Raw genomic sequence first — 225,838 nt, forward strand, 5'->3', positions numbered from 1 at the left:
CCGAGTCGGTGGAGAACGGCACGGTCTTCGGCCGCGTGACGCCGGCGCAGAAGCGGTCGATGGTCAAGGCGCTGCAGTCCAAGGGCCACACGGTCGCGATGACCGGTGACGGCGTCAACGACGTACTGGCGCTCAAGGACGCCGACATCGGCGTGGCGATGGGGGCCGGCAGCCCGGCGACCCGGTCGGTCGCGCAGATCGTGTTGCTGGACAACAAGTTCGCGACGCTGCCGCATGTCGTCGGCGAGGGGCGGCGGGTGATCGGCAACATCGAGCGGGTCTCCAACCTGTTTCTCACCAAGACCGTCTATTCGGTGCTGCTGGCGCTGCTGGTCGGCATCCCGGGCCTGATCGGCCTGGACGCTCTGCCGTACCCGTTCCTGCCCCGGCACGTGACGCTGACCGGCTGGTTCACCATCGGCCTGCCGGCGTTCGTACTGTCGCTGGCGCCGAACAACGAGCGCGCACAACGCGGTTTCGTCGGCCGGGTCATGCGGATGGCGATCCCCGCCGGCCTGGTCATCGCGGTCGCCTGTTTCGTGTCGTACGTGCTGGTCTACGACGGTCGCGGCGCCAGCCAGACCAACGTGGTGCAGGCCAGCACGACCGCGCTGATGACGCTGATCGCGATCGCGCTGTGGGTCCTGATCATCGTGGCGCGGCCGTACGTCTGGTGGAAGGTCGCGCTGATCGCCACGATGGTGGTGCTGTCGGCGGTGATGTTCGTCCTGCCGCTGAGCCAGAAGGTCTTCCAGCTCGACCCGAGCAACGGGTCGTACACGTTGACCGCCTGTGTGTGTGCGGTGGTCGGCATCGTGCTCATCGAGGCGTTCTGGTGGATCGACGGCTGGCTGCGCAAGGAAAAGCGCCGCCTCTTCGCCGCCTAGCGACGACGCAATCGGAATCCGATTGCGTCGTCGGATGCCGGCTGACCTGCGGCGATGCGGCCACCGGTGACACTCGGACAGCCGATCTGGCGCCCGAATGCGACTTTGTCGACCGGTTTTCCCGCCGGATCGGTCAACAAGGTTTCCAATTGGATGCGCCGGCCGGTCACACACGGCGGGGGCCACGCGGAAACCGTCGCTCGCGGGTGTGAGACTGGTGCGGTGGTCAAGCGTGTGCTAGGAGCTGTCGTCGTCGGCGGGTTGCTGCTCGCCGGGTTGTTGAGCGGTTGCGGGCTGGCGCCGGAGCCGCGGCCGAGTGGCAGTCCGCACAGCACGGCGATCCCGACCGTGCCGCCGAGCTCGCAGATCCCCGGCGGCCAGGCGTGGTGGCCGTACGTCGTCTTCGGTGTGATCGTGCTGGTGTTGATCCTCATCGGCGTGGCACTGGCGACCGCGCCGAAGCGCCCGAAGCCGCCACGGCCATGAGCACTCCGGCGCGCACCGACAGCCCCGTCCACGTGCCGACGGTGCTGGCCGCGGCGCTGTTGGCCGCGGTCGCCGTCGCCGCGATCGCACTGTGGACCGGCGGCGCGGTGACCAACCAGGTCCCCGGCCTGCCGGATCCGGGACCGCTCACCATCTGGGCCCTGCCGCTGTCGACGGTGCTCGGCCAGCTGGCGGCCGCGACCACGGTCGGCGGCCTCGCGGTCGCCGCCTTCGCCATTCCGACGCAGCACGCCGACAACGGCCGCCGCGTGTCCGCGCACGGCTATCTGATGCTGCGTACGGCTTCGGTCGCCGCGATCGTCTGGGCTCTGGCGACCGCCGCGCAGCTGTGCTTCACGCTGTCCGACCTGCTCGGCCAGCCGGTCACCCAGGCGCTCAACCGCACGTCGCTGGTCAGCTTCGTCAGTACGGTCGAGGTCGGCCAGACGCTCACGGTCATGATGGTGGCCGCGCTGCTGATCGCCACGGCCTCACGCATCGTGTTGTCGGCGACCGGCGCCGCGGTGCTCGCCGTGTTGTCGGTGGCCGCCGCCATGCCGCCGGTGTTCAGCGGCCACGCGGCATCGGCCGGCAACCACCAGATGGCCGTGTCGACGATGATCCTGCACGTCGGCGGCGTACTCGTCTGGACAGGCGGCCTGATCGCGCTGCTGCTCTGCCGGCGGCTGCCGACCCCGGCGCTGTCCGCCGCCGCGCACCGCTACTCCAAGGCCGCGCTGGCCGCGTTCGTCGTGGTCGGCCTGAGCGGCGTGGTCAACGCGACCGTACGCGTGCAGTCGTGGGGCGCCCTGTTCGGCACCGGCTATGGCCGGATCGTCATCCTGAAGTTCCTGGCGCTGGTGTCACTCGGTGTTTTCGGCTGGTGGCACCGAAAACGTACGCTGCCCGCATTGGCCGACGGTGCGCGCGGCGCGTTCGTACGGCTCGCCGCGGTGGAAGTGCTCGTCTTCGCCGCCACGGTCGGCCTGGCCGTCGCGCTGTCGCGTACGCCGCCGGCCGGCGTGCCGGAGGAGCTCGACCGCACCGGCGCGCTGCTCGGCTTTCCGATGCCGGGGCCGGCGACGCTGGAGAAGATGGTCTTCAACTGGCTGCCGGAGCCGCTGTTCATCGCCGTGTCGCTGGCCGCGATCGGTTTTTACCTGGCCGGCGTGTGGCGGCTGCGCAAGCGCGGCGACCGCTGGCCGGTGTCGCGTACGGCCTGCTGGGTCGCCGGCTGGCTGATCGTCATCGTCGTGACCTCGAGCGGTCTCGCGCGCTATGGCTACGTACTCTTCAGCATCCACATGATCCAGCACATGACGCTGGCGATGCTGGCGCCGGCGATCATGGTGCTCGGTGGACCGATGACGCTGGCGCTGCGCGCGCTGCCGCCGTCGACGGACAAGGACCTGCGCGGCCCGCGCGAGTGGCTGCTGTGGGCCACCGGGACGCCGGTCGCCAAGCTGCTGACCAATCCGCTGGTGGCGCTGACCTTGTATGTGGCGTCGTTCTATGCCATGTATTTCACCGGTCTGTACGAGCAGATGTTGCGCTCGCACGCGCTGCACCTGCTGATGTTCACGCATTTCCTGGCGGCCGGCTATCTGTTCTTCTGGATCCTGATCGGCGTCGACCCGGCGCCGCGGCCGCTGCCGTATCCGGTGCGCATCCCGCTGCTGTTCGTGTCGATGATCTTCCACGCGTTTTTCGGCCTGGCGCTGATGCAGACGGCCACGCTGTTGGCCGCCGGCTGGTACGAGTCGCTGGTGCGCACCTGGGGTGCGACGCCGCTGGCCGACCAGCAGGTCGGCGCCGGCATCGCGTGGGCCTTCGGCGAGCTGCCGAGCCTGGTGATCGCGCTCGCGTTGCTCTACCAGTGGATCCGCTCCGACGAACGCGAGCAGCGCCGCCTCGACCGCGCCGCCGACCGAGCCGAGGCCCGCGCAGCCGCGCGCGGTGACGCCGAGCCGGCCGAGGACGACCAGGACGCTCTCGCCGCGTACAACCGCCGGTTGAAGGCGCTGGCCGAAGCCGACGACCGTACGCGCCAGCGCCATTAGCGGTCCGGTACCGTTGTCAGGTCTGGCCTCGTAGCTCAGGGGATAGAGCACCGCTCTCCTAAAGCGGGTGTCGCGCGTTCGAATCGCGCCGGGGCCACCAGCCAATGCGCCGCAGGGACTCCCTACGTGCGTGGTGAGACCTGCGTGCATGGCTGTCGGCGGTCGAGAATGCACGCATGCGTGTCCTTGTGGTGACTGGGCCGCCAGCAGTCGGGAAGACGACCGTTGGCCGCATGGTCGCCGGCGGTCGTGAGCGATGTGCTTTCGTTGACGTCGATGACATCCGGCACCTGGTGGTCGCTGGACACGCAGCGCCATGGGCCGGCTCTGAGGGCCGGTCGCAGCAGCGGCTCGGCGTGTTGAACGGTTGTGCCTTGGCGCGCACCTTCGTACGCGAGGACCAACGAAGGGGGCGTCGATGATCGGACGGATGCATCACGTCGTGATCGACTGTCCCGATCCTTCGGTGTTGGCGGAGTTCTATTCGGCTTTGTTGGGGAAGCCTGTCACCTATCGCAGCGCCGACTGGGTCGTGGTCGCCGACAACGACACCACTTCGGGTCTGGCGTTCCAGCGAGCGCCAGGCCATCGGCCGCCGGTCTGGCCGGACAGTGCGTCGAGCCAGCAGTTTCATCTCGACATCATGGTCGACGACACGGAAACGGCCGGTGAGCGCGTGATCGCTCTCGGAGCCACCAGGCTCACCGGCACCGACGTTTACGCCGACCCGGCCGGACATCCGTTCTGCCTCATCCCGCGACCTCACTGGGCTCCGGCCATCGAACGGCATCCGGGTCAGCCGGTGTGACGCGTTTGTACGTCGGCGGCGACGGCGAGCAGGGCGCCCAGGACGCGTTGCACGGACAGCCGCTCGGCTTTGTCCGGCCGCATGATCGCCGACACGTGGCGCGTCGACGGAATGTCGGTGAGCGGCCGCAGCACCAGGCCGCAATCGGTCGGAGTGGTGAACCGCGGCAGGATGGCGAGTTGCCGGCCGCTGGCGACCAGTGACTCGATCAGCCGGTTGTCGCGCAGCCGCTGCGCGATCCGCAGCTCGGCGCTGGTCGCCTGCTCGATGGCCCGCAGGACGCTGTCGAACGGAAAGCCTTCCGGTACGCCGATCCACTCGGCGTCGACCACGTCCGCGGCGGTCAGCGCCGGCCGTACGGTCAGCGGATGGTCGGCGGCCATCGCCACGTCGAGGGGTTCGCGTGCCAGGGATACGACGGTGAGGCGCTCTGTGCCGGCCGGCCGCGGTCCGGCCAGGCTGTGCGCGATGACGATGTCGCTGTCGGCGGCCAGGCCGGCGAACTCGGCCTCGGCGATGTCGAAGTCGCTGAACCGCAGCGTGATCGCCGAGCCGGCCAGCTCGCGGATCGCGCCGGCGAACAGGAAGGTGGCCGCGCTCGGCAGCGCGGCGATCGTGACCGTGCCGGCGGGACCGCCGCGGAACGCGTCCCACTCGGCTTGTACGCGCTCGATCGCGGCGGCCACGCTCGCGCCGCCGTCGGCGAGCAGCCGGCCGGCCTCGGTGAGCCGCAGGCCGCGGCCGGACGGCTCGACCAGCCGCATGCCAAACTCGCGCTGCGCCGCCTTGAGCTGCTGAGACACCGCAGACGGCGTACGGAAGGTCGCCTGCGCGACGGCGGTGACGCTGCCGCGCTCGGCCAACTCGCGGAGCAGCTCGAGATGCCGCGTATCCATGAAGCCAGACTACAGAGTGCCTGTCTCATTTATTGATTGTGCTTAACGTACGGCTCGGATGAACATAGCGGCATGCCTATGCGCCACCGCCTCGTCGCTCTGTCCGTCGCCGTCATGTGGGGTTTGAACTTCATCGCGATCGACGCCTCGCTCCAGCAGTTTCCGCCGATGTTCCTGGTGGCACTGCGCTTTGCGTTGATCGCGATCCCGACGATCCTGTTCGTGCCCCGTCCGCGCGTACGGCCGCGTTGGCTCATCGGCTATGGCGTCGGCTTCGGCGTCCTGCAGTTTCTCTTCCTCTACTGGGGAATGGCCGCCGGACTGCCGGCCGGCCTCGCGTCGCTGGTGCTGCAGGCATCCGCGCCGTTCACCGTCGTGCTCGGCGCGACGTTCCTGCGCGAACGCCTGAGCGGACGCCAGGTCGTCGGCATCCTGGTCGCGGTCGGCGGCCTGGCGGTGGTCGGCTGGCAGCGCGCCGAGCACGCCACCGTGCTGCCGTTCCTGCTGGCACTGGCCGCCGCGCTCGGCTGGGCGATCGGCAACATCTGCAACCGGCAGGCCGAGCCGGACAAGCCGTTCCACCTGACCATGTGGATGTCGGTCGTGCCTCCGCTGCCGATGCTCGGCGTCTCCCTGCTGGTCGAGGGACCGGCGCGGATCGGCACCTCGTTCGCCTCGCTGGCCAGCCCGGCCGGCATCGCGGCGGTCGCCGGGCTCGCGTACACGGTGGTGATCGGTACGGTGGTCGGCTCCGGCATCTGGACCTGGCTGATGACCCGCCATCCGGCCGGCGTCGTCGCGCCGTTCTCGATGTTGGTGCCGGTCGTGGGCATGAGCGCCGCGTGGGTCATCCTCGGCGAGAGCGTGACGATCCCGGAGCTGGCCGGCGCCGCTCTGGTCGTCGTCGGCGTGCTGCTCGGTTCACTGCGGCGCGGCGTGAGCCGTACGCTCGCGAGCAGCGAGGCCGCCGCCGAAGAAGTGCTGATCTGAGACTGTCAGCGCGGTGGCCAGTTACGCAGGAGTGTGTCCAGCGCGTCCAGCGTGCGTGACCAGGAAGCGTCCGCGGCGCGCGGAGTCTGCGCGAACCCGCCGGCCTGCTCGAGGCTCGCATAGCCGTGGAAGGTGCTGCCGAGCAGTCGTACGGCGTCGGTCTCGTCCGGCTCGGCGAGCCGATAGCCGCGCAGGATCGCGCGCGTGAGCTCGGAGTGCCGGGTCGCCGGACCGGCCACGGTCGGGCCGAGCTCCAGCAGTATGGACGCGTAGCGGCCGGGATGCGCCTTCGCATAGTCGCGATAGGCGTTGGCGAAGGCGACCAGGGCCTCCTTTCCCGAGCGGCCGGCCAACGCGGCCGCGGCGTTGTCGGCGAGCTCGGTCAGCGCCAGCGCCGCCACGCGCGTACGCAGCTCTTGCAGGCTGCGTACGTGCGAGTAGAGGCTCGCGTCCTTGACGCCGAAGCCGCGCGCGAGCGCCGAGACCGTGACGTTGTCGAAGCCGATCTCGTCGGCCAGCTCCGCCGCCGCTTGGGTGAGACGTTCGGCGGTCACTCCAGCGCGCGGCATCCACTCTCCTAGCAGGTTTAACCATTTGCCTAATGTCTCTAGGCTACCTAACGTCGATGGCATGAGACCAGTGACCGAACGCGAGATCCGCGACTCGTTCGTCAACTGCACGAAAGGCGAGGCGAAGCGACTGGCGGTCCCCAAGGACCTCGACGCGCGGCCGTGGGACGACCTGGACTTCCTCGGCTGGCGCGACCCCGGCGCGCCGGACCGTGCCTATCTGGTGATGGAGTCCGGCGACGGGTACGTCGGCGTCGCGCTGCGCAAGGCGGCCGCACCGGCCGGCCAGCGGCGGCGCAACATGTGCTCGCTGTGCCTGACCACGCACGGCGGCGACGGGGTTTCCCTGATGACGGCTCGAAAAGCCGGTCGCGGCGGCGCGCAGGGCAACTCGGTCGGCACGTACATCTGCACCGACCTGGCCTGTTCGCTCTATCTGCGCGGCAAGAAACCGGTGGGTCTCGGCGGCCGGCCACCGGAATCGCTCACGGTCGCCGAGAAGGCCGACCGTACGCTGGCCAACCTGTCCGGCTTCGTCAGGCGAGTCGTGGACTGACTGGCGGAGGTGTCGAGTTCGCGCCAGGCTGTTCGTCCTTGGACGGAAAGGAGCGCGGATGAAATACATGCTGCTGATCTACGGATGCCATCCGCCGGGTCCCGGCGAGGCCGGCTTCGAGGAGGCGGTGGCCAGGATCAACGCCTTCGCCGACGAGTGCCGGCGGCGCGGTGTCCTGGTCGCCGGCGATCCGCTGAAACCGGTCGAGACGGCGACGACCGTACGCGTGCGGGACGGCCAGACACTGATGACCGACGGGCCGTTCGCCGAGACGCACGAGCACCTCGGCGGCTACTACCTCCTCGACTGCGCCAGCCTCGATGAGGCGCTGGAGCTGGCAGCCGCGTGTCCGTTCGCGGCGATGGGGTCGGTCGAGGTGCGTCCGCTCGCGGTCGTGCCCGAGGTCGACAACCGGCCCTGATGGACGCCGTCGAGCGCGTGTATCGCGCGGAGCGCACGCGGATGCTGGCCGCGCTCGTACGCGCGCTGGGGGACGTCGAGCTGGCCGAGGAGACCCTGCAGGAGGCCTGCGCGCAGGCGATGACCAGTTGGGCGGCCGGGCCGCCGGACGATCCGGTCGGCTGGCTGGTGACGGTCGCGCGCAACCGCGGCGTCGACTGGATCCGCCGCGCCGAGGTCGGCCGCCGCAAGCAGCAGGCCGCGGCCACCCGGGAGGTGGTGCCGATGGACCTGGATCCGAGCCGCCTGGTGAGCGTCGGCGACGACCGGCTGAGCCTGCTGTTCGCGTGCTGCCATCCGGCGTTGGCGATGCCGGCGCGCGTCGCGCTGACACTGCAGGTCGTCGGCGGACTGACCGCGGCGCAGATCGCCCGCGCTTTTCTGGTCGGCGAAACGACTTTGGCGCAGCGGCTGGTACGCGCCAAACGCAAGCTGCGCGACGCTGGCGCGTCTTTCGAGGTGCCGCCGGACCATCGGCTGCCGGAGCGGCTGTCCGGCGTACTCGCGGTCATCTACCTGATCTTCACGCACGGCTACACCGGTGACGACGGCGAACTGCGCGCGGAGGCGATCCGGCTCGGAAAGCTGGTCGCGACTCTGATGCCGGACGAGGCCGAGGTCTTCGGTCTGGTCGCGCTGATGTCGTTGCATGACGCGCGAAGCGCCACTCGCTACGACGTGTCCGGCGACCTGGTGTTGCTGGACGACCAGGATCCGGCGCGATGGGACCAAAAACAGCTCGCCGAAGGCATCGGCGTCCTCGACCGCGCGTTGCGCCACGGCACGGCCGGACCGTACGTGCTGCAGGCGACGATCGCCGCGATGCACGCGCAACCGCCGACCGACTGGAGCCGCGTTTGCGGACTGTACAAGGCATTACTGGCGATCGACCGGTCGCCGGTGGTGGCGCTCAACCACGCGGTCGCGGTCTCGATGCTCGACGGTCCGGCCGCCGGCCTCGCGCTCGTCGACGACCTCGACCTGAGCTCGTACCACCTTTTTCACGCCGTACGCGCGGATTTCCTGCGCCGCCTCGGCCGGCGCGAGGAGGCCGCCGACGCCTACCGGCGCGCGCACGAGCTGGCCGGGCAGCCGGCCGAACGACGTTTTTTGGCTCGCAGACTGATAGAACTGGACGAGAGATGCGACTGACAGTGCTCGACCGCGGACACCGCCTGCCGGCGCGGATGTTCATGGGGATGACCTCCCGGATGTCCGGCACCGAGACCGCCGACGTGCTCAAGATGCTGTTGTACCGCCCGGAAATCCTCGGCCGGCCGGTGCTGTCGCTCGCGGCCATGTCGATGCGCGGGCCGTCCTTCTGGACCGCCGGCGAGCGCGAATACATGGCGGCGAAGACGGCGACCTGGCACCAGTGTCCGTTCTGCATCGAGACGCACACCGAGCTGGTGCGGCTCGCCTCCGACGGTCAGCTCGACGCCAGCTCCGTACGCCCGGAACTGGCCGCCGCGTTGACTTTCCTGGAATCGGTGAGCATGCGGCCGGACGAGCCGGTGACGCGTCCGGAGCTGCCGGACCAGGCGATCACCGAGGCGCTGAACGTCAACCTGATCTGGAACATCGTCAACCGGATGGGGAACGCCTTCGGTTTCCTGCTCCGCGACGGACAGCTGGAGCCCGGCACGCGTGCGCTGCACCGGTTTCGCTATCGGATGCCGGGTTTCGTGACCGGCGGCCGGAGTGCCGATCCGGTCGGTGAGCTGCGCCGGCTCGTACGTCCCGTGCCGCCGGAGCTGGCCGATTATGCGGCTCTGGTCAGGGATTCCTCGTACAAGATCACCGAGACGACCATCGACGACCTGAAAGGCGCCGGCCACAGCGAGGACGAGATCTTCGAGACCACCGCCTCCGCCGCGACCGGCGCCGCGCTCGCCAGTTATGACAGGTGCTGACCCGGCTCGCGGCCGAGAAAGGCGAGCAGCTTGGTCTGCTCGTCGGCGTCCGGGGCGACCGGGACCGGCGGCCCGAAATAGCCCGGCTGGCGCGAGCCACCCAGATGCTCCCGTGACCACTCCAGCGCCCCCGGCAACAGCTCCGGGTCCAGCCGTACGTCCAGGCCGGCCGCGTGGCCGATGTCCCAGCTGTGCGCCAGGAAGTCGGTCACCAGCAGCTCGACCATGCCGGCGACCGGAAGCGTCCCGAGGCCCGGCAGCGTGAGCATCCGGCGGAGCGACTCGTCGGTCAGCGTCGCGTCGGCTTTCTCACGAGCGTCCCGGAAAGTCGCCACCGGATCGTCACCGGTCAGCTCGCCGGGATGTGGCGAGCCGGGAAAGCCGGTCGCCGAGTGGAACTCCTCGCCGGTGGCCCAGGCGCGCAGCTGGAGCTGCGCCCAGATCACGTGTCCGGCGACGTCGCGGATCGTCCACTCCGCGCACGTCGACGGCTGGTCCCACTGGTCGGCGCCGATCTTGGCAAGCACCGTGTCGAAGCCATCCTGCGCGCGTTTGTACGCTGTGGCGGTCTGCATCTGCACTCCTTGGTCGGGAACACTCGTACGGTCCAAGGACGAACGGCCGTGGCCGAACTCGACGTCGTTATTTCACCAGCTGCCTGACCTCGGTCGCGGCGAAGCGTACGAAGGCCGGCAGGTCCGGATCCTCGGAGGTGTGCTCGAGGACCACGGTGTCCGCGCCGGCGTCGACCAGGTTGCGCGCGGCCTGCGCCACGGACTCGGCGGTGACGCCGTCCGCGTACTCCTCGATCGGCCGTTCCTTCCACATTTTCAGCTCGGCGGCGATCCGTTCGCTGGCGTCGGGACCGGTCGCCGCGTGCAGGTAGACGACGATCTCGTGGTGATCCGTGCGGCCGGCGGCGGCGCGGCCGGCGTCGATCAGCTCGCGCGCCCGGCGTACGGTGTCCGGCCGTGCGCTGGCGTCCAGGACCGTGCCGTCGGCGACCTCACCGACGAGCTTCAGCGTCTTGGGCCCAACCGCCGCGGCCAGCACGGCCGGCGCCGAAGACGGCGGCCAGTCGAGCGTGACATCGTCGAGTTTCACGTATCGTCCATCGGTCGTGACACGTTCGCCCCGCAGCAGCGCGCGCATCGCGTTCGCGTATTCACGCAACAGCGTCAGCGGCGACTCGACGCGCGCCGACACCTGCGCCATCCACGGCTGGTTGCCGTGACCGATCGCCGGAATGAAACGGCCGCCGAACATCCGGTGCATCGCCGCGGTTTCCATTGCCATCAGGCCGACATTGCGCAGCGGCACCGGCATGACACCGACACCGACCCGCAGCCGCTCCGTCCACGCCAGCGCTGCCGCGGCGGAGGAAAAGCCGCCCTGGAAAAAGCAGTCCTCCCACAACCACAGCTGTTCGAGGCCGGCGTCGTCGGCCGCGCGTACGACATCGCGAAGCTGCTCCGGCGGGACCTGCGGACGACACACGGCACCAATCGATGTCATGCGCTCCTTCCTACCTGACCTGCAATCGCCCGGACAACCGGGTTAGATTGCTGGCGTGCCAACGGATGCGGGCCCGACGCTGCCGGCCGACAGTCACGTGCACAGCGAATGGTCGTGGGACGCGGCGGCCGGTTCGATGGAGCGGACGTGCGCGCGAGCGGTCGAGATCGGCCTGCCGGCGATCGCGTTCACCGAGCACGCCGACCACACCAGCTGGATCCTGCCGGCCGGCGTCGTCGAGCATCTGGACAACCTGATCGTGGACGGCGTACTGAATCCGCCGCCGTTCGACGTCGACGGATATCTGGACTGCCTGCAACGCTGCCGCGACCGGTTTCCGAGCCTGCCCATCATCAGCGGTCTGGAAATGGGCGAACCGCACTGGCACAAGCAACAGGCGGCGCGGCTGCTGCGGGCCGGGCAGTTCGACCGCGTGCTCGGTTCGTTGCACTGCCTGCCGTTCGGCGAGCGGTTTTCCGAGCCACCACACCTGTTCGCGCACCGACCGGCAGCCGAGGTGGTGCGCGAATATCTCGCCGAAATTCCGCGGCTGATAACGGAGTCGGACGCGTTTGGCGTGCTGGCGCACATCAACTATCCGATACGTTACTGGCCGGCCGAGGCCGGCCCTTTCGACATCGCGGACTTCGAGGATGAGTTTCGGCACGCGCTGCGCGTACTCGCCGACGCCGATCGTGCCTTGGAAGTCAACACAAGAATGCCTTTTAGTGCAGGCCTCGTACGCTGGTGGCGCGAAGAAGGCGGGAAAGCGGTCACTTTCGGAAGCGACGCGCATTCGCCGGAGGCTATCGCAAAGGGTTTCGTTGAGGCCGCGGCAATGGTCGAGGCGCACGGCTTCCGGCCGGGCCGTCATCCGTACGACGTCTGGTCGGCGTGAGGAAACGCCCCGCACTCCTTTGTTAGCGTAAAAACATGACTGATTCCGGGATGGCCGCGGTCGACGGTGGCGAGCTTTACTACGAATCCGCCGGCGAGGGCCGGCCAGTCGTGCTGTCGCACGCGGGCTTTCTGACCCACCGCATGTGGGACGAACAGTTCGCGCTGCTGGCCAGGACGCACCGGGTCGTACGCTTCGACGCTCGCGGTCACGGCCGGTCGTCAGTCGTGACCGAGGAATACCGGCCGTACGAGGATTTGCGGCAGTTGCTGGATTTTCTCCGCATCGACCGCGTCACGATCGTCGGCAACTCGCTGGGCGGCCGGACCGGCGTCGACTTCGCGTTGACCTGTCCGGAAAGGACCGCGGCGCTGGTGACGGTCGCCGGCGGCGCCAGCGGAATGGACATCCACGATCCGGCGATCGTGGCGCTCAACCAGCGGCTGGCGACCGTGACGACGGTCGAGGACGGCCTCGAGATTTTCCTGCGCATGTGGGTCGACGGTCCGCGCCGCACGCCGGACCAGGTCGACCCGGCCGTACGCGAGCTCTGCCGGCGGCTGGCCGCGGAAACCGCCAGCCGGCACAACATCATGGCCACTTTCCAGTCGATGCGTGAGGTGCGGGCGATCGACCGGCTGGAGGAGGTCGCCGTGCCGGTGCTCGCGATGGTCGGCGACCTCGACGCCACCGACATCGAGGACATCGCCGAACGACTCGGAAAGCGTGGCCGCAAGGTGCTGATCCCCGGTGCCGGCCACATGATCAGCCTTGAGCAGCCGGAAATCTTCAACCGTACGCTGCTGGACTTCCTTGCCGGCCAGGAGAGCCGATCGCGGCGAAACAGCGGATGAACATCGACCAACATCGACGACCGTCCGTACATATGTGCGGTCAGCGCTTACTATTTGATCTACGGCCACCTACACCAAGTGAGGACCGTTGGCACTCGACCGCAGCCAGCACCAGGGCCTGTACGGCGAGTCGTTCGTGCGCGTACTCGCGTCGGCGGCGGGTCTCACAGTGGCGCGGCCGGACCTGGATGTGGACGGCACCGACTTCACGCTCGGTTACCCCGGCGCGCTCGGCACCCAGCGGCATCCGAAGATCGAGGTGCAGGTCAAGTCGTGGGCCCGGCGGCGCGCGCGGCTGCGGGATGGTTACTGGCGTTACCATCTGCGAGCGCGACACTTCAACGAACTCGCCGGAGACCACTTCGCGCTGCCGCGTTATCTCATCGTGGTCATTGTGCCTGACGATTACCGAGAGTACATTTCGGTAGACCACGATGCGGCGCGGCTCCGTCACGCCGCTTACTGGCAGTCACTGGAGCGACACGATCCGGTCACGCTGGCTCCGAACAGCAGGGTGTCGGTGCCGATACCGGAGAAGAACCTGCTCACGGTGGATGCCTTGGTTGGCCTGATGGCGTCCGGGGAGCCGACCAGGATGGGGGTGTGAGCCGTGATAGCCGGACTGACCGCCAACGAGCTCGCCTTCGTCGACCTCACCGACCTCGTCTCGTACCTGCGCTCACGTGGCTGGCAGGAAGCAGGAAAATACGCGCGCGCGGTGATCTGGACCCGTGACCTGCGCGATGGCCAGGCCGAGGTGCTGGTGCCGGAGCGGTCCGACCTGCTCGACTATCCGCGCCGGGTCGGTGACATCGCGCGTACGCTCTCGGCGGTCGAGCGCCGGTCGGTCGGCGCGGTCCTGCAGGATCTGCTGTCGTCGCGGATCGACGTGCTGCACGTCCGTACGCTGCCTGGCGGCGCGGTCCCGCTGCTGGAGGGTTATCTGGCGGTCAAAGGCGTCAGCGACCTGCTGCTGGCGGCGGCGACCGCCGCCGTGTTGCCCGAGCGGCCGCCGGTGCTGCCGACCCGCAAGCCGTTTCGCGAGCGCGCGCAGGAGTTCGTCGACCAGGTGCGGCTCGGCCAGCCGGCGGACGGCAGCTATGTGCTGCGGGTCGAGGTGCCGCTGCCGGCGCCGGACGTCGTACCGCTGGTGTCCAGCCGCGACGTGATGACGTTCCTCTACCAGGCCAGCAGCTCGGCGCTGGAGGCCGCCGACGAGGTGCACGGCGACGATCTGTCCGAGTTCAACGAGCGGGTCGGCGACGGCGTCTCAGCCAACCTGTGTGCCGCGCTCGCGGCGATCGGCGGCGAGCGGCAGAGTCCGTACGAGCTGAGCTTCGGCTGGGCCCAGGCACAGCCGGTGGAGCACGACACGCCGTCGCTGCGGTTCGACCAACGCGCGATCGGCACGCTGCGGCGCGCCAGCGGCTATCTGAGCGCGCTGCCGGTGACCGAGTCGGCGATCGTCATCGGCCGGGTCGTCGAGCTGCACCGCGGCCGCACCGACAAGCTCGGCAAGGTGACCCTCAAAGGCGATCTGGAGGCCAGCGGCGTCGGCCGGCGCGAAGGCCGCGTGACGGTGCGACTCGACCCGCGCGCGTACGACGTCGCGCTGACCGCGCACGCCAACGACCAGCTGCTGCGCGTCACCGGCAGCCTGCGCGACACCGGCCGGCGCTATGAGATCAGCCGGGTCGACAGCGTACGAACGGTGCAGGCCTGACGCGTCGCGAGAACCCGCGACGAAGACAAGCTGGCGCAGCCGCGCGCTGCGCCGACCGACGCCCACCGACGACGCAATCGGATTCCGATCGCGTCGTCGGCCGTGGAGTATTGACAAAAAGAATTTGTACGTACAGACTTTTTTGTGCGATGAGAGATGTCATGTACCTGGAGCAGATCCAGCAGGCCGAGGCGCTGCTCAAGCAGCCGCGCATCGACGTGCTGCGGCAGCTCGCCGAGCCGCACTCGTGCACGGAGGTCGCGGGCCGCCTCGACCTGACCCCGCAGCGCGTCTACTACCACGTGAAACGCCTGGTGGACGCGGGTCTGGTGAGCCAGGTGTCGGAGCGGCGGGTACGCGGCATCAGCGAAGGCGTCTACCAGGCGACGGCCCGCTCGTACTGGCTCTCGCCGCGGCTGGTCGGCCGGATCGGCGGCCTGCGCCGGGCGAGGGACGAGCTGAGCCTCGGCTATCTGCTGGATCTGACCGAGGAGATCCAGGCCGATGTGGCCGCGCTGGACCGCACCCGGCCGGAGCTGCCGTCGATCGGCGTGTCCGGCGAGATCCACGTACGCCCGGAGGACCGCCAGGCGTTTCTCGACGACCTCAAGCACACGCTGCAGGACCTGTTCACCCGTTACGGCGGCGCCGAAGGAGACGCGTTCAAGCTCGCCGTCGCCTGCTATCCCAAGGAGCACCACGATGACCGAGCCGATGACACTGCGCCTGCGTGCGAAGGCTCCGCTGACGACGGTCCGCCAAGCGCTGACTGACCCGGTCCAACTGCGGGCGTGGCTGTCCGAGCACGCCGAGGTGGAGCTGCCGGACCGGTACGCGTTCTGGGGCCGCTACACGCCGGGCCTGGAGCCGAGACAGCGGCTGCTGCACGCCGACGACCGGTCGCTGCGGTTCGTCTGGCGGCTGGACGACATCGACACCACCGTCGACATCCGCCTCGCCGAAGCCGGACCGGACACCACCGAGCTGACGCTCACGCAGTCCGACATGCCGTCCTTCGCCGACATGCTCGCCGGCAAAGGCGACCGCGCCATCGTGCACACGTTCTGGGCTCTGGCGCTGGCAAACCTGGTCGATCACGTGGAAGGCCGCGACCTCACGCCGAAAGGCGACCTGACCTCGCCGGTCATGCGCGAGGAGGTGCTGATCGACGCGACCCCGGCAGAGGTGTACGAGTCGCTGACCGACGAGGAGGTCTTCGCGCGGTGGTTCGGCGCCAAGGTCGGCATCGAGCCGCGGGTCGGCGGCCGGTGGGCCATGGGTGGCTTCGACGCCGGCGGCGAGTACGGCAAGATCCTGGAGCTGGAACCCGGTCGCAAGATGGTGATCAGGTGGCCGGACGAGCAGGTCACCAGCTGGGAGCTCGCCGACTCGGGCGGCAGGACGCGGCTGACGTTCGTGCAGAGCGGCTTCGACTCCGGCCAGCCGCCGTACGGCGCGTGGCTCGGCTGGCTCGGTGGCCTGGCCGAGCTTCGCCGCTATCACGAGATCCCCGGCTGGCAGCCGGTCTGGCAGCAGATCGCGGTCGACGGCCTGGACGCCGACCTGCTCACGTACGGCTGACGCGACACGCCGGTCGAGGTGCGATAACGGGTGGTTGGCCGGCACGGCGGGCATCCTGGTGGCATGCTCCCCGTCCCATCGGGCGACGGCGCTCCGCGGCTGGAGCTTCCGGTGGAGCGCCGATACCGGGTGCCGGCCCGCTGGCCGGCGACCCGCGTGCCGCGCGGCGAGACCGAGGTGCGAGCCGCCTGCGCCTGGCTGCGGCACGAAAACCTGGTGCTGCGGCAGCTGTCCGTACGCGACCTGATGGCGCTGTTCCAGCCGTACTTCCTGGCCGGCTACACCACCCGCGACCTGGTCGAGGCGATCGAGACCGGTCCGGACGGCGAGGCGCAGGACGGCGAGCCGCCGTTGCTGAGGTGGGGTGCCAGCCGGATCCTGCAGTGGACCCGCAACCGGCTGGACAGCTGGCGCGACCCCGCCTCCGGCCAGCCGATCCCGCCGCCGTCCGCCGCCGAGGCCACCGAGCGCGCGCGAGCCGCCGCCGAGCACGAGCAGCGGCAGCGTACGTACGAGGAGCAGCGCGCCGCCGCCGTACAGGCCGCGCAGTCGCCGGCCGCGCAGGAGGCGCTGCGGCTAGCTCGCCGGCACCGTCGCCGCTAGCCTCGCGCGCTTCGCCGCGCGGCGGCGACGCCAGCGGCGGAAAGCCCAGAAGAAGAACAGCGCCATCACCGCGATGAAGAAGATCACCAGCACTGGTACGAAAATCGCGACGAGCACCAGCACCACCGACACGAAGTCCTCGATCAGGCTGGCCACCGGCGCGCCGACGCCGGCCGTCGTCACGTTCACCGCCGCGCGGGTGACCGCCTTGCCGCCGTGGAAGAACAGCGCGACGACCACGCCGATGACCACCGGCAGCCAGTTGCCGTTCTGGAAGAACGTCGACGGGTCGGCGAGCGTGAACGTCTCACCGCTGGCCGCCGCGCCAAACGTGATGCCGCCGCTGGTCGGTCGTACGACCGTCTGGATGATGTCGTTGACGTGGTCGATCGCCGGCACCTTGTCGGCGACGAACTCGATGACCAGCAGCACCGTGAGGATGCCGAGCACCCACGGGTTCTCGAGCCAGGACCAGCCCGGCGGCACGGTGATCACGTCGGTGAACCGGCCGAGCAGGCCGACCGCCAGCAGCGGCAGATACGCGTTCATGCCGGAGGAGGCCGCCAGCCCGGTCCCCGTCAGCGCCTCGATCATGGTCGTCCTTCTTGCTCGCCTGCCTGGCTAAGAGCTTCCCATGCTTACGCCACAGCCGGGTCGGTTACGTCGGTCGGGATGCACGCATGGTGGCCATGCACACGCCCAACGCACGCATGGTGGCCATGCGCGCATCCGACGCACGCATGGTGGCCTTGCGTGCATCTGGGTCCCGTCGGTGGCTGGTCGCCGAAACTGTCGGTGGCGGCTGGAAGACTGGCTTCAGGGGACCTCGGTCCCCCAGGGGCCCCGGGGGACCCCCGAATTCAATTCTTCCGGGGGCGGCCGACAGTTTTGGCGAGGATGCGACCGAGTGCCACGGCGCGCGGCAGAAGGCGGCGGGGGCGTCAGAGGGTGGCGGCTACGGCATCGAGGTGGGCGAGCATGCGTACGACCGCCGGCGGCCGGCTACGGCCGGCCAGAGTCGCGGCGAAGATGCGGCGCTCGGCGACATCGTCGGCGTGCAGCCGCAGCAGTACGAGATCGGCTGGTGCGATGCGTACGGCCAGCGCCGGCACCAGCGCGACACCGAGGCCGGCGGCGACGCAGCCGAGCTTGCCGGTCCACTCCGCCGCGACCAGGTCGATCCGCGGCGCGAAGCCAGGCGCCCGGCTGGCACGCAGCAGGGTGTCCCCCGGCGCCGGCCGGCCGACCACGAAGGCGTCGTCGGCCAGCTCCACCAGCCGTACGGTCTTGCGCGCCGCCAGCCGGTGATCGCGCGGCACCGCCACCAACATCCGCTCGTCGAGCAGGTGGTGCAGGTCGAAGCGGTCCGCGTCCAGCGGCTGGTCCGGCACCGCGCTCACCACGGCGAGGTCGGCGTCGCCGGCGGCCAGCCGATCCAGCAGCCGCGGCGTGATGCCTTCGACCAGCGACAACGCCACACCGGGATGTGCCTCGCGAAAGGCGGCCATCGCGCGCGGTACGAGCGCGGCGACCGCGGTCGGAAACGCGCCGATGCGTACGCGGCCGGCACCGACCTCCCCGACCGCGGCCAGCTCGCGCCGCGCGATCGTCATCCGCTCGACGATCGCCTCCGCGTGCGGCAACAGCGCGCGACCCTGCTCGGTCAGCGCCACACCGCGCGGCAGCCGGTCGAAAAGCCGCGCACCGGCCTGCGTCTCCAACGCCACGATCTGCCGCGACACCGCCGACTGCGTGTAGCGCAGCGTCTCGGCGGCGCGGGTGATCGACCCCTGCCGCGCCACCACACAGAAGACTTCGAGCGATTCGATCTGCATGCTAAGACAGCATGCCAGCCATGCCAAAGACTCGTTTGTCGCATGGCAGACCACGAGCTTCACTGAAGCCATGACGTTGACTCTCGACAACCCCACCACAGTGCCGGCGCCGGCCGGACCGTACGCGCACGTCGCTCGCATCGACCTCGGCGACCGCGCGCTGCTCGTGCTCTCCGGCCAGATCGCCGCCGACGAGAACGGCGAGGTCCACGGCGACATCGTCGCGCAGTCGGAACGGATCTTCGAGCTCGTCCGCGGCATCCTCGAAGCGCACGGCTCCAGCTTCGAGCAGGTCGCGCACATCCGGACGTTCATGACCGACCTCGACGACCTGCCCGGCTATGGCACCGTACGCCGCCGGCTGTTTCCGCACGCACCGGCCAGCACGACCGTCGAGGTCTCCCGCCTGTTCAAACCCGGCGCGCTGCTGGAGGTCGAGGTGACAGCGGTGGCCGGATGACCTGCCGAGGGAGGGAGCGGTCACCCGGCCAGCCGCTGATCTCCAGCCTACGGCGCGGCACTGTCAGAGCGCTGTCACGTTGCTGGCGAATGCGAGCAGGGCGGCGTTGACCTCGGCCGGCCGCTCCTGCTGCAGCCAGTGGCCGGCGCCGGCGAGCAGCCGCGACTCGCGCAGGTCGGCCAGCGCCAACTGCTGGATCGCGGCCACCTGTTCCGCGCCAAACCAGTGCAGCACCGGATCGCGGTCGCCGGCAAGGAACAGCGCCGGCGGCGCGATCCTGACACCGGACCACGGGGCGGTCAGGGCCCAGTTGCGGTCGATGTTGCGATACCAGTTGAGCGGACCGCGCAGGCCGGTCGTGGCGAAGTCGCGCGCGTACGTGGCGATGTCGTCGCGCGTGAGCCAGGCCGGCAGCGTCTCCGGCTCCGGCCAGATCGCCGCGAAGCCGCCGTCCGGCACGATCAGCTCGCGGATCTGCGGGCTGTCGCCGGACACGCCGACCAGCAGCCGGCCGAAGGTCGCGGTCAGGTCGGCCTCCAGCTCCGCCTCCGCCACGCCGGGCGCCTGGAAGTAGTTCTGGTAGAAGCGCTCGCCGAACCGCTTGGTCATCACACCGAGCGGCGGCACCGGCGACCGGGGCGTCGCCGGCACGCTCAGCGACGCCACGCCTCGTACGAGATCGGGCCGCAGCAGCGCGGTGTTCCAGGCCACCGGCGAGCCCCAGTCGTGGCCGACGACCAACGCGTCCGGCGCACCGAGCGCGCCGATCAGGCCAACCACGTCACCGACCAGATGCAGGATCGTGTAGTCGGCGATGTCGGCCGGCTGGTCGGTGCCGGGATAGCCGCGCTGGTTCGGCGCGACCGCGTGGAAGCCGGCCTCGGCGAAGGCGACCAGCTGGTGCCGCCACGAATACCAGCTCTCCGGAAAGCCGTGCAGCAGCACGACGAGCGGGCCTTCGCCGGCCTCCGCCACGGCCATCCGCAGGCCGTTCGCGTCGATGGTGCGGTGCCTGATCTCGGTCATGACAACGATTCTGCTCTCGGCTTCCGACAGTCCCGCGCCGGACCTCCAGCCATCGTTACGCCACGAAACTCTTCGTCGCGTCCACCATCCGGGCGGCCAGCTCGCGCGTACGGTCGACCAGCGCCGGCGGCCCCTCGATCCGGTACGGCACGCCGATCATCGCGACCGTCGTCGCCAGCCAGTCCCACTGATCCGCCGCCGTCACATAACGACACGAGCCGGCGTCGATCGCCTCCAGCGACCCCGCCTCGGCCGCCAGCCGCTCCGACACGACCTCGACCGGAGCGCCGAAGCGTACGACCGCGTGCTCGGCGGTGACGCGCGGACCCGGCCGTACGAAGCTGACCGGCTCGTCCGGCACCTCGCGCGGCCGGAATGTGCTGCCCGGAACAGAAAGCTCGGCGATCCGCTCCAGCCGGAAGGTCCGCCAGCCGGCCCGATCCACGTCCCAGCCGAGCAGATACCAGCGGCGGCCGAGCAGCAGCTGCCGATACGGCTCGACCCGCCGCACGCTGCTCTCCCCCGACCGGCTGGTGTAGGAAAACCGCACGTCCTGACGCGCGTACGCGGCCATGCTCAGCCGCTGGAGCACGGTCAGGTCAAGGCCTGATTGTCGCGACGCGGTCTCCGTCGACGCGACCAGCGCCTCGACGCGATAGCGCAGCCGTGCCGGCAGCACCTGCTCGAGCTTGCGCAACACGCCCTCCACCTGCGGAAACGCGGCAAATCGCAGGCCGACGACGGTCGCCACCGCCTCCTCGTCGGTCAGCAGCAACGGCGGCATCGCGCGCCCGGCGACCAGCCGATAGCTGCCGCCGGGACCGCGCTCGGACACCACCGGATAGCCGAGCTCCTTGAGCCGGTCGAGGTCGCGGCGCAGCGTACGCGGCGAGGTCGCCAGCCGGCGGGCCAGCTCGGCACCGGACCAGCCGCGGCCGTCCTGCAACAGCGACAGCAGCTCCAGCATCCGTACGCTCGGACCGTTCATAATTGTGGTCATTATATGGCCACAACCGCTCATAGCGTACGACTCATGGCTCACCTCACCGTGCGCGGAGCGCGCGAGCACAACCTCAAGGACATCGACCTCACACTGCCGAAACGCCAGCTCATCGTGGTCACCGGCGTGTCCGGCTCCGGCAAGTCGTCATTGGTGTTCGACACGATCGCGGCCGAGTCGCAGCGCCAGCTCAACGAGACCTACACGACCTTCGTCCGCAACCGGCTGCCGCGCTATGGCCAGCCGGATGTCGACAGCATCGACAACCTGTCCGCCGCGATCGTCGTCGACCAGCGCCGCCTCGGCGGCAACTCGCGGTCGACGGTCGGCACGGTCACCGACATCCATCCGCTGATGCGACTGCTGTGGTCGCGCGAAGGCCGTCCTTTTGCCGGATATTCCAACGCTTTCTCCTTCAACGAGCCGGCCGGCATGTGCCAGCGCTGCCACGGAATCGGCCGCGTACGCACGATCGACCTCGACCAGTTGGTCGATCGCCGGCTTTCGTTGAACGACGGCGCGATCCGGTTTCCGACCTTCGACACCGGCAGCTGGATGTGGCGTACGTTCGCCAACTCTGGCTTGTTCGACAACGACAAACCGCTCGCCGCGTACGACGGCGCCGAATGGGACGCGTTCCTGCACGGCGTCGAGGACCCGCCGAAAAACTACGAAGGACTGCTGCACCGGTTCGAACGTATCTGGCTGCCGAAAGACCCCGAGTCGCTGAAAGGCCGGACACGGCAGGCTTTCGAGCGCGTTGTCACGCAGTCGATCTGTCCCGACTGTGGCGGCGCGCGGCTCAACGCGGCCGCGCTGGAGTCCAAAGTGGACGGTCTGAGCATCGCCGACTGCGCTGCGATGGAGGCCGCTGATCTGGCCGAGGTCGTACGCGCCTGGACCGGCCCTGTCGCCACCGCTTTGCTGGCACAGCTGGAAAGACTCGTCGGCATCGGCCTGGGCTATGTCACTTTGGACCGGCCGACGACGACGCTGTCCGGCGGCGAGTCGCAGCGCGTGAAGATGGTGCGACACCTCGGCAGCGGTCTCACCGACATGACCTACATCTTCGACGAGCCGACCATCGGCCTGCATCCGCGCGATGTCGGCCAGCTGGTCGGCCTGCTGAAAGACCTGCGCGACAAGGGAAACACCGTGCTGGTCGTGGAGCACGATCCGGACGTCATCGAGGCCGCCGACCACGTGGTCGACCTCGGACCGGGTGCCGGACCGTCCGGCGGCGAGGTGGTGTACGAAGGTTGCGTACGCGGCCTGGTAAACGCCGACACGCCAACCGGCCGGCATCTGCGGAGACGGCCGTCATTGCGTGCGGAGGTGCGTAAACCGACCGGTGCGATCGCCATCCGCGGTGCCGACAAACACAATCTCGACAACGTCGACGTGGACGTGCCGACCGGAGTGCTGACGGTCGTCACCGGCGTCGCCGGCTCCGGGAAAAGCACGCTGGTGCGCGGATATCTGCCGGACGCGGTCGTCATCGACCAGGGCGCGGTCCGCGGCTCACGCCGGTCGAGCATCGCCACCTACACCGGCGTTCTGGACCGCGTCCGCACGCTGTTCGCCGAGGAAAACGGTGTCAGCAGCGGACTTTTCAGTCCCAACGCGGAAGGTGGCTGTCCGGGCTGCCACGGGCTCGGCCTGGTCCACACCGACCTGGCGTTCCTGGATCCGATGGTCAGCGTGTGCGAACAGTGTCGTGGCCGCCGGTTCACCGAGGCCGCGCTTCGCTACCGATGTCGCGGACTCGACATCGGTCAGGTGCTGGAACTGACGGCACGAGACGCGTGCGAGGTCTTCGACGAGCCGCCGACACGCGCGGTGCTGGAGCGGCTGATCGAGGTCGGCCTGGACTATCTTTCGTTGGGACAGCCGCTGAACACGCTGTCCGGCGGCGAGCGGCAGCGGTTGAAACTTGCCGACGAGCTCGGCCACTCCGGCCGCACGTACGTCTTCGACGAGCCGACGACCGGCCTGCACATGTCCGATGTGGACGGTCTGGTCGCGCTGCTCGACCGGCTGGTCGACGGCGGCCGTACGGTCGTCGTCATCGAACACAACCTCGACGTGATCGCCCGTGCCGACTGGATCATCGACCTCGGTCCCGGTCCCGGCCGGCGCGGCGGCCAGGTGGTTTTCCAAGGCACGCCGGTCGATCTCGTCCGCGCCGGTCACTCGCTGACCGGCGAGCACCTGCGTAAATCGGGTGACAACCGGCGCCGGCGCGGTTAGCGTCTGCCCACCACGGTCAGAAGGAGTCCAGATGCGCCAGTCCGCACAGGTGATGACGAGCAACCATCCGGCCCTCTGCCTGTGGACAGGACGTGAAGACTCTCAACCTCGGAATTCTCGCACATGTTGACGCCGGCAAGACCAGCCTGACCGAGCGACTGCTGCACGCGACCGGCGTGATCGACCGGATCGGCAGCGTCGACCGCGGCACGACCCAGACCGACACGCTGGAGCTGGAGCGCCAGCGCGGCATCACGATCCAGTCGGCGGTGGTGTCCTTCACCATCGGCGAGCTGACCGTCAACCTCATCGACACGCCCGGTCACTCGGATTTCATCGCCGAAGTCGAGCGTGCCCTGCGGGTGCTCGATGGCGCCGTGCTGGTCGTCTCGGCGGTCGAAGGCGTGCAGCCGCAGACCCGGATTCTGCTGCGTACGCTGGAAAGCCTGCGGATCCCGACGCTGCTGTTCGTCAACAAGATCGACAGGACCGGCGCCGCGTACGCGGAGATCCTGGCGCAGATCAAGCGGAAACTCGGTGTCGTCGGCGTGCCGATGTCGGCCGTCGCCGACGTCGGCACGCGGTCGGCGCGTACGACGGCGATCGCGCCGGACCGGTGGGTCGAGACGCTTGCCGAGAACAGCGACGAACTCCTCGCGTCCTATGTGGACGGACGCGAGATCAACGCCGCTGACAACCGGCGCGAGTTGGCCCGGCAGACGGCGGCCTGCCTGGTGCGGCCGGTGTTCTTCGGCTCGGCCGTGACAGGTGCCGGTGTCGAGGCGCTGATCGAGGGCATCCACGACCTGCTCCCGGCGGCCGACGGCGACAACAGCGGTCCGCTTTCCGCGCGTATCTTCAAAATCGAGCGGTCGCCGGCCGGCGAGAAGCTGGCGTACGCACGTGTGCTCTCCGGCTCCGTCAGGACACGGCAGCGGGTCGACTGGCAGCGTGGATCGGGAAAAGTGACCTCGCTGCAGGTCTTCCAGCACGGCGGAGCAGTGCCGGCCACGCACGCGGTGGCCGGTCAGATCGTCAAACTCGGCGGCCTGCCGGACATCCGGATCGGCGACCAGATCGGCCTCGCCAGCGCCGGCGCCGACTCGGCTTTCGCGCCGCCCACCTTGGAAACCGTCGTCACCGCGGCCGACTCGGTCGGACTTTTCCTGGCACTGCAGAATCTGGCCGACCGCGATCCGCTGATCGCCGTGCGGCGAAACGACAACGTCATCACCGTACGTCTCTACGGCGAGGTGCAGAAGGAAGTCATCGCCTCCCAGCTGGCGACCGAGTTCGGCGTCGAGGTCGGTTTCGCCGAAACGCGGACGATCCACGTCGAGCGGCCGGCCGGCGTCGGTCACGGCCTGCACGAGCTGACCCGGCACGGACCGATCCTGTTCCCCGCCGGCATCGGCCTTCGCGTCGAGCCAGGCGAGGGCGTCGACTATCGGATGGAGGTGGAGCTGGGGTCGCTGCCGCTGTCTTTTCACACCGCCATCGAGGAAACCGTACGCCACGAGCTGCGACACGGCCTGTTCGGCTGGGAAGTCACCGATGTCACGGTCACGCTCACGCACAGCGGTTTCTGGAGTCCGGTGAGCACTGCCGGAGATTTCCGCCAACTGACACCGATCGTGCTGCGCCAGGCGCTGGAGGCCGCCGGCACGCAGGTGTACGAGCCGATGCACCACTTCGACCTGGAAGTGCCGGACGGCACGCTCGCCGCGGTGCTCGGGCGGCTCGCCGAATGCGGTGCGCAGCCGCGGGAAACCGTCGTACGCGATGGAGTTTGCCTGCTGGAAGGGGTGATTCCGGCCGGCCGGGTGCACGATTTCGAGCGGCAGCTGCCCAGCGCCTCTCAGGGCGAAGGCGTGCTTCGGACGCGTTTCGCCGGATTTCGGCGCGTTGCCGGACAACCACGCGACGCTCTACGGTGATCCGGTGACGATTCTGGTGACTGGTGCGACCGGCAATGTCGGTGGCGAGGTGGTGCGCGCGGTGGCCGCCGCGGGTGGCAAGCCGCGCGCCTTGGTGCGTAACGAAAATCGACCGGTGTTCCAAGGCGCAGAGGTCGCTGTCGGCGATCTCAACGACCCGTCGTCGATGGCGGCGGCGCTGGAGGGCATCACCGGCGCGTTCGTGCTCAGCGGCTATGCCGACATGACCGGACTGCTCGCCGCGATCCGCGACGCCGGCGCGAAACGCGTCGTGCAGCTGTCCGGCGGCTCGGCCGGCCTCGACAACCTCGACAACGCCGTCACCGCCTACATGGCGCGGTCGGAGCAGGCCGTACGTGCGTCCGGTGTGCCATACACGATCCTGCGGCCGAGCGCGTTCATGTCCAACACCTTCGAATGGACATCGCAGCTGGCCGAGTCCGACACCGTACGCGCCGCGTTTCCCGATGTGGCGGCCGCGGTCATCGACCCGGCCGACATCGCCGCGGTCGCGGCGGCCGCGCTGGTCGGCGGCGGCCACGAGGGCCAGACGTATCGGCTGACCGGACCGGGGGCATTGCTGCCGGCCGATCGCGCGCGCATTCTCGGCGAAGTGCTCGGCCGCGACATCTCGTTCGTCGGTCTGACCAACGAGCAGGCCCGCGAAGAGATGACGGCGGCCATGCCGGTCGAATATGTCAACGCCTTCTTCAACTTCTACGTCGAAGGCGCGCTCGACGAGTCCCCCGTTCTCCCCACCGTCTCCGACATCCTGGGCCGGCCTCCGCGCACCTTCCGCGACTGGTGCACCACCCACGCCGCCGCCTTTCAGTGAGAGTGGGTGGAATCCGGTGAGCCGCTCATCATGCGGAGCATCGGGAGGCCGCCGGTGCGTACGAACCGGAGGACCAGCACCGCGGCCAGGACCAGGAAGGCGATGTTGAGCCAGGTGGTGTAGTTCCAGCTGATGCCGGTCTCCATCAAGGTCATGCCGCGCTGCGCCGGGATCAGTTGCAGCGCGCCGAAAACAAGCTCGACCAGATAGCCGGCCAGCACCATCGACAGATAGAAAGCGCCGGTGAGGATCGCGGCCATCTTCAGTCCGTAGTATTTCCGGTAGATGTTGATGATCGGCAGGATGATCAGGTCGGCGAAGATGAAGGCGACCACGCCGCCGAAGCTGATGCCGCCGTTCCACAGCACGAGCGCGAGCGGCACGTTTCCGATGGAGCAGACGAAACTCACCACCGCGACCAGCGGACCGACGATCGGTCCCCAGATCGCCGCGAGCGTCGCGTTGTCCGAAAGGAAAAACGTCTTCCAGAAGCTGTCAGGAACCCAGGCACCGATCGCGCCGGCGATCAGCAGGCCGCCGACGATGTCCTTCCACACCGCGGCCCACTCCATCACGAAAATGTGTGACACCGCCGTGCTTCCCTGCGCCGACCGCAGCCGTTTCCACAGTGTGCCGTCCATCGCGATGCTCATGTCCATCGCGGCGTGACCCTCCATCGAGCCGGCGACACCGCGGTTGGCCTGCTCCAGCGCCTTCTCCAGCAGCTTCTTTCGCAGGAAGATCCGGAAAAGTACGGCCAGGATCACGATCATCACCGGACCGCCGACGAACTCGGCGAGGGTGAACTGCCATCCCATCAGCAGCGCCAGGATCACACCGAGCTCGATCACCAGGTTGGTGGAGGCGATCTCGAAGGCCATCGCCGCGGTGAAGTTGGCGCCTTTGCGAAACAACGACCTGGCCAGCGCGACCGCCGCGTACGAGCAGGACGAGGAGGCGACGCCGAGACCGGTGGCGATCGCGAGCGTACGCGGCCGGTCGTCGCCCAGCAGCCGGACGACCGTCGCGCGCCGGACGACCGCCTGCACGACCGCGGAGAGCACGAACCCCAGGATCAGGGCCCACAGGATCTCCCAGGTCATCGACCCGGCCATCGCCAGCGCCCTGAGGATCGCCTGGCCTGCGACATCCATGATCGGTCTCCCTCCAGCGACTCCGACATACCCCCTAGGGGTACGCCGGAGCCGACCTTACACCCGGATGCCAGTCACCGCATCCGTTGGCTAGCTCACCTGGAGCGTGACCGCCGCGGTGTGCAGCTTTCCGGCGGTCTGGAACTGCACGTACAACCGCCAGTCGCCGGCCTTGGGCAGGCTCGCGTCGAACGACAGCTTCGGTCCGCCGTTGCCGCTGGCCGCCATGCCCTGCGGATGCAGATGCGCGAAGGCCAGGTCACCGGCGCGGAAGGCGGTCAGGTGCGCGTACGTCTGCAGATATGGCTGCAGATCCGTGACCGGCTTGCCGTTTTTGCTGACCGTGATGGAAAGCGTCTCGCCTCGGTCGACGGTCAGCGTGTAACCGTCCACGGTGGTCGTCGTGGCGGCCGGTGGCAGTGGCTCGGTTTTCGCCTGCCCGGCGACGGAAACCGTGTCACTGAGGACGAACGGCTTGTTCTTCGTGCTGAAGGAGGCATACACGCGATAGCTGCCGGGAAGCGGCGGCGCGAAGGCCGCCGACCAGGTGCCGTCGGCGGCCATCTCGGGATGTACGTGCTGGAAGCCGGTCAGGTCGGAGCGGATCAGATAGAAATGCATCCGCTTGGTCTGGTCCACGTCGAAGCCGGTGACCGGCTTGCCGCCGGCGCCGAGGATCTGGAAGGCGAACGACGTCGAGCCGATGGTTTTCTGTTTCAGCGCGAGGCGAATGCCGCCGGAGCTGGCGGACAGGCCGTCTCCGGACGCCATCGCGCCATGGTCCATGCCGTGGTCCATGCCGTGGTCCATCGGAGCCGGCGCCGCGTTTCCGCAGCCGGCCAGCACGATGACGGCCGCCGTCGCGGCCAGGAACTTCTTCATTTTTGGTCGTCTTTCCGGACGTAGTGATCAGGACAGGTGGCTGTCGCTGATCACGTCCGGCTGACACACATGCTGAGCAGCAGACAGCGGCCGGCGCGCGGCGGCGGGCGGGCGCGCGGTGTCCGTACGAGCAACGTCACCGTGACCAGGCCGGCGACGATCAGGAAGGCGGAGAAGAGGAAGGTCGGCGCGGCCCAGTCGAACAGCCGCGGCATCGACGGCGTGCAGGTCGCGCTCGCGCGGTCGTCAGGCGCCGCCGGCGTGACCGTGTCGCCGCTCGCCGGCGCCATGTCGTGATGGACGTCACTGGCCATCGAGCCGCCGTGACAGCCGGTGAGCGGATCGCCGGCCGCCACGTGCATGCCGTAAAGACCAGCCAGGACACCGAAAACGAGCGCGAGCAACACCACCGCGCCGACGCGCGTGCGGGGCTCGCTCGATGTCATCGCCACCAGCCTACGGAACCGGCCGCACGCGCGTCACCTGGCGCTGGCAACGCGCCGGCCGGCCTCGTATGAACGTAGATTTGGCTGATGATCCGAGTGGCCCGCGAGGACGATCTGGAGGTCCTGCAGGACATCGAACGATCGGCCGGTCAGCCGTTCGCGGACCTCGGCATGCCGGAGATCGCCGGCGACGAGCCGCCGTCGCTGGCCGACCTGCGCGCGTACGCGGACGCCGGTCGTGCCTGGGTCTTCGAGGAGGACGGCCAGCCGGTCGCGTACGTGATCGTGGACCTCGTCGACGGCAACGCGCACATCGAGCAGGTGTCCGTACGCGCCGAGTCGGCGCGGCGCGGCATCGGTCGAGCGCTGATCGAGCAGGTGGCTGGCTGGGCTCGCGCACGCGGATGTCCGGCGCTGACGCTCACATCGTTTGTCGACGTGCCGTGGAACGTGCCGTACTACCAGCGGTTGGGGTTCGTACGCATGACCGACATCGGTCCTGAGCTGCGCGCCATCCGCGCACGCGAGGCGGCGCACGGCCTCGACCGTTGGCCGCGCGCGTGCCTACGGCTCGCGCTCTGAGCTCGCCGCATGGCCTCCCAACGGGTGGCGGGCGTGGCGTTGTGGGGACGGTGCTGGTGTGACTGCTGTGGGCCACCGTGCAGGTGAGACGGCCTGACCGAGTAGTACTTGGTCAACAGGACATCAAACCGGGCAATTGTTGCCCCTGGACATTGAGCCCGGCCCGGCGAGCAGTCACAACAGCATTACTCGCCTCGGCAGTCATACCCGCCACAGGGCTGACGGTCACGCGGACGTGACAGGCGGTCGCCGCGCCACCGGACGATGCGCACGTCGGGTGGCCCTGCGGCGTCAATAGCGGGAGGCGACAAAGAGGAAGGCCGAGGTGGGGGCCGGTTTGGTGGTGAGGCGACAACCGAACAGGCGTTAAGGTCGGGCCGTCCCGCTTCAGAACGGAAAGCCGCGATGCCTCCATCCCGCCGCCTGCTGGCCACCGATCTCGCTCAGATCGCGGTGTTCGCCGCGTTCATCGCCGTCCTCGGGCTGATGCCGGGGATCTACGTCTTCAGCAGCGCCGTGCCGATCACGCTGCAGACACTCGGCGTGATGCTCACCGGGTGCCTGCTCGGCAGCCGCCGCGCCGCGCTGACGTTGGCGCTGTTCATCGTGCTGGTGGCGGTCGGCTTCCCACTGCTCGCCGGCGGCCGCGGCGGCATCGGCGTCTTCTTCGGTCCGAGCGGCGGCTTCGTGATCGGCTGGCTGGTCGGAGCGTACGTGACCGGCCTGATCGTCGAGCGGTCGCTGCCGAAGCTCGGCTTCGTCAAGGCGCTGCTGGCCTGCCTGGCCGGTGGCGTGGTGGCGATCTACGCGATCGGCATCCCGTACTGGGCCGTCGCGGTCGGCAGCCTGACCACGGCGGCGGTCCAGTCGCTGGCGTTCATCCCCGGCGATGTCGCCAAGGCGGTGATCGTGTCACTGATCGCGGTCGCCGTGCACCGTGCGTATCCGACCATCGTCCCCGTCGCGAAGGCCCACGCCGCCAGGGCCGACGTAACCTCGTCGCGTGAAGGCTGACGGGCTGGTCGGCGCCGACCTGCGGCGCCACGCGGAGCTGCGCCCTGATGCGTTTGCGCTGGATGACGGTCAGGTCAGGGTCACCTGGTCGGAGCTGCTGGAGCGCGTGCTCGGCGCGGCGCGCGAGCTGCGGTGGCGAGGCGTACGCCCAGGCGACCGGCTCGCGCTGGAAGGCGGCAGCCCGACGCAGACGGTGACGTGGTTCCTGGCCGCCGACTGGCTCGGCGCCGCCGCGCTGGTCACCGATCCGCTCTGGTCGGCCGCCGAGCGCCGGCCCATCGACCGGGCCGCACGGCCGTCGTATGTCATCGACGCTTCTCAGACGCGCGCCTCCACCCGACCACTGAGCATCACCGGCGACGACGAGACGCTTTTCTATCTGGGCACGACCTCCGGCAGCACCGGCGGACCGAAGGTTTTCACGCGTACGCGCCGATCCTGGCACCGCACCTTTCCGGCGTTCACCGACCTCACCGGACTGTCCACAGAGGACGTCGTGCTGACCGCCGGCCGGATGTCCACCTCCGGCGGCCTTTTCGCCGTCATGCATGCGATCTCGGCCGGCGCGGGCAGCCTCATCCTGCCGGACTGGTCCCCCACCAAGGCGGCCGCGCTGGCCCGCGAGGCGACCGTCGCGCATCTCATCCCGGCGATGCTCAACGCGCTCGAGCCGATCTGGCGACAGGATCCGGCCGGGTTGCACACAATCCTCACCGTCGGCGCGAAACTCGACTCGGATCTGGCCGTACGCGTGGAAAAAGCGCTGCCGGGTTGCCGGATCGTCGAATATTACGGCTCGTCCGAGCAGTCGTTGATCAGCGCTCGTACGACCGAGCCGCCGCATTCGGTCGGCACTCCACCGTCCAATGTGGACATCGAGATCCGCGACGGTGAGGTGTTCGTACGATCTGACATGCTGTTCGCCGGCTATCTGAGCGACGGCGTACACGCCGAGGCCGGCGATTGGGTTTCGGTCGGCGACCACGGCATTCTCGATGCGAGCGGCGCATTGATTATTCACGGCCGGGGTGCGACCGTCGTCGTCAGTGGTGGCACCAAAGTCTGCGCCGAGGAGGTGGAAGCCGTGCTTCGCAACGCACCGGGCGTGACCGAGGCGGTCGTCGTCGGTCTCCCGCATCCCCGCCTCGGCCAGGTCGTCGCGGCCGTGCTGCAGCCGGCGAGCGTCGATCGCCGCGCCGTCCGGGCGTACGCGGCGGATCGGCTCAGCCCCGGCAAACGGCCGCGGCGCTGGCTGCCCGTCGACCGGATTCCCCTGACGGCGAGCGGGAAAGTCGCGCGAGCGGCGGTCGCGGAGATGCTGTCGTGAACGCGGTGATCGTCGCCGCACGGCGCACGCCGATCGGCACGACCGGCAAGTCGTTGCGGTCGGTGCCGGCCGACCGGCTCGCCGCCGCGGCGCTGACCGCGACGGCCGCCGACGCCGCGCTGGCGACCGTCGACGACGTCATCCTCGGAAATGTGATGGGTCCGGGCGGAAACACCGCGCGCGTCGCCGCGCTTTCCGCCGGTTTCGGAGAAAATGTTCCTGGCCTGACCGTCGACCGGCAGTGCGCCAGCGGCCTGGAGGCGATCAACCTCGCGGCGACCCAGGTGGTCGCCGGCCGCGGCCACGCGTATCTGGCCGGCGGTGTCGAGAGTCCGTCGACCGCGCCGTGGCGCGCCGAGCGGCCACGGATGCCCGGCCTGCCACCGAAGTTCTACGAGCGAGCGCCGTTCGCGCCGGCCGAGTACGGTGACCCCGACATGGGTCCGGCCGCCGACGCGCTGGCGGCCGCGGCCGGGATCAGCCGGCAGCGCCAGGACGAGTACGCCGCGACCAGCCACGCCCGCGCGGTGGCGGCGCAGGAGACCGGCTCGTTCGACCGCGAGATCGTGCCGGTCGCCGGCTGCGCCAGGGACGACCGGCCGCGGCGTGGCTTCGGCGTCGGCCGGTTGTCCCGGCTGCCGGCCGCGTTCGGTCCGCACGGCACGGCGACCGCCGGAAACTCCTGCGGTGTCAACGACGGCGCCGCTGTCGTCGCCGTGGTCAGCGAGATGTGGCGGATGGCCAACTGGCTGCCGGGCCTGCGGATCGTCGACTGGCAGACCGCCGCGGTGGATCCGCGCCGGCCGGGTTTCGGTCCGGTGCCGGCGATCCAGACGCTGGTCAAGCGCAACGGCCTGACCCTGGACGACATCGAGACGATCGAGTTCAACGAGGCATTCGCCGGCCAGGTGCTGGCCTGCCTCGACGCGCTCGACCTGTCGCCGCAGCGCGTCTGCCCCGACGGCGGCGCGATCGCGCTCGGCCATCCGTGGGGTGCCTCCGGCGCCGTGCTGGTGGTCCGGCTGTTCAGCCAGCTGATCGACCGGCCCGGCGCGTACGGACTGGCCGCGATCGCCTCCGGCGGCGGCCTCGGCGTGGCGACCCTCGTGCAGAGCGTCGGTCAGTGATCGAGTTCCACGGCGTATCGCACCGGTACGGCGAACGGGTCGTCCTCACCGACATTTCCCTGACAGTAGGCGAAAGACGCGTCGCGTTCATCGGCGCCAACGGCTCCGGCAAGTCGACGCTGGCGCGGATGGTCAACGGCCTGGTGTCCCCCACCGCCGGCCACGTGGTGGTGAATGGCCTGGAGGTGGCGACGGACGGCCGGTCCGTACGCAGGCAGGTCGGCTTTGTGTTCGCCGATCCGGACAGCCAGATCGTCATGCCGACGGTCGCCGAGGACGTGGCCTTTTCGTTGCGGCGCAGCGGTTTGCCGAAGGCCGGGATCGACCGCAAGGTGACCGACATTCTCGACGCGTACGGCCTGGCCGGCCACCGCGACCATCCGGCCCACCTGCTCTCCGGTGGCCAGAAGCAGTTGCTGGCGCTGATCGCGGTGCTCGTGGTGGAGCCGAAAGTGCTCGTCTGCGACGAGCCGACCACGCTGCTCGACCTGCCAAACAAACGAAAGTTCGCCGCATTGCTCGACGAGCTGCCGCAGCAGGTGCTGCTGGTCACGCACGACCTGGACGCGGTCGCGTCCTTCGACCGGGTGATCGTGCTCGACCAGGGCCGTGTGGTCGCCGACGACGTGCCGGAGCCGGCGGTGACGTTCTATCGAACCCTGGTCGGATGAGCCTGCTCGGCCTCTACCACCCGGCCTCCAGTCCGCTGCACCGCCTGCCACCGGCCGCCAAACTGATCGCGCTGCTGGTCGCCGCGATCGGCATTTTCTTCGTCACCTCACCGATCTGGACCACGGTGGCGGCCGTCGCCAGCCTCCTCCTGTATGCGCTGGCGCGTATTCCGGTGCGGCTCGCGGTGGCTCAACTGCGTCCGGTCGCCGTCGTCTTTGTCTTCGTTTTCGCCATGCAGTGGCTGCTCGCCGGCCTGCCGACCGCGGTTTTGGTCTGTACGCGGCTGATCGCGTTGATCGCTCTCGCCGGCCTGACGACGCTGACGACGCGTACGACCGACCTGGTCGCCACCATCGAGCGGGTCATCCAGCCGCTGAGCCGGTTGGGCGTCGATCCGACCCGTTTCGGCCTGCTGGTCGCGCTGACGCTGCGGTCGGTGCCGGTCCTGGCCGAGATCGCCGGCGACATCCGCGAGGCGCAGCGCGCTCGCGGAGTCGCCTGGTCGGTGCGCGGCTTCGTGCTGCCGTTCGTCATCCGTACGCTGCGCCGCACCGAGTCGCTCGGCGAGGCGCTCGCCGCTCGCGGCGTCGACGACGACTAGCCAACCCACCTGAGTCACACCACCTTGCTTGCCTCAAGAAGTGCGTGGCAGTCCCATGATCAACTCGGACAGGCCGTGGCATCCCGGCAGGTGGCGAGACGAACCACTATGTGGGACCAATAACGACCTGTAACGCTAAATGTCCGCCTTGCGGTGTTCATGGTTGACCTGACCGCCGCTCGCTGTGACTGGTGCGACTGTTGAGGCGGGCAACGCTGTTGTGACTCATGCGGGTTGGCTTGCTCGTTGCCCCTGGCTCGAGCTTTCCTCGACCGCGACGGCGTCCAGCTATCAGACCCTGGCGCCAGTAAATCGGCTTTCGCGCCATCCGCGGTTGTTGATCATGGGGTTGTCGCGCACCTTCTGATCGTGACGTACGCGAAAACCCCATGGTCAACAACACTCTTCCCCTCGGCGACCCCGAGACGAACCCTAGATCCGCTCGCTGAGGTGGACGGTGATCGGGTCGCCTGGCCGCTTGCCGATGAGCTTGAGCAGGTCGGCCTTCACCGGCAGCTTGTGCCGGCCGTCGCCGAGTGCCATGAACGAGCTGGCGAACGGATGGCCGTCCATCGTGCCGCGCACCTTCACCAGGCCGCGGGTGCCGAAGAAGTCGGCCGAACCGGGCATGATCAGATACGTCCAGCCGCCTTTGGCGTCGCTTTTGAGCAGCGGCGCGGTGAATGTCTTGTCCAGTTTCGTGGTCATGATGCCTCCGTCTCGGTTGCCTTCACCGGAGACGTAGAAGCCGACTCGCGGTTCTCGACATCATCCCCGAGCGCGGGCGAGGCTGGGGATCACGTGGTCGACGAAGCCGTAGTCACGGGCCTCCTCGGCGGTGAACCAGCGGTCGCGGTCGGCGTCCTGTTCGATCCGCTCGTACGTCTGGCCGGTGTGGAAGGCGATCCGCTCGAACATCACCCGCTTGGTGTAGACCAGCTGCTCGGCCTGGATCGCGATGTCGCTGGCGGTGCCACCCATGCCACCGAGCGGCTGGTGCATGACGATCCGCGCGTGCGGCAGCGCGAACCGCTTGCCGGGCGCGCCGGCGCAGAGCAGGAACTGTCCCATCGACGCGGCGAAGCCGAGCGCGTAGGTGGCCACGTCCGGCTGGATGAACTGCATCGTGTCGTAGATCGCCATCCCGGCCGACACCGAGCCGCCCGGCGAGTTGATGTAGAAGCTGATCTCGCGGTCGGGATCTTCGGCCGCCAGCAACAACAACTGCGCGCTGATCGCGTTGGCGTTCTCGTCCTTCACCTCACCGGTGAGGAAAATGATCCGCTCGCGCAGCAGCCGGTCGTAGACCGCGGTGTCGAAGCCTGGCCCGCTCTCACCTGACATGAAATGCCTCCGGATCTCGTCGATATGCCGCGACGATAATCCGGAGACCACGGTTTTCGTTGCCACGGAAGCGCAATTATGCTCTGAGCGGTTCCGCTGACAGCTTACGAGGCGAAAAGCTCCACCAGCTCGTGACCGAGCACGGTCCGCTGCACCAGGACCGTGCGGCCGCGGCGCGTACGCTCGATCAGCCCGGCGTCGGCCAGCCAGTCGCAGTGGCGGCTGACCGAGCTCATGGCCCAGTCGCCGACCTGCGCCAGGTCGCCGATGGTGATCGGTTCACCGCAGGCCCGCAGGAGCGACGAGCGTACGGCTCCGATCAGCGCCGGCAGCCGGTCGCGCGGGCTCGCGTCGACCTGTCGCTCGACCGAGTCGACGGTGGCGCCGGTGTAGAGGTGGTGCAGACCGGGCAGCGGATAGCCGATCCAGGCGGTGTCCTCGTCCTCCAGGTCGTGCGCGATCGACTGCGCACCGGAGACCATCGGCACGAGCACCAGCCGGCGCGCGCGCACCTCGTAGCGGTTGCCTTCGATCGCCGGCAGCCACAGCGCGCCGTCGGCATAGCGTGCGCGCGGATGCAGGCTGGCCAGCAGCAGCTCGGCCTTGTTGCGTACGACCGCGTGACCGACCCGGTCGACCTCGCGGTCCAGCAGCCGGCTGGCCGACTTCCAGGTGTGCGCGACGACCGTGCCCGCGACACCGGCGGCGCCGGCGAAGTAACGCAGCCAGCGGCGCGGCTCGCGCTCCACCGCCTGCCACTCCTCCGGCAGGCTGCTGCCGTAGATGCCGTCCAGGTCGGACAGCAGCGTGTCCGGCGAGGTCGTACGCAGCTGCTCGAGCGCGTCGGCCAGCGGTGCTTCCTGGCTGGTGGGGACCGGCACGATCATGCAGTCGGGCTGGCGCGCGCGGCCCTGCTGGGTCATGGTCTGGATGGCCGAGCGCTGCTCGGCGGTCGCCGTCCGGCCGATCCGCTGCCGCCAGCCCTCCGGCACGCCGCGGTCATAGCCGCCGAGCGCGTCGAAAAGCAGCGTCGGAACGCTCGCGTAGGGGTTGAGGGAAAGCTCGATCCGGAGCTCGTTCACCGGCCGGGTGAACCGGATCTCCTCCCACTGCGGCTGCTCCCACATCGCGGTCCTCCTGGAAACTGAGACTGCCTCCTCACCCCCGGACGCACCCAACCCGGTCCGATCGGCCCCAAAAGGCATCATGGCACAGGCATTCCAACGTGGAACATCAATCGCGGCGTTCGCAACCAGTTCGACACAAAGAAATGCTCCTGACCAAACAGTCAGGAGCATTTCTGCGATCAGCCGCTCACGCAGTGCGAATTTCCGGCTCCACGGCCAGTTCCAGCGCCTCCTTCTCCACCGCCGCGTTGACCTCCTCCGACGTCATCGCCACGCTTACTCCCCAGTAGAAAATCACCAGGCTGAACGCTGCGACGACCAGCAGGTCGATCCAGTCCGGCAGCAGTTTCAGGCCCCCGCCATAGCGGCCGAGCCAACCGATCAGCACGGTCACCAGCAGCCACGGCGGCACCCACATCGCCGACCGCCAGTGCTGCACGACCCGCTGGACCGGGCTGGTGAAGACCTGGGTGATCTCGAAGATCACCACGCCGACGACCATCGCGGCGATGATTTTCCAGGTGGTGTCGAAACCACCCCAGTAGATGACCAGGTTGGCGAATATGAACGCGACCGGCGCCAGGAACTTCATCGCCGGCAACCGATACGGCCGAGCCCTGCCGGCGTCGCGTTTACGCAGCGCGTAAAGCGAAATCGGCGCGTACGCGTACATGATGAAGGTCGCGCCGGTGACCACGCCGACCAGCGACTGCCAGCTGGGGAAGGGCAGGAACATGATCTCGCCGACCACGAAGGCCAGGATGATCGACCACAGCGGAATGCCGCGCAGGCTCACCTTGCCGAGCCGTTTGGGCAGCTGGCCGTCCCGGCCGAGCGCGTACGACAGCCGCGCCGAGGTGCCGAGGTAGAGCAGGCCGGTGCCGGCCGGTGAGATGAAGGCGTCCACGTACAGGATGAACGCCAGCCAACCGGCGCCGGCGCCGACGGCCAGCGCCGCGTACGGCGCGGTGGCGCCCTGGCCGGAGATCGGGTTGTTCCAGTTGTGCAGGATGTCGGCCGGGTTGAGCGAGCCGATGAAGGCGACCTCCAGCGCGATGTAGATGACCGTACCGATGGCCACCGCGGTGATGATCGCGCGGGACAGGTCTTTCTGCGGGTTGCGCGCCTCACCGCCGAGCTGGATGCACTGCTCGAATCCCTGCAGGGCGAACGCCACTCCGAGCGGCAGCGCGGCGAAGATGCCGTCGACGCCGTTGGGCAGGAAGCCGCCGCCGGCGGTGAAGTTGCCGGGGTGGAAGGACACCGTCACCAGGACGATCACCGCCAGCAGCGGCACCAGCGTCTTCCAGATCACCGTCACGGTGTTGCTCTCGGACAGGAACTTCACCCCGACGATGTTGATCACCAGGAAGATCACCATCAGCACGCTTCCCCAGAAGATGCCGCTGACGGTCAGGGTCTGGTCCGGATGCAGCAGGTCGAGGTGCTGCTTGATCCACGGCACGCCGTCCAGATAGCCGATGCTCGCCTCGACCTCGATCGGCGCCAGCGTGACCGCCTGCAGCCAGGCGGCCCAGCCGGCGGTGAAGCCGGCGACCGAGCCGAAGGCGAACAGTGGGAACCGCGCCGTACCACCGGCGACCGGATAGGCCGCACCGAGCTCGGCGTGTACGAGCGCGAGCACCGACATGATGATCGCGGCCAGGATCCAGGACAGCAACGAGGCCGGTCCGGCCGCACTGGCCGCGTGCAGTGCGCCCAACAGCCAGCCGGAGCCGATGATCGACCCGAGCGAGACGAACATCAGGCCCCAGAAGCCCACGTCTCTTCGCAGTTTTCCTTCGCCGGCGTGTGTGTTGGACACTCCTGCGGGCGCTGCCATGCCGCGGTCACCTCACTCTTTGGTGGCGGGTCCCCCGGCCGGCAATGCTCGCAGAAAATCCGGCAACAAGGCAGTGAACCGAAAGAACGGCGCAGTTAATCCTTTATTTCCACCAAACGGACCAAGTTCTCAGGTGCCTCTCTTTGGTGGTTATTTACCGTACGGAAGGACGCAACGGTCTAACGCTTGCCGAGGGTGGAGTTGCCACCGCCGTCGACCAGGCCGGCGCGGCGCAGCGCGTCGGCGAGTGCCCCACCTCCGGAGCTGCCGCCGGCCTGCGTACGACCGCCGCGCTGCTGACCACCACGCTGCTGGCCGCGCTGGCCGCCGGCCGGACGACCACCCTGCCGGCCGCCGCCCTGGCCGCGGCGCTCACCGTCGGCCGGCTCCGGCGACGCCTCGTCGTCCAGCCGCAGCGTCAGCGAGATCCGCTTGCGCGGGATGTCGACGTCCATGACCTTCACCTTCACGATGTCGCCGGACTTGACGACCTCGCGCGGGTCCTTGACGAAGTTCTTCGACATCGCCGAGACGTGCACCAGACCGTCCTGGTGTACGCCGATGTCAACGAAGGCACCGAAAGCGGCGACGTTGGTGACCGTGCCCTCCAGCACCATGCCGGCCTTGAGGTCGGCTAGCGTCTCAACTCCCTCGGCGAAGCTGGCGGTCTGGAACGCCGGCCGCGGGTCGCGACCGGGCTTCTCCAGCTCGGACAGGATGTCGGTGACGGTCGGCAGGCCGAAGGTGTCGTCGACGAAGTCGGCCGGTTTGGCCTTGCGCAGGGCCGGAGTGTTGCCGATCAGGCCGGCGATGTCGCCGCCGTTGACCGCGTCGGCGATCCGGCGTACGACCGGATAGGCCTCCGGATGCACGCTGGAGAAGTCGAGCGGGTCGTCGCCGCCGCGGATCTTCAGGAAGCCGGCGCACTGCTCGAAGGCCTTCGGACCCAGCCGCGGCACCTCTTTCAACGCCGTACGCGAACGGAACGGACCGTTGGCGTCGCGGTGCGCCACGATGCTCGCGGCGAGGCCGCTGGTGACGCCGGATACGCGGGTCAGCAGTGGCACGGAGGCGGTGTTGACATCGACGCCGACCGCGTTCACGCAGTCCTCGACGACCGCGTCCAGCGACCGCGACAGCTTCGACTCGGAGATGTCGTGCTGATACTGACCGACGCCGATCGACTTCGGGTCGATCTTGACCAGCTCGGCCAGCGGGTCCTGCAGCCGGCGGCCGATCGAGGCGGCGCCGCGCAGGGACACGTCCAGGTCAGGCAGCTCCTTGGAGGCGTACTCGGACGCGGAGTAGACCGACGCGCCGGCCTCCGACACGACCACCTTGGTGAGCTTGAGCTCCGGATACTTCTTGATCAGCTCGATCGCCAGCCGGTCGGTCTCACGCGAGGCCGTACCGTTGCCGATCGCGATCAGCTCGCTGCCGAAACGCTTGGCCAGCGCGGCGACCTTGGCGATCGACTCGTCCCAGCGCCGGTGCGGCACGTGCGGATAGATCGTGTCGGTGGCGACCACCTTGCCGGTGCCGTCCATCACCGCGACCTTCACGCCGGTACGGAAACCGGGGTCGAGGCCGATGGTCGGCCGCGTGCCGGCCGGCGCGGCCAGCAGCAGGTCGCGCAGGTTGTCGGCGAAGACGCGTACGGCCTCGTCCTCGGCCACCTGGCGCAGCCGCAGCCGCAGGTCGATGCCGAGGTGCACCAGGATGCGCGTACGCCAGGCCCACCGTACGGTGTCGGCCAGCCAGCGGTCCGCCGGCCGGCCGCGGTCGGCGATGCCGAACCGCCGCGCGATCCGCGCCTCGTACTCCGACGGCGTGCCGGGCTCAACGTCCTCGGCGTCCGGCGAGAGCACCAGCTCGAGGATCTCCTCCTTCTCGCCGCGGAAGAGCGCGAGGATGCGGTGCGACGGCAGCTTCTCGTACGGCTCGTCGAACTCGAAGTAGTCGGAGAACTTGGCGCCGTCGGCTTCCTTGCCTTCCCGCACCTTCGACACCATCCGGCCCACCGACCACATGCGTTCGCGCAGGTCACCGAGCAGGTCGGCGTCCTCGGCGAAGCGCTCAACCAGGATCGCGCGGGCGCCTTCCAGCGCGGCGCCAGCGTCGGCGACCCCCTTCTCGGCGTCGACGAACTCGGTCGCCTTGGTGTGCGGGTCGGTGGTCGGGTCGGTGAGCAGCGTGTCTGCTAGCGGCTCCAGGCCGGCCTCGCGGGCGATCTGTGCCTTGGTGCGCCGCTTGGGCTTGTACGGCAGGTAGATGTCCTCCAGCCGCGCCTTGGTCTCGGCCCGCATGATCTGCGCGGTCAGCTCGTCGGTGAGCTTTCCCTGCGAGCGGATCTCGTCCAGGATCGCCACCCGCCGCTCGTCCAGCTCGCGCAGATAGCGCAACCGCTCCTCCAACGTACGCAGCTGCGCGTCGTCCAGAGCGCCGGTGACTTCCTTCCGGTAGCGGGCGATGAACGGCACCGTGGCGCCCTCGTCCAGCAGCTGGACCGCGGCGCTCACCTGCCCCTCGCGTACGCCCAGCTCCTCGGCGATCTTCTGGTCGATGCTCGTCGTCACAGTCCCCATCCGCTCCTAGCCGGCTGACAGGTCCTCCATTCTGCCGGCTGGGTCGAGGTGGACTTCGTCGCCTACCCGGATGACACCTTCGCGCGTCGGCGCGCCGTACACGCCGAGGTAGTTGTCGCGCTCCTTGGCGACCGCCTTGAGCACCGCTGGGTTGCGCTCGGCGGTGTGCGGGTCGTAGTTGATGAGGACACACCGGCTGTCGCGCTGGTCGACGTGCATCTCGATGCCGCCGATGCGTACGGTGTGGCCGACCCAGCCGTCCTCCTGGAACGGCTCGTCGCCGGTCGCCTCGATCACCACGTTTGGCCGGAAACGCTCCGGCCGCAGCCGCGCGCCGGCGAGTTTTCCGATGTTTTCCACGGATTGCGTGGTCATCAGCGACAGCGGCGCGGTGTCGAAGATGCCGCGGTTCTGCTTCATCACGCGTACGCCGTCGCCGAGTTCCTTGCACAGAGCCGGATCCGTCACGTCCAGCTCGCGGCCCGCCGGCGTACGCACCACTGTCGCCGACGCCTCCGGCCGCTGCGGATCGACGAGTTTTGGCTGATAGCGGGTCATGTCCGGCAGTTGGCGGATGGTCAGCCACGGGAAGTTGCTGGCCACCTGGCCGTCCCTGACGAAGGCCCAGCGGCGGTCGCCGGCCAGGCCGTGCCAGCTCACCTCGGCCGCCTCCAGCGGCTCGCCGGCCATGGATTTCACCGGATAGCGCCACATGCCGACCACGCGTCCCACGATCACCAGGTCACCCTACGTCGCACCGAAGGTGACCTGGTGGCTGGCGGCCGGGTCGGTGAAGCGAAGCAACGCCAGCGCCTCCGGCTCGATGTCGTCACGCTCGGCCGTCGACAGCTTGCGCAGTGGTTCGATGGTGACCGTCGCGGTCGCTTTCTTCCTTTGCATGCGCCAAAGTGCCGCCACGAAGCCGTCGACCAGGACCGTGCCGCGGACGATGCCGTTGACGGTGATGTAGGCCCTGCGGTGCTCGTCGGCGATGATCCGCGACCGGTCGGCGTGACCGAGCACCACGTTGTCGTACTCGGCCACCAGCCGCACCGGCGCCGGCACCTCCGGTGACGGGATCTTCCCTTTCGGTGTGTCGAAAAGCTCGGCGCCGTCCTCGGCGCGCAGCCGGCGCAACGGCATCGCACGTGCGACCTCGCCGAGCCGGGTCAACCCCGACCAGTTCTGCATGTCGGCGACCGTCGCCGGACCGAATGCCGCCAGGTAACGGAAAACCAGCGACTCGACATCGGCTTTGTCCGGCACGGAGCCGCCGAGCCACGACTCGACCGAGGTGTAGACGCGCGGACCGCTGCGGTCCCAGGTGCCACACGGCGGCACCTGGATGAGCGGCACGCGCGTACGCACCACGTTGGTCACCATCGACGGATGCCGGCCCGGCCACTGTGCCAGCATGCCGTCGCGGATTTCGCCGAATGTGAGCGGTTTTTCCTCCAACAGCGCGCGACCGACGGTCGCGTACGTGTCGAGGTCGACGCCGTCCATCACCTTGCCGAAGGTCGCGATCAGAGATTTTTCCATGGTGGCCTGCATGACGGCGCGTACGGCCAGGAAATCCGCGGCGGTGTGCAGATGGAGTGTCGATCGCAGTGTCGCGCCACGTACGACCTGGCGCCGCTCGATGAGCTTTGTCAGGTCGTCGCGGCGAAAGCCGGCGATCCGCGACCAGAGGCCGTGATAGGGCGGATTGGTGGCCTGCGCCTGCATCCCGACCAGCCGGTCGATCACCTTCTTGGCGGTGCTTTTCGTGCGCTTCAGCAGCAATTGCCGCTCCAGCAACGCACGATTGAGCTCACGCCGGCTGACGACCCGTACACGCATGGCCCCCATGCTTGCATCCAACGCAAGCATGGGGGCCATGCGACCTACCGTACGGACGCCAGCTCTTTCTCCGGCTCCGCGGCGGCGCGGCGTTTGCGGACGTAACGGACCACCTCGACGACCGCGGTGATGCCGAAAGCGATGCCAAATCCGAGCAGCAGGCCGGCGAGCGGATTGTGCTCGAAGGCGGCGCCACCGAGATAACCGATCAGTCCGCCGTAGACGCCCCACGACACCGCGGCGAGCGCGTCGAAGGCGGAGAACCGGCGCAACGGATAACGCCCGGCGCCGGTGGTGAGCGTGGCTGCCGTACGACCACCGGGGATGTAGCGCGCCACCACCAACACCAGACCGCCGCGCTCGGCGATCGCGTTGGTGGCCCAGTCGTACGCCTTCCGGCGCTTCGTACCGGGCTTCATCCGGTTGAGCAGACGGTCGCCGAACAACCGGCCGATCAGGTAGGAGACGTGGTCGCCGACGAAGGCACCGACCGCCGCCACCGCGATGACCAGCAACAGGTTGGGGTTGCTGGTCGACGCGGCGAAGACGCCTGCCGTGATGACCACGGTTTCGCTCGGCACGGCCGGGAAGAACGCGTCGACCGCGGCGAGCGTGAAAATCACCAGATAAATCCACGGCGACGCCATCACGCCGTCGACGAACTGCAAAATCGTATCTGTCACAGCAGAGCCTTTCCGAGATAACGTCTCGGAGGAAAACGTTAGGAAAATCCGGCCGCGCGCACATGACTCGAAAGTCGCTCGCCGGGTCTGACTTTCGCCAGGGGGAGACCCCTAGGGGCAGACACTTTGGTATGACGGCGCCGTACTCGTGAGAGTTACCGCACGGACCGCTCCACCGGGTGACGCTCGCGGCGCCGCCGCGGCCGTAGCTTCGACGGCCATGAAGACATCGACGCGAGCCGCGATCGCCGCCACGATCGCCGCCAGCCTGCTTTTCACCGCTCCCGGCGTGGCTTTCGCCGCGTCCACCCCGCCGCCCGCGGTCGCCAGCCAACACGTACGCGGCCAGCTGCTCGACGTGACCTACCTGGCCACCTACACCGATCCGGCGTCGGTCCTGAAAAACGCCGGTTTCCAGGATCCTGGCACGCTCAGGCACGGTGTCGTCACCTACCGGATCGTCTACCGTACCGTCGATCCCTCCGGCCGGCCGACGACCGCGAGTGGACTTGTGGCTCTGCCGCTCGGAAAACGCGGTGACCTGAAGGTCGTGTCGTACACGCACGGCACCGAGCTCTACTGGCAGAACGCACCGTCCGCGTACCTGGAGTCCGGCGACCTGTGGAGCGCGGCGCCGGCGATCACGTACGCCGGCACCGGTTTCGCCGCGGTCGCGCCGGACTATCTCGGCCTCGGATACGGCCAGCCGATGACGCAGGCCTACCTGCACATTCCGTCCGAGGTCACGACGTCGGTCGACATGCTCCGGGCGGCGCGTACGTTCGCGCAGCGGCGTGGGATCGAGCTGCGGCGCCACGTGCTGGTCACCGGCTTCTCGCAGGGCGGGATGGCCGCCGTCGGCCTGGCCCGCGGCCTGCAGGACGGCGCGGACGGCTGGTTCCGGCTCGGCGCGCTGTCCGCGGTCAGCGGCGCGTACGACACCACCACCGAGCTGCCGGCATTTCTCGACGGCACCGTCAACGAACGGCTCGCCGTCGTCTACACGGCTGTTCTTTTGGTGACCTGGAACAAACTCCACCACCTCTACGACTCACCGTACGAGGTGTTCCAGCCGAAATACGCCGGCCAGATGGACCGGCTGTTCAACTCGCGTACGCCGGTGGACGAGATCCTGCGAACGCTGCCGACCACACTCGGTGAGCTTTACACCGAGGCCGGCCTGGCGATGCTGCGACACCCGACCGGCCGGTTCGCCGCCGCACTCGCCGAGGCCGACTCGATCTGCCGCGACTGGACACCGCGCGTGCCGGTGCGGCTGCTCTATTCGACGCTCGACCGCGAGGCCGTGCCGGCGAATACGATGTCCTGCGCGGCATCCTTCGCCGCTCGCGGTTTCCGCGCGCCGGTGACCGATCTGCCGCCGCTGGCGTACAACGAGTCGTACCACCTCGGCACCAACGTCACTGGCCTCGCGGAGACGGCCCGCTGGTTCAACCAGCTCCGCTGAGATGCCCGCATGACCGGCGTTCAGCCGATCATCACCACCTCGGAGCCAGTTTCCTCGGACCTGATGCTGCGCGACGCCGAACGGGAATACCGCAAGTCCGTCGCGCGGGTGTTGGATATCGTCAAGGCGATTGAGCACAAAAGGCGTACGAGCAGTTGCAGACCAAAACTATGCAGCAGCTGTTGGAAGACCAGTTGCTGCTCTCCCAGGCCGAGGCCCGTCGCCGGGCGCAGCGCGCACGCGCATTCTGTCCGGGCATGGCGATGACGGGTGAGATGTTGGCGGCGAAGCTGGACATCGCCGCGAGGCCATGCGCCGTGGTGATCTGGCTGATTCGCAGTTGGATGCGATCCGTGCAGTGATCACCAGGCTGCCGGCACATGTGGATTTCCAGCAGCGGGGAAGTTGCCGATCCAGGGTGCGCAGCGGCCGCATCATCCCGGTCATCCTCAACTCCGAAGGCGTACCGCTGGATGCTGGGCGTAAGGAGCGGCTGGCCGGCCCAGAGTTGCGGAAAGCGTTGATCGCACGGGACAAAGGCTGCATTCGGCCGGGATGCACCCGGCCAGTCCGGCACACGCGATCGCACCACATTGGTGTCGTGGGTGGACGGTGGCACCACCTGCCTGGAAAAACATCCCGAATTCATCCCGCCAGTTGACGTGGATGTCGAGCAATTGCCGCTGCGAAATACCTACCACCTGTACGGCTGAACCGCACAGGTGAACACAAACGCTCGTTTCCTCGCCTCAGCCACCAGAAAGCTGAGACGAGGAACGAGCGCGTTCCATGCCTTTCAGCCTGGTGTGGCAGGGGTGAAGCTCGGTCCGCCGTCGCGCTTGCGCCTCATCCACAATCGCTACGGCTGTCATAGTGTGTCGCGTTCAGATTCTGCGGGTCGCGGGAGGGGAAGAGTACGGTCCATCGCGCGCATCGGGGCCGTGCCCTCACAGTCCTGCCGGCCAGGTGGGTGAGGTGGGGCGCCCGGCGGTGTCCGGCGTGTCGACCAGGTCACCGAGCTGCGTGACCCCGAAAAACCACTCGGCGTCGGCCGGCCGCAGGCTGATCCCACCGGCGGACACGTCGCGGTGGCCGATGTCCGGCACGGCCCAGCGCGCGGCGAACGCGCCGTCCCAGTCGTTCATGCTGACGACCCACTGCACGTTCACGCGGTAGAAGTCGGCTTTGCCCGGCGTGCCGCCGGTCAGCACCTTCGTACGGTGTTTCCCGGTGACGACCGAGCTGCCGCGCGGCGTCGGCGCGCTCGGCTTGCCGAGCGAGACCGGCAGCACCCGCGCCACCCGGCCATCCGACCGGACCGTCAGCTGATGCTTCGCGGCATCGACCGTCGTCACCTGACGCGCCCCGATCGACATGGAAAACGACAGGTCCGCGGCGAAGGTACGCCCGTCACCCGTCGGTTTTCCGCGTACGGCCGCCACCACCTCGACCTTCGAGTGCGGCCGCCAGTCGGCCCGCGGCAGGAACAGCAGTTGCCGGTTTCCCGGCTGCCATCGCCACCGGCCCGGCACGTCGGCGCCGCCAACGCGAACGGCGATCGCGTTGACGATCGGGGCGCTGACCGGCTCGGTGAAACGCAGCACGACCGGCATCTGAACGCCGTACGAGTCGGCGGCCGGCGGCAGGACTCGCACCTGGTCACCGGCGGCCGGAGTCGCTGTCGGCCGGGGCACGACCGTGACCGCGGCGACAACGACCACCAACGCGGCCGCGGCGGCCACGAACAACGGCGCGATCCACGAGGCGCGGCGGCCGGCGACCGGCGCGGGCTTCGGCGGCTGCCGGCGCTCGTCCACGGCGGTCGTCGCGGCCGCGTGGAAGGCGTCACCGAGCAGCTTCTCGACGTCGTTCATGCCAGCCCTCCCAGCGTACGTTTGACCGCCGCCAGTCCGCGGCTCGCGGTGGACTTCACTGCCCCGGGCGAAATTCCCAGTGTCTGGGCGATTTCCTTCTCTGACGGCCCCGACCAGTAGCGCAGGATCAACACCTCCCGTTGCCGCCTCGGCAGCTGCCGTACTGCCCCGAGCGCCTGCCGGTGTTCTCCGGACAGCAGTGCGTGATAGTCGGCGCCCTCGGCCCGCTCCGGCTCGGCGGCTCGCAGGTGCCGACGCGCCACCACACGCCGCCGCAACACCGACCTGGACAGGTTGAGCACGGACATGCGCAGATAGCCCACCGCCGCGTCCGGATCCCGCAACCGATGCTGGTGACGATGCAACGCGACGAAAGCGTCCCGCACGACGTCCTCCGCGGTCGCCACGTCATCCACCAGCAGCACGGCGAGCCGCACCATCGCCCGCCAGCTCTGCGCATATATGGCGGGTACGTCGACAGGCACCCGCCCCGTCCCTTCCAATGCGATCGTCACCTCACCCGGTCGCGCAACCGGCCAGTCAGGTTGTCATCCGGCGGAAAGTACGCTCCAGCAGAGCGGCGACGTGATCCTGGAAGCGCTCCAGCGGCCAGCCATGCTCGACGATCAGCAGCTCGGGCAGGTCCGGCGAGCTGAGCGCCTGCAGCATCTCGGCGGCCGAGTCGACGGTCCACGGCTCGGCCAGCAGGCCGGCGTGATCGAGCCAGGCCATCAACATCTGGCACGACAGCAGCTGGTTGGCGTGCACTTTGGCGCGGTGCCGCGCGGCGTCCGGGTCGACCTGGTGGACCCGGTCGGCGGCGCGCATGACCGGCGCGATCCGCAGCACGTACGTGCCGAGGTGGCCGGCCCAGGCGCGCAGCGCGCTGACCGGATCGGCGGCCTGGAACACCGGATCCAGCGACGGCGCGAGGCCGGCCTCGTCGGCGATCTGGCCGGCCAGCTCGTCGATGAGCTCGGACCGGGACGGAAAGTGCAGGTAGACACCGCGACGTGAGACGCCGGCGCGGTCGGCCACCGCGGCCATCGTGACCGCCTCGAAGCCGCCGTCGGTCAGCAGCTCGCGGGTCGCCGCGAGCAGCGCCTCTCTCGTACGCCGGCTCCGTGCGTTCATCGGACTCCTTGTCGCAACTTCACATCGTGTGTAGTTTAGCAACTGCACACCGTGTGAAGTTGTTGGAGGATCGATGAACCGATGGTGGCTCGTGGTGGCCGCCGGTCTCGGCGTGCTCGTGGCGCAGCTGGACGCCACCGCCGTCAACGTCGCGCTGCCGGTGATCGAGCGCGAGACGCGGACCGGGCCGGGCTTGTCGACCTGGGTCGTGCTCGGATACGTGTTGCCGCTGGTCGCGTTGTCGTTGCCGGTCGGACGCTGGCTCGACCGCGTCGGCCAGAAACCGGCGCTCGTCCTTTCCGTCACCGGCTTCGCGGCGGCCAGTGCCGGTGTCGGCCTGGCGCCGGCCATCGGCTGGCTGATCGCCGCTCGCGTCGTCCAAGGCGCGTTCGGCGCCGCGCTTTTCGCTTTGTTGCCGGTGATAACCGCGACGGCCGTACGGCAGGACTTTCGCGGCCGCGCGATGAGCCTGGTGATGACGCTCGGTCCGCTCGGCGCCGTGCTCGGACCGCCGCTGGGCGGCCTGCTCGTCGACACGATCGGCTGGCCGTGGATCTTCTACCTCAACCTGCCGGTCAGTGCCCTGATCGTGGCGATTGCCCCGATCCAGCTGCCATCCGGCCGGCTGGTGGCACCGGATCGCGGCTGGCTGGCCGAAATCGGGGTGCTGACCGGCGCCACGACAGCGTTGCTGCTCGTACCCGTCCTGCCGTGGACCGGCCTGCTGGCGATCCCGTTCTTGTTGTCATGGCGACGAATGCCGGCGAGCGCTCCGGTACGCGAGCTGTTCCGTACGCCCGGCGTCGCCAGCGCTCACGCCGCGCTTCTGCTGGAAATCGCGGCGATCGTCATCGTGCAGTTCATCGCGCCGTTTTTCCTGCAGGGCGCCGGCATTTCGGCCGGCGCGAGCGGACTCGCGGTCTTCGCTTTCCCGGCGGCCGTCCTGGTCGTCGGACCGGTGGCTGGCGTCTTCGCCGACCGTCTCGGTGCGCGTACGGTGCTGGTTTTCGCCGCGGCTATCCTGACTTTCGGCTTGGTCCTGACGGTTTTCGCGGCTCCGTCGGCGGTCGACATCGCCTGGCGGCTGGTCATCGCCGGTGTCGGCGCCGGCCTGTTCGGTGGACCGGTGATGACCTTGGCGATGGACGCCGCGCCGGCTCGACTGCTCGGTCTCACCGGCGCGTCGACCAGCACGTTCCGGCAGATCGGCCTGGCGCTCGGGCCGTCGGTGGCCAGCGCCGCCTGGTCGTCGACCGGATATTCGGTGGCCGGCATCCGGATCGCCTTCGGCTGCGCGGTTTTCCTCGCCGCGCTCAGCCTGGTCGCCTTGTCGGTCAGAGCTGGTTGACGTTGGTGACGCGTACGACCGCCGTGCCGGCCTCGTCCGAGGCGGCCAGGTCCACCTCGGCGCTGATCCCCCAGTCGTGGTCGCCGGCCGGGTCGTCGAAGATCTGCCTGACGTTCCACCGATCCGGCTTCTGCTCGATCAACAACAATGCCGGTCCGCGCGCGTCGGCGCCGGTGCCGATCTCGTCGTGTTCGTCGAAGTACGGCCGCAAAGCCTTCTGCCACGCCTCGGCATCCCAGCCGTTCTCGCCATCCAGCTCGCCCAGATCGAAGAATCGGCGTCGTGCGGCCAACTCGACGCGGCGGAAGAGCTCGTTGCGCACCAGCACACGGAAAGCACGGGCGTTGGAGGTGACCGCCGGCGGTTGGTCGCCCGGTGTCGCGGGCGCCGCCTCCTCCTCCGGATTGCGCAGCCTTTCCCACTCGTCGAGCAGGCTGGAGTCGGTCTGGCGTACCAGCTCGCCGAGCCATTCGACGAGGTCGATCAGCTCCTCGGTCTTCGCCTCGTCCGGCACGGTCTGCTTCAACGCCTTGTACGCGTCGGCCAGATAACGCAGCACCAGGCCTTCCGACCTGGCCAGCTGATAGAAGGAAATGTATTCCTGGAACGTCATCGCGCGCTCGTACATGTCGCGCGCGACGGTCTTCGGCGACAGCTCGTGGTCGGCGACCCACGGATGTCCACGGCGATAAGTCGCGTAGGCCATCTCGAGCAGATCGGTCAGCGGCTTGGGATAGGTGACATCCTCCAGCAGCTGCATCCGCTCCTCGTACTCGATGCCTTCGGCCTTCATCGCCTCGACGGCCTCGCCGCGCGCCTTGTTGCGCTGCGCCGACAGCACCTGCCGCGGATCGTCCAAAGTGGACTCGACGATCGAGAGCATGTCCAGCGCGTACGTCTCGGACTCACGGTCGAGCAGATCGAAAGCCGCCAGCGCGAACGGCGAGAGTGGCTGGTTGAGCGCGAAGTCAAACTGCAAGTCGACGGTCAGCCGTACGATCCGGCCCTGCTCGTCGGGCGTTTCGAGCCGTTCCACCACACCGGCGGCAAGAAGCGCGCGATAGATCGCGATCGCGCGGCGGATGAGTTTCCGTTGCGACGCGCGGTCTTCGTGGTTGTCGGTCAGCAGGTGCCGCATCGCCTCGAACGCGTTGCCGGGCCTGGCGATCACGTTGAGCAGCATCGCGTGGCTGACCGCGAAACTCGACGTCAACGGCTCCGGATCGGCGGCGACCAGCCGCTCGTACGTCGCCGTGCCCCACGAAACGAACCCCTCCGGCGGCCTTTTCCGCACCACCTTGCGGCGTTTCTTCGGGTCGTCGCCGGCTTTGGCCAGCGCGCGCTCGTTTTCGATGACGTGGTCCGGCGCCTCGACGACGACGTATCCCATCGTGTCGAAGCCGGCGCGACCGGCCCGGCCGGCGATCTGGTGAAACTCACGCGCTTTCAGATGACGCGTCTTGGTGCCGTCGTATTTGCTCAGCGCGGTGAAAACCACCGTACGGATCGGCACGTTGATGCCGACGCCGAGCGTATCGGTGCCGCAGATGACCTTCAGCAGGCCGGCCTGGGCGAGCTGTTCGACCAGCCGGCGATATTTCGGCAGCATGCCGGCGTGGTGCACGCCGATGCCGTGGCGTACCAACCGGGACAATGTCCTGCCAAAGCCGGAGCTGAACCGGAAGTTGCCGATCAGCTCGGCGATCGCGTCCTTTTCCGCGCGGGTGCAGACATTGATGCTCATCAGCGCCTGCGCGCGCTCGATCGCCGACGCCTGGGTGAAATGCACGATGTAGACCGGCGCCTGTCTGGCCTGCAGCAGATCGGTCAACGTTTCGTGCAGTGGCGTGAGGACGTACGAATAGACCAGCGGCACCGGACGCTCCCCGGAGCTCACCGTCGAGGTCAGCCGGCCGGTACGCCTGGTGAGGTCCTTCTCGAAGGACGTCACGTCACCAAGCGTCGCCGACATCAGCAGAAACTGTGCCTCCGGCAGCTCCAGGATCGGCACCTGCCAGGCCCAGCCGCGCTCCGGGTCGGCGTAGAAATGAAACTCGTCCATGATGACCATGCCGATGTCGGTCGCCGCACCGTCGCGCAACGCGATGTTGGCGAGCACTTCGGCCGTACCACAGAGAATCGGCGCCTCGGCGTTGACGCTCGAGTCGCCGGTCATCATGCCGACGTTTTCCGCGCCGAAAATCTCGCAGAGATCGAAGAACTTCTCCGACACCAGCGCCTTGATCGGCGCCGAGTAGAAACTCCTCCGGCCCTCGGCCAGCGCGGCGAAATGCGCGCCGGCGGCGACCAGGCTCTTGCCGGAACCGGTCGGCGTCGCCAGGATCACGTTGGATCCGGAGACCACCTCGATCAGCGCTTCCTGCTGTGCCGGATAGAGGCTGATGCCACGCTCCTCGACCCAACCGGCGAACGCCTCGTACAGCGCGTCCGGGTCGGGCGTGGCGGGCAGCCGCTCGGTGAGTGTCATCAGATCTGCCAGTCTAGGGTCTGTTTCGAAGTCCCACGTGGATGAGAGTCGAGATCCAAACGTCGTCTGGCGGTGCGGCGGGACCGCCCGGCGTGGCAGCGCCACGTGGGCGGTTTCGCCGTGCCGTCAGGCGGCCCGAGACAGATGTGACAGCGGCTCGGCTAGCGCCGCGTGGGACTTCGAAACAGACCCTAGATGGCCACGTACGGACGGCGGCCGCCGGAACAAACGCTTCGCACGTTCTTCACCGCGGGCGCGCTGACCTGCGATTTGTCTGCGATGTGTGAATAGTCTGTGAAGAACGTACCGTTGAGTAACAAGTTTTGTTGGGGTAAGACCGACATGCCATGCCCCCGCTGAGTGCTGCGTCACCCCGCAGCCAGGCCCTGGAGGTAACCCCATGAAACTGGCCACCAGCCGCCTCACCGCCATCGCCGCACTGGCAGTCGCGCCCATCCTCGCGATCAGCGGCGCCGCGGTCGCCGCCACCACCATCACGTTCCAGTGTCGCGCGTCCGCCGCCGGCCAGACGGCCGATTTCAGCCTCAACCAGGACGTGACGCCGAGCGCGCCAGCCACCGTCGCGGCCGGCGGCTCACTCGCCGTCGTCGTCGACCCGGCACCGAACACGGTGCCCGCCGAAGCCGGCGGCTACACCGTACGAAACGTGCAAAGCCTGGTGCTGAAAATGCCGGTGCCGGCCAACTCCACGTACGTGTCGGCCACCCTCGCCGGCGGATCCGGCCTCAACTCGACACCGACGATCGCCCTCGAAGGCAGCGACGTCGTGCTGAAAGTGCCTGGCCCGGTCAACGGTGGCGCGAATTTCGAGCTGCCGACCGTCACCCTCAACCTCACCGCCGGCGGTTCCGGTGCCATCGACTCCAAACTCGGCGGCACCAGCTACGACGACCCCGGCCTGACCTTCACCGCCAACGTCGACGGCCCGCTCGGCATCCCGATCAGCGCGCCGGCCAAGTGCTACCCCAACCCCAACCCCACGCTGACCAGCACCACGATCGGCTAGTAGTACTTTGTTAGGTCTAATCGGCATGTCGAGGCGACCTAACAGAGTACTACTAGTGCGAGGTCTGTCGAACTCGACGTTGCGGACATGTTGCGGCGTCCACAACGTCGAGCTCGCCAGTCAAGGCGCGACAGCCAGCGGGTTCGGGACCGTGCCGTGCACGGCGGCGTGCGGGCGCTCTGGACGGTCACGATAGCCGTCCAGCAGCAGCCGGTTGCGGTTGAGGCAGAGCCGCTCGATCCGCTCGGTCAGCAGGTCGAACATGGCGAAGCGCTCCGCGAGCTGCGGAAACTTCGCTTGGTAGGCAAGGATTTCGGCGCGTACGACGGACCAGAACTCGTCCTGTGGCAGGTCGACCCGCTCGGCCAGGTAACGGAAATGCCCGACGAAGAGTCCAGAATGGATGAACTGGCACAGAAACTCCGGCGGCTCGCGGAGCAGGATCGTGTCGACCGGCTCCGGCATGCCGGCCAGCTCCGGCAGCGGGGCGGCGCTCACGTTGACGTCGTCGACGAAATCCTTCACCGCGAGCCGCGTAGGCACGTCGTTTTCGTCGAAGACGACGATCGCGTTTTCGCCGTGCGGCGAGAAGACCACGCCGTACTGGTAGAGGAAATGCAGCAACGGCGGCAACATCGCGTGCGCCAACCGCTCCAGCCACTCGCGCGTCGGCAGGCCAGAACGCCGGACCAGCTCGCCGACCAGCGGACGTCCGTCCGGATCCACATAAAGCAGAGCCGCGAGCGTACGTGCGTGCTCGTCGTCGTCGAGCTGCGCCGCGAGTGGCTGCCGCCAGATCGCGCCAAGCAGCTCCAGATATTGGTACGGCACACCGGAAACGCTCTCCAGCAGGTCGTGCCGTACGGTCACCGACGCGACCTCGCCGAGCAGCACCGGTCGGCTTTCGTCGCGGAGAAAGGGATCCCGGTCGCGGATGCCCAGCACCCACTCGGTCACCGCCGGCGCGGCGACCGTACGCTCCGTCGGAAGTCCACGCCACACCAACGTGTTCAGCACCGAGAGCGGCAGCTTCACGTGGTGCCGCCGCGGTGACGTGACGTTGCTGAAGGTGCGGATCGACTGCTGTGCGCGGAAATCGTCCGATCCGTCGCCGAGCGCGACGATCCGGCCGGCCGCCACGTCCGCGGCGAACAACGGCAGGATCGTGTCGTCCCACTGCCACGGGTGGACCGGCAGCCAGAGATAGTCGGCGGGGTCGAGACCACGGGTGGTGAGCACCTCGGTGAAGCGAGACCTGGTGCCGGCGTCGAGTTCGGTTTCGTAGAGCCGGTTTTCGGCCAGGTCGCCGGTGAAGCGATACGTCGCGATGTCGCGGTGCACGGCGATCCAGGGCAACCGGATCAGCTGACGTGCCTCCGGCGGATACGTCGCCGCGTCGGTCGCGGAAAAGCCGAGCCGTCCCTTGTTCGGCACGATCCACGGATGGCCGGTCTGATAGCCCTCCAGCTCCGCGTACGGAAGATCGGCGACCTTTTCCACCGGCAGAGCCGCACCGGCGATCCTGGTGTCGGCCGACAACGTCGCGGACAGCTCGCGGATGAGATGACCGGTCGTGTCGCCGGACAGGCCGATCGCCGGTCCCGCATCGAAAACGAAGCGCAACGCGTCGTCAGCCGGGGCCTCGATGCCGTTGTCGACGCGTACGATCGTGTCCGGATCGACCTGCCACGAGCCATACGCACCGCGTTTCGCGGTGAAAACGTACGAGACGGTCGTCGAAAGCTCGACGGCGTAACGGTTGTCGGCTGTCTCGACCGGCGACAGCAGCTCCTCGTAGCTGAACTCGCCGAGCGCTTTCGCGAGCATCCGGCGCGATGCGGCGGCCCACCGGTCGGCGGTCAGCTCATCTGGCACGTACAGCGACACGGGGCTCCTCCGATTCCGGATCCGGTGCCGGAGCACCGAAAGTGGTGAACGACGTGCGCGCTGGAAGCCGGTAGGTCGTCCGGCCGGTGACCGCGTTGAGGATGACCGCGGCACGGTGTGCGCCGAGGCCGAGGTCCGGCGCGCCGACGCCGTGCGTGTGCAGCTCGGCGTTTTGCACGTACAGTCCGGCCGCCGACTCGTCCACAAAGGACACCCGGTAGTCGGCGTCGATCTGGTAGCGGCCGCGGTCGTCCCAGGCGATCTCACCGAAGATCGGCGCCAGCAGCTCAGGCTGCCGCGCCGCATAACCGGTCGCGGCGACAATCGCGTCCGTACGCACCGAAAACTCGCTGTCCTGCGTCTCGTGCCGGCAGCTGAGCTCCAGGCCGTTGGCGTCCTCCGCCGCGGCGATCACCGACACCTCCGGCAGCAGGACAGCCGCCGGCCATTGTCCGCCGACGCTTTGTTCATAGAGGACATCGAAGATCTCGGCGATGGTCTGCTCGCTGATCGCCTTGTAAAGCTGCCATTGCGCCGGCACGGTCGCGTCGCGTACGTCCGGAGGCAGCCGGCGGAAAAACTCCGTGTAGGCCGGGGTGAAATGCTCCAGTCCCAGCTTCGAATACTCCATCGGCGCGAATGGTGTCTGCGTGATCCAGCGGACCCGGCGTCCATGCTCCTGTGCTTCGCGCAGCAGGTCGAGGAAAATCTCCGCGCCGGACTGGCCGGCGCCAACCACCGTCACGTCAGCGAGCTGGCCGATCGCCGCGCGCCGGCCGAGATAGCCGGACGAGTGGACGACGCGATCGGAGTCCAGCTTGGTCAGCGGCTCCGGCAACACCGGCTCAGTGCCGACACCGAGGACGAGGTTGCGAGCCAGGACCGTGTGCTCCGCACCCGACTTCTCGTATGTCACCTCGAAAAGATCGCCGGTGCGCCGCACCGCGACCACGCGCGCGCCGAACTCGCAGCTGTCCAGCTCCGTGCTGACCCAGCGGCAGTAGTGGTCGTACTCGCGCCGCGGCACATGGAATCTTTCGCTGAAGTAAAACGGAAAGAGCCGGTCGTGCTGGCGCAGGTAGTTGAGGAAGGACCATCGGCTGGTCGGGTCGGCCAGCGTCACCAGGTCGGCCAGAAACGGCACCTGCAGCGTGGTGCCGGCCAGCAGCATCCCCGGATGCCAGGAAAACTCCGGCTTGGCGTCCAGGAAAAGGCATCGCAGGTCTGGCACCGGGTCGGCCAGCGCGGCCAACGCGAGGTTGAACGGTCCGATCCCCACACCGACGATGTCGTACGGTTCGCTTGCCACCACGCTCACCTCACCCGGACCATCAGCGCGGCCCGCTTTTCCGGAAGCTCGATGTCGGTGGTCCGGCGGAATCCGGCCCGCTCGAACGCGCGGATCGACCGGACGTTGCGGACGTCCGGCTCCGCCACGACCCTGGTCATCCGCGGTTCGTCCGCCAGCATCTGGTCCGCGACCTGGCGCAGCAGCTGCGCACCGAGGCCACGGCCGCGAAACTCCGCCGGTCCCAGCAGCAAATGCAGGCCGCCGTCGTACGCGATGGCCGGATAATACCCCGCCAACCGGTCCTGATCCGCGCGGTAGATCTCCCAATAGCTCATCGGCACGCCGTCGATTTCCCCGATGTAGGAGGAAGTGTGCGGCAACGCGGCCGGACCGGTGAGATGCTCGACGGTCCGCTCGCGCGGGCCGGCCAGTTCCCAGAACTGGTCGACGTCCGGATCGTTCATCCACGCGACGATGAGGTCCGTGTCGGCTTCGGTGACCGGCCGAAGAGCGAAGGTCATGATGCCAACGGATTCGGGATCGTGACATACACGGACTGCGTCGCCACCGGACCGACCAGCTCGTCCATGCCGTGCGCGCGGGTGAGCAGGTTTGCCTTGCACCGCAGGGACGGCGCCTCCAGGAAGGTGTCAATCATCGTCGGCACGCGTACGCCCTCGTCTTCCATCTCGCCGCGCAGAGCCGAGAACCGGCGGCGTAGGACATCGAGGAGCACGTCCTCTTCCACCAAGCCGGCCGCGCCAAAGCCGCCGATCAGGCCGAAGACGTTGTTGATCCCCAGGTAATAGCCCAGCCGCTCGTCCGCGACCTCGTCCGGCACGATGGTGTCGGACTCCTGACCTGCGCCGGACACCAGCTTTTCCAGCTGGCCTATCCGTGAGGCGCTGAAGTAATAGCCCTGGTTGTCGCGATATCTGCCGGCTATCGGCCAGCCGGCCGCGTCGAGACCGACCAACGTGTTCTGGTGATGAGCTTCCAGCGCGATGCCATAGGTCGCCGCCAGCCACAGCACCGGCTCCACAACCGAGGTGAGGTAACGACCAAACCACTCCTGCGCGGCGTCCGGCACGGATTGCCCGGTCTTTTCGGCAAGGCCGGCCACCAGCTGGCCCAGCCGGCTGCTGCCAAGGCCTGGTCGCGCCGCCACCAAACCAGCCACACAACGGAAATCGTCATTGATGCCGAAGGAATTGGTGCGCAGCACGACATCCAGGCCGGGCACGTCGGTGGCCAACCACGCCGGGTCGCGTACGATGTCGAACCACGGCCGCGTGGCGGCGAACCAGGCGGCGATGCCGGCATCCAGCAGCCGCGTCACCTCGACGCCGCGCACCAGCTCCTTGCGCAGGTTTTCCCGGCGGGAGTTGGTGATCCGCAGGCCGAGCGACAGCTTGAGCATCACCGGCGCGTCCGGCCGATAGACCGTGCGCAGCGAGGACGTCGGAAACCACGGCCGGCCCGCCGGGCCGAGGTCGACCAGCAGGCCGTCCCTGATCGCCTCCGCGGCCGCCGGACGAGTCAACAGATCGGCCGCCTGCCACGGATGCGCCGGGATCGCCACCATGCCGGCCGGCGCCGCCACATCGTCCAAAGTGGACACGATGTCGATGGCCGTACGCGACAACGCCGAGTCGGAGCTCACGATCGCCGGTGCCGCCGCAAACCAGTGCAGCGGAAAGGACCCCCGCAGCTCCGGGGCGTACGCCCGTGCCTCCGGCTCGCGCAGGCCGTCGCGACTTTTCGGCGTCGGATGCAACGGGTGTCCGAGGATCAATGCCTGCTCGCCGGCCAGAAACGGGGTCGTGCCCGGCGGATCGTCCGGCTCGGATCGGCGGTATGCAACGAACTCCGCGCTACGCCGGGCCGAGTCGAGCACCCGCGAGACGAGATCCGCGGACGACTGGCCGCCGGCCGCCTCTCGCGCGATCAGCGCTGCCGCGGTCGGCAGGTCGACCGGACCATGGCCAGCGATCGACACCTCGTCAAAGCGGTGCCAGCCGGTCGCCGACCACCGCCGGATCCTCGCCTCCAACGCGATGCCGGAGGACGCCAGCGGAAGGCGCAACACCTCCCCTTCCGGCCGAGCGACCGCGGTTTCTCTTATCCAGCAACGCACGAGGCTTTCCAGTGCGGCAAACTCCGCCACCTCGGTCACATCGTCGGCATCCAGCCGGTCGGGGGTCATCGCCTCGCCTCCAAGGTGCCAGCTTCGGCCACCGCCGCCAAAACCCTGTCGATGTCGGCCGGTTTCGCGTACGGATTCAGCAAAGTCAGCTTCAACCAGGTCTCGCCGTCGCGCTCGGTCCTGCCGACCACGGCCGTGCCATCGACGATCAGGCGCCGGCGCAACCGCGCGTTGGCCTCCGACGAACCGCGATAGCGAAAGGCGACCGTCGTCAGGACCGGCGGCGCCAGCAGTTCCAATTTCGGATGATCGGCGATTGCCGCGGCGGCGTACTCGGTCAACGCGTGACACGCGTCGACAAGCTCGCCAAGCACCGCGATGCCCAGCGCGCGGAAGGTGACCGCGATCCGGAACGCGTCGGCGCGCCGGGTCGTACGCAGCGAAAGCCCCAGCAGGCTGGGAAAACCGGCTTCCTCGTCGTCGGCCGGATTCAGGTAGGCCGCCGACATCGCCAGCGGTGCGAACGCATCGCGGTCGCGCGCCAGGAAAATCCCGGCCGGCGCCGGCTGCCAGCCGATCTTGTGCAGGTCCAGGCCGATCGAGTCGGCGGCCTGGATGCCGTCGAGCAATGCCCTGAGCTTGCGCGAAAACAGCGCTCCACCACCGTACGCGGCGTCCACGTGGACCCACGCTCGGTGTTTCGCGGCGATCGCGGTGATGTCGGCGAGCGGATCGATCGTCCCCAGATCGGTCGTGCCCGCGGTGGCGACGACAACCGGCCGTCCGCCGTAGGATTCCAGTGCGTCCCGCAATGCCCGCGGATCCATCCGCGACTCGGCGTCGACCGGCACCGTCGTGACGCTGTCCGCGCCAAGTCCCAGGATCATGGCATTGCGCGCGATCGTGAAATGTGCGTACGGCGAACAGAAAATCCGCATCGGGTCGGCGCCGGCATCGCGCGCGAGCAGCAATCCCATCAGGTTTGACTCGGTGCCGCCACCGGTGAGCACACCGGCGGAATCCGTGGAATAGCCGGCGAGAGCGGCCAGTGCCGCGACGACCTCCTGCTCGATCACCGTCGCGGCCGGCGCCTGGTCCCACGAATCCATCGACTGGTTCAGCGCGGCGACGGCGACATCGGCCGCCACCGCGACGGCGAGCGGCGGGCAGTGCAAATGCGCCGCACAGGCCGGATCCACCGGATCCGACGCGCCGGCCGCGAGCAGCCGGGTCAGCTCGGAAAGCGCGTTTTCGGCGCCAACGCCGACATCCGGCGCGGCCGTACGACCGAGCGCGGCCCGGACCGCCGCCGCGACCGCCGGCGGTCCCCCGGCCGGCACCGGACCGCCGCGCTCTCGCGCGCCTTCGACCAGCGCGTCGGCCACCCGCGCCAGCAGCGGCGCGAGCGCACCCGGCACGCCGGCGAGCGGCGCGTCGAGCGCGCCTGCTGCTTCGGTCACCACCCCAGCACTCCCCGCAAGGTTAGGTTTGCCTAATTCCACCGCCGAGAGTATCCGACCCACCGCGCCACGCAAACAAGGGTGGCCGGCCCCACAGTCCTCAGCCGCGGCGTACGGCGTCGATTTCGGTGAGCAGGATGTCGTTGACCTTGGCGGAGTAATCCAGGATCAGCTCACGCTCGGCGGTGTCGTACCCGGACATCAGCGCCTTCATCCGCCGGAAAATCCCGCCGAACAGGCCGACGACCTCGGCGAGGCGCTCCGGATCGGCGACCACCATCACCTGGCGGCGATCAGTCTCGCTGCGCTCGCGGCGCGCGAAACCGGCCTTTTCCAGTCGGTCGACGACAGTCGTGATCGCGCTTGGCGTGAGGTGCAGCTCGTCGGCTAGCTGGCGTGCCGTCCGCGGACCGGCGCCGAGAATGTTCAGGCAGCGCACGTCGGTGGGCGTGATGCCGAGCCGGTTGGCCACCGCCTCATGGAAAACCAGGCTGTTGGTGCCGGTGCGCTGCTGCTCCAGCAACAGCCGGGTCGCCTCGGACTGCCTTGACACGATGCTTCACCCATCTGATACTTAGATCATCCAACTATCGGATCGTCTCATCAGGAGTATACGGACGGACCATGACCAAGACCCTACTTTTCGACGGCCACGCCGATGTGACCGTCGCGCGCCGCGACGGCCGCTGGTGGATGGCGCTGCCAGCGATGCGTGAAGAACCGCGGTCAATTGTCATACGAGAAGCGCATCTGCCGCCTGGCGCGGCCATTGATGACGACGACTGGACCATCAGCGGCGAAGAGCTGGCCGCGCCGGCGGATGGTTGGGACGCGACCGGATATCACTGTCCATCCTATGTCCACGAGCGCATCTATTACGCCAGCAGCTCCGGCTGGACCGACATCACCGGACCCTACCGGATCGGCTTCCTGGAAATGCACGACGGCGGTTGGCAGCGCCTTCCGGAGCCGGTTTTCCAGGCGGAGCGGCCGTTCGAGCGCGGCACCGTCCTGGAACCCAATCTGTTGCGCGCGGACGACCGCTGGCGGATGTGGTATGCCACCGGACTGTCCACATCGGACCGTCAGGTCATCGCGTACGCGGAAAGTGCCGACGGCGTCAACTGGCAGGATCGCCAGGTCGTGCTCGACAACGGCGAGTTCGACGCGGCAGTGGTGGAAACAGACGACGGCTTCACCATGGTCTCTGCTCGCCACACAATCGCCGGGCCACCACCGGACGGCGGACTTTATCTGTCGCACAGCGAAGACGGCCGCAAATGGAGCGAGCCGGAGTGCGTCCTGCGTACGCTGGACGGCACGCCGTGGCATTCCGCCGGAGTGTGGAAACCGTCCGTCGTCTACGACCAGGGCCGGTTGGTGATCTTCTTCAACGGCGCCGCACCACCGGATCCTGGCTCGCATTTCCCCAAACTCGCGGTCGGCCGGCTGACACTCGACCACCCGATGCGGCCGTAAGGCGGACGGGCGCAGACACCGAGCTGGCCGCGTATCAGCCGGCGACGACTTTCTTGCCGAAATAGCGCGAAGACTCGTTTTGCTGCGCCATCCGCCGAAGTGCCGACAAAAGCGCGTCGCCGAGCACCGTGCCGACGACCATGCCTTCGATGACCGACTCGGTCCCGCTGCGCCGGTGGATCAACGACCTGACGTCCACCGCGGCGATGTCCTCGGCGATTTTCGAGTAGTCGTCGAGCAACGCCAGCACACCGTCGGCATCGACCTGCCGCAATGTCATCAACACTTCCGAAAGCGCGCGCCAGGACGGGTCCACCGGCCGCGCATCCCAACCACGACGCGAAACCAGCTCGGCGACCCGCTCATCGGCCCAGCCACGATGCTCGTCGTTGACCGCACGAGGCGGCGTGATCGTACGCTGCACCACGCCGAGCACGTCATGCACGGGCTTGTCCGGTGTCTCCATCGCCACCAGGACCTCACGCACCAGGCCGATCGACAATCCACCGATATCGAGCAAAGCACGAATCAGCCGCAGCCGCCGCAGGTGAGTGTCGTCGTACTGCGCCTGATTCGGACTCGTCAGCTCACCAGAGGGCAGCAAACCCTCGCGCAGGTAGTACTTGATGGTGGGGACCGGCACCCCCGACTGCCGGCTCAGTTCCGCGATGCGCATAGAATAGATAGTATCACTATCGATAAGTTGCTCACCAGCCGGCGCGTACGTCCTCCACGTGCGCCGCGACGATGTCGGCGACCGAGGCGTCCGCGGTGAAGCCGAGCTCGGTGGCACGCCTGGTGTCAAAAGCCTGCGGCCAACCGGCGACGATCTTGGCGATGAACGGATCCGGCTGGTAGGTGACGAGGCCGGCGACCTCGTCACCGCCGATCTCGCGAACCGCGGCGACCAACTCGGCGACCGTCGCGTCCAGCGACGGCAGCGTCACCGACCGGTCCCAACCCCAGGCGTCAGACGGCAATTCATGTGCGTGTATGAGGTTTTTCACGCAACGGCCAGGAGAAAGGATCGGGGAGCGTACAGATTCGTCGACCGGACAAGCATAAGCGCGGCCGGCCAGCGGCTCGCGCACCACCGCGGACACGAAACTGCTCGCCGCCGCGTTCGCCGCGCCGGGCCGGATCGCGATCGTCGGCAGCCGCAGCGACCGGCCGTCGATCCAGCCGCGCCTGGTGTATTCCGCGACGAAGAACTCGCCGATCGCCTTTTGCATGCCATAGGAGGTCTGCGGCGTCAGCCGCTGGCCGTCGGTCAGCCGGTCCGGCAGCTCACCGCCGTAAACCGCCAGCGAGGAGGTGAAAACCAGCCGTGGCGCGCTGCCGAGTCCGCGTAGGATTTCCAGCAGATGCCGCATTCCGTCGAGGTTGACGCGCTGGCCGAGGTCGAAATCCTGCTCGGCTGCGCCACTGACCACTCCGGCCAGGTGAAAGACCGAGGTGACCGACGGGTCGACGATCGACCGTACGAAAGCCGGATCGGACACGTCGCCGACGCGATAAGTCAGCCGCTCGTCCGACATTTTTTGGGTTGGCTCCACGACATCCGCGGCCACCACCGACCCCACCGGCAGACCGCCGAGCGTCTGCGCGGCCAGCACGCGCGCGGTCAGCCGGCGGCCCAGCATGCCGCTCGCTCCGGTGATCAGGACGCTCGCCGCAGAAGTCATGTTGTCATCAGAACGGACCGCATTGATAGCGTCAAGTTGTGCCACTCATCCGACTCTCACTCGTCCAGCAACACTGTCAGAAGGCGCGCTTCGCGGACAACCTTGCCAGCACGGCGAAGTTCGCCGCCGGCACCGACGCCGACATCGTCTGTTTTCCGGAGATGAGCCTGACCGGTTATCTGGATCCGGCCGTCCACGCCGATTCCGTGCTCGACCTGGACAGCGCGCAGGTGCGACAGTTCTGTGCGTTGTCGGCCGGCCGTACGCTCATCGCCGGCATCGTCGAGCACAATTCCGCCGGTAAGCCGTTCATCACCCAGATCGTTGCCACCGATGGAAAACTTGCTGGCGTCTATCGCAAGATCAATGTCGCGCCGGACGAGGAGGACGCGTTTGCCGCCGGCTCCGAAAGGCCGGTGTTCGAAGCGGCTGGCGTACGCTTCGGCATCGCGGTCTGCTATGACGTCGGTCACGGCGATCTTTTCGACGCGTACGGGCAGGCCGGCGCCGAGCTGGTGCTGCTGGCCGCCGCTCCGGGCTTGACGGCGAGCAGGAAGGCCGCGACTGGAGCTCCGGTTTCCAGTGGTGGCGCGGTGAATGCCGGCAACACCTCGCGGATTCCGCCAAGCGGAACGGAATCTGGGTCGGCGTGGCGACCCAGTCCGGGCGTACCGTCGACGAGGACTTCCCCGGCGGCGGTTACCTGTTCGCGCCGGACGGCTCGGTCGTCGCGGAAACCGCCGACCACACCGAGCAGGTTTTGACCGTCAGCCTCGAAACAGGTCGGCGCTGATCCCCATCACCATCCGGTCACCGGGACGCAGCGTCCGCATGATCGCGGTGAGGTCCAGCAGCGGGACGGCGATGCAGCCGGCGGTCGGTTTGTCGCTGCTGACGTGGAAGAAGATCGCCGATCCGTCGCCGGGGACCACCGGCCGCCGGTTGTAGTCGATGACCACGGCCTGCTGGTAAGGCCCGGACAGCATGATCGCCGACAGGTCCTCGTCGTCAGGGCCGCAGGTGCCGGAGAAATAGCGGTTGTAGCGCGGATCGGTCACCGTCGATCCCCAGCAGTCGCCGGTGGAGTGCAGCTGTCGATAACGCAACCGCGTGCCCGGGTCGCCTTCACCGAATGCCTCGGTCAGCGTGAACGAGCCGCTGGGCGTACGGCCGTCTCCTTCGCGTTTCTCCCCGGGCGGCGCGAAACCGGCGCGACCGGCCCAGCCGTCGACCTGGCGCACCGACTGCCACTTGCGGCCATGCCGCACGCATTCGGTGACCGTCACCGTCGTCACTCCGTAATCGGGAGCCACCGCGAACACCACGTGTTTCGCGCCACCGACCGGAAAACGCACGGTGTGGTCGGTGAGTGCACGGCAGGCGTCATCGCTCGCGTAGGCAGGCGTGCCAAAAGTGCTCATCGCGACCAACAGTCCCACGACCGCCGCCAACGTCCTGCGCATGCCGGCTCCTCCCCTCGCCTGGAAGGCGACAGAATGCCGGAAACACCGGAAAACGTCAACGGCTCTTCCGGTAGTTGACCCCCATCGCGTCCAGCCGGGTCAGCTGGTCGCCGAGCCGATCCTCGAATCCCGCCGCGTCCGATCCCCAGGCGACTTCGGCGAACGCGCAGACCCGTGGAAACGCCATGTATTCCACGTGTTCGGGCACCGGCATGTATTCGGTCCACAGCTGGCATTGTGTGCCGAGCACCCGCTCCGGATGGTCGGCGATCGCGGCCGGTACCGGCTCGTACGCGCGCACCGACTCCAGCGTCGTGTGACCGCCAATGGCCACCGGCTCGCCGTCCGGATCTGCCTGGTAGTAGTCGAAATAGACGCGCTGCGAGGGCGCCATCACCACGTCGTGACCCAAACCGGCCGCGGTGATGCCACCTTCCTCGCTCCGCCACGACATCACCACCGCGCCGTCGGCCAGACCGCCTTCCAGGATCTCGTCCCAGCCGATCATCCGGCGACCGTTCTCGGCCAGGAAATCGGTGACCTGGCGGACAAACCAGGACTGCAGCTCGTCCTCGTCGGCCAGCCCGCGCTCAGCGATGAGCTGCTGCGCCCTGGCCGATCGCTTCCACTCGGTCTTCGGACATTCGTCGCCGCCGATGTGCACGTATTCGCTGTCGAAGATGTCCAGCACCTCGGTCAGCACGTCGGTGCAGAACTGCACGGTCCGCAGCTCGGGGTTGAGCACCTCGTCGTGAATCCCCCAGCCGGTCGCGACTTCCACCGGATGGGAGGGAAAGTTGCCGAGCTCCGGATAGGCCGCGATGGCGGCTCGCATGTGCCCGGGCATGTCGATCTCCGGCACCAGCGTGATGCCGCGTTCCTTGGCGAAGCGTACGAGGTCGCGCAGGTCGTCCTGTGAATAGAAACCGCCGTGCGGTTTGCCGTCGAAGCTCTGGTCGCGGTAATGGCCGGACATGGATTCCTTGCGCCACGCGCCGATGTCGGTCAGTCGCGGATAACGGCGGCACTCGAACCGCCAGCCCTGGTCGTCGGTCAGGTGCAGGTGGACGACGTTGAGCTTGTGCATCGCGGCGAGATCGATGAACCGATAGAGGAAAGGCAGTGGTTGGAACCAACGCGCCACGTCGAGCATCGCGCCGCGCCAGGCAAATCGTGGCACGTCGACGATGTCCACACACGGCATCTCCCACTTGACGCCGTTGCCCGGTGCGGCCGCGAAAATCTCCGCCGGCGCCAGCTGGCGCATCGTTTGCACGGCCCAGCGCAGACCGGCCGCCGACGCCGCGACCGCCGTCACCCGGTCGGGCTCGACGGTCAGCTGGTAGCCCTCGGCCTTCAGGTCCGTGCGGTCGGTGTCCAGCCGCAGGCTGACCACATTGGACGCCGGCTCGCCGGCCGGCTCGAGCGGCACTCCGATCGGCGCACCGACCAGCGTCCGGAACAGGTCAGCCACCGCCGCGTCGTCGGCATACAGCCGCGTGTCCGGACTGATCGGAAAAGTGCCGTCCGATCGGGTCATCCGTACCGGTGCGGGCACGATCGCGGGCGGCTGGACCGGTGAGACCATCGAGCGGACTCCTTGGCTGAATCAATAAGGACCGCGCTGATCGTACGTATCGGCGCGGGAAAGCGCACGACCTAGATGATGATCGACACCATCGTCAGCATGGTCTCAGCGACCGCGCGGTCGCCTTCGGTGACGACCTGGGCGGTCGCGCGATCGATGTTTCGGGTGCAGAGGCGCCAGAAAGTGTCCGGATCCGTACGCACAGTCGCCGCTGGTTTGGCTGCCATGCCTGGTCGCAGTGTCCAACCGTCGGCGCCGCGCGCGCACGACCAGGTGCCCACGCCGAAAACCTCGTACTCGACCTCGTCGGCCGTTGAGTCGCGCAACGTGAAAGGCAAGGCACGCATGAAAATGTCGACGACAGGTGCCGGATCGTCCAGCGGCGGCATGCCGACGGCTGCGCGGATCTGCTGTTGGTGGACCCAGTATTCGGTGTAGTCGCGCGCCATGTCCAGCCACATCGGAGCTGGGTCCGGTCCGGCCCACGACACGGGAATGCTGGTCGCGTCCGGGTCTGCGGTTCGCCAGAATTCGACTATTTGTTTTGAGGCGTCAGTGAGGAGATCCAGCAGGACCGTCGGTGAAAGGCGGCGGGTGGCGACGACCCATTCCTGGTTGATGCGGTGGATGAAGTCAGGGAATGGCTCGTTTTTGAGTGGTCCGCTGGTGCGGTAGCTGTCGCGGGCGCCGGAAAGGCGGCCGAGGTGGTCACCGAGGATGTGTGCGGTCAGGTCGTGGACCGTCCAGCCGGTGCAGATCGTTGGGGCCTTCCACTGGGTCGCGTCCAGGTCGTGGAGTGCGGTGAGGAGGCGGGTTTGTTCGGCTGGGAAAAGGGGGCTTACGTTGATTGGTGGGCCTAGGTTCATTGGGGGACTTTAGCTTGAGAAGGGCGCGATCGGCATGGGGGTTTGAGGTGTGAACCGTGTGTTGCGGTTTTGTGGTTGTGCGGCGAGGGGGGCGGCGCGTGTTGCGGCGGGAGGTGGTTGGGGGCGGGGGCTGCGGCGGGAAAAGGTTGGGACGCTGGCTGTTGCCGTGAGGAGGTGATTGGAGGCGGGTGCTGCGGTGAGGAGGTGGTTGTGGGGCCGGGTGTTGTGTGGAAAAGGGTTTGGGCGTCGCATTGTGCGTTGGGTGGGTGTTAGGGCGTCGATTGTGCGGTGTGTAGGTGGTGGGTTTTAGGGATGAAGACCTTTTGCCTCAGGGGAGGGTGGGAAGGGCCGTCGAGGATGGGCTTGGGTGCGGGGTGGCTTTGTTTGTTCTCCCCCTCGACGCCCTGAAGGGAACCACATTTCCGACACAGGCGGCGGAGCTTGCGTACATGGCTGGGTTGAGTGGGCCGCCGCCTGTATCGGAAATGTGGTTTGCGGAGCACACCGAGGGGAAGAACAAACAAAGCCACCACAATGAAAAAAAAAGCGAAAACAACCCGTCATTTCCCTGTGTTTGTAGGGAAGTTGCGGCTCATTACGTGCGAACTCTCCGGTATAATGGTGGCATGGGCGGTAGCATGGGGGTTATCGGGGATCCGCTGTTCGCGTTGAACTTTGTCGACGCGGCGCCGGATGCGGAGACGGTTCGACTGCTGCAGAAGCTGGATCCTGGTGCCGCGGACCGGTACGAATGCCTCGCCGTGATGGAAGTGACCAACCGGTTGATCGCGGCGATGCAGGGAATGCAGCTCGCCGCGATGGGGCGGTTCATCACCCAGTACGATCCATTGGCGCGGCGGTACGCCGCCGCCGAAGTCGCCTGCATCTTCCCCAACCACAACCGGCCAGCCAGAACCCGCGAACTCGACCACACCATCCCACCCCCAAACGACCCAACCTCAGCGGACAACCTCAAACCCCTATGCAAGTTCCACCACAAATGCAAAACCCACCACGGCTAGGACCTCACACACATCACACCAGGCACGTACGCCTGGACCTCACCACTCCGCCGCACGTACGTCGTCAACCCGGTAATCGAGTCCTAGTGTACGGCGGCCGCGCCCAGGCGGTTGGCGGCGAGTGCGGCCATCAACTGCCGCGCGGACAACACAAAACCTCATTAGCCGGCGATCCAGTGCAAGGCTTGGCGGTGCTCGTCCGGGCCGAAGTCGGCGACGGCGTCCGCGACTACGAAAGCCTGGATGTCACGCATAAACGCCTCGCACGCCGTGGTCCGGCCAGGGCCCCAGAAATCCGTGAGCAGCGTACGATCCGGCGCGGCCTGCGCGCCAGGTTGCGCGGTGTAGACGATGGGAATGCCGATGGCGACACCGTCGGTCCGCAGCATCGCGATGTTGCCGAGCAACTGCGTGGTCGGCGAGTCGCGTCGCGGAAACGACGCCATGAAATAGTTTTGCATGTCGTGGATCAGCAAAACGGTACGCGCCGGATCCGGCCGCCAATCCACCCGGTTGCGCGGCTCCTCGCCCGGCATCGCATACGGCGAGATCGCCGGCAGTTTCTTCGCGGACATGGTCTCTCCTAACAGCGCGGTGTGGCACCGCCGTCGACGTGGAGGTCCTGCATGGTGATGTGCCGAGCGCGGTTGGACACAAGGAAAACCACCGCGTCGGCGATGTCGGACGGATCTGCGATCCGGCCGAGCGGAGCTCGTACGCCCGGCAAACCTGGAAAAGCTCGCCGGGCTCATTTCAGGGCCGTAGTTGTCCGCTATTGCCCCTACGGTGACGGCCATGAGCATCAACTGGAGCGAACAACTGGCGGACCAGCTCGACTGGCACTGGCGGAACCAGCTGCGGGAGCGGCTGGAGGGCCTGACCGACGAGGAGTATCTGTGGCAGCCGGTGGAGGGTGCGTGGACCGTCCGGCCGCGCACGTCCGACGACGAGCCGGGCACCGGCGACTTCACCATCGACTGGATGTGGCCGCCCCCTGAGCCGGCGCCGGTGACCACGATCGCCTGGCGGCTCGCCCACATCCTGGTCGGCGTGTTCGGCATGCGCAACGCCAGCCATTTCGGCGGCCCGCCGACGCACTTCAGCACCTATGACTATCCCGGCCAGGCCGGCGTCGCGCTCGCGCGGCTGGACGACGCGTACAAACTGTGGATCGAGAGCGTACGCGCACTCGACGACGACGCGCTGGCGCGGCCGTGCGGTCCGGCCGAACCGTACCCGGACCTGCCGATGGCCGCGCTGGTGCTGCACATCCACCGTGAGGCCATCCATCACGGCGCCGAGATCGCTCTGCTGCGCGACCTCTACCTCCGTCGCTGAATTGTCGGACCCTCGTGCGAGAGTGTCTGCCGGGACCGGTCGGCACGCTGAGCGAGGATGTGGGGATGACGGCGGCGGAGCGCAAGGCGAGGGGGGCCTTCTTCACCCCGCCGGAGCTCTGCCGCTATGTCGTCGACTGGGCCGTACGCGCGCCGGCCGACGCGGTGCTGGAGCCGTCCTGCGGTGAGGCGGCGTTTCTGCTGGCCGCGGCCGAGAAGGTGGACGGTCGCGGCGAGCTGCACGGCGTCGAGCTGCACGCGGCGAGTGCGGCCGGTGCGCGGTCGCGGCTGGCGCGCGCCGGCGCGCGCGCCAGGGTCAGGGTGGCCGACTTCTTCACCGTGCCGCCGGCGCCGCGCTATGACGCGGTGATCGGCAATCCGCCGTATGTGCGCTATCAGGATTTCGCCGGCCAGGCGCGGCTGCGGTCGCAGGAGGCGGCGCTGCGCGCCGGCGTGTCGCTGAGCGGCCTCGCCTCGTCGTGGGCCGCCTTTACGGTGCATTCCGCGCTTTTCCTGAAGCCAGGCGGCCGGCTCGGGCTGGTGTTGCCGGCCGAGCTGCTGAGCGTCAACTACGCGGCCGGTGTTCGCAAGTTCCTGATGACGCGGTTTCGCAACGTACGGCTGGTGCTGTTCACCGAGCGGGTTTTCCCCGGCGTGTTGGAAGAAGTCGTGCTGCTGCTGGCCGACGGCTTCGACCAGGGGCCGACCGACCACTGCGAGCTCTTCCAGGCGACCAACCTGGCCGACCTGCCGCGCGCGGTCGGCCGGCGCTGGACACCGCCGACGCCGGAGCACAAGTGGACCGCGTCGCTGCTGTCCGCCGGCGCGCTGGCCGCGGTCGACGCGATCAGCGACTTCACCGAGCTGGAGACCTGGGGCGACACCACGCTCGGCATGGTGACCGGCAACAACCGCTATTTCGCGCTGTCCGAACGCGCGGTCACCGACAACGGCCTGGATCCGGGGGAGCTGCTGCGACTGTCGCCGCCGGGCTCGCGGCACCTACGCGGCCTGGCCTTCACCGAGGCGATGTGGCGGGAGCTGGCCGCCGCCGACCGCGCGGTGCACCTGTTTCGGCCGGAGCAGCCGTCGGAGGCGGCGCGGCTCTACATCAAGGCCGGCGAGCAGGTCGGCATCGACACCGCGTACAAGTGTCGCGTGCGCAAGCCGTGGTGGCGCGTGCCGCTGGTGCCGCCGGCGCACATCCTGCTGACATACATGAACGCCGACACGCCGCGACTATGTGCCAACCGCGCGCGCGTACATCATCTGAACTCGGTGCACGGCGTCTATCTGCGGCCCGGCCACGTGAAAATCGGCCTCGACCTGCTGCCGCTGGCCGCGCTCAACAGCATGACGCTGCTCGGCGCGGAGGTGGTCGGCCGCGCGTACGGCGGTGGGATGCTGAAACTGGAGCCGAAAGAGGCCGACAAGCTGCCGGTGCCGTCGCGCGAGCTGCTGCGCGAGGCGCGCGCCGACCTGCTGGCCCTGCAACCGGCGGTGACCGCGGCGGTGCAGAATGGCGCGGTGACCGATGCCGCCGCTCTCGTCGACGAGGTGCTGCTCGTACGCCATCTTGGCCTGCGCCGCAAGGACATCGCCGCGCTGCGCGAGGCACATGCCGACCTGCACGGCCGGCGGCTGGCGCGTGGCCGGGGTCCGGATGCCTGACGTCTTCGACACGTTCGAGCCAGCGATCCGCGCGCGGCCGCAGGTCAATCCGTGGGACGCCGACTCCGGCGCGTACGTCGCCGACTATGACCTGCTGGCGACTCTGCTCGGCATCCCGGTCGGCGACGGCAGCGGCTCGGAGTCGGGCCGGCTGGCCAAGGCGATCGACGCGTGGACGGCGTACGAGCTGCGGCGTGCCGGATTCCCGCCCGACGAGGTGTGGCCACGGCTGACCCGCCCCCGCGTACTTCCGCGCGAGCTCGGCATCTTCATCGACCGGCTGCCGCGGCCGCTGCAGATGGCGGCCAGGGATCAGTTGCTGCGCAACAAAACCGTCGCTCCATCCGACGCGCGCGTGCTCGGCCGCGCGTACGTGAAACAGGTCGACGTGCTGATCTCGCAGTGGTCGCGCGGCCCGGAGCTGCTGGTCTCGACCAAGTCGATGGTCTCGTCCTTCCGTAACAACCTGCCCAACCGCTTCGAGGAATCGTACGGTGACGCCAAAAACCTGCGCGGCCGCTATCCGATGGCCGCGATGGGTTTTCTTTTCGTGCTGCGCTCGACGGTGTTGGACGAGCCGGGCACTTTCGAGAAGGCGCTGGACATGTTGCGCAAGCTGCGCGTCGAGTCGGATGTCTACGACGCGACCTCGATCGTGCTGGCGGAGTGGGACGACGACGATTTTTCTGGTGTGTCCATCCGTACGGACGCGGTGCCGGCCGACCTGAGCGCCGACCGGTTCATCGCCACGCTGATCGAGGCGGTGCTGGACCGTACGCCGATCGAGATGCACGTCGAGGTCCGCGGCCGCCGCGAACACCGGCAGCTGCCTCTGGAAGAGGACTCTGACTTTTTCCTGCTGGAGTAGGAATGGACGACGTGCTGGCCGTGTCAGCGGCATTCGACGCGGCTCTGGTCCGTAACGACGCGGCCGCCGCCGTCGCCGGTTTCATGACCGACGACTGGGTCTACGTCGGTCCGGCCGGAGCCACGCCGAAGGCCGACATCATCGGCTGGATCGCCTCCGGGCGGCTCGTACACGACACCATGTCGGTGATTGGCGGCGAGATGGTCTTGCCGGTTGGCGATGCGGTGGTTTTGTCTGCGCGCAAGGCAAGTTCTGGTCGGTGGGACGGCGTGCCGTACACCGCCGATGAGTGGATCACCGAGGTTTACGTACGCACGGGCGCCGGGTGGCGTTGTGCGTTCAGCCAGAAGACTCCCGCCGAGTGACGCTCAGTTTTCCGCCTGCCTCGAGTCTATTGGTCAAATCGACAGACGGAGGCAGCATGTTCAAGGTCGACGCATCGACCGTCAACGAGTACTTCAGCGCGGATCCGGCTCGCGAAGCGGACCTGCGCGCCGTCGACCGGCTGATCCGGTCGGCAGCGCCGGCGCTGAAGCGCCAATTTTTCGGTGGCACGCCTGGCGGCAGGCCGGGGATGTCGATGCGACTGGTCGGCTATGGACTGTTTCAGTATCACGTCAAAGCGTCGGCGCAGCCGATCGACTGGCCAGTGATCGGGTTGGCGCTGCAGAAAAACCACCTCAGCCTGTATGTGGCGGCGGTCGAGGACGGCGCGTACGTCGTGGAGCGTTTTGCCGGCAGGCTAGGGAAGGTCAGTCTCGGGCGGAACAACATCCGTTTCAGGACGTACGCCGACCTCGGCCATGATGGGTTGACCGATCTGGTCAGGTATGTCGGCGATGGAATTGTCAGCGGTCGTCTCGAACTACGGTATGGCCGGGTCCAATAGACCTGGCCGAGACCCTTGGATGCTGCGGAGTCGGGGGTGTGCGGCTTGGGGGCGACGCTGAAGCGGCGGAGGTGGAGTGCGGGCGCCATGGGTTGCGGTGGGGGGTCGCATCGTGTGGTGAGAGGTGGTTGGGGCCGGGTGTTGCCGTGAGGAGATGGTTGAGCCGTCGAGGGTGCGGGTTGGGTGCGGGGTGGCTTTGTTTGTTCTCCCCCTCGACGCCCTGAAGGGGACCACATTTCCGACACAGGCGGCGGAGCTTGCGTACATGGCTGGGTTGAGTGGGCCGCCGCCTGTATCGGAAATGTGGTTTGCGGAGCACACCGAGGGGAAGAACAAACAAAGCCACCACAATGAAAAAAAAAAGCGAAAACAACCCGTCATTTCCCTGTGTTTGTAGGGAAGTTGCGGCTCATCACGTGCGAACTCTGCGGTATAATGGTAGCATGGGGGTTATCGGGGATCCGCTGTTCGCGTTGAACTTTGTCGACGCGGCGCCGGATGCGGAGACGGTTCGACTGCTGCAGAAGCTGGATCCTGGTGCCGCGGACCGGTACGAGTGCCTCGCCGTGATGGAAGTGACCAACCAGTTGATCGCGGCGATACAGGGAATGCAGCTCGCCGCGATGGGGCGGTTCATCACCCAGTACGATCCATTGGCGCGGCGGTACGCCGCCGCCGAAGTCGCCTCAGCGTTGACATGGACCACCAGAGCCGCCGCCAGCCGGTTGCAGTGGGGCCGAACACCTAACCACCACACTCCCCCGCACACTGGCCGCACTGTATGCCGATGCTATCGACATCGCCAAGGCCCGGACAATGATCAAGCAGACCGAAATCATCGACCCCAACATCGCCGGCCAAGTCGAGAACAACCGTCATCCCGCAGGCCAAGAACCGGACCTACCGCTGGTTCCGCGACACCACCAAGCGCACCATCGCCACCCTTGACCCGGAAGGCTCCGAGCAGCGCCGCCACGACAAGAACAAGCAGCGCCGCATCGAGAAAGAAGACACCGACGACGACATGGCCCGGCTCAGCGCCCCGCTGCCGGCCGAGAAGACCGAGGCGATCTACCAGCTCATCAACAACATCGCACACAACCAGAAAACGGCCGACGACCCACGTTCCATGGACCAGATCCGCGCCGACGCGCTCACCGACCGGATCCTTTGGCGACCCCACCAACATGAAAATCCGCATCAACGTCAAAACCAACGCCACCACCATGACGGGCCCGGACAACCAGCCCGGTCAGCTCATCGGCCACGAACCAATCACCACCCAGCACGCACGGAAGCTAGCCAAGCAGCCCAGCAGCGAATGGTACCGACCCTGGACCGACAGCCCCACCCACACCCTCCTGAACTACGAGCACCTCAAATACAAACCCAACCCCACACTCGCCGACTACGCCAGAGCCAACACCCCCACCTGCAACTTCCCCAACCACAACCGGCCAGCCAGAACCCGCGAACTCGACCACACCATCCCACCCCCAAACGACCCAACCTCAGCGGACAACCTCAAACCCCTATGCAAGTTCCACCACAAATGCAAAACCCACCACGGCTAGGACCTCACCCAAATCACACCAGGCACGTACGCCTGGACCTCACCACTCCGCCGCACGTACGTCGTCAACCTCAACCAGTGAGCGCTCAACGAGCGAGTTCGTGTTCCAATGCCTCCAACTCGCTGCCGCCGGACATCTGGTGTGTGAGCTCCGGCAGCGTGATCTCGTCGCGTGTCGCGTTCATGGCAAGGCCGCCGCGGTTGAGGATGATGAACCGGTCACCAACCAGATAGGCGTGATGCGGATTGTGGCTGATGAAAATCACCCCGATGCCAGCATCGCGCGCCGCGGCGATGTATTTCAGCACCACCCCCGACTGCTTGACACCGAGCGCGGCCGTCGGCTCGTCGAGGATCAGGATCTTGGCACCGAAATAGATGGCTCGTGCGATTGCCACACATTGGCTCTGACCACCGGACAGTGTGCCGATCGGTTGGTCCACATCGGACAGTGCGATTCCCATTTTGCGCAGCTCGGCGTCGGCCGTACGCCGCATCGCCGGAATGTCCAGCCGCCGCAACGGGCCGCGACCCTTGGTGATCTCCGAGCCGAGGAAGAAGTTGCGCCACACCGGCATCAACGGCACCAACGCCAGATCCTGGTAGACCGTCGCGATGCCGCGCGCCAGCGCCTCTCGCGGCGTGGCGAAGTGGACGGCCTCACCGCTCACCTCGTACGTGCCGGAATCCGCCGGGATCAGCCCGGACACGATCTTGATCAGCGTCGACTTGCCGGCACCGTTGTCGCCGAGAATGCAGGTCACCTCGCCTTGCGAGACCTCCAGCGACACACCGTCGAGCGCGGTGACATTGCCATAACGCTTGCCGATCCCGCTGAGTCGTACGGTTGGCACAGTCATTTGCGCACCGCCCTGATCCGGACCCAGATGTTGACCAGGGTCGCCAACAACAGGGTGGCGCCGAGGAAAAACTTGAACCAGTCGGGGTTCCAGCCGGCATAGACGATCCCCTGCGTCGTCATGCCGAAAATCAGCGCACCGATCGCCGAACCGACCGCCGAGCCAAATCCGCCGGTGAGCAGGCAGCCGCCGATCACCGCGGCGGCGATGTAGAGCAGCTCGTTGCCGACACCGAGACCCGACTGGATGGTATTGAAGGCGAAAAGCAGGTGCATTCCGCTGAACCACGCGGTGAAACCGACCGCCATGAACAGGCCGATTTTGGTGCGCACGACCGGCACACCGACGGCACGAGCGCTGTCCTGCTTGCCGCCGACGGCGAAGATCCAGTTGCCTTGGCGCGTACGCAGCAGGATCCAGGTCGCGATCGCCACGAACACCAGCCACCAGACGACCGCGATGCTGAGCTGCGCACCACCGCCGATCGGGATCTGCGCGGCGAAAACGGCGCGAGCCCCAGCGAAGCCGTCCATGTTGGAAATGTCGTTGGTCGCCACACCGCCTGAGAGCAGCTTGGTGATCGCGAGGTTCAGCCCTTGCAGCATAAGGAAAGTGGCCAGCGTGATCAGAAAGCTCGGCAGCTTCGTCCGCATCACCAGATAGCCGTTGAGGAAACCGATCCCCAGTGCCAAAACCAGCGACACGACGATGCCGACCCACACGTTGGTGTTGAGCTGGTAGTTGAACATCGCGGCACACAGCGCGGAGGTCGTCACCGACACACCGGCCGACAGGTCAAACTCGCCGCCGATCATCAACAACGCCACCGGTACGGCCATCAGGCCGATCGTCGCGCTCTGGTAGAGCACCGTCGCCATCGAGTCGACCTGCCGGAAAGGCGGTGCGATGGCGAAGAAAAATCCGAACACCACGACCGCGCCGAGCAGCGAGCCGACCTCCGGCCGAGCGAGAAACCGGCGCAGCACCCGGTCGGTCGACGGCCGCGCGGCCGGTGGCGCGTCTTTCGTCAGGACAGTCATCAGCGCGTGCCAGCGGTGGCAAACTTGGAAACCTGATCGACGTTGGACTTGTCGACGAACGTCGGTCCGGTGAGTACGGCCTGGCCGCCGCCGGTCACGTTGCCGTTGACCTTGTAGAGCCACAGGGCGTCGACCGCCAGGTAGCCCTGCAGATACGGCTGCTGGTCGACGCAAAACTGGATGCTGCCGCTCTTGATCGCCGCGATCAGCTCGTTGTTCAGGTCGAAGGTCGCGATTTTCGCCTTGCTGCCGGCGTTTTTGACCGAGGTGACCGCGGTGGTGGCAAACTGCGCGCCGAGCGTCACGACATAGTCGATCGACTTGTCCTGCTGCAGCTTGCCGGTGATCGTGCTCTGCACCGACGGCAGGTCGGCGCCGTTGACATACAGGTTTTCCGCCGTGCCGCTGGTCAACGTCTTCTTCAGCCCGGCACACCGGTCCTCCAGCTGCACCTGTCCCTGCGCGTGGATGACGCACAGCACGTGTTTCGCGCCGAGGCCGGCGAGCTTGCTGCCGAAGGCCTGGCCGGCGACCGACTCGTCCTGGCCGAAGTATTCCAGCATGCCAAAGCGTTTCCAGTCGGCGATGCCGGCGTTCAGGCCGACGACCGGGATCTTCGCCGCGACCGCCTTGCCCACGACCTCCTGCATCGCGGCCGGCGTCGCGAGTGTGACGGCGATGCCGTCCACCTTCTGGTCGATGGCGTTCTGCACCAGCGTCGCCTGGTTTGGCGCGCTTGCGTCCGACGAATAGAGCAGCGTCACGTTGTCCTTCGCGGCCGCCGCCTGCGCTCCTTTTCGTACGACATCCCAGAAGGTGTCGCCCTGAGCCGAGTGCGTGACGAACGCGATCTTCAGCGGCGGCGTGTTGGCCTTGCCGGCTCCCACGCCGCCGGCCCCCTGTTCCTGCTGCTTGCCACCGGAGCTGCTGCAGCCGGCGACGACGAGCATTGCCGCCAGAGCCACGACGACGAGACGCGATCGGTGCATGACAGGGTCCTCCTGTTGTCAGAGGTAACGACGCTGGACGCGTTTTTCCTTCTCGTAGTTGGCTCGTGCCTGCCGAGTCGAGTCCAAAGTGGACGTCTCGGCCACCGGTACGTCCCACCACGCGGTGGACTCCGGTCCGGCGGCACCCGGGTCGGTCTCGACATGTACGACGGTCGTCACGTCGCAGGCTTTGGCCGTCTCCAACGCTTTCCGAAACTCCTCGATCGAGCTGGCACGCAACACCTGTGCGCCGAGGCTGGCGGCATTGGCAGCGAGGTCGACCGGCAGCCGGTCGCCGTCGAGCATGCCGGTCTCCGGATTGCGATAGCGATAGTTGGTGCCGAAACGTTGCGACCCGACCGACTCCGAGAGCGAACCAATCGACGCGAATCCGTGGTTTTGCACCAATACGATGGTCAGCTTGACGCCTTCGGCGACCGCGGTGACGATCTCCTGGCTCATCATCAGATACGACCCGTCGCCGACCAACACGAACACCTCGCGGTCGGGCGCGGCCAGCTTCACGCCGAGGCCGCCGGCGATCTCGTAGCCCATGCAGGAATAGCCGTATTCGACGTGATACTGCTTCGGATCGGTCGTACGCCACAGCTTGTGCAGGTCCCCAGGCATGCTGCCGGCTGCGTTGATGACGACGTCACGGTCGCCGGTGGCGTCGTTGACCGCACCGAGAACGGCGGCCTGCGAGACGACCTCGCCGGCACCGGCGTAGAGGTCATCGACGGATCGCTGCCAACGAGCGGAAAGGTCGGCGACGCGATGCACATACGCCGGATCCACGCGCCAGCCGGCCAACCCGCCCCGCAGCTCGGACAGCGCCTCGCGAGCGTCGGCCGTGACCATCAGCGCGGACTGCTTCGCCGCGTCGAAGCCACTGACGTTGATGTTGACGAACTCGACGTTTTCGTTGGCGAACACCGAGTTCGAGGCGGTGGTGAAGTCGCTGTAACGCGTGCCGACGCCGATCACCAGGTCGGCCTCGTTGGCGATCGCGTTCGCCGCGGACGTGCCGGTCGCGCCGATCGCACCGAGCGAGGCCGGATGGTCCCAACGCAGCGATCCCTTGCCTGCCTGCGATTCGCCGACCGGAATGCCGGTCTGCTCGACCAGCGCGGCCAGCTCGCCGGTCGCGCCGGAGTAGATCACACCGCCACCAGCGACGATGACCGGCCGCTTTGACGCGCGGATTTTCTCGACGGCACGCGAAAGCACGGAGGAGTCCGGCCTGGCACGCGCGACCGTCCACACGCGACGCTCGAAGAACTCGGCCGGCCAGTCGTACGCCTCAGCCTGCACGTCCTGCGGAAATGCCAGCGTCGCGGCGCCGGTCTCGGCCGGATCGGTCAGCACGCGTACGGCGCCGAGCGCCGCCGGGATCAGCTGCTCCGGCCGGTTGATCCGGTCGAAGAACCGGCTGACCGGACGAAACGCGTCGTTGGCGGTGACATCGTACGACCGCGGATCTTCCAGCTCCTGCAACACCGGATTGGCGACCCGCGTGGCAAACGTGTCGCTCGGCAGCAGCAAAACCGGGATACGGTTGATCGTGGCGAGCGCGGCGCCGGTGACCATGTTGGTGGCGCCGGGACCGATGGAGCTCGTACAGACCAATGTGGACAGTCGGTCGCGCATCCGCGCGAAGCCGACCGAGGCGTGCACCATCGCCTGCTCGTTGCGGGCCAGATAGTAAGGCAGGGCCTCGGAGTCACCTGAGAGCTGGTGTTCCAGCAGCGCCTGGCCAAAGCCGGCGACGTTGCCGTGGCCGAAAATGCCGAAGCAGCCGGCGAAAAGCCGCTGCTCGACGCCGTCGCGCTCGGTCCACTGCCGGCTGAGGAACCGGACCAGCGCCTGTCCGGCGGTGAGCCGAATCGACTCCACGTCAGTTTCCCTTCGATAGCAGGCCGACCGCCGTGTCGACCGCGGTCAGCACGTCGTCGTCGGCGGGATAGAGCAGCGACCGACCAACCACCAGCCCGCGTACGGTCGGCAGTGCCAGCGCTTCCTGCCAGCACTCGAAAGTCTCCTCCGGTCGCTCCGGCACCTCGCCGCCGAGCAGCAGCGCCGGCAGCGTCGACGCCCGCATCACGCGCTCCATTTCGGCCACCACCGGCACTTTCAGCCAGGTGTACGCGGACGTGCCGCCGAGGCCGGAGGCGACCGAGATCGCGCGGATCATCGCTTCGGGCGAGAGATCGTTGCGTACGTGGCCCTCCACACGGTGCGACAGGAACGGCTCGACCACCGCCGGCAGCCCGGCGGCGGCGAGCTCGTCGACCGCGCGAGCGCAGGACTCCAGCGTCCGCACCGTCGCCGGGTCCTTCGGGTCGATCCGCAGCAGCATTTTTCCCGCGTCCAGGCCCATCCGTACGATCGACTCGGCGGTGTAGGAGGTGAACCGGTCGTCGATCTCGAAAACGGTGCCGGCCAGGCCGCCGCGGTTCATCGAACCGAGCACGATCTTGTCTTCCAACGCTCCGAGCAGGAGCAGGTCCTCGATGATGTCCGCGGTGCCGAGAATGCCGTCGACCCCCGGCCGTTCCAGCGCGATCCGCAGCCGGCCGATCAGGTCACGCCGGTCGGCCATGGCCATCCGCCGGTCGCCGGCGCGCAAAGCGCCACGCGCCGGATGGTCAGCGGCGATGATCATCAGGTTGTTTTGGCCTTCCGGCAGCCATAATCGGCGCCGCCGCTCCAGCGCAGCACTGACCACCGCCTCGGGCTCGCGGATGCGCAGCTCGAGGACCTCGTCCAGATCCTTAGCCGGCAACGAGACCGTCCACTTCGGACTCGGTCGGCATCGCGTCCGAACACGCCAGCCGGGACGCGACGATCGCGCCGGCGGCGTTGCCAAACCGCATGATCCGCTCGGTGTCCCAGCCGGCCAGCAGGCCATGGCAGAGCGCACCGCCGAACGCGTCGCCGGCGCCGAGGCCGTTGACCACCTCGACCGGCACCGGCGGCACCTCGACCGACCCCTTGTCGTCGACCGCGAGCACGCCGCGCGGCCCCTGTTTCACGACAGCCAGCGAAACCCCGTAGTCGCGCAGCAAACTCGCCGCCTGCGCCGGCTCGCGGGACCCGACGGCCGTGTCGCACTCGTCCAGATTTCCTACTACCACGGACGCGTACGGTAGCGCCTGCTGGACGATCGCGCGCGCCTGCTCCCTGGATTCCCAGAACATCGGACGATAGTCCAGGTCGAGCACGGTGATGCCGGACCGGTCGCGGCGCTTCAGCGCGTCCAGCGTCGTCTGCCGGCTCGGCTCCTGACACAGGCCGGTCACGGTGACCCAGAAGATGTCCGCCGCCTCGATGGCGGTCAGCTCGTCCGCCGTGTTGGTCAGCTCCAGGTCCGGCGCTTTCGGATAACGGTAGAAATAGATCGGAAAATCGTCCGGCGGGAAGATCTCGCAGAACGTGACCGGCGTCGGAAGGGACGGCACGTCACTGACAAAGACGTCGTCCACGTCGTAGCCGCGCAGGGCGGTGTGGATGAACTTCCCGAACGGATCCGCGCCAGTGCGCGTGATGACGGCCGACCGGCGGCCATAACGCGCCGCGGCGACCGCGACGTTTGTCGCGCTGCCACCGAGATATTTGCCGAAAGAGGTGACCTCGTCGAGACTGACGCCGATCTGCTGTGGATAGATGTCCACGCCGATCCGGCCCATCGTCAGCACTTCGTACGTCACGCTTTTACCTCCGCGAGCCGCACCGGCCGGCCGGTGTCCTGGGAAAGCTGACACGCCTCGGCAATGTAGAACGCCTGCAGCGCGTCGTCCACCGTGCACGGACTCGGCCGGCGGCCGGCGACCACGTCGACGAAGGCGCGCAGCTCGGCCAGATACGCGTCGTGGAAGCGTTCCAGGAAGGTCTGGTACGGCGTTTCGGCCTGCTGCCAGGAAACCGACGGCTCGGCGGAGAACAGCGGCGCGCGGTCGTCCAGGCCGACGACCAGGCCACCGGCCGAACCGCACACCTCCAGCCGTACGTCGTGACCGGCGCCGTTGTAGCGCGTCGCCGAGACGGTCACCAGGATTCCGTTGTCCAGCTTGAGAGCCGCCACCGCGGTGTCCACATCGCCGGCATCGCCGAAAAACTTCTCACCCTGGTTGCTGCCGAGCGCGTACACCGACTCGACCTCCGCGCCGGTGACCCACCGGACGATGTCGAAATCGTGCACGGAGCAGTCGCGATAAAGGCCGCCGGACAGCGGCACGTACGCGGCCGGCGGCGGCGAGGCGTCGGCGGTCATCGCGCGCATCGTGTGGATCCAGCCGAGCTCGCCGGACCGGACGGCCTCGCGTACGCGGCCATATCCGCGGTCGAACCGGCGCTGGAAACCGATCTGCACCGGCGTGCCGGTCTCGGCGCCCCTGGCCAGCACGTCGCGCGTACTCGGCACGTCCTGGGACACCGGTTTTTCGCAGAAAACGGCGACTCCGGCGTCGATACCCTGCCGGATCAGGCCGGCGTGCGCGCTGGTCGCGGCGGTGATCACCAGCGCGTCGATGCCACTGGTGAACAGCTCGTCGACGGTGTCCACGGCCTCGACGCCGAGCTTCTCGGCCAACTGGCGCGCTCTGGCCGCGTCGACGTCGGCCACCACGATCGACTCGATCTCCGGCTGGCCGCGCAGAGTTTCCGCATGGAAACTGCCGATCCGTCCGGTTCCGGCCACTCCGATTCGCATCCCGCGCCCGCCCTCTCCTCGCCGTGACACCGTTCACAGGGTTGCGGACCCGGCCGGCAAGGTCAATAGTTTGTCCTGACATATTGACGTCCTCACAGCGACGGAGTCCGGATGGTCGTCCCCACGCTGCGGGTGGATCGGTCCAGCCCGGTGCCGCTCTACTTCCAGGTCGCCGAGCAACTGCAGGCCGCCATCGAGAGTGGCGAGCTGCCGACCGGATCGCGGCTGGACAACGAGATCCAGCTGGCCAGCACGCTCGGCCTGTCCCGGCCGACGATGCGGCAGGCCATCCAGTATCTGGTCGACCAGGGCCTGCTGGTACGCAAACGCGGCGTCGGCACCGAGGTGGTCGCCAACCGCGTACGCCGTGCCGTCGAGCTGACCAGCCTCTACGACGACCTGACCGCGGCCGGCCAGGCGCCGACAACTTCCGTACTGTCACTGGAAAACCTGCTAGCCGACGACGCCGTCGCCCATCATCTCCAGGTCGAGCCCGGCGCAGCGGTCGTACGGCTGCGCCGGCTGCGATACGCCCAAGGCGAGCCGCTGGCGCTGCTGACCAACTATCTGCCCGACACGCTCGTCAAGCTTTCCGTTGAGGAGCTGGAAAAGGCCGGCCTCTACGAGCTGCTGAAGGCGTCCGGAATCCGGCTCACGACGGCGTCGCAGACGATCGGCGCCAAGAATGCGAGCGCCTCGGAGGCGGCGGCGCTTGGCGAAAGCCGGCGAGCCGCGCTGCTGACGATGAGCCGCGTCGCGTACGACGAACGCGGCACGCCGGTCGAATACGGCCATCATCTCTATCGCGCGTCCCGCTATTCGTTCTCCGTCTCGGTCGCGACCTCGTAACGGAAGCTGCGGACGATACGCGGGTCCGCGTACGTCCAGCTGCGCAGGTTTGCGTACGCCGGATGCGTTGCCGAGCTGACGCGGCCGTCCGTCGCAGGCCGGATAGTCGTTGCCATGACAAGACAAACGCGGTGGATCGTGGCGACCTGCGGCGCACTCGTCCTGGCCGCGGTCGGTGACGCCGGGCCGGAGATCGTCGCGTCCGGCAGCCTGCTGGCCGGATACGACGGACCGGGGCCGCTGATCTATCCAGGGTCTGTTTCGAAATCCCACTCCGAACCAGACCCTAGGCCTGTCTCCATGCTGGTCGCGGTGGTGCGATGGCGTTTCATGCCGCTGCTGGCGGTGGCCATGTCGGCCTTCTTCCTGTTCGGCGGCTTCGCCGACGCCGGTTTCGTCGGCCGCCTCGGCCGGCGTCGAGTTTTTCATCGCGTGGCTGCAAATGCTGAGTTTCGCCGCGGCGATCGTCTGCGGACTGGCCGCGGCGTACGTCGCAAAACCAAAGGAGAAATGATGTTCGGAAAGATCGCCGCGCGGTTTGGAGCAGAGCCAAAGGCGACGAAACTGTCGTTAGTCGGTCTGGCCGTCGCCGTCGCCGGACTGCTCGTCCAGTGGGCCGCCGATCCGCCGAAGTTTGGGCTGTTTCCGCCGGGGATCATCTTCATCGTGGCATGCGCGGCGCTGGTCGTGCTGGTCTCCGGCCGCCGGTGGGCTCCGATCTTCTCGGTGTTGATCTCGGCGTGGATCCTGTTCGGCGGTGTCGCCGCGGGTCAGTTCGCGATCAACTTCCGGTCCGGAAACGCCGGCACGATCGTCGGCGTTTCGGTGATGGCGCTCGGACTGGCGTTCGCCGTGGTCACCGGCGTCATGTCGATGTTCGTGAGCCGACGGGCCTGAGCATGGCGCGGACCAAATGGCCGCTGTTCGCCGTCGCGGTGATTTTCGCCCTGGTGCTCACATATCCCTACCTGGGCCTCGACATTGCCAACAGCCGCATAGCCGTGCGCGGCGGCCTGCAGTATTTCGTGCTGGTCGCGCACATCTTCACCGCCGCGGTCGCGCTTGTCGTCGGACCACTGCAGTTCGTGCCGTGGATACGCGCACGTAGGCGGATCCACCGTACGCTCGGCCGGATCTATCTCCTCGCCGGCGTGCTGCCGTCGGCGATCGCGGTGGTCCCGGTCGCGATCTGGTCCGGCAGTCCGCTCACCGAGGCCGGCCTGATCACCGCGGCGGTCCTGTGGCTGGTCACCGCCGGACTCGCCTACCGAGCCGCTCGGCGGCGCGACTTCGCCAGCCACCGCGCGTGGATGATGCGCAACTATGCGCTGACTTTTCTCGCGGTGACCTCGCGCATCCTCATTCCGGTCTTCCTGGTCGCGCAGATTCCCTTTGGTGGAGCCAATCCCGCATCGGTGTCGACGATGATCCCGATCGGCCAGACGTTGGGGTGGATCGTCAACCTGATCGTCGCCGAGCTCCTCATCCGGCGCACTCGCCAGCACCGCGACGTTGTGGCACCGTAGAGACCGGCAATGCGGCCACGATCAGGGGGAACGGCGATGGGGACGTATCTGGTGACCGGCGCGACCGGTCTGATCGGCCGGCATGTCGTCAAGCTGCTCGCGGAGCGGCCGGACGCCGGCGAGATCGCCTTGCTGGTACGCGAAAGGTCCCGCGCGCGGCTGGCCGAGCAGATCCGCGGCCTGCCCGGCCACGACCGGATCCGGCTGCTGATCGGCGACATCGCCGAGGACCACCTCGGCCTGTCGGAGGCCGACCGCGCGTCGCTCACCGGCCAGGTCGACCACCTGATCCACGCCGCCGCGCTCTACGACCTGGCCGCCGACAACGCGACCAGCGTCGAGGCCAATGTGGACGGTACGCGGCACGTGCTGGAGCTGGCGGCCGACCTGCGCGTCGGCCGGCTGCACCACATCTCGTCGGTCGCGGTCGCCGGCGACTACCGCGGAAAGTTCGCCGAGGACATGTTCGACGCCGGCCAGCGGCTGGTGACGCCTTATCACCGTACGAAGTTCGCCGCCGAGGAGTTGGTGCGCGAGCAACAGGCGGTGCCGTGGCGGATCTACCGGCCGGCGGTGGTGGTCGGTCATTCGGTGACCGGCGAGATGGACAAGATCGACGGGCCGTACTATTTCCTGCCGGCGATCGCCAGACTGGCCGGTTTTCCCTCGCTTCCGGTGGTTTTCCCGGACATCGGCTCGACCAACATCGTGCCGGTGGATTTCGTCGCCGCCGCGCTGGTGCACATCGCGCACGCGGACGGCCTCGACGGCCAGGTTTTCCACCTGACCAACCCGGATCCGCAGCCGGTGGCCGACGTTTACAACGCGTTCGCCAAGGCGGCCGGTGCGCCGCGAATCACCGCGGAGCTGCCGCGCCAGGTCAGCAAACCGTTGGTGGAGCTGGCAAAACTCACCGAGTACGTGCCTGGGTCGACGCTGGTGCGCGACGGAGTGCTCGACTGGCTCGGCATTCCGCCGCCGGTGCTGTCGGTGCTGACCTTTCCGTCGATTTTCGACAGCTCCTCGACCCGCCGCGCGTTGGCTGACACCGAAATCCGTGTGCCACCGCTGGAGTCCTACGCACCCGCGCTGTGGCGTTACTGGCGCGAACATCTCGATCCGTTCCGCGCCCGCGCGCACCACGGGCGCACCCGGCTGGACGGCCGCCGGATCGTCATCACCGGCGCCTCCTCCGGCATCGGCCGCGCCACCGCGCTGAAAGTCTCGGCGGAAGGCGGCATCCCGCTGCTGGTCGCCCGCCGTGCCGACGAGTTGGCCGAGGTCAAGGCGGAAATCCAGGCCGCCGGCGGCGCCGCGTACGCCTATCCCTGTGATCTCACCGATCCCGAGGCGGTCGACAAGACCGTCGAGCAGATGCTCAACGAACAGCCGGCGATCGACATGCTGGTCAACAACGCCGGCCGGTCGATCCGGCGGTCCGTGAAGCTGTCGTACGACCGGTTCCACGACTACGAGCGCGCGATGGCGATCAACTATTTCGGTGCTCTGCGGCTGATTCTCGCGCTGCTGCCGCACATGACCGAGCGAAAGTTCGGCCACATCGTGAACGTGTCGTCGATCGGCGTGCAGGGCATCGCGCCGCGGTTTTCCGCGTACGTTGCGTCGAAAAGTGCGCTCGACCAGTTCAGCAAGGTGGTGGCTACCGAGACCTTCGGCGACGGTGTCACGTTCACGACCGTGCACATGCCGCTCGTCCGCACGCCGATGATCCGGCCGACCAAGATTTACGACGCGTTTCCGGCGAAATCTCCGGACCAGGCCGCCGACATGATCATCAAAGCGCTGGAGGAGCGGCCGAAACACATCGGCACGGGCGTCGGTTTCGTGATGCAGCTCGCGTACGCGATCAGTCCGGACCTGGTCGACGCCATCGCCTACCAGGGCTATCGGATCTTCCCCGACTCCACCGCGGCCGGCGGCGAGGGAAAACTGAAGCTGGGCAAGGGCGAGCGGCAGCTGTCGCGCGCGGCGGCCGCGCTGATGCGGGTGACGCGCGGAATTCACTGGTAAGAGCCTGTTGGTAAACGGTGGTGCGTGAGAGTCGAGATCCAAACGTCGCTCTGCCGGTGCCGGGCGGAGCCCCAAATAGCAGCTATGGTGGGGTTTCGTCCGGTGCCGGCAGGCGGCGTTTGGGCTCGGCTATCGCGTGCCACCGTTTACCAACAGGCTCTGACAACACGGCAAGGCCGAGGATGCCGCCGAGGCCGATCGTCAGGGCCGCCGAGGTGACCAGCGTCGGCGCCGGGCCGAGGACGTTGACGATCGGTCCACCGGCCATCGTGCCGAGTGACACCGCCGGGATCACCAGCGCCGTGCGCGTCGCGAGCACCGCGGTCAGCGCGTCGGGCGGGCTGACCTGTTGGAAAAGCTCGGTGCTCATCGCCGTGTACGGTCCGTAGATCAGGCCGCCGAAGCCGAGCCCGAGCATCACCGGCAGCACCGAGCTGAAAAACCCCACCGGCAACAGCGCAGCACCCCAGCCGACGATGATCGCGACCACCAGCAACCATGGTGACTTTCGCGGCAGGAGGCCGGTGGACAGGCCGCCGATCAGCGCTCCGACCCCGAAAACCGCCAGCAGCACGCCGAGAAGTCCGGCATTTCCGTGCATGTCCTCGACGACATGCAGCGGCAACGCGACCTCGACCGGACCGTAGAGGAAGTAGAAGACGCAGGTGATCGCCAGCAGTCCGATCAGCTGGCGGTTGCCGGCGATGACGCGTAAACCGCTGGCTTTCGTCGGCTCCGCCGCGCGTTTCGCCGGAATACGCCAGCAAAACACCGCCAAAACCATAAAAGTCAGTGCATCGATGCCGATGACCCAGGCCGGACCGGTCAAAGCGATGACGCCGCCGGCGATCGCCGGGCCGACGATGACCGACGCCTGGCTGGCGGTGGACAGGACGGCGTTGCCGGTGACCCGCTCCGGGCCGGTCAGCCGCTCGGCGACCAGCGAGAACGCGCCGGCGCTGCCCCATGCGTGCAGCAGCGCCGACATCGCCAGCAGCGCGACGTAAACCGCCGGACGCAGCAGGCCGGTCGCGCCGAGAACCGCCACCGCGCCAAGCGCGGCGGCGCGCAGAATCGCGTCGAGCGCCATGAGCCGCGCGCTCGGCAACGAGCGTACGAACCGGCCGAGCATCGCCGCTCCGACCGTCGCGGGCAGCGCGTACGCGGCGACCGCGAGGCCGGTCCACACGCCGCGCTCGGACACCGGCGAGATCTGGATCGCCAGCCAGGCCACCGCGACCACCGACATGCCGTCGCCGAGCGCCGACACCAGATAGCCAGGCAGGACGCGGCGCAGCACCGGATCGGCCAACACGCGCCAATACGGGGCCAGCCTGCCGGTCGCCAGGTCAACGGTCACCTGGAGATTCTGCAACCTCAGGTGGCGTCGAGGTCAAGTTTTCAGCTTTGGACGCAATCTCGCCGCGGTGATGCTTTGCAAGCCGTCGCGCTCGATGCGGTCGATGAGGTCGCCGGCGTGGTCGGTCAGTCGCGCGGCGGCGATGCCGTGCGGCGGGTCCGGATAGCCGGAGATCCGTTGCACCGCGCGGGACAGCAGCGTGATCGCGCCTTTTTCGTTGCCACGCCGGACATGCGTGAATCCGACGGCGAGCTGCGCCAACCCCTTCCACAGCTCGCGGTCCCGCTCCGGCGCGGACTTCCAGGCCGCCTCCAGCACCTCGTGCGCGTGGAACGGCCGGCCCTCGTCGAGCAGTTTCTGCGCCAGCCGCAGGCTGTCCTCCGGCGGCAGGTCGAGATCGTCAGGCATCGTCGCGATCCCCGGCACGCCATACGGCAGCGGCCGGCCGAGCGCGTCACGCGGTCGCGCGTTGCGTGCCCGGCCCTGTTCGTCGCGATCCCGCTCGGCCATGCCGTCAGTGTCTCACCGATTGCCCTAACTGTCAGAAGTCCAGAAGCCGGTCGGGTCGAGGCGGCGGATGGCGGCCAGCACCTCCGGAGCCGGCTCGGCGGTCGTCTCCGGCGCGGAATCGACCCACTCCCAGCCGGTGTCGGCCAGTACGGCGTCGGCGGACTCGCCCGGATGTACGCTCAGCAAGGAAAATCCGTCGGAGTGCTCGGTGCGGCGCATGATCGCGCGAGTGGTGATCACGGTGACCGACTCCAGCGGCGGCAGGCCGACGCGGCAGCGCCAGCCGGCGCCGTCGCCATATCCGGGGCTGGTCAGATGGTCCACTTTGGACACGAACCGGCGCGGCTGGTGCGGCATGATCACCAGAAGCCGCCTGGCGGCCGAGGCGATGTCGCAGGCGCCGCCGCTGCCGGGCAGCCGGACGTCCGGCCGTACGAACGTCGTGTTGAGGTTGCCGAAGCGGTCGATCTGCGCTCCACCAAGGAAACCGGCCGCCACCCGACCGGCCGCGAGCGGGTTCATCACCATCCCCATCCGGCCGCTGGCCAGCGCGCCGGCGAGGTTGGGCGTGTCGCTCATCGTCACGACCATGCCGTCCGGCGGTGTGTCGCGGACGACGCCGTTTTCGAAGAATCCGGTGGCATCCGGCGCATGTGTCAGCACGGCGGTCGCGAATGCCAGCAATGGCAACCGCATCCCGACAAAGACGACCTCGCCGTCGGCGATCTGCGCCGCCGCACAGGCGACCATCAGCTCGCGTCGCGTGTACGTGCTCACAGTTTCTCCAGATACGCGGCCCGGTCCGGCACGTCCAGGACCCACTCCCGCAGCCATTCCTGGAAGCCTTCGACGGTCGCGCTGGCTTTCCCGTAGGAGCGATACGTTTCCGGCGAGTGCTCGGCATATCCGAGCAGTGGCGCCGGATGCGTGCCACCGGGACAGTGCACCACGGCGTCGACGAACGCTCCTGGCACCAGGGTCAGCTCAGGACGCTCTCTGATGACCTCGGAAGGCACGATGTCGGAGGCGATGACGATGACCGTACGCGCCGCGTGCACCGCTTCGACGGTGATGCCGAGATTTCCCCAGGCGTGCGCGTTTCCCCGCGCGTCGGCGCGCTGCACGTGGACGACGGCGACATCCGGACGGACAGCGCGTACGGCCAGCAGCACCTGGTCGGTGAACGGGCACCGTACGGTGGTGAAGCCGTCGTGGTTGACGGCGATGTCGGTGCCGAGCGCCGTACGCGTCGGCAGATACGGCACCCCGGACACGGCTGCCTGCAACGCCAACGACAGCGTGTGGTTGGAGTGCTGCCGCACGGAGATTTCCTTTGCTCGCACCGCCCGTTGGAAGCAATAGCCGGCGCCGGTCGTCACGTTTCCGATCCAGGCCGCCTCGATCTCGGCCACGCAGCCGGCTCCGACCAGCTGGTCGAAGACGGCGTCGGCGATCGGGCCGATCATCCGCAAGCCGCGCTTGCGCTGCCGGATCAGCTCATGCGTGAAGGCGAACGGGATCGCCGCCTCCAGCGCGAGTCCACATGCGACACTGCTGCCGTCCGCGACCAGCGCGGCGGCCTCGGCCATCGTGACCAGTTTGCCAGTCAAGACGCGGCATCCCGCAGCTTGAACCGCTGGATCTTGCCGGTCGCGGTCTTCGGCAGGTCGGCGGTGAACTCCACGAAATGCGGAAACTGATAGCGCTGCAGCCGCTTTTTGCACCACTCCTGCAGATCCACGACCAGCGCGTCCGACGGCTGCGCCTCCTGCAGCACGACGAAAGCCTTTATCCGCGCCAATCCGTCGACCGACACGGCGACGATCGCCACCTCCGCGACCAGCGGATGGTCGATCAGCGCGTTTTCGATCTCGATCGGCGAGACCCACAGGCCACCGATCTTCATCATGTCGTCGGCACGGCCGGAATACCAGAAGAAGCCGTCCGCGTCGCGGGTGTAGCGGTCGCCGGTGAAAAACCACTCGCCATGCAGAGCCTGGCGGGTCTTTTCCCTGCGGTGCCAGTAGAAGTCGAGCGCGCTGGCACCCTTGGCGTAGAGGTTTCCCGGCTCGTCGACACCGACCGGACCGCCGTCCATGCCGACCAGCTTCACCTCATAGCCGGGCACCGGCTTGCCGCTGGAGCCCGGCCGCAGCTTGGTTTCGGTGTTGGAGCAGTAAATGTGCAGCATCTCGGTGGAGCCGATGCCGTCCAGGATGGTCAGGCCGTAGGTGTCGTGCCAGCGTTGCCAGATGCCGGCTGGCAGCGGCTCGGCGGCCGACGCGCACAGCCGTACGGACGACAGGTCGCGCTTGTCCACGCGCAGCATCGCGTTGTAGAGCGTCGGAACAGAGAAAAACAGCGTCGGCCGGAATCTCTCCGCGGTGTCGAGCACGGCCTCCGGCTTGGGCCGGCCGCGCATCAGCACCGAGGAACCGCCCGCCCAGTAAGGAAACGACATGCCGTTGCCCATGCCGTACGCGTGATAGAGCTTGGTGGACGAGAAAGTCACGTCGTCCTCGGTGATGCGCAGGACCTTGTCCGCGTACGTCTCACAGGTCACCAGCAGGTCGCCGTGCGAGTGCACCACACCTTTCGGCCGGCCGGTCGAACCCGAGCTGTAGAGCCAAAAAGCCATGTCCTCGGCATGCGTGTCCAGCGGCGGGATCTCGCCGGCATGGCTGGCCATCAGCTCGGCGAGCGCCAGCTCGCCTTCGCCGCCGGCGACCACGGCGCGTACGCCGGCCTCGGCCAGCACCGGCGCCAACTGCTCGAACCGGGCGGCCTCGACGACGGCGATCTCGGCATAGCTGTCGGCCAGGAAAAACCGGTAGTCGTCGATGTTCAGCGCCGGGTTGACCGGCACCGGCACCGCGCCGATCCGCGCGGCGCCGAGGAAAACGGCCGGAAAGTCCGGCGAATCGTCCAGAATCAACAGCACGCGCTGTTCGCGGCGTACGCCAAGATGGGTCAGCGCGGAGCCCGCGGCGCACACGCGAGCGTGCAGCTCGGCGTAGGTCACCTGCTCGTCGCCGGCTTGGATGGCGACCTTGTCGGCGCGGCCGGCGGACAGGTTGCGGTCGACCAGGGTCGAGATGTTGAAGCGTGTCATGGCCGCCTCCGAGCGCGCTCGCCGGGAATGCCGCCGAGACTACCCTGAACGGTCGGTCAGTCCGCAACCCCCGTTTTGCTCGTTCTGCGCGTGACCTGCTATGTTGCGCTGAACAACCAGTCAGGGTTGCCCCTCTGCCACCCCGGCCGCGGCTGACACAGGTCGTCGCGACCGGGGTTTATTTCGGGTAAAACCAAGCCGAACGGTCATCGCCGCGACGTACAGCGTGAAGCGGTCGGCAGGATCGTCGAGGCTCAGACCGGTCAGCTCGGCGACTCGCTCCAGGCGATAGAGGACCGTTCGTACGCTGACGTGCAAAGCGCGGGCGGCGGCGGTGTTGCCGCCATGGTCGAGCACCGCCAAAACCGTCTCGACAAGGGGAAAGGCGCCGCCGCGGACGGACTCCAACGCACCGAACACGTCGGCGGCCAGCCGTGACGCGGCGACGGGATCGGCGGCGATCAGCCGGTGCGCGTCGACCCGCACGGCCGGCACGACCGGGTCGGGAAGCGCCAGTTTCGCCGCCAGTTCAAGGGTTTGTCGCACCTCCTGCCAGCTCGCCGCGACCGCCGTGGCGGTTGGCCGCGGCCGGCCACTCACGACTCGCCACCGGCCCGGCTCGGCGTCGCGCACCAGCTCGTACGCGAGCGCCGCCAGCTCGGAGACGTCGACGGCCGGCCGGGTCAGCGCCACCGGACTCATCGGTGCGGCCGATCCGACCGGCAGCAACACCACCAGCACGCCGTCCTTGGCCGCCGCGAGCACCGGCTCGCGCGTACGCCGGTGCAGGCCGTCGCGGAGCACGCGCGCGACCGGGTCGGCGTCGGTGAGCTCGCGCCCGGCGGCGGCCGCCAGCAGGACGTGCGGCCGCGCGAACCGGAAGCCGAGCGCCTCGGCCTGGCCGGTCGTGTGCTCGGTGACGCTGCCGGCCAGCAGGTCGTCGACCAGCTCGCGGCGGCGCGCCTCGGCCTGCCGCGACCAGGCCGCGCCGGCCTCGGCGTATCCCGAGGTCACGGCCGACACGACGTCGTCGACGATGCGCAGCACGACGCGGCCGTCGGCCTCCGGCGACCAGTGCCGCCAGGCCGCGGACAGATAGCCGTCGACCAGCTCGGGCAGCGGTACGCCGGCGTCGCTCGCACGCCGGCCGAGGTCGCCGTACCGCCGCAGCGCGGCACTTCCGGGGCGGCGGCCGGCGGCCAGGTCGGCGGTGAAGTCGCCGAGCCAGCTTGCGCGATTCATGCAATCAAGAATGCCATACGCATCCTGCTTCGCACCTAACATGCGCGGTCCGACTAACGAAGGATGGGAGCTACCAAGACGAGAGGAAGGGACACCTGATGACCACAGCGCCGCTCTGGGCCTGGGGAGCCGTGCTGGTCGCCATCCTGGCGATGCTCGCGGTCGACCTGTTCATGCACCGCCGCGACCGCGAGATCTCGATCCGCGAGGCGGCCATCGCCAGCGCGGCCTGGATCGCGATCGGCCTCGCCTTCGGTGGGGTCGTCTGGCTGGGGCTCGGCGCGGAGTCCGGCGCCGCCTACTACGCGGCATACGTCGTGGAGAAGTCGCTGTCGGTCGACAACGTCTTCGTCTTCGCGCTGCTGTTCACGTATTTCGCCGTACCGAAGCAATATCAGCACCGCGTGCTGTTCTTCGGTGTGATCGGCGCGCTGATCATGCGCGCGGTGTTCATCTTCGCCGGCAGCGCGCTGATCAGCCAGTTTCACTGGATCATCTACATCTTCGGCGCCTTCCTGGTCTACACCGGCATCAAGCTCGCGCGGTCCAAGGACGACGACGAGGTCGATCCGGAGAAAAACTTGGTGCTGCGGTTCGTACGCCGCGTCGTACCGATGACCCAAGATGTTCCAGGCTGGCGCGGACACAGGTTCTGGGTCCGCGAAGGCGGAAAATGGATCGCGACCCCGCTTTTCGCCGTGCTCATCGCGGTCGAGACGACCGACCTGATCTTCGCGGTCGACTCGATCCCGGCGGTTTTCGGTGTCACCACTGACGCGTTCATCATCTTCACCTCGAACGCGTTCGCGATACTCGGTCTGCGCGCGCTCTATTTCCTGCTGGCCGGCGCGATGAAGCACTTCGCGTATCTGCAGCTGGGTCTGGCCGCGGTGCTGACCTTCGTCGGCGCGAAGATGCTGCTGACCGACATCTTCCCGATCAACATCTGGGTCTCGCTGGCGGTCATCGTGGCGCTGCTGACCACCGCGATCGTGGCCAGCCTGGTCAAGGCCAGGCGGCAGAAGGAGCTGGTGAGCTAACCCGGAAAACCAGCGGCCCGGCTCGACGAAGATGTCGACGCCGGGCCGTTTTTCTATGTGAGCGTACGCAGGAAGTCGGCGAGCACGACGGCATGACTGCTGTCGACGTCCTTGGTGGCGGTCAGCAACGTCAGCCGGTCGCCGGATTCCTCCAGCAGCCGATGGCATTCCGGATTGCCGGCGAGCTCGGCGCGATAGCGGTCGGCGAACTCGGCCTTGCGGGACGGGTCGTGCGCATACCACTTGCGCAGCTCGGCGGACGGCGCGACTTCCTTGGCCCACTTGTCGAAATGACCGGAGTCCTTGCGCAGGCCGCGCGGCCACAGCCGGTCGACCAACACCCGCCGGCCGTCGTCCTTGGACGGCTCGTCGTAGACCCTGCCGACCCGTATCTCCATCACTGTCCTTTGTGGACGCCAAGAAGGCTGAGCAGGCCGTTCAGCGCCATCTCGCGATAACGCGGATACGCCGCTCGCCAGTCGTGCTGTTGCAACCAGCTGACGAAACAACCGTCGATGTAGGCGCGCATGGTGGCGGCGGCCTCTTCGACATTGGCGATCGGAAAGATGCCGCGCTTCTGGCCGTCGCGCAGGATCTCGCCGTACAGGCCGTTGATGATCGTCGAGGTCAGCACCGACAGGTTGCTGAACCCAGGAGCGCGCGCGGCGTGCTCGACCAAGTCGAGATAGAGCAGGTAGAAGTCACGGTTTTGCTGCGCTCCGATGAAAACCGCGTCGATGATCGCCTCGGCGGCACGGCGCGGGTCGTCCTCGACGCTGGCGATGTTCTCGCGGATCCGGTCGGCCGTACGCAGCAGGGCCCACCGCATGGTGGTCAGCAGCAGCTGATCCTTGGACTTGAAGTGATAGAGCAGCAGCCCCTTGCTGACCGCCGCGTCGTCGGCGATGTTCTGCAGGGACGTGCGGTGCACCCCCTGCCGGCTGATCACCCGGTAAGCGCTGCCGACCAGCGCGGCCTCGCGGCCGCTCAGCTGCATCTGGAGGCCTGAGCCGTCCTCAGGCGTGGCAGTGACCATCGAGGGTTTCTCCGAAGTCGCTCGCGAGCCTGCATCATAGCCGGTTGGCTGACCGGTCAGTCGCATGCCGGCGCCGATTTGTCCTGAGCGAATGTTCGTTCTATATTGGCCGTCATGGCGCGCGTACCGCAGGCACATCTGGACGCCAGACGGCGGCAGATCCTCGGCGCGGCTCGCCGCTGCTTCGGCCGTAACGGCTTTCACGCCACCTCGATGGCCGACCTGCTCGCCGAGGCGAAGGTGTCGGCCGGCGGCTTCTATCGTTATTTCGACAGCAAAGAAGCGGTCGTCGCGGCGATCGCGGCGGAGGCGCTGGACAACGTGTCGGCGCTGGCCGACCAGGTGAAGAGCGCCGACACGTTGCCGCCGCTGCCGGAGCTGCTCGGCCAGCTGGTCACCGACCCGTCGCCGCTGTTCGGCGACGACCCGCGGCTGCTGATCCAGATCTGGGCCGAGGCGGCCAGGTCAGTGGCCGTACGCGAGCAGTTTGTCCGCGCTTTCGCGACCGTGGAAGGGATTCTGGCCGGCCTGCTGGCCGAATACCGGCACCGCGGCCTGCTGCCGGCCGGCCTGCGGACCCGGCCGGTCGCACGTACGCTGATCGGCGCTCTGCACGGGCACGTGGTGCAGCGAGCGCTCCTTCCGGACACCCGGCCCGACGACCTCCGGCACGGGCTGTCCGCGATCATCTCGGGAGAAACATGAGCGGGATCAACGACATCGGCAGCACCTCGCTCGGCGTCGCGGCGTTGCGCGCGCTGGAGACGAGCCGGCCGGACCACCTTTTCCAGGACCCGTACGCCGCCGCGTTCCTCGCCGCCGTCGGCGGCACCGGCCTGCCCGGCGACACGGCCGGTTTCGTCGAGCTGCTCGGACCGATTGTTTCGGTACGTACGCGCTATTTCGACGAGCAGCTGACCTCCTTCGCCGCCGGCGGCTGCCGGCAGGTGGTGATTTTGGCGTCCGGCATGGACAGCCGGCCATACCGGCTCGACTGGCCGGCCGGGACGCGCACGTACGAGCTGGACCAGCCAGCGGTCCTCGACTTCAAACAGCAAGTACTGAAGGAAAACTCGGCGACCGCGCGGAGCGAACACCGGCCGGTCGCGGTCGACCTGCGCGAGGACTGGCCGGCGGCGCTGACCGAGGCCGGCTTCTCGCCGGACCGGCCGACCGGTTGGCATCTGGAGGGCCTGATCTACGCGCTGACCGCCGAGCAGGCCGACGGACTGCTGGCGAAGGTCACCGCGCTGTCCGCCGCCGGCAGCCGGCTCGCGGTGGACCAGATCGAGGACAGTCCGACGCTGAAGGCGGCCCGGATGGCGGTTTTCGGTGCCGACCGTGACGATCTGTGGCTCGGCGGTCCGCCCGGGCACCCGGCCGACTGGCTGCGCCGGCACGGCTGGAGGCCTGACTTCGCCGAGACCGCCGACATCGCCGCGTCGTACGGCCGCACCCTGGCCGCCGCGTATCGACCGGACGACGGCGGAGCGCATTCCTGGGTCGGGACGGGCACGTATCAGCCCTGACTTGTCGCTGTTTGCCCGATTGTGCGGTGTGGTCGGCGAGGTCCAGGCCTGCGCGACAATCGGGACCCGATTGTGGCGGCCCGATTTTGGACCCCCGAAAACGGAGTCCTCGCCGCGTACGACATTTCCGCCGACCATCGCGAGGGGTTTGGGCAACTAGTCGAACAGGGCGGCGATCGCGTCGAAGTCGACCGGCACCGGGGTCAGCCGGTATGCCGGCGGCTCGACGCCGTGCAGGTGCCGCACCAGGAAGTCCCACTTCCGCCGGTTGATGTAGTGCTCATAGCCGAAGAACAGGTGCTCGGCGCCAGGCACAATCAGCATCTCGAAGTCCTTGTCGAGCTGGATCAGCCGCTCGACCAGCCGCAGGGTCAGCTGCGGCGAGACGTTGTCGTCCATTCCACCGTGTACGAGCAGCAGCTTGCCTTCCAACCGGTCCGCGATGTCCACATTGGACGCTCGGCCGTAGTCCGCCTCGCCGACCGGACCGTCGTACGTCTCGGCCCAGCCGGCCAGGTAGAACCGGTTGTCGTGGTTGCCGGCCTCGGCCACGCCGACCTTGAAAACGTCCGGAAAGTCGAGCATCGCGCGTACGGTCGCGTGACCGCCGCCGGAAAGGCCGAAGGCGCCGACCCGGTCGAGGTCCATCCACGGCCGGGTCGCGGCCAGCTGCCGCAGCGCCGCCACGTGATCGACCAGGTGTAGATCGGAGATCCGGCCGTACGACGCGTCCTGGAACGCCTTGTCGCGCCCTCCGGTCCCCCGTCCGTCGACCGCCATCACAACGAAGCCAAGCGCGGCGATCGCGTCGGCGTCGAGATATTCGAAGCCTGGATCGAAAGACGCGCTGCAGCGGCGGTGGTGCGGACTCGGATACGGATGGTCGACGACCGGATAGCTCGTCGCCGGATCGAAGTCGTGCGGCAGGTGCAGCTTGCCGAAGATGTCGGTCACCCCGTCGTCGGCCTTGACGACAAACGGCACCGGCGGCGTCCAGCCGGTCGCCAGCAGCTTGCTGATGTCGGCACGCTCCACCTCGACCAGTACGTTCCCGTCCCAGTCACGTACGACGATGACCGGTGGGGTGTCCACAGTGGACGCGGAATCGACGAAATACCGCTCGTTCTTCGAAACTGTGACGACATGGTCGAAGTCGTCGTCGACGATCCGGCGGAACCCGGTGCCATCCAGACCGATCCGGCAGACCGACCGGCGGTACGGGTCGTCGGCCACCAGGCCGGATGCCAGGAAGTACACCGCGCGCGCGTCCTCGTCGACCCGCAGGATCTCCTGCACGGCCCACTCTCCCGACGTCACCTGGTGACGCACCTCGCCTTTCTCATAAAGGTAAAGATGACCCCAGCCGTCGCGCTGTGAATACCACAGCAGCTCTTTTCCGTGGGAAAACACGTACACCATCGGCCGCTGCGTCATCCCCTGCGCCGGATCGACGCGGGTTTTCCCTGTCTCCGCCAGGATCCGCGTCACCGCACCGGTCGACGGGTCGAGCCGGTGCAGGGACAGCTCGTGCATGTCGCGCGTACGGCTGAGATAGTACGCGGCGTCCGCGGACCACCAGGCCCACCGCTGCGTGACCGGCGAGATGACCGGCATCGCCAACGGCTCAGCGTCAGCGCGCTTGACCCGGCCGGTGGCGACCTCGATCACCACCAGCTCGGCGACCGGCAGCGTCTCGTCGCCGGGAAACGGCGTGCGCACGGTCACCAGCTCCGACGCTCCACCACCGTCGGGCAGCGCGTCGATCAGATGTGTTTCCCTTACGCCACGCTGATTCGTCCGATGAGTGAGTACGCGCGTCGAGTCCGGCGACCAGCTCACCGCCGGCGGCAGGTGCGCCAGGCCGAGCTTGTGCGCCAGCCGTGACCGCATCATGTAGTCGAGGTTGGCGGCATATTCGGCATCGGCGTCGCCGTCGAAGGTCAACTGCCGTTCCTCACCGCCCGATCGCGTCCACAGGTTGAAATCACGCAGGAACACGACGGACTTTCCATCGGGTGAACGGATCTCGAGCGGGTCGCTGACCTGGGCCTCCGGCTCGTACGGCTCGCGCGTGCCGGCGGCCGGATCGACCACGTAGGTCCGGTCGTCCTCGGTGGAATACCAGAATCGTGCTCCGCCATCGATCCACTGTGGACGGACCTTGGCGCCCACGACCAGCTTCGTACGATTGTGCCGCAGCAACTTCTCCGCGGTTTCGTAGTTCATGCCAGGACCTTCTCTTTCTCAACGACAGGGGCGGTTTTCGTACGCAGGACGAGGAAAGCCAGCACGGCGCCGGCGATCGAGCAGATGACGCCGGCGATCGAGACCAAGGACATCGCCGTCACGAAGGCTTCGCGGGCGGACTGCGCCAATGCCGGCGAGTGCGTTTCGGCGGCCAGCTTGAGCGCCTCGGCCAGCGACGCGTGTGCGGCCGCCGGTGCGCCGACCGGCAGCGCCGCCGAATAGCCGGCGGTGAGCAGGCTGCCGAGGCCGGCGACGCTGAGCGCCAGGCCGGACTGCTGAATGGTGTCGTTGACCGCCGAGCCGACGCCGGCGTGCTCCTGCGGGATCGCCGACATCAGCGTCGCGTAGACCGCCGGAGTCGCCAGGCCGGCGCCGAGACCCATCACGACCAGGGCCGTGACCAGCAGGAACACACCGTCGACCAGGACGAGGATGGCGAAGGCGACGGCGATCACCGCGAGTCCGGTCACAGCCAGCGTACGGTTGCTGAGCCGCTTGCCAAGAGTGACACCGAGCGTGTTGCACAACGCCGCACTCAGCGCGTACGGCAGCAGGGCCAGTCCGGCGAGCATCGGACCGTAGCCGAGCACCAGCTGCAGATATTGCGTGAGGCCGAGCATCAGCGCGCCGCTGGCAAACATCAGCAGCACGACCGACAGGCTGGCGCCGCTGAACTGGCGGTTGCGGAAGATCGACAACGGCAACATCGGATGCGGCGTACGCACTTCCCAGGTCACAAAGGCCGTCAGCGCGATCGCGGCCACCGGGAAAGCGCCGACGACCGGCGTGGAAAAACCGGTGTGTGGCAAGGAAATAATTGCCCAGACGAGTGACGCGAGGCCGATCACCGACAGGACGGCACCGACCGGATCGGCCGGCCGCGCCGGCGCGCGCGACTCCGGCACGACCAGCAGCGCGGCCACGATCGCACCGACCGCGAGCGGCACGTTGATCAGGAAGACCGAGTTCCAGGCGAAATGCGCGAGCAGGAAACCACCGGCGGTCGGACCGGCGACGACACCGACCAGCGCGACCATGCTCCAGGCGGACATCGCCTTTCGCAGCTCCGGCCCCTGAAAGACGGTCATCAGGATCGACAGCGTGCTCGGCATGGCGAAGGCCGCACCCAGCCCCATCAGCGCGCGGCAGGCGATCAGCAGCCACGGCGCGCCGGCGAAGGCCGCGAACAGCGAGGCCGCGCCGAGGACGGCGAGACCGACGACCAGCATCCGGCGCCGGCCATAGCGATCGGACATGCCGCCAGCGGTGATCAGCGACCCGGCGAAGACCAGGACGTACGCGTCGAGGATCCACTGGATGTCGGCCGGCGTGGCGCCGAGATCGCGCATCAGCGGCGGGATCGCGAGGTTGAGGATCATCGCGTCGACGCTGAGCACCAGCAGGGTCAGGCAGAGCACCCCGAGGACCCACCAGCGGCGCGGGTGAGGTGTTGACATCGTCCGTCTCCGATTTCTCGTACAGTGTTCGAGCTGTCTCGCACACTGTACGACAAACTCGCACAGTGTTCTAGTGCCGGGTACGATGGCCTCCATGACGAGCAAGGAGCAGGACGTGTCGTCGGTCTGGACACGTCCGCAGCGCAAGCGCCGCGACAACGAGTCGCTCAACCGCGACCAGATCGTGGCCGAGGCCGTCCGGCTGCTGGACGCGGAAGGCATGGACGCGCTGTCCATGCGCCGGCTCGGCGCGCGGCTGAACGCGGGCGCGACCTCGCTCTACTGGCACGTGGCCAACAAGGACGAGCTGATCGAGCTGGTCGTCGACGAGATCTTCGGCGAGCTCGACATTCCGGAGATCGACGACCCGGCCCGGTGGCGCGAGGCGATGACCCGATGCGCGATCAGCGTTCGCGACGCGCTTTTGCGGCATCCGTGGTTTTCCTCGACGTTCGGCGAGGTCGGTCTGTCGTATCTGGGACCGAACATGATGCGGCTCTCCGACCGCATGCTGGCCATCCTGGAACGCGGCGGCTTCGACCTGCCGACCGCCAACCGCGCGGTGACCGTGATCATCGCGTACGTGACCGGCGTGACCTCCAGCGAAGCCAGCTGGCACACCACGATCAAGCGCAGCGGGCGCACCGAGCAGGAGTGGCTGGCCAATGTGCGGCCGGCGGTCGCGGCGCGGTTGCAGGCCTATCCGCGGTTGGCGGAGGCGTACGAACTGTTCCAGATCGGCGACCCGGCGGCCGCGCGTGAGGACGACTTCCGCTGGGGCCTGGACCGCGTCCTCGACGGACTCTCCACGTCGAAAGGCGGCCGACGAGATGTCCGCATGGACCCCTTGCGTGCGTCAGACGCAAAGTAAGGGGTCCATGCGACCGTAGGGCAAGCGGCCACCGCAGCGAATGGCTGGTCACTCTCAGGAGGGGCGGTGGAGATGGCTCGTGAGGTGGTGCCGATGACCGCGCCACCGCGCATACGCTGGGCGCACTATGAACACGACCGCGCTCACCGACAAGGGGACGACCGTCCTCGCCACCGCATACCAGCTCCTGCTGTCCCGCGAGGAGCTGCAGCAGCCGACGCCGTGGCTGCCGTTTGGCAAACGCGCGCGTTGGTACACGGTCAGTGCGGCGATCCTTTTCGTCGGTGGCATGTTCGGCGGCATCGCCGGCCAGACTCTTGGCGGTTTCGAAACGTCGGTCGCACTCGTGCTGCCGCTCGCGTACGCGCAGACACTGCCGATCCTGCTGGCCTGGCGGATGCCGCTGATCGCCTGGCGGCTGCTGGCGATCGTCGCGTTGGTCACCTCGATCGTCAATCCGCTGGCGCACTGGACGTGGCCGTGGGCCGTGTGTGCCTGCATCGTGTACGCGGTTTCCGTGCTGCTGGTCGCGATCCGCTATCCGCGGCGCGTCTCGGCGGGTGTCTTCCTGGTGACGGTGTTCGTCATCGTCGGCGTCGGGATGTTCACCGCGCACGTACAACCGCTCAGCCTGATGCTGATCGCGGTCGGCACGATCGCCGTGATGGTGGTCGGCGACAGCATCCGGATCCGCATCGACGCGCAGCGTGACCTGGACGAACAGCGTCAACTGCGGCAACGGGACCAGATCCGGCAGGAGCTGCTGGAGGCCCGCCAGGCGATCCTGACCGAGCGGTCGCGGATCGCACGCGAGCTGCACGACGTCGTCGCGCACCACATGTCGATGATCGCGATCCAGGCGCAGGCGGCGCCGTACAAGATCCCCGACCTGCCGCCGCCGGCGCTGGCCACCTTCCAGGCGATCCGGTCCGCGTCGACCACCGCGCTGACCGAGATGCGCCGGGTGATCGGCCTGCTCCGCGACGAGTCGGAGGACGCAGAGCGCGTGCCGCAGCCAGGGCTCGCCAACATCGGCGACCTGGTCGCCGGCGCGCGGCAGGCCGGCATGTCGGTCGACCTGAGCGTGCACGGTACGCCCAACGGACTGCCGCTCGGCGTCGACGTGTCGGCCTATCGGATCATCCAGGAGTCACTGAGCAACGCGACCCGCCACGCCGCCGGAGCGCGCGCGTACGTCGAGGTCAACCACGAGTCGGACCATGTGCTCGTACGCGTGACCAACGACGCGCCACCGGTCGGACCGTCGCACGAGGCCGGCGAGGTGCTGAAGCAGACCTCCGGCGGCCACGGTGTGGTCGGCATGCGCGAGCGGGTGGCTATGCTCGGCGGTGAGCTGGAGGTCGGCCCGACCGACACCGGCGGATTTCGGGTCCGCGCGGTGCTTCCAGTGCAGGCTGATCTCGTACGAGCAGATGAGGACAGGCGTGACGATCCGGGTGATCCTGGCCGATGACCAGGCGATGGTGCGCGACGGCCTGTCGGCGGTGATCTCCGCGGCCGAGGACATCGAGGTGATCGGCGAGGCGGCCAACGGCAAGGAGGCCGTCGAGCTGGCCAAACGGCTCAAGCCGGATGTCGTGGTGATGGACGTACGGATGCCGGTCATGGACGGTCTCGCGGCCACCGGCCAGATCGTCTCGCCGGACGACGTCGAAGGCCCGAAGGTGCTCATGCTGACCACCTTCGACCTGGACGAATACGTGTACGAGGCGCTCAGCCAGGGCGCCAGCGGCTTCCTGCTGAAGGACGCCTCCACCGAGGAGCTGGTCAACGCCGTACGCGTCGTGGCCGCCGGCGACGCGCTGCTCGCGCCGTCGATCACCCGCCGGTTGATCGCCGACTTCGCCGGCCGCCGCCGGCACGAGCGGCCACGGCCGGACGCGACCGCCGCGCTGACCTCACGCGAGATCGACGTGCTGCGGCTGATCGCGCGCGGCATGTCCAACATCGAGATCGCGCAGGAGCTGTTCCTGGCCGAGCAGACGGTGAAGACGCACGTCGGCCGGATCCTGGCGAAACTGCAGCTCCGCGACCGCACGCAGGCGGTCGTCTTCGCGTACGAGAACGGCGTCGTCGCCGACACTCCGCGATAGAACCCCACGGACTCGACATCGCCGAGACAACGACACGCCGACGTCCGCGCTGACGACGTCGAGTCCGCGGGAGCTTCTAGCGGCCGACCAGTTTGTCGGCCAGTTCCTGTGCCTTCTGTTGCAACGTCTCGATGTGGTCGGGTTGCTCCGGTTCGGCTGGCTCTTCCCGGATCGGTTCGCCGGGATCCGCGGTCGTCATCGGTCTCCTCTGCCGTCGGCTGATCAAGGCGAACGTATCCAGGCGTGAGTACCCGCAAATCCCGACTTCATGCCAACGACCGGCAACCTGTTCAGGCCGTTTCTGTCAGAGCCCCTTCCTAGCGTGGGACGCGGGAGGGTGCTCATGACAACCGACGACGGCACCGGCGAGAAGAAGAGCCGCGGCTCGCCATACGACACCGCACTCAAGCTGCTGCGGCCGCAGAGCTACCAGCAGCTTTGCGCGTGGCTCGGCACTCCACTGCCGGACCACATCGACGTACGCAAGGAGCAGGAGCTGGAAGGCCCGCGACTGCGCGTCGACCTGGTCATCCGGCTCGCGCCGACCAACTGGCTGCACATCGAGTTCGAGAGCCGGCCGACCACCGAGACCGCGCTGCGGATGCTGCTTTATGCCAGCCGGATGCTCCATCTGAACCCGAAGATCCGGCTCCGGCAGGTGCTGGTCATCCTCGGTCCGCACGGTGACGTGCCGGAGACGTGGCAGCGGGACGGCATCGCCATTCGGTTTCGGGTGTTCAAGCTCCGCGAGACCGATCCCGAGCCGCTGCTTGCCTGCGCCGGCACCGCGCCGTTCGCCGCACTCGGTCGCGCAGCCAACAGGAAGAAGCGCGTACGGTTGCTGGCGCGCGCTCTGCTGGTGATTTGGCATTCGGACTGTTCCAGGGATTATTGTCGCGATCTGATGCATGTGGCCGTGACCCTTGCCGAGATATACTTGTCGGACGCTCAGATCGATAGCGCGTGGGAGGAGAGCGTTTTGCCGTACGCACGGACCACGCTGTCAAGGTATATGCGAAACCACCTCGGCGAAATCATCGCCGAAAGCAAAGCCGAAGGCAGGGCTGAAGGTAAGGCCGAAGCCGCGATTGCGACGCTTGCGATGTTGATCCGGCGCAGGTTCGGCGACGTGCCCGATACCGACCAGATCACCACGCGGCTGGCACCGCTCGGCTTGGACGCCGCTGCGAACGCAGTCCTCGACGCGAAGACGTTGGACGAGTTGCGCGGCTGACATAAACGACGACCCCGCTCGGAGTAGGCCGAGCGGGGTCGGGTTTTGTGCGGACCGTCAGGCGGTGAAGCCGTTGGCCTTGGTGCTGGCGATGAATGTACGCCATTGCGCCGAGCCAAACGCCAATACCGGCGACGACTCGCCGAGCTTCGTGTCCCGAACCGCAATGTCGACATTTTTGCTGCCGACCTCAACGCAGTTGGACTCGTTGCCACTGTACGTGCTCTTGCGCCAGTTGCGGATACCGGTCATATGCCAGCCCTTTCGATGAAGGCTCTCGACTTCTCCGGACTAAGTGCGGCCTCGAGAAGCCTCTTGAACAAAGCTTCATAACGTCCGACGCGTAGCGGATTGGTCACCTGAACTTCGTCGCTCTCCGTTTCAACGTATGTAACGACGCTTCCGGTGCGCACGGCGTAAATCGAAAACGAGTTCAGCGGTGGACCGTAGTTGCTGACCTTGGCGTCGATTTCCAACACGCGGATATCGACGTTCGACAATGCGGTCATTTCCAAGAGATGGCGGCGCTGTTCGCGCATCACCTCGTCCGGCGCAGCACGTCGAAGGATAACGCCCTCGTCAAGCACGACCGTGAATTTCAACGGATTCTGAGAACGAGTCAGAATCTTCTGGCGCTCTTGGCGTCCGGCGCTGGCCGCCGCGATGTCAAGCGGCAAGGATGACTCGCGGTCGGAGTAACGAACCTTGATATATCCAGGACTCTGCAACAGACCAGGAACGACGACCCACGAGAATTCACGACAACTGCTGGACGTTCCTTCGAGTTCGGCGTAGGCGCGTTGACGTTCGGGAAGGCCGCTGGTTTTCCACCACATTTGTTCGTTGGCTTCGCGTGCGATGAGGATGAGGGTCCGCGACAGCTCCTCCTCGACCTCCAGCGTCTCCAGGATGTTCATCACGAGCGCGAGATCCGGCTGCGTCTCACCGGTCTCCAGCCGGGAGATCCGCGCCCCGGACGCGCGCACCTTCTTCCCCAGCTCACCCTGCGACAGGTCGGCCTTCAACCGCAGCCGGCGGATCTCCTCACCGACCCGCCGCCGGCTGAACCGCGGTCCCGCGGTGGTCGCCACGCCTTCCTCCCCTGGTGACACCGTACGGCGGCGTAAGCCTTCCGATGCCGCAAAGGCTACCTCATCCGACTCGCCGTCCCGCGGCCCCCTCGCGTCCATAACCTGACCTCCCGTGTTTGCGCTAGCGAATAAAACGGACGAACTGGTTGCGATCAGCCGCCGACTGTGCCATCGTCGGACATCAAGCGCAAATATACGATCCCTTACGCAATCGTAAGCGCAAAAATACGGGTTCACAATGAAAGGCGCTCCGACGTGTACGAACACCGACTGAGCGAGCCGCTCACCAGGCGAGGCATGCAGGCGCTGTTCGCGGTCGCCGTGCCGCGTACGGTCGGCGACCGGCTCCGCGCGGACCTCTTCGACCGGTGGTGCCGGCGGCTGCAGCAGGCCGCCGAGGAACGCCGGATCGTGTGGCTGCCGGCCAGCGGCCAGGCCTACACCTACGTCGAGTTCCCCACCCAGCGGGTGGAAACGACATTGCTGCGGATACTGGAAAACTCGCCGGTACCGCCGCACCGGCTGCCGGCGCAGCGACCGGCGGCCACGACCGAATGACGATCGACCAGCGGACGCAGACCGCCGCCGACCTGTGGAGCTGGTCCGCCGAGATCGGTGCCATCGCGCTGCGACTCCGGCGCTTCCAGCCGGAGTCGGGTTATTGCCAGCCGACCCGGTGCACCCGAGCCGTGCGGCAGTTGCTCGACGATGCCAGCGAAAAGCTGCGCGCCAGAGCATACGCGGAGGCGGGCGAGTGGCAGCCGAGGCACCGGCTGGCGCGCCAGATCGGCGGCTTTCTCGGCTGCCTGGTGATCAGCTCGGCGGTCACCGCCACGTTTTCGTTGCCAGACCTCGTCAACGTGGTGATCGCGAGCGGCATCTACGCGGGTGCGTACGTCCTTGTCAGCCGGCTGAGCCTGGACTGGATCTTCCGCCGCTTCGACCATCCGGCCACCCGGATCCACGGCGCCGACGAGGCCTACGCGGCGGCGTACGCCGCGGAACAGAAAGACGCAGCGGAGCTGCACCTGGTGCTCGACACATCGTTGCGCAAAACCGAGGCGATGCTGGCCAAGATCGAGTCGCTCGGCTGGCCCGAGCGCGTTGCCTCCGTACGTTTCCCGCCGAGCTGCTGAAAGCCGGCCTCGACGTGCAGCAGTTCCTGCTCGCCGCGGTCGTGTTGCTCGACACCATGGCCGACGATCAGGCGACCGGCACCGGTTGGCCGTCGTCATAGCTGGCGTCCTCCGGCGCGGCCGGCAACGCCGACCGGCGCAGGTCGCGCTGGCCGAGCCAGGCGACCAGTGGTGCGGCCGCGTACGTGATCGCCTGCCAGCCGAAACCGGCCGCCAGCAGGTAGGTGGCTGGTCCGGCCGGCAGGATCAGCGGCACCGCGACGACGATGGCGACACACGCGATGCCGAGCATGACCTCCGGCCGCGACTCGCGCAGCCAGTGGAACCGGCCGGGATTGGTGCGAAACTTGTTGGTCCGCCGCCAGAGCGCCGGTTTTCCGATCAGTACGCTGAAAGCCGCCGTCGACACGGTCGGCTTCACCGCCATCATCGCCACCGATCCACCGACGTACTCGGCGAAACTCCGGCCGATGACCGCGCGATAGATCAGCCAGCGCATGACCCGCCTGGCCAGCAGCGCGGCGGCGACCGGCAACAGCAGCAGCGGGTCCAGCGCCGGCGTTTCATGGTGTGCGACCAGGGAAACCAGCAGAGCCGCACTGATCGGTACGCTGAAGACCGTCAGCCCGGTCATCAGCACGATCAGGCCGTAATGACCGTGCCGAAACCGCTGCTGCCAGCTCATCCGGCTCGGCCGGCCGCCCAGGAACGCCGGCAGATAGAGCCGCAGGTGTGCCTTGAGCTCCTGGCCCGGACCGTACGTCCAGCGAAACCGCTGTTTCTTCAGCTCTGTCAGGGTTTCCGGGATCAGGCCGCGGCCGTGGACGCTGCGCAGATATCTCGACCCGTAGCCGACGGCGTGCACGCGGATGGCAAACTCGGAGTCCTCGGTCTGGCACCAGCCGGCCCAGCCGCCGGCCGCGTCGAGTGTTTCCAGCCGGATCAACGACATCGTGCCGACGGTGATGCCGGTGTCGTGCTCGTTCCTGGACACCATCTCGGTGTCGTGGGCCCACTCGTAGCTGGTGTTGACCATCCGCGCGAACGGCGAGTGCGCGAAGTCACGATATGCGTGTGGACACTGCACGAAACCGAGCTTGGGATCGGCGAAAAACCCGACGGTCTCGGCCAGCCAGCGCGGCGTGACCTGATAGTCGGCGTCGATCAGGCCGATCAGCTCGGTCCGCGGGTCGACGTGCGGCCGGGCCCAGTTGAGCGCGCCGGCCTTCGCGCCGGTGATGCCTTCGACGTGCAGGAAGCGAAAACGCGGGCCGAGCCGTTCGCAGTGCTGCTGGACCGGCCGCCACAGCCGCTCGTCCTTGGTGTTGTTGTCGATCACCAACACCTCGAAGTTCGGATATTCCAGCTTCGTCAACGCGTTCAAGGTGCCGATGACGATGTCCGGCGGCTCCGCGTACGTGGGCACCTGGATCGTCACCAACGGCGCGTCGGCCGGCGGCCGCCAGCCGGTCATCGGCTCGCGCGAGTGGTGCCAACGCCGGCGCAGACCCGCCTCCCAGGCCTCGAACGTCTGCATCAGGCTGGACGGCGTACGCGCCACGCTGAGCACCAGACCGATGCCGACCAGCGCGACCGTGACGACACTCGAATTGAGCTTGAACAACTGCGAAAACGCGACGACGACGCCGGCAGCGGTGCTGGCCACCATCGCCGACCAGGCGGTCGCGCCGGCCGGCCAGAAATCCGCGGCTCGCCAGGTCACCAGCACACCGCCGGCCGCCGCCAACAATGTGACGACGATGACAGTTGTCAGGTCGAGCCCCACAAAACCGGCGACCACCCCGCCGATCGCCATGCACAGCACCGGATCGGTGATCGCGGCGGCTGGCCGGAGGCGCTTTCTGTGCAGGTCGATGACAAGTAGCAGCACCGCGCACAGATGCGCGACACCGGTGATGACAAACAACACCTCGGCCACGGCGAGTGGCATGCGGCGGGCTCCTTTTGTCGAGGACTCGCCTCATTGATACCACCGGCCGGCAACCGTGTTTTGCGCTAAACGACCACCCGGCCGGCGAAACAGAGAAACTCCGCCTGCACGTCGGCGCCGGCCGGAATCGGCGTCCTGGGGCCGAAAGCCCACGGCTGGCGCAGCGCCTCGTCCAGCGGCTTGAGGTGCTCGTACACGTGCGCGACCAGGTCCTGGTCCAGCCGCTCGTCGCCGCCGGTGCCGCGCGCCAGGTCCCAGGTGTGGATGAGTACGTCCTCCGGCAACGCCTCCAGCGTCTGGCCAAACGGAACGAAGCCGACCGGCGACGGCAGCTGCACGGACCGGCAGGCCGGATCGTCGATCGCGGCGACGAAGGCATCGGCCGTCTGCGACCACGCGGCCGCCAGATCGGCGTCCGCGGCCGGCTCCGGCACCGTCCCCATTTCCGCGACAGGCACGCCGTACAACGGCTTTGGCTCTGTGCCGCGCAAAGTCGCGACCATCCGGCGAGCCTCGTTGATCACGTGCGCGACCACCTGGCGCGCCGTCCAGTCCGGACACGGCGTCGGCGAGTCCCACTGGTCGTCGCCCACGGCCTTGATCCGCGCGAGGAAGCCGTCGGCGGCACGGCGATAGCGCTCTGCTTGTTCGCTCATGCACACACAATAGGTAGGAGATTTCCTACCTGTCAAATCTCAACGATCCCGCAACGCTTTCTCAACGACCGGTTCCGACGATGTGTCGGGTCAGGACATCCCAATCCGTTGGAACGGGGGAAAGTATGTACAAGCGCATGCTGGCGACGGGCCTGCTGGCCACGGCGGTCTTCGCGACGATCGGCGCCAATCCGGCCTCGGCGTCGGCGAAACAGGAGATCGACCACGCCAAGGCGGCCATCATGACCGGCTATCACAAGGAATGTGCCAGCAACGACAACGTGACCGGTTGCGTCATGCCGTACGGCGACATTCTTTGGCTCAAGGACAACGACACCGACGGCTATGGCGTGAAACTGACCTGGAAGGACACCGACGGCTCCCGTTACGGCCAGTGCCAGGACAACCTCGGCAGTGGCGACTGGAGCCGGTGCAACAAGAACTTCCCGGAAGGTCACGTGATCAGCTGGTATCTGACCTGGTACGAAGACGGCGCGTGGCACAACGGCGGCAGGCAGACGACGAAGGTCTGACCGGCCCAATCTGACCGGCCCAATCTGACCGGCACCGCCGGACGGGTCACCGTTGCGGTGGCCCGTCCGACCGCAGGTAGGCGAGCACCGCGAGGACGCGGCGATGCGAGTCCTCGGCCGGCGGCAGGTCGAGCTTGGCGAAAATGTTGCCGACGTGCTTGCCGACGGTGGCCTCCGACACGAACAACAGTTTCGTGATCGCCGCGTTGGAATGGCCTTCTGCCACCAAAGCCAGCACTTCCAGCTCCCGTGCGGACAGCCGCGACAGCGGATCGGAGTTGCGGCGCAGCAGCTGGCGTACGACCTGCGGGTCGACGACCGTACCGCCGTCGAGCACCTGGCGGAGCGAGCCGATGAACTCGGCGATGTCGACGACGCGGTCTTTCAACAGATAGCCGACGCGCGCGCCGCCGGCGGAGTCGAGCAGCTCGGCGGCATAGCTCTGCTCGACGTACTGGCTGAGCGCCACGACCGCCAGCGACGGATCGGCCGCGCGCAACCGTACGGCCGCGCGCAGGCCTTCGTCGGTGAATCCCGGTGGCATCCGGATGTCGGTCACCACCAGGTTCGGCCGGTGCTCGGCGACCGCCGCCTCCAACGCCTCCGCGTCGCCGACCGAGGCCAGCACCTCGAAGTCGAAGCGGGTCAGCAGGCCGGCCAGCCCCTCGCGGAGCAGCACGCCGTCCTCGGCGAGCACGACCGTGGTTTTCAGCGGCGGCATGGCAACTCCACTCGTACGAGCGTCGGACCACCAATCGGGCTGGACAGGAACATCCTGCCGTTGGCGACGGCGACCCGGTCGGCGAGGCCGGTCAGGCCCGTACCACCGCGCGCGTCCGCGCCACCGCGTCCGTTGTCGGTCACTTCGATCTCGAGCGTGCCGGCGGTGAGGCGTACGGTCACGGCTGCCTGCGTCGCGGCGCTGTGCTTGACGACGTTGGTCAATGCCTCGGCGACGACGAAGTAGGCGGTGCCTTCGAGGTGACCCGGCAGCCGGCCCGGCAGGTCGGCCGAGACGGTGACCGGCATCGGCGTACGGTCGGCGAGCTCGGCCACCGCGGCCGGCAGGCCACGGTCGGTGAGCACCGGCGGATGGATGCCGCGGATCAGCTCACGTAGCTGCTCCATCAGGTCTTTGGCCTGGTCATGAGCCTCCGAGACGGCCTTGCCGGCCGGCGACTGCGGGTCGACGTCCATCTTCGCGAGGCCGAGCTGCATGGTCAGGCCGATCAGCTGCTGCTGCGCGCCATCGTGCAGATCGCGCTCGATGCGCCGGCGCTCCGCCTCGAAGGCGTCGACCAGCCGAGCGCGCGACCGCGACACCTCGACCAGCTCGGCCTTGAGGTTTTCGCTGTCCACGCCACCGAGCAGCGCGCGACCCATGGTGCCGTGCGCGGCCGCCAGCACCGTCCACAGATATGGCAGCACGGGCAACAAAACCACGCCGGCCACCGCGTACGGCACGGCCTGCGACGCGCTGGTCAGCTCGCCGAAGCCGAAGGCGACCGGTCCGTGGCCGTCGGCCAGCACCGGACTGATGATCATCACGAAGTCGAACATCGCGGCGATGCCGACGCCGGTGTAGACCAGCGGCACGAGCGTGACGGACGCGACCGCGTACACGCTGGCGCGCCAGCTCGCCGGGTCGACGTAGAGATTTCGCAGCAGGTCCAACGGTTCGGCGGCGCGGCGCGCGGTGGTGGTCGGCGGCCGTACGCCGAGCAGGCTGAGCCGGCCGCGTTCGAGCCAGCCGAACGGCACGCCCAGCAGCGGCAACGCGGCCGCGAAGAACACCGCGCCGATCACGAAGAACGGCGCGGCCGCCGAGAGCTTGTCCTCCTTGAAGAAGATGACGCTCACCATCCACGGAAGGCTCACGAACATCAGCGGAACCGAGAGCAGGCCGACGGTGATCGGCGTGGTGAGCACGTATGCCAGCGACCGCCATGGCCAGGCGGTGAACAGGAATCGAGGCGAGGCCAGGGCCTGCCAAACGGTGGTTGTCTGCACGAACATGCACGTTATCCGGGTCGTACGCGGACGCCAGCGAGGCTGGACGTACACCTGCGGGTATAGCCAGCCCTACCGGTAGGTCCAGCTCCACCGCAAAGATGCGGGCCCGGCGTGATGCCGGCGACCGTCGTACGGAGTGTGCTGGCAGGCATGGAAACTCCGGCCAAGGCGCGCGTCGGCGCGCTCCTGTGGATCTTCGGCGCGGCGCAGTTCTTCGTCGCGCACGTCGTCACCCAGCTCAGCTGGCCGACGGCGTACAGCTGGACCGCCAACAACATCAGCGACCTCGGCAACGTGCACTGCGGCATCTGGGACGACACCAGGCCGCGCTATGTGTGCTCGCCGCTGCACAACTTGATGAACACCTCGATCGTCATCGAAGGCGTCTGCGTCATCGCCGGCATCGTGCTGGCCGGATTTGTTTTCCAGCGCGGATTCCTGGCGATGACCGGACGGATCCTGCTGGCCGCGGCCGCCGGCGGTTATCTCCTGGTGGCGTTGAAACCGGCGGACGTCGACGACAACCTGCACCTGCTCGGCGCGCTGGTCATCATGGGTTGCGGCAACCTCGGCTTTCTCCTCGCCGCCTGGCCAAACCGGCTGCGAACGCTGACCGCGGCCACCGGAGCGACCGCGATCCTCGCCGCCATCCTGTTCTTCCACCAGGTCGACCTCGGCATCGGCCTCGGTGGCATGGAACGAGTCGCCGTGTTCGCACTGCAGTTCTGGACCGTGGTGGCCGGATTCACCCTGCTGCTCAGGGGATCCTGGGGAGAAGATCGGCGAACTCGGACAGAAAGCGGTCGATCGTGGCCACTTCCTCACGGTCCAGCCGGTGCGCCGGCTCGCGGCAGTACGGACTCTCGAACAGGCCACGCCGCACCGAGATCAGCTTCTCCGCGGCGATGATCAGCTCGATGTCGAGCATCCAGTAGGAGATGTATGGCAGCAGGCGGCGGTGCAGGTCCCACGCACCGGCCGTCTCGCCATTCTCGAACCGCCGCCAGATCTCCACGTAGATCTCGGTGAACGAGCAACCCGGCTGCGTGCCGACCGCGCCGCGGCGGGCCGCGTCCGGCAGCTGGACGCCGGCATAGCCCTCCAGCGACGGCAGCGCCGGGTCGCCGTCGGCCAGCTGGGTGATCAGCGGCCCCGGCGGACTCGACTCGACCTTCACGAAGGCCAGGTTGGCGTGGTCGCGCGCGATCTCGGCCAGGCCGGCCGCGTCCAGGCTGGTGCCGGTCTCGATCGGCGCGTACTGGAGCACCACCGGCACCGGGTCCACGGCCTCCAGCACGGCCCGGATGTGGTCGGCGACCGCACGCCGGGTCGGCGACAGGTAGTGCGGGGGCAGCAGGTTGATCAGGTCGGCGCCGGCGTCCACCAGCCGCTGTGCGCGGCGTACGGCCAACATGGTGGCGTGGTCCTGCACCGCGAGGATCGCGGCGACGTCCGGCCGCTCACGCGTCTGCTCGAGCAGGATGTCGGTCAGCGTGTCCCGCTCGTCCTCGTCGAGCTTGTGGTATTCGGACGCGAAACCGGGAAACATGACACTGCTCACGCCGGCGCCGAGCACGTACTCGACGACCCGCCGGAAGCCCCCGGTGTCGATCGCGCCGTCGGGACCGAAAGGCACTTCCAGGACCGGCGAGACCCCCCGCACCAGGGTCCGCACCGCGGGCTTCTGCAGCTCAGTCGTCGTCACAGCGCGATCTCCCAGATATCAGTTCCATATTCGATATGCCGAAGCATAGCGTACCGTGTCGTTGCCGACCTGGCGTACTCCGATATGCGATGCTTGGCCCGATTGCTGTTGATTCGTACGGCAGGAGCTTGTCGATGCCAGGACGTACGCGGGAGCTGATCCAGGCCGAGCTGGCCAAGGCGATGGAGGACGGCACGGATCCGCAGACGACGCAGACCCGACTGGCGGCGCTCGTGGCCAACCTCGACGACGAAGGCCGCGCGGAGCTGCTGAAGCTGCTCGACTCCGCCACGACGCTCATCGATTCGTAAGCTGCCAGCTTTCGATGGCAAGTCAGTCGGCAAGTTCTGCGCAATTCGCGCATTATTGGTACCGATGTCAGCGTGTGGACAAAGTGCGGCGTAACACCGGGGGCTCCGGCGACGACACAGGGAGGGGACCAGTCGTCGGGAGATAGGACAGACTTGAGGCGGTTTGCGGAAAGTCGGGGGCCGGTATGCCGCTGATGTCGGTGCTGACCGCGGCGCACGGCGATCGCGTCGACTTCCTGGTCGAGGCCGGCGAAAGCCTGGCCGCCCAGGAACTGCCGGCCGGCTGGGAGCTGGAGTGGGTCGTCCAGGAGGACGCCGCGAACTCCGTTCTCGGCGACGCGGTCGGGCATTTCGACTTCGTGCGGCACAGCGCCAACGGCGAACAGCTCGGCGCCGCGGCGACCCGCAACCTCGCACTCGCCCGGGTCGAAGGCGAGTTCGTCCACGTGCTCGACTCCGACGACCTGATGCTGCCGCGCGGCCTCGCGGTCGCCATCGAGGCGTTCCGGCAGCGGCCGTGGATCCACTGGGTCTGCGGCCAGGCCGACGACCTGATGCCCGATGGCACGCGCGTACCGGTCTCGGCGATGCTGCCTCCCGGCGTGATCGAGCCGGGCGTGGTCAGCGACCACCTGACCGCGTACGAGCTGCCACCGGTGCATCCGGCCGGCCTGACGCTGCGTACGACCACCACCCGTGCGGTCGGCGGCTGGGCCGGCATCCCGCGGGCCGAGGACAACTCGCTGCTGATCGCCGTCACCGAGCTGAGTTTCGGTTATCTGACACCGGAAGTGACCTGGCTCTATCGCAAGCACGACGGCCAGGTCACCACCACGGCCAGCTACACCGAGCTCGTACCGGCGTCACTGCAGGTCGTACGGCAGCGGATCGCGGCGTTGCGGGAGACCGGGCTGCAGTTTCCGCCGCCCCCGCCGGTCGAGGACCTGCCGATCCGCAAGCCAGCCGCCAGTTAGGCGAGGTATTACGCGGTGCGTCGCCACACTTGAATCGCCAGTCACGGTGGTCACATCCGTAACACGCTCGATGCAAGCAAGGCCTCCATGCGTGCGCTGGATGCACGTATGGGGGCCTTGCTTGCATCGCCCAAACCGACAAGGCGGGCATTTAGCGTTACAGCGGCGCATTGGTGATCGTGAGGTGAACACTCACGTCGGACGCACGCATGGTGGCCATGCGGACTTTTCAGTAGCGGCCGCAGTTGGGGCGGCAGGCAGGCGTGGTGGCTGTCAACGATCTCATCCGTGTCCTCTCGTCAGAACTGACGAGTCATCAGACCAGCCACCGCCTTCATGGCGGTTTCACCAGACCTTCAGGCGGTGGGTCGCGCCCTGCGAACCGGCCACGGTCACGTCGACGACGAGCGGATTCAGCGAGATGACCCGGACCGTAGGATCGGCCCGCACGACGCGGCGAGCGGAGGTGCGAACGGTGATCCGTACGGTGTCGCCGAGCTGGCTGGGATCGGCGACGGCCAGGCGGCCGTGTTGCCAGCCGACGACCGCGGGTGCCGAGGCCGACACCGTTCCGGCCTTGCCCGCGGCGAAAAACGCGGCGAGCTCGATGCCGTCGAGGGTGCGGACGGCCTGGAGGTCGGCCGTGTTGGACAGGATCCTGGTCAGTCGGGTTTTGGTCAGGCTGAGGACGGTCGGCGACGGTACGACCGCGTACGCGTAACGCGCGTTGGTCGGATTCGTTCCGTGGTCGAGGAAAATCGTCTGGTAGTGCCGCGTGAACGGCTCGGTGGAGCCTTTGGTGTTGGCGCCAGTGTCGACATCACGCCACGCCCCCGTACGCGCCTCTCGACGTATGGTCACCTTTCCGTTGTCCAGCAGGAAATATGCGGACACGCCCGGCAGGTCGAGGTAATGCGGATCGGCGACGGTCCACGTGCCGTCGGTCGCATAGCGCCGGCCGTCGACGGTGAGCGCGGCCGCCGACACACGATTCTCGATGGTCGTGCGCACGGCCGCGCCGGACGCGTCGGTGATGCCGGCACCGAGACAGACAATGCCGTCAGGGGTGAAAAACCACGACTTGCGCGCGGCCAACGTGCCGTCCTGCGAGACGAAATCCATCGCCTGCGCGCCATGGCCGCTGTCGAAAGCGACACCACCGACAAAGGCTTTCGTGGCCAGCGGTGTCGAGCCGAGCGCCGGCGGCTTCGCCTCTTTCGTTGTGGTGCCAGGAATAAGCTGAGCATCGACAGTCGGCCAGTACGCGTCGGAATAGTGTCCTTCCTGCCCTGGCAGGAAAACATAGAGCGCACCGTCGCCGACATACCAGCCGTGCAGGTTCTGGCCGTTGATCGACTCGTAGCGGCAGATACGCGTCGATCCGGTGCCGAGCGACGCGGCCCAACGGCCGGTGTTGTGGACGATTCGGTCCTGTTGTGGAAAAGTGCGGTGAAACGGCTCGGTTTTCGCCGCCGGCACGGACGACTCGGCCAGCAACTGCTCGGCGAACTCGACACCCGGCACGCCGACCGGGTCGTTGAACGGCGCGAAACGGCGCACGTCCGGCACGTCCAGATACGGCGCCCAGGTGCCGTCGGCGATCCAGCGTTTCACCAGCGCGGTCAGCTTGGGATCATTGTTTGCCTGCAACGCCAGAAGCACGGTCGGATAGATCAGCAGGTGCGCCGCGTCGTGACCGGTTTCGCTCTGCCGCGACAGCATCCGGCCACGTACGGTCTCCAGCATCGCACCCTTGAAGACGAAGGGCGCGTACACGTCGGCGATCGTGTCGACCACTTTTTGCTTGACCTCAGCGGAAAGTTGCCGTGACGTGCCGGCGGTGACGTAGATGAGCGAGGCGACGGCGTTGAGCAGCACCAGGCCGTAGTGGCCGGCGTACGGCACGTTTTCGTGCTGGATGAAGGAACCGTCGGTGTGATAGCCGTCGCCTTTGGTGACGCGCGCGACCAGGCTCGCCGCGCCGTTGCCGGCGACATCGGTGATCGCGTCCATGGCGGCCGAGACACGTGCGGCGTCGCCGACCATCGCGCCGGCGACCACCGCGATCAGCGCCTTGTCTGCACGGTTGGCGCCGGTCTCGACCGTGCCCGGGTTGTTGGTGCGCCGGTTGGGATCGGCGTCGAACCGCAGCACCGGCCGCAGAAACCGCGCTCTGTCCACTGTGGACACCTGGTCACCCAGCGCGGCGAGGATGTGCAGGACCCAGTACGGCACACCGATCTCGTATACATACCAGTTGCCGATCTCGGCGGTGTTTTCGTTGTACTGGTTGGCGTAGAGGATCTCCAGCGCGGCGACGATCCGCTCCGCCATGCCGGCCTTCGCGCTCAACGCCGATCCGGGAGTGGCCCAGTCGACCGCGATCGCCCGCAAACGCGCGTACATGGTGGGGAAATAGTCGCTGCCGGGGCCTCTGGGCAGATCGGGCCACAGCTGCGTGGAGCCGGCCGCGGTGTCCATCGTCGCCTCGTATTCGGTGGCGACCTGGTCGAGCCGCCGCACGGCGACCGTACGCTTGGCCGACTGCCGTCCGCGGCCGATCTGCAGCTCGCGGTAGGCCGCGACGATCGCGGCGAAATCGTCGGCCGCCGCTGGAGCGGAGAAAGCGGACACCAGCGGGATGCCTCCGGCGGCTGCCGCTGAATACTTCAGAAACTCTCGCCGACTCGCCGCCATAGAGGCACCCCTTAGGTCAACCGGCTACAACTTTCCGTCCACGCGCTGCGGAATCCGCCACGGGTTGTCGTCGCGTACGGCCGGCGGCAGGAACTGCTCCGGCACGTCCTGGTATGCGACCGGACGCAGGAAACGCTCGATCGCCGCGGTCCCCACCGACGTGGTGGTCGGCGCCGTGGTGGCTGGATATGGACCGCCGTGCTGCTGAGCCCAGGTCACCGTCACACCGGTCGGCCAGCCGTTCCACAGCACGCGGCCGGCTTTTGCCTGCAGCACGTCCAAAACCGGTCGTACGAAGTCGCCTTCGTCGGCCTCACCCTGGATGGTCGCGGTCAGGCTCGGCTCCAGGGTCTCCAGCACGCGCAACAGTTCGGCACTGTCCGCATAGGACACGACGACCGAGGCCGGACCGAAACACTCCTTGTCCAGTACGCTTTCCGAGGCGAGGAAGGTCGCGGCGTCGGTGGCGACCAGCGTCGGTCCGTAAGAGCCGGACTCGGCGTCCGGTGCGGCGTACAAAACCTCAGCCGCCTCGCGAAGTTTCTCAACGCCAGAGCCGAAACCGCTGGCGATCTTGTCGTTGAGCAGCGGTTGCGCGCTGACTCCTTCGACCGCGGCGACCAGCGTGGACTCCAGTCCGTGGCCGGCCGGCAGGAAGAGCAGTCCCGGCTTGGTGCAGAACTGGCCGGCGCCGAGCGTGAACGATCCGACATAGCCGGCGGCGATGTCCTTTCCGCGCCGCGCAACGGCTTCCGGCGTGACGACCACCGGGTTCATGCTGCCGAGCTCGCCATAGAACGGGATCGGCGTGGGTCGCGAGTTGGCGATGTCGAACAACGCGCGGCCTGCGGTCAGCGAACCGGTGAACGCGGCGGCGGTGATCCGCTCGTCGCGCAACGCCTGCACGCCGGCGTCGACACCAGTGACAAAGCCGAAAATGCCGGCCGGCGCGCCGGCACCGACCAGCGCGGTCGCGACGATCTCGGCCGTACGCGCGGCCAGGCGCGGATGGCCTGGATGTCCTTTGTGGACGACCGGGCAACCGGCAGCCAGCGCCGAGGCGGTGTCGCCGCCGGCGACGCTGAAAGCGAACGGAAAGTTGCTCGCACCGAAGACGAGCACCGGACCGATCGGCGTCAGTACGCGACGAATGTCCGGCCGCGGACCCATCCCCCAGTCCGGGTCGGCGTGGTCGATGGTGACGGCCAGAAAGCCGCCTTCGTCCAGCACACCGGCGAAAAGCCGCAGCTGGAAGGTCGTGCGCTTCAGCTCACCGGCCAGCCGTGGCGCGGCCGGCAGGTGTGTTTCCTCGGCGGCCAGTGGGACCAGCTCGCCGGCCGCCGCGTCCAGTGCGTCGGCGGCGGCGACCAGCCAGGACGCGCGTTCTTTCGGGGTGGCCGCGGCGATCGGCGCGGCCGCCTCGGCCGCGGCGGCCATGACGACCTCAAGCTCGTCAGCGGTCGTGTCGCTCATTTCTCCACCTTCGCGGTCGTGCTTCCGCGCCGTTTCGCCGCGGTGACCGCCGCACGCACGTCGTCCCATCGCGCCGGTCCGGCAAGACCCAGGTGATACAGGTGCAACTCGCCGGCACCGGCATCGCCGAGCGAGTCCACATAGGACGCGATGTCCGGCACGCGCGCGGCCGCCACCGCGGTGACGTACGCGCCAACCACGCCATTCTCCGTCACGGCCCGGTCGGCCGCTCGCACGGCGTCCAGCGCGCGCTCGCCCGGCTGCCAGGCCGGCACGACCACCGCGTCCACGTCTTTGGCTGTGTCCGGCGTCAAACCGACCAAAGCGCCGGTCGTCCACGGATCCGGATCGGCGTGCAGAGTGAGACGCAGGCCACTGGGCAGCGCGTCGACGACCGCCTGTCGCAGCTCGTCCACGTGCTTCTGCCGTTTACGCAGCACCATTTCGCTGAGCTGAACGCAAAGCCGGTCGGTGGTGACGGTGACATCGCCGAGCGCGACCAGCCGCAGCACCTCGTCGCGGATCTCGGCGCGTACGGCCGCCGGATCGCGCCCCTCGTCCTGCCAGGCCGCGGCACACCCGGCGCAGCAACAGATCGACATCAGCCGAGCCGCTGCCGGCGACCAGATCGCGTCGGTCTTTTCGTGCCTGGACTGGTGAACCGCGCCGAGCTGGCCACATGCCTCCAGGATCACGCCGGCCAGCTCCAGGCCATCGACACATTCGACGGCAAGTGTGGCGGCGTAATCCACCACTTCCGGGCGGGACGGACACAAACCCCAGGGATACGTCTCGCCGAAACAGTTGGTGACAGCGAAATCCGGGATGCTTTCGCCGAGCTGCGAGTTGTGCGTGAGGACGATCCACGCGTCCACTGTCACACCGGAGAGCGCACGGATCGCCGCTCCGGCACTGTCTTCCTGGCCGGTCCAGGTCGCCGCCGCCGGCCGCAACCGCCGGTTGCGCCACACCTTTTCGCGCACCGGCCGGTAGATCGCCGACGTACGCGCCGCGACCGCCGTCCGGTCGCGCTGCCATGGCGTGCCGGCGCGAGCGCTGTGGTACGCGGCCGCGACCGCCACCCGGTCGACGCCGAGATCGGCCACTCTGCTGGAAAACCCGGGATCGTCCGTGACGTCCCAGCTGTAGGCGTATCCGGTCGTACGCATGCCTACCACCGCGCGATGTTCGGCTGGAAGTCCGGCACATAGCGGCGCATGTACGTCGCGTCGTCACGCCTTTTCAGGCCGCACGACAGGTAGTTTTCGTGCAGCCGCGCCAACGCGTCGTGGTCGAGCTCGACACCGAGGCCGGGTTTGTCCGGCACCGCGACGGCTCCGCCTTCAAAGGAGAGCACGCCCGGCACGATCACGTCCTCGGTCTTCCACGGCCAGTGCGTGTCGCACGCGTAGGTCAGGTGGCCGGTCGCGCCGGCCAGGTGCACCATCGCGGCCAGGCTGATGCCCAGATGACTGTTGGAATGCATGGAAAGTCCCATGCCGAAGGTCTCGCACAGCGTCGCCAGCGAGCCACTGAGCCGCAGGCCACCCCAGAAATGATGGTCGGACAGGATGACGCCGACGGCTTTCGCGGCGACCGCGGGTGGAATGTGCGCGAACTCGACCACACACATATTCGTCGCCAGCGGCATCGAAGCGTACGCGGCCACCCGCGCCATTCCGTCGATGCCCGGCGTCGGGTCCTCCAGGTATTCCAGGACTCCGTCGAGCTCCTTGGCGACCCACTGGCCGGTCGCCGGTGTCCACGCACCGTTTGGGTCGATCCGCAAGGGCAAACCCGGAAAAGCATCGCGCAACGCGTGGATGGCGGCGACCTCCTCTGCCGGCGCGAACACACCACCTTTGAGTTTGATGGACGAAAAACCGTACTCGTCGATCATCCTGCGCGCGGAGCCAACGACCGTCTCCGGTGTGTCGATCGCACCCCACTCGTCTGGCCGCAAGCCCTGGTGCGCGGCATATTTGTAGAACAGGTAGGCGGAAAACTCGACGCGGTCGCGGACTTTTCCGCCGAGCAGATCGACGACCGGCACGCCGAGAAAGCGACCCTGCGCGTCGAGCATCGCGACCTCGAAGAAAGAGAAGACCGTCTGCAGCGTCTTGCTCGCCGACACACCGCCGGTCAGGCCGTGCCGGTCAGCGTAGATGCCGCCACCGACCACCTCGGTCGCGATCCGCCGCACCGCCGGCAGGTCGAAGATCTCCACGCCGACCAGCCGCTCGGCGACTTTCCGCGCCAGCGCGAGCAAATCCTCGTCACCGTAGGACTCGCCGAGGCCGACCAGCCCGTCGTCGCAGACCAGCTGGAGCACGCTGCGCAGCGCGTACGGCTCGTGTACGCCGGTCACGTTCAACAGTGGCGGATCGGCGAAAGCGACCGGCGTGATGATGACATCGCGGATCCTCATCAGACGAGCGCCAACCCCTTCTCCAGCAGCACGGCCAACTGGTCGACCTGCGCCGGCGTCGGGTCGACCAGCGGTGGGCGTACGCCGCCGACCTTGCTGCCACGCAACACGGCCGCGGCTTTCACCAGAGCCACCGCAAAACCCGGTGTGGTGTCGCGCAACGCCACCAACGGCAGATAGAACTCGGCGAGCAGTCTGTCCACAGTGGACGTTTGGTCGGCGAGCAGCGCGTCGCGGAAGGCGTGCGCGATCGTCGGCGCGAAGCTGTGCACCGCCGACGAATAGAGCTCGACACCGATCGCGCGATATGCGCGCGCGGACATCTCGGCGGTCGGAAGCCCATTGAGAAAGCCAAAACCAGCCGCGCGATCGTGACCACTCGTGCGTACGGTCGTGACGATCTTCGACATCAACTCGACATCGCCGTAACCGTCCTTGAGGCCGACCACGGACGGCACGTCGAGCAGCTCGACGGCGGCTGATGGCGTGAAAACGGCCGTGCCGCGGTGATAGACGACCGTCGGCACCGCCGCGTCGGCGGTCGCGTAACGGACGTAGTCGAGCGTGCCGGCTGGCGGACCGGTCACCAGATAGGGCGGCATCAGCAGGACGCCGTCGGCGCCGCGCTCAGCCGCGACGCGTACGCACGCACGCGCACCAGCCGCCCCACCGCCGGCACCGAGCCACACCGGCAGCCGCCCGGCCGCCACGTCGACCGCGCGCCGCGCGACCGCGGACAGCTCGTCGAGCGACAGCGAGCCGAACTCACCGGTGCCACATGCGACGAACACCGCGCCGGGACCGGCCGCGATCTGCGCCTCCAGGTGGTCGGCGAAAGCGTCGAGGTCCAGCTCCAGTCGCGCGTCGAAGGCGGTCAGCGGAAACGACAGGAGGCCACGTAAAGGCATGAGACTCGCTTTCCAGATCGGCTTCCCGAGCGTGATGTTCATATTTGTGAACCTGTACGCTAACATGGCAACGGTTCATATAACAGAATCGTTTCGCAAGTTAGACTGCCGCTAGCGCGATGTCAACGCAAGGGGTGCGGACTGCCATGTCAGATCAAGTCGTACAGCAAGTGTCCGAAGATCGCGGCGGCGTCAAGTCCGCGCGGCGTACGACCGACCTGCTGGAGGCCTTCGCGTCCAGTCCGGAGTGGATGTCGCTGGCCGAGCTGCACGTGTTGTCGCAGATCCCCCGCTCGAGCCTGCACGGCCTGCTGCGTACGCTCGCCGCCGCGCAGTGGATCGAGACCGACGCGACCGGCGCGAAATACCGGCTCGGCGTGCGTGCGCTGATCTGCGGCACCGCGTATCTGGACCGCGACCCGGCCGTGCCGTACGCGACCGAGGTGCTGGAGAAGCTGCGCGAGCAGACCGGCTTCACGGCGCACTACGCGCGGCGCAACGAGACCGAGGTCGTCTATCTGGAGACACGCGAGTCGCGCCGGTCGATCCACCTGATCTCTCGCGTCGGCCGCACCCTGCCGGCGTACGCGACGGCGCTGGGCAAGGCATTGCTGGCCGAGCTGACCGACGAGGAGGTCGCGCGGCTCGTACCCGAGTCGCTGCCGGCGATGACCACCAACACGATCACCTCGCGGCAGGCGCTGCTCGAGCAGCTCGCGCACGTACGCCAGAGCGGCTATGCCTCCGAGATCGAGGAGGGGACGCTCGGGGTGCGTTGTGTCGGCGCCGCGGTGAAATACCGGATCCCGGCGACCGACGCGCTGTCCTGCTCGATGCCGTCGTCGGTGTCCGACGCCGACGCGGCCGGCGTCGGCGAGCTGCTGGTGGCCGCCGCGTCCGAGCTCGGCAACCAGCTGCAGCGTGCCGGCATCCGTTGACAACAGAGAGGACACCAGCCTTGCGCGTACTCATCACCGGTGCGGCCGGCGGCATCGGCCGGCTGATCCGGTCACGGCTCCGGCGGGACGGCCGTGAGCTGCGGCTTTTCGACATCGCGACGGTGGCGCCGGCCGAGGACGGCGAGCCGGTCGAGCTGCTGACCGGCTCGGTGACCGACCCGTCGGCCGTACGCGCCGCGTGCGACGGCGTCGACGCGATCATCCACCTCGGTGGCCTGAGCCGCGAGGCGCCGTGGGCGGACACGTTGGACGTCAACGTCAACGGCACGCAGGTGCTGCTTGAGGCGGCGCGCGAGGCCGGCGTGCGGCGCGTCATCCTGGCCTCCAGCAACCACGCGGTCGGCTACCACCCCGTCACCGACAATGTGGCGGCGGACCTGGCGCCGCAGCCGGACACGTACTACGGCGTGAGCAAGGCGGCGATCGAGGCGCTCGGCGCGTTGTACGCGCACCGGTTCGGCATGGACGTGATCTGCGTGCGTATCGGCATGTGCTTTCCCAAGCCGATGGGCGTACGCGGGCTGGCGCTGTGGCTGTCGCCGGACGACTGCGGCCGGCTGCTGGAGGCGTGTCTTTCCGCACCGTCGCCGGGATATCGGCTGGTCTGGGGCGTCTCGCGCAACACCCGCGGCTATGTGTCGCTGGCCGAGGCCGAGGCGCTCGGTTACAAGTCGCAGGACGACTCGGAGGTCTTCGCCGCGGAGATCCTGGCCAGCGACACCGCCGCGCATCCGGAGAACGAGGTCATCGGCGGTGGCTTCACCATCACCCCCCTCGGCGAGGCCAACCCGCTGTAGTGCACGCATGGCCACCATGCGTGCGTTGGACGCACGTATGGTGGCCATGCGACCTACTCGGCGGCGGGGATCTCGTCGAAGACCTCGACGGTCCACTCGACCGAGTACGTGTCCTCCTCCTCGGCGCGCTCGGCGTTGCGCAGGATCACCCCGAAGCCGAGCCGCTCGGCGGCGCGTACCAGCTCGAGCGCCTCGTCGATGCTCATCGCCTCGTACGTGCGGACGACAGCGGTCTCGGTGGTCTCCGGGTCCTGAACGGCAGTCATGCAAACCTCCTGATGGCGGCAACGGCGCGAGTGATCCTGCCACGCCGGCTCAGCCCGCCGTACGGGCCCCCTTTGGCTTGGTTGACCGGAAAGTAACCGCCATCACGAAGGCCACCGCGACCGCTCCGGCGGCCACCGCGAAGGCGCGGCCCATGCCGCCGACGAACGTGCCGGCGGTGCCGGCGACGGTGACCGCCACCGCGAGACCGAGCGTGCCGCCGACCTGCTGCATGGTCTGGATGGTGCCGCCGGCGGCACCGGCGTCGGCGGCTGGCGCGGTGGTCATGACGACCACGTTCATCGGCGGAAACGCCGTACCGCCGCCGATCCCCATCAGCAGCAGCGGTCCGAGCAGGCCGGTCAGATAACCGCTGCCGGCGGACAGCTGCGTCAGCCACAGTACGCCGGCGGCCATCAGGGTGAGGCCGGTCAGCGCCATCGGCTTGGGACCGAAGCGCGGCAGCAACCGCGGCACCAGCCGCGCCATGGTGAACATGCCGGCCGCCATCGGCAGGAACGCCAGGCCGGTGACCAGCGGACTGAGCCGCAGCACGTCCTGCAGGAACTGGGTCAGGAAGAAGAACATCGAGATCATCCCCATCGCGCCGAAGAAGACGCTCGCGTACGCGGCCGCGCGGTCGCGGTCGGCGAACAGCCGCAGCGGCAGCAACGGCTGGCGCAGCCGCGCTTCCAACGCGACGAACGCGCAGATCAGGACGACGCCGAGCAGCAGAACCGGCGCGGCCGCGGCCCAGCCACCGGACGCGACCTCGATGCAGCCGTAGACCAGCGCGCCGACGCCGGCGGTGGCGAGCAACGCTCCAGGGAAGTCCAACCGTGCGTGGCCACCGCGCGGCACCACCGGTACGAACCGCAGCGCCAGCACGGCGATCGCCAGGCCGACCGGCACGTTGATGAACAGCACGGCGCGCCAGCTGAACCACTCGGTGAGTACGCCACCGACGATCATGCCGACGGCCAGGCCCGCGCTCGCGATCATCGACAGCGTCGCCAACGCGCGTACGCGTGCCTTCGGCTCGCTGAAGGTCGTGGTGATCAACGCGAGCGTGCTGGGACCGGCCATCGCGGCGGCGAGGCCCTGCACGATCCGCGCCACGATCAGCACGGTCGCGCTGGTGGCGAGGCCACCGGCCAGCGACGCGAGCGTGAAGAGCGCGACGCCGGTGACGAAGACCCCGCGCCGGCCGAACACGTCGCCGGACCGGCCGCCGAGCAGCAGCAGACAGCCGAAGACCAGCGTGTACGCGTTCAGGACCCAGGACAGACCGGCCGGCGTGAAGTGCAGCTCGGCCTGGATGTGCGGCAGCGCGACGTTCATCACGGTCGCGTCGACGATCAGCATCAACTGGCAGCTCACCAGCACCGCGAGTGCCAGGCTCGGACGCCGTACGACCGGCGCCGCGACGGTTGTGACCACAGACGATCCCCTTAAATGGAGAGTTTCTCCGCTTCCTTCTCGGGTAGCATATGGAGAACGTCTCCAGATACGCAAGGCTAACCGGAGATATTCTCCATTTCAACGGGGAGAGGTCCGATGCGAGCCGACGCACGCCGCAACTACGAACACATCGTGGAGGTCGCGCGCGCCGCGTTCACCGAGCACGGCGTCGACGTGCCGCTCGACGACATCACCAAGCGCGCGAAGGTCGGCGCCGGCACGCTCTATCGGCACTTTCCGACCCGCGAGGCACTCATCGAGGCGGTGTTCCGCAGCGAGATGACCGCGATGAGCGAGCGCGCGTACGAGCTGCTGGAGACGCGGCCGCCGTTCGAGGCGCTGGAGGAGTGGCTGCGCCTGCAGCTGCGGTTCGTGGAGCACAAGCGCGGGCTGGGGCTCGCGCTGCGCGCGATGGACCAGGGCGCGGAGACCTTCGCGTACTGCAAGAAGCTGATGACCGAGGCAGTCTCGGCGATCGTCGACCGGGCCAGGCAGGACGGCGTCATCCGCGCCGACGTACGGCCGGGCGACATCCTGCGGCTGCTGCACGGCATCGCGCTGGCCTCCGAGGCCGACCCCAGCTCGGCCGAGCGGCTGCTGGCGATCATGCTCGCCGGCATCCGAGCGTGACGCCACGCTCGGATGCCGCTCTATGGGCGAACCGCCGGTTCGGTGGAATGAGCGGTCACGCCAGTCAATCTCCCGCGTCGTAGGCCCGAGGGCGTCACCAGAACTGACGACTTCCCGGTCCGGGTCGGGCGAGCGCCGAAAACTCGTGCCAAAGTTTCCTACCGGCGGATGTCAAGACCACCACGGCGGCTCCGACCAACGGTCGAACCGAGCCCAACCGGGGCCGGCGTGGCACGAGGAGTACGAGATGAAGTTCATCATCAGCATGCACATCAACCCGGCCGTCCTGGACGCGCTCACCAAGGAGGAGATGGACGCCATCGGCGCCGGCCACGGCGCGTTCATCGAGGAGATCAAGGCCTCCGGCGAGCTGATCGTCACGCAGGCGCTGGTCGACCCGTCGCAGGCGGCGGTCGTCCGCGTACGCAACGGCCAGCCGGTCGTCACCGACGGTCCTTTCCTGGAGGCGAAGGAATATCTCGGCGGCTTCTACCTGGTGGACGTGGAGAGCAAGGAGCGGGCGATCGAGCTGGCCGCGAAGATCCCGGACACCGCGGTCGAGGGCCTGGGGGTCGAGGTGCGGCAGGTCATGTTCTCTGACGGACTATTGGAGGCATGACAGAGCACGCCATCGAGGACCTGCTGCGTGAGCTCACGCCGCAGGTCCTCGGCGCGTTGGTGCGCCGGCACGGGCAGTTCGAGGAGTGCGAGGACGCCGTACAGGAGGCCGTGCTGGCCGCGTCCGTGCAGTGGCCGGCCGACGGCCTGCCGGCCAATCCGCGCGGCTGGCTGGTGACGGTCGCGTCGCGGCGGCTGATCGACCAGATGCGCAGCGAGCACGCCCGGCGCGAGCGCGAGACCTCGGTCGCGACGGAGGTCGCGCCCGAGGACGTGCCGGACACCGACGACACGCTCGTCCTGCTGTTCATGTGCTGCCATCCGACGCTGACCGGCGCGTCGCAGACGGCGCTGACGCTGCGCGCGGTCGGCGGCCTGACAACGGCCGAGATCGCGCGCGCGTTCCTGGTGCCGGAGGCCACCATGGCCGCGCGGATCAGCCGCGCCAAGCAAAAGATCAAGGCCGCCGGCAGTACGTTCGGGCTGCCCGCCGGCGAGGAACGTGAGGAGCGGCTGCGGGTCGTCCTGCACGTGCTCTACCTGATCTTCAACGAGGGTTACACGGCCTCCTCCGGCGCCGAGCTGCACCGCGCCGACCTGGCGCGCGAGGCGATCCGGCTGGCCAGGATGGTGCACCAGCAGCTGCCGGACGATTCCGAGGTCGCCGGCCTGTTGGCGCTGATGCTGCTGACCGACGCTCGCCGCGAGGCGCGGACGACCGCCACCGGCGACCTCGTACCGCTGGACGAGCAGGACCGTACGAGGTGGGACCGCGCGCTGATCGAGGAAGGCACCAAGCTGGTCTCGGCGTCGCTGGCCGGACCGGCGCTCGGGCCGTACCAGCTGCAGGCCGCCATCGCCGCCACGCACGCGGACGCCCCCACCGCCGCGGAGACCAACTGGTCGCAGGTGCACGCGCTTTACCTGATCCTGGAACGGATCGCACCCAACCCGATGGTGACGTTGAACCGGGCGGTCGCTCTCGCCGAGCTGAAGGGGCCGGACGCCGGACTGGCCTTGCTGTCCACATTGGACGATGACGAGCGGATGGCCGGCCATCACCGGTTGTTGTCCGTACGCGCGCATCTGCTGGAGAAAGCCGGCGACGCGACGGGTGCGTACGACCACTACCGGCTCGCCGCGAAGGCGACCGCGAGCCTCGCCGAGCGGCGGTATCTGGAGTCGCGCGCCGACCGGGTCAAGCGGTAGTTGTTTCCCTTTTATCCTTTATCACGTTGCATTTCCTCATCAACCTGAGACCGAAAGGTCTGGTTGCCGGTTATTTCCGCAGGTAGTTTCCCCGGCGGGGATTTCCGAGAGAGGGAGGGAAAATGAAGGGAACTTTCGCCCGATGCGGCGTGCTGGCGGCCGGACTCGCGCTGCTGTTCACCGCGGCGCAGCCGGCCTCCGCGGCCGAGCGGCCAGGGCCCGGCCACGAGGGCATGGCCGGTCCGCCACCGTCCTTCACCACCGTGTCGCCGGCCGTCGCCGGCATCCCCGGCGTCGACGTGTCCAACTGGCAGGGCTCGATCAACTGGACGTCCGTGCACAACGCCGGGATCAAATGGGCCTACATCAAGGCCACCGAGGGCACGACGTACAAGGATCCGTACTTCAGCTCCAACTACACCAACGCCTATTACGCCGGCATGATCCGCGGCGCGTACCACTATGCGCAGCCTGGCGCCTCCAGTGGCGCCACGCAGGCGAACTACTTCGCCAGCAACGGGGGCGCGTGGAGCCGCGACAACCGTACGCTGCCGGGAATGCTGGACCTGGAAGGCGGCTGCGCCGGCAAGACGCAGTCGCAGATGGTGGCCTGGATCAAGGACTTCTACAACACCTACAAGTCGCGTACGACCCGGGACGTGGTCATCTACACCTCGGCCGGCTGGTGGAACAGCTGCACCGGTGGCAGCAGCGCCTTCTCCGCGCTGACGCCGCTGGACGTGGCCAGCTGGGGCGGGTCCTCACCGACCATGCCGCGCGGCTTCCCGTACTACACCATGTGGCAATACACCGACTCCGGCTCGGTCAGCGGCATCAGCGGCGCCGTCGACCGGGACACCTTCAACGGCAGCGCCGACCGCCTGCTCGCCCTGGCCAACAACACTCCGTAGCTCCGGTTTCGCCGCAACGCCTCGTTGCTGTCCTAGCAGGCTCCAGGCTCCAAGGTGACAGCAACGAGGCGTCGCGGAGTAGTTTCCCGGGTATGGCTACCGAGAAAGTGCGGCTGACCGGGGAGAAGGCGACGATGCTCGCCACGTTGTACGGCCGCGCCATCGAGACCACCTTTCCCGATCCGATCATCGTCGACCCGATGGCACTGGCCGCGGTCCGCAAGCTCGACTTCAACTTCCGGACCATCAAGCTGCGCCACGACGACCCGCACAGCATCGCGATCCGCGCCAAGCTGTTCGACGAGCTCACCACCGAGCTGCTCGCCGCACATCCGGGCGCGAGCGTGCTGCATCTGGGATGCGGCCTGGACAGTCGGGTTTTCCGCATCGACGTACCGGCCGGCACGACCTGGTTCGACGTCGACTTTCCGGAGGTCGTCGATCTGCGCAAGCAGGTCTATCCGGATCCGGACGTCGATTATCACCTGGTCGCGTCGTCGGTCACAGACCTCGCGTGGCTGGAGAAAGTGCCGGCCGACCGGCCGGTCGTGGTGGTCGCCGAAGGACTGGTGCCGTATCTGGAGGAAAAGGCGGGCATCGCGTTGTTCACCGCGATCGCCGCGCGTTTTCCGGCCGGTGAGGCGGTTTTCGACGCCTGGACCCGCACCGCGGTCAAGCTGCGCAAGCTGCAGCCGGCCGTACGACAGGCCGGCGCCGACATGGGTTGGGGCATCGACGATCCGCGCGAGCTGGAGCTGGCCATCCCCGGTTTCACCTTCGTGGACGCGCCCAACATCTTCCACCAGCTGGATGTCGAGAAGCTGTCCGCGGCGACGCGGGCCGCGGTCAGCGTGCCGTTCATCCGGAAGATGAGCCGCGTGCTGCATTACCGATTCACCCGGCCGCCGTTGTCACAGCTGGAAAAGGTCGCGCTGACCGGCGAGAAGTCGACGTTGCTGCTGACCTTGTACGCCCGTGCGCTCGACGCGGTCAGCGACCATCCGCTGCTCGGCGACCGGACCGCCCTGGACGTCCTGCAAAAACTCGACGTGGACCAGGACCGGATCCGGCTCGGCACCGGTGACGACATCGGCACGATCATCCGCGCGCGCGAGCTCGACCGGCGTACGATCGAGTTCCTGCGCGACCATCCGGACGGCACGGTGCTGCACCTGGCCTGCGGCCTGGACAGCCGCGCGCTGCGGATCGACCGGCCGGCGTCGTCGCGCTGGTTCGACGTCGACTATCCGGAGGTCGCCGACCTGCGACGCAAACTTTACCCGGAACCGTCCGGAAACTACCGGCTGATCGGCTCGTCGGTCGCCGACCACGACTTTCTCCGGGAGGTGCCGGACGACCAGCCGGTGCTCGTACTCGCCGAAGGCCTGACGCAATATCTCACCGAAGAGGTCGTCGTCGGCCTGTTCGCCGCTGCCACCCGCCGCTTCCGCAGCGGGGTGTTGTTGTTTGACGCGTGTGCGAAATGGGTCGTCAAGGTGTCCAGATACAGTCCGCCGCTGAAGCAGGCCGGCACGTCTTTCGGCTGGGGCATCGACGATCCGCACGAGCTGGAGGAACTGGTGCCAGGCATACGGTTTGCCGACGAGTGGTTTCTCGGCGACGACCCCGACCTGGCACATCGATCGGTGCTCGCCCTGTTCCTCTTCAAGCGGATCCGCGCGCTGAGCCGCTCTCTGCGGTTGCTCGAATATCGTTTCTGAAGCGTTATTTGTTCGGCGGCGCCGGAGGGTCGTAGTCGAGTCGAGGTGCGTCCGGACGGCCGTTGTTGGGGAGTTTGGCGTACGCGTCGAGGAGTCTGGCGCGGTCCGCGGACGACAGGTGGTCCTTCACGTGGTAGGTCCCGTCCGGACCGCGCTCGATCAGGTCCGGCGGCAGCAGCGCCGGATCCACCGAGTTCGCGGTCGGATGCGCGGGGTCGACCTTGAGCCCGGAGTTGACGTATTCCTCGACCCGCGTGTAGACGGCGCCGCCTTGGTCGCGCGGGATAGGCGGATCCTTCTCGGCCTCGTAATGGTCGGCCGGGTTCTCGCCTTTGACCGCGTCCTGAAGTTGGTCGGAGGTGATGTCGGTGCCACTGGCCAGGATCGGACCGACACCGGGGATGAACTGTACGACGCTGTTGGCGGCCTTGATGCCGACGGAAATGGCCTTGGACTGTGAATCGCGTTCCTGGTAGGCCTGTTCGTCGGTGAGCAGCTTGGCGTCATGAGCTTCCTGAATGGCACCGAGATAGCCGTTGTTGAGGATGTTGCGTCGATAGTTGTACTGGCCCTCACTGATGTCACCACGGGCCGCCGCGTCGCTCAGTCCCTTCTCGTACTGGCCGACCGTGTAGCCGTAATGGTCGAGGGCGTTCTTGTCCGTCGCCACGAATCCAAGGAAGCGGAGCCGGTCGTTCGCGGCGATCGACAGGCCGTGGTCGGCCGTCGTCACCTCGCCGTCCGGAGCCGGGTCGGAGAATGCCGCCAGATGCGTCTCGGCGACGTGGCCGAACGCAGCGGCGAAAGCCGGGTTTGTCTTCGTGCCGTTGAAAATCGTACGAACGGCACTGTTGGGGTCGTTGATGTCGCCGGCGGTGGAGATTTCGATCAGGCGAGCCGCGGCGGCATCGGCGAGCGGATCCGCGCGGTGTTCCTGGTTGGCCTTTTCGCTGTCCGTCCCGATCCAGTCGACCAGACCGGCGGCGGCCCTGCCGTCGTCCTTCCAGTCCAGCGTAGTGAGAGACCGAAGTGTCTGGTCGGCGTTTGGAGCGGCGATAATGTCGTAGTCGGCCTGGTGGTTGCGCGTGGCGGCACCGAGGATATTCTGCAGGTCGACCACGCCGTCGTCGCCGTCGAGGAATCCGTGAACGTCGTCGCCGTGCTCGTTGAGCGCCGTGACGATTTCGGTCGTGCGATTGATCAGGTGGTAGGAAAAGACCCGGCCACCCTCGACCGAGGGATCGGTCGCACCGAGAATGTCGGCCAGGCCTTTGAATTCCGGCCAGCGGTTGATCTGGTAGTACGTGCCGCTGCTGTAGCTGCTGTCGGTGTCCGAGGACCAGTCGACCGCGGTGACCGCCGGACCGGTGACCAGCGAGCGGATCTCCGGCGGAAGCTGGTCGAATCCGCCATGGGTGACCGGGTCGCCGGCCGTCTCCGGGTCGGCGGTGAGTTTTTCGTTGCTGAGATTGAGCAGGCTGGCTCCGAGCACGGCCTGGTCGTGCTTGGGGAGGCCGGACAGCGCCGCCAGGTTTGGTCCGAGTCCCTCCCACAGCGTGTGCAGGAAATCCAGGTCGCCGCCGGCGATGTGTTTGTTGTTCTTCAGAGCCCACGCCGCGTTCGCGTTCACCGCGTTGACCAGCCGGATCGCCTGTGCGTAGCCGGGGTCGGAAGGCCCACGCCTGATGATCGCCGCGGCCTGCTCGGCGTCGCCGCGGCCCAGCGGTGGCGGCACCGCGGGGTCACCGAACTTGTTGTATCCGATGTAGGTGGCCCACGACAGCCCACCGAGTGCCGCCAGCTGTCGCAGGTCGGCGTCGGACGGATCACGACCGAGGATGCCGGCGAAACCGTTGGCGGCGGCGACCAGATCGTCATGGTTCTTGGCCGCGCGCCGGCTGATGTCGGCCGCGACGGAGGCCTGCGCCGAGGCCAGGTTGCGGTCGTACGCCGCGTTGGCCTTCCTGTCCTGCTCGGCCGCCCCGGTCAGATGGGGCGACGGCACGCCGAATCCGTGGCCGGCCTGTGCATACCACTCCGACCACAGTCCTTGCTGCAGGTCCTTGAACCGCTGGACCTCGGTCCCCCACGAATAGGTGACGTCGTGCGCCAGGCTCAGCCGCGCGAACACGCTCTGGAAGGCCGCGAGGTTGTCGGCGGCCAGCTTTTTCAGGCCAGGAGCGACGAAGTCGGAGAAGTTGGCGGCGGCGGAGGTGATTGCCGTGTCGACGTCGTTGCCGTGTCCGACGACGGCTCCGGCGGTCTGCGCGAAGGCGGACGCCGTACCCCAAAGCTCGAAAGGGTCCGCGGCCGTGTCCGGAATACTGGGTTGGACAACCATGATCTGTGAATTCCTCGTTGACGATGTGGATGGTGCTCAGGAGGCCCGGCGAGGGCCGTTGATCGGTGGCATGATCGAGTGGGCCTGGCTGAAGCCGGCCGATGCCTGCTGATCGGTGGCGACAAGTGCGGCGGCACCGGTCTGGATGTTGAGGCCGGCATTGCCGGCCAGCGTCAACACCTTGTTCAGCCGGTCGAGGTTCTCGTCGTGGAACTTTCCGTAGGCCGCCGGAAGCCGGCCCTCCACGGCGGCCGCTTCGGCGCGGCTCGCCGCCTGAGCGAAACCACCGCGTACGCTCTGCGCGGCGTCGGCCGCGCTGGTGGCGTGTTGTCCGGCCAGGTGCACCTCATTGGGATTGCCATATACGTCCATGAGTTTTCCAAAGGCAGTCGTGAATCGGCGCCGTCGACATTACCGACGCGCCACGATCCGCCTATCCCGAAAACGTGCCAGCGACACCGGACCTGGTTGCGCCATTGGAAAACTGCAAGGTTCACGGCACCGTTCACGGCAGGATCTCGGTGACCGCTCGACCGGAAGCGGACAGCTCGCAAGGTTTTTGCAAGGTTGGCGGTGACTACGAGCCCGGCCTGAGATGGGAGATCAGGTCGCGGAGGTCGCCGATGCTGATGTCGGCCTGATAGCCGCGCAGCGCGGCGACCGTCGCGCCGGCTCGGCGGCCGGCTTCGATGCCCGGCAACGCGTCCTCGACCACCAGGCATTTTCGCGGGTCGACGCCGAGCCGCCGCGCGGCCAGCAGGAATCCTTCCGGGTCTGGCTTTCCGGCGCGTACGTCATCAGCCGTGACCAACAGCTTCGGCGCGATGCCGGCGGCCTGCAGCCGTGCCGCCGCGAGTCCGTTGTCGGCACCGGTGACGATGGCCCATGGGATGTCCAGCGCTGCCAACAACTCGTGCGCGCCTGGCGCGGCCGTCGTGCTCGCCACCTCGTCCGCTTCCCAGCCGTTGAGCTCGCGTGCCTGCGCAGCGACCGTCTCCTCGTCCAGCTCCGGCAGCAGCTCGCGGATCGTGACGCTGGCCCACCTGCCGTGCGCCACGCGTAACACCTGCTCGGCCGGCAGCCGGTGCAGCGCGGCCCAACGCCGCCACGCGTTCTCGACCGCGGCGTCGGAGTCGACCAGGGTGCCGTCCATGTCGAAGAGTACGGCGGCGACATCGCTCATGGGTCTATTATCCTCGTCAGGCGAGGATAATAAAGATGACGGCTTACCAGGCACAGGCGTTGCGTTACCAGGGTGCGTTGGCGGTGTTGCGTCACGTACACGCGCATCCTGGCGTTTCGCGCGCGGAGATGGCGCGTGCGCTGGAGCTGAGCAGCGGTTCCGCGACCGAGATCACAACGCGTCTCAAGGCGGACAGCCTGCTCGCCGAGGACGCGCCGGCGCCGACCGGTGGCCGCGGCCGGCCGTCGCCGCGGCTGGTGGCGCATCCGCACGGCCCGCTGGCCTGCCTGGTCGACATCGGATACGACCGGTGGCGGGTCGCGGTCGCCGAGCTTGGCGGTCGCACGACCGAGTGCGCCTCCGCGCCGCTCCAGCGTCGGGATCCGGCCGCCGCCATCTCCGCCGTGGCAGCCAAAACCACCGCCGCGCGGCGACGTTTTGGCGGGCGGATCCGGGCGGTGTCGGTCGCGGTCGCCGCCACCGTACGCGGTGACCGCATCGTCCAGGGGTCGTCTTTCGGCTGGCGGGATGTGTCTCTGTCGCCACTGCGGTCGCGCGGATTGCCTTTGCTGGTAGGAAACGACGCCACACTGGCCGGCATGGCCGAGGCTCGGCGAGGTGCCGGTGCGGGCGTACGCAGGCTGCTGCACATCGCCGTCGAGGCCGGTGTCGGCGGCGCGCTGGTCGTCGATGGGATGCCGGTCAACGACGGCGAGTTTGGCCATCTCCCGTTCGGCGATCCGGCACGTCGGTGTCCCTGCGGGGCTTACGGTTGCTGGGAACGTGAGGTCACCGGCGCAGGAGCGGCACGTGCGCTCGGCCGCGGCCTCGGCGGCCTGGTCAACGCGCTCGATCCGGACGCCGTGACACTCTCCGGCCCGGACCTGGTGGGAAAAGAGCTGCGGTCGAGCTATCGGTCCGGCCTGATGCGCTTCTATCGCAAGGATCCGCCGCCACTCATCGCGTCTTCTCTCGGTGCGGACGGCCGGCTGGTCGGCGCGGCCGAGGTGGCCTTCGACAACATCCTGACCGTGGAAGGGATCGCACATGCGACCGTTTCGGATCGCCTTTCCCGATGAGGCGTTGACCGATCTGCGCGACCGCCTGGCGCGTACTCGGTGGCCGGCGCAACTCGATGTCGGCTGGTCCCGTGGTGTGCCAGTCGACTATCTGCGTGGTGTGGTGGATTATTGGCTGCACAGCTATGACTGGCGGCGATGGGAAGCGCGACTCATCGAGTTTCCTCAGTATCTGACCGAGATCGACGGCCAGACGATCCACTTCCTGCACGTACGATCAAAGGATCCATCCGCGCTGCCGTTGCTGGTGACGCATGGCTGGCCAGGTTCTTTCGTCGAGCTGGTGAAAATCATCGAGCCGCTGGCCGAGTCGTTCCACGTCGTCGTGCCATCCGTGCCAGGTTTCGGCTTCTCCACGCCGCTTTCCGAGCCGGGCTGGAACCACCACCGGATCGCGCTGGCGTGGGCCGAGCTGATGCGGCGGCTCGGCTATTCCCGTTATGGCACGCAGGGCGGCGACACCGGCTCGGTCGTGTCACCGGAGGTCGGCCGCGTCGATCCCGACCACGTCGTCGGCGTCCATATCAACGGCGGCCTGGCCTTTCCGTCCGGCGACCTCACCGACCTGGAGCGCGAGCGGCTGGCTTTCGCGTACGAGATCAAGGAAACCGGCACCGGATATGCCGACCTCCAGAGCACGCGCCCGCACACCCTGAGCTTCGCGCTCAACGACTCGCCGGTCGGTCAACTGGCCTGGATCATCGAGAAGTTCCGGGAGTGGACCGATCCGGCTCGCGAGCTGCCGGAAGACGCGGTCGATCTTGACCTGCTGCTGACCAATGTCACGCTCTATTGGCTGACTGGCACGGGTGCGACCTCCGCGCATCTCTATTATGAGACGCGGATCGACAATCCGGACCTGTCACCGTCGGGCGTACCGACCGCGGTCGCCATTTTTCCCACCGATCCGGCGATCCGCCGGCTGGTGGAGCGCGAACACAACGTCGTACGCTGGACCGAATTCGACCGCGGTGGTCATTTCGCTGCCCTGGAGGCCCCGGATCTCCTCGTCGAGGACATCCGCGCGTTCTTCGGTGCGCTCGAAACAAGCCAGTGCTGACGCTCGTCGGATGAGGTTGCGGACGATGATGGTGGCGTCGATGAGCATGCTTCGGCGTTCGGGTGCACCGGTGATGATCTCGGGCAGTTGTCCGGGTTTAGTTCAGTTGAGCAGGTGGTAAGTATTTCGTAGCGGCTTTTGTTCAATGTCCACATATCGTGGTGGAATGAACTCCGGGATGCCGTCGACCATGCGGACTTGCCAGTCGCCGTGGTGGATCTGCCGGTGGTCCGCCTCACAGAGCAGCACGCAGTTGTCGATGGAGGTTTTTCCGCCGTCGGCCCAGTGAATCACGTGGTGGGCTCTCGTCCAGCGGACAGGCCTCGTGCAGCCGATCATCGCGCAGCCGCGTACGGTCAACATCCAACGCTTCGCTTTTCGTGCCGAGCACCAGCGGAGTGATGTCGCATCGCACGCCAACCGCCGGGCGGCTTCGGTGCTGAGGACGGTGTTTTCGTACGCGCGGACCTGGCCCAGCTTGTCCCTGAGCATCTCCCACGACAACGTGATCGTCAGATGGGGACGCTCACGGCCCTGGATCGGCAGCTTTTCACTGTCGGCGATCAAGTTCAGCGCCTCAGCCAACGCATCACCGTTGCGCTGCACGGCCGAACGCAGGTCTTTGGTTTTGCCTTTGTCGTCGGTGCGCGGCTTCGCCAGTGGCGACAGAATTTCCTGCATCAGGCTGCCGGGGCGTCCAACTGGGAGTCCGCCAACTCACCACGGGCGCATCGCCTCACCGGCATATTCCAGCTGCGGCGCCAACTTCTCACCAGTAGCCAACGCGCGGCCGCCGCAGAACGCCCGAGCGCGCCGCACACACCGACCCGCCTCAGTCGGCGAGAACTTCAGGAAATCCTCCAAGAACGCCGCCGTGTCGGCATGGCCGAACTTTGTCGCGATTGTCTGATCATCAGCGGCTTTCACCACCGCGAGAAGCGCGGCTTTGGCCGCGCGCACCGCCTGCTCGGCGAACCGCAACGCGACCGCGAACTCCTCCTTGCCCGACAGCAACGACGGATCATTCGCCGGCTGGAAGGAAGGAGTGGTCATGCCATCGATGATACCAGATCGGGTGACAGTTCCAGACCGCCGCGGTCGCGGTTTCCGTTGTGTAGCAACGTAAATCGCAGCGCACGCGGTGGACTTCAATAGCCGCCACTACTACTACGTGAGGTTGACGTTTTGGCGGTCGAATGGCCGCGACGGGGTTGGCGGTGGTTTGGTCAGGCTGGAGTGAGACCATTGATGACGGCTGCGAGATGACTTGCCGTCCCGTCCGATCGCGCAAGAAAAGCGAGTTGAGAGATCACGCGAAACAGGACTATCCGGGTAGGTACAGGCCGGCGGCCAAGGCGCGGAGCCGACCGGCCCGTCTGTCGCGATGGTCAGCTGTCGGAAGAGGCGGCCAAGGCGTCGCCGAGAGGCGTACGGCGATAAAGCACCGACCGGCCGGAGCGTGCGCGGTCCAGGAGGCCGGCGCGGCGCAGGACGGTGAGGTGGTCGCCGACAGCACCGGTGGCCAGTCTGAGGCTGCGCGCCAACTGTGTCGTGCTGGCGGGCTGCTCCAACGCGACCAGGAGCCGCGCACGCGACCGGCCGAGCAGATCCTCCAGCGCGCCGGCCTCTCGGCCGGCGGTTGGTTCCCACAGGGCGGAAATTCCGCGCGCCGGATAGATGACCGCGGCCGGCCACGGTTTCTCGTACGTCACGGCAACGGTCGGAAAGACGAACACCGACGGCACCAGCAGCAAACCGTTGCTGCCGACCGAAACGGTCGCGACCGGTGGCCGGAGGATTTCCACGCCACCTGACCGCCAGCGGATGCTGGTGTGCAGACCGTCGATCACCACGGCCCAGCCTTCGCGGCCGAGCTGACCGGCGCGAAAAACCACGTCGCGTTCGCAGATGGCACGCAGTCGCGGCCAGTCCGCGGCGAGCAGCTCGCGCCAGGCGATCTCGATCGCGGTCGCCAGCCGCTCGACGACGTCTTTGCGATTGAGTACGGCCATGGCGCGTTCCTTCGCCGGCCGGCGCTCGAGGCACAGAGCGATCTCACGGCGAGCCTGTGCCAGTGGCGTCGCGCGTACGGCCGCGAGATCGTCCTCGACGGTCTGTGCGAGGGTCGCCGGCGGCGGCGCGATGAAATCCGCGCCATAACGCGGAGGCTGCAGGGCGATCAACGCGTGAATGTCGGTTTCGTCATACAGGCGCCGAAAAACCGGGCGCAACCGAGCGTCCCATTCCGGTGGCAGCTGGTGGCGCCGGCCGGTGCCGCCGAGCACCCGCAGCAGATGCGTGAGCTCGAACAGCGGCGACAGCGCGAACCTGCTGCGTACCAGGTCGTCGGCGCCGATCTCGTAACGAATCACCGCTCCACCTTACGTCCTGAGACGTATCATTCGCCGGGCCGCCGTCGTCGGACCGATGCTGGTGAGCATGTCCGTGACGACCGACCGGCCGGCCAGCTATGCCGAAGTGCTGGCCAATCCGACCTTTCGCGTGCTGTTCGGCAGCCGTACGCTGGCGATCGCCGCCGACACACTGCGGATCGTCGCGCTCTCGGTGCTGGTCTACGGCGTCACCGGTTCACCGCTGCTCGCCGCCGTCACCTACGGCATCGGCTTTCTGCCGCAGGTGATCGGCTCCAGCCTCTTCGGCGCGCTTTCCGACCGGTTGCCGCCGCGCGGCCTGATCGTCGCCGGTTACGCGCTCGAATGCGGCGGCGCGATCGCGCTCGGCCTGCTGCCGATGCCGGTCTGGGCCAGCCTCACTCTGGTCGGCGCGATCGCTTGCCTGACACCGATTTTCGGCTCGGCGTCGGCGCGGCTCACCGCCGACGTGTTGCCCGGTGACGCGTACGTGCTGGCGCGTTCGCTGACAAACATGGCATCGTCGGTCGCGCAACTGGCCGGCCTGGCGATCGGCGGACTGACCGTCGGAGCGATCGGTGGCCGGCACGCGCTGCTCGTCTGCGCCGGCTGCCATTTGTTCGCGGCCATCACTGTCTACTTCGGACTGTCGCGTTTCCCGGCGCCGGCCCCGAAGTCCGGATCACTGATGCGCGAAAGCTGGGGCGGCAACCTGCGGTTGCTCGCCGATCCATGGGTGCGTACGCTGCTGCTCGCGCACTGGTTGCCCTCCGGCATCGCGGTCGGCGCTGAAGGCCTGATCATTCCGTACGCGGCGCAGCGCGGTTTTCCGCCGGGCGCGGCCGGAGTGCTGCTGGCCTGCCTGCCGGTCGGCATGCTGGTCGGCAACCTGCTGGTCGGCCGGTTCGTCCGGCCGCGGCTGCGCGAACGGCTCGTGCCAGCGCTGGTCGCGCTCTGCGGCGCACCATTGATCTTCCTGATCTTTTCGCCGTCTCCACTCATCATGGGGATTCTGCTGGTGGTCTCGGCGCTCGGTTTCAGCCATGCGCTGGGTCTGCAGGCGCGGTTTCGCGATGCCGTCGACCCCGCCGTACGCGGTCAGGCTTTCGGCCTGCTGACGACCGGGATGATGACCGCGCAGGGTGTCGGCCCCGGCGTTTTCGGGGCAGTGGCAGAGATCGTCCCCACCTCGGTCGCGATGGCGCTGTCCGGCACCGCCGTCGTCTTCGCGGCGTTCTGGCTCTGGCCGGCTCTTCGCTCCGTGCCGCGTTAGTTTCCGAGCAATGACTGGATGTTGGTGGCGAGTACGGCGGCGCGTGCCTGGTCGGCGATGTTCCAGTCGCGGATGCGTTTGAGCTCGGCCTCACCGACCGTGTATGGCAGATCCGTCGAGAAAACCACCCGGTCGGTGCCGATCGACTCGTCGACGGCGAAGCTGGTGAGCACGGTGTCCCACGGCGCGTACGACGTGTCCGCGAACAGGTTTTCCGCGTGCCGCAAGGCCGGAACCGCGTCGATCCAGAAGTCGGTCGCGCCGCTGCGGCCCATCAGAAAACGCAGCTCGGGATGCCGCCGCGCGAGAGTCGCCAACGGCAACGGCAAAGCGGCCGGCGGGGTGCCGGTGCGTACGTAGACAAACCAGCCGCGCGAGGCCGCGAAAGCCAGCAGCGGCTCGATCAGGCCGTCCAACAGGTCGAAACCCTGCAACGCCGGATCGACCGCGAGGGCCACCGCACCGGCGTCGGCCGCTTTCGCCAACACCTCGACCGCGTCAGCGCGCCACGGAGTCGCGACGGCGTACGGCAAGATCCGGCCGCCAGAGGCCGCGGCCGCCGCGCACACGGCGGCATTGCCGTCCTCGTTGGAAAACGCGATGTCCCGCTCAGCAGGCGACGCCAACGCCACGTCGATGCCGAGCTCGTCCATTGTGGACAGCAGGGTCTGGGCGCTCAGCGAGGCCTCGCGACCGTCCCCCAGCCGTACGTGCGCGTCGACGATCACGACTTCTCCTCGAATAGCGACAACACATCCTCACGCGGACGCACGCCGAGTCCCGGCGCGTCCGGCAACCGGACGAACCGGCCGTCGCTGTCCAGCGGTGAGGCCAAAATGTCCTCGGCGTAGTAATGCGCGCCGATGATGTCGGACGGAAACTCCGTTGTCAGCTCAGGCAACGCGCAGGCCACGTGGAGCTGCGCGGCGGCACCGAGGCCGAGCTCTCCGTTGGAGCCGATCAGCGTGCCGAGGCCGAAGGCGGCGGCCGTACGTCCCAGCTCGACCGCGCGGCCAGGTCCGCCGGACTTGCCGACGTAGACACTCACCACGTCGGCCGCACGCGCTTCGACGACCCGTACGAGATCGGTCATGCCAAAGACGGATTCGTCAGCGACCACAGGAAAACCTTCGCCGCGCAGCTCCGCCATGCCAGCCAGGTCACTGGCCGCGAGCGGCTGCTCGACGAACGCCGGATCGTATGGCGCCAGCAGCCGGATCGCACGCCGCGCCTCGGCCCTGGTCCAGCCGCAGTTGGCGTCGACGCCGAGGAAACCGTCCGGGCCGACGATTTCCCGGGCCAGTGCCATCCGCCTGACATCGCCGTCGACTCCGAGGCCGACTTTCACCTTGAACGCGCGAAATCCCGCGGAGGCGGCCGCCGCCTGCACCTTGCGCAGGTGCTCGTCGTCGCCGGACAGTGAGAGCTTGATCGGCACCTCGCGACGATACGGACCGCCGAGCGCCTCCACCAGCGGCACGTCGAGCGTGCGCGCGTACGCGTCCCAGAGCGCGATCGCCACACCGGCCTTGGTAAAGGGATTTCCGGCGATCAGCCGGTCCATTGTGGACTCGAGCGCGCCGACCGGAGTCAGCGGCGCACCGACCAGCGCCGGCGCGATGATCCGGCGGACGAAATGCTCCGCCGTCGTGCCGTCCTCACCGCTCCACAGCGGCGTGGCGCTGACCTCGCCGAAACCGGTGATGCCGTCGCTGGTCATCACACGTACGAGCAGGAAGTCGGACTTGTCGTGTGCGCCTTTGGCGCCCTGCACGACCAGGTCGGGATGCGCCCGAAGGTGCACCTGAGCGGTGTCGATGGCGGCGATCTTGCTCATGACAGCCCCAAAAGTCGCGCCGGGTTGTCGACAAGCATGGCCTGCCGGGCGGCCGCGCTGATCCCCCAACCGTCGATCTCGGCGACGCGCGCCACGGCGTAGTCCTGGCTGGCCTTCTCACTGAGGCCGGCGTCGGTGCCGAAAAGAATCTTGTCGATCGGGCCGTTTTCCAGGATGTGCCTGGCCGCGTACGGTGGCGTGCCGCAAATGCACAGGTAGAGGTTGTCGGTTTCCTGCGTGGCGGCCAAAGCTTCGCGCCAGGTGTCGTGCAGGCCGCCGTGACCGAGCACCACCGGCAGCCGCGGATGCCGGCGGGCCAACGCGGCGATCTGCAAAGCGGTGGAATAAGGCGGGGTGCCGTCGTGTGAGAGCAGAATTGCTCCGGCCGCCTCGACAATCTCGCACAGCGGGTCGAGGCTCGGCTCGTGCATGCTGAAACCCTGCAGCCACGGATGCAGTTTCAGGCCGCGCATGCCGAGCTCGCCGAAGCAGCGCTGGAGCTCGTCGGCGGCGGTCGGTTGTCGCGGACTGACCGTACAGAAGCCGAACATCCGCTCGGGATGCTTTGCCACGAAGGCGGCGACCTCGTCGTTGGCTTCCGGCGTGGGATTGAAAAGTCCGTCGTGGCTGAGCACCACGGCGGCGGAAATCCCCGCCGAGTCCATGAAAGTCGCGAACTCGTCGGCGCCGAACGCGGCGCCGGCCAGCCAGCTCGCGGTGTGCCACGCCGGGGTGTGGGTGTGGAAGTCGATCACAGCTGCCTCGCGCATTCGATCAGCCGGTTGGTCATTTCGGCCACCAATCTGTCCAGCGTCTTCGTCCCGTCCTCGGCGGTCGCGCGAGCCGGATCGTCGGTGTAGCCGTCGATGTCGTCCCAGACCGCCGCCGAATGAATGCCGGCGCCAGGTATGGCGCGCGGCTCCGGCAGGCGCTCGCGCGGCTTGCGTTCGCGCACCAGCTCCGGTCGTACGCCCATCACCAGCGACGTCTCGAACTCTCCCGCGTGGCCGGGAAAAGTGTCGGCCACGGCCCAGTAGTCGATGTGCGCGACCGCGACGCCATAGCGGGTGGAGATCGCCGAGCCGGCGGCGTGGCAGACGCCCTGGTTTCCGCCGTGACCGTTGACGATCACCAACCGGCGACCGCCGCCGGCGGCGATCGAACGGCCGAGATCGACCAGCACGGCGATCAACGTCTCGACGGTCAGCGAAAGCGTGCCGCCGAAGGGCAGGTGGTGGTCGGACGCGCCGTACGACTGGGTCGGCGCGATGACGAACGGCCGCTCGATCGCCGCGGCCGGCACCGCGCGCTCGACGATTTCGGTCGCCAGCAAGGCATCCGTGCCGGTCGCCAGGTGCGGACCGTGTTGCTCGGTGGCGCCGATCGGCAGCACCACGACCGCTTCTGGCAACAGCTCGGACAGCTCGCCGCGGGTGGACTCCTGCCACCGTACGACCCTCACCGGACCACCTCCGCACTCGCCTCGGCCACTCGTTCGCTGATCCGCAGTGCCGCGAGGCCGTCGGCCAGGCTCGGCGACGCCTCGGCTTTTCCCCGCACCAGCTGGACAAACCGGGCCAGCTGGCGATCGAAGCAGCGCTGCGTACGCTCACCGGGAAACTCGACCAACCGCTCACCGTCCTCTGTGGACAGTCGCAGCGAGAACGTGCGGCAGTCCAACACCGCATAGCCACGGTCGCCGAGCACGCTCAGCTCGCACGGCGGCATCGCGGCGGTGAGCCAGCCGCACTCGATCAGCGCGACGTGGCCGCCGGGATAGCTCAGCCGCGCGCCGGTCAGGTTGCGCACGTCGGCCGTACGCACCGACCAGGCGTCGTCGATTCGTGGTTCGCCGCCGAGCAGATAGCCGATCCAGTCGAAGAAATGCGAGCCCTCGTGCAGCACCGGCAGGCCGTGGTCGAGAGTTTTCCTGATTCTCTCGGTATGTTCCGGGTCGCGCGGATCGCGGCGCTCGTCATAGATGTGCGCGCGTACGACCAACCGGTCGCCGAGGACCCCGCCGGCGATCCACTCGCGCAGCTGCACCATCGCCGGGTCGTGCCGATATGTCATGCCGACCTGGACGCGCGAGCCGTCGATCCTGGTGAGCGGCTCGGCGGCGGCGACCGAGGTGGCGACCGGCTTCTCGGCGAGGACGAACCGGTCGGCGAGGCCGACGATCGCGTCGGTGGTGACCCAGGGCGGCGTCGCCAGCACGACGGCCGGGATGTCGTCCGGCAGCTGGCTCAGGTCCTCGTAGGCGGGGATGCCGGCGATCTCGCGGCGGCGCGGGTCAGGGTCGACGACCGCGGCGAGGGTCACCTCCGGCGAGCGCAGCATCGCCGGCAGGTGAGCGCTCAGGCCGATGTCGCCGAGCCCGGCCAACGCCATCCGCAGCATCATTTCCCAAATCTCGAAGACTGACCTTGTTATTCGAAGGGTAGTCGGTGACGGGAAGGATCACCAGGGGTTCCTCGGTCAGTGTGCGGCGACCGGCATGTGGCCGAGCTGGCGCGAGAGCTCGCGGCTCTGCGTGCGTACGGCGTCGATGATCGCCGGCAGCCGGTCGCCGGCGATCTCGCGCGAGAAACCGGTGACGCCGACAGAGCCGGCCACGGCCCCCTGTGCGTCGAAGAACGGCGCCGCCACACAGGCGATCTCGGCGGTCTCCTCCTCGTCCTCCAGCGCGTAGCCCTGGTCGCGTACGGACAGCAGCGCCTCGCGGAAGGCCTCGGTGGTCGGCGGCGGCGCCTTGGGGCCGGTGCCGACCGCGAGCTGGCCGAGCAGCGGCGCGAGCTCGCTGTCCGGCAGGTAGGCGGCGATGGCGCGGCCGAGTGCGGTCAGGTTGAACGGCGCCACCTTGCCGGGATAGGTGTCGAACTGGATGAAACCGGGCGGCGCGGCCTTCGCCACGTAGACGACCGTGCGGCCGTTCAGCACGCCGACGTGGGCCGGCATGCCGAGTGAGTCGGCGAGGCGGCGCAGGTGCGGCTGCGCGATCTCGGACAGGTCGATCTTGCGGACCAGCTGCGCGGACAGGCCGTACAACCGCAGCGTCGGCCGCCAGAAGTGGCTGCGGCCGACGATCCGCCGGCTCGCGTAGCCGCGTTCCTCCAGCGTGTAGACGATGGCCGCGCAGGTCGCCAGCGGGATCTTCGTCTGTTTCGCCAGCGACGTGAGGGTCAGCGGCTCGTCCGCACTGACCAGCGTCTCCAGCACGGTCAGCGCACGGTCGACGGCCGGCGAGGGCGCGCGCCGCTGGTCCTGAGCCTGGTCATCCGCCATGGTGTCACCAATCTTCGCATACCGGATGATGTCTTCGGTATCAGAGAAGACAGAAATCAGCCGGTGAGTTGCCGCAACGGTACGCCGTCGAGCCGCCCGGTGATGTCCGCCACGGCAATGCCGCGTGGACCCTTACGTGCGTCACGCCTTCGCGGGGCACTCTTACGCGGAGGGCGACCTCAAGGGGAGGGACGCGGGGGTTTCGCTGTCGGTTCTGTTGGGTGCCGCGGGTGCGGTTTCGTACGCGGTCGGTCCAGGGATGTGACTGGGGCGGCGGGGGTTGCCGTGGCCTCCCGGTAGGTGGCGAGAAGGTCCACTATGCGGGACTCAGAGACGAGTGTAACGCTAAATGTCCGTCTCGTGAGGTTCAGTCGTGGCGTGAATGTCGAGTTACTAGCGCTGGAAGCAAGAAACAAGGCTTTCACGCCTGCGCGACCGCCAGTCCCTGTGATGGGTGTGCCTGCTGGGGCTGGTAAGGCTGTTGTGGCTGCCGGTCGAGAACAAATGTCCGGTTTGATGTCTTGTTAAACAAGTATTGCGCGCACGTAGGCGAGCCCTACGTGCGCCGGTCAGGCGGCGCGGCGATGCTCGGCGGCTGGTGAACGGTGCTGGTCAGGCCGGTCTCCGGCGGGGTGGGACGCGGCCGGTGCACCGGGTACGGCAGCCGTCTCGGGCGCGGACGCGCGGCCGCTGGGTCCGAGCGACGGCCAGCCATAGCGGCGCAGCAACGCCGTACACAACAGGCCGATGACCACCGGCACGTGCGTGGCCAGCCGCGACCACCCCACCTCGCCGTCGAGCAGGTCGACGCCGATGGCCAGTACGAGCACGCCGACGAAGCTGCCGAGCACCGGCAGCTGGGTGGCCGCGAGGCCCGGCTTCAGCGCGACCCACATCAGCGCGACGGCGAGCGCCACGTTGAACGCGCCGGTCTCGTGCGACAGGTGGCCGGCCATCCCCGGCGGCGCCAGCAGCTGAGCCGCACCGACGGCGAGCTGGCCGACCGAGACCAGGCCGAGCAGCCAGCGCAGCCGTCCCGGCCACGCGCTCGGCCGCGGCAGCGGCGCCCGCGCCAGTACGGCCGCCGTCACGTCCGGCGTCGGAGCGGCCGGCGCGAGCCGCGTCAGCCGGGTGACCGCGGCGGCCGACTCACGCCAGCCGCGGCAGGCGGCGCAGCCGGCGAGGTGGTCGTCCAGCTCGGCCGGCGACAGACCGGGATTCTCGTCGTCGAGGATCGCCGACATGGCCTCCCGAGCCCGCTCACAACGACCTGGCTCGACTCCGGAACCGCTCCGCGCCTCAGCCGGATGCGGCCGCTGCGCTTGCCGCACCCGCTCGATGCTCACGAACCCGTCGTCATCGCGATGCACGTCCACACCCTTCCAGTCGTCGGTAACCGCACCGGAGTTCCCCTGACACCGTACGGAAGCAATCGGGCCGTATGGTGGGCTCCGTGGACGACCTGGAGATCACCCGCTGCGCGCTCGCCGCCGGCCGGGGTGACCGGGCCGCCGCGGAGCGGTTCGTCGCGGCGACCCAGCGCCAGCTGCACCGGCTGCTCGGCTATCTGTCCTCCCCCGCCGACGCCGAGGACCTGGTCCAGGAGACCTACCTGCGCGCCTTCGCCTCGCTGCCGAAGTTCGCGGCTAAAGCGCCGGCGCGCATCTGGCTGCTGACGATCGCGCGGCGTACGGCCGCCGACCACCTCCGCCAGCGCAGGCGGCGGCCGCTGACCAGCGCCGTCGACGACTGGGTCGACGCCGCCGAGCGGGCCGGCTCGCAGGCCGCCGACCACCAGCACGAGGTGCTGTTGCGGCAGGTCATCGGCGGTCTGGACGGTGACCGGCGGGAGGCCTTCGTGCTCACCCAGGTGCTCGGCATGTCCTATGCGGAGGCCGCCGAGGTCTGCGACTGTCCGGTCGGCACCATCCGCTCCCGCGTGGCACGCGCGCGCGACGACCTCGTATGCGCTCTCGGCATGTCCGGAAACCGGTCGATGGACAGCGCGTGATCTTTCCGGAACTCTCGAGGCACCACTGACGACATTGCTGTCGTGCGAGCGTTATTCCAAAGTGTTATCGACGACGAGGTCGAGGTTGGCGTCCAGCGGGACGGCGACGTGGTGCTGATCTGTGGGCGGTGCCGACCCGAGCCGGTCGACGGCTGGGTCCGGCAGGTCCGTCAGCAGGTGTACGCGCGCGTCGGACCGCAGGCCGTCACGGTGACCGTCTCCGGTTGCGTACGCACCTGTCCCGCGGGCCAGGTCGCGGTCGTACTGGCCGGCAGCGGCTGCCGCGAATGGGCCGTGACCCCGGACGGCGACGGCGCTCGAAAACTGGTCGACGGCTTGGTTTTCGTGGCTACCTGAAGGAGCGCACACGCCGATGCATCGACGTGCGATCATCCTGGTCCTGGCTCTCGCTCTGGCCGCCTGCGGCGGTCCTTCCGGCACGGTCACGACGGCGACCGGCGGCACCGCGGTTTTGGACTGCACTGGCCACAAAACCGCGGCGAAGACGCCGCCGAAACGGGTCGTGGCGTTGACGACCAGCGTGCTGGAAATGCTGTTCTGGCTCGGTGTCGGCGATCGGGTGGTCGGCATCGGTACGCCGCCGAAGCCCGGCACGTTTCCGCGCCAGTTCGACGCGGCCGTACAGAAGCTGCCGAAGCTCGCCGGGCCCTACAAGCCAGGCGGTTATCAACCGGTGCCGAGGGAAAAGCTGTTGGCCGCCAACCCTGACTTCGTCGTCGGCGGCTTCTCGTCCAACTTCGACGCGGCCGGCGCCACCAGCCAGAAAGAGCTGGACAGCGCCGGGATCCCGTCCTATCTTGCGCTTTCCACCAGCTGTTCGAAGGTGACCACCACCGCGCGCACCGGCCTCGACCTGGTCTATCGCGATCTGGACAACCTCGGAAAGATCTTCGGCATCACCGCGAGAGCCGACGCGTTGAAGGCCGGCATGAAGGCGAAGACCGACGCGGTGACCGGAAAACTGTCCGGGGTCTCGCCGCTTTCGGTGTTCCCGTTCGAGTACGACGAAGGCACGCAGACGCCGTACGCGCCAGGCAACCGCCAGGCCGTCAACGCGGTGATCACGCTGGCCGGCGGCAAGAACATCTTCGCCGACCTGGACAAGGCTTATCAGAAGGTCAGCTGGGAGACGGTCGCGCAGCGAAACCCGAGCGTGATCCTGTTGATCGTCTACGACAAGGGACATCCGGCCGAGACCGACGCCGACTTCGCGGCCGCCGAGAAGTTCGTCCGCGGTTTCGCGCCGCTGGCCGCCACCGACGCCGTACGCACTGGAAGGTTTGCTCGGCTGGTGTACGAGGAAGGATCCAACGGCGGCGTACGCAACGCCGACGCGGTGGTTTCCCTTGCGCACCAACTGCATCCGAGGCAGGTGGCGTGACGGCCGCGCGTACGACGCTCGTCTTCGGCACGCTGTCCGTCCTGCTGCTGGTCGCCGTGACCGCCGGCATCGCGTACGGGGCGGTGAGCGTTTCTCCCGTTGTCGTCTGGAAAATCGTGGCGTACCGGATCACCGGCCTCGGCGATCCGGCCGGCTGGACGCGCATCCAGGACAGCATCGTCTGGGATTTACGGCTGCCGCGCGTGCTGCTCGGCGCGCTGGTCGGCGCGGGATTGTCGGTCGTCGGCGTCGCCGCGCAGGCCTTGGTGCGCAATCCGCTGGCCGATCCGTATCTGCTCGGCATCTCCTCCGGAGCCTCGCTCGGCGCGGTCGCCTCGATCGTCGTCGGCATCAGCTTTTTCGGCTCTCCGGCACTAGCGGCCTTTGCTGGCGCGTTGCTGACGTTCGTCGCGGTTTATCTGCTGGCCCGGCGCGGTGGAGGTTTCGCGCCGACGCGGTTGATCCTGGCCGGCGTGGCGGTCGGATACGCGCTGCTGGGCATCACCAACTATCTGGTGTTGCAGGCCGACGACCCGGGCAAGACCAACTCGGCTTTGTTCTGGTTGCTCGGAAGTCTCGCCGCGGCCCGGTGGACCGACCTCGGCATCCCGGCGAGCGTCCTGTTTCTCGGCATTCTGGCACTGCTTGCACGCGGCCGCGGACTCAACGCACTGCTGGTCGGTGACGAGACCGCGGCCAGCCTCGGCGTGCCGCCGGCGCAACTGCGGCGCGAACTTTTCGTTGTGACGTCGGTGATCACGGGTGTGATGGTCGCCCTGTCCGGCGGCATCGGCTTCGTCGGCCTGGTGATTCCGCACGCCGTACGCCTCGTCGTCGGCAGCGACCACCGGCGCGTACTCCCAGCCGCCGCGCTCGCCGGCGCCGGATTCCTGGTGCTGGTGGACTTGCTCGCGCGATTTTTGCTGCGACCACAGGAGTTGCCGGTCGGCATCGTCACGGCCGTGCTCGGCGCGCCGGCCTTCCTGCTGCTGATGAGCCGCCGCCGGCTGAGCGAGACGGGCCTGTGAGATGACGCTGAAACTGCACGACATCCGCGTCGAGCTGTCCGGCCGTACGATCGTCGCCGGCGCCACCGTCATTGTCGAAGACGGCGAGGTCGGCGCGCTGGTCGGACCCAACGGCAGCGGCAAGTCCACCTTGCTGCGTACGGTTTATCGGCACCTGAAACCGGCGGCCGGTCGCGTACGGCTCGACGACGCCGACGTGTGGGGCCTCAAACCTGTCGCGGCCGCCAGGAAAATCGCCGCGGTGCCGCAGGAGACGCGGTCCGACTTCGACATCACGGTCACCGAGATGGTGGCGATGGGCCGCACGCCGCACAAGCATCCCTTCGCGACCGCGACCGTACGCGACCGCGCACTGGTCGCCAACGCGTTGCACCGGCTGGAAATCTCGGAGTTCGCGGACCGGCCATACGCGACGCTGTCCGGCGGCGAGCGGCAACGCGTGCTGCTCGCGCGCGCTCTCGCGCAGGACACGCCGGTGCTGGTTTTGGACGAGCCGACCAACCATCTCGACGCGCGGCACCAGCTCGAGCTGCTCGCGCTGGTGCGAAAACTCGGCCTCACGACACTGTTGGCCGTACACGACCTGAACCTTGCTGCCGCCTACTGCGATCGCCTGCATGTGTTGCGGGCCGGCGAAATCGTGGCCAGCGGAGCACCGGACAAGGTCCTGACGCCGGAGTTGCTGGGCGAGGTTTTCGGGGTGGCCGCTGACGTCGTCCCGCATCCGCGGCACGGCCGTCCGCATCTGATCCTGTCGCCGTTGGAAAGGCAGCGTGATGGCTAACCGTTATGTCGCTCTGCTGCGCTTCCCCGGCGCGCGGACGATCCTGTTTTCCGGCGCGGTCGCGCGACTGCCGGTCAGCATGTACGCGCTGGGATTGCTGTTGCTCGTACAGTCGACCACCGGGTCGCTGACCAGCGCCGGGCTGGTGGCCGCGGCCGCCGCGATCGGTTACGCGGTCGCCGGTCCGGCGCTCGGCCGGCTGGTCGACCGCTATGGTCCGGGGCGGCTGCTGGTGACCACCGCGATCGTCAACATGCTCACCTTCGCCATGGTCATTTTGTTAGCAAAAGCACCGATTTTTATGCTTTCCTGTTGCGCTTTGTTGATCGGCGCCACGTTGCCGCCGGTCGCCGCCTGCCAACGCGCGCTCTGGCGCCGTGTCCTGCCCGCGGAGTTGGTCGACACGGCGTTCGCGCTGGACTCGATTTGCATGGACGTCTACCTGATCGCCGGTCCGCTGCTGGTGACCGGCCTGGTCGTCGTCGCCGGCCCGGCGATCGCGCTGGCGGTCACCGGGCTCGTGCTGGCCGTCGGCAGCCTGTTTTTCGCGACCGTGCCGGGCAACCAGGTCGTACGCGTGGCACGCCGCGACCCGCACCTGCTCGGACCACTGCGCGAACCCGGTTTTCGGTTGCTCGTCGGCACGATCGCGGCAGCGGGCTTGGCGCTCGGAGCCGTACGCGTGGCATTGGTCGGCTATGCCGAGGATGGCGGCGACGCGGCCCTCGGCGGCCTGCTCTACGCCGCGATCGGCATCGGCAGCGCGGCCGGCGGGCTCTGGTATGGCAGCCGGAAATGGCGCGGTGGCGTGGAAATCCGCTATCCGGTGCTGCTCGCCGCGTACGCCGTCTGCGCGCTTCCGCTGCTGACCGGCAGGTGGCCGCTAGCCATGTTTCTGCTCGGCATCATCACCGGGCTCGCGCTGTCGCCGGTGACGATCTGCGAGTTCGCACTGGTCGGCCGGTGCGCGCCCAGCGGCACGGTCGCCGAGGCGTACGCGTGGGCCACGACGGCGACCTTTGCCGGCAGCGCACTGGGAAACGCGCTCGCCGGCGGGCTCGTGGACCGCGTCGGCTGGCGCGCCGCGATCGGCCTGGCCGTGCTGGCACTGGCCATCGCGGCGGCCGCCACGGCCTGGCGCCGCGACCTTTTCCGACCACCAAAGTCTCCCTCGCCGGCACCGGCGCAGGGTCCGTACGAGAACCGAGAGGAGGTGTCCTGAGATGGCGAAGATCAAGGTCACGGTCCGCCGCAAGAAGACCCGCGGCAACCTGCTGTCCAACCACCCGGCCTAGCCGGTAGGGGGTGTTGGGGGACGAGTCTGGCGTCCCCCAACACGCCTCTAGTTGACCACGTTTCGAGAGGACGTGTTTGTGAAGCTCAGGCGTACGCGCAGCCTGGTCGGTTATTGGCACGAGGGCGACTTCGTGCTGGAGGACTATCTCGCGGCCAAGTCGTCCGATGTGGACGAGGACAACGCGGTGGTCGTCGACCGGCAGACTTTGGCGCTGTTGGAGGAGTTCGAGGACTGGATCGACCTCGAGTCGGTCGCCGAGCGGCTGCCCGGCATCGACCCGGTGTCGGTGCGCGACGCGGCCGAGGCCCTGGTCGAGGCCGGTTTGCTGCGTACGCCGGAAGCGGCCGAGCGCGAGGACCTGCTGGCCGCGGAGTGGGCCAACTGGAGCCAGGAGGCGCGGTTTTTCCATTTCGGCACCAAGGACGCCGTCTACATCGGCGACGACCTGGAACACCGCCGCGAGGCCGCCGCGGTGGCCCTGGCCGCCGGTCCGCCACCGGCGATTTTCAAGAGTTATCCGGACGCGCCGCGCGTGCGGCTGCCGCGCGCTTTCCTGCCGCTGCGCGAGGATTTCACCGAGGTGCTGCTGGCCCGGCGTACGCACCGGATCTTCCGCGAGGAAGCGGTGTCGTTGCGACAGCTCTCGACCGTGCTGCATTTCGCCTTCGCGCCGATGTATTTCGTCGACGCCGTGGAATACGGCACGCTGCAGATGCGTACGAGCCCCGGCGGCGGCGCGCGGCACGAGATCGAGTGCTATGTCGGCGTACTCGACGTCGAAGGCGTCGCACCTGGCCTTTATCACTACAACGGCGAGCAACACAGCCTGGAGCTGATCGACGCGTCGTTCGACCAGTCCACTGTGGACAGACTGTCTTTCGGCCAGGAGATGGCTATCAACGCCGGTTTCGTGTGTTTCCTGACCGCGCTGGTGAAACGCGCCGCGTACAAGTACCGGCATCCGCGTACGCTCCGGATGATCATGCTCGACGCCGGCCACCTCGGTCAGACCTTCGACCTGGTCAGCACCGCCGCCGGCCTCGGCCCGTTCCAGACCGCGGCGTTCCGGGACAGCGAGGTGGAGGCGGCCCTCGGCCTGGACGGCATCACCGAGACCGCGCTCTACCTGCTCGGCGCCGGCCGGCCGGCCGGTCCCACCGACGGCCATCCGATCGACATGCGCGTCGCCGCGCAACCAACCTGACCGCCGCGAGGGTGACGTTTTGACGGTCGTTCTGCCGCTGCTGACCGCCAAAACGTCACCCTCGCGGTGATGCTAGGGCCTGTTGCGAAACAGACCCTAGGCGGTGACGGACGCCGACTTCTGCCGGCGGACCAGGGATCCCAGCGCGTACGGGCCGGGGCCGAGGACGGCGATGAGCAGGAACGACCAGCAGAACAGGGCCGCGCTCTCACCGTGGTTGACCATCGGCAGCAGCGCGTGTGGCTGGTGCACGACGAAGTACGCGTACGCCATCGCGCCGGAGCAGATGAGCGCGGCGATCCGGCTGCCGAGGCCGGCCAGCACCAGGCCGCCGCCGACCAGCTCGATGACGCCGGCGTACCAGGCCGGCCAGGAGGCGAACGGCACCGGCTGGCCGCCGAACAGGCCGAACAGGTGCTGCAGACCGTGGAAGACGAAGAGTAAGCCGATGACGACCCGGAACAGTGACAACACCGGTCCGGTCAGCGTGCGGGTCAGGTCGCTGAACATCGAGACTCCTTTCGCGACGGATTGCGGGGACGTGTACGCCTTCATCCTCGCTGATCCATATAACGCTTCGGTAAAAACCGGAGGTCGGCAACAGACTGTCAACCATGAGGCGGCCGCGCTGACACATTGTCCCTTGAAAGTGGCGACGACGGCGACGAGTGTGGTGGTTGGACGCATCTGCGCTGACTGAGGAGGACCCATGGCCGACGACCTGCTCGCACGCCATCGAGCGGTGCTGCCGAAGTGGATGGCGCTCTACTACGAGCAGCCGATCGAGATCGTCAGCGGCGACGGCGTACGTGTGAAGGACGGCGACGGCCGGTCCTACCTCGACTTTTTCGCTGGCATCCTGACCAACATGATCGGCTATGGCATCCCCGAGGTGCGCGACGCGGTGGCGAAGGTGCTCGACAGCGGCGTCGTCCACACCTCGACGCTCTACCTGATCCGCCAGCAGGTCGAGCTGGCCGAGCGGATCGCCGAGCTGTCCGGCATCCCGGACGCCAAGGTCTTTTTCACCGTGTCCGGCACCGAGGCCAACGAGGCCGCGCTGCTGCTGGCCACCCAGGCGCGCCGCAGCAACCAGGTTTTGGCTCTGCGCAACAGCTATCACGGCCGGTCGTACGCGGCGATGGGGATCACCGGCAACCGCGGCTGGTCGGCCTCGTCGCTGACGCCGGTCAACGTTTCGTACGTACACAACGGATATCGCTATCGGAGCCCGTTCGGTCAGCTGTCCGACGAGCAGTTCAACGCGGCCATCGCCGACGACCTGCGCGACGTCATCGCGACGACCACCTCCGGCGACGTGGCCTGCATGATCGCCGAGCCGATCCAGGGGGTCGGCGGCTTCGCCACCCCACCCGACGGCTTTTTCGGTGCGCTCAAAGAGGTCTTGGACTCCTACGACATCCCGTTCATCTCCGACGAGGTGCAGACCGGCTGGGGTCGTACGGGCGAGCACTTCTGGGGTTACCAGGCGCACGGCATCGTGCCGGACGCGCTGACTTTCGCCAAGGGACTGGGAAACGGCCTCGCGATCGGCGGCGTGGTGGCGCGCGGCGACCTGATGGACAGCCTGTCGGCCAACTCTATTTCCACCTTTGGTGGCAATCCGGTGTCGACCGCGGCCGGCCTGGCCACGCTGGACTACCTGCGCGACCACGATCTGCAGGCCAACGCGCTGAAGGTCGGCAACCGGCTGATGACCGGCCTGCGGCCGCTGGCCACCGACGACTCGATCGTCGGGGACGTACGCGGCAAGGGACTGATGATCGGTGTCGAGCTCGTACGTCCGGGCGGCAAGGAACCGGACGCGGCCGCGGCCACCGCCGTGCTGGAGGCGACCAAGGAGCGCGGCCTGCTGGTGGGCAAGGGCGGCCTGAACGGGAACGTCCTGCGGATCGCGCCACCGCTTACCCTGTCGGAGGAGGATGCCGACGAGGGCCTGGCCATCCTGACCGAGTCGATCGCCAGCGTGGAGGGGAAATGATCACCCACTGGATAAACGGAAAGCCGTGGGACGGTGCGGCCGAGCGCACCGGGGACGTCTACAACCCGGCGACCGGCGAGGTGGCGCGGCAGGTCGCCTTCGCCTCGGTGTCCGATGTGGACGCCGCGGTCTCGGCGGCGCGAGATGCCTTTGCGGAGTGGGGAAACACCTCGCTGTCCAGGCGGTCGGAGGTGCTGTTCAACTTCCGCGACCTGGTGCACCGCAACCGCGACGAGCTGGCCGCGCTCATCACCGCGGAGCACGGGAAGGTCGCCTCCGACGCGGCCGGTGAGGTGCAGCGCGGCCTGGAGGTCGTCGAGTTCGCCTGCGGCATCCCGCAGCTACTCAAAGGCGGCTTCGCCGAAAACGTCTCGCGACAGGTCGACTCGTACTCGATCCGCCAGCCGCTCGGCGTGGTCGCCGGCATCACGCCGTTCAACTTCCCTGCCATGGTGCCGATGTGGATGTTTCCCATCGCGATCGCCTGCGGCAACACGTTTGTGCTGAAGCCGAGCGAAAAGGACCCGTCGGCGTCGGTACGGATCGGCCAGCTGCTCACCGAGGCCGGCCTGCCGGACGGCGTTTTCAATGTCGTGCACGGCGACAAGGTCACGGTCGACCGGCTGCTCACGCATCCTGACGTGAAGGCCGTGTCGTTCGTCGGGTCGACGCCGATCGCACGCTATGTCTACGAAACCGGAACCGGCGCCGGCAAGCGCGTGCAAGCGTTGGGTGGGGCCAAAAACCACATGGTCGTGCTGCCGGACGCCGACCTCGACCTGGCCGCCGACGCGGCCGTCAACGCCGGCTTCGGCTCGGCCGGCGAGCGGTGCATGGCGATTTCCGTTGTCGTCGCGGTCGAGCCGGTGGCCGACGAGCTGGTCGACCGTATCCGCTCGCGGATCACCGACCTGAAGGTCGGCGACGGCACCCGGCCCGACTCGCAGATGGGTCCGCTGGTCACCAAGCCGCATCTGGACAAGGTGTCCTCCTATCTGGACGCCGGCACGTCCGCCGGCGCCAAGCTGGTCGTCGACGGCCGCGGCCACGCCTTCGACGGCGGCGACGCCGGTTTTTGGCTCGGTCCCACGCTTTTCGACCACGTACGGCCACAGATGAGCATCTACACCGACGAGATCTTCGGTCCGGTGCTGTCGGTCGTACGCGCGCAGTCGTACAACGAGGCGCTGGAGCTGATCAACGGCAACCCGTACGGCAACGGCACCGCGATCTTCACCAACGACGGCGGCGCCGCGCGGCGTTTCCAGCACGAGGTCGAGGTCGGCATGGTCGGCATCAACGTGCCGATCCCGGTGCCGATGGCATATTTCTCCTTCGGTGGTTGGAAAAACTCGCTGTTCGGCGACACGCACGTGCACGGCACCGAAGGCGTACATTTCTACACGCGCGGAAAGGTCGTGACGCAGCGCTGGCTCGACCCGTCGCACGGCGGCATCAACCTCGGCTTCCCGACCAGCAGCTGATGCTTGGGCGGGATGGTGGGAGGAATGTGACAGTCCGCGAGGCGCGACGCGAGGACGTGCCGGCCATCGTGGCTCTGCTCGCCGACGACATCATGTCGGCGAGCAGAGGCGTCACGGCCGAGGTCGTCGACGGCCATTACGCCGCTTTTGCAGCTATCGAAGGAAATCCGCACGACCTGCTGTGGGTCATGGAGGACGCCGGCGAGCTGGTCGGCACCCTGCAGCTGACCTTTCTCGCCGGCCTGTCGCGCGGCGGTGCGTCGCGCGCGCAGATCGAGGCCGTACGGATCGCCGCGTCCCGGCGCGGCATGGGCCTCGGCGGCGAGTTCATCAAGGCGGCCATCGAAGAAGCGCGCCGCCGCGGTTGCCGGATGGTGCAGTTGACCAGCGCGCTGGAACGCACCGACGCGCACCGCTTCTACGAACGACTCGGATTCAAGCAAACCCACGCTGGTTTCAAAATGTCTCTCTGAGCGACGCAGGTCACAAGCGGTGGCGTGATACATCCTGGCGATCCGCTCCGTCAGTGCTGTGAAGACACCGACGCAGCGAGGAGTTCGCCATGGAAAGCCGCCTCAACCTGTTCGCCAACCCGGTCGGCAGCAAGTTCACGCGTTGTCTCAACTCGGCCGGCAAGGTCGTCGTGGACTCGCCGCTGCCGGCGGCGACGCAACTGCTGTGCATGACCCGCGCCAGCCAGATCAACGGCTGCGCGTTTTGCACTGACATGCATACGAAAGACGCGGCGCACGCCGGCGAGACCAGCGTACGGCTCAACCTGCTGGCGACCTGGCGCGAGGCGACCGTGTTCACCGAGGCCGAGCGCGCGGCTTTGCGGCTGACCGAGGAAGGCACCCGCGTCGCGGACGCGGCGGGTGGCGTCAGCGACGAGGCGTGGTCCAACGCCGCCAAGCATTACGACGAGGACCAGCTGGCCGCGTTGGTCGCGCTCATCGCGATCATCAACGCGTACAACAGAATGAACATCATTGTGCGCCAGCCGGCCGGCGACTATCAGTCGGGGACTCTTTAGCGCCCACGCCCTGGAAAAGCAGGCCGGTCCAGCGCATCGGCACCAGCCGTACGGCCGGCCTGCGGCCAAGGACGAAGGAAAACACGTCCAGCACTCGGGGTCGCAGGCCGACCAGCCGCATGGTGACGCCGTTTTCCGCGCACGTACGCACCAGCCGCCGTCGGTCGATGAACAGCCGGTGGTCGTGTGTGCCGCGCGGCGGCGTTCCCGGACAGGGCGCGTTCTCCAGCAATGTGATGCCGAGAATCCGTGCCAGCACGGTGTTCGCGGCGGTGTCGACGATGAGTTTGCCGCCAGGGCGCAGAATCCGGCAGCACTCGGCGACCACCTGGTAGGGATCGGGCACGTGCTCCAGGCACTCGCCGGCGACCACCACCTCGGCGCACGCGTCGGCCAGCGGCAGCCTGTTCATGTCGCCGCGCACCGGGCGCACGCCGTGCGACCGCGCGACTTCCAGGGAACGGCGCGAAATGTCGACGCCGACGTGCACGTATCCCTTGGCCGAGGCGTACGGCTGCAGGAGGCCGCCACCGCAGGCGACGTCGACGAGTACGGAACTTCCGTTGCTGGCCGGGCCGATCCGCTCGGCTCTGGAGGCGGCCAGCCACCGCAGGCCGGCGAACGGGCCGCGCGGATCCCACCAACGATCGGCGAGCTCGTCATAGACCGCGAGGTTGTTCCGTACGAGCGGCGCCATGGCTATTCCTGCCTGTGCACCAGCACGGCCGCGGCCAGGTCCGCCAGCCCGGTGCCGACCGTCTTGAACAGCGTGATGTCCTCACTGGACTGCCGTCCGTCGATTTTTCCTTTGCACAGGTCGGAAAGCAGGCCCGGCGCCGGAATGTCGGCGTCGGCCAGCTCACCGGCCTCGTGCAGCGCGGCCTCGGAGTCGATGAACACGCGTGCGCGTTGCAGAGCGGCCGCGTCGGCTTCTCGCATTGTCGGCCGGAAACTGCCGATCAGGTCGACATGCGTGCCGGGACGCAGCCACTCCCCCAGCACGATCGGTTGCTCGGAAAGCGTGGCACAGCTGACGATGTCGGCCTGCCGGACCGCCTCGCGTACGTCCGCGACGACCTCGGCGCCGAGCTGGTCGGCGAGTTTTCGCGCGTTTGCTGGCGTCCGGCTGTGGATCAGGATTTTCTCGATGTCCCGCACGGCCGCGTATGCCTCGGCGGCGACGCTGCCGACGTGCCCGGCGCCGATGATGAGCAACGTACGCGCGTCGGCGCGTGCCAGCTTGCCTGCGGCCAGTGCGGCGACGGCGGCCGTACGCCGGCGGGTCAGCTCGTCGCCGTCGATGATCGCCAGGTGCTCGCCGGTTTCCGCGCTGGCCAACAAATACGCGGCGGAGACCGCCGGCCGGCCCCGGTCGGCGTTGGCCGGGAAGACGTTGGCCCACTTCACGCCGAGATAGCCGGCGTCGCTCCAGGCCGGCATCAGCAGCAGCGTCGCGCCGCCCGGCAGCGCGTGGTGGTGGCGCTCCGGCACGGTCGCCGGCCGTGCGAAGGCGTCGGCCAACGCCGGGACCAGGTCACGGAAATCCAGCCGCTTGGCGCATTCGTACGCGTCGATGACCTGCAACGGCACCTCTTTTAGTCGTCGATTGGCCTTCTGCGATCGCGCTTGACGTTGGAGCGGCGTGCTTTCTCGGCCAGCCGGCGTTCTTTGGCGCCGCGGCTCGGCCCGGTCGGCCGCCGCTTGGCCGGTGGCGGTGCGGCCGCCGAGCGCAACAGCGCGGCCAACCGGGTACGCGCCGCGTCACGGTTGCGCAGCTGCGAGCGAAACTCCGACGCCACGATGGTTATCACGCCACCGACCAGCCGGTGGTTCAACGCGGTCAGGATCCGGTGGCGCAGGTGCTCGGGGATCGACGGCGAGCCGGCCACGTCGAAGACCAGCTCGACGCGGCTGTCGGTGGTGTTCACCCCCTGCCCGCCCGGCCCGGACGAGCGGGAGAACCGCTCGGTCAGCTCGGCGGCCGGGATCACCAGCCGCGGCATGACCTCCAGATCGCTCGCCATGTCCTCCAGTGTCCACGCTGAACGGCCGATGTGCCGGCCCCGGGCCGTGTAACGTCCGCCGGCATGACGACATTTCGGCTGTTGGCCAGCGGTTTCGCCGCACTCGCTATGGCCGCGCTGGCACCCTCGGCACCGGCCGCGGCACACTCGCGGCCGCCGTCCTGGCAGGCCACCGAGACCGGCGTGACCAACCAGTTCCGCGGGTTGGCCGCGGTGAGCCGGACGACCGCGTGGGTCGCCGGCGCGACCGGTGTGGTGCTGCGTACGACCGACGGCGGCCGGCACTGGCGTAACGTCTCGCCGCCGGACGCGGCCGGTCTGGAGTTTCGCGATGTCGAGGCCTTCGACGCGCGGCGCGCGGTCGTGTTGGCGATCGGCGACGGCGACGCGTCGCGGATCTACGCGACCTCCGACGGCGGCGCGCACTGGACGCGCGCGTTCACCAACGACGAGCCGAAGGCCTTCTACGACTGCATGACGTTCTTCGACTCGCGGCGCGGCCTGGCCTTGTCGGACCCGGTGGACGGCAAGTTCCGGCTGCTCGCGACCGCTGACGGTGGCCGTACGTGGAAGGTGCGGCCGAGCGACGGCATGCCGGACGCGTTGCCCGGCGAGTTCGCCTTCGCCGCCAGCGGCACGTGCCTGGTGAGCTCCGGGCCGTACGACGCGTGGATCGCCAGCGGTGGCGGCAGCGCGTCTCGCGTCTTCCACTCCTCCGATGGCGGACGGCATTGGAGGGTGGTCGACACACCGGTGCCGAGCGGCGCGACCGCCGGCATCTACTCGCTGGCCTTCCGTACGCGGTGGCTCGGCATCGCGGTCGGCGGCGACTACAACAAGCCGGCCGAGGCGCCGAACGCGGCCGCCGTCTCGTTCGGTGGGCGTACGTGGAAGGGCCTGGCCGGACCTGGCGCGTACCGCTCCGGCGCCGCCTGGGTGCCGCACACCTTGGCGACCGTGATCGCGGTGGGGCCGACCGGCAGCGACATCAGCACCGACGCGGGCCGTACGTGGCAGCGCTTCGACACGGGCGCGCTGGACGGGGTGCAGTGCGCGGCCGACGGCGGCTGCTGGGGCTCGGGCCCCAAGGGCCGCGTCGTCCGCCTGTCGCGCTGAGAAGTCCGCATGGCCACCATGCTTGCGTTGGACGCACGCATGGTGGCCATGCGTGCAGTCAACGGGATGGCCAGGCGCCACCGTTGACGGCGATGGTCTGGCCGGTGACATACCGAGCGCCAGGTGAGGCCAGGTAGAACACCGTGCCGGCGATGTCCTCGGGAGCACCGGCGCGACCGACGAAGGTGGCCTCGACCAGCGTCGTACGCCGCGCGTCGGTCATCCGGTCGGCGAAGAACTCCGTGTCACCGATGTAGCCGGGGCTGACCACGTTGCTGGTGATGCCGCGCGGCCCCAGCTCGCGCGCCAGACCGACGTTGTACGAGGCCAGGCCGGCCTTGGCCGCGCCATAGCCGGCGGCGCCCTTGTCCGCGGCGATCGAGCCGATGTGTACGACCGCGCCGCCGCTGGCCAGCCGGTCGCTCAGCGCCTCCGTGGTGAGCACAGCCGACAGCAGGTTGGCCTCGAGCTGCCGCCGCCAGGCGGCCGCCAGACCGGCCAGGTCGGTCGGCTCGTCGTTGGTCATCTCGGTGTTGCCGCCGGCGTTGTTGACGAGTACGTCGACGGAGTCGACGGCCGCTGCGAGCGCGGCGATCTGATCGACATCGGTGTGGTCACAGACGATCGCCTCGACGCCGAGCTCCTTGGCCGTACGCTCCAACACGTCCTGACGCCGGCCGGTGATCACGACGTGGTCGCCGGCCGCGGTGAAGGCGGCTGCGACGGCGCGGCCGATCCCGGTGCCGCCGCCGGTCACGACAATGTTGCGTGGCATGTGTCCTCCCATCATTGTTTAGGTCTAAATAATACCTCGGAGGTGGTCTCGTGGATCGAGCCGACCGGATCGCCGCCGCCTGGCGCGCCGAACGGGCTGGCACGCCGGTGGAGTCGATCGGTGTGGTGACCAGGATCTGGCAGCTGGCCAAGCTTTTCGGGGCGCACCGCCAGCGCGTACTGGCGCGGCTCGGCATCGACGCGGCCACCCTCGACCTGCTCAGTACGCTGCGGCGCGACGGTCCGCCGTACACCCTGACCACGCGCGAGATCGCCGAGCGCACGCTGGTCAGCGCCGGCGCGATCTCGCAGCGGATCGCCCGTGCCGAGCGCGACGAGCTGGTCGTACGCCGGCCTTCGGCGGCACACCACCGAGCCGTCGAGGTCACGCTCACCGACCGCGGCCACGAGCTGGTCGAACGCGTCGTGGACGACCTGCTGACCGACGAGCTGGAGCTGATCTCCGGCCTGCCGGCGGCCGAGCGCGGGCAGCTGGCCGGGCTGCTGAAGGAGCTGCTCGTACACGTCAGCGAGAAGGTCGACGCTCCGGACTCACAGGTCGGTTCGAGCTAAGGCTATTGCCCAGACCGATCAAGGTGGGACATATTCATCGCGGCCCCTACTCGTCACGATCTGTCGAGGTGTCGATGACTGTCCGCCGTATCGCCGCGTTGTGTGCCACCCTGGTCGCGTCCGTCCTGGCCGCGGCGCTCGTCCCGCTCAACGGCGCCAGTGCCGCCGTCTCGTATCGGCACATGGTGGCGCTCGGTGACTCGTACGCGGCCGGGCCGCTGATCCCGCTGCCCCGGCTGGATCCGCTGCTGTGCGTACGCTCGACCAGCAACTACGCCGCGCAGCTGGCGCTGCGGCTCGGCCTGCTGCTCTACACCGACACGACCTGCTCCGGTGCCCAGACCAAGGACATGACCAGCGCGCAGCCGCTGACCATCGGATCGCACCAGCCGCAGTTCGACGCGCTGACGGCCGACACCGACCTGGTGACGATCTCGATCGGCGGCAACGACTACGGCGTCTTCGGCACGGTCGTCGGCACCTGTCCGGGGTTGGCCGCCGGCGATCCCACCGGCGCGCCGTGCAAGGCACACTTCACCGTCGACGGCGTCGACACGCTGCGCGCCGCGATCACCAGGACGCAGGCCAACATCACCGGCGTACTGCAGGGGATCAGGCAGCGGTCGCCGCGGGCGAAGGTGCTGGTGGTCGGTTATCCGCGACTGGTGCCGGCGAGCATGCGGCCGTGTGAGGCGCTGCCGCTGGCGGCCGGCGACTATCCGTGGGCCGACTCGCTGGAACGAGCTCTCAACGACGCCGCTCAGACGGCCGCGTCGGCGACCGGCGCGACCTTCGTCGACACGTACACGCCGGCGCTCGGTCACGACATCTGCGCCGGCGACGACGCCTGGGTCAACGGCAAGGACCTCAACCTGCTGGCCGCCGCGTCCTATCACCCGTTCTTCTCCGGCATGGCCGCCGAGGCCGTGATCGCGTACGGCACGCTGACCGGCCAACCGGCGAGCGCCGCGACCGTACAGGCGGCCTTCGACTCCGCGCGCGCGGTCGAGCGCAAGTCCAACGCCAACACTGCGAAACTCGCCCGGATCCTGCACCTCAAGGACGGCTCGACGCTGTCGCCGCAGGCCCGTCAGGCGCTCTTTCCGACTAGTGTCCCGAGTCTGAAATTCGTTGCTTAGCTCGGGGATCCAGGCGGTGACTGAGTGTGCCGAATTTCCGACTCGGGACACTAGCTAAGGAGTGCGGTTGGCGGGACGATCGGCGGATGGCTGATCACACGTACCGCGTCACCGAGATCGTCGGATCGTCCACCGAGAGCATCGACGCCGCCGTACGCGGCGCCGTCAGCCGGGCCGCGCAGACGCTGCGCGGCCTGGACTGGTTCGAGGTGACCGAGATCCGCGGCCACATCGAGGACGGCCAGATCCAGCACTACCAGGTCGGCCTGAAGGTCGGCTTCCGACTGGAAGAACCGGCCTGACCTACCCGCTACGGCGGGAAACTGTCGTACCCCCCTGCCAATCTGGGCCCCCACCCAGATCGGGTGGGGGGTGGGTTCGCGTGGAAACTTACATAAGTTAAGAAATTCGGACTTGCGTCACGCGGATCACTTTGGCCACTTCGGTCACTCGGCCTCATGCAAGCATGGCCCCCTTACTTGCACTGAACGCACGCAAGGGGGCCTTGCGTGCGCCCGCCATCCTCGCAAATGGGGCATTTAGCGCTCCATGGTCGCGATTTTCATTACCTATGTAACTTCCACGCGGACCCACCCCCCACCCGACCACTGGGTGGGGGCAATTTTGGGCGAGGGGTACGACGGTTTCGCGCCGGTCTCGGCGTGTTGGTGTGTGCGACAAGCTAGACGAGGGCCAGCTCGGCGCGGGCCAGGTCGCCGGCGACGCCTGGCTCGTCGATCACCGCCTCCGGGGCCGGGAAGGCATGCGTCAGGCCAAAACCGAGGCCCGGCACCGGTAGGCCGTACGCGAGCACCAGGCCAGCGGCCGCGTCCGGAGCGAGCCGGCGTACGGCGCCCTCGAACGGCCCCCACTCGCCGAGCACGCCATGGGTCTCGGTGCCGACGAGTTGCGCGGCTCGTTCGACGATGTGGATGACGCCTTCCCAGTACGGCAGGTGAGCGGTCAGCAGCAGGTGGTCGACGCCGCCAGGGCCGATCTCGAGCATCCCCGGCGAGCCGTCCAGCACGATGGTCCGGCGATAGACGCGGTCGGCGACCGACTCGACGCCCGGCACCAGCCGCATCGAGGAAAGCACGGCGTCCCAGTCGTACGGCGAAGAAAACGGCAGGCGCAGCCGCAGGCCACCGTCGGCCGCCAGCCGGTCCGTACGCCGGCGCCGGTCGCGCAGCTCGCGCGGCGAGAACCGGAACACCTCCTGCATCGCGCGGTTGAACTGCCGCAGGCTGCCAAACCCCGACGCGAACGCGATGTCGGTGACCGACAGGTCGGAGTCGTCGAGCAGCCGCCGCGCGAAATGCGCGCGCCGCGACCGGGCGAACTGGTCCGGCGTCGCGCCGAGATGGTCGTGGAACATCCGCCGCAGATGCCGCGCCGACACCCCGAGCCGAGCGCCGAGCGCGTCTTCATTGGCCTCGTCCAGTGCGCCGGCGATGATCAGCTGCACCGCGCGGCACACCAGCTCCGGCGTGTCGTCGGCGAGCGGGCCCGCGACGCGGTACGGCCGGCAGCGCAGGCACGCGCGATAGCCGGCCGCCTCCGCGGCGGCGGGCAACGTGAAGGTACGGACGTTCTCGGCCAGCGGCTTGGCGCCGCAGCCGGGCCGGCAGTAGATCCCCGTCGTCCGCACCGCGGAGTACGTCGTCATGACTCAGACGCTTACCAGCAACTCGTGGTCGATCTCCACGAATTCCACGATCAGGTCGGCGAACTCACCGGCGATCAGCTTCCGGTACGCGGCCGAGCCGGTGTGCGCGTCGTACGCGGCCTGGTCGGCGAAATGCTCGACGAACAGCAGATAGTCGGGCTTGGCCGGATCACGATAGACGCGGAACGAGAGCGTGCCTTCCTCCTTCGCCGGCCCCTCCGGAGCGAAGGCGTGCACGAGTGCCTCCGCCGCCTCCTGGTTGCCGTCCTTCAGCTTGATGGGGAAAACCTTCGCGAGCATGTGTCCTCCTGAGTTGTCGTTGCTCAGTAAGGATCTCGGCGCCGCGACCGGCGCACTCGCCATATCAGGACAGGATCGCGTCCAGCTCCGACGTGAGCCGCGACAGCGGCCGCGCGCCGACGACCGAATAGACGACTTCGCCGTCGCGATAGACCGACAGCGTCGGGTTGGCCATCACGCCGGCCTCGCGGGTGACCATCGGGTTGTGGTCGGTGTCGATCTTGGCGACCTTCATCCGTCCCGCGTACGCCTTCGCCACCGAGTCCAGCACCGGCACCATCTTGCGGCACGGCGGGCACCAGGTGGCCCAGAACTCCACCAGCACCGGCACCGGACTGCGCCGCACCTCCGCGTCGAAGGTCTCGTCGGTCACGTCCACCACGCTCATCGCGCCACTCCTACGCTCGTCTGACAGATCGGCGCGGACGCGTCCAGGTCGCCGACGACCGCCAGCCGGGCGGCCAGGTCGTCGCGCGTACGCCGCAGCCGCTCGATGCCGGCGTCCAGCTCGGCGAGCTTGCGGCGGTACGCGCCGATGGAGGCCGGGCACACGTCGGAGGCGACGAAGCCGGCGCGCAGGCACTCCACGAACGGCCTGGTCTCCTCCAGCGAGAAGCCGTTGTCCATGAGCGTCCGGATCTCGCGTACGGCCCGCAGGTCGACGTCGTCGTACGTCCGATAGCCGTTGGCCGACCGGCGGGACGCCAGCAGACCCTGCTCGTCGTAGTAACGCAGCATGCGCGTACTCACGCCGGCGCGCTCCGCCAGCTCTCCGATCAGCACCTCGGCCTCCGCACTCTCCGAACGATCCACGCACAGCGGACGTTAAACGTTGACAACGGTGTCAAAGCTAGGCCCCGGAAAGGACAGCGGACCGGTCGGCTGCAAAAATCGGACGTCTTGACAGTCGACATCTCCGTCGGCGACCGAGGCTGTGACAGGTGTAACCCAACCATCGGCCCCGGTGTGTCGTCTGAGAGACCGTGACCATGCCGGCTGCCACCATGGACCTACCGCTAGGGGGAGGCTTGGTGCGTGCGCACGAGACAGCCGTGCGCGAGCTGTACGAGGCGGAGTACGGCCGGTTGGCGGGATGGTCCAACAAGCTGGTCAACGACAGCGAGCTGGCACACGACATCACCACCGAGTGCTTCGTCCGGTTGATGGCGCGCTGGACCAGGGTGACCCAGCCGCGGCCGTGGCTCTACATGACCGCGACCAACCTGATCCGCGACCACTGGCGCAAGCAGCAGCGCGAGCGCAAGGCGCTGGTGCGGCTGGCCGAGCCGCCGCAGACCGAGCCCGCGCCCGACCCGACCATCCGTGACCTGGTCGAACAGTTGCCGGAGCGGATGCGTACGGTCGTCCTGCTGCATTACTACGCCGACCTGCCAGTCCACGAGATCGCCAACGTCATCGGCAAGGCCGAGGGAACGGTGAAAAGGGCACTGTTCGACGCGCGGCAGAAGCTCTCCGAAGCGCTGACCGCCGACGACGTGCCGCACAGCCAGGAGAAAACCCGATGAGCGACCCACTGGATCGCATCTTCTCCCGACCGGAGCCGTTAGCTCCGCCACAGGGTCATTTCGACACGATCAGCCGCCGCGCCAAGGGCCGCAAGATGCGCCAGGCCGGCGTCGTCTGCGCCGCGTTCGTGCTGGTCGCCGGCGTCGGTACGGCCGGCGCCGCCGTCCTGCACAACCGCGCCAACAGCGGCGACGCGACCGCACTGGCGACCAACCCGTCCTCGCCGCGGCCGCAGACCTTCTCCGAGAAAAGCGCCACGCCGCGGGCCACCGACTCCGGCCTGCAGAAACCGGTGGGCTCGGCCAAGCTGCCGACCGGCTTCAAGCCGTATTCGGTGACCACCGTCGCCGCCACGACGTACGTGCTCGGCGACAGCACCAACTGCGGCGGCAAGAAATGCACGGTCATGGTGCGCAAGGAAGGCCCCGGCCAGCCGTGGCGTACGGTGCCCGGACCGCAGGCCCCCACCGCGGCGGCGACCGCCGCGCCGGAGCAGACCGAGCAGGACACCGTGCGCGAGGTCCGGTTCGCCACGCAGCTACACGGTTTCGCGTACGGCGGCGGCCTCTACTCGACGCACAACGGCGGCGCCTCCTGGCACAAGCAGCCGGTCGGCGGCACCGTCCTCGACCTGGCCATCAAGGACGGCACCGCGTACGCGCTGGTCGGCCAGTGCGACAGCGGCACCTGCTCACAGGTCGCGATGTGGAGCTCGGCGACCAGGCAGGACGACTGGCAACAGGTGAGCGGGGTGCCGGCCGGCTCCGGCAGCGGCGAGCTGTCGTTCGGACGGGGCGGCGTCGCGCTCGTCGGCAAGCAGGTGTACGCGTTCCGCGACGGCGCCTGGAAGGCGGCGGCCGCGCCGTGTGACAGCGACCAGCCGCGGTCGATCGCGGCGAGCGCGGCCGCCAGCCGGCTCTTCGCGATCTGTCCGAGCGGCGACGCCGGCGCCGGCAACGCGTCCTACACGACGGTCTACTCCGACGACAGCGGGCGCAGCTGGCAACAACAGAAAGCCTCCGCGCTGCGGCTGTCCAACGCGCCGCAGACGACCTTCACCTCGGCCAGCTCCACCGTGCTGCTGGTCGGCGACGCGGACCCGTCGATCGGCGAGCCGCGGCTGCAGGTCAGCCGGGACGGCGGCGACACCTTCCATACGGTCGCCGGCGGACTGCCGGACCGCACGGGTGGCTGGCGCTATGTCGGCGCGATCGACGCGCAGTCGCTGGTGGCGCTGCCGGCGCAGGCCGACGGCAACCTGTTCACCAGCTCCGACGCCGGTGAGGACTGGTCGGCGACCGACCTGAGCGGGCCTTAGACCGCAAAGACGCGCGCGTGGATGGACGTACGCTGTTGCAGCGCGGCGCGCAGCGCGCGATGCAGGCCGTCCTCCAGGTAGAGCGTGCCCTGGAAGTCGACGACGTGCGGGAACAGGTCGCCATAGAAGGTGGAGTCCTCGGCCAGCAGCCGGTCGAGGGCCAGCTCGCGCTTGGTGGTGACCAGCTGGTCCAGCCGGATCGGCCGCGGCGGGATGTCAGCCCACTGCCGTGCGGTCAGACCGTGGTCCGGATACGGCCGGCCGTCGCTCACCGCCTTGAAGATCACGACTGCTCCCTCCATCGCGACCACCCGACGCGACTTCACTCACCCTAGACGAGGCGGCCCCTGGCGCGTGCGGCAGTAGCTGCGTCGATCGTGCCGCGGTTTGGTCAGCCTCCTGCCAGCTCGGCCGGCTCGGCCGGCGCGGCGGTTTCGGCGTGGTACGTGCGGATGGCCGGTACGAAAAGCGCCACCAGCAACACGACGACAACGCACGCGACACCACCCCAGACCCAGGACGCGGTGGCACCGATGCCGGCGGCGGTGACGCCGGCGCGTACGTCCCCCAGCCGCGGACCGCCCGCCACCACCACGGTGAACACACCCTGCATCCGGCCGCGCATCTCGTCCGGCGCGTAGATCTGCAGGATCGTCTGCCGATACACGCCGGACACCAGGTCGGCGGCACCGGCGACGGCCAGGAACGCGACGGCCAGCCAGAGCTGTCCGGCCAGGCCGGCCAGCGCCACCGCCACACCCCACGCGACGACCGCACCGATCAGCGCGACCCCCTGCCGCCGGATCCGGCCGATCCAGCCGGACACCAGGCCGCCGGCCACCGAGCCGATCGCGATCGCCGCGAACAACCAGCCGACCGCCTGGTCCCCGCCGAACCGTTCGGCGCCGATCTCCGGGAACAGCGCCCGCGGCATCGCCAGCACCATCGCCACGATGTCGACGCCGAAGGACGCCAGCAGCACCGGGCGGGTGGCGATGAACGCCAGGCCCTCCAGCACCGAGCGCAGGCCGGGCGGCGACTTCGGGCCGGACGGCGGCATCGCCGGCAGCCGGATCGCCGCGTACAGGGCAAAGGTGTAGAGCGCGGCGTCGGCGGCGTAGACGATCGCGTACGAGCCGTGCGAGATGAGTACGCCGGCCAGCAGCGGTCCGGCGATCGTGCCGACATTGGAGAAGGTGAAGTTGAGCGTGTTGGCGGCCGGCACCAGATCGAGCGGCAGCAGCCGCGGGATGACCGCCGAACGGGTCGGCGAGGTGACCGCGAAGGCGGCGGACTGGACGGCCACCAGCGCGAAAATCAGCCAGATGCTGCGCAGGCCGAGCAGCGCCTGGACGAGCAGACCCCAGGTGGCGAGCCAAAGTACGGCCGAGGAGACCAGCAGCACGACGCGCCGGTCGACCGCGTCGGAGATCGCGCCGCCGAGCAGGCCGAAGACGATCAGCGGCACCAGCGCCGCGGCGCCGAGCACGCCGACCCACAGCGACGAGCCGCCGATCGCGAACACCTGCACCGGAACGGCCACCGCGGTCAGCTGGAAACCGATGAACGACACCGCGTTTCCGGCCCACAACCGGCGAAAGTCCGGATATGCCAGCGGTTTGGTGTCGATCGCGGCCGACCGTACGCGCGACAACACATTCACGATGACATCACGGGGACAGCCGCTCCACGATCCATTCCGTGCCGTCACGGCGAAAACGCAGCCGGTCGTGTAGCCGGTCCGGCCGGCCCTGCCAGAACTCGACGGTGGCCGGCCGCACGCGCAGGCCGCCCCAGTGCGGCGGCCGCGGCACCGTCTCCGGATAGCGCGCGGTCAGCTCGGCACGCGCGTTTTCCAGCACCGCACGGGACGGGATGACGGCGGACTGCTCGCTGGCCCACGCGCCGATCCGCGAACCGTAGGGCCGGCTGGCGAAATACTCGTCGGAGGTCACGTCCTCGACCCGCTCCACCGCTCCGGTCACGATCACCTGACGTTCCAAGGCGTACCACGGAAACAACAGGCTGGCGTGCGGATTGTCGGCCGACTCACGTCCTTTCCTGGACGTGTAGTTGGTGTAGAGGACGAAACCGCGTTCGTCGACGCCCTTGCACAGCACGGTCCGGCTGCTCGGCCTGGCAGCGCTGTCAGCCGTGCCGAAGACCATCGCGTTGGGCTCGATCACCCCGGCCGCGTACGCCTGGTCGTACCAACGACGAAACTGGTCGAGCCAGTTGCCGGCCAGTTCGTCCTCGGTCAGGCCGGCCAGTGTGTACGTGCGGCGCATCTCGGCCAGATGCTCGGCGGGATCAGTCACGATCTCCATCCTTGCTCGCCTCCGCTGGCCGGATCTGGCCGGGTGGGTCACATTTGTGGTGTGCCGATGGATCTCTCGCTGGACAACATCGCCGACGCGGCGCACGCCGTCGACCCGGTTTTCCTGAACACGCCGCAGTTCTTCGACCCGGCGTTGACCAAACACTTCGGCCGGCAGGTGCTGGTGAAGGTCGAGACGCTCAATCCACTGCGTTCCTTCAAAGGCCGCGGCGCCGACTACTTCGTCCGTACGCTGCGGCCCGGCCACGAGGTGGTGTGCGGCTCCGCCGGCAACTTCGGCCAGGCGATCGCCTACACCGCCGGCCGGCGCGGCCTGCCGGTGCTGGTTTTCGCGGCGGAGACGGCGAATCCGGCGAAGGTCGAGCGGATGCGCGAGCTCGGCGCGGAGGTCGTCCTGCACGGCGCGGACTTCGACGAGGCGAAGGCCGCCGGCCGGACGTACGCGGAAAAACGCGGCCAGATCTTCGTCGAGGACGGCCACGAGCCGCTGATCAGCGAGGGCGCCGGCACGATCGGCCTGGAGCTGACCGGCGCCGGCGGTGACACCCTGGACACGCTGCTCGTACCGGTCGGCAACGGCGCGCTGATCAGCGGCGTCGCGCGCTGGCTCAAGGCGAGGTCGCCGCGGACCAGGGTCGTCGGCGTGTGCCCGGCCGGCGCGCCGTCGATGGAGCGCAGCTGGCGGTCCGGCACCGCGGTGGCGACCGAGCGGATCGACACCATCGCCGACGGATTGGCCGTACGCGTGCCGGTGCCGGCGGCGGTCGACTGGATGCGGTCGTACGTCGATGACATGCTGCTGGTCGACGATGAGGCGATCTACGCGGCGCTGCTCGTGCTGCGCGACTGCACCGGGCTCATCGCCGAGCCGTCCGCGGTCGCCGGCCTGGCCGCGCTGGCCACGCACGAGATCGCCGGCGAGAAGGTCGGGACGATCCTCACCGGCGCCAACTTCGGCCCCGACCTGCTGCGGCGGCTGACCAGTCGCATCCCGTAGGGGGCGGCGGCATGATGTATCAACCACATCCCTGACGAGCGGAGCGCGCCGACGATGCCGAACGACTTCAAACCGGGGCTGGAAGGTGTGAAGGCCTTCGAAACGCAGATCGCCGAGCCGGACAAGGACGGCGGCGCGCTGCGCTATCGAGGTGTCGACATCGAGGACCTGGTCGGCCACATCTCGTTCGGCAACGTGTGGGCCCTGCTGGTGGACGGCCGGTTCGGGCCGGGACTGCCGCCGGCCGAGCCGTTCCCGATCCCGGTGCACTCCGGCGACATCCGGGTCGACGTGCAGTCGGCGGTCGCGATGCTCGCACCGTACTGGGGCCTCGGCCAGCTCCTGGACATCTCCGACGAGCAGGCCCGCGACGACCTCGCGCGGATCTCGGTGACGACGCTGTCGTTCGTGGCGCAGTCGGCGCGTGGCATCGGCCTGCCCGCGGTGCCGCAGAAGGAGATCGACAAGGCCAGCACGATCGTCGAGCGGTTCATGATCCGCTGGCGCGGCGAGCCGGACCCGGCGCACGTGAAGGCGGTCGACGCGTACTTCACCTCCGCCGCCGAGCACGGCATGAACGCGTCGACGTTCACCGCGCGCGTGGTGGCCTCGACCGGCGCCGACGCGGCCGCGTCGATCTCGTCGGCGATCGGCGCGCTCTCCGGTCCGTTGCACGGCGGCGCACCGTCGCGCGTGCTCAAGATGCTCGACGAGGTGGAGAAGTCCGGCGACGCCGAGGCGTGGGTCAGGCAGGCGCTGGACTCCGGACAGCGGCTGATGGGTTTCGGCCACCGCGTCTATCGCGCCGAGGACCCCCGCGCTCGGGTGCTGCGGCGCACGGCCCGTGAGCTCGGGTCGCCGCGCTTCGAGGTCGCGGAGGCGTTGGAGAAGGCCGCGGTCGCGGAGCTGACCGCGCGCAAGCCGGACCGGCCGTTGCGTACCAACGTGGAGTTCTGGTCGGCGGTGGTGCTCGACTTCGCGGCGGTGCCGGCGCACATGTTCACGTCGATGTTCACCTGTGCGCGTACGGCCGGCTGGAGTGCGCACGTCATGGAGCAGAAGCGCCTGGGCAAGCTCATCCGCCCGTCCGCCGACTACCTGGGCCCCGGCCCCCGCAAGCCCTCCGAGGTCGACGGCTGGGCCTCCATCTCCCCCATCTAGATCTCCCCGATCTAGATGCACGCATGGCCCCCATGCGTGCATCCAACGCACGCATGGGGGCCATGCGACCAGACCGCGTGGTGGGGGTCACGTGGGGCATGTGTCGAGCGGAAAAGGTGGCGGTGGGAGGATCAGGACGGCAAAGGACCGCCTGAGCGTGAGAGGTACGCGTCGTGACTGACACGATCCAGATCCCTGCTGACCTGCTGCCCGTGGACGGACGCTTCGGCTGCGGGCCGTCCAAGGTGCGGCCGGAGGCGGTGGAGGCGCTGGCCAAGGTGGCGTCCTCCTACCTCGGCACCTCGCACCGCCAGCGCGGCGTGAAAGACCAGGTCAAGAGGGTACGCGACGGCGTACGCCAGCTGTTCAGCGTGCCGGAGGGCTATGAGGTGGTGCTCGGCAACGGCGGCACCACGGCGTTCTGGGACGCGGCGACCTTCGGGCTGATCCGCGACCGCGCGCAGTTCCTCAGCTTCGGCGAGTTCGGCGGCAAGTTCGCCACCGCCGCGAAGACGGCTCCGCACCTCGGCGAGCCGACGATCGTGAAGTCCGAGCCGGGTGACGCGCCGCGGTTCCAGCTCGAGGACGGCATCGACGTGTACGCGACGCCGCACAACGAGACCTCCACCGGTGTCGCCATCCAGATCAAGCGCGTCGACAACACCGACGCGCTGATGCTGCACGACGCCACCTCGGCGGCCGGCGGCCTGCCGGTGGACATCACGCAGTCGGACGCGTACTACTTCGCGCCGCAGAAGAACTTCGCCTCCGACGGCGGCCTGTGGATCGCGATCCTCAGCCCGGCGGCGCTGCGCCGGATCGCCGAGATCAAGGAGTCCGGTCGCTGGCAGCCGGCCTTCCTCGACCTGGCGACCGCGCTGGACAACTCGGTCAAGGAGCAGACCTACAACACGCCGGCGCTGGCGACGCTGTTCCTGATGGCCGAGCAGACCGACTGGATCCTCGGCAACGGCGGCCTCACCTGGGCCGTGTCGCGCACGTCCGAGTCGGCCGACACGCTTTACGCCTGGGCGGAGAAGTCGTCCTTCGCGCGTCCGTTCGTCACCGACCCGGCCAAGCGCTCCGCGGTCGTCGGCACGATCGACTTCGACGACGCGGTGGATGCCGCCAAGGTCGCGAAAACCCTGCGTGCCAACGGAATCCTGGACACCGAGCCGTATCGTAAGCTCGGCCGCAACCAGCTGCGGATCGCGATGTTCCCGGCGGTCGACCCGGCCGACGTGCGGCGGCTGACCGCCAGCATCGATTACGTGGTCGAAAAACTCGGCTGACGCGCGGCGCGGCATGGCCGGCGTTTCGCCGCGCAGCACGTACGGTGGAATAGCCAGCCATGGACGAGCTCCCGGGAGGTAGCTGATGCGGCCGGTCCGGTTCGTCGCCCTCGCGGAGGACGGCCGGTCACTCGTACTCAAGGACGAGTCTGGCCGCATGCTGTCGCTGGCCATTGACGAGCGGGTGCTGGCCGCCGTCAAGTCGGACCGGGTCGGGGTGGCCGGCCAGTTGGCGATGGAAGTGGAGAGTGCCTTGACACCTCGGGACATCCAGGCACGGATCCGCTCCGGCCAGTCCGCCGAAGAGGTGGCCAAGGCCGCCAACGCGCCACTGGAGAAGATCCTCCGGTTCGCCGGTCCGGTGCTGCAGGAGCGCGCGATGATCGCCGACCACGCACGGCGGACGCGGCTGCGCACCTCCGAGTCCGGCTCGTCGCTGTCCGAGGTGGTGGACGTACGCCTCGCCGGCCACGGTGTCGACCCGGACGTCGTGGAGTGGGACGCCTACCGGCGCGAGACCGGCACCTGGAGGGTGGTGGCCAGCTGGCCGTCCGGCAAGGCCACCGCGTACGCGGCGTGGGACATGGACGCGGCCCGCAGCGTGGTCAGCCCGACCGACCAGATGGCCTCCTACCTGTCGGTGGAGAAGCCGCCGGAGATCCTCGTACACGACGAGATCGCCGCCGAGCTCGACCTGGAGAACGCCGACACCCAGGAGCTGCCGCGGATGTCGCCGATCTCGGTGCTGCGGCCCCGCCAGGCCGAGCCGGCGCCAGAGCCCGAGCCGGAGCCGGAGCCAGAGCCAGAGCCGGTCGCGAAGCCAACGCCGCCGCCGTTACCACCGGCACCGCCGGCGCAGCCGGCCCGGCGCAAGCAGCCGGTCGCCGAGCGGCTGCCAGTCGTCGAGCCGGAGCCCGAGCCAGAGCCCGAACCCCAGCCGGAGCCGCAGCGCGCTCAGGCCGGCGGCCGTGGCAAGCGCGGCAAGCCGGACCTGCCCGGCTGGGACGACATCCTGTTCGGCGCGCGTCCCAACCGGGGCTGATGAGCTAAGGCGCGGCGGTCATCAGGTCGACCGCGCTGTGCTGGCGGGCGCCGTCGCTGGAGTCGTACGGACCGGCCCATGACAGGCCATACTGGTCCATCGGGTTGCGGTCGTGCGCATACGCCGAATCAGCTTGCCGTTGCAGGAAACTCGCGTACGGGTTGCCGGTGGCGCGGCTCAGCTCGCCGAGGTTGCGGACGAAGACGCCCTTGAACGACGGCCCGTCGCCACCGCAGTTGGCCGGCTCGCACGGCTCCCGCAGGATGCCGCCGGGCGCGATCACCGAGCTGGTGGTCGCGGCGTCGGCGATCTGCCGCGCGGTGGTCAGATAGCCGGCGTTTCCGGTGGCCTTGTTGAGCTCCAGCAGGCCGCCGAGGATCACGCCCTGGTTGTACGTCCAGGTGGTCTGGCCGTTGTTGTGGCAGGAGGAGTCCAGGCCGTCGTTGATCAGGTGACCGCTGTTGATCATCCCGCTGGCGTTGAACCAGTTCCAGATCTCGGTGGCCTTGTTGAGATAGTTGGTGTCGCCGGAGATGCGGTCGTGCAGCGCGGCGGCCAGCTTGACGAACAGCTCGTTGGTGATGGCGTTCTTGTAGTCGCGCTGGCTGCGCCACCAGATGCCGCCGCCACAGGTGCCGTCGCGGAAGGAATACATGTAGTCGGCGTCGATTCTGGCCATGTTCAGATAGCGGCTGTCGCCGGTCAGGTCGTACGCGCGGACCCAGGCCAGCCCCCACCAGCCCGTGTCGTCCATGTAGTCGTTGGTGAAGTTGCCACCCTGCGCGTTTTTGTTCTTGTCGAAGGTGTTCGCGATCGCGTAGCGGTAGGCGGTCGAGCCGGTCCGCTGGCTGTAGTCGATGATCGCGGTCAGCGCGTTGGCCGAGTTCCACCAGCCGGTGGTGTTCCACAAGCCGTTGCCGTTGTTGTAGTACTGCATCAGCGCGGTCGCCGCGGCATCGACGCGGGTGCCGGCGTTCACCGTCGACCTGGCCCACTGCGTGCAGGCGATGTCCGAGCGGTTGCCGGCTTTTCCGCACGCGCGCAACGCTCCGACCCCGTGGTTGGCCGGGTCGTCCACGTTGTACATGAGGGTCCGCCAGCCGCGCCGGCCGTCCGGGATCGTGGTGTCGCCGAGCTTGCTGCCCCCTGACCAACTGCGGCCGCCGTCGTACGAGCGGTCCAGCCACACCTCGTCGGTCGGATCGCCGTTGTCGATGCTGGCCCACCCCATGTTGTCGGCGTCGGAGATGTGCAACACGATCTGTCGCGAGTAGACGGTCGCCGACACCGGCGTCCGGTCGCCCGCCGCGAGCGCCGGGTCGCGCTGATCGCAGTACTTGTCGCAGACGGTTGCCGCCGATGCCGGCACCGCCGGCCCCAACACCAGCGCTAACGCGGCCAATGCGATCGCGATTCGTCGTACGGTCTTCGGCACGGTTTTTTCGCCTCCAGCACAGACTCCGGCAGCGTGACGCGGGTCACTCAACCGGATTTCTGGGAACGTTGTCAACCAGCTTTGACCGGAATTGGACTATTACTCGAGCGCGGTCAGCCGCGCGGCAGCCGGGCCAGCTGCCGCGACTGCGCGACCAGCCGGCCGGCCTCGTCGTAGACGTAGGCGTCCTCGTCGAACCAGCCGTCGCCGACCAGGCTGCCGCGGACGTACACCGACAGCCAGCCAGGCGCCGGCGTCGCACGCAGGTAGGTGGACAGCTGCACGGTCGGCGCCCAGCCGAGCGCGGTCGTCGTGCGCGTCACCGGCGGCAGCGCGTCGACCGCCAGCAGCGCGAGGAACGGATCCGGCGGCGTGCCGTCGGCGGCGCGCAGCCAGCCGGCCACCCGCAGCGACTCGTCGGCCTTGTCCATCGCGGCCGTCGACTCGGGCGTCATGCGTACGTCGAGGTGTTCCATCAGGCCGAAAACGAAGCCGCCGGGCAGCACGGCCGGCACCCGGTCGCACAGCTCGACCGGCGGCAACGGCACCGGCTCGGCGCGCAGGATGGTCTGCCCGGAGCCGTCCGCCAGCCGGCCGGTCACCACCGAGGCGGAGACGACGACCTTGTCGCCCTGCGACATCGTCACGCGGTGGTACGCGACGGTCCTGCCGGCCTTCAACGTCTGCACCGCCAGCTCGGCCGTGCCTGGCGCCGGCGCCAACAGATAGTCGGTCGTGACAGCCATCACATCCGGATGTGGCGAGGCCAGAATCGCCGCGCGAGCCACCGGAAGGTTGAGATAGCCGCCGTTGAGCATGCCGGCCACCGACCAGTCCGCGTCGAGATTGGCCTGGTAGCGGCCGGGTTCGAGCTCCACCACGACGCTGGCGCGGGACAACGCGCTGTCAATCTGGGTCACGTATGAGAGTTTCACCCGCCGCGCGGGCCCCTGCACATGATTGATGTTCCGTGTCACAGTTCGAGGCATGGACGCGCAGACGGAGCCTGACTTATCGGTCCCACCGCGGAAGCGGGAGTGGTGGCGCGGTCAGCCACACCGGTTGGTCACCTCGGTGCTGGATCTCCTGTTCGTCCCGGCCGAGCCGGTGCCGTACGCGCGGGCCACCCGGCCGTGGAAGATCGTCGTCGCGCTCGTGACGGCGTTGCTCTTCGGCCCGCTGCTGTGGGCCACCACGGCGACGCTCGCGCTGAACCGGGGCGGCCCGACCAGCCCGGTCGCCGGCATCGACCTGCGCCACCACTTCGTCGCCGCGGTTCTCGGCGGTCTGCTGCAGGCGGCTCTGCTGTTCTTCGCGGTCGGCGTCGCCTGGGTCGTGCTGCGGCTGTCCGGTGACCGGCTGCTCGACCTCGGCCTGCGGCCCGGTCCGGCGCCGCGGCTGCTGGCAGACAGCGGCCTGACGCTCAGCGGCCTCTATCTGCCGGCGTTGCTGGTCGGCGGACTGGTCGCGACGAGCCTGCGGCTGGGCTCCGGCGACGTACTGGTGACGCCGACGATGACCGGTGGCGACGCCACACAGGCGGGCAAGGCACTGCTGGTCGGACTGCTGCTGGCAATTCCGACGGCGGTCGCCGAGGAGGTCGTGGCGCTCGGGCTGGCGTACCGGCTGCTGGAGCGGCTCGGCTGGCCGGTCTGGCTGATCACACTCGGCCTGGTGGCGCTGCGCGCCAGCTATCACGTCTACTACGGCCTGACCGTGGTCGCGTTGCTCGGCTGGGCCTATCTGTCGGTGGTGTTCTATCGCCGCTATCGGCGACTGTGGCCGCTGATCATCGCGCACGCGGCGTACGACACCTTGTCGATCACCGCGGCGCTGTCCGGCTCGCTGGCGGTCGCCGGTGTGGTCGTGCTGCTCTATCTCGCGTTGCCGATCGTCGCGCTGACCGTCCTCCTCGCACGACTCGGCCTGCGGTGGGGTCAGCCACGGCCGTCGACCGACCTCGTACGGCCCCGGCTAGCGCCGAGCGAAACGGTCGCGCAGTAGGCCCCACACGCCGCTGCGGCTGAGCACGGCCCAGCCGCCGAGGACGACGACCCAGAGCACGTACGCGAACCAGTACCGGACGTATGCCACGCCGGCGGATCCGACGAACAGCAGGCCGAAGAACACCGCCGCTCTGGTGTCCTTGCGCCATGCGGCCACGTCGACCGACGGCTTGAGCAGGTCGTTGTTGACGGCGTACGACTGCATGCGAGCGCGCAACAGGCCACCGAGGCCGATCGCCACCGCATACAAGGCGACCGCGACCGGCAGGTCACCGTGGTCGGCCAGCACCGACGACGGAAACGGCATCACCGCGATGACCAGCAGATACTGCAGGTTGTATGACCCCATTCGGCGGTCCACCAGCCGGATGTCGTGGAACATCTCGTGGTGCGCCATCCACTGCGAGCCGATCACGAAGAAGGACAGCAGGTAGGTGAGGAACGACGGCCGTACGGACTGCCACAGCTCGGCCGTCAGCCGCGCGTTGGTGATGTCGTCGGAGAGGCCGGCCGGCAGCTTGATGTCCAGCACCAGCAGGGTCATCGCGATCGCGAAGACACCGTCGGACAGGCCCTGGTGACGGTCCACCGGGAACCGCCGGTTTCGCGCGGTTACTGGCTGCTCGTCGACCACGCGAGCACTTTACGCGTCGACTTTCTTGCCCCAGATGTGCACCGGCGTGCCGATCTTGGTGATCTTGAACAGGGCCGCCGCGTCCCGCGGCAGCATGTTCACGCAGCCGTGCGAGCCGCGTACGTTCGTCGCGTACAACGGACTGTCGACGTCGGCGGCATGCAGGCCGAAGTCCTGGTAGAAGCGGGTCCAGTAGGGCAGCGGCACGTGGTATTCGCTGGAGACCGTGCTGACCTTCTTCTGGCTGACCTGGTAGTTGCCGACCGGGGTGGCGTCCTCGGCCTTGCCGGTGCGTACCGGCACCGGACCGAAGGTGACCTGGCCGCCGGTCACCATGAACAGGATCTGGTGGGTGAGGTCGACGCACACGGTCGGCTCGGCGGTCGCCTTGCAGGCGCTCGGATCGGTGGCGGCGAGGTTCCTGGCCACCTTGGCGGTGACCGGGTCGGCCACGCCGTTGGTGGTCGGCACCTGGGCCCATTGTTGGAACTTGGCGATCGCCGCGCAGATGTCGTGCTGCGGCGAGCTCGCGGTGACCGGTCCGAAGGTCCGGCCGTAGGAGGTGTTCAGGAAGGAGACCACGGCCGCCTGGTCGGGCGCGGGTCGAGCGCACGGACCGGACAGGTCGCGGCTGGCCTTCTCGTTGATCGCCCGGCTGACGCCGGCCGCCGACTGCGGATAGGAGTCGCTGGCGTCCGCGACCGAGGCCGGCCGCAGCAGCGAGGCCATCCCGGCCAAGCCGGACACCGCCAGCACGACACCGGCGATGACCTTGAGATATGGCGGGCTGGGCGGGGGTCGGTGAGCACCCCGGCGCTGGCGCCGGTGCGAAGCCGTCCCGTCCCTAGACATCGTGATTCACTGTAGCCGAGCGTTACAGGCAAAACTGCCGAGGGTAAATCACGCCGGTGTGAGTCATTCCACCACTCCCCTGCTGTAACGATTCCGAGCCGCTGCCTGATAGGGCACCACTGTCACCAGGTCATCGCCGTACGCGCGTACCACGTTTCACAATGACCTGCTCTGGACCGCGCCGCGGGTACGCTCAACCCTTCGTGCCCCCGAAACGTCCCCCGACGAGCGACGACGCAATCGGATTCCGATTGCGTCGTCAGGATGGCGCTGACCTGCGGAGATGCCGCGACACGTGACTTTCGGACACGCGATCGCGCGTCCGAATGCCGCCAGCCGGGGTCGAGGCGACACCACCAGACCGAGGTGATGCTGCCGGACGGGGCTGAGGTGACGCCGGCGGCTGTGGCGAGGCAGACTGGACGGCTGTGACAGATGGCCCGCTGATCGTCCAGTCCGACAAGACCCTGCTGCTGGAGGTCGACCATCCGGCCGCACAGGAGTGCCGGCTGGCGGTCGCCCCTTTCGCCGAGCTGGAGCGTGCGCCCGAGCACGTCCACACCTACCGGATCACCCCGCTCGGCCTGTGGAACGCGCGCGCCGCGGGTCACGACGCCGAGTCGGTGATCGACGCGCTCGTACGCTATGCGCGCTATCCGGTGCCGCACGCGCTGCTGGTCGACGTGGCCGAGACCATGGACCGCTATGGCCGGCTGCAGCTGGTCGCCGACCCGGCCCACGGCCTGATCCTCAGAGCGCTGGACCGCGCCGTACTCGTCGAGATCACCCGCAACAAGAAGATCGCGCCAATGCTCGGCGCGCAGTTGGACGAGGACACCGTCGTCGTCCATCCGTCCGAGCGCGGCCGGCTCAAGCAGGCGCTGCTCAAGGTCGGCTGGCCGGCCGAGGACCTGGCCGGCTACGTCGACGGCGAGGCGCATCCGATCTCGCTGCACCAGGATGGCTGGACGCTGCGCGACTATCAGAAGCAGGCGGTCGAGTCGTTCTGGGCCGGCGGCTCCGGTGTCGTGGTGCTGCCGTGTGGCGCCGGCAAGACACTGGTCGGCGCGGCCGCGATGGCGGAAGCCTCGGCCACCACGCTGATCCTGGTCACCAACACCGTCGCCGGCCGGCAGTGGAAGCGCGAGCTGGTCGCGCGTACGTCGCTGACCGAGGACGAGATCGGCGAGTATTCCGGCGAGCGCAAGGAAATCCGGCCGGTCACCATCGCCACCTACCAGGTGATGACGACCCGCCGCAAGGGCGAGTACCGGCATCTGGACCTGTTCGACTCGCGCGACTGGGGCCTGATCGTCTACGACGAGGTGCACCTGCTGCCGGCGCCGATCTTCCGGCTGACCGCCGACCTGCAGTCCCGCCGGCGGCTCGGCCTGACCGCGACGCTGGTCCGCGAGGACGGCCGCGAAGGCGACGTTTTCTCCCTGATCGGGCCGAAACGCTATGACGCGCCGTGGAAGGACATCGAGGCGCAGGGCTGGATCGCGCCGGCCGAGTGCACCGAGGTGCGGGTCACCCTGACCGAGGCCGAGCGGATGGCGTACGCCGTCGCCGAGCCGGAGGAGCGCTATCGGATGTGCGCGACCGCGCGTACGAAGATGCCGGTCGTCAAGAAGATCCTGGAGAAGCACGCCGGCGAGCAGGTGCTGGTGATCGGCGCGTACCTGGACCAGCTCGACCAGCTCTCCGCCGAGCTGGAGGCGCCGGTGATCGAGGGCAAGACCACCAACAAGGAGCGCGAGCGGCTGTTCGACGCGTTCCGCCGCGGCGAGGTCTCCACGCTGGTGGTGTCGAAGGTGGCCAACTTCTCCATCGACCTGCCGGAGGCGGCGGTGGCGATCCAGGTGTCCGGCACCTTCGGCTCGCGGCAGGAGGAGGCGCAGCGGCTCGGCCGGGTGCTGCGACCGAAGGCCGACCAGCGGCAGGCGCACTTCTACACGGTGGTCTCGCGCGACACGCTGGACGCCGAGTACGCCGCGCACCGGCAACGGTTTCTCGCCGAGCAGGGCTACGCGTACACGATCGTCGACGCCGACGACCTCCTCGGTCCCGCCATCCCCGACGTCGGCTAGACCTCACGGCAACCTGAAGCTCGCGACCGCTCTTGGTCGCGACATCAGGCTGTGGACAACGAGATGTCCGGCTTGTCGGTCTGCCACGGTTGACAGGTGCCGCACACGAGGAGCGACTATGAGTGTCATGGCCGTCCACCTGCCGCAAGGTCCGCCGGAGCCATCGGAGCTCATCGAGCTGCCGGTCAGCTCCGGCGCGCCGATAACCGTGGAGCTGTTCCGCCGGTTTCCGCCGCGGACGCGGCTGAACATCGTCGGCGGCACGGTCTTCGCCGGCCGGGACGGCGGATTTGATGTCGCCGATCTGGACCGTCTCGACGACGACGGCTGGCGGCACGAGCTCATCGACGGTGTCATCGTGATGAGCCCGGCGCCGTCGCATCCGCACCAGCGCGCCGTCATGGAGCTGGCCTTCGCGCTTCGCACGGCTGTGCCTGACAACCTGGAAGTCCTGGTCGCGCCGTTCGACGTACGGCTCGGCAAGCGGCGACGGGTCCAGCCGGACGTGATCGTGGCCCCGAAGGTCGACCTCGGCAACGCCGTGCCGGTGCCGAAGCTGGTGGTCGAGGTGCTGTCGCCGTCCGGCCAGCGCTACGACCTGATCGCCAAACGACGGCTGTACGAGCAGGCGCGCGTCGAGTCGTACTGGATCGTCGATCCCGGCCAGCCGTCGCTGACCGTCCTGGAGTTGCGGGACGGCCGCTACGCGGAGATCGGCACCGCGACCGGAAGCGCCGAGCTGGTCGTGGAGCAGCCGGTCAAGCTGCGGCTGCGTCCGCACGATCTGCTGAGCTAGGTGCGGCAAGCAAGGCGACGAGGGTGACTGCGGCGGCGAGTGCGAAGATCGCCACCAGGCCGCCGGACGGCAGCAGCGCGAGGATCCAGCCGAAGACCGCGATGCCGACGACATTTCCTATCTGACGCGAAAATGTCAGCGTGGCGACGGCCGCGCCGATCGCGTCCTTCGGCGCGGACGACTGCGTGATCAGCGTGTAGACCTGCATCGACAGGCCGAGCGCGGCGCCGCTCAGCACCAGGCCGCAGACCAGCAATGCCACCGACGGCAACAAAATCGCCAAAGCGACCAGCGCCATGCCGGCGACACCGGCGGCCAGCGCCGCTCGGCCCCAGAGCGGCAGGTTGGGGAACTTCTTCGCCAGCACTGAGAAAAACACGGTCGGCACCAGCTGGCCGGCGGTCATCGCGACCAGCAGCAGGCCGGTTTCGGTCGGTCCGCCGCCCGTCGTCGCGACGATCGCGAGTGACATGAAGGTAAAGGTGCCAAAAAGCGTGGCGCCGGACAGACCGGTGGTGGTGATCGTCCGCGCCAGTGCGGAAATCTGGAACAGTCTCGGCGACACGAGCGGACTTTGCGAACGTCGTTCGACACGTACGAGCGTCACGGCCGCGACCACCGCGACGAGCACCAGCGGCAATGACCACCAACCGAGATTCTCACCGCTCCCCAACGTCACCAGGCTCGCGCCGCCGAGCGTCACCAGCAGCGCTCCCGGCACGTCGAAGCGGCCACGCGGCAGGCCGGTGTCGCGGCCAGGCAGGCCAGCGAAGCCGATTACCAGCGCGACCAAGCAAATCGGCAGGTTCAGGCCGAAAATCCAGCGCCAGCCGAGCTGTCCGGCGATCACGCCGCCGACCGGCGGTCCGGCCACGAACGCGACCGCCGAGACCGCGGTCAGCCACCCCTGGCGGCGCAGCAGGACCTCGCGGTCGAACAGCTCGGTGAGTACGCTCACCGCGCCGACGATCAGGCCGCTGCCGCCGAGCCCCTGCACGGCTCGCGCGACGATCAGCCAGGCCAGTCCCGGCGCCACCGCGCAACCGATCGAGCCGATCGCGAAAACGGCTATGGCCAACGGAAACATCAACCGCCGGCCGAACATGTCGCCGAGCCGGCCGTGCATCGGCGTGGCGACCGTGACCGCGAGGCCATAGACCGCCGTCACGCCGGCGACGCCGGCGCCGTGCAGCTCGTGCTGGATCGTCGGCAGCGCGGCGATCACCACGGCACCGTCGAGTTGTGCCATCAACAGACCCAGAAGTGCGGCCGCGAACGTCAGGTTGCGCGCGACCCGAGAAGGTGACGCCATCATGATTGCGTGCATATTGCACACGCTACCTGTGCGCTTTGCACGTATCAAGTGGCATGATGGGCCTATGACCGACACGATGACCGACGGCGCTGGCGCTGGACCGGCGCTCTTTCGCCTGGTGCGCTTCTGGTCGCGCCGCTGGGCTCCGACGACCGCGGCCAACGCGCCGGGTGATCCGAAACACGTGCAGCAGGTGCAGGTCGTCGAGGCGATCGCCGGGTCAGCCGACGAGGTCACCGTCGCCGACGTGGCCTATCAGCTCGGCGTGGACCGGTCGGTGGCCAGCCGGATGGTGGGCGAGACGATCCGGTCCGGACACGTACGACGCGGCTCCTCCGCCGCCGATGCCCGCCGCGCCAGCCTGACGCTGACCGCGGGCGGACGCCGGTTTCTGGCCGCCGCACACGAGTTTCAGCAGCGGACGTACGAGGAGATGGTGGCCGGCTGGGATCCGCGCGACCGAGCGCGCTTTGCCAGCTATCTGTGCCGGCTCGCCGACGAGGTGACCGCCAGCAGGTAGTTGACCGCCGCGCCGGCGAGCAGGATCACCCCGGTGGCAACGAAAACCGGGCGCAGGCCGACGTACGCGCCGACGAACCCGCCGACCAGCGGACCGAGCACCTGACCGACGTACTGCGCCGACACGCCAAACCCGAGCACACGGCCGACCGAACCGTCGTCGACGCGGTGGCGGATCGCCGCGGTGATGCACGGCAGCAGGCCGCCGAGGCTCAGCCCCATCAGAAACCGCAGGATGCCGAGCTGGACGGAGTCGGTCACCGCGGCCTGCGCGACCAACAACGCGCCGGCGGCCGCGAGGCAACCGACGATGACCCTGGAATGACCGACCCGGTCGGCGAGTTTTCCGAGCCGTGGCGCGGAAAGAATGCTGCCGACCGCGGCGACCGCCATGATCACGCCGGCGATCACCGAAATGTACGCGGCGGCGTCGGTCAGCTGTTGCACGTAAACGGTGACGATCGGTTCGATCGACATCGTCGCGAACATCAGCAGGCTCGCGGTCGCCAGCAAAACCGTCACCGCACCGGGATGCGTGATTCTCATCCGGTCCTCGGATCGTTGCGCTTTGGTCATCCGGCGCGGTCGCTGCTCCTTGAGCAGAAACACCGACGCCAGGAATGCCACGAAAATCAGCCCGCCGGTCAGGAAAAAGGTGTTGCGTACGCCGATCAGGTGCGGCAGCACACCGCCGGCGAGCGGACCGACGACGTTTCCGGCCATGATTCCGGCCGACAGCACGCCCAGGGCCCACGCGGTCTTCGCTTTCGGGCTTTGCGCGGCGACCATCGCGGTGGCGCCGGAGGAATATCCACCCAGCAGGCCGACCGCGAACCGCAGCGCGACCAGCTGCCACACGTTGGTGACCACGCCGATCAGGGACATGCTCACCGCCATGCCGAGGCTGGCCCTGATCAGCATCGGTTTACGGCCATACCGGTCGGCCAGCATCCCCCACACCGGCGCGGCCAGCGCGGCGGTGAAAAACGTTGCGCCGTAAGCGATTCCGGACCACCAGACGATCGCCGGCCGGTCGGGCACCCCGAGTTGTTCGACGTACAGGGGAAGATACGGCAGCAGGAGCGTCATCGCGACGATGGTCGTGAAAGACCCGCCGAAACACACGGCGAGATTGCGCCGCCAATAGCGATTTTCCGCTGGCGGCGCGGTCATCGACGTCATGGACACCACTTCCGCTGCCATCCGTCGTGTCTAGCACCCGCGAGTTCGTACGAGCAAAGGTGTTGCTCGCATTATGGGATGACACGCAAGGGAAATCATTCCTGAGGAGCATTGCGCTCACGGCCACGGGCCGACATGCTGGCGAGCGTGCAAACGGGTGGACCATCGCGGACGACACTGGCCGTCGCCGCCGTCATCTGGCTGCTGCCCGCGTTCTATCCGCTCTTCCAGCTGGCCCGCCATCCTCCGCAGGACCACCGGTGGATCCCGGCGCTGGTGGCCTGTTGGATAGTCGCGATCGGCAGCTACGCGATCGGCGCGGCGAAAGCCGTCGGCTCCGGCGGCCACCAGGAGGCACGGCTGGCGCTGACCCTCGCGACGGCGGTCGCGCTGCTGTTGCCGTTCGTCGGCGGCTCGCCGTGGTTCGGCGGCACGATCTGGCTGGCCGCGCTGGCCGGTTTCGCGCTGCCGTCGGCGACCGCGCTGGTCTGCACGGTGGCGGCGCTGGCGGCCGGCGCGGTCACCGCGATCGCGCTGCGGATCAACGCCGTCGAGTCGATGTTCACGCTCACCCTCACGGCGGCCGCCGGCATCACCGTCATCCTGGCCGTACGCTCGGTCGAGCTCGGACACGAGCTGGAGACGGCTCGCCGGCGGAGCCGGGATCAGCGCGCGGCCAGCGAGATCCAGGAAATCGTGGCGATGCAGGCCGAGTTTGCCGCTGCCGAGCTGCGCAAGGCCGAAGGCAAGCACGTCAAGCTGGCGCTGGCCGCCGTCGAAGGCATCCAGCGCGCGCTGAACGGCGAGCTGTCCGACGCCGGCGGCCTCGACCTGCGCACCTGGGTCTCCGCGTGGGGCCACAGCCACCGCGTCGAGGTCGAGATGATCATCGACGAACTCGACGAGCCGACCATGCAAACGCTGTTTCCGGTGGCCATCGAGGCGCTGGCAAACGTGGCGCAGCACGCGTCGGCGCACCTGGTGACCGTGATGCTGCGCGGCGGCATCGGCACGGCGACGCTGACGGTGGCCGACGACGGCGCCGGCTTCGATCCGGCGGTCGTGCCGCCGCGCGGCGGCCTGCGCACGATGACACAGCGGCTGCTGGCCGCCGGCGGCGTACTCACCGTCCACTCCGCGCCTGGCCAGGGCACCGCCATCACCGCCGAAATCCCGTTGCGAGGGTGAGGTTTCAGCGGTCGTACGACCAGTTGCCCGCGAGGGTCGTCAGGCGGCGGCGCGCGGTGACCAGCAGGACCAACGCGGCGGCCATCGCGACGGCCGGCACCGCCAGCGCGAGCCGGAAGCCGCCGAGGTCGGCCAGCGCCCCGGCCGCGGTCGAGCCGGCGGCGTAACCGACGGCGACACCGCTGGACAGCACCGCCATCACGGCGGCCGTGCGGCCGGCCGCGCCGACCCGCTCGCCGAGCGAATAGACGCTGATCATGTACGGCGCGATGCAGAAACCGACGGCCACCACGACCACTGCCGCGCCGCCGACCGTACTGACCAGCATCAACGCCGGTGACAGCAGCACGAGGCCGGCGGCGAAGATCCGCAGCCGCGCCGGATGGCCGAGCCGCGCCGGCAACAATGGCGTCGCCATGCCGGCGGCGGCACTGACCAACCCCATCAACGCGATCACGCCGCCGGCCAGGCCGGCGACACCGGTCGCGGAGGCGAGCGCGGTGATGCCGGCGCCGACACCGCCGAAGAAACCGCCGAGCGCGAGCATCAGGCCGACCAGGATCGCCAGCTCCGCCAGCCGTACGCGGCCGTCCGAGCCGACCGGCGACCGGCCGGCCACCGCCGCCGAGCGGTGCGTGGCGAACAGCGGCCCGAAGACCGCCACCAACCCGGCGGCGAGCAGGAGGCCGACCGACGGCGACAACAGCGCGGCGAGACCGCCGACCAGCGCCGGTCCGAGCGCGAAGGTCGTCTCGTCGGCCGCCGACTCGTACGACATCGCCGGCGCGCCGGCGCCGTAGCCGATCCATCGCGACCGCGCGAGCGCGCCGATCTGCGTGGTCGTGAGGCCGACGCACAACGCCAGTCCCCACACGACGTACAGGTCGGCTTTTGTGCCGACCGCGACGACCAGGGCGACCATCATGGCGGCGTTGACCGGCGTACTCAGCAGCGTCACCGGCCGCTGGCCGTGCCGGTCGGCGAGCAGGCTGATCAGCGGTCCGCCGGCGGCCATGCCGACCGCGACCAGACCGGCCGCGAGACCACCGGCGGCATAGCTGCCGGTCGCGTCGACCACCAGCAGCAGCGTGCCCAGTTGCGCCATGGCCAGCGGCAGCCGCGCCAGGAAGGCGATCGGCAGGAAGGTCACGCCCGCGAGCGCGGGCAGCCGTCGATAGGACAGCAGGGCTTGCACGGGACTCCTCGTACGGCGAAGGCGCGCCATCCCAGCCCCTGGCGCGCGCGGTCCCTGTGCTGCCACCAGAATACGTCAATGTGCATGACGACCTGCTGATACGTTGGCCACTCCAGGAGCGCTTCGGCGCCGGTCTGGTCGAGCGCTGGCGTGAGCCGCATCGCCGCTATCACACGGTCGAGCACCTGACCGCGATGCTCGATGTCATCGACGCGTACGCGCACGCCGCGAACGACCCCGACGCCGTACGCCTCGCGGCCTGGTTTCACGACGCGATCTATGCGCCGAAGCGCACCGACAACGAGGAAGCGAGCGCCGCGCTGGCCGGCCGGATGTTGTCCTCCGCCGGTCTGCCGCCGGCGCGGGTCGCCGAGGTGCGGCGGCTGGTGCTTTTGACGCGTACGCACGATCCGGCGCCGAAGGACACCAATGGCGCGTTGCTCTGCGACGCCGACCTGGCCGTACTCGCCGGATCGGCCGAGGCCTACGCGGCCTATGTTTTCGCCGTACGACAGGAATACGCGCACGTGTCTGACCCGGCCTTCGCCGCCGGACGGGCCGAGGTCCTGCGCGAAATCCTCGCATTGCCGCGGATTTTCCGGCTGCTGCCGGAATCGTACGAGAACGCCGCCCGTGCGAATGTGCATGCCGAGCTCAGCTCGTATTAGGCCAGGCGTGACGGGACTAACTTTCCGGGATGTTGGGGATGTCGACGCGGTAGAGGCTGAGCAGCACTCCGTACGACTCTCCGGTCGGGTCGTCCCCCAGCCGTTGCGTGAGTTTTTCCAGCTCCGCGGCCAAAGCGCGTGCTTGTTCGGCGGTGAGCCGTATGTGCCGCAGCTGCGTCGTCTCTTCGCCGCCGGGCACCATTTCGTCGAGCGCGGCCCTGACCAGGAACTCCGGCCCGACCGGCGCGTCGGGGTGCAGGGTCAGGCCGCCGCTGGTCGGCTCGTAGTACTGCTCGGTGCCGCCGCGCACCTGCCGCGTACCACCGACGCGGAGCAGGCCCGCGGCTTCCAGGACGCGTACGTGATAGCCGATCGTGCCTTTCGTCGAGTCGAGCGCGGCGGCGAGTTGCGCAAGTGTCGCGGGCTGACGGCGAAGGACGAGGAGCAGTTTGTGTCGCAACGGGTGGCCGAGCGCCTTGAACTGGGCGGGGTCGCGAAGCTCCAGCGGCATCCGGCAAGCATCTAGGAAATTCGTCACTTCGACAAGCCTTGCGAAAGCGTCTAGATTAGTGAACGCTTGTCGCCATGACCCTGGACGACTACCTGTTGGCACATTGCACGCCGGCCGACGACGTGCTGCGCGACCTCGCCGCCGAGACCGCGGTGGCCTTCCCGGACGCCGCCGGGATGCAGATTTCGCATGACGAGGGCGAATTCCTGACGATGCTCGTACGGCTCAGTGGCGCGCGTCATGCCGTCGAGGTCGGCGTTTTCACCGGCTATTCGGCGATCTGCATCGCGCGCGGGCTGCCGGCGGACGGCCGTCTCGTGGCGTGCGATGTCAGCGAGGAGTGGACGGCCGTCGCGCGTACGTACTGGAAACGTGCCGGCCTCGACGACCGCATCGACCTGCGGATCGGCCCGGCGATCGACACCCTGAAGGCCCTGCCGGCCGAGCCGATCGACTTCGCTTTTATCGACGCGGACAAGGAAAACTATCCGGTCTACTACGAGGAGCTGCTGGCCCGGCTGCGGCCCGGCGGCCTGATCGCGCTGGACAACGTGCTGCAGGGTGGTCGCGTACTCGATCCACAAACGCCGCGCGCGCTGGTCGTCCACCAGCTCAACGACCGGATCGCCACCGACGAACGCGTCGAGTCGGTCATGCTGCCGGTGCGCGACGGCGTGACCCTAGTCCGCAAACGGTGACCTGGCTTTGCGGCGGCGCAGGCCGGCATCGATCAGCCTGCGTACGATCTCACGACTCGACGCCGGCTCAGCGCCAGCCGCGAGCGCGTCCTCGTAGTAGCGCGCGGGAATGTCGTAGTGGTCGCGATCGAAGGCCCGACGCGGCACACCAAGCCGCTCCGCGAAGGCGTGCAACTCGTCGTACGACTCGTCACTGACCAGATGCGACCACAACCGGCCCCGACCAGGCCAACGCGGCGGATCGATCAACACGACCATCCGCCCAGTATTTCAATACCTGCTACAGCGCGAAACTGTCGTACCCCCCTGCCAAATTTGGCCCCCACCCAGATCGGGTGGGGGGTGGGTTCGCGTGGAAACTTACCTAAGTTAGAAATTTGGACTTGCGTCTCACTGGTCACATCGGTCACTCCGGCCACTCGCCACTATGCAAGCAAGGCCCCCCTACTTGCGCTGGACGCACGCAAGGGGGCCTTGCGTGCGTCCTCCATCCTCGCAAATGGGGCGTTTAGCGCTACAGGGCGCAGATTCAAGATCAACTTCTAACTTATCTAAGTTTCCAACGCGAACCCACCCCCCGCCCGTTTTGGGTGGGGGCCCAGATTGGCAGGGGGTATGACAGTTTCGGGCTGTAGCGGGTAGATCGACGGGGGTGGCGTTATGCACAGGGACAGAAGGGCTGGTGGCTCCCTAGGATCGAGGTCATGACGACTATCCCGGCCGCGGCTGTCGGTGAGCTTCGCGAGCGGCTTGGTGGTGCCGTGGTGCTTGACGAGGACGTGCGGTCGGCGTACGCGCATGACGAGGCCGACCTGGTCGAGCACGGGATGCCGGCGTGCGTCGTCCACGCGCGCAGCACAAACGATGTGGTCAACACCCTGAAAACAGCCGCGAAGTATGGCATTCCGGTCGTGCCGCAGGGCGCGCTGACCGGCCTCGCCGGCGCGGCGAACGCGATCGACGGATGCGTCGCGCTGAGCCTGCGCAAGATGGACGAGATCATCGAGATCGACCCGGTCAACCGGCTCGCGGTCGTCCGGCCGGGGGTGGTCAACAAGACGCTCACCGAGGCGGTCGGCAGGCACGGCCTGCGCTATCCGCCGGATCCCGGCTCGTGGGAGAGCTCGACGATCGGCGGCAACGTCGCGACCAACGCCGGCGGCATGTGCTGCGTGAAGTACGGCGTGACGGCCGAGTACGTGCTCGGCCTGGAGGTCGTGCTGGCCGACGGCGAAGTGCTGCGGACCGGCCGGCGCACCGCCAAGGGTGTCGCCGGCTATGACCTGACCAGGCTTTTCGTCGGCAGCGAAGGCACACTCGGCGTGATCACCGAGATCACCCTGGCGCTGCGGCCGGCCAGCGAGGGCGCGCTGAGCCTGGCGGCGGTCTTCGGCGACACGGTCAGCGCCGGCGCGGCGGTGTCGGCGATCGTCGCCGACGGGCGTACGCCGAGCCTGCTGGAGATCATGGACCAGACGCTCATCCGCGCCATCGAGGACTACCGGCCGATGGACCTGCCGACCGACGCCGCCGCGCTGCTGCTCGCCGCCGTCGACGATGGCTCGAGCGCGCAGCTGGAGCGGATCGCCGAGCTGTGTACGGCGGCCGGCGCGACCGAGGTGCACGTGGCCAGCGACCCGGTCGAAGGCGAGATGCTGCTGGAGGCACGCCGGCTCGCGCATCCGGCGATGGAACGGCTCGGCCATTTCATCGTCGACGACATCGCGGTGCCGCGCTCCGCGCTCGCCGAGCTCATCGACGGCGCTCAGCGGATCGGCGAGAAACACCAGGTGAAGGTCGCGATGGTCGGCCACGCCGGAGACGGCAACATGCATCCCAACCTGATCGTCGACCGCGACGACCCCGACTCCCACCGCCGCTGCATGGCCGCCTTCGACGCGATCATGCGGCTCGGCCTCGACCTCGGCGGCACCTGCACCGGCGAGCACGGCGTCGGCATGCTCAAGAAAGGCTGGCTGGCGACCGAGATCGGACCGGTCGGCCTGCGTACGCACCGCGCCGTCAAGGCCGCCTTCGACCCGGCCGGCATTCTCAATCCCGGCAAGGTGTTCGACGCTACGGCCTAATAAGGACGGAAAAGTTCCGACGGCAAAGGGCTTATAGCCCACTTTGCGTGGGTGAATCGGTACACAGGATATTTACAACGTTGCAGCCTTGTGCGCAGAATAATGCCTGCGACCGAGGTGGGGCCGGTTGCACTCGACAAGGGGAGCGGCTAGGCGGACCCTAGGCTGCCGCGACCCACGGGCTGCGACACCTGTGGAGTCCCAATGGTCAGATCCGTCCCGCACCTGCCGGCGCTGGATCCCGCCCGGCACCAGTCAACCGCAAAACTCGGGTCACCGCAGGCGTTCGGAGCAGAACGCCGCTAGACCGACAGGCCTCGCGCTGGCCGGCGAAGTCCAGCGCCATCATCCGCCACCGAGAGCCCGCGGCCACGTGGCGCCTGTCGGGACGCCGTACGGCCGGAAACGCAGCACGACAACCGGGTCACCTGCGCAGCGACCGCGACCGCTGCCGAGGAGGAGACGTTGAGTCCGCTGGGAAGATCTCAACAGAGGCTGCCTGAGAACGTTGCCAGAAAGTCCAACTTCGCCGGTGCCGCGCTGGCCGGAGCCCCGACCAGCCCCGCCGTCGGCGGACCGCTCGGCTATCAACGCACACCGCTCGACCTGCACCAGGCGCGCGCGTCGATCACGCGGCTGCTCGGCGGCGATGTGGCTCGCGCGCTGCAGTTCAAGCTGCGGTCGATGATGGCGCCGGCCGGCACCGCCGACGCCTTCCGGATCAGCGGCGCGACCGGCGCGGTCACCCTGGAAGGCACCTCGACGGTCGCCGTGGTGTCGGCATTTCACTGGTGGTTGAAATACGTGGCACGCGGCCACATCTCGTGGACCGGTGACCGGCTGCTCCTCCCCCGGCTGCTGCCGGCGCCGGCAAGACCGATCGTCAAGACCACGCCGATGACGCACCGGTACGCGTACAACTTCTGCGTTTTTGGCTATACGACGCCTTATTGGCAGTGGCCGGAATGGCAGCGCGAGCTGGACTATCTCGCCGCTTCCGGCACCACCCTCGCGCTGTGCCTGACCGGCCAGGAGATCGTCTGGTACGAGACGCTGCGCGAGTTCGGCCTGACCGGCGAGCAGGTGCTCGGCTGGATTCCGGACGCGGCGCACGTGCCATGGCAGTGGTACGGCAGCATCTCCGCCGACGGTGGCGTGACGCTGGACTACCTGCGCCGCCGCGCTCAGCTCGGCCGGCGGATCGCCGACCGGATGCGTGACCTCGGCATCACACCGGTTTTCCCCGCTTTCATCGGCCACGTGCCCAACGACGTGTTCGCCGCCGCCAACCCGCGCGCGACTGTCGTGCCGCAGGGCGACTACGCCGGCCAGCGGCGACCGGACTGGCTGGCCTGCACCGATCCGCTCTACGCCGAGGTCGCGGCGAAGTTCTACGAATGTCAGGCCGAAAATTTCGGCGCCACGACGCATTTCTCCAACGACCTGCTGCACGAGGGCGGCACGCTCGGCGAGGTGCCGCTGAGCGAGGCCGGCCGCGCCGTACAGCGTGCGATGACCGCCGCCAACCCCGGGTCCGTCTGGGTTTTGCAGGCCTGGCAGGGAAATCCGCGGCAGGAGCTGATGACGGCCATCGACACCAGCCGGACGCTGGTGCTCGACCTGGACGCGGATGACTGTCCACAGTGGACGAAGACGGACGCGTTCTGGGGCGCGCCCTGGGCGTGGGGAAGCGTCGGCAACTTCGGTGGCCGGCTGGGGATGTTTGGCAGCGTGCACGAGCCGATGCGCACCCTGCCACGCGTACGCGCGTTGCCGCCGGAGGAGCGCGGCCGGCTGGTCGGCACCGCGCTGATGCCGGAGGGCCACCAGCACAACCCGGTGGTCGGCGACCTGTGGAGCGAGACGCCGTGGCGGCCGGCGCCGGTCGACCCGGCGCTGTGGATCCGCGATTACGCATTGCGGCGCTATGGCCGCGACGACCCGCGCGCGGCGGCCGCCTGGAACGTGCTGCTGACGACCGCGTACGCCGTGCGCGCGAGCGGTCACCGTGGCGGCGAGGGGCCGCACGAGACGCCGTTCGCGGCGATCCCGAGCCTGGAGGTGACCAACGCGTCGCCGTACGGCCCGGCCGGTCCGCGCTATGACCTGGAGCTGTTCGTGCCGGCGGTGGTGGAGCTGGCCGCGGTGCATCCGGCACTGCGCGGGCTGGACACCTACCAGTACGACCTGCTGGACGTGACACGCCAGTTCCTGGCCAACCGCGCGCGCCTGCTGCTGGCCGACATCCGTGCCGCCTATCGCGCGCGCGACCGTAAGCGGCTGGCGGTGCTGACCAATCGCTTCCTGCACTACATGGACCTGACCAACGACCTGCTCGGCACCGGCGAGCATTGGCTGTTTGGCCGCTGGCAGCAGGCGGCCCGCGGCTGGGGTCGTACGCAGGAAGAGCGGGAGCGGCTGGAGGTCGGCGCGCGGACCATCCTCAGCGTGTGGACCGGCGACGCCTTCGGTGGCCTGCACGACTACGGCAACCGCGACTGGCACGGCATGATCGCCGACTACTACAAGCCGCGCTGGGCCCGGTATTTCGCCGATCTGGCCGCCAGTGTGGACACCGGCCGGCCGCCGAGCAGCGATCCGGCCGACTGGCGGGCGATCAGCGAGGACTGGACGACCCGCACCGAGACCTATCCGGCGCGGCCGCGCGGCGACACGTACGCGACCGTGCGGCGCATCCTCAACGACATCTCATCCGAGCCCGGCCAGGGCACCGTCCGCGTGCTGCCGGTGAAGGACGCGCGCGCCGGGGAGACCGTCACGGTGACCGTACGGTTCACCAACCACGACCCGGTGAGGCCGCGTACGAAGGTGCGGATCGCGTTGCCGGCGCCCGCCGGTGGCACGGCCGCGGCGCTCGGGCAGAGCTCCTTCGGCACGGTCGAGCCCGGCGAGTCCGTCCACGCGCGCTGGCAGGTCGAGGTGCCGGCGAGCGGCCTGTGCCTGACGCCGCGCGCGTCGTACGTGGACCGCCGCACCACCTACACCGCCGAGTCTCCCCTCACCTGCCACTGAAAAACGGAACGTCTGGTGCACGGAAAGGGGCGTTCGGAAAACCCGTCAGGCGTGGGTGGCGCCGGCGTCCACGGCATAGCCGCGTACGTCCGGGGCACCGTGCCGCGCGGCGTCGGCGGTCAGGTCGTCCGGCATCCGCTGCGACTCGCGCTCGGCGGCCACGCGCGCGCGATAGTGCTCCACCTCGCGCCGCCGCGTCGCCGCGTCCCAGCCGAGCTCGGCGGCCATCAGGTCGGCCACCTCGTCCATGCTGTCCAGGCCGCGGTGCTCGGTCTCGATGGAGATCCTGGTGCGCCGCGTCAGCACGTCGTCCAGGTGCAGCGCGCCCTCCATCCGGGTCGCGTACGTGACCTCGACGCGCAGGTACTCCGGCGCGCCGGCCAGCGGCCCCGCCAGCGTCGGATTGGCGTCGACCAGCGCCAACAGCTCGCCGGCGAGCGTCCCGTAGCGCTCCAGCAGGTGCTCCATCACGCCGGCGCTGAGGCCGTGCCGGCGAGCCGTCGACGCGCGCGACGACCAGGCGGCGGTGAAGCCGTCGGCCCCGAGCAGCGGCACCTCGGTCGTGCGGCTCGGCGGCACGTTGCGCAGCCGCCGGGCGGCGGCGTCGACGGCGTCCTTGGCCATCACGCGGTAGGTCGTGTATTTGCCGCCGGCGATCAGCACCAGGCCGAGCATCGGCTCGACCACCGCGTGCTCGCGGGACAGCTTGCTGGTCGCCTCGTCCTCGCCGGCCAGCAGCGGCCGCAGGCCGGCGTAGACACCTTCGATGTCGTCGTGCGTCAACGGCCGCTCGAGCACGCGGTTGACGTGCTCCAGGATGTAGTCGATGTCGACACTGGAGGCGGCCGGATGCGCGCGGTCGAGGTTCCAGTCGGTGTCGGTGGTGCCGATCAGCCAGTGGCCACCCCAGGGGATGACGAACAGCACCGACTTCTCGGTGCGCAGGATCAGCCCGCTGTCGCCGGTGATCGCGCTGCGCGGCACCAGCAGGTGGACACCCTTGCTGGCGCGTACGCGCAGGCCGGGCCGGCCGCCGAGCATCTCGGAGATGTCGTCGCTCCAGACGCCGGTGGCGGCGACGACCGTCCTCGCCTTGATCTCGTATTCCTCGTTGCACTCCATGTCGCGTACGCGCACACCGACCACCTCGCGCGCGTTACGCAGCACGTCGATGACGCGCGTACTCGTGACGACGGCGGCGCCGAGCGAGGCGGCCGTACGGGCGACGGTCACGGTGTGCCGAGCGTCGTCGATCTGGCCGTCGAAGTAACGGATCGCGCCGATCAACGCGTCGTTGCGCAGGCCGGGAAAGAGCCGGCGCGCGCCGGTGCGGCTGTAGTGCTTGTGGATCGGCAGGCCGCGCGAGGTGCCGAAGATGCTGCCGAGGAAGTCATAGAGCAGCACGCCGGAGCCGTAGTAGAACCGCTGCCAGACGTGGTGGTTGAGCGGCACCAGGAACGGCACCGGTCGTACGAGGTGCGGCGCCAGCTTGGTGAGCAGCAGCCCCCGCTCCTTGAGCGCCTCGCGTACCAGGCTGAAGTTGAGCTGTTCGAGATAGCGCAGGCCACCGTGGATCAGCTTGCTGGACCGACTGGAGGTGCCAGCGGCGAAGTCGCGGGCCTCCACCAGCGCGACCGACAAGCCGCGCGAGGCGGCGTCCAGCGCCACGCCGGCGCCGGTCACGCCACCGCCGATGACCACCACGTCGAAGGTCTCCGACCGCATCCGCTCGACAGCCCGTTTGCGCTGGACAGGGCCGAGATGGCTGGCGGCGAACCGGGACACTGCGCTGTCTCGAGGCACGCCGTTCACGTTACTGCTCCCGCGTGCCCGCCGCTGCCCGCCCGTCGCGTCCACTTCTGTGTCGCGGATCTCGCCGGGCGGGCAGGCTGGCTAGCAGGCGAAACGGGTCTCGCTGGAGTAGTAGTAATAGGTGCCGATGGCGTTGTCGAAGCGGCCGTTCAGCCGGTACGTGTAGGTGCCCTGACCGTCACAGTGATAGCTGAGCGAAGCGCTGTAGCCGACGTACGCCTTGAGGGTGGCGGAGTAGGAGTCGAGCTTCTCCCAGCCGTACCAGCGCTTGCGCTCCAGCTTCACCACCCACGGGCCGGGCGTGGTGAAGCAGACGTTCCAGTTGGCCCACACCTCGGTGCCGTCGAACTTGCTGTACGGCGGCTGCAGGCTCACGTGCGGCGAGCAGGCCGCGAGGGTCGTCGGCGCGGCGGAGGCGGCGGTCGGCGCGGCCATCGCGCCGACCAGGGCCGCGACCAACGCGAGCGCGACGAGCATCTTCCTGATCATCTTCGGCTGGACTCCCTTTGTCGTCACTGCCCCGCCGAGGAGGCTGTCGCAAGCCGCTAACCAGGCACTAAGTCCCGGCTAAGCCGGCCGTAGAGTACGCGTGCATGCGGGAAAGCACGCGGCAGGGATGGGCCGCCCTCGGTGCCGCCCTCATCGGCCTCATCGCGGTCGGCCTCACCGTCATCGTCGCGTCCATTGGCTGGCTGGCCGAGCAGATCGCGCTCGCGTCCGAGGTCCACCTGTGGGCCGGCATCAGCCCGCTGGTCGCGATCGTGCCGCCGCTGATGACCGGCGCGGTCGCCTCAATCGTCGGCCTGGTGGTCACGTTGCCGTGGCTGCGCGCCACGATGCGGCTGTGGGCCGTCGCCGCCGGTTGTGCCGTGTTGCTCGGCCTGACCAGGCTGGTCCCGTACGACCGCGACATCGTGCTGCGCAACAGCCTCGCGTTCGGCGCCACCATCCTGATCGCCGGCGCGCTGGCGGTCTTGCTGCTTTTCGTGTGGCGTACGGCCAAAAAGACGCCGGCTCAGTGGCTGACGGCGGCAGCGGCCGGGATTCTCGCCTTGCTGCCGTGGGCCCTGCTCGGCGCACTCGGATCGCCCTGGATGACGCTTCTGGCCGCGCTCGCCGCGGCCGCCGTAGCGCTGCTGCTGACCGCTCTGCCGACCGATGACCTGCCGGACAACGCGGTGCTGCGCGGCCTCGTCCTCGGTGTCGCGTACGCGGTCGTGGCGGTCAACGCGGCACCGAGCGGCCTCGGTGTGTTGCTCATGTTTTCGTTGCCGCCATTGGCTTTCGTGGCCGCCACGCTGGTGAACCGATGGGCCGCCGCGGTCGCGGTCGCGCTGGCGATCTTCGGCACGTTCGCGTACGTCGACGCGAGCCAGCTCTCGTTGGTGCTGGAGTTCGACGATGTCAGCAAATACGCGACGATCGCCGCCGGCATCAGCTGGCTGGTCGCCATCGCGGTCGCGTTTTTGCCGCTGCTCCTCAAGAAAAAGTGGATCGCCGGGGCGGTCGCCGCCTGTTGCCTGGCAGCGTTGGTGGTCGCCGGTGTGACCGTACGGCCCGGATTCCACGCCAACGCGATTTTCGTGACGCTGAAACAGGCCGACCTGTCCGCGGTCGCCACGATCCAGGACCCGAGGCAGCGGCGGCGCGCCGTCTATCAGAAACTGACCGCGTACGCGGACGGCAGCCAGCGTGCGATCCGCCGGGCGCTGACCGGTCGGGGCCTGGATTTTCGTTCGTACTATCTGGTGAACGCGGTCGAGGTCATCACCGACGACCCGGCGACCAGAGCCTGGCTGGCCGGTTTCGACGGTGTCACCGCGATCACCGACGCCCCCGTTTTGCGCCCACTGCCGGAAACACCGGCACCGATGACCGGCAACGCGACGGCGCCGACCGGTCCGCTGTGGAACATCACCGCGATCGGCGCCGACAAGGCGTGGACGGCCGGCGCTCGCGGCCAGGGCATCGTCGTCGGCGAGTCGGATTCCGGTGTCGACGTCACGCATCCGGTGCTGGCAAAGGGATTTCGCGGCGGAGCGGACAGCTGGTACGACCCGTGGTATCAGACCAGCACACCGCACGACCCCAACGGCCACGGCACGCACACGACCGCGACCGCCGTCGGTCGTAACGGCATCGGTGTCGCGCCAGACGCACAGTGGATCGCCTGCTCCAACCTCGCGCGCAACACCGCCAATCCGGGTTATTACCTGGACTGCCTGCAGTTCATGCTGGCGCCGTTTCCGCGCGGCGGCGACGCCTTCCACGCCAACCCGGACCGCGGCGCGGACGTACTCAACAACTCCTGGGGTTGTACGGAGTTCGAAGGCTGCCAACCGAAAACTCTGGAACCGGCGGCACACGCGCTGGAAACCGCCGGCGTTTTCGCGGTTTTCGGCGCCGGCAACTCCGGACCGAGGTGCGGCTCGATCGTCGACCCGCTGGCCAACAGCCCAGACGTGGTCTCCGTCGGCGCGGTCGACCGCAACCGCCAGATGGCCGACTTTTCCAGCCGTGGACCGGTTTCCGGCGCCGCCAAACCTGACGTCGTGGCGCCTGGCGTCGGCGTCACGTCGGCGCTGCCGGGCGGCATGTACGGCAGCCTCGACGGCACCTCGATGGCGACGCCGCATGTCACGGGAGTCGTCGCGCTGATGTGGTCGGTGAGTCCGCAGCTGCGTGGCAACGTCACGCAAACCGCCGCCATCCTGCGTACGACCGCCGACCGGCAGGTGCACGACAACAGCACCTGCGGCCGTAACAACGCCGTCGGCGCCGGCGAGGTCGACGCGGCCGCCGCCGTCACGGCCGCACGCGCATACCAACCAGCCCGAGGCTGACAGTCAGCTGTCGACGTCCTCGATGCGTACGCGCGAAGGACCGCGGCGCGCCTGCAGGTCGCGCGCGACCGCCTCGGCGTCCCGGAGCGTACGGATCAGGTTGCCGCCGGCCAGCGCGACCAGGTCGCCGTCCGACCAGCCGCGGTCGGCCAGCTCGGCGAACAGCGCCGGATAGCCGGCCACATCCGGCATGTCGTCGGGGAAAAGCGGATAGCCGTCGTAGTCGCCGCCGATCCCCACGTGCGCGACGCCGGCCACCTCGCGTACGTGCTCGACGTGGTCGGCGACCGTCTTCGCGGTCACCACCGGCCGCGGGTTGCCGGCCAGCCAGTCGCTCATCTCCCTGAGCCCCTCCACCGACAGGTCGACACCGCGGCGTTCTCGCTCGGCCGAATAGCGGCGGCCCCACTCGGCCGCCTCGTCGGTCAGGAACGGCGGCACGAACGTCACCATCACCACGCCGCCGTTGGCCGGCATCCGCGCGAGCACCGGGTCGGGCACGTTTCGTACGTGGTCGCAGACCGCACGCGCCGAGGAATGGCTGAAAACCAGTGGCGCCTCGGTCGCGTCCAGCGCGTCGTCCATTGTGGACGGTGCGACGTGCGAGATGTCGACCAGCATCCCCATCCGGTTCATCTCGCGTACGACCTCGACACCGAAGGCCGTCAGGCCGCCGTGCGCCGGCTCGTCGGTCGCCGCGTCGGCCCAGTCGGTGTTTTTCTCGTGTGTCAACGTCAGGTAGCGGACGCCGAGCGCATACAGCGTACGCAGCGTGGCCAGCGAGTTGCCGATCGAGTGGCCACCCTCGGCGCCGAACAGCGACGCGATCCGGCCACTGGCAAAGATCTTCTCGATGTCGTCCGCGGTCGCGGCCAGGCCGAAGTCGGTCGCGTATCGCTCGATCAGCGCGTGACCGGCGTCGATCTGCTCCAGGGTCGCGGTGACCGCCTGCGCCGGGGGCAGCTCGCACGGCACCCACACCGACCAGAACTGCGCGCCGACGCCGCCGGCGCGCAGTCGCGGGATGTCGGTCTGCGTCCTGGCCACCGGACCGGCCACGTCGACCGCGTCCAGGTCGTAGTTGGCCAGCGTACGCAGCTCCCAGAGCAGGTCGTTATGGCCGTCAACCAGCGGATGGCGGCTCAGCAGGTCGGTGATCCGGCTCGTCGTCATGGCCTTGATCCTGCCCCACCGCGCCGGGCCGCTTCATGCCGATCGGAAAGCCGGCGAAGATCACCGCCGGCAGCAGGAACCACCCCAGCGACGCGATCGCGATCACCGTGCAGAACGCGAGCAGCGCCGTGCCGGCGATCAGCGCCGGCCGCCACGACCAGTTGAACAGCGCCACCAGCAGCGCCAGGCCGGCGACCACCAGCGCGGCCACATACCAGGCCGCCGGCACTCCGCCGAGCCGCTGGACGGTGACCACGTACGTCCAGGCGTACGCGGCCGTCCACACGATCCCCCAGAACACCAGCCACCGCGGCCGTACGGTCATGGCTCGATTATCAGATGTCCAGGTCCTCGACCTGCGGCGTACCCAGGTTTTCCTCGACCAGGTCGGCCAGCTCGGCCGGCACGCGCTCGCGCATCGCCGCCACCGACTCGTACACCTCCAGCACCGCCTCGCCGTGCGGCCCCGACCAGTCGACCCCGCCGGTCGTCGACTCGCCGTCCCAGCCGGCGTGCCAGTCGACGTCCCAGTCCTTGTCCCACACCGAGTTCTCGCCACTGGCCCAGCGGCGCGGATCGCTCCACCTGCGCCAGTCGGCGTGCGTGCGGCGGTGCACGGCGAACTGCTCCTTGGCCGTGCGATAGACGGTGAAGTCCTCGACCTGACCGTCGCCGGTCGGATGCTGCCAGCGCGCCGCCAACGCGCCCCTGAACCGCTTGTAACGCGGCACGCCGCCGCGGCCGACCCGGACTTTCACCTCGGACAAACCCTGCATCTGCGCCTCCCTGGCCTCGACGTACCGGTGCAGTGCCTGGGTGATCGCCGCCGACAGACTGCCGGCGAGCTCCTGCGCTCGCTGGAACACCGGCAGGTCGCTGTCCGCCACGTAGATCGTCTTGTTCGGCATCGCACCTCCTCGTTGACTATGCTTATACATATACGTACGTCCGTCAAGCCCCCTTCTACGCTTGCGGCAGAAGCACGCATGGCCCCCATGCGTGCGCCCAACGCACGCATGGGGGCCATGCGAACAATGCGAAAGGCGGGCCTGGCCGAAGCCAGACCCGCCTCTCAGGACGAGCTGCGGACTCCTAGAAGTCCATGTCTCCCATGCCGCCACCCGGCGCGCCGGCCGGGGCCGGGGTCTTCTCCGGCTTGTCGGCGACGACGGCCTCGGTGGTCAGGAACAGGCCGGCGATGGAGGCGGCGTTCTGCAGAGCGGAGCGCACCACCTTCGTCGGGTCCGGAACACCGGCGGCCAGCAGGTCCTCGTACTCGCCGGTCGCGGCGTTCAGGCCGTGGCCCTTGGGCAGGCCCTTGACCTTCTCCACCACGACGCCGCCCTCGAGGCCGGCGTTGACGGCGATCTGCTTGAGCGGGGCCTCCAGCGCGAGCTTCACGATCTGCGCACCGGTCGCCTCGTCGCCGTCGAGCTCCAGCTTCTCGAACGCCTTCTCACCGGCCTGCAGCAGAGCCACGCCGCCACCGGCGACGATGCCCTCCTCGACCGACGCCTTCGCGGCGCGTACGGCGTCCTCGATGCGGTGCTTGCGCTCCTTGAGCTCGACCTCGGTGGCCGCGCCGACCTTGATGACCGCGACGCCGCCGGCCAGCTTGGCCAGCCGCTCCTGCAGCTTCTCGCGGTCGTAGTCGGAGTCGCTCTTCTCGATCTCGGCGCGGATCTGGTTGACCCGGCCGGTGATCTGGTCGGCGTCGCCAGCACCCTCGACGACGGTGGTCTCGTCCTTGGTGACGACCACCTTGCGCGCGCGGCCGAGCAGCTCGATGCCGGCGTTCTCCAGCTTGAGACCGACGGTCTCGGAGATGACCTGGCCACCGGTCAGGATGCCGATGTCGGTCAGGATCGCCTTGCGGCGGTCACCGAAGCCCGGGGCCTTGACGGCGACGGACTTGAAGGTGCCGCGGATCTTGTTGACGACCAGCGTGGCCAGAGCCTCGCCCTCGACGTCCTCGGCGATGATGACCAGCGGCTTGCCGGACTGCATGACCTTCTCAAGCAGCGGCAGCAGGTCCTTCACGGTCGAGATCTTGGACTCGACGATCAGGATGTACGGGTCGTCCAGGACGGCTTCCTGGCGGTCCGCGTCGGTCACGAAGTACGGCGAGATGTAGCCCTTGTCGAAGCGCATGCCCTCGGTGAGCTCCAGCTCAAGTCCGAAGGTGTTGCTCTCCTCGACGGTGACGACGCCTTCCTTGCCGACCTTGTCGAGCGCCTCGGCGATGATCTCGCCGACGTTGGTGTCGCCACCGGCGGAGACAGAGGCGGTGTGGCCGATCTGCTCCTTGGTCTCGACCTCCTTGGAGGCCTGGGCGAGCTGCTCGATCACCCGCTCGACGGCCTTCTCGATGCCGCGCTTGAGGCCGAGCGGGTTGGCGCCGGCGGCCACGTTGCGCAGGCCCTCGCGGACCAGCGCCTGGGCCAGCACGGTCGCCGTCGTGGTGCCGTCACCGGCCACGTCGTCGGTCTTCTTGGCGACCTCTTTGACAAGCTCGGCGCCGATCTTCTCGTACGGCTCGTCGAGCTCGATCTCCTTGGCGATGCTCACACCATCGTTGGTGATGGTCGGAGCACCCCACTTCTTCTCCAGTACGACGTTGCGGCCCTTCGGGCCCAGCGTCACCTTGACGGCGTCGGCGAGGGTGTTCATGCCCCGCTCGAGACCGCGGCGCGCCTCCTCGTCGAACGCGATCAACTTGGCCATGCGGTGGGTTCCTCCGCTGTTTTCGGCAGCCGATGGTGCTCAGGCTGCGTCTGCTGGCTGGTTTCCACGGCCGGGCCCGATGCCCGCGACGGACGAGTCCACTTGCCGACCCTCACCGCCCCGACCTACGTGTTGGCACTCGTCGACACCGAGTGCCAACCCAAGGTTTAGCACTCTCGGCCCGAGAGTGCAAGAAAGCGGCTGTCGATCGGCCTCGGCGGCGAGCTGGCCGGCGGACAGCGGCCCATGCCGGGCGCGGGGGCTCGCGTACGCGGTGGTCTGGAGCGCGATGGTGAGGATCGAGATGCCGGCGGTGAGCACCGAGGAGATCACGACATTTGACGAACACCTCGCCGTGCTCGAAGAGCAGCACCGGCACCAGCACGAGATACGACAGGTAGAGGTAGAGGCTGGGAAGGACACACAGCATCAGGCCGATGGCGACCCAGCAGGCCGAACAGGACGAACCAGCGGATCGCGACCGGCAGACGAGAGGCTGTCGCCAACACCGGGCCCGCGCCGCGATTGACCGCGACCACCAACCTCCCTGGTCGGTGGCGATCAGCGGATCACCCGGACCGCCGTACGCCGGGCTGGCCGTAGCCGTAGCTGGTCATGCCTTGCTCCCCCGTGGCCGACAGTCGCCGGTTACGGCTGGCTCAGCTCCTGGACCAGCTGCGCCGTGGAGACGGGCGTGCGGCGGCCGCGCAGGGTCGCGTACGCGACGACCTGCAACGGATACGTGAGCAGCCCGATCGCCGCGGCCAACACCGCGCTGACCAGCGTCGCGAGGATCGTGCCGCCGATCAGCGCACCGGTGCTCCGCGCGACCACGGCCCCGACGCCGGCCACGCCGCCGAGGCAGCCGGCGATCAGCGAGGCGACCAGGCTGAGGCCGTAGATGGTCGCGGCGAAGCCCAGCGCCAGGCCGAAGTTCTGGTTGAACAGCGAGAAGGCGCGGCTGAGCGGGTTGTCCCGCTCGAAGGCCACGACCGACGGCAGCAGCAGCGAGACCAGTCCGACGTACAGGCCGGGCACGACGCAGGCGATGAAGCCGACGAAGGCCAGCGCGCCGAAGACCAGGGCCCAGAGCACGATGTGCGGCATCCGCCGAGCGGCGCGCTGGAGGGCGACCCCGAGCGCCGGCCGCTCGTTGGCCGCCGCCATCGCCACCAGGTGTACGGCGACCAGGCCGATGACCGAGCCGATCACGGCCGTCACGACGGTGGCGGCCAGCTGCAGGAGGCTCGACCCGAGCTGGAAGCCGGGGTTGGCGGTGCCGCGGCCGGTCAGGTCGATGCTGGTCAGCCGCCACACCGAGATCGGGGTGACCAGCAGCAGGGTGAGTACGACGAGCGCGATCTCCAGCACCAGGATCTGCTGCCAGGTGCGCTTGGCCAGTTCCAGGCCGCGGCTCCACCAACCGCTGTAGTCACCGGCCACCAGCGGGTCGTTGGGATCGGACAGGCCGGGGCCTGGATAGTGCGCGTACGGATCGCCACTCGGCGGTTCCTCTGGCGGACGCTGGTCGGACATCGCCATCTCCCCGTTCGGGTCGTCGACAGGTGTGGACGCACAACCTATCGGCCGGCACCGACAGCCGCCGCCGGTTGGAAAGAAGTGGCCAGCTGATGCAACAGGACCCGTCCCGCCGGAGCGGAGAACGGGTCCTGGTCATGCAGGGTCTTTGTCGTCGGGCTAGGCAGCCAGCTGGCTAGCCGACGACATGGACCGCCTCGGCCTGCGGGCCCTTCTGGCCCTGGGTCACCTCGAACTCGACGCGCTGGCCGTCCTCGAGCGACTTGTAGCCGTCCATCTGGATGGCGGAGAAGTGGACGAACACGTCCTGGCCGCCATCGACGGCAATGAAGCCGTAGCCCTTTTCAGCGTTGAACCACTTGACGGTTCCCTGTGCCACTGGAGCCTTCCTCACTGCTGGTGCGACAGGTCACGCCCTACTGCGAGACCCGGGTCTTCGTCCGTATAGCCGTGGGAGACCCGCCCGGCAGGTTGAGCACGATCTGGCTAGAACTACGACCGATCGGAACGCTACACGACATCCGGCCCGCTGGGGATGCCCTCTGCGCCGGAAATATTCTTCGACAGCCACCACCGGCCGCGACCGACAAACCGGCGATTACCGCAGGTGATCGCCGTTGTGATTACGTTGCGTGAAATCCGTGGCGATGCCTCGGTCACCGCGACTTCGGCGGAGGTTTTCCTTTGTGCTAACGACAGGTTGCCGGCCAGCGTACGGTCCGACCGGAATCCCACCACCCAACGACCACCGGACGCGACCGGCGTTCGCACCTGAATACCGCTCCAGATCAGCCAAAATGCAAGTGCGCGCCAGTCGCAGGCCGGCACCGCGGAGCGGTTGCGACAAAACCCACTCAAGCGGGCTTTCCCGACTCCGCACCACAAAGACCAAGTTTTCTTGACCATCGACCGAGATTACGCGGAGCGACCGCCGCGGCCTGTCCGACTGGTCAGGATCGGCCCGGTTCCGATGCCGAAACTACGTGCAGCGAATCTGAGTTCACCGGCAAAATTTGGTCCCTGGCAACAACAAAGCGACCGCCCCGGACCAGACCTGTGCGGTTTTTGCACCTTTTGCACACATCTTTGGATCCGCAGCGGCCGCTCGGCGTTGAATCCGTTCAGTCGATCAGGCCGGCCTCGGCCGCCGATTTCAGCGACGGCTTGATCCGGTGGGTGGGGCTCACGTCGAGCACCTCGGCGGTCTTCAGGCCCTCGCCGGTGTTGTAGACCACCGTCTCCTGCGAGGTGTCGATCAGGCCGTCCTTGACCAGCTTCGCCAGGCACGAGACGGTCACTCCGCCGGCCGTCTCGGCGAAGACGCCGGTCGTACGCGCCAGCAGTGAAATGCCTTCGCGGATGTCGTCGTCATCGGCCACCGCGATCGAGCCACCGGTCCGCCGCACCGCGTCCAGCACGTACGGCCCGTCGGCCGGGTTGCCGATGTTGAGGCTCTTGGCGATGCCGGTCGGCCGCACCGGCCGTACGACGTCGTGACCGGCCTGGAAGGCCTCGTAGACCGGCGAGCAGCCCAGCGACTGCGCGCCGAAGACCTTCCACGGGGTGTCCTCGACCAGGCCGATCCTGACCAGCTCACCGAAAGCCTTGTCGATCTTGGTGAGCAGCGAGCCGGAGGCGATCGGGATGACCACCTGCGCCGGCAGCTTCCAGCCGAGCTGCTCGGCGACCTCGTAGCCGAGCGTCTTGGAACCCTCGGCGTAGTAGGGCCGCACGTTCTGGTTGACGAACGCGGTCTTCTCGAACTCGTCGGTCTCGCCGAGCTCGCTGGTCAGCCGGTTGACGTCGTCGTACGACCCGTCGACGGCGACCAGCCGCGGCGCGTACACCGAGCTGGCGACGACCTTCATGGCCTCCAGGTCGGACGGGATGAACACGGTCGCCTGCCAGCCGACCCTGGCCGCGTGCGCGGCCACCGAGTTGGCCAGGTTGCCGGTGGACGCGCAGGCCACCGAGGTGTAGCCGAGGCCCTTGGCGGCGGTCATCGCCATCGACACCACGCGGTCCTTGAAGGCGTGCGTGGGGTTGCCGCTGTCGTCCTTGACCCACAGCGGCGCGGTGAAGCCGAGCTCGGCTCCGAGCCGGTCGGCCCGCACCAGCTTGGTCATGCCGGGGTTGAGGCTGGCCCGGCTGTCCGGGTCCTGGCCGACCGGCAGCAGCGGCGCGTACCGCCAGATGTTCTGCGGACCGGCCTCGATCTGCTCGCGGGTGACCGCGGACAACGTCGCCTGGTCGTAGCCGACCTCCAGTGGGCCGAAACACTCGGCACAGGCATGGATGGCGATCAGGGGATATTCGGCGCCACAGTTGCGACAACGCAGACAGCTGGCCGGGGACGGCGCGACGGTCAAAGCAGAGCCTCCTCGCTCATCTTTCCCGCTCTCGCGGGCCGGAGTTGGCACCTGTCCCGCGGTCGACGACGACACGCGCGCGATGGTTGCCGGGGCTTCACCGGGCCGGATCCCTCTGCCCCTCTGGATGAGTGCATGTTCAGTTATGGCTGTGAGCATACGTGGTGGGAGCGGGATCGCGACAACCCCGCGTCCCGCTCTGTGAGCATGCGAACACCACGGCTGACGCGCGAACGCCGTTCGCGTGTCAGGAGGCGGACGGCGACGGCGACGGGTTGTCGAGCTTGTCGATCACCTTCTGCGCGATGCTTTTCTGTACGGCGATGCTGTCGTCGCCACCGCCGCCGAAAATGACGGTGATCTCGGTGGTGCCGTGCAGCACGGTGAGGATGCCGTGGTTCTCGTACGCGCCGTCGCCGATGCCGGTCACCGCCTGATAGCCGCCGGACTCGTCGTCGAACTTGGCTTTGGTCTTGTTGGCAAGATAAATCGTGGTGACGGCGCCGCCGTCCGCGCTCGACCACGCGCAATCGGGCTGGTCCTTGGTGGACTTGTCGTCGGGCTTGGCGTCGGTGATCGTCGCCTTGGTCAGCGCGCCGATCTCGTCGTTGGTGAACAGCTTGCAGACGTCAGGAAAACCCGGGCCGGCCGACGGGCTCGGCGACTCGGCGGCCTGTGGCAGGCCGGTGGCCGACGGCGACGGCGCCGCCTTGGGGATCAGGCCGCAGCCGGTGAGCGCGGCGCCACCGGCGCCGAGCGCGACGGCGGCGATGCCGGCGACGACAGCCCGGCGGATCGCCGGGGGACCGAAGAACGTGGACACGGGTGCTCCCTCGCGGTTAGCGGAATTGGTTGGCGGACGGCCGCTGGCCATGCTGGCACGGAACGACCACGAATCCGCCGGGAACATAGCAGTGGATTAGCGTACGAGTCAGCAGAAACCCGGCGCCGCGAACGGCACTATTCCCTCATTGCTGCCTTCTCGGGCAGCCAACGGGGTAAACAGCCGAAACCGACGAGGTCACCAACCACCGCACGTCGTGGGGCCCGGGTCCGCGCGCAGTGCGGTGGCGTGACGAGTGCAGACTATGCGCATGCATCCCCGCGCTCGTCGCTGGTTCGCGCAGCACACCACCGCGGCCGGCGACTGGCCGGTGCAGCGGCTGCGGGCCGCGAAGGGGCTGACGGTGGTCAGCGTCGTGCTGCCGGCGCTCAACGAGGAACACACCATCGGCACCATCGTCGAAGGCCTGGTGAAGCTGGCCGAGCGGACCAGCCTGGTCGACGAGATCGTGGTGATGGACTCCGGTTCCACCGACCGCACGGCCGAGGTCGCCCGGCAGGCCGGCGCGAGCGTCTTCCACCGCGACGACGTGCTGGCCGACTACGGATCGCGGCCCGGCAAAGGCGAAGTGCTGTGGAAGTCGCTGTACGTGACCCACGGCGACGTGCTGGTGTTCGTCGACGCGGATCTGTTGGACTTCGGTGAACATTACGTCACCGGCCTGCTCGGCCCGCTGCTCACCGACCCGGAAACGTTGCTGGTCAAGGCTTTCTACGACCGGCCGCTGCTGGACGTCTCGGTCACCGGCGGCGGCCGCGTCACCGAGCTGATGGCGCGGCCGCTGCTGTGCACGTTCTTCCCGGAGCTGGCCGGCGTGGCACAGCCGCTGGCCGGCGAATACGCGGCACGCCGGGATCTGTTGGAAAAACTTCCGTTCGCGCCGGGTTACGGCGTGGAGACCGGGCTGTTGGTGGACACCCTGCGCACGCACGGGCTCGACGCGATCGCGCAGGTCGACCTCGGTGAGCGTACGCACGGCCACCAGGACACCGCGGCACTCGGCCGGATGGCCGCGAGCATCCTGGCGACGGTCGCCACGCGCGTCGTACCAGAGCATCCGCTGTGGCCGGCGCTCACCCAGTTTCAACGCGAGGACGGCGAACTGCGTGCCGTCGACTCGGTGGTCAGCTCCGAGGAGCGGCAGCCGATCGTGGAACTTCCGGAATATCGCTATCGGACGCGTACGCTCGACTGACTTTCGCCCGCATCAACAGGAAAACCGCCAACGCTCCGACCGCGGCGACCGCTCCCGCCACCAGGTACGCGGCGTCCAGACCGGCCGCGAAGGCCTCGCGCAGCAGCTGCCCGCCGACGGAGGTTTCGGCCGTACCGCTGGAAAGTCGCTGCGCCACCGCGAGCGGATCGCTGACCCGTCCGGTCAGCGCGCCGGCCATGCCGGCGGCCGTCACCGAGCCGAGTACGGCGACGCCGAGCGCCAGGCCGAGTTGCCGGAAGGTGTTCATCGCCGCGCCGGCGACTCCGGCGCGTTCCGGCGGCGCCGCGGCCAGCGCGGCACCGGCGAGCACCGGTCCGACCATGCCGACCCCCACGCCGACCAACAGGCTGCCGGGCAGGATGACCCACGCCGCGGAACCGCCGGAAATGACCGCCTGGCCAAAAGCGCCGGCGGCCACGGCCAGCAGCGCGACCGCGATGACATCGCGGTGCGGAAACCGGTGCAGCCAGCGGCCGAACGCCAACGGAACCACGAAAGACATGACACTCAGCGGAAACTGGATGAGACCGGCCTGCAGCGCACTCAGGCCGAGCACCGACTGCAGCCACACCGAGGTGTACGGCAGGACCGTGAAAGCGCCGGCCTGCAGGGCGACACCGGCGACCAGCACGCCGACGAACGCCGGCCGGCGGAACAACCGCAGGTCCAGCATCGGGTCCGAAGCGCGGTTTTCCCACCAGACCAAGGCACCGAGTCCGGCGGCTGCGACCGCCAGGCTTGCCAGCGTACGCACCGAAAGCCCGCCGTCCTCGCCGCCGGCGATGATCGCGTACGTGGTCGCCGAGGCGGCCACCACCAGCGCCACCATGCCGCCGATGTCCAGCCGTCCGCGGTGCGCCAGCCGGCTTTCGGTCATGCTGGTCAGCACCAGCGCGACCGCGATCGCGCAAACCGGCAGGTTGACCAGGAAAATCCACCGCCAGCCAACGGTTTCGGTGATGACACCACCGGCCAGCGGACCGATCGCGGCCGCCGCGCCGGCCACCGCCGACCAGACCGACAGCGCCGTGCCGCGATCGCGACCGTGATAGGTCGCGCCGATCAACGACAACGTGGTCGCGAACATCGTGGCGCCACCAATGCCTTGCAACGCACGTGCGGCCACCAGCAGCCAAACCGTCGGCGCCAGGCCGCAGCCGAGCGAGCCGAGTGCGAAAATCCCCAGTCCGGCAACGAAAACGCGCCGTCGGCCGGCCCGGTCGGCGAGTGAGCCGGCGGTCAGCAGCAGTGACGCGAGCACCAGCGCGTACGCGTCGATCACCCATTGCAGGCCGGACAGCGGCGTGTGCAGTGCCGCGGCCATCCGCGGCAGCGCGACGATCACGATGGTCACGTCCAGCAGCAACATGAACGTGCCGAGGCACACCGCGACCAGCGGTATCCACTTACGCATCTACTGTTTCCTCGTTTCGTCATTCTTGACAGCACCGAGGGTGACGTGAGCACACTTGGTTTATCCAGCCATGCCGGTTGGCGTGACGGTTTTCGACATTTGGACGCGGGGGACGATGACATCCGACACATACGACCTGCTCGACAGGCAACTGCTCAACGGCCTGCTGATCGACGGCCGAGCCGGCTTCAGCACGATGGCCGAAGTGTTCGGCGTCTCCGACCAGACGATAGCGCGCCGCTATCGCCGGCTGCGCGCGTCCGGCGTACGCGTGCTGGCGCGGCTCCAGCCGGCGATGTTCGGCGACACCGTCTGGTTCATCCGGCTGCGCTGCACACCGGATGCGGCCGTCCCGATCGCCACCGCGCTGGCCAAGCGGCCGGACACCTCCTACATCAAGCTGACCTCCGGCGGCACCGAGATCAACTGCATCGTGCACGCGCCGGACGACGACGCGCGAGACGCGTTGCTGCTGCAGAAACTGCCGCGTACGCCGCGGATCGTGTCGATGACCGCGCACTGCCTGATCCACACCTTCTATGGCGGCCCGCAGACCTGGAACGGCAGTCCGGACGCGCTCACCCCCGAGCAGGTGCTGGCGCTGGTGCCGCCGCCGGTGCACGAGGCCGAGCACGTCACGCTCGACGCCGATGACCGGCTTTTGCTGGCGGAGCTGCAAAAGGACGGCCGGATGAGCTATCGCGAGCTGGCCGCCGCGACCGGCATGTCGGAGACCAGCGCGCGGCGGCGAGTCGAGCACCTGCGCCGTTCGGGCGCGATGTATTTCGACGTGGAGTTCGACCCGGAGCCGCTCGGCTTCCACACCACCGCGATGCTCTGGCTGACCGTGTCACCGGCCGCGCTGGCCTCGGTGGGCAAAGCGGTCGGTCAGCATCCGGAGATCGCTTTCGCCGCCGCGACGACCGGCACGTCCAACCTGTGCGCGGTGGCGATCTGCCGCAACAGTGCGCATCTTTATCGCTATCTGAGCGGCACGCTCGGCTCGCTCGACGACGTGCGGCACATCGAGACGGCGCCTGTCATGCGTACGATCAAACAGCTTTCGTACGACTAGGGTCTGTTTCGAAGTCCCACGTGGATGAGAGTCGAGATCCAAACGTCGTCTGGCGGTGCGGCGGGACCGCCCGGCGTGGCAGCGCCACGTGGCGGTTTCGCCGTGCCGTCAGGCGGCCCGAGACAGATGTGACAGCGGCTCGGCTATCGCAGCGTGGGACTTCGAACCAGGCCCTAGCTGACGATGTCCTTGCGCAGAAACGATCGCCAGGCGAGCGTGAGGAAAACGACCGAGTAGAGCAGCGCGGAAATGGCGCCTTTGGCCATGTCGTCGAGTTGCACGGGCGAGGCGAACAGACCGAGCCAGGCCAGGTTGTATGCCGTCGGCAGCACCGGACGGATGTTTTCCAGCGCCGGCACCAGATCCAGGATGTTGGAGATGATGTAGAGCATCACCGCGCCACCGACCGCGAGCAGCGGCTGGTCCGTACGCACCGACAGCAGAAAGCCGAGCGAGCCGACCATCAGCAGGTGCACCAGGATGAAGGCGGCCGCCGCCAGCAAAAGCAGCAACGCGGTGCCGGCGTCGACCTGCGTGCCGGTCGGCGTGAGCAGCGGATGCCAGCCGTAGACGATCGTGCCGCCGACCACCGCCGATGCCAGCAGCAACACCGTCGCCACGACGGTCGACAGCAGGCCGACCACGAGTTTCTGCACCAGCAGGCGCGATCGCGGCACCGGCGCGGCCAGCAGATAGCGCAGGCTTGCCCAGGACGCCTCGCCGGCGACGGTGTCGCCGCAGAAAAGCGCCACCATCACCACGAGCAGAAACGTGGAGGAGGCATAGAAAACGAAGGCGGCGAAGTTGGGACCGCCGGTGGTTGCCAGGTCCACCAACGAAACTCCACGCGCCGACGGTGGCGAGCTCGGCCCGCCGAACTGGAAGGCGATCAGCAGGATGACCGGCAACAGCACCATGAAACCCAGCGCATACTGCGTACGCCGGCGCTTGAGCTGGCGGCGGACCTCGGTCGCCAACGTCAGCGTCGCACCGCGCCGATAGCCGGTCACCGCCCCGGTCATCGGTCCTCCCCCACCAGTCGCAGGAAAACGTCTTCGAGCCGCCGTCGCGGTGTCACGCGGTCGACGCGTACGCCGCCGGACACCAGCCGCGACACCACCGCGCCGCGTGCCAGCCCGTCGAGGGCCGGATTGAGGTCGACAACCAAGCCACCATTGGCCAACTCGGCTGACAACACCTCGTCTGCCTTGCGCAGCAACGCCATCGCGGCCTGCGGGTCGTCGACGCCGATGAGTACCGAGGTCGACTCGCCGGTCACGTCGTCCACCGGACCGTCCGCCACCACCTCGCCGTGGTTCATGACGACCACGTGCGTACACGTCTGCTCCACCTCGGCGAGCAGATGGCTGGACACCAGCACGCTGCGACCGTCGTTCGCGTACGCGCGCATCATCCGGCGCATTTCGGCGATCTGCGGTGGATCCAGGCCGTTGGTCGGCTCGTCGAGCACCAGCAGCTCCGGCCTGCCGAGCATGGCCTGCGCGATGGCCAGGCGCTGCCGCATGCCCTGGCTGTAAGTGCGGACGGCGCGGTTGACCGCGGCGCCGAGGTCGGCAAGCTCCAGCGCCTCGTCCATCCGCGCGTCCCGCGCCGGCCGTCCGGTGGCGCGCCAGTAAAGCCGGAGGTTGTCCAGGCCGGACAGATGCGGCAGGAATCCGGTGCCTTCCACCAAGGAACCGATCCTGGACAGCACCGGTGCGCCTGGCTCGACGCGATGACCGTAGAGCAGGATCTCGCCGGCGGTCGGCCGGATCAGCCCCATCATCGTCCGCAGCAACGTCGTCTTGCCGGCGCCGTTGGGACCGAGCAGGCCGACGACCTGGTTGCGCCGTACCGAAAACGACACGTCCCTGGCCGCGACGAAACCGTCGGCGTATTCCTTCCGCAGGCCGCGTACGACCAACGGGCTGTCGTCCTCGTCCACAATGGACACCTGCCGGCGGCGACGCCAGCGCGCGACCATCGCGGCGGCCGCGACGCCGATCGCCAGTGCCAGCACCAAAAGCGCGAGCATGCCCGGCCAGAACCACGACATGCCGCCGCCGGTCGTCGGCACCTGCGGCGCGGTCAGCGGCGACGCGACGGCCACCGTGTACGACGCCGGATCGGTCGGCATCGCGTATGCCTGGTCGGTCGTGGACACCGCGACCCGGATCTGGTGACCGGCCTGGAATCGGTAGGCGAGCGCGGAAAGCGTGATCGTCACCGGCTTGGCGGCCTCGACCGTCTTCGGCAGGCCGGTCAGCCGTACCGGTGTGACCAGGCCCTGCGGCAGGCTCGGCTGGCCGCTGGTCGACAGATCTTCCAGTCGTACGAACAAAACCGCCGAGCCGGTGGTGGAGGCGACCTTCAGCTGGATCCTGGCCGATCCGGTCAGCGCGACGGACTGGCTGAGGACCTGGCTCGGAAAATACGCGGTCTGGCCGGGCACATCGCTGGCGACCCGGCTGGCCAGCGAGCCGAGGCCGGGCACGCTGGAGATCGCCGCCGGCGTGCCGTTTGGCGGCGCCGCGATCGGCTGCGGACCGCCGGTGAGCGCGACAGCTTGCCGATTTACGCCGTCAAGTCCCGGATAGTCTGTGGCGGACAGTTCGGTCGCGCTCGTGCGGCCGGTCTGCAGGTTGAGGTCACCGCTGTTGCTGAACGAAAAACCGCGGCCGCTGCTGACATTTTTTCTTGCCGCGTACTGGTTGAGCCAGTCCAGCGTCTGCCGCCGCACGGTCGGGTCGTCGGACGGCGAGCCGGCGTCGTGGCCGCCGGCAAACCAGGTCACCTTGACCGGCGCGGGAATGCCGGCCGCGTTGGCATCGGCTTCGGACAACGGGAAGAGCGAGTCGGTCTGACCCTGCACCAACAAAGTCGGCGCCTTGATCCTCGACAGGATGCTGGCCGGGCTCGACTTTTCCAGCAACGCGTACAATTCCGGAGTCAGCTGGCCGGTGGTCGCGGCCCGCAGATACGCGTCGCAGAGGTCGGCGGCGAAGCGTCCGCAGCGCGGATCGGCGACCTTCGGCGGTGGTGGCGTACGGCCCTCGACCGGTGTCTGGTCCGGGCTCATGCCACTGCTGAAGAACAGGCCGGCCCAGAGCTTTTTGAAGACACCGTTGGGAAAGAACGACTTGGCCAGGTCGTTCCAGGTGATCTGCGCGACCACTGCGTCGACCCGCTGGTCATAGCCGGCCAGCAACAGCGCGAGCGCGCCACCGTACGACCCGCCGACCGCGGCGACGCGCGGATCGCCTTGGCTGTCGCGAATCACATCCGTGCGCGCCGCGAGCCGGTCGACCAGCAGCTTCGCGTCGGCCACCTCGTAGTCAGGACTGTCCAGATGGATCTGGCCGCCGGAGGCACCGAAACCCTCGGCGCTCCAGGTCACCACCAGATAGCCCTGGCCGGCCAACCTCTCCGCGTCGGTCGCGACGCTGAGCTTCGAGCCGCCGAAACCGTGCGCGAGCAACACCGCCGGCACCGGATCGCGCGCGGACGCGTTGTCTGGCACGTACGTCGTCGTGTCGATGCGTACGCCGTCGCGTACCAGGACCATCGCCGACTCCCGGTGGAACGGACCGCCGCCCGGCCACGCCAGCCAGGTGATCGCCGCCGCGACCAGCACCAGCACGACGACGGCCGGCACCAACCGGCGCCGGGTCAGCAGACGTTTCGGCACGCGATCACGTTACGGCGGCTTGCTGATAACCGGCTGAGCCGGCCTCGCCGCCGCCGCTGCTGGCCGAGCCACCCTCGCCGCCGCCCGCCACCTCCACCAGCCCCGACGTTCCAATCGGATTCCGATTGGTGCCACAGATGCCGCCTGACCTGCGAGAACAGCGAGGCCCGCGCACCGGTTGCAACCTTCTTGACCATCTGAATCGATCCGCACGGTCAACAAGGTGCCAATCGGGCGCCGAACCGCGTGTCCGAATGCGACCGCCGGAGGCATCGCCGCAGGTCGGAGGGGGCCGGAGGTTCCCATCGGATTCCGATTGGAAAATCCGGTGGCGGCGTGGGTCAGCGGGGGACGAGGCCGGACAGGAGGACCAGCAGGGATTGCTCGGCGTCCGCCCTGGCCTGCCTGCGGTCGTCGGCGTGCGCGATGAGCAGGCCGGCCTCGATGACCGCGCTGAGGATCAGCTGCGCGAGCACCGGCGCCGGCGCCGGCAGCACCAGGCCGGCCTCGACGGCGCCTTCCAGGAAGCCGACCAGCAGGCCGAGACCGTGCTCGGCCTCGATGTCGCGCCAGGCCTGCCAACCGAGTACGGCCGGCGCGTCGGTCAAACCTATGCGCAGGACGTCCGGCCGGTCGAAGATGTCCAGGATCGTGTGCAGGCCGGCCAGCAGCTTGGCCGCCGGCTCCGGCGGCGCGTCCATCGCCGCGGTCAGCTCGGCGGTGATCTCGTCCTCCAACTCGAGGAAGACCGCGCGAAACAGGTCCTGCTTGTCGGTGAAGTGGTGATAGAGCGCGCCGCGCGTCAGGCCGGCCGCGGCGACGATCTCCGCGGCCGACACCTGCGCGTAGCCGCGCTCGGCGAACATCCGCCGTGCGGTCCGTACGAGAGCGGCGCGAGTCAACCGCGACCGCTCCTCCTGGCTAGGTGGTGGCATGTTTCCTGACGAACTCGACGACTCTCTCGGCCAGCCACCGCGGCTGGTCCTCCGGCACGAAAGTGTACGAGTCGCCTACGGTCTCGATGGTGGCGTCCGGCAGGATCGCGGCGAGCCGGCGCGGCAGCTCCATCGGGAACAGCTTGTCCTCCTCGGCCCACGCCAGCAGCACCGGCCGGTCGAAGGCGGCGAGTTTGTTCGCCGCGGCAAGCGTGTGGCGCTTGTCGACACCGCGCAGAAACCGGCCGAGATCGGCGCGGATGGCCCGGTTTCGCTGCAACGACGCGGCGTAGGACTTGACGACCTCGGCCGGCACGCCGTGTTTGGCGGCGAAACCGAGGACATTCGGCAGCCGGTGCAACGCGCGGACCCGGATTGTCTGCGCCAGCAGCCAAATCGCGCCGGGCATCCGGCCGATCGCCGACAGGTACGCGAACATCGGCGGAAAGAACCGGTCGAAGCAGTCCGACGGCGTCAGCACCACCTGGCTGACCCGCTCTGGCTGACTGGCAACGAAAATCTGGGTGAGCGCGCCACCGGTGTCGTTGGCCACCAGCGTCACGTCACGCAGGTCGAGCCTTTCCAGGAAATCACCGATCATTCCCGCCACGCCAGGTGGCGTCAGGTCCGCCTCCGGCACCGGCACCTCGTGTCCGCCGAGCGGCCAGTCCGGTGTGATGCAACGAAAACCGGCGTCCGCGACAACCGGCACGACGTTGCGCCAGATGTCGCCGTTGACCAGCACGCCGTGCACGAACACCACCGGCGGACCGTCGCCGCGCTCCCGATAACGGATCGTCCCGCCGCTGAGCCGCACCTCGCGTACGGCGCCAAGGGCCTCGCTCTTCGACATCGTCCCTCCTCGGTTCGATGCCTTGAGAGAAACATACATACAGAATGTATGTCAATGGCGAGGTGCGACTCCCGTGCGGGCTCCTAGTGGTGTCCCGAGGCTAGAGGGTGTTGGAGCGGCGGATCAGCGACTGCGCCTTGGACTTGGCGGCGTCGTACCGGCTCGGGTACGCCGACCGCTGCACGCTCTGCGCGACCTTGCCGGCACTCCAGCTCGGGTGGTTGCGCGAGTTGGGGATGGCCTGGTCGAGGAACTTGTTGGCGGCGTGCTTCACATCCATGCACTGCGCCTTGGTCCCCCAGCCGTTGCTCGGCGACTGCTGGAAGACGCCGACCGAGTCGCCGGTGCCGCAGCCGAGGTTGTTGGCGTGCGACTCGACCCACGCGGTCTCGAACATCGCGAGCCTGACCTTGGCGGTCACGTGCCGCGCGTCGCCGACCTGCTTCAGCTTCTTCAGCACGCCGTCGTTGGCCTTGGCCGGGATGGTGCACGCGAGCGGCGCGGCGATCGTCGCCGGAACGTGCGCACCAGCGGACACCGCGTCAGCGGAGGCCGGAGCGGTGAAACCGAGCACGGCCGCCGCGGCGACGCCGAGCATGACGAAACGCAAGGGGGTGGACATGGGGTTCTCCTTTGCGGACGTGGAAAATCCACGGGTCAGCACGGACGCCTTGCTCGCCCAGTCCCTCGCCTGCTCGGGGATCACCCGAGGCGAAAGATAATTGCCGCCTTAACCCGAATGCCTGTCAACGACTTTCATACAGGACGCCGGAGGTCAGGTAAAGCGGTTTCGGCCAATTTGCAGCGTTGTAAACGAAGTTAGGCCGGATCGCGCCACATGGGATAGATGGTCGGACCATTGCGCGGCAACGTGACGCCATCGCGTACGACGAATCCGAAGCGCTCGTAGTAGGGCACATTTGCCTCCTTCGACGACTCCAGATACGCCGGCAGGCCCTCGGCGTCACATCGCGACAGGCGTGACTCCAGCAGCGCGCGGCCGCAGCCACCGCCCTGCGCGACCGGATCCGTGCCGAGGACGCCGAGATACCAGTGCGGCTCACGCGGATGGACCCTGGCGAGCAGCTCCAGCGCGCTCAGTCCGCGGATGGCGCCGACCACGTGCCGGCCGAGCAGGAAGACCAACGGCGAGAGCTGCATGATCTCGGTGACCAGCGGGGTCTGCCAGTTGTCCGGCGGGTCCCACATCGCGCCCGCGACGATCTTCCCGTCGCGTACGACCACCTCACAGCCGCCGCGTGGCAGATGGACCGTCTTCAGCAGGATCCGGAACAGGCCGTGCAGCTTGCGCCGGCGTACGTCGTCGTTCGGGATGGCCCACCTGAACGGCGGGTCGTCGTAGAACGCGCGTCCCATCACATGCGCCAGCTCGGTCACGTCCTCAGCGGCCGCCGGCCGTACGACAAGGCTCATCCGGCCATTTTTTCGGAACGCCCCTTCCGCGCACCAGACGCACGGAAAGGGGCGTTCCGTTTTTACGGCCGGAAGAAGGAGTCGACGCGTTGTGGCTTGGTGAGAGGCCGCGGGGCCGACTTCGTGGTGACGGAGGCAGGCGTGGCCGCGTACGGCAGCGCACCGGTGGCAGGCAGGAGCAGATAGCTGCCCGCCAGCGACACCTGTACGGTCGCGCCGGTCGTCGTCGGCGCGGTGTATTCCTGGTCGCTCGCGGTCACCACCAGGCCGAGCACGTGGCCGGCTTTCACCACCGTCTCGTACGCGTCCATCGGCACCGGCACGTTGTACCAGCGGTCTGGCCGCAGCTGGTTGACCGTCTTGAGGCTCAGATAATGCGCCGCGTCGCGCCAACCGCGACTCATCACGTTGACGTCGCTGTCGACGAAATCCTCGGCGTCGTCGTTGAAACACGCGGTGTCGGTCGCCGACGACTCACCCCAACACGACTCGGTGTCCAGATAGTGCACGCCTTCACCAGGCGGACCGGCCGACTGGTAGTCGACGCGATGCTGCTCGCCATAGTCCACCAGCCGCACGGACAGCTCGGTGGTCGGCTTGTTCACCTTGACCCGCAGCATCGCCTGCGGAATCCCGGAAATCCGGAGGTCGCGCGGCAGTTTTCCGGACAGAAAAACCAGTCTCGAGCCCGATGGTTGATTGGGGTTGGCGACCGCGGCGGCCTCGGTGAGATCAGGATTGTCGGTGAACGTACGCACCGCCGCCGACGGAGCGCCGCCAAGTGTGCCGTTTCCCAGGAAAACCGGCCGGTGTACGGCGGTCGGCGCCGGCCAGGTCGGCGCGGTGATCCACGTGCCGTCCTGGCGCTCGATGTCGACCTTCGGCTCGGACATGATGCCGTTCGGGATTTTCTGCAGCCAGTAGTCGAACCAGTGGTGCACCGCGCGTACCCACTGCGGCCGGCGGATCTCGAACGGGTCGACATGTCCTTGCTGCGTCAGCCACAGCTTGCGCGGCACGCCACGCGCGGCGAGCAGGTCCCACCATCGAGCGAGCTGTGAAGTCGTGACGTTGAGGTCGTTGATGCCGTGGATGGCGAAGACGCTGGCGTGGACTTTGTTGGCGTTGAGCCGATAGTCGCGCGCCGCCCAGTACGCGTTGTAGCTGCCGGTGCTGTCGTCGCTGGCATTCTGCAGGTCTGCTGTCACCGCGTCGCACACGCCTTTGGCGCGGCCATTGACAAAGTTGGCCAGATACGTGTGATAGCCGGGATAACGCAGCACGCCGCCCAACCGCTCGTAGTCATACCAGCTGGAGATCGCCGACACCGGCACGATCGTCTCCAGGCCGCGTACGCCGGTCGAGGCGACGGCGTTGGGAATCGTGCCGTCCCACGATTTTCCCACCATGCCAACGCGTCCGGTCGTCCAGTCGGCCGTCACCGGCTTGCCGTTCAGGTCGAATCCGAGCGCGCGGCCGTTGAACCAGTCGACAACGGCCTTCGCGCCGAGCACCTCGGCCGGTCCGCCGACATCGGGACAACCCTGCGACTTCGTCGTGCCGGTCAGGTCGAGCGCGGCCCACGCGTAGCCGCGCGGCACGAAGTAGTTGTCATAGAAAGCCGGGAAAAGATTCACCGTGCCGTCGGCCGCGTACTGCTTGACCTGCTTCTTGCTGCCTCTCGCGCAGCAGCTCCAGTACGGCGAGGCCTCCATGATCACCGGCACCCTGACACCGGTCCGGGCGGCCTCGCGCGGCCGGATGATGTCCACGCGTACGCGGTCCGGCTTGCCGTCGCGGTCGCTGTCGACCGGTGTCTGTACGAAGACGGCCTCGCGGATGGCGTTGTCGTACGAGTAGACCGGCTGCGTCTCACCGCCTTCGACGTACGGCCGAGCCGCATGCGCGGCCGGCACGTATCCGAACAGGCCGGCGGCCAGCACCACCAGCACGGCGAGCACACGGGACACGGCGACTCCTCCATCGGCGAGCAGCTGCCGCAACGCGGCAAACGAACGTTAGCGGAAGTCGCCGCGGCGCAGAGGCTCGGAAAACGCGCGCTTCTGCGGTGCGGTGACCACCTGCGGAGCCGTACGCACCGACGGCAGCGAGCCGATGCTCGGCAGCAGCAGATAGCTGCCCAGCAGCGACACCTGGATGGTCGCTCCGGTGCTGGTCGGCGACGTGCTCTCGGTGTCGCTGCCGGCGACCACCAGGCCGAGCACGTGACCGGCTTTGACGACCGTGTCGTACGCGTCCATCGGCACCGGCACGTCATACCAGCGATCAGGCTGGAGCGGCGTCACCAGCCGCAGGCTCTGGTAATGCGCCGCGTCCCGCCAGCCGCGCGTCAACACCATCGTGTCGCTGTCCACGTAGTCGACGGCGGTGTCCAGATAGCACGCGTTGTCGGTCGCGGTGGCCGGTCCCCAGCACGACTCTGTCGTCAGGTTGTGTACGCCCGACCCCGACGACAGGTAGTCGACGCGATGCTGCTGGCCGTAGTCCACCAGCCGTACGGTCAGCTCGTTGGTCGGCTTGCTGACCTTGACCCGCAGCGTCACCTGCGGAATGCCGGAGATCCGCAGGTCGCGGGTCAGCCGGCCGGACAGGAACACCGCGCGCGAGCCGGTCGGCTGGTTGGGGTTGGCGACCGCGGTCGCCTCGGTCAGGTTGGGGTCGTCGACGACCGTACGCGTGGCCAGCGACGGCACACTGCCGAGCGTGCCGGTCCTGCCGTCGCCGTTGCCGAAGAAGACCGGCTTGCCGACCGCGCCGAGCGCCGGCCAGGTCCGCGCGGTGGTCCACTGGCCGGACGGCAGCTCGATCGAGGCCTGCGGCTGCGACATGATGCCGTTGGGCAGCTTCTGCAGCCAGAAGTCGAACCACTTGTGCAGCGTGTCGACCCAGTCGGCGCGGCGGATGTCGAACGGGTCGACGTGGCCCTGCTGCGACAGCCAGATCTTGCGCGGCACGCCACGCGCGGCCAGCTCGTCCCACCAGCGGCCGAACTGCGAGGTGGTCACGTTGAGGTCGTTGATGCCGTGTACGACGAAGACGCTCGCGTGCACCTTGCTCGCGCTCGCCCGATAGTCGCGGGCCTGCCAGTAGGCGTTGTAGCTGCCCGTACTGTCGTCGCTGGCCGCCTGCGCGTCGGCGATCGGCTTGGCGCAGGTCGAGCCGCGGCCGTTGACCAGGCTGGCGAGGTAGGTGACGTAGTCCGGCGAGCGCAGCACACCGCCGAAGCGCTGGTAGTCGTACCAGCTGGAGATCGCCGAGATCGGCACGATCGTCTCGAGCCCTTGTACGCCGGTCGCGGCCACACCGTTGGCGATCGTGCCGTCCCACGACTTGCCGATCATGCCGACCCGGCCGGTGGTCCAGCTCGCGGTGACCGCGCTGCCGTCCGCCGCGAAGCCGCGCGCGCGTCCGTTGAGCCAGTCGACGACCGCCTTCGCGCCGAGGATCTCGGCCGGGCCACCGACGTCCGGACAGCCCTGCGACTTGTTGGAGCCGGTCAGGTCGACGGCCGCGAACGCGTAGCCGCGCGGCACGAAGTAGTTGTCGTAGTAGAGCGGCATCGCGTCGACCGTGCCGTTGGCGGCGTAGCCCTTGAGCTCGCTCTCGTTGCCGCGGCCGCAGCAGGCGTAATACGGCGAGGCCTCCAGGATCACCGGCACCTTCAGGCCGGCGCTGGCCGCCTCACTCGGCCGTACGATGTCGACTCGTACCCGGTCGAGCTTGCCGTCCCGGTCGCTGTCCAGCGGGATCTCGACCCACACCGCCTCGCGGATGGCCTTCTGGTAGGAGTACACCGGCTGGGTCTCGGTGCCGTGCACGTACGGCGGTGGCGCCGCGGACGCGGCCGGGCTGATCATCAACAAGCTGGCCAACACGGCCATCGTCAGGACGAGAAATCGGCGCGGCACGGCCACCCCTTCTTGGCGGACCCCTCTTGGCGGACGCAGTTGCCAAACAGGCAGGAGCCTACAAGTCGGGACGACGTTTTCGGGGAGGTTTTCCTAAAGCTCGATGCCGAGGCGGCGCGCGGACCGGGCGCGTTGTCGCGCGGCACGCAACCGGCGCAGGCGTTTCACCAGCATCGGGTCGTACGCGAGCGCTTCCTGACGGTCGATCAGCGCGTTCAGCACCTGGTAATAGCGCGTGCCGGACATGTTGAACAGGTCGCGGATGGCCTGCTCCTTGGCGCCGGCGTACTGCCACCACTTGCGCTCGAACGCGAGCACCTCGCGCTCGCGCCGGGTCAGGCCGGAGGCATCCTCGGCAGCCGGATCGACGGCATCGGCATCGGGCTCGTCAGGCAGCCTGTTGACCGCGGCGTCCATCTCGCTCCTCGTCCTCGTCGACGTCGTGTGCGGCGGGTCTTCGTAGCTGTCGTAGTGCCTTTCCCGCAGACCCACACCGACCGGTGCGGCCGAGAGGGGCAGCGGCAAATCACACTGTTGTGATTCCGAGTCCCATTCAACCACGGCTCACCGGCCGAAGCCGTGCAGCACACTCTGGAGTTCGACCGAAGCAGCGCATCACACGGTTCACCTTACTTCCCGGCCGGACCAAATATTCCGTACCGGATGTGACGACTCCGGCGAAAAACGCGCGACGCATGAAAACATTTGCCACTGCTGACGACACAATTCACATCGATAACAGCAGCCCCACAAACGTACGGCCGTCAGCCACCGCTGGCGATGTACGCCTCCAGATGCGAGCGGTGCTCCTCCAGCTCGCTGATCCGGCTCTTCACGATGTCGCCGATGCTGACGATGCCGACCAGCTGACCGTCCTCGACCACCGGCACGTGCCGGATCCGCCGGTTGGTCATCACCCGCATGATGTCGTCGACCGCGTCGTCCGGCCGGCAGGTCGTGACGGTCGTCGACATGATGTCGCCGACCGGGCGGTCGAGCAGGCCGACGCCGTTGTCGTTGAGCCGGCGTACGACGTCACGCTCCGACGCCATGCCGACGACCGGATGGCTGCCGGAGCTGATGTCCACGCTCGCGTCGCTGGCGACCACCGGCAGCGCGCCGACGTTGTGCGCGGCGAGCAGTGTGAGCAGCTGTGCGATCGGTGCCTGTGGCGTGATGGTGGCGACCTCGGTGCCCTTGCCACGGAGGATGTCGTTGATTCGCATGAGGCATCTTCCCTTCGTCATGACCGGCATGACTCGTTGTTCACACGGCGCCGCTGCCGTCGGTGACGACCAAGTCCATCCACGATAGTGACGTAAAGCACGACAGCAAAGCCCCCCGTTCAGTGACAATCCGGACGTTTTCTGTCACATGTGTGTGATGGAGCGGCGCGAGCGGGTCGATGTTGTCGGCCGGGGCTGCACAATGGAGGCGTGAGGTTTTCACGAACAGCGTCGTTCGGCGCCATCAGTCTGACCCTCGTGGTCGCTCTGGCCGCCTGCTCCAGTGGCGGCCAGGGTGGCGGAAAGAGCAACGGAGCGCAGCCGCCGGCCGCGGCCAGCTTCGCCATGACCCCGAAGAGCGGCGCGACCGAGGTGGCACCGGCCGAGCCGGTGACCGTCACGGTCAGCAACGGCACGCTGTCCGCCGTCACCGTCAAGTCGGCCAAGGGCGACACCGTCGACGGCACGCTCAGCGGCAACAAGTGGACCAGCAAGGGCAAGCTCGCCTTCGGCTCCACGTACACGGTGCAGGCCACCGAGGCCGGCAAGCCGGCCGCCACGGTCGGCACCTTCACCACCGCGGCGACCCCGTCCGGGTCCAACTCGGTGCGCGTGACCAGCTTCAACGGCGACGGCGCCGCGTACGGCGTCGGCATGCCGATCGTGCTGAAGCTGCCAAACGGCGGCCTCACCGACAAGGCGCAGCGCGCCGCGCTGGAGAAGGCGCTGAAGGTCACCACCACCCCGCCGAGCACCGGCGCGTGGGGCTGGATCAGCAGCTCCGAGCTGCACTTCCGGCCGCAGAACTACTGGGCCGGCGGCACCAAGATCCACCTCGCCGTGGACACCGCCGGTGTCAGCCTCGGCGGTGGCAAGTGGGGCCGTACGGACATCACCGTCGACTTCAAGATCGGCCGTGACCAGCGGCTGACCGCCGACGCGAGCACGCACCGGCTGGTCATGACGCAGGACGGCAAGACGGTGAAAAACCTGCCGGTCAGCCTCGGCTCACCGAAGCATCCGTCCTCCGAAGGCACCCTGCTGATCATCGAGAAGCGGCCGACCGCGGTCTTCGACTCCGGCACGTACGGAGTGCCGGCATCCTCGCCTGGCGGCTACAAGACCAACGTCAACGACGTGGAGCGGCTGACCTGGGGTGGCGAGTTCATCCACTCGGCGCCGTGGTCGGTCGGCCAGCAGGGCAACACCAACGTGTCGCACGGCTGCATCAACGTGGCGCCGACGCCGGCCGACTGGCTCTATCGCAACCTGCAGGTCGGCGATCCGATCGTCGTACGCAACACCGGGTCGCCGGTGAAGGCCAACGACGGCTGGACCGACTGGACCCTGTCGTGGGACAAGTGGCTGGAGAAGTCGGCCGCCGGAGCCGTCTCGACCGGATGACCGCATGGTCACCATGCGTGCGTTGGACGCACGCATGGTGGCCATGCGGACCCAGCAGACCGCTAGCCGCGGATCCAGGGAGACTTGATCAGATAGCCGACGCCGCTGGTGGAGTCGAGCCACCGGTACTCGAACTGCGACCGCTTGTAGACGTGCCGCACCTCCGTGTTCGTCGGCGACGCCGGGTCGTTGACGATCGCGTCGCCGCTGGCGGTCAGGCCGACCAGGGTCACCAGGTGGCCGCTGGTGCCGCTGATCGACGAGCCGTCGAGGTGGTCGCGCGGGTCGGGCGAGGTGTTGTCCCAGTGCAGTGACACGATCACCGGTACGCCGCGGCGCAGCCACTTCTCCGCGTCACGCAGCGAGGTGAACATCCGCACCGAGCCGTCCAGGCCGTACGCGGAGGCGTACGCCGTGTTGAACGGCCAGTTGCCGGCACCCTGGTAGACCGAATCGTAGGTGTGGATGGCCGACCAGTCGACGATGCCGTCGGCGCGGTTGTTCTTGTCGAAGACCGGGTCCGCCGGCAGTGAGGCGATGTCCTGCTGGCTCGGCCCCTTCTTCCAGTACGACAACACCATCGACGTCGAGGTCGGGCTGCACCACGCCTCGCCGCCGCCGTCGAAGCTCGGATATTCGCCGTGGTGCGTCTCCTGCGAGTACGACGGCACCTTCAGCTCGACCGCGCGCTTCTGGATCGGCGTGCTGGTGACGGTCGGCGTGGCGGCCGGCGGCAGTGCGGCGACGGCGCCGACCTGACGCAGCACCGGTCGCGCCGACTTGGTGCCGTGCAGGGTGACCTTCAACCGGTACGACGTCGGGTTGCCGCCGGCCGGCGCGCTGCGGGTGAAGAAGGTGTCTGTGCTGATCAGGCCGACCGCGTCCTTCTGCCCGTCTGTCGAGTGCCTGGTGATCGCCGAGGTGTCGAAGGCCCAGTCGCCCATCACGTACCACTGGCTGTCGGTGGTGGACGTACGCGCCTGCATGCCGATCTCGGCCCAGCTGCCGGCCGGCGTGTCGATCTGCCAGGAGGCGACCAGCTCGTTGAAGCCGCCCTTCGGCGAATACCAC

Annotated in this window: 223 protein-coding genes, 1 tRNA gene, 3 pseudogenes and 1 riboswitch (2 of these 228 running past the window's edge); of the genes and pseudogenes, 102 read left to right on the forward strand and 125 right to left on the reverse strand. The window is 68.2% G+C overall.

The window, feature by feature from the left end; all coding sequences use genetic code 11:
* The 5 genes from GNX95_RS33465 to GNX95_RS33485 all read left to right on the forward strand — a co-directional run.
* Positions 1-887 carry the end of a cation-translocating P-type ATPase gene (locus tag GNX95_RS33465; protein WP_163511646.1) on the forward strand. 1,492 nt of this gene lie to the left of the window's left edge, so only the last 887 of its 2,379 coding nucleotides appear in the window; its start codon lies beyond the left edge, outside the window; it ends in the stop codon at positions 885-887.
* 222 nt (positions 888-1,109) lie between these two features.
* Positions 1,110-1,373 carry a hypothetical protein gene (locus GNX95_RS33470; RefSeq protein ID WP_163511647.1) on the forward strand — a complete coding sequence of 88 codons (264 nt, stop codon included), beginning with the start codon at positions 1,110-1,112 and terminating at the stop codon, positions 1,371-1,373.
* The gene (locus GNX95_RS33475) at positions 1,370-3,433 is read left to right on the forward strand and encodes a bifunctional copper resistance protein CopD/cytochrome c oxidase assembly protein (protein ID WP_163511648.1); all 2,064 of its coding nucleotides are present in this window, start codon (positions 1,370-1,372) and stop codon (positions 3,431-3,433) included. The genes GNX95_RS33470 and GNX95_RS33475 overlap by 4 nt, the downstream gene beginning before the upstream one ends.
* Before the next feature lie 24 nt (positions 3,434-3,457).
* Positions 3,458-3,533: transfer RNA gene (locus GNX95_RS33480), tRNA-Arg, on the forward strand.
* Positions 3,534-3,851: 318 nt separating this feature from the next.
* Positions 3,852-4,241, forward strand: a complete 390-nt coding sequence (locus GNX95_RS33485) for a VOC family protein (protein WP_163511649.1) — start codon at positions 3,852-3,854, stop codon at positions 4,239-4,241.
* Here GNX95_RS33485 and GNX95_RS33490 read toward each other — a convergent pair.
* Positions 4,229-5,137: a LysR family transcriptional regulator gene (locus tag GNX95_RS33490; protein ID WP_163511650.1), complete on the reverse strand. Its 909-nt coding sequence runs from the start codon at positions 5,135-5,137 to the stop codon at positions 4,229-4,231. The two genes, GNX95_RS33485 and GNX95_RS33490, sit on opposite strands and share 13 nt — an antisense overlap.
* 72 nt (positions 5,138-5,209) lie before the next feature.
* Here GNX95_RS33490 and GNX95_RS33495 point away from each other — a divergent pair, with 72 nt between their 5' ends.
* On the forward strand, positions 5,210-6,127 hold the full coding sequence (locus GNX95_RS33495) for an EamA family transporter (RefSeq protein ID WP_163511651.1): 918 nt from the start codon (positions 5,210-5,212) through the stop codon (positions 6,125-6,127).
* Positions 6,128-6,132: 5 nt separating this feature from the next.
* Here GNX95_RS33495 and GNX95_RS33500 read toward each other — a convergent pair whose 3' ends face one another.
* On the reverse strand, positions 6,133-6,696 hold the full coding sequence (locus tag GNX95_RS33500; RefSeq protein ID WP_163511652.1) for a TetR/AcrR family transcriptional regulator: 564 nt from the start codon (positions 6,694-6,696) through the stop codon (positions 6,133-6,135).
* Positions 6,697-6,757: 61 nt separating this feature from the next.
* Here GNX95_RS33500 and GNX95_RS33505 point away from each other — a divergent pair, with 61 nt between their 5' ends.
* From GNX95_RS33505 to GNX95_RS33520, 4 genes are read left to right on the forward strand one after another with little or no spacing between them, the layout of a single operon-like run.
* Entirely contained in the window at positions 6,758-7,252 is a 495-nt protein-coding gene (locus tag GNX95_RS33505; RefSeq protein WP_163511653.1) for an FBP domain-containing protein, read from the forward strand.
* 58 nt (positions 7,253-7,310) lie between these two features.
* Positions 7,311-7,673: a YciI family protein gene (locus GNX95_RS33510; RefSeq protein WP_163511654.1), complete on the forward strand. Its 363-nt coding sequence runs from the start codon at positions 7,311-7,313 to the stop codon at positions 7,671-7,673.
* On the forward strand, positions 7,673-8,863 hold the full coding sequence (locus GNX95_RS33515; protein WP_163511655.1) for an RNA polymerase sigma factor: 1,191 nt from the start codon (positions 7,673-7,675) through the stop codon (positions 8,861-8,863). The genes GNX95_RS33510 and GNX95_RS33515 overlap by 1 nt, the downstream gene beginning before the upstream one ends.
* On the forward strand, positions 8,854-9,624 hold the full coding sequence (locus tag GNX95_RS33520; RefSeq protein WP_163511656.1) for a carboxymuconolactone decarboxylase family protein: 771 nt from the start codon (positions 8,854-8,856) through the stop codon (positions 9,622-9,624). The genes GNX95_RS33515 and GNX95_RS33520 overlap by 10 nt, the downstream gene beginning before the upstream one ends.
* Here GNX95_RS33520 and GNX95_RS33525 read toward each other — a convergent pair.
* Both GNX95_RS33525 and GNX95_RS33530 read right to left on the reverse strand, forming a co-directional pair.
* Complete coding sequence (locus tag GNX95_RS33525; RefSeq protein WP_163511657.1) at positions 9,609-10,199, reverse strand: TIGR03086 family metal-binding protein; 591 nt, start codon at positions 10,197-10,199, stop codon at positions 9,609-9,611. The genes GNX95_RS33520 and GNX95_RS33525 overlap by 16 nt on opposite strands.
* Positions 10,200-10,266: 67 nt before the next feature.
* A complete protein-coding gene (locus GNX95_RS33530; protein ID WP_163511658.1) occupies positions 10,267-11,139 on the reverse strand; it encodes an LLM class flavin-dependent oxidoreductase in 873 nt (290 codons plus the stop codon).
* Positions 11,140-11,194: 55 nt separating this feature from the next.
* Between GNX95_RS33530 and GNX95_RS33535 the strand changes: the two genes are divergently transcribed.
* The 7 genes from GNX95_RS33535 (at position 11,195) to GNX95_RS33565 (ending at position 16,798) form a co-directional block, all read left to right on the forward strand.
* Positions 11,195-12,037: a PHP domain-containing protein gene (locus GNX95_RS33535; protein WP_222854105.1), complete on the forward strand. Its 843-nt coding sequence runs from the start codon at positions 11,195-11,197 to the stop codon at positions 12,035-12,037.
* 35 nt (positions 12,038-12,072) lie between these two features.
* Positions 12,073-12,891 (forward strand): alpha/beta fold hydrolase, encoded by an 819-nt coding sequence (locus GNX95_RS33540; protein WP_163511659.1) that lies wholly within the window; start codon positions 12,073-12,075, stop codon positions 12,889-12,891.
* Between the two features lie 88 nt (positions 12,892-12,979).
* Positions 12,980-13,498: a DUF4365 domain-containing protein gene (locus GNX95_RS33545; RefSeq protein WP_163511660.1), complete on the forward strand. Its 519-nt coding sequence runs from the start codon at positions 12,980-12,982 to the stop codon at positions 13,496-13,498.
* 3 nt (positions 13,499-13,501) lie between these two features.
* Positions 13,502-14,614, forward strand: a complete 1,113-nt coding sequence (locus GNX95_RS33550) for a hypothetical protein (RefSeq protein WP_163511661.1) — start codon at positions 13,502-13,504, stop codon at positions 14,612-14,614.
* Positions 14,615-14,763: 149 nt separating this feature from the next.
* Positions 14,764-15,387 (forward strand): ArsR/SmtB family transcription factor, encoded by a 624-nt coding sequence (locus GNX95_RS33555; RefSeq protein ID WP_163511662.1) that lies wholly within the window; start codon positions 14,764-14,766, stop codon positions 15,385-15,387.
* Positions 15,317-16,195 carry an SRPBCC family protein gene (locus GNX95_RS33560; protein WP_163511663.1) on the forward strand — a complete coding sequence of 293 codons (879 nt, stop codon included), beginning with the start codon at positions 15,317-15,319 and terminating at the stop codon, positions 16,193-16,195. Before GNX95_RS33555 ends, GNX95_RS33560 begins: the two co-directional genes overlap by 71 nt.
* Positions 16,196-16,258: 63 nt before the next feature.
* A complete protein-coding gene (locus tag GNX95_RS33565) occupies positions 16,259-16,798 on the forward strand; it encodes a hypothetical protein (RefSeq protein ID WP_163511664.1) in 540 nt (179 codons plus the stop codon).
* Here the strand turns inward: GNX95_RS33565 and GNX95_RS33570 are convergent.
* On the reverse strand, positions 16,772-17,389 hold the full coding sequence (locus GNX95_RS33570; RefSeq protein WP_222854185.1) for a DUF4126 domain-containing protein: 618 nt from the start codon (positions 17,387-17,389) through the stop codon (positions 16,772-16,774). The genes GNX95_RS33565 and GNX95_RS33570 overlap by 27 nt on opposite strands.
* 350 nt (positions 17,390-17,739) lie before the next feature.
* On the reverse strand, positions 17,740-18,633 hold the full coding sequence (locus GNX95_RS33575; protein ID WP_163511666.1) for a LysR family transcriptional regulator: 894 nt from the start codon (positions 18,631-18,633) through the stop codon (positions 17,740-17,742).
* 70 nt (positions 18,634-18,703) lie between these two features.
* Between GNX95_RS33575 and GNX95_RS33580 the strand changes: the two genes are divergently transcribed.
* Positions 18,704-19,093 carry a RidA family protein gene (locus GNX95_RS33580; protein WP_163511667.1) on the forward strand — a complete coding sequence of 130 codons (390 nt, stop codon included), beginning with the start codon at positions 18,704-18,706 and terminating at the stop codon, positions 19,091-19,093.
* Positions 19,094-19,156: 63 nt separating this feature from the next.
* Here the strand turns inward: GNX95_RS33580 and GNX95_RS33585 are convergent, their stop codons facing one another.
* Positions 19,157-20,119, reverse strand: a complete 963-nt coding sequence (locus GNX95_RS33585; protein ID WP_163511668.1) for an alpha/beta fold hydrolase — start codon at positions 20,117-20,119, stop codon at positions 19,157-19,159.
* 55 nt (positions 20,120-20,174) lie between these two features.
* Entirely contained in the window at positions 20,175-21,107 is a 933-nt protein-coding gene (locus GNX95_RS33590; RefSeq protein ID WP_222854106.1) for a helix-turn-helix transcriptional regulator, read from the reverse strand.
* 45 nt (positions 21,108-21,152) lie between these two features.
* Here GNX95_RS33590 and GNX95_RS33595 point away from each other — a divergent pair, with 45 nt between their 5' ends.
* From GNX95_RS33595 to GNX95_RS33605, 3 genes are all read left to right on the forward strand, one after another.
* Entirely contained in the window at positions 21,153-23,369 is a 2,217-nt protein-coding gene (locus tag GNX95_RS33595) for an ATP-binding cassette domain-containing protein (RefSeq protein WP_163511669.1), read from the forward strand.
* Between the two features lie 92 nt (positions 23,370-23,461).
* The gene (locus tag GNX95_RS33600; protein WP_163511670.1) at positions 23,462-25,306 is read left to right on the forward strand and encodes an elongation factor G; all 1,845 of its coding nucleotides are present in this window, start codon (positions 23,462-23,464) and stop codon (positions 25,304-25,306) included.
* Positions 25,307-25,310: 4 nt separating this feature from the next.
* Complete coding sequence (locus tag GNX95_RS33605; protein ID WP_222854108.1) at positions 25,311-26,141, forward strand: NmrA family NAD(P)-binding protein; 831 nt, start codon at positions 25,311-25,313, stop codon at positions 26,139-26,141.
* On the opposite strand, the gene GNX95_RS33610 is transcribed toward GNX95_RS33605, so the two are convergent.
* From GNX95_RS33610 to GNX95_RS33620, 3 genes are all read right to left on the reverse strand, one after another.
* On the reverse strand, positions 26,135-27,295 hold the full coding sequence (locus tag GNX95_RS33610; protein ID WP_163511671.1) for a permease: 1,161 nt from the start codon (positions 27,293-27,295) through the stop codon (positions 26,135-26,137). The genes GNX95_RS33605 and GNX95_RS33610 overlap by 7 nt on opposite strands.
* A 90-nt stretch (positions 27,296-27,385) precedes the next feature.
* A complete protein-coding gene (locus GNX95_RS33615; RefSeq protein ID WP_222854109.1) occupies positions 27,386-28,177 on the reverse strand; it encodes a hypothetical protein in 792 nt (263 codons plus the stop codon).
* Between the two features lie 50 nt (positions 28,178-28,227).
* Entirely contained in the window at positions 28,228-28,623 is a 396-nt protein-coding gene (locus GNX95_RS33620) for a hypothetical protein (RefSeq protein WP_163511672.1), read from the reverse strand.
* Between the two features lie 87 nt (positions 28,624-28,710).
* Between GNX95_RS33620 and GNX95_RS33625 the strand changes: the two genes are divergently transcribed.
* The 6 genes from GNX95_RS33625 to GNX95_RS33650 all read left to right on the forward strand — a co-directional run bounded on the left by GNX95_RS33625 (position 28,711) and on the right by GNX95_RS33650 (position 33,946).
* Positions 28,711-29,205, forward strand: a complete 495-nt coding sequence (locus GNX95_RS33625; protein ID WP_163511673.1) for a GNAT family N-acetyltransferase — start codon at positions 28,711-28,713, stop codon at positions 29,203-29,205.
* A gap of 405 nt (positions 29,206-29,610) precedes the next feature.
* Positions 29,611-30,219, forward strand: coding sequence for a biotin transporter BioY (locus GNX95_RS33630; protein ID WP_163511674.1), 609 nt, complete (start codon positions 29,611-29,613; stop codon positions 30,217-30,219).
* The gene (locus GNX95_RS33635; RefSeq protein ID WP_163511675.1) at positions 30,209-31,546 is read left to right on the forward strand and encodes a class I adenylate-forming enzyme family protein; all 1,338 of its coding nucleotides are present in this window, start codon (positions 30,209-30,211) and stop codon (positions 31,544-31,546) included. The genes GNX95_RS33630 and GNX95_RS33635 overlap by 11 nt, the downstream gene beginning before the upstream one ends.
* Complete coding sequence (locus tag GNX95_RS33640) at positions 31,543-32,673, forward strand: thiolase family protein (RefSeq protein WP_246281843.1); 1,131 nt, start codon at positions 31,543-31,545, stop codon at positions 32,671-32,673. The genes GNX95_RS33635 and GNX95_RS33640 overlap by 4 nt, the downstream gene beginning before the upstream one ends.
* On the forward strand, positions 32,670-33,344 hold the full coding sequence (locus GNX95_RS33645; protein WP_163511676.1) for an energy-coupling factor ABC transporter ATP-binding protein: 675 nt from the start codon (positions 32,670-32,672) through the stop codon (positions 33,342-33,344). The genes GNX95_RS33640 and GNX95_RS33645 overlap by 4 nt, the downstream gene beginning before the upstream one ends.
* Positions 33,341-33,946: an energy-coupling factor transporter transmembrane component T family protein gene (locus GNX95_RS33650; RefSeq protein ID WP_163511677.1), complete on the forward strand. Its 606-nt coding sequence runs from the start codon at positions 33,341-33,343 to the stop codon at positions 33,944-33,946. Before GNX95_RS33645 ends, GNX95_RS33650 begins: the two co-directional genes overlap by 4 nt.
* Before the next feature lie 432 nt (positions 33,947-34,378).
* Here the strand turns inward: GNX95_RS33650 and GNX95_RS33655 are convergent, their stop codons facing one another.
* The 8 genes from GNX95_RS33655 to GNX95_RS33690 all read right to left on the reverse strand — a co-directional run bounded on the left by GNX95_RS33655 (position 34,379) and on the right by GNX95_RS33690 (position 43,370).
* Positions 34,379-34,654, reverse strand: coding sequence for a DUF1905 domain-containing protein (locus GNX95_RS33655; RefSeq protein ID WP_163511678.1), 276 nt, complete (start codon positions 34,652-34,654; stop codon positions 34,379-34,381).
* 60 nt (positions 34,655-34,714) lie between these two features.
* On the reverse strand, positions 34,715-35,290 hold the full coding sequence (locus tag GNX95_RS33660; RefSeq protein WP_163511679.1) for an ATP-dependent Clp protease proteolytic subunit: 576 nt from the start codon (positions 35,288-35,290) through the stop codon (positions 34,715-34,717).
* Between the two features lie 104 nt (positions 35,291-35,394).
* A complete protein-coding gene (locus tag GNX95_RS33665; protein WP_163511680.1) occupies positions 35,395-36,417 on the reverse strand; it encodes a winged helix-turn-helix domain-containing protein in 1,023 nt (340 codons plus the stop codon).
* A 187-nt stretch (positions 36,418-36,604) separates the two neighbouring features.
* Entirely contained in the window at positions 36,605-38,260 is a 1,656-nt protein-coding gene (locus tag GNX95_RS33670) for an APC family permease (RefSeq protein WP_222854110.1), read from the reverse strand.
* Between the two features lie 179 nt (positions 38,261-38,439).
* The gene (locus tag GNX95_RS33675; RefSeq protein ID WP_163511681.1) at positions 38,440-40,845 is read right to left on the reverse strand and encodes a Tex family protein; all 2,406 of its coding nucleotides are present in this window, start codon (positions 40,843-40,845) and stop codon (positions 38,440-38,442) included.
* 6 nt (positions 40,846-40,851) lie between these two features.
* A complete protein-coding gene (locus GNX95_RS33680; protein WP_163511682.1) occupies positions 40,852-41,583 on the reverse strand; it encodes an MOSC domain-containing protein in 732 nt (243 codons plus the stop codon).
* A gap of 9 nt (positions 41,584-41,592) precedes the next feature.
* Positions 41,593-42,687 (reverse strand): winged helix DNA-binding domain-containing protein, encoded by a 1,095-nt coding sequence (locus GNX95_RS33685; RefSeq protein WP_163511683.1) that lies wholly within the window; start codon positions 42,685-42,687, stop codon positions 41,593-41,595.
* A gap of 44 nt (positions 42,688-42,731) precedes the next feature.
* Positions 42,732-43,370, reverse strand: a complete 639-nt coding sequence (locus GNX95_RS33690; RefSeq protein ID WP_222854111.1) for a DedA family protein — start codon at positions 43,368-43,370, stop codon at positions 42,732-42,734.
* Between the two features lie 220 nt (positions 43,371-43,590).
* On the opposite strand from GNX95_RS33690, the gene GNX95_RS33695 reads away from it, so the two are divergent.
* Both GNX95_RS33695 and GNX95_RS33700 read left to right on the forward strand, forming a co-directional pair.
* Positions 43,591-44,838 (forward strand): lipase family protein, encoded by a 1,248-nt coding sequence (locus GNX95_RS33695; RefSeq protein ID WP_222854112.1) that lies wholly within the window; start codon positions 43,591-43,593, stop codon positions 44,836-44,838.
* A 170-nt stretch (positions 44,839-45,008) separates the two neighbouring features.
* Positions 45,009-45,200: a hypothetical protein gene (locus GNX95_RS33700; protein WP_163511684.1), complete on the forward strand. Its 192-nt coding sequence runs from the start codon at positions 45,009-45,011 to the stop codon at positions 45,198-45,200.
* Between the two features lie 585 nt (positions 45,201-45,785).
* Here the strand turns inward: GNX95_RS33700 and GNX95_RS33705 are convergent.
* From GNX95_RS33705 to GNX95_RS33715, 3 genes are read right to left on the reverse strand one after another with little or no spacing between them, the layout of a single operon-like run.
* Positions 45,786-46,712 (reverse strand): L,D-transpeptidase, encoded by a 927-nt coding sequence (locus GNX95_RS33705; protein ID WP_163511685.1) that lies wholly within the window; start codon positions 46,710-46,712, stop codon positions 45,786-45,788.
* Positions 46,709-47,197 (reverse strand): sigma-70 family RNA polymerase sigma factor, encoded by a 489-nt coding sequence (locus tag GNX95_RS33710; RefSeq protein ID WP_222854113.1) that lies wholly within the window; start codon positions 47,195-47,197, stop codon positions 46,709-46,711. Before GNX95_RS33710 ends, GNX95_RS33705 begins: the two co-directional genes overlap by 4 nt.
* Before the next feature lie 55 nt (positions 47,198-47,252).
* Positions 47,253-47,846: a TetR/AcrR family transcriptional regulator gene (locus GNX95_RS33715; protein ID WP_163511686.1), complete on the reverse strand. Its 594-nt coding sequence runs from the start codon at positions 47,844-47,846 to the stop codon at positions 47,253-47,255.
* Positions 47,847-47,919: 73 nt separating this feature from the next.
* Here GNX95_RS33715 and GNX95_RS33720 point away from each other — a divergent pair, with 73 nt between their 5' ends.
* Positions 47,920-49,194 (forward strand): MFS transporter, encoded by a 1,275-nt coding sequence (locus GNX95_RS33720; RefSeq protein ID WP_163511687.1) that lies wholly within the window; start codon positions 47,920-47,922, stop codon positions 49,192-49,194.
* Here the strand turns inward: GNX95_RS33720 and GNX95_RS33725 are convergent.
* Positions 49,181-51,682 carry a DEAD/DEAH box helicase gene (locus tag GNX95_RS33725; RefSeq protein ID WP_163511688.1) on the reverse strand — a complete coding sequence of 834 codons (2,502 nt, stop codon included), beginning with the start codon at positions 51,680-51,682 and terminating at the stop codon, positions 49,181-49,183. The genes GNX95_RS33720 and GNX95_RS33725 overlap by 14 nt on opposite strands.
* Positions 51,683-52,082: 400 nt before the next feature.
* Between GNX95_RS33725 and GNX95_RS43580 the strand changes: the two genes are divergently transcribed.
* The gene (locus GNX95_RS43580) at positions 52,083-52,709 is read left to right on the forward strand and encodes a cyclase (RefSeq protein ID WP_163511689.1); all 627 of its coding nucleotides are present in this window, start codon (positions 52,083-52,085) and stop codon (positions 52,707-52,709) included.
* 120 nt (positions 52,710-52,829) lie between these two features.
* On the opposite strand, the gene GNX95_RS33735 is transcribed toward GNX95_RS43580, so the two are convergent.
* The 6 genes from GNX95_RS33735 to GNX95_RS33760 form a co-directional block, all read right to left on the reverse strand.
* Complete coding sequence (locus tag GNX95_RS33735; protein ID WP_163511690.1) at positions 52,830-54,596, reverse strand: IucA/IucC family protein; 1,767 nt, start codon at positions 54,594-54,596, stop codon at positions 52,830-52,832.
* Positions 54,574-55,905 carry a lysine N(6)-hydroxylase/L-ornithine N(5)-oxygenase family protein gene (locus GNX95_RS33740; RefSeq protein ID WP_222854114.1) on the reverse strand — a complete coding sequence of 444 codons (1,332 nt, stop codon included), beginning with the start codon at positions 55,903-55,905 and terminating at the stop codon, positions 54,574-54,576. Before GNX95_RS33740 ends, GNX95_RS33735 begins: the two co-directional genes overlap by 23 nt.
* Positions 55,906-55,910: 5 nt before the next feature.
* Positions 55,911-56,408: a GNAT family N-acetyltransferase gene (locus GNX95_RS33745; RefSeq protein WP_163511692.1), complete on the reverse strand. Its 498-nt coding sequence runs from the start codon at positions 56,406-56,408 to the stop codon at positions 55,911-55,913.
* Positions 56,405-58,093: an IucA/IucC family protein gene (locus GNX95_RS33750; protein WP_163511693.1), complete on the reverse strand. Its 1,689-nt coding sequence runs from the start codon at positions 58,091-58,093 to the stop codon at positions 56,405-56,407. Before GNX95_RS33750 ends, GNX95_RS33745 begins: the two co-directional genes overlap by 4 nt.
* The gene (locus tag GNX95_RS33755) at positions 58,090-59,493 is read right to left on the reverse strand and encodes a pyridoxal phosphate-dependent decarboxylase family protein (RefSeq protein WP_222854115.1); all 1,404 of its coding nucleotides are present in this window, start codon (positions 59,491-59,493) and stop codon (positions 58,090-58,092) included. Before GNX95_RS33755 ends, GNX95_RS33750 begins: the two co-directional genes overlap by 4 nt.
* Positions 59,494-59,593: 100 nt before the next feature.
* The gene (locus GNX95_RS33760) at positions 59,594-60,046 is read right to left on the reverse strand and encodes a MarR family transcriptional regulator (protein ID WP_163511695.1); all 453 of its coding nucleotides are present in this window, start codon (positions 60,044-60,046) and stop codon (positions 59,594-59,596) included.
* Positions 60,047-60,117: 71 nt separating this feature from the next.
* On the opposite strand from GNX95_RS33760, the gene GNX95_RS33765 reads away from it, so the two are divergent.
* Positions 60,118-60,972: a sialidase family protein gene (locus GNX95_RS33765; RefSeq protein ID WP_163511696.1), complete on the forward strand. Its 855-nt coding sequence runs from the start codon at positions 60,118-60,120 to the stop codon at positions 60,970-60,972.
* A 34-nt stretch (positions 60,973-61,006) separates the two neighbouring features.
* Here GNX95_RS33765 and GNX95_RS33770 read toward each other — a convergent pair whose 3' ends face one another.
* Together GNX95_RS33770 and denD are read right to left on the reverse strand one after the other, a co-directional pair.
* Positions 61,007-61,648 (reverse strand): MerR family transcriptional regulator, encoded by a 642-nt coding sequence (locus GNX95_RS33770; protein WP_163511697.1) that lies wholly within the window; start codon positions 61,646-61,648, stop codon positions 61,007-61,009.
* A 31-nt stretch (positions 61,649-61,679) separates the two neighbouring features.
* Complete coding sequence (gene denD / locus GNX95_RS33775) at positions 61,680-62,657, reverse strand: D-erythronate dehydrogenase (RefSeq protein WP_163511698.1); 978 nt, start codon at positions 62,655-62,657, stop codon at positions 61,680-61,682.
* A gap of 38 nt (positions 62,658-62,695) precedes the next feature.
* Here denD and GNX95_RS33780 point away from each other — a divergent pair, with 38 nt between their 5' ends.
* On the forward strand, positions 62,696-63,421 hold the full coding sequence (locus tag GNX95_RS33780; RefSeq protein WP_163511699.1) for a carbon-nitrogen hydrolase family protein: 726 nt from the start codon (positions 62,696-62,698) through the stop codon (positions 63,419-63,421).
* A gap of 3 nt (positions 63,422-63,424) precedes the next feature.
* Here GNX95_RS33780 and GNX95_RS33785 read toward each other — a convergent pair whose 3' ends face one another.
* From GNX95_RS33785 to GNX95_RS33795, 3 genes are all read right to left on the reverse strand, one after another.
* Entirely contained in the window at positions 63,425-64,120 is a 696-nt protein-coding gene (locus tag GNX95_RS33785) for a L,D-transpeptidase family protein (RefSeq protein ID WP_163511700.1), read from the reverse strand.
* A 55-nt stretch (positions 64,121-64,175) separates the two neighbouring features.
* Positions 64,176-65,708, reverse strand: a complete 1,533-nt coding sequence (locus GNX95_RS33790; protein WP_163511701.1) for a beta-N-acetylhexosaminidase — start codon at positions 65,706-65,708, stop codon at positions 64,176-64,178.
* 71 nt (positions 65,709-65,779) lie between these two features.
* Positions 65,780-66,574: a maleylpyruvate isomerase family mycothiol-dependent enzyme gene (locus tag GNX95_RS33795; protein ID WP_163511702.1), complete on the reverse strand. Its 795-nt coding sequence runs from the start codon at positions 66,572-66,574 to the stop codon at positions 65,780-65,782.
* 626 nt (positions 66,575-67,200) lie between these two features.
* On the opposite strand from GNX95_RS33795, the gene GNX95_RS33800 reads away from it, so the two are divergent.
* The gene (locus GNX95_RS33800) at positions 67,201-67,596 is read left to right on the forward strand and encodes an HNH endonuclease signature motif containing protein (protein WP_163511703.1); all 396 of its coding nucleotides are present in this window, start codon (positions 67,201-67,203) and stop codon (positions 67,594-67,596) included.
* Positions 67,597-67,757: 161 nt separating this feature from the next.
* Here the strand turns inward: GNX95_RS33800 and GNX95_RS33805 are convergent, their stop codons facing one another.
* Positions 67,758-68,171 (reverse strand): cysteine hydrolase family protein, encoded by a 414-nt coding sequence (locus tag GNX95_RS33805; protein WP_163511704.1) that lies wholly within the window; start codon positions 68,169-68,171, stop codon positions 67,758-67,760.
* 8 nt (positions 68,172-68,179) lie between these two features.
* Positions 68,180-68,314, reverse strand: a pseudogene (locus GNX95_RS33810) (SDR family oxidoreductase); the annotation flags it as partial.
* An 83-nt stretch (positions 68,315-68,397) separates the two neighbouring features.
* Here GNX95_RS33810 and GNX95_RS33815 point away from each other — a divergent pair.
* The 7 genes and pseudogenes from GNX95_RS33815 to GNX95_RS33845 all read left to right on the forward strand — a co-directional run bounded on the left by GNX95_RS33815 (position 68,398) and on the right by GNX95_RS33845 (position 73,935).
* Entirely contained in the window at positions 68,398-68,934 is a 537-nt protein-coding gene (locus GNX95_RS33815; protein WP_222854190.1) for a DinB family protein, read from the forward strand.
* 65 nt (positions 68,935-68,999) lie between these two features.
* Positions 69,000-70,604 (forward strand): N-6 DNA methylase, encoded by a 1,605-nt coding sequence (locus GNX95_RS33820; RefSeq protein ID WP_163511706.1) that lies wholly within the window; start codon positions 69,000-69,002, stop codon positions 70,602-70,604.
* Positions 70,597-71,472 carry a hypothetical protein gene (locus GNX95_RS33825; protein ID WP_187369734.1) on the forward strand — a complete coding sequence of 292 codons (876 nt, stop codon included), beginning with the start codon at positions 70,597-70,599 and terminating at the stop codon, positions 71,470-71,472. Before GNX95_RS33820 ends, GNX95_RS33825 begins: the two co-directional genes overlap by 8 nt.
* A 2-nt stretch (positions 71,473-71,474) precedes the next feature.
* Positions 71,475-71,837, forward strand: a complete 363-nt coding sequence (locus GNX95_RS33830) for a nuclear transport factor 2 family protein (protein ID WP_163511707.1) — start codon at positions 71,475-71,477, stop codon at positions 71,835-71,837.
* Between the two features lie 56 nt (positions 71,838-71,893).
* Positions 71,894-72,361 carry a DUF1801 domain-containing protein gene (locus tag GNX95_RS33835; RefSeq protein WP_163511708.1) on the forward strand — a complete coding sequence of 156 codons (468 nt, stop codon included), beginning with the start codon at positions 71,894-71,896 and terminating at the stop codon, positions 72,359-72,361.
* Positions 72,362-73,295: 934 nt separating this feature from the next.
* Positions 73,296-73,466: pseudogene (locus GNX95_RS44525) on the forward strand (hypothetical protein); the annotation flags it as partial.
* Positions 73,467-73,548: 82 nt separating this feature from the next.
* Positions 73,549-73,935: an HNH endonuclease signature motif containing protein gene (locus tag GNX95_RS33845; protein ID WP_163511709.1), complete on the forward strand. Its 387-nt coding sequence runs from the start codon at positions 73,549-73,551 to the stop codon at positions 73,933-73,935.
* 85 nt (positions 73,936-74,020) lie between these two features.
* Here GNX95_RS33845 and GNX95_RS33850 read toward each other — a convergent pair whose 3' ends face one another.
* From GNX95_RS33850 to GNX95_RS33880, 7 genes are read right to left on the reverse strand one after another with little or no spacing between them, the layout of a single operon-like run.
* Entirely contained in the window at positions 74,021-74,794 is a 774-nt protein-coding gene (locus GNX95_RS33850; RefSeq protein WP_163511710.1) for an ATP-binding cassette domain-containing protein, read from the reverse strand.
* Positions 74,791-75,834 (reverse strand): ABC transporter permease, encoded by a 1,044-nt coding sequence (locus GNX95_RS33855; protein ID WP_163511711.1) that lies wholly within the window; start codon positions 75,832-75,834, stop codon positions 74,791-74,793. The genes GNX95_RS33850 and GNX95_RS33855 overlap by 4 nt, the downstream gene beginning before the upstream one ends.
* Positions 75,834-76,823: a sugar ABC transporter substrate-binding protein gene (locus GNX95_RS33860; RefSeq protein ID WP_163511712.1), complete on the reverse strand. Its 990-nt coding sequence runs from the start codon at positions 76,821-76,823 to the stop codon at positions 75,834-75,836. Before GNX95_RS33860 ends, GNX95_RS33855 begins: the two co-directional genes overlap by 1 nt.
* An 18-nt stretch (positions 76,824-76,841) precedes the next feature.
* A complete protein-coding gene (gene iolD / locus GNX95_RS33865; RefSeq protein WP_163511713.1) occupies positions 76,842-78,719 on the reverse strand; it encodes a 3D-(3,5/4)-trihydroxycyclohexane-1,2-dione acylhydrolase (decyclizing) in 1,878 nt (625 codons plus the stop codon).
* Between the two features lies 1 nt (position 78,720).
* Positions 78,721-79,551 carry a Cgl0159 family (beta/alpha)8-fold protein gene (locus GNX95_RS33870; RefSeq protein WP_246281883.1) on the reverse strand — a complete coding sequence of 277 codons (831 nt, stop codon included), beginning with the start codon at positions 79,549-79,551 and terminating at the stop codon, positions 78,721-78,723.
* A 46-nt stretch (positions 79,552-79,597) separates the two neighbouring features.
* The gene (gene iolC / locus GNX95_RS33875; RefSeq protein ID WP_281356982.1) at positions 79,598-80,533 is read right to left on the reverse strand and encodes a 5-dehydro-2-deoxygluconokinase; all 936 of its coding nucleotides are present in this window, start codon (positions 80,531-80,533) and stop codon (positions 79,598-79,600) included.
* On the reverse strand, positions 80,530-81,534 hold the full coding sequence (locus GNX95_RS33880) for a Gfo/Idh/MocA family oxidoreductase (RefSeq protein WP_187369735.1): 1,005 nt from the start codon (positions 81,532-81,534) through the stop codon (positions 80,530-80,532). Before GNX95_RS33880 ends, iolC begins: the two co-directional genes overlap by 4 nt.
* Before the next feature lie 111 nt (positions 81,535-81,645).
* Between GNX95_RS33880 and GNX95_RS33885 the strand changes: the two genes are divergently transcribed.
* The 4 genes from GNX95_RS33885 to GNX95_RS33905 all read left to right on the forward strand — a co-directional run bounded on the left by GNX95_RS33885 (position 81,646) and on the right by GNX95_RS33905 (position 85,940).
* On the forward strand, positions 81,646-82,383 hold the full coding sequence (locus GNX95_RS33885; protein ID WP_163511715.1) for a GntR family transcriptional regulator: 738 nt from the start codon (positions 81,646-81,648) through the stop codon (positions 82,381-82,383).
* 114 nt (positions 82,384-82,497) lie between these two features.
* Complete coding sequence (locus GNX95_RS42780; protein WP_222854116.1) at positions 82,498-83,280, forward strand: hypothetical protein; 783 nt, start codon at positions 82,498-82,500, stop codon at positions 83,278-83,280.
* Positions 83,281-83,282: 2 nt separating this feature from the next.
* Positions 83,283-83,909 (forward strand): DUF2306 domain-containing protein, encoded by a 627-nt coding sequence (locus GNX95_RS33900; protein WP_163511717.1) that lies wholly within the window; start codon positions 83,283-83,285, stop codon positions 83,907-83,909.
* A gap of 36 nt (positions 83,910-83,945) precedes the next feature.
* A complete protein-coding gene (locus tag GNX95_RS33905; RefSeq protein WP_163511718.1) occupies positions 83,946-85,940 on the forward strand; it encodes an SDR family oxidoreductase in 1,995 nt (664 codons plus the stop codon).
* Between the two features lie 82 nt (positions 85,941-86,022).
* Here the strand turns inward: GNX95_RS33905 and GNX95_RS33910 are convergent, their stop codons facing one another.
* The 6 genes from GNX95_RS33910 to GNX95_RS33935 form a co-directional block, all read right to left on the reverse strand.
* Entirely contained in the window at positions 86,023-87,300 is a 1,278-nt protein-coding gene (locus GNX95_RS33910) for an MFS transporter (RefSeq protein ID WP_222854117.1), read from the reverse strand.
* A 33-nt stretch (positions 87,301-87,333) separates the two neighbouring features.
* Positions 87,334-87,810, reverse strand: coding sequence for a DUF309 domain-containing protein (locus GNX95_RS33915; protein ID WP_163511719.1), 477 nt, complete (start codon positions 87,808-87,810; stop codon positions 87,334-87,336).
* Between the two features lie 24 nt (positions 87,811-87,834).
* Complete coding sequence (locus tag GNX95_RS33920) at positions 87,835-88,587, reverse strand: CoA-transferase subunit beta (RefSeq protein WP_222854118.1); 753 nt, start codon at positions 88,585-88,587, stop codon at positions 87,835-87,837.
* Entirely contained in the window at positions 88,584-89,420 is an 837-nt protein-coding gene (locus GNX95_RS33925) for a CoA transferase subunit A (RefSeq protein WP_163511721.1), read from the reverse strand. The genes GNX95_RS33920 and GNX95_RS33925 overlap by 4 nt, the downstream gene beginning before the upstream one ends.
* Positions 89,417-90,922 carry a benzoate-CoA ligase family protein gene (locus GNX95_RS33930; RefSeq protein ID WP_163511722.1) on the reverse strand — a complete coding sequence of 502 codons (1,506 nt, stop codon included), beginning with the start codon at positions 90,920-90,922 and terminating at the stop codon, positions 89,417-89,419. The genes GNX95_RS33925 and GNX95_RS33930 overlap by 4 nt, the downstream gene beginning before the upstream one ends.
* Before the next feature lie 120 nt (positions 90,923-91,042).
* Positions 91,043-92,164 carry a PucR family transcriptional regulator gene (locus tag GNX95_RS33935; protein WP_163511723.1) on the reverse strand — a complete coding sequence of 374 codons (1,122 nt, stop codon included), beginning with the start codon at positions 92,162-92,164 and terminating at the stop codon, positions 91,043-91,045.
* A gap of 98 nt (positions 92,165-92,262) precedes the next feature.
* Here GNX95_RS33935 and GNX95_RS33940 point away from each other — a divergent pair, with 98 nt between their 5' ends.
* Positions 92,263-93,204: a TerC family protein gene (locus GNX95_RS33940; protein WP_187369736.1), complete on the forward strand. Its 942-nt coding sequence runs from the start codon at positions 92,263-92,265 to the stop codon at positions 93,202-93,204.
* A 53-nt stretch (positions 93,205-93,257) separates the two neighbouring features.
* Here GNX95_RS33940 and GNX95_RS33945 read toward each other — a convergent pair whose 3' ends face one another.
* Positions 93,258-93,602 (reverse strand): DUF488 domain-containing protein, encoded by a 345-nt coding sequence (locus tag GNX95_RS33945; protein ID WP_163511724.1) that lies wholly within the window; start codon positions 93,600-93,602, stop codon positions 93,258-93,260.
* The gene (locus tag GNX95_RS33950; protein ID WP_163511725.1) at positions 93,602-94,240 is read right to left on the reverse strand and encodes a TetR/AcrR family transcriptional regulator; all 639 of its coding nucleotides are present in this window, start codon (positions 94,238-94,240) and stop codon (positions 93,602-93,604) included. Before GNX95_RS33950 ends, GNX95_RS33945 begins: the two co-directional genes overlap by 1 nt.
* Positions 94,241-94,354: 114 nt before the next feature.
* Between GNX95_RS33950 and GNX95_RS33955 the strand changes: the two genes are divergently transcribed.
* Positions 94,355-94,945, forward strand: a complete 591-nt coding sequence (locus GNX95_RS33955) for a TetR/AcrR family transcriptional regulator (RefSeq protein ID WP_163511726.1) — start codon at positions 94,355-94,357, stop codon at positions 94,943-94,945.
* The gene (locus GNX95_RS33960) at positions 94,942-95,769 is read left to right on the forward strand and encodes an SAM-dependent methyltransferase (protein ID WP_163511727.1); all 828 of its coding nucleotides are present in this window, start codon (positions 94,942-94,944) and stop codon (positions 95,767-95,769) included. The genes GNX95_RS33955 and GNX95_RS33960 overlap by 4 nt, the downstream gene beginning before the upstream one ends.
* Positions 95,770-95,925: 156 nt before the next feature.
* Here GNX95_RS33960 and GNX95_RS33965 read toward each other — a convergent pair whose 3' ends face one another.
* A complete protein-coding gene (locus GNX95_RS33965; RefSeq protein WP_163511728.1) occupies positions 95,926-97,995 on the reverse strand; it encodes a S9 family peptidase in 2,070 nt (689 codons plus the stop codon).
* On the reverse strand, positions 97,992-99,473 hold the full coding sequence (locus GNX95_RS33970) for an MFS transporter (RefSeq protein WP_163511729.1): 1,482 nt from the start codon (positions 99,471-99,473) through the stop codon (positions 97,992-97,994). Before GNX95_RS33970 ends, GNX95_RS33965 begins: the two co-directional genes overlap by 4 nt.
* Positions 99,474-99,567: 94 nt before the next feature.
* On the opposite strand from GNX95_RS33970, the gene GNX95_RS33975 reads away from it, so the two are divergent.
* The 3 genes from GNX95_RS33975 (at position 99,568) to GNX95_RS33985 (ending at position 102,458) form a co-directional block, all read left to right on the forward strand.
* Positions 99,568-100,344 carry a TetR/AcrR family transcriptional regulator gene (locus GNX95_RS33975; protein WP_163511730.1) on the forward strand — a complete coding sequence of 259 codons (777 nt, stop codon included), beginning with the start codon at positions 99,568-99,570 and terminating at the stop codon, positions 100,342-100,344.
* Positions 100,345-100,471: 127 nt separating this feature from the next.
* Complete coding sequence (locus GNX95_RS33980; protein WP_163511731.1) at positions 100,472-101,818, forward strand: sensor histidine kinase; 1,347 nt, start codon at positions 100,472-100,474, stop codon at positions 101,816-101,818.
* On the forward strand, positions 101,790-102,458 hold the full coding sequence (locus tag GNX95_RS33985; protein ID WP_222854119.1) for a response regulator: 669 nt from the start codon (positions 101,790-101,792) through the stop codon (positions 102,456-102,458). The genes GNX95_RS33980 and GNX95_RS33985 overlap by 29 nt, the downstream gene beginning before the upstream one ends.
* Positions 102,459-102,534: 76 nt before the next feature.
* On the opposite strand, the gene GNX95_RS43935 is transcribed toward GNX95_RS33985, so the two are convergent.
* A complete protein-coding gene (locus tag GNX95_RS43935; protein WP_281356983.1) occupies positions 102,535-102,657 on the reverse strand; it encodes a hypothetical protein in 123 nt (40 codons plus the stop codon).
* 144 nt (positions 102,658-102,801) lie between these two features.
* On the opposite strand from GNX95_RS43935, the gene GNX95_RS33990 reads away from it, so the two are divergent.
* Complete coding sequence (locus GNX95_RS33990; RefSeq protein ID WP_163511733.1) at positions 102,802-103,692, forward strand: RpnC/YadD family protein; 891 nt, start codon at positions 102,802-102,804, stop codon at positions 103,690-103,692.
* A gap of 57 nt (positions 103,693-103,749) precedes the next feature.
* Here the strand turns inward: GNX95_RS33990 and GNX95_RS33995 are convergent, their stop codons facing one another.
* Positions 103,750-103,944: a DUF397 domain-containing protein gene (locus GNX95_RS33995; protein WP_163511734.1), complete on the reverse strand. Its 195-nt coding sequence runs from the start codon at positions 103,942-103,944 to the stop codon at positions 103,750-103,752.
* The gene (locus GNX95_RS34000; protein ID WP_163511735.1) at positions 103,941-104,783 is read right to left on the reverse strand and encodes a helix-turn-helix domain-containing protein; all 843 of its coding nucleotides are present in this window, start codon (positions 104,781-104,783) and stop codon (positions 103,941-103,943) included. The genes GNX95_RS33995 and GNX95_RS34000 overlap by 4 nt, the downstream gene beginning before the upstream one ends.
* Before the next feature lie 255 nt (positions 104,784-105,038).
* On the opposite strand from GNX95_RS34000, the gene GNX95_RS34005 reads away from it, so the two are divergent.
* The gene (locus tag GNX95_RS34005) at positions 105,039-105,341 is read left to right on the forward strand and encodes a hypothetical protein (protein WP_163511736.1); all 303 of its coding nucleotides are present in this window, start codon (positions 105,039-105,041) and stop codon (positions 105,339-105,341) included.
* Entirely contained in the window at positions 105,338-105,919 is a 582-nt protein-coding gene (locus GNX95_RS34010) for a hypothetical protein (protein ID WP_163511737.1), read from the forward strand. Before GNX95_RS34005 ends, GNX95_RS34010 begins: the two co-directional genes overlap by 4 nt.
* Positions 105,920-105,986: 67 nt before the next feature.
* On the opposite strand, the gene GNX95_RS34015 is transcribed toward GNX95_RS34010, so the two are convergent.
* Both GNX95_RS34015 and GNX95_RS34020 read right to left on the reverse strand, forming a co-directional pair.
* Positions 105,987-107,870, reverse strand: a complete 1,884-nt coding sequence (locus tag GNX95_RS34015; RefSeq protein WP_163511738.1) for a glycosyltransferase — start codon at positions 107,868-107,870, stop codon at positions 105,987-105,989.
* Between the two features lie 65 nt (positions 107,871-107,935).
* Positions 107,936-108,526, reverse strand: coding sequence for a TIGR03086 family metal-binding protein (locus GNX95_RS34020; RefSeq protein WP_163511739.1), 591 nt, complete (start codon positions 108,524-108,526; stop codon positions 107,936-107,938).
* Between the two features lie 125 nt (positions 108,527-108,651).
* On the opposite strand from GNX95_RS34020, the gene GNX95_RS34025 reads away from it, so the two are divergent.
* Positions 108,652-109,059, forward strand: coding sequence for a hypothetical protein (locus GNX95_RS34025; RefSeq protein ID WP_163511740.1), 408 nt, complete (start codon positions 108,652-108,654; stop codon positions 109,057-109,059).
* 46 nt (positions 109,060-109,105) lie between these two features.
* Here GNX95_RS34025 and GNX95_RS34030 read toward each other — a convergent pair whose 3' ends face one another.
* Both GNX95_RS34030 and GNX95_RS34035 read right to left on the reverse strand, forming a co-directional pair.
* Entirely contained in the window at positions 109,106-109,780 is a 675-nt protein-coding gene (locus GNX95_RS34030) for a response regulator transcription factor (RefSeq protein WP_163511741.1), read from the reverse strand.
* Positions 109,768-111,069, reverse strand: a complete 1,302-nt coding sequence (locus GNX95_RS34035; protein ID WP_246281845.1) for a sensor histidine kinase — start codon at positions 111,067-111,069, stop codon at positions 109,768-109,770. Before GNX95_RS34035 ends, GNX95_RS34030 begins: the two co-directional genes overlap by 13 nt.
* Before the next feature lie 153 nt (positions 111,070-111,222).
* Between GNX95_RS34035 and GNX95_RS43590 the strand changes: the two are divergent.
* A pseudogene (locus GNX95_RS43590) lies at positions 111,223-111,807 on the forward strand (DUF998 domain-containing protein); the annotation flags it as partial.
* Between the two features lie 22 nt (positions 111,808-111,829).
* Here the strand turns inward: GNX95_RS43590 and GNX95_RS34045 are convergent.
* Positions 111,830-112,777 carry a dihydrodipicolinate synthase family protein gene (locus GNX95_RS34045; protein WP_222854120.1) on the reverse strand — a complete coding sequence of 316 codons (948 nt, stop codon included), beginning with the start codon at positions 112,775-112,777 and terminating at the stop codon, positions 111,830-111,832.
* Positions 112,778-112,911: 134 nt separating this feature from the next.
* Between GNX95_RS34045 and GNX95_RS34050 the strand changes: the two genes are divergently transcribed.
* The gene (locus tag GNX95_RS34050; protein WP_163511744.1) at positions 112,912-113,088 is read left to right on the forward strand and encodes a hypothetical protein; all 177 of its coding nucleotides are present in this window, start codon (positions 112,912-112,914) and stop codon (positions 113,086-113,088) included.
* A 194-nt stretch (positions 113,089-113,282) separates the two neighbouring features.
* Positions 113,283-114,062: a glycosyltransferase family 2 protein gene (locus GNX95_RS34055; protein WP_163511745.1), complete on the forward strand. Its 780-nt coding sequence runs from the start codon at positions 113,283-113,285 to the stop codon at positions 114,060-114,062.
* 345 nt (positions 114,063-114,407) lie between these two features.
* Here GNX95_RS34055 and GNX95_RS34060 read toward each other — a convergent pair whose 3' ends face one another.
* Genes GNX95_RS34060 through GNX95_RS34080 form a run of 5 tightly spaced genes read right to left on the reverse strand, consistent with a single transcriptional unit; the run spans position 114,408 to position 121,610 of the window.
* Positions 114,408-116,759, reverse strand: a complete 2,352-nt coding sequence (locus tag GNX95_RS34060) for a polysaccharide lyase family 8 super-sandwich domain-containing protein (RefSeq protein ID WP_163511746.1) — start codon at positions 116,757-116,759, stop codon at positions 114,408-114,410.
* 24 nt (positions 116,760-116,783) lie between these two features.
* A complete protein-coding gene (locus GNX95_RS34065; protein ID WP_163511747.1) occupies positions 116,784-118,232 on the reverse strand; it encodes an aldehyde dehydrogenase (NADP(+)) in 1,449 nt (482 codons plus the stop codon).
* A complete protein-coding gene (locus GNX95_RS34070) occupies positions 118,229-119,401 on the reverse strand; it encodes a hypothetical protein (protein WP_163511748.1) in 1,173 nt (390 codons plus the stop codon). Before GNX95_RS34070 ends, GNX95_RS34065 begins: the two co-directional genes overlap by 4 nt.
* A gap of 2 nt (positions 119,402-119,403) precedes the next feature.
* Positions 119,404-120,660 carry a glucarate dehydratase family protein gene (locus GNX95_RS34075; RefSeq protein ID WP_163511749.1) on the reverse strand — a complete coding sequence of 419 codons (1,257 nt, stop codon included), beginning with the start codon at positions 120,658-120,660 and terminating at the stop codon, positions 119,404-119,406.
* Positions 120,660-121,610, reverse strand: a complete 951-nt coding sequence (locus GNX95_RS34080; RefSeq protein ID WP_163511750.1) for a 5-dehydro-4-deoxyglucarate dehydratase — start codon at positions 121,608-121,610, stop codon at positions 120,660-120,662. The genes GNX95_RS34075 and GNX95_RS34080 overlap by 1 nt, the downstream gene beginning before the upstream one ends.
* Positions 121,611-121,714: 104 nt before the next feature.
* Here GNX95_RS34080 and GNX95_RS34085 point away from each other — a divergent pair, with 104 nt between their 5' ends.
* Positions 121,715-122,506, forward strand: coding sequence for an IclR family transcriptional regulator (locus GNX95_RS34085; RefSeq protein WP_163511751.1), 792 nt, complete (start codon positions 121,715-121,717; stop codon positions 122,504-122,506).
* 20 nt (positions 122,507-122,526) lie between these two features.
* Entirely contained in the window at positions 122,527-123,324 is a 798-nt protein-coding gene (locus tag GNX95_RS34090; protein WP_222854121.1) for an NAD-dependent epimerase/dehydratase family protein, read from the forward strand.
* A 53-nt stretch (positions 123,325-123,377) separates the two neighbouring features.
* On the opposite strand, the gene GNX95_RS34095 is transcribed toward GNX95_RS34090, so the two are convergent.
* Both GNX95_RS34095 and GNX95_RS34100 read right to left on the reverse strand, forming a co-directional pair.
* Positions 123,378-123,590, reverse strand: coding sequence for a hypothetical protein (locus tag GNX95_RS34095; RefSeq protein WP_163511753.1), 213 nt, complete (start codon positions 123,588-123,590; stop codon positions 123,378-123,380).
* A gap of 49 nt (positions 123,591-123,639) precedes the next feature.
* On the reverse strand, positions 123,640-125,028 hold the full coding sequence (locus tag GNX95_RS34100) for an MFS transporter (protein WP_246281846.1): 1,389 nt from the start codon (positions 125,026-125,028) through the stop codon (positions 123,640-123,642).
* A gap of 117 nt (positions 125,029-125,145) precedes the next feature.
* On the opposite strand from GNX95_RS34100, the gene GNX95_RS34105 reads away from it, so the two are divergent.
* The 5 genes from GNX95_RS34105 to GNX95_RS34125 all read left to right on the forward strand — a co-directional run bounded on the left by GNX95_RS34105 (position 125,146) and on the right by GNX95_RS34125 (position 130,138).
* Positions 125,146-125,679, forward strand: a complete 534-nt coding sequence (locus GNX95_RS34105) for a TetR/AcrR family transcriptional regulator (protein ID WP_163511754.1) — start codon at positions 125,146-125,148, stop codon at positions 125,677-125,679.
* A gap of 247 nt (positions 125,680-125,926) precedes the next feature.
* Positions 125,927-126,298 (forward strand): YciI family protein, encoded by a 372-nt coding sequence (locus GNX95_RS34110; RefSeq protein WP_163511755.1) that lies wholly within the window; start codon positions 125,927-125,929, stop codon positions 126,296-126,298.
* Positions 126,295-127,506 (forward strand): RNA polymerase sigma factor, encoded by a 1,212-nt coding sequence (locus tag GNX95_RS34115; protein WP_163511756.1) that lies wholly within the window; start codon positions 126,295-126,297, stop codon positions 127,504-127,506. The genes GNX95_RS34110 and GNX95_RS34115 overlap by 4 nt, the downstream gene beginning before the upstream one ends.
* A gap of 122 nt (positions 127,507-127,628) precedes the next feature.
* Positions 127,629-128,417 (forward strand): GH25 family lysozyme, encoded by a 789-nt coding sequence (locus GNX95_RS34120; RefSeq protein WP_163511757.1) that lies wholly within the window; start codon positions 127,629-127,631, stop codon positions 128,415-128,417.
* 92 nt (positions 128,418-128,509) lie between these two features.
* Positions 128,510-130,138, forward strand: coding sequence for a class I SAM-dependent methyltransferase (locus GNX95_RS34125; protein ID WP_163511758.1), 1,629 nt, complete (start codon positions 128,510-128,512; stop codon positions 130,136-130,138).
* 4 nt (positions 130,139-130,142) lie between these two features.
* Here the strand turns inward: GNX95_RS34125 and GNX95_RS34130 are convergent, their stop codons facing one another.
* From GNX95_RS34130 to GNX95_RS34140, 3 genes are all read right to left on the reverse strand, one after another.
* Entirely contained in the window at positions 130,143-132,479 is a 2,337-nt protein-coding gene (locus GNX95_RS34130; RefSeq protein WP_163511759.1) for a TPR repeat domain-containing protein, read from the reverse strand.
* Between the two features lie 36 nt (positions 132,480-132,515).
* Positions 132,516-132,851: a hypothetical protein gene (locus GNX95_RS34135; protein ID WP_163511760.1), complete on the reverse strand. Its 336-nt coding sequence runs from the start codon at positions 132,849-132,851 to the stop codon at positions 132,516-132,518.
* Between the two features lie 205 nt (positions 132,852-133,056).
* A complete protein-coding gene (locus GNX95_RS34140) occupies positions 133,057-133,662 on the reverse strand; it encodes an HAD-IA family hydrolase (protein WP_163511761.1) in 606 nt (201 codons plus the stop codon).
* Positions 133,663-133,697: 35 nt separating this feature from the next.
* On the opposite strand from GNX95_RS34140, the gene GNX95_RS34145 reads away from it, so the two are divergent.
* A complete protein-coding gene (locus GNX95_RS34145; RefSeq protein ID WP_163511762.1) occupies positions 133,698-134,741 on the forward strand; it encodes an ROK family transcriptional regulator in 1,044 nt (347 codons plus the stop codon).
* Positions 134,710-135,801: an epoxide hydrolase family protein gene (locus tag GNX95_RS34150; protein WP_163511763.1), complete on the forward strand. Its 1,092-nt coding sequence runs from the start codon at positions 134,710-134,712 to the stop codon at positions 135,799-135,801. The genes GNX95_RS34145 and GNX95_RS34150 overlap by 32 nt, the downstream gene beginning before the upstream one ends.
* Before the next feature lie 102 nt (positions 135,802-135,903).
* Here GNX95_RS34150 and GNX95_RS34155 read toward each other — a convergent pair whose 3' ends face one another.
* From GNX95_RS34155 to GNX95_RS34165, 3 genes are all read right to left on the reverse strand, one after another.
* Complete coding sequence (locus tag GNX95_RS34155) at positions 135,904-136,482, reverse strand: HNH endonuclease signature motif containing protein (protein WP_163511764.1); 579 nt, start codon at positions 136,480-136,482, stop codon at positions 135,904-135,906.
* A 36-nt stretch (positions 136,483-136,518) separates the two neighbouring features.
* Entirely contained in the window at positions 136,519-136,854 is a 336-nt protein-coding gene (locus tag GNX95_RS34160) for a hypothetical protein (RefSeq protein WP_163511765.1), read from the reverse strand.
* Positions 136,855-137,189: 335 nt separating this feature from the next.
* Complete coding sequence (locus GNX95_RS34165) at positions 137,190-138,173, reverse strand: winged helix-turn-helix domain-containing protein (protein ID WP_163511766.1); 984 nt, start codon at positions 138,171-138,173, stop codon at positions 137,190-137,192.
* A gap of 67 nt (positions 138,174-138,240) precedes the next feature.
* On the opposite strand from GNX95_RS34165, the gene GNX95_RS34170 reads away from it, so the two are divergent.
* Positions 138,241-139,446: an MFS transporter gene (locus GNX95_RS34170; protein WP_163511767.1), complete on the forward strand. Its 1,206-nt coding sequence runs from the start codon at positions 138,241-138,243 to the stop codon at positions 139,444-139,446.
* Here GNX95_RS34170 and GNX95_RS34175 read toward each other — a convergent pair.
* The 7 genes from GNX95_RS34175 to GNX95_RS34205 all read right to left on the reverse strand — a co-directional run bounded on the left by GNX95_RS34175 (position 139,443) and on the right by GNX95_RS34205 (position 145,938).
* A complete protein-coding gene (locus GNX95_RS34175; protein WP_222854122.1) occupies positions 139,443-140,174 on the reverse strand; it encodes an amidohydrolase family protein in 732 nt (243 codons plus the stop codon). The genes GNX95_RS34170 and GNX95_RS34175 overlap by 4 nt on opposite strands.
* A complete protein-coding gene (locus GNX95_RS34180; RefSeq protein ID WP_163511768.1) occupies positions 140,171-141,283 on the reverse strand; it encodes a mandelate racemase/muconate lactonizing enzyme family protein in 1,113 nt (370 codons plus the stop codon). The genes GNX95_RS34175 and GNX95_RS34180 overlap by 4 nt, the downstream gene beginning before the upstream one ends.
* Entirely contained in the window at positions 141,280-142,053 is a 774-nt protein-coding gene (locus GNX95_RS34185; protein WP_222854123.1) for an amidohydrolase family protein, read from the reverse strand. Before GNX95_RS34185 ends, GNX95_RS34180 begins: the two co-directional genes overlap by 4 nt.
* Positions 142,035-142,745: a creatininase family protein gene (locus GNX95_RS34190; RefSeq protein ID WP_163511769.1), complete on the reverse strand. Its 711-nt coding sequence runs from the start codon at positions 142,743-142,745 to the stop codon at positions 142,035-142,037. Before GNX95_RS34190 ends, GNX95_RS34185 begins: the two co-directional genes overlap by 19 nt.
* Complete coding sequence (locus GNX95_RS34195; RefSeq protein ID WP_163511770.1) at positions 142,742-143,686, reverse strand: Gfo/Idh/MocA family protein; 945 nt, start codon at positions 143,684-143,686, stop codon at positions 142,742-142,744. Before GNX95_RS34195 ends, GNX95_RS34190 begins: the two co-directional genes overlap by 4 nt.
* A 75-nt stretch (positions 143,687-143,761) precedes the next feature.
* Positions 143,762-144,568 (reverse strand): IclR family transcriptional regulator, encoded by an 807-nt coding sequence (locus tag GNX95_RS34200; protein ID WP_163511771.1) that lies wholly within the window; start codon positions 144,566-144,568, stop codon positions 143,762-143,764.
* Positions 144,569-145,137: 569 nt separating this feature from the next.
* A complete protein-coding gene (locus GNX95_RS34205) occupies positions 145,138-145,938 on the reverse strand; it encodes a zf-HC2 domain-containing protein (protein ID WP_163511772.1) in 801 nt (266 codons plus the stop codon).
* 71 nt (positions 145,939-146,009) lie between these two features.
* On the opposite strand from GNX95_RS34205, the gene GNX95_RS34210 reads away from it, so the two are divergent.
* From GNX95_RS34210 to GNX95_RS34240, 7 genes are all read left to right on the forward strand, one after another.
* Positions 146,010-146,579 (forward strand): sigma-70 family RNA polymerase sigma factor, encoded by a 570-nt coding sequence (locus GNX95_RS34210; protein WP_187369737.1) that lies wholly within the window; start codon positions 146,010-146,012, stop codon positions 146,577-146,579.
* Between the two features lie 42 nt (positions 146,580-146,621).
* Positions 146,622-146,936: a hypothetical protein gene (locus GNX95_RS34215; RefSeq protein WP_163511774.1), complete on the forward strand. Its 315-nt coding sequence runs from the start codon at positions 146,622-146,624 to the stop codon at positions 146,934-146,936.
* A gap of 16 nt (positions 146,937-146,952) precedes the next feature.
* Entirely contained in the window at positions 146,953-147,981 is a 1,029-nt protein-coding gene (locus tag GNX95_RS34220) for an ABC transporter substrate-binding protein (RefSeq protein WP_163511775.1), read from the forward strand.
* On the forward strand, positions 147,978-149,009 hold the full coding sequence (locus GNX95_RS34225; RefSeq protein WP_163511776.1) for a FecCD family ABC transporter permease: 1,032 nt from the start codon (positions 147,978-147,980) through the stop codon (positions 149,007-149,009). Before GNX95_RS34220 ends, GNX95_RS34225 begins: the two co-directional genes overlap by 4 nt.
* A 1-nt stretch (position 149,010) precedes the next feature.
* On the forward strand, positions 149,011-149,793 hold the full coding sequence (locus GNX95_RS34230) for an ABC transporter ATP-binding protein (protein WP_163511777.1): 783 nt from the start codon (positions 149,011-149,013) through the stop codon (positions 149,791-149,793).
* Positions 149,786-151,015, forward strand: a complete 1,230-nt coding sequence (locus GNX95_RS34235) for an MFS transporter (RefSeq protein ID WP_163511778.1) — start codon at positions 149,786-149,788, stop codon at positions 151,013-151,015. Before GNX95_RS34230 ends, GNX95_RS34235 begins: the two co-directional genes overlap by 8 nt.
* A gap of 151 nt (positions 151,016-151,166) precedes the next feature.
* Positions 151,167-152,294 (forward strand): SagB/ThcOx family dehydrogenase, encoded by a 1,128-nt coding sequence (locus tag GNX95_RS34240; RefSeq protein WP_163511779.1) that lies wholly within the window; start codon positions 151,167-151,169, stop codon positions 152,292-152,294.
* A 96-nt stretch (positions 152,295-152,390) separates the two neighbouring features.
* On the opposite strand, the gene GNX95_RS34245 is transcribed toward GNX95_RS34240, so the two are convergent.
* Positions 152,391-152,804, reverse strand: a complete 414-nt coding sequence (locus GNX95_RS34245; protein ID WP_163511780.1) for a DoxX family protein — start codon at positions 152,802-152,804, stop codon at positions 152,391-152,393.
* A gap of 199 nt (positions 152,805-153,003) precedes the next feature.
* On the opposite strand from GNX95_RS34245, the gene GNX95_RS34250 reads away from it, so the two are divergent.
* From GNX95_RS34250 to GNX95_RS34265, 4 genes are all read left to right on the forward strand, one after another.
* Complete coding sequence (locus tag GNX95_RS34250; protein ID WP_163511781.1) at positions 153,004-154,296, forward strand: aspartate aminotransferase family protein; 1,293 nt, start codon at positions 153,004-153,006, stop codon at positions 154,294-154,296.
* Positions 154,293-155,780 carry a CoA-acylating methylmalonate-semialdehyde dehydrogenase gene (locus GNX95_RS34255; protein ID WP_163511782.1) on the forward strand — a complete coding sequence of 496 codons (1,488 nt, stop codon included), beginning with the start codon at positions 154,293-154,295 and terminating at the stop codon, positions 155,778-155,780. The genes GNX95_RS34250 and GNX95_RS34255 overlap by 4 nt, the downstream gene beginning before the upstream one ends.
* A gap of 26 nt (positions 155,781-155,806) precedes the next feature.
* A complete protein-coding gene (locus GNX95_RS34260) occupies positions 155,807-156,253 on the forward strand; it encodes a GNAT family N-acetyltransferase (protein ID WP_246281847.1) in 447 nt (148 codons plus the stop codon).
* An 89-nt stretch (positions 156,254-156,342) separates the two neighbouring features.
* Complete coding sequence (locus GNX95_RS34265; protein ID WP_163511784.1) at positions 156,343-156,813, forward strand: carboxymuconolactone decarboxylase family protein; 471 nt, start codon at positions 156,343-156,345, stop codon at positions 156,811-156,813.
* On the opposite strand, the gene GNX95_RS34270 is transcribed toward GNX95_RS34265, so the two are convergent.
* The 3 genes from GNX95_RS34270 to arfB are packed head-to-tail and all read right to left on the reverse strand — an operon-like array spanning position 156,767 to position 158,837.
* Positions 156,767-157,510: a methyltransferase domain-containing protein gene (locus GNX95_RS34270; protein WP_163511785.1), complete on the reverse strand. Its 744-nt coding sequence runs from the start codon at positions 157,508-157,510 to the stop codon at positions 156,767-156,769. The genes GNX95_RS34265 and GNX95_RS34270 overlap by 47 nt on opposite strands.
* A gap of 2 nt (positions 157,511-157,512) precedes the next feature.
* Entirely contained in the window at positions 157,513-158,403 is an 891-nt protein-coding gene (gene lhpI, locus GNX95_RS34275) for a bifunctional Delta(1)-pyrroline-2-carboxylate/Delta(1)-piperideine-2-carboxylate reductase (RefSeq protein WP_246281848.1), read from the reverse strand.
* 5 nt (positions 158,404-158,408) lie between these two features.
* Positions 158,409-158,837, reverse strand: a complete 429-nt coding sequence (arfB, locus tag GNX95_RS34280) for an alternative ribosome rescue aminoacyl-tRNA hydrolase ArfB (RefSeq protein ID WP_163511786.1) — start codon at positions 158,835-158,837, stop codon at positions 158,409-158,411.
* Positions 158,838-158,900: 63 nt separating this feature from the next.
* Between arfB and GNX95_RS34285 the strand changes: the two genes are divergently transcribed.
* On the forward strand, positions 158,901-159,953 hold the full coding sequence (locus tag GNX95_RS34285; RefSeq protein ID WP_163511787.1) for a WD40/YVTN/BNR-like repeat-containing protein: 1,053 nt from the start codon (positions 158,901-158,903) through the stop codon (positions 159,951-159,953).
* Between the two features lie 58 nt (positions 159,954-160,011).
* Here the strand turns inward: GNX95_RS34285 and GNX95_RS34290 are convergent, their stop codons facing one another.
* Positions 160,012-160,728 carry an SDR family NAD(P)-dependent oxidoreductase gene (locus tag GNX95_RS34290; RefSeq protein ID WP_163511788.1) on the reverse strand — a complete coding sequence of 239 codons (717 nt, stop codon included), beginning with the start codon at positions 160,726-160,728 and terminating at the stop codon, positions 160,012-160,014.
* Positions 160,729-160,778: 50 nt separating this feature from the next.
* Between GNX95_RS34290 and GNX95_RS34295 the strand changes: the two genes are divergently transcribed.
* From GNX95_RS34295 to GNX95_RS34305, 3 genes are all read left to right on the forward strand, one after another.
* Entirely contained in the window at positions 160,779-161,300 is a 522-nt protein-coding gene (locus GNX95_RS34295) for a MarR family winged helix-turn-helix transcriptional regulator (RefSeq protein WP_163511789.1), read from the forward strand.
* A gap of 74 nt (positions 161,301-161,374) precedes the next feature.
* Positions 161,375-162,439, forward strand: a complete 1,065-nt coding sequence (locus GNX95_RS34300) for an SGNH/GDSL hydrolase family protein (RefSeq protein WP_163511790.1) — start codon at positions 161,375-161,377, stop codon at positions 162,437-162,439.
* Positions 162,440-162,525: 86 nt separating this feature from the next.
* Positions 162,526-162,741, forward strand: a complete 216-nt coding sequence (locus tag GNX95_RS34305) for a dodecin (protein WP_163511791.1) — start codon at positions 162,526-162,528, stop codon at positions 162,739-162,741.
* A 380-nt stretch (positions 162,742-163,121) separates the two neighbouring features.
* On the opposite strand, the gene GNX95_RS34310 is transcribed toward GNX95_RS34305, so the two are convergent.
* The 4 genes from GNX95_RS34310 to GNX95_RS34325 form a co-directional block, all read right to left on the reverse strand.
* On the reverse strand, positions 163,122-164,105 hold the full coding sequence (locus GNX95_RS34310) for a helix-turn-helix domain-containing protein (protein WP_163511792.1): 984 nt from the start codon (positions 164,103-164,105) through the stop codon (positions 163,122-163,124).
* 3 nt (positions 164,106-164,108) lie between these two features.
* Positions 164,109-164,405 (reverse strand): putative quinol monooxygenase, encoded by a 297-nt coding sequence (locus GNX95_RS34315; protein ID WP_163511793.1) that lies wholly within the window; start codon positions 164,403-164,405, stop codon positions 164,109-164,111.
* 64 nt (positions 164,406-164,469) lie between these two features.
* Positions 164,470-164,793 (reverse strand): thioredoxin family protein, encoded by a 324-nt coding sequence (locus tag GNX95_RS34320; protein WP_163511794.1) that lies wholly within the window; start codon positions 164,791-164,793, stop codon positions 164,470-164,472.
* On the reverse strand, positions 164,790-165,218 hold the full coding sequence (locus GNX95_RS34325) for a MerR family transcriptional regulator (protein WP_246281849.1): 429 nt from the start codon (positions 165,216-165,218) through the stop codon (positions 164,790-164,792). The genes GNX95_RS34320 and GNX95_RS34325 overlap by 4 nt, the downstream gene beginning before the upstream one ends.
* 218 nt (positions 165,219-165,436) lie before the next feature.
* Here GNX95_RS34325 and GNX95_RS34330 point away from each other — a divergent pair, with 218 nt between their 5' ends.
* Together GNX95_RS34330 and GNX95_RS34335 are read left to right on the forward strand one after the other, a co-directional pair.
* Positions 165,437-165,931, forward strand: a complete 495-nt coding sequence (locus tag GNX95_RS34330; RefSeq protein ID WP_222854125.1) for an RNA polymerase sigma factor — start codon at positions 165,437-165,439, stop codon at positions 165,929-165,931.
* A complete protein-coding gene (locus tag GNX95_RS34335) occupies positions 165,928-167,250 on the forward strand; it encodes a beta propeller repeat protein (protein ID WP_163511796.1) in 1,323 nt (440 codons plus the stop codon). Before GNX95_RS34330 ends, GNX95_RS34335 begins: the two co-directional genes overlap by 4 nt.
* On the opposite strand, the gene GNX95_RS34340 is transcribed toward GNX95_RS34335, so the two are convergent.
* From GNX95_RS34340 to pdxH, 3 genes are all read right to left on the reverse strand, one after another.
* A complete protein-coding gene (locus GNX95_RS34340) occupies positions 167,247-167,537 on the reverse strand; it encodes a type II toxin-antitoxin system VapB family antitoxin (protein WP_163512105.1) in 291 nt (96 codons plus the stop codon). The two genes, GNX95_RS34335 and GNX95_RS34340, sit on opposite strands and share 4 nt — an antisense overlap.
* Positions 167,538-167,641: 104 nt before the next feature.
* Complete coding sequence (locus GNX95_RS34345; RefSeq protein ID WP_222854192.1) at positions 167,642-168,904, reverse strand: MFS transporter; 1,263 nt, start codon at positions 168,902-168,904, stop codon at positions 167,642-167,644.
* A 16-nt stretch (positions 168,905-168,920) separates the two neighbouring features.
* Complete coding sequence (gene pdxH, locus GNX95_RS34350; RefSeq protein WP_163511797.1) at positions 168,921-169,577, reverse strand: pyridoxamine 5'-phosphate oxidase; 657 nt, start codon at positions 169,575-169,577, stop codon at positions 168,921-168,923.
* Positions 169,578-169,634: 57 nt separating this feature from the next.
* Between pdxH and GNX95_RS34355 the strand changes: the two genes are divergently transcribed.
* From GNX95_RS34355 to sepH, 4 genes are all read left to right on the forward strand, one after another.
* Positions 169,635-170,585, forward strand: a complete 951-nt coding sequence (locus GNX95_RS34355) for a threonine ammonia-lyase (RefSeq protein WP_222854127.1) — start codon at positions 169,635-169,637, stop codon at positions 170,583-170,585.
* A gap of 54 nt (positions 170,586-170,639) precedes the next feature.
* The gene (locus GNX95_RS34360; protein ID WP_163511799.1) at positions 170,640-171,746 is read left to right on the forward strand and encodes a citrate synthase 2; all 1,107 of its coding nucleotides are present in this window, start codon (positions 170,640-170,642) and stop codon (positions 171,744-171,746) included.
* A gap of 173 nt (positions 171,747-171,919) precedes the next feature.
* Complete coding sequence (serC, locus tag GNX95_RS34365) at positions 171,920-173,038, forward strand: phosphoserine transaminase (protein WP_163511800.1); 1,119 nt, start codon at positions 171,920-171,922, stop codon at positions 173,036-173,038.
* 85 nt (positions 173,039-173,123) lie between these two features.
* On the forward strand, positions 173,124-174,080 hold the full coding sequence (gene sepH / locus GNX95_RS42785) for a septation protein SepH (RefSeq protein ID WP_222854128.1): 957 nt from the start codon (positions 173,124-173,126) through the stop codon (positions 174,078-174,080).
* A 4-nt stretch (positions 174,081-174,084) separates the two neighbouring features.
* Here the strand turns inward: sepH and GNX95_RS34375 are convergent, their stop codons facing one another.
* Positions 174,085-175,515, reverse strand: coding sequence for a glycoside hydrolase family 76 protein (locus GNX95_RS34375; protein WP_163511801.1), 1,431 nt, complete (start codon positions 175,513-175,515; stop codon positions 174,085-174,087).
* A gap of 113 nt (positions 175,516-175,628) precedes the next feature.
* The gene (locus tag GNX95_RS34380) at positions 175,629-176,435 is read right to left on the reverse strand and encodes a thioesterase family protein (RefSeq protein WP_163511802.1); all 807 of its coding nucleotides are present in this window, start codon (positions 176,433-176,435) and stop codon (positions 175,629-175,631) included.
* A gap of 67 nt (positions 176,436-176,502) precedes the next feature.
* Here GNX95_RS34380 and GNX95_RS34385 point away from each other — a divergent pair, with 67 nt between their 5' ends.
* The gene (locus GNX95_RS34385) at positions 176,503-177,519 is read left to right on the forward strand and encodes a CPBP family intramembrane glutamic endopeptidase (RefSeq protein ID WP_163511803.1); all 1,017 of its coding nucleotides are present in this window, start codon (positions 176,503-176,505) and stop codon (positions 177,517-177,519) included.
* Here the strand turns inward: GNX95_RS34385 and GNX95_RS34390 are convergent.
* Together GNX95_RS34390 and GNX95_RS34395 are read right to left on the reverse strand one after the other, a co-directional pair.
* The gene (locus GNX95_RS34390) at positions 177,490-178,155 is read right to left on the reverse strand and encodes a TMEM175 family protein (RefSeq protein WP_163511804.1); all 666 of its coding nucleotides are present in this window, start codon (positions 178,153-178,155) and stop codon (positions 177,490-177,492) included. The two genes, GNX95_RS34385 and GNX95_RS34390, sit on opposite strands and share 30 nt — an antisense overlap.
* Positions 178,156-178,164: 9 nt before the next feature.
* A complete protein-coding gene (locus GNX95_RS34395) occupies positions 178,165-179,007 on the reverse strand; it encodes a L,D-transpeptidase (protein WP_163511805.1) in 843 nt (280 codons plus the stop codon).
* Positions 179,008-179,435: 428 nt separating this feature from the next.
* Between GNX95_RS34395 and GNX95_RS34400 the strand changes: the two genes are divergently transcribed.
* Positions 179,436-181,097: a DNA repair helicase XPB gene (locus GNX95_RS34400; RefSeq protein ID WP_163511806.1), complete on the forward strand. Its 1,662-nt coding sequence runs from the start codon at positions 179,436-179,438 to the stop codon at positions 181,095-181,097.
* A gap of 118 nt (positions 181,098-181,215) precedes the next feature.
* Complete coding sequence (locus GNX95_RS34405; protein WP_163511807.1) at positions 181,216-181,893, forward strand: Uma2 family endonuclease; 678 nt, start codon at positions 181,216-181,218, stop codon at positions 181,891-181,893.
* Here the strand turns inward: GNX95_RS34405 and GNX95_RS34410 are convergent.
* A complete protein-coding gene (locus GNX95_RS34410) occupies positions 181,856-183,220 on the reverse strand; it encodes an MFS transporter (protein ID WP_222854129.1) in 1,365 nt (454 codons plus the stop codon). The two genes, GNX95_RS34405 and GNX95_RS34410, sit on opposite strands and share 38 nt — an antisense overlap.
* A gap of 52 nt (positions 183,221-183,272) precedes the next feature.
* Between GNX95_RS34410 and GNX95_RS34415 the strand changes: the two genes are divergently transcribed.
* Positions 183,273-183,728 carry a MarR family winged helix-turn-helix transcriptional regulator gene (locus GNX95_RS34415; protein WP_222854130.1) on the forward strand — a complete coding sequence of 152 codons (456 nt, stop codon included), beginning with the start codon at positions 183,273-183,275 and terminating at the stop codon, positions 183,726-183,728.
* Here the strand turns inward: GNX95_RS34415 and GNX95_RS34420 are convergent.
* Positions 183,686-184,930, reverse strand: coding sequence for an MFS transporter (locus tag GNX95_RS34420; protein WP_222854131.1), 1,245 nt, complete (start codon positions 184,928-184,930; stop codon positions 183,686-183,688). The genes GNX95_RS34415 and GNX95_RS34420 overlap by 43 nt on opposite strands.
* A gap of 126 nt (positions 184,931-185,056) precedes the next feature.
* On the opposite strand from GNX95_RS34420, the gene GNX95_RS34425 reads away from it, so the two are divergent.
* On the forward strand, positions 185,057-186,097 hold the full coding sequence (locus GNX95_RS34425; RefSeq protein WP_163511808.1) for a sensor histidine kinase: 1,041 nt from the start codon (positions 185,057-185,059) through the stop codon (positions 186,095-186,097).
* Between the two features lie 4 nt (positions 186,098-186,101).
* Here GNX95_RS34425 and GNX95_RS34430 read toward each other — a convergent pair whose 3' ends face one another.
* Positions 186,102-187,292 (reverse strand): MFS transporter, encoded by a 1,191-nt coding sequence (locus GNX95_RS34430; RefSeq protein ID WP_163511809.1) that lies wholly within the window; start codon positions 187,290-187,292, stop codon positions 186,102-186,104.
* Between the two features lie 80 nt (positions 187,293-187,372).
* Between GNX95_RS34430 and GNX95_RS34435 the strand changes: the two genes are divergently transcribed.
* Positions 187,373-187,960, forward strand: a complete 588-nt coding sequence (locus GNX95_RS34435) for an HD domain-containing protein (RefSeq protein WP_222854132.1) — start codon at positions 187,373-187,375, stop codon at positions 187,958-187,960.
* Between the two features lie 16 nt (positions 187,961-187,976).
* On the opposite strand, the gene GNX95_RS34440 is transcribed toward GNX95_RS34435, so the two are convergent.
* Positions 187,977-188,471, reverse strand: a complete 495-nt coding sequence (locus tag GNX95_RS34440) for a helix-turn-helix domain-containing protein (RefSeq protein WP_163511810.1) — start codon at positions 188,469-188,471, stop codon at positions 187,977-187,979.
* Between the two features lie 74 nt (positions 188,472-188,545).
* Here GNX95_RS34440 and GNX95_RS34445 point away from each other — a divergent pair, with 74 nt between their 5' ends.
* The gene (locus tag GNX95_RS34445; RefSeq protein ID WP_163511811.1) at positions 188,546-189,169 is read left to right on the forward strand and encodes an O-methyltransferase; all 624 of its coding nucleotides are present in this window, start codon (positions 188,546-188,548) and stop codon (positions 189,167-189,169) included.
* Here GNX95_RS34445 and GNX95_RS34450 read toward each other — a convergent pair.
* Positions 189,152-189,427, reverse strand: a complete 276-nt coding sequence (locus GNX95_RS34450; RefSeq protein WP_163511812.1) for a DUF4031 domain-containing protein — start codon at positions 189,425-189,427, stop codon at positions 189,152-189,154. The two genes, GNX95_RS34445 and GNX95_RS34450, sit on opposite strands and share 18 nt — an antisense overlap.
* Positions 189,428-189,873: 446 nt before the next feature.
* On the opposite strand from GNX95_RS34450, the gene GNX95_RS34455 reads away from it, so the two are divergent.
* Together GNX95_RS34455 and GNX95_RS34460 are read left to right on the forward strand one after the other, a co-directional pair.
* Complete coding sequence (locus tag GNX95_RS34455) at positions 189,874-191,256, forward strand: FAD-binding oxidoreductase (RefSeq protein ID WP_163511813.1); 1,383 nt, start codon at positions 189,874-189,876, stop codon at positions 191,254-191,256.
* A 465-nt stretch (positions 191,257-191,721) separates the two neighbouring features.
* Positions 191,722-194,289 (forward strand): alpha-N-acetylglucosaminidase, encoded by a 2,568-nt coding sequence (locus GNX95_RS34460; RefSeq protein ID WP_163511814.1) that lies wholly within the window; start codon positions 191,722-191,724, stop codon positions 194,287-194,289.
* A gap of 45 nt (positions 194,290-194,334) precedes the next feature.
* Here GNX95_RS34460 and GNX95_RS34465 read toward each other — a convergent pair whose 3' ends face one another.
* Together GNX95_RS34465 and GNX95_RS34470 are read right to left on the reverse strand one after the other, a co-directional pair.
* Entirely contained in the window at positions 194,335-196,014 is a 1,680-nt protein-coding gene (locus GNX95_RS34465) for a glycerol-3-phosphate dehydrogenase/oxidase (protein ID WP_163512111.1), read from the reverse strand.
* Positions 196,015-196,182: 168 nt separating this feature from the next.
* Positions 196,183-196,590, reverse strand: a complete 408-nt coding sequence (locus tag GNX95_RS34470; protein ID WP_163511815.1) for a hypothetical protein — start codon at positions 196,588-196,590, stop codon at positions 196,183-196,185.
* Positions 196,591-196,694: 104 nt separating this feature from the next.
* Here GNX95_RS34470 and GNX95_RS34475 point away from each other — a divergent pair, with 104 nt between their 5' ends.
* Positions 196,695-198,944: a S8 family serine peptidase gene (locus GNX95_RS34475; protein ID WP_163511816.1), complete on the forward strand. Its 2,250-nt coding sequence runs from the start codon at positions 196,695-196,697 to the stop codon at positions 198,942-198,944.
* Between the two features lie 3 nt (positions 198,945-198,947).
* Here GNX95_RS34475 and GNX95_RS34480 read toward each other — a convergent pair whose 3' ends face one another.
* From GNX95_RS34480 to GNX95_RS34520, 9 genes are all read right to left on the reverse strand, one after another.
* Positions 198,948-200,117 carry a dipeptidase gene (locus tag GNX95_RS34480; protein WP_163511817.1) on the reverse strand — a complete coding sequence of 390 codons (1,170 nt, stop codon included), beginning with the start codon at positions 200,115-200,117 and terminating at the stop codon, positions 198,948-198,950.
* Positions 200,068-200,442, reverse strand: coding sequence for a hypothetical protein (locus GNX95_RS34485; protein WP_163511818.1), 375 nt, complete (start codon positions 200,440-200,442; stop codon positions 200,068-200,070). The genes GNX95_RS34480 and GNX95_RS34485 overlap by 50 nt, the downstream gene beginning before the upstream one ends.
* A 10-nt stretch (positions 200,443-200,452) precedes the next feature.
* The gene (locus GNX95_RS34490) at positions 200,453-201,025 is read right to left on the reverse strand and encodes an EXLDI protein (RefSeq protein ID WP_163511819.1); all 573 of its coding nucleotides are present in this window, start codon (positions 201,023-201,025) and stop codon (positions 200,453-200,455) included.
* A 184-nt stretch (positions 201,026-201,209) separates the two neighbouring features.
* On the reverse strand, positions 201,210-202,841 hold the full coding sequence (groL, locus tag GNX95_RS34495) for a chaperonin GroEL (protein WP_163511820.1): 1,632 nt from the start codon (positions 202,839-202,841) through the stop codon (positions 201,210-201,212).
* A gap of 648 nt (positions 202,842-203,489) precedes the next feature.
* On the reverse strand, positions 203,490-204,377 hold the full coding sequence (locus GNX95_RS34500) for a hypothetical protein (protein ID WP_163511821.1): 888 nt from the start codon (positions 204,375-204,377) through the stop codon (positions 203,490-203,492).
* 178 nt (positions 204,378-204,555) lie between these two features.
* The gene (locus GNX95_RS34505) at positions 204,556-204,759 is read right to left on the reverse strand and encodes a cold-shock protein (protein WP_163511822.1); all 204 of its coding nucleotides are present in this window, start codon (positions 204,757-204,759) and stop codon (positions 204,556-204,558) included.
* Positions 204,760-204,890: 131 nt separating this feature from the next.
* Positions 204,891-205,286 carry a hypothetical protein gene (locus GNX95_RS34510; RefSeq protein WP_163511823.1) on the reverse strand — a complete coding sequence of 132 codons (396 nt, stop codon included), beginning with the start codon at positions 205,284-205,286 and terminating at the stop codon, positions 204,891-204,893.
* A gap of 215 nt (positions 205,287-205,501) precedes the next feature.
* A complete protein-coding gene (thrC, locus tag GNX95_RS34515; RefSeq protein ID WP_163511824.1) occupies positions 205,502-206,749 on the reverse strand; it encodes a threonine synthase in 1,248 nt (415 codons plus the stop codon).
* Positions 206,750-206,762: 13 nt separating this feature from the next.
* Positions 206,763-206,883, reverse strand: a riboswitch (SAM riboswitch).
* Between the two features lie 113 nt (positions 206,884-206,996).
* Complete coding sequence (locus tag GNX95_RS34520) at positions 206,997-207,572, reverse strand: DUF3558 family protein (RefSeq protein ID WP_163511825.1); 576 nt, start codon at positions 207,570-207,572, stop codon at positions 206,997-206,999.
* Between the two features lie 271 nt (positions 207,573-207,843).
* Here GNX95_RS34520 and GNX95_RS34525 point away from each other — a divergent pair, with 271 nt between their 5' ends.
* The gene (locus GNX95_RS34525) at positions 207,844-208,788 is read left to right on the forward strand and encodes a glucosyl-3-phosphoglycerate synthase (RefSeq protein WP_163511826.1); all 945 of its coding nucleotides are present in this window, start codon (positions 207,844-207,846) and stop codon (positions 208,786-208,788) included.
* On the opposite strand, the gene GNX95_RS34530 is transcribed toward GNX95_RS34525, so the two are convergent.
* Positions 208,718-210,223: an MFS transporter gene (locus GNX95_RS34530; RefSeq protein ID WP_163511827.1), complete on the reverse strand. Its 1,506-nt coding sequence runs from the start codon at positions 210,221-210,223 to the stop codon at positions 208,718-208,720. The genes GNX95_RS34525 and GNX95_RS34530 overlap by 71 nt on opposite strands.
* A 115-nt stretch (positions 210,224-210,338) precedes the next feature.
* Between GNX95_RS34530 and GNX95_RS34535 the strand changes: the two genes are divergently transcribed.
* Complete coding sequence (locus GNX95_RS34535; protein ID WP_163511828.1) at positions 210,339-211,298, forward strand: Lrp/AsnC family transcriptional regulator; 960 nt, start codon at positions 210,339-210,341, stop codon at positions 211,296-211,298.
* Positions 211,299-211,471: 173 nt separating this feature from the next.
* On the opposite strand, the gene GNX95_RS34540 is transcribed toward GNX95_RS34535, so the two are convergent.
* The 10 genes from GNX95_RS34540 to GNX95_RS34585 form a co-directional block, all read right to left on the reverse strand.
* Positions 211,472-212,320, reverse strand: a complete 849-nt coding sequence (locus GNX95_RS34540) for an ABC transporter permease (RefSeq protein ID WP_163511829.1) — start codon at positions 212,318-212,320, stop codon at positions 211,472-211,474.
* Complete coding sequence (locus tag GNX95_RS34545; RefSeq protein ID WP_163511830.1) at positions 212,317-214,986, reverse strand: alpha/beta fold hydrolase; 2,670 nt, start codon at positions 214,984-214,986, stop codon at positions 212,317-212,319. Before GNX95_RS34545 ends, GNX95_RS34540 begins: the two co-directional genes overlap by 4 nt.
* Before the next feature lie 341 nt (positions 214,987-215,327).
* Positions 215,328-215,921, reverse strand: coding sequence for a TetR/AcrR family transcriptional regulator (locus tag GNX95_RS34550; RefSeq protein ID WP_163511831.1), 594 nt, complete (start codon positions 215,919-215,921; stop codon positions 215,328-215,330).
* Positions 215,908-216,774, reverse strand: coding sequence for an alpha/beta fold hydrolase (locus GNX95_RS34555; protein WP_163511832.1), 867 nt, complete (start codon positions 216,772-216,774; stop codon positions 215,908-215,910). The genes GNX95_RS34550 and GNX95_RS34555 overlap by 14 nt, the downstream gene beginning before the upstream one ends.
* Positions 216,775-216,874: 100 nt before the next feature.
* Positions 216,875-217,396 (reverse strand): hypothetical protein, encoded by a 522-nt coding sequence (locus GNX95_RS34560; RefSeq protein WP_163511833.1) that lies wholly within the window; start codon positions 217,394-217,396, stop codon positions 216,875-216,877.
* Positions 217,397-217,593: 197 nt separating this feature from the next.
* Positions 217,594-218,208 (reverse strand): GNAT family N-acetyltransferase, encoded by a 615-nt coding sequence (locus GNX95_RS34565; RefSeq protein ID WP_163511834.1) that lies wholly within the window; start codon positions 218,206-218,208, stop codon positions 217,594-217,596.
* 62 nt (positions 218,209-218,270) lie between these two features.
* Positions 218,271-220,178, reverse strand: coding sequence for a Xaa-Pro dipeptidyl-peptidase (locus GNX95_RS34570; protein WP_222854134.1), 1,908 nt, complete (start codon positions 220,176-220,178; stop codon positions 218,271-218,273).
* 48 nt (positions 220,179-220,226) lie between these two features.
* Positions 220,227-222,137: a Xaa-Pro dipeptidyl-peptidase gene (locus tag GNX95_RS34575; RefSeq protein WP_222854135.1), complete on the reverse strand. Its 1,911-nt coding sequence runs from the start codon at positions 222,135-222,137 to the stop codon at positions 220,227-220,229.
* 93 nt (positions 222,138-222,230) lie between these two features.
* Positions 222,231-222,554, reverse strand: a complete 324-nt coding sequence (napA, locus tag GNX95_RS34580; RefSeq protein WP_163511835.1) for a nucleoid-associated protein NapA — start codon at positions 222,552-222,554, stop codon at positions 222,231-222,233.
* 347 nt (positions 222,555-222,901) lie between these two features.
* A complete protein-coding gene (locus GNX95_RS34585; protein ID WP_163511836.1) occupies positions 222,902-223,363 on the reverse strand; it encodes a CBS domain-containing protein in 462 nt (153 codons plus the stop codon).
* A gap of 210 nt (positions 223,364-223,573) precedes the next feature.
* Between GNX95_RS34585 and GNX95_RS34590 the strand changes: the two genes are divergently transcribed.
* Entirely contained in the window at positions 223,574-224,767 is a 1,194-nt protein-coding gene (locus GNX95_RS34590; RefSeq protein WP_163511837.1) for a L,D-transpeptidase, read from the forward strand.
* A 62-nt stretch (positions 224,768-224,829) separates the two neighbouring features.
* Here the strand turns inward: GNX95_RS34590 and GNX95_RS34595 are convergent, their stop codons facing one another.
* Positions 224,830-225,838: the 3' portion of a C39 family peptidase gene (locus GNX95_RS34595; protein WP_163511838.1), read on the reverse strand. 245 nt of this gene lie beyond the right edge of the window; the window shows 1,009 of its 1,254 coding nt (coding positions 246-1,254); the start codon falls outside the window, past its right edge; it ends in the stop codon at positions 224,830-224,832.

The sequence above is a fragment of the Fodinicola acaciae genome, assembly GCF_010993745.1.
GTDB classification, from domain to species: Bacteria; Actinomycetota; Actinomycetes; order Mycobacteriales; family HKI-0501; genus Fodinicola; species Fodinicola acaciae.

Coding starts and splice junctions, on each gene's coding strand:
- GNX95_RS33475 (WP_163511648.1), top strand. CDS start 1,370: ATGAGCACTCCGGCGCGCACCGACAGCCCCGTCCACGTGCCGACGGTG.
- GNX95_RS33485 (WP_163511649.1), top strand. CDS start 3,852: ATGATCGGACGGATGCATCACGTCGTGATCGACTGTCCCGATCCTTCG.
- GNX95_RS33490 (WP_163511650.1), bottom strand. CDS start 5,137: ATGGATACGCGGCATCTCGAGCTGCTCCGCGAGTTGGCCGAGCGCGGC.
- GNX95_RS33495 (WP_163511651.1), top strand. CDS start 5,210: ATGCCTATGCGCCACCGCCTCGTCGCTCTGTCCGTCGCCGTCATGTGG.
- GNX95_RS33500 (WP_163511652.1), bottom strand. CDS start 6,696: ATGCCGCGCGCTGGAGTGACCGCCGAACGTCTCACCCAAGCGGCGGCG.
- GNX95_RS33505 (WP_163511653.1), top strand. CDS start 6,758: ATGAGACCAGTGACCGAACGCGAGATCCGCGACTCGTTCGTCAACTGC.
- GNX95_RS33510 (WP_163511654.1), top strand. CDS start 7,311: ATGAAATACATGCTGCTGATCTACGGATGCCATCCGCCGGGTCCCGGC.
- GNX95_RS33515 (WP_163511655.1), top strand. CDS start 7,673: ATGGACGCCGTCGAGCGCGTGTATCGCGCGGAGCGCACGCGGATGCTG.
- GNX95_RS33520 (WP_163511656.1), top strand. CDS start 8,854: ATGCGACTGACAGTGCTCGACCGCGGACACCGCCTGCCGGCGCGGATG.
- GNX95_RS33525 (WP_163511657.1), bottom strand. CDS start 10,199: ATGCAGACCGCCACAGCGTACAAACGCGCGCAGGATGGCTTCGACACG.
- GNX95_RS33530 (WP_163511658.1), bottom strand. CDS start 11,139: ATGACATCGATTGGTGCCGTGTGTCGTCCGCAGGTCCCGCCGGAGCAG.
- GNX95_RS33540 (WP_163511659.1), top strand. CDS start 12,073: ATGACTGATTCCGGGATGGCCGCGGTCGACGGTGGCGAGCTTTACTAC.
- GNX95_RS33555 (WP_163511662.1), top strand. CDS start 14,764: ATGAGAGATGTCATGTACCTGGAGCAGATCCAGCAGGCCGAGGCGCTG.
- GNX95_RS33560 (WP_163511663.1), top strand. CDS start 15,317: ATGACCGAGCCGATGACACTGCGCCTGCGTGCGAAGGCTCCGCTGACG.
- GNX95_RS33565 (WP_163511664.1), top strand. CDS start 16,259: ATGCTCCCCGTCCCATCGGGCGACGGCGCTCCGCGGCTGGAGCTTCCG.
- GNX95_RS33575 (WP_163511666.1), bottom strand. CDS start 18,633: ATGCAGATCGAATCGCTCGAAGTCTTCTGTGTGGTGGCGCGGCAGGGG.
- GNX95_RS33580 (WP_163511667.1), top strand. CDS start 18,704: ATGACGTTGACTCTCGACAACCCCACCACAGTGCCGGCGCCGGCCGGA.
- GNX95_RS33585 (WP_163511668.1), bottom strand. CDS start 20,119: ATGACCGAGATCAGGCACCGCACCATCGACGCGAACGGCCTGCGGATG.
- GNX95_RS33590 (WP_222854106.1), bottom strand. CDS start 21,107: ATGAACGGTCCGAGCGTACGGATGCTGGAGCTGCTGTCGCTGTTGCAG.
- GNX95_RS33595 (WP_163511669.1), top strand. CDS start 21,153: ATGGCTCACCTCACCGTGCGCGGAGCGCGCGAGCACAACCTCAAGGAC.
- GNX95_RS33610 (WP_163511671.1), bottom strand. CDS start 27,295: ATGGATGTCGCAGGCCAGGCGATCCTCAGGGCGCTGGCGATGGCCGGG.
- GNX95_RS33615 (WP_222854109.1), bottom strand. CDS start 28,177: ATGAAGAAGTTCCTGGCCGCGACGGCGGCCGTCATCGTGCTGGCCGGC.
- GNX95_RS33620 (WP_163511672.1), bottom strand. CDS start 28,623: ATGACATCGAGCGAGCCCCGCACGCGCGTCGGCGCGGTGGTGTTGCTC.
- GNX95_RS33625 (WP_163511673.1), top strand. CDS start 28,711: ATGATCCGAGTGGCCCGCGAGGACGATCTGGAGGTCCTGCAGGACATC.
- GNX95_RS33630 (WP_163511674.1), top strand. CDS start 29,611: ATGCCTCCATCCCGCCGCCTGCTGGCCACCGATCTCGCTCAGATCGCG.
- GNX95_RS33650 (WP_163511677.1), top strand. CDS start 33,341: ATGAGCCTGCTCGGCCTCTACCACCCGGCCTCCAGTCCGCTGCACCGC.
- GNX95_RS33655 (WP_163511678.1), bottom strand. CDS start 34,654: ATGACCACGAAACTGGACAAGACATTCACCGCGCCGCTGCTCAAAAGC.
- GNX95_RS33660 (WP_163511679.1), bottom strand. CDS start 35,290: ATGTCAGGTGAGAGCGGGCCAGGCTTCGACACCGCGGTCTACGACCGG.
- GNX95_RS33665 (WP_163511680.1), bottom strand. CDS start 36,417: ATGTGGGAGCAGCCGCAGTGGGAGGAGATCCGGTTCACCCGGCCGGTG.
- GNX95_RS33670 (WP_222854110.1), bottom strand. CDS start 38,260: ATGGCAGCGCCCGCAGGAGTGTCCAACACACACGCCGGCGAAGGAAAA.
- GNX95_RS33675 (WP_163511681.1), bottom strand. CDS start 40,845: ATGGGGACTGTGACGACGAGCATCGACCAGAAGATCGCCGAGGAGCTG.
- GNX95_RS33685 (WP_163511683.1), bottom strand. CDS start 42,687: ATGCGTGTACGGGTCGTCAGCCGGCGTGAGCTCAATCGTGCGTTGCTG.
- GNX95_RS33695 (WP_222854112.1), top strand. CDS start 43,591: ATGAAGACATCGACGCGAGCCGCGATCGCCGCCACGATCGCCGCCAGC.
- GNX95_RS33700 (WP_163511684.1), top strand. CDS start 45,009: ATGCAGCAGCTGTTGGAAGACCAGTTGCTGCTCTCCCAGGCCGAGGCC.
- GNX95_RS33705 (WP_163511685.1), bottom strand. CDS start 46,712: ATGAACGACGTCGAGAAGCTGCTCGGTGACGCCTTCCACGCGGCCGCG.
- GNX95_RS33715 (WP_163511686.1), bottom strand. CDS start 47,846: ATGAACGCACGGAGCCGGCGTACGAGAGAGGCGCTGCTCGCGGCGACC.
- GNX95_RS33720 (WP_163511687.1), top strand. CDS start 47,920: ATGAACCGATGGTGGCTCGTGGTGGCCGCCGGTCTCGGCGTGCTCGTG.
- GNX95_RS33725 (WP_163511688.1), bottom strand. CDS start 51,682: ATGACACTCACCGAGCGGCTGCCCGCCACGCCCGACCCGGACGCGCTG.
- GNX95_RS43580 (WP_163511689.1), top strand. CDS start 52,083: ATGAAACTGGCCACCAGCCGCCTCACCGCCATCGCCGCACTGGCAGTC.
- GNX95_RS33745 (WP_163511692.1), bottom strand. CDS start 56,408: ATGACCTTCGCTCTTCGGCCGGTCACCGAAGCCGACACGGACCTCATC.
- GNX95_RS33750 (WP_163511693.1), bottom strand. CDS start 58,093: ATGACCCCCGACCGGCTGGATGCCGACGATGTGACCGAGGTGGCGGAG.
- GNX95_RS33765 (WP_163511696.1), top strand. CDS start 60,118: ATGACCAAGACCCTACTTTTCGACGGCCACGCCGATGTGACCGTCGCG.
- GNX95_RS33770 (WP_163511697.1), bottom strand. CDS start 61,648: ATGCGCATCGCGGAACTGAGCCGGCAGTCGGGGGTGCCGGTCCCCACC.
- denD (WP_163511698.1), bottom strand. CDS start 62,657: ATGACTTCTGCGGCGAGCGTCCTGATCACCGGAGCGAGCGGCATGCTG.
- GNX95_RS33785 (WP_163511700.1), bottom strand. CDS start 64,120: ATGCGCAGGACGTTGGCGGCGGTCGTGGGACTGTTGGTCGCGATGAGC.
- GNX95_RS33790 (WP_163511701.1), bottom strand. CDS start 65,708: ATGGTCTCACCGGTCCAGCCGCCCGCGATCGTGCCCGCACCGGTACGG.
- GNX95_RS33795 (WP_163511702.1), bottom strand. CDS start 66,574: ATGAACCTAGGCCCACCAATCAACGTAAGCCCCCTTTTCCCAGCCGAA.
- GNX95_RS33800 (WP_163511703.1), top strand. CDS start 67,201: ATGGGCGGTAGCATGGGGGTTATCGGGGATCCGCTGTTCGCGTTGAAC.
- GNX95_RS33805 (WP_163511704.1), bottom strand. CDS start 68,171: ATGTCCGCGAAGAAACTGCCGGCGATCTCGCCGTATGCGATGCCGGGC.
- GNX95_RS33820 (WP_163511706.1), top strand. CDS start 69,000: ATGACGGCGGCGGAGCGCAAGGCGAGGGGGGCCTTCTTCACCCCGCCG.
- GNX95_RS33825 (WP_187369734.1), top strand. CDS start 70,597: ATGCCTGACGTCTTCGACACGTTCGAGCCAGCGATCCGCGCGCGGCCG.
- GNX95_RS33830 (WP_163511707.1), top strand. CDS start 71,475: ATGGACGACGTGCTGGCCGTGTCAGCGGCATTCGACGCGGCTCTGGTC.
- GNX95_RS33835 (WP_163511708.1), top strand. CDS start 71,894: ATGTTCAAGGTCGACGCATCGACCGTCAACGAGTACTTCAGCGCGGAT.
- GNX95_RS33845 (WP_163511709.1), top strand. CDS start 73,549: ATGAAAATCCGCATCAACGTCAAAACCAACGCCACCACCATGACGGGC.
- GNX95_RS33850 (WP_163511710.1), bottom strand. CDS start 74,794: ATGACTGTGCCAACCGTACGACTCAGCGGGATCGGCAAGCGTTATGGC.
- GNX95_RS33855 (WP_163511711.1), bottom strand. CDS start 75,834: ATGACTGTCCTGACGAAAGACGCGCCACCGGCCGCGCGGCCGTCGACC.
- GNX95_RS33860 (WP_163511712.1), bottom strand. CDS start 76,823: ATGCACCGATCGCGTCTCGTCGTCGTGGCTCTGGCGGCAATGCTCGTC.
- GNX95_RS33880 (WP_187369735.1), bottom strand. CDS start 81,534: ATGCGAATCGGAGTGGCCGGAACCGGACGGATCGGCAGTTTCCATGCG.
- GNX95_RS33885 (WP_163511715.1), top strand. CDS start 81,646: ATGGTCGTCCCCACGCTGCGGGTGGATCGGTCCAGCCCGGTGCCGCTC.
- GNX95_RS42780 (WP_222854116.1), top strand. CDS start 82,498: ATGACAAGACAAACGCGGTGGATCGTGGCGACCTGCGGCGCACTCGTC.
- GNX95_RS33900 (WP_163511717.1), top strand. CDS start 83,283: ATGGCGCGGACCAAATGGCCGCTGTTCGCCGTCGCGGTGATTTTCGCC.
- GNX95_RS33905 (WP_163511718.1), top strand. CDS start 83,946: ATGGGGACGTATCTGGTGACCGGCGCGACCGGTCTGATCGGCCGGCAT.
- GNX95_RS33915 (WP_163511719.1), bottom strand. CDS start 87,810: ATGGCCGAGCGGGATCGCGACGAACAGGGCCGGGCACGCAACGCGCGA.
- GNX95_RS33930 (WP_163511722.1), bottom strand. CDS start 90,922: ATGACACGCTTCAACATCTCGACCCTGGTCGACCGCAACCTGTCCGCC.
- GNX95_RS33935 (WP_163511723.1), bottom strand. CDS start 92,164: ATGAATCGCGCAAGCTGGCTCGGCGACTTCACCGCCGACCTGGCCGCC.
- GNX95_RS33940 (WP_187369736.1), top strand. CDS start 92,263: ATGACCACAGCGCCGCTCTGGGCCTGGGGAGCCGTGCTGGTCGCCATC.
- GNX95_RS33945 (WP_163511724.1), bottom strand. CDS start 93,602: ATGGAGATACGGGTCGGCAGGGTCTACGACGAGCCGTCCAAGGACGAC.
- GNX95_RS33950 (WP_163511725.1), bottom strand. CDS start 94,240: ATGGTCACTGCCACGCCTGAGGACGGCTCAGGCCTCCAGATGCAGCTG.
- GNX95_RS33955 (WP_163511726.1), top strand. CDS start 94,355: ATGGCGCGCGTACCGCAGGCACATCTGGACGCCAGACGGCGGCAGATC.
- GNX95_RS33960 (WP_163511727.1), top strand. CDS start 94,942: ATGAGCGGGATCAACGACATCGGCAGCACCTCGCTCGGCGTCGCGGCG.
- GNX95_RS33965 (WP_163511728.1), bottom strand. CDS start 97,995: ATGAACTACGAAACCGCGGAGAAGTTGCTGCGGCACAATCGTACGAAG.
- GNX95_RS33970 (WP_163511729.1), bottom strand. CDS start 99,473: ATGTCAACACCTCACCCGCGCCGCTGGTGGGTCCTCGGGGTGCTCTGC.
- GNX95_RS33975 (WP_163511730.1), top strand. CDS start 99,568: ATGACGAGCAAGGAGCAGGACGTGTCGTCGGTCTGGACACGTCCGCAG.
- GNX95_RS33980 (WP_163511731.1), top strand. CDS start 100,472: ATGAACACGACCGCGCTCACCGACAAGGGGACGACCGTCCTCGCCACC.
- GNX95_RS43935 (WP_281356983.1), bottom strand. CDS start 102,657: ATGACGACCGCGGATCCCGGCGAACCGATCCGGGAAGAGCCAGCCGAA.
- GNX95_RS33990 (WP_163511733.1), top strand. CDS start 102,802: ATGACAACCGACGACGGCACCGGCGAGAAGAAGAGCCGCGGCTCGCCA.
- GNX95_RS33995 (WP_163511734.1), bottom strand. CDS start 103,944: ATGACCGGTATCCGCAACTGGCGCAAGAGCACGTACAGTGGCAACGAG.
- GNX95_RS34010 (WP_163511737.1), top strand. CDS start 105,338: ATGACGATCGACCAGCGGACGCAGACCGCCGCCGACCTGTGGAGCTGG.
- GNX95_RS34015 (WP_163511738.1), bottom strand. CDS start 107,870: ATGCCACTCGCCGTGGCCGAGGTGTTGTTTGTCATCACCGGTGTCGCG.
- GNX95_RS34020 (WP_163511739.1), bottom strand. CDS start 108,526: ATGAGCGAACAAGCAGAGCGCTATCGCCGTGCCGCCGACGGCTTCCTC.
- GNX95_RS34025 (WP_163511740.1), top strand. CDS start 108,652: ATGTACAAGCGCATGCTGGCGACGGGCCTGCTGGCCACGGCGGTCTTC.
- GNX95_RS34030 (WP_163511741.1), bottom strand. CDS start 109,780: ATGCCGCCGCTGAAAACCACGGTCGTGCTCGCCGAGGACGGCGTGCTG.
- GNX95_RS34050 (WP_163511744.1), top strand. CDS start 112,912: ATGCCAGGACGTACGCGGGAGCTGATCCAGGCCGAGCTGGCCAAGGCG.
- GNX95_RS34055 (WP_163511745.1), top strand. CDS start 113,283: ATGTCGGTGCTGACCGCGGCGCACGGCGATCGCGTCGACTTCCTGGTC.
- GNX95_RS34060 (WP_163511746.1), bottom strand. CDS start 116,759: ATGGCGGCGAGTCGGCGAGAGTTTCTGAAGTATTCAGCGGCAGCCGCC.
- GNX95_RS34065 (WP_163511747.1), bottom strand. CDS start 118,232: ATGAGCGACACGACCGCTGACGAGCTTGAGGTCGTCATGGCCGCCGCG.
- GNX95_RS34070 (WP_163511748.1), bottom strand. CDS start 119,401: ATGCGTACGACCGGATACGCCTACAGCTGGGACGTCACGGACGATCCC.
- GNX95_RS34075 (WP_163511749.1), bottom strand. CDS start 120,660: ATGAGGATCCGCGATGTCATCATCACGCCGGTCGCTTTCGCCGATCCG.
- GNX95_RS34080 (WP_163511750.1), bottom strand. CDS start 121,610: ATGAACATCACGCTCGGGAAGCCGATCTGGAAAGCGAGTCTCATGCCT.
- GNX95_RS34085 (WP_163511751.1), top strand. CDS start 121,715: ATGTCAGATCAAGTCGTACAGCAAGTGTCCGAAGATCGCGGCGGCGTC.
- GNX95_RS34095 (WP_163511753.1), bottom strand. CDS start 123,590: ATGACTGCCGTTCAGGACCCGGAGACCACCGAGACCGCTGTCGTCCGC.
- GNX95_RS34105 (WP_163511754.1), top strand. CDS start 125,146: ATGCGAGCCGACGCACGCCGCAACTACGAACACATCGTGGAGGTCGCG.
- GNX95_RS34110 (WP_163511755.1), top strand. CDS start 125,927: ATGAAGTTCATCATCAGCATGCACATCAACCCGGCCGTCCTGGACGCG.
- GNX95_RS34115 (WP_163511756.1), top strand. CDS start 126,295: ATGACAGAGCACGCCATCGAGGACCTGCTGCGTGAGCTCACGCCGCAG.
- GNX95_RS34120 (WP_163511757.1), top strand. CDS start 127,629: ATGAAGGGAACTTTCGCCCGATGCGGCGTGCTGGCGGCCGGACTCGCG.
- GNX95_RS34125 (WP_163511758.1), top strand. CDS start 128,510: ATGGCTACCGAGAAAGTGCGGCTGACCGGGGAGAAGGCGACGATGCTC.
- GNX95_RS34130 (WP_163511759.1), bottom strand. CDS start 132,479: ATGGTTGTCCAACCCAGTATTCCGGACACGGCCGCGGACCCTTTCGAG.
- GNX95_RS34135 (WP_163511760.1), bottom strand. CDS start 132,851: ATGGACGTATATGGCAATCCCAATGAGGTGCACCTGGCCGGACAACAC.
- GNX95_RS34140 (WP_163511761.1), bottom strand. CDS start 133,662: ATGAGCGATGTCGCCGCCGTACTCTTCGACATGGACGGCACCCTGGTC.
- GNX95_RS34145 (WP_163511762.1), top strand. CDS start 133,698: ATGACGGCTTACCAGGCACAGGCGTTGCGTTACCAGGGTGCGTTGGCG.
- GNX95_RS34150 (WP_163511763.1), top strand. CDS start 134,710: ATGCGACCGTTTCGGATCGCCTTTCCCGATGAGGCGTTGACCGATCTG.
- GNX95_RS34155 (WP_163511764.1), bottom strand. CDS start 136,482: ATGCAGGAAATTCTGTCGCCACTGGCGAAGCCGCGCACCGACGACAAA.
- GNX95_RS34160 (WP_163511765.1), bottom strand. CDS start 136,854: ATGACCACTCCTTCCTTCCAGCCGGCGAATGATCCGTCGTTGCTGTCG.
- GNX95_RS34170 (WP_163511767.1), top strand. CDS start 138,241: ATGTCCGTGACGACCGACCGGCCGGCCAGCTATGCCGAAGTGCTGGCC.
- GNX95_RS34180 (WP_163511768.1), bottom strand. CDS start 141,283: ATGAGCAAGATCGCCGCCATCGACACCGCTCAGGTGCACCTTCGGGCG.
- GNX95_RS34185 (WP_222854123.1), bottom strand. CDS start 142,053: ATGCGCGAGGCAGCTGTGATCGACTTCCACACCCACACCCCGGCGTGG.
- GNX95_RS34195 (WP_163511770.1), bottom strand. CDS start 143,686: ATGATGCTGCGGATGGCGTTGGCCGGGCTCGGCGACATCGGCCTGAGC.
- GNX95_RS34200 (WP_163511771.1), bottom strand. CDS start 144,568: ATGGCGGATGACCAGGCTCAGGACCAGCGGCGCGCGCCCTCGCCGGCC.
- GNX95_RS34210 (WP_187369737.1), top strand. CDS start 146,010: ATGGTGGGCTCCGTGGACGACCTGGAGATCACCCGCTGCGCGCTCGCC.
- GNX95_RS34220 (WP_163511775.1), top strand. CDS start 146,953: ATGCATCGACGTGCGATCATCCTGGTCCTGGCTCTCGCTCTGGCCGCC.
- GNX95_RS34230 (WP_163511777.1), top strand. CDS start 149,011: ATGACGCTGAAACTGCACGACATCCGCGTCGAGCTGTCCGGCCGTACG.
- GNX95_RS34235 (WP_163511778.1), top strand. CDS start 149,786: ATGGCTAACCGTTATGTCGCTCTGCTGCGCTTCCCCGGCGCGCGGACG.
- GNX95_RS34245 (WP_163511780.1), bottom strand. CDS start 152,804: ATGTTCAGCGACCTGACCCGCACGCTGACCGGACCGGTGTTGTCACTG.
- GNX95_RS34250 (WP_163511781.1), top strand. CDS start 153,004: ATGGCCGACGACCTGCTCGCACGCCATCGAGCGGTGCTGCCGAAGTGG.
- GNX95_RS34255 (WP_163511782.1), top strand. CDS start 154,293: ATGATCACCCACTGGATAAACGGAAAGCCGTGGGACGGTGCGGCCGAG.
- GNX95_RS34265 (WP_163511784.1), top strand. CDS start 156,343: ATGGAAAGCCGCCTCAACCTGTTCGCCAACCCGGTCGGCAGCAAGTTC.
- GNX95_RS34270 (WP_163511785.1), bottom strand. CDS start 157,510: ATGGCGCCGCTCGTACGGAACAACCTCGCGGTCTATGACGAGCTCGCC.
- arfB (WP_163511786.1), bottom strand. CDS start 158,837: ATGGCGAGCGATCTGGAGGTCATGCCGCGGCTGGTGATCCCGGCCGCC.
- GNX95_RS34285 (WP_163511787.1), top strand. CDS start 158,901: ATGACGACATTTCGGCTGTTGGCCAGCGGTTTCGCCGCACTCGCTATG.
- GNX95_RS34290 (WP_163511788.1), bottom strand. CDS start 160,728: ATGCCACGCAACATTGTCGTGACCGGCGGCGGCACCGGGATCGGCCGC.
- GNX95_RS34300 (WP_163511790.1), top strand. CDS start 161,375: ATGACTGTCCGCCGTATCGCCGCGTTGTGTGCCACCCTGGTCGCGTCC.
- GNX95_RS34305 (WP_163511791.1), top strand. CDS start 162,526: ATGGCTGATCACACGTACCGCGTCACCGAGATCGTCGGATCGTCCACC.
- GNX95_RS34310 (WP_163511792.1), bottom strand. CDS start 164,105: ATGACGACGTACTCCGCGGTGCGGACGACGGGGATCTACTGCCGGCCC.
- GNX95_RS34315 (WP_163511793.1), bottom strand. CDS start 164,405: ATGCTCGCGAAGGTTTTCCCCATCAAGCTGAAGGACGGCAACCAGGAG.
- GNX95_RS34320 (WP_163511794.1), bottom strand. CDS start 164,793: ATGAGCGTGGTGGACGTGACCGACGAGACCTTCGACGCGGAGGTGCGG.
- GNX95_RS34335 (WP_163511796.1), top strand. CDS start 165,928: ATGAGCGACCCACTGGATCGCATCTTCTCCCGACCGGAGCCGTTAGCT.
- pdxH (WP_163511797.1), bottom strand. CDS start 169,577: ATGGAGATCGTGACTGATCCCGCCGAGCATCTGGCCGAGATGCGCCGC.
- GNX95_RS34355 (WP_222854127.1), top strand. CDS start 169,635: ATGGATCTCTCGCTGGACAACATCGCCGACGCGGCGCACGCCGTCGAC.
- GNX95_RS34360 (WP_163511799.1), top strand. CDS start 170,640: ATGCCGAACGACTTCAAACCGGGGCTGGAAGGTGTGAAGGCCTTCGAA.
- sepH (WP_222854128.1), top strand. CDS start 173,124: ATGCGGCCGGTCCGGTTCGTCGCCCTCGCGGAGGACGGCCGGTCACTC.
- GNX95_RS34385 (WP_163511803.1), top strand. CDS start 176,503: ATGGACGCGCAGACGGAGCCTGACTTATCGGTCCCACCGCGGAAGCGG.
- GNX95_RS34395 (WP_163511805.1), bottom strand. CDS start 179,007: ATGTCTAGGGACGGGACGGCTTCGCACCGGCGCCAGCGCCGGGGTGCT.
- GNX95_RS34405 (WP_163511807.1), top strand. CDS start 181,216: ATGAGTGTCATGGCCGTCCACCTGCCGCAAGGTCCGCCGGAGCCATCG.
- GNX95_RS34410 (WP_222854129.1), bottom strand. CDS start 183,220: ATGCACGCAATCATGATGGCGTCACCTTCTCGGGTCGCGCGCAACCTG.
- GNX95_RS34415 (WP_222854130.1), top strand. CDS start 183,273: ATGACCGACACGATGACCGACGGCGCTGGCGCTGGACCGGCGCTCTTT.
- GNX95_RS34420 (WP_222854131.1), bottom strand. CDS start 184,930: ATGGCAGCGGAAGTGGTGTCCATGACGTCGATGACCGCGCCGCCAGCG.
- GNX95_RS34440 (WP_163511810.1), bottom strand. CDS start 188,471: ATGCCGCTGGAGCTTCGCGACCCCGCCCAGTTCAAGGCGCTCGGCCAC.
- GNX95_RS34445 (WP_163511811.1), top strand. CDS start 188,546: ATGACCCTGGACGACTACCTGTTGGCACATTGCACGCCGGCCGACGAC.
- GNX95_RS34450 (WP_163511812.1), bottom strand. CDS start 189,427: ATGGTCGTGTTGATCGATCCGCCGCGTTGGCCTGGTCGGGGCCGGTTG.
- GNX95_RS34455 (WP_163511813.1), top strand. CDS start 189,874: ATGACGACTATCCCGGCCGCGGCTGTCGGTGAGCTTCGCGAGCGGCTT.
- GNX95_RS34465 (WP_163512111.1), bottom strand. CDS start 196,014: ATGCGGTCGGAGACCTTCGACGTGGTGGTCATCGGCGGTGGCGTGACC.
- GNX95_RS34470 (WP_163511815.1), bottom strand. CDS start 196,590: ATGATCAGGAAGATGCTCGTCGCGCTCGCGTTGGTCGCGGCCCTGGTC.
- GNX95_RS34475 (WP_163511816.1), top strand. CDS start 196,695: ATGCGGGAAAGCACGCGGCAGGGATGGGCCGCCCTCGGTGCCGCCCTC.
- GNX95_RS34480 (WP_163511817.1), bottom strand. CDS start 200,117: ATGACGACGAGCCGGATCACCGACCTGCTGAGCCGCCATCCGCTGGTT.
- GNX95_RS34485 (WP_163511818.1), bottom strand. CDS start 200,442: ATGACCGTACGGCCGCGGTGGCTGGTGTTCTGGGGGATCGTGTGGACG.
- GNX95_RS34490 (WP_163511819.1), bottom strand. CDS start 201,025: ATGCCGAACAAGACGATCTACGTGGCGGACAGCGACCTGCCGGTGTTC.
- groL (WP_163511820.1), bottom strand. CDS start 202,841: ATGGCCAAGTTGATCGCGTTCGACGAGGAGGCGCGCCGCGGTCTCGAG.
- GNX95_RS34500 (WP_163511821.1), bottom strand. CDS start 204,377: ATGTCCGACCAGCGTCCGCCAGAGGAACCGCCGAGTGGCGATCCGTAC.
- GNX95_RS34510 (WP_163511823.1), bottom strand. CDS start 205,286: ATGGTCAAGAAAACTTGGTCTTTGTGGTGCGGAGTCGGGAAAGCCCGC.
- GNX95_RS34525 (WP_163511826.1), top strand. CDS start 207,844: ATGCATCCCCGCGCTCGTCGCTGGTTCGCGCAGCACACCACCGCGGCC.
- GNX95_RS34530 (WP_163511827.1), bottom strand. CDS start 210,223: ATGCGTAAGTGGATACCGCTGGTCGCGGTGTGCCTCGGCACGTTCATG.
- GNX95_RS34535 (WP_163511828.1), top strand. CDS start 210,339: ATGACATCCGACACATACGACCTGCTCGACAGGCAACTGCTCAACGGC.
- GNX95_RS34540 (WP_163511829.1), bottom strand. CDS start 212,320: ATGACCGGGGCGGTGACCGGCTATCGGCGCGGTGCGACGCTGACGTTG.
- GNX95_RS34550 (WP_163511831.1), bottom strand. CDS start 215,921: ATGCCACCACCTAGCCAGGAGGAGCGGTCGCGGTTGACTCGCGCCGCT.
- GNX95_RS34555 (WP_163511832.1), bottom strand. CDS start 216,774: ATGTCGAAGAGCGAGGCCCTTGGCGCCGTACGCGAGGTGCGGCTCAGC.
- GNX95_RS34560 (WP_163511833.1), bottom strand. CDS start 217,396: ATGTCCACCCCCTTGCGTTTCGTCATGCTCGGCGTCGCCGCGGCGGCC.
- GNX95_RS34565 (WP_163511834.1), bottom strand. CDS start 218,208: ATGAGCCTTGTCGTACGGCCGGCGGCCGCTGAGGACGTGACCGAGCTG.
- napA (WP_163511835.1), bottom strand. CDS start 222,554: ATGGACGCCGCGGTCAACAGGCTGCCTGACGAGCCCGATGCCGATGCC.
- GNX95_RS34585 (WP_163511836.1), bottom strand. CDS start 223,363: ATGCGAATCAACGACATCCTCCGTGGCAAGGGCACCGAGGTCGCCACC.